The organism is Frondihabitans sp. GW821-FHT04F02, from assembly GCF_059420045.1.
In genome coordinates, this window is sequence record NZ_JBWKSZ010000001.1 from 532,763 (window position 1) to 763,448 (window position 230,686).

At 69.8% G+C, this 230,686-nt stretch carries 204 protein-coding genes, 6 tRNA genes and 1 other RNA gene (2 of these 211 cut by a window edge); 134 read left to right on the plus strand and 77 right to left on the minus strand.

Going from position 1 to position 230,686, the window contains the following annotated elements; translation table 11 throughout:
• Positions 1-1,807, minus strand: the 5' portion of a protein-coding gene (locus AC07TY_RS02535; protein ID WP_494784245.1) for a hypothetical protein. The gene continues 677 nt to the left of window position 1, outside the view; the window shows 1,807 of its 2,484 coding nt (coding positions 1-1,807); it begins with the start codon at positions 1,805-1,807; its stop codon lies beyond the left edge, outside the window.
• A 228-nt stretch (positions 1,808-2,035) separates the two neighbouring features.
• On the opposite strand from AC07TY_RS02535, the gene AC07TY_RS02540 reads away from it, so the two are divergent.
• From AC07TY_RS02540 to AC07TY_RS02570, 7 genes are all read left to right on the plus strand, one after another.
• Positions 2,036-2,344, plus strand: coding sequence for a hypothetical protein (locus AC07TY_RS02540; protein WP_123504712.1), 309 nt, complete (start codon positions 2,036-2,038; stop codon positions 2,342-2,344).
• Positions 2,345-2,423: 79 nt separating this feature from the next.
• Complete coding sequence (locus AC07TY_RS02545) at positions 2,424-2,765, plus strand: excalibur calcium-binding domain-containing protein (RefSeq protein ID WP_123504711.1); 342 nt, start codon at positions 2,424-2,426, stop codon at positions 2,763-2,765.
• Positions 2,766-2,911: 146 nt separating this feature from the next.
• The gene (locus AC07TY_RS02550) at positions 2,912-4,039 is read left to right on the plus strand and encodes an LLM class flavin-dependent oxidoreductase (RefSeq protein WP_494784549.1); all 1,128 of its coding nucleotides are present in this window, start codon (positions 2,912-2,914) and stop codon (positions 4,037-4,039) included.
• A complete protein-coding gene (locus AC07TY_RS02555; protein WP_494784246.1) occupies positions 4,036-4,686 on the plus strand; it encodes an FMN reductase in 651 nt (216 codons plus the stop codon). The genes AC07TY_RS02550 and AC07TY_RS02555 overlap by 4 nt, the downstream gene beginning before the upstream one ends.
• A gap of 111 nt (positions 4,687-4,797) precedes the next feature.
• The gene (locus tag AC07TY_RS02560; protein WP_494784247.1) at positions 4,798-5,637 is read left to right on the plus strand and encodes a DUF1684 domain-containing protein; all 840 of its coding nucleotides are present in this window, start codon (positions 4,798-4,800) and stop codon (positions 5,635-5,637) included.
• A gap of 36 nt (positions 5,638-5,673) precedes the next feature.
• Positions 5,674-7,302 (plus strand): bifunctional 3'-5' exonuclease/DNA polymerase, encoded by a 1,629-nt coding sequence (locus AC07TY_RS02565; protein ID WP_494784248.1) that lies wholly within the window; start codon positions 5,674-5,676, stop codon positions 7,300-7,302.
• A 135-nt stretch (positions 7,303-7,437) separates the two neighbouring features.
• Positions 7,438-7,956 carry a DUF3145 domain-containing protein gene (locus AC07TY_RS02570; RefSeq protein ID WP_488626351.1) on the plus strand — a complete coding sequence of 173 codons (519 nt, stop codon included), beginning with the start codon at positions 7,438-7,440 and terminating at the stop codon, positions 7,954-7,956.
• Positions 7,957-8,078: 122 nt separating this feature from the next.
• Here the strand turns inward: AC07TY_RS02570 and AC07TY_RS02575 are convergent, their stop codons facing one another.
• From AC07TY_RS02575 to aceE, 6 genes are all read right to left on the minus strand, one after another.
• Positions 8,079-9,314, minus strand: coding sequence for a beta-ketoacyl-[acyl-carrier-protein] synthase family protein (locus tag AC07TY_RS02575; RefSeq protein ID WP_494784249.1), 1,236 nt, complete (start codon positions 9,312-9,314; stop codon positions 8,079-8,081).
• A gap of 86 nt (positions 9,315-9,400) precedes the next feature.
• Positions 9,401-9,649 (minus strand): acyl carrier protein, encoded by a 249-nt coding sequence (locus tag AC07TY_RS02580; RefSeq protein WP_123504706.1) that lies wholly within the window; start codon positions 9,647-9,649, stop codon positions 9,401-9,403.
• Positions 9,650-9,784: 135 nt separating this feature from the next.
• Positions 9,785-10,792 carry a beta-ketoacyl-ACP synthase III gene (locus AC07TY_RS02585; protein WP_488626349.1) on the minus strand — a complete coding sequence of 336 codons (1,008 nt, stop codon included), beginning with the start codon at positions 10,790-10,792 and terminating at the stop codon, positions 9,785-9,787.
• Positions 10,789-11,727, minus strand: coding sequence for an ACP S-malonyltransferase (locus tag AC07TY_RS02590; RefSeq protein WP_494784250.1), 939 nt, complete (start codon positions 11,725-11,727; stop codon positions 10,789-10,791). The genes AC07TY_RS02585 and AC07TY_RS02590 overlap by 4 nt, the downstream gene beginning before the upstream one ends.
• A gap of 79 nt (positions 11,728-11,806) precedes the next feature.
• On the minus strand, positions 11,807-13,108 hold the full coding sequence (locus AC07TY_RS02595) for a PucR family transcriptional regulator (RefSeq protein WP_494784251.1): 1,302 nt from the start codon (positions 13,106-13,108) through the stop codon (positions 11,807-11,809).
• Positions 13,109-13,115: 7 nt separating this feature from the next.
• The gene (aceE, locus tag AC07TY_RS02600) at positions 13,116-15,860 is read right to left on the minus strand and encodes a pyruvate dehydrogenase (acetyl-transferring), homodimeric type (protein ID WP_488626346.1); all 2,745 of its coding nucleotides are present in this window, start codon (positions 15,858-15,860) and stop codon (positions 13,116-13,118) included.
• Between the two features lie 214 nt (positions 15,861-16,074).
• Here aceE and AC07TY_RS02605 point away from each other — a divergent pair, with 214 nt between their 5' ends.
• The gene (locus AC07TY_RS02605) at positions 16,075-16,548 is read left to right on the plus strand and encodes a peroxiredoxin (RefSeq protein WP_494784252.1); all 474 of its coding nucleotides are present in this window, start codon (positions 16,075-16,077) and stop codon (positions 16,546-16,548) included.
• A gap of 155 nt (positions 16,549-16,703) precedes the next feature.
• On the opposite strand, the gene AC07TY_RS02610 is transcribed toward AC07TY_RS02605, so the two are convergent.
• Complete coding sequence (locus tag AC07TY_RS02610; protein WP_494784253.1) at positions 16,704-18,029, minus strand: acyltransferase family protein; 1,326 nt, start codon at positions 18,027-18,029, stop codon at positions 16,704-16,706.
• Positions 18,030-18,125: 96 nt separating this feature from the next.
• Here AC07TY_RS02610 and AC07TY_RS02615 point away from each other — a divergent pair.
• Positions 18,126-18,198, plus strand: a tRNA-Val gene (locus AC07TY_RS02615).
• 55 nt (positions 18,199-18,253) lie between these two features.
• A complete protein-coding gene (locus AC07TY_RS02620; RefSeq protein WP_494784254.1) occupies positions 18,254-19,987 on the plus strand; it encodes a hypothetical protein in 1,734 nt (577 codons plus the stop codon).
• 10 nt (positions 19,988-19,997) lie between these two features.
• On the opposite strand, the gene AC07TY_RS02625 is transcribed toward AC07TY_RS02620, so the two are convergent.
• Entirely contained in the window at positions 19,998-21,620 is a 1,623-nt protein-coding gene (locus tag AC07TY_RS02625) for a GH25 family lysozyme (protein WP_494784255.1), read from the minus strand.
• Positions 21,621-21,813: 193 nt separating this feature from the next.
• Here AC07TY_RS02625 and AC07TY_RS02630 point away from each other — a divergent pair, with 193 nt between their 5' ends.
• From AC07TY_RS02630 to rnpB, 4 genes are all read left to right on the plus strand, one after another.
• Positions 21,814-23,085: a hypothetical protein gene (locus tag AC07TY_RS02630; RefSeq protein ID WP_494784256.1), complete on the plus strand. Its 1,272-nt coding sequence runs from the start codon at positions 21,814-21,816 to the stop codon at positions 23,083-23,085.
• A gap of 41 nt (positions 23,086-23,126) precedes the next feature.
• Complete coding sequence (locus AC07TY_RS02635; protein ID WP_494784257.1) at positions 23,127-23,939, plus strand: Nif3-like dinuclear metal center hexameric protein; 813 nt, start codon at positions 23,127-23,129, stop codon at positions 23,937-23,939.
• Between the two features lie 41 nt (positions 23,940-23,980).
• Positions 23,981-24,721 (plus strand): zinc ribbon domain-containing protein, encoded by a 741-nt coding sequence (locus AC07TY_RS02640; protein ID WP_494784258.1) that lies wholly within the window; start codon positions 23,981-23,983, stop codon positions 24,719-24,721.
• 25 nt (positions 24,722-24,746) lie between these two features.
• An RNA gene (gene rnpB, locus AC07TY_RS02645) (RNase P RNA component class A) lies at positions 24,747-25,145 on the plus strand.
• Between the two features lie 37 nt (positions 25,146-25,182).
• Here rnpB and ppgK read toward each other — a convergent pair.
• Positions 25,183-25,944: a polyphosphate--glucose phosphotransferase gene (gene ppgK / locus AC07TY_RS02650; RefSeq protein WP_123504694.1), complete on the minus strand. Its 762-nt coding sequence runs from the start codon at positions 25,942-25,944 to the stop codon at positions 25,183-25,185.
• A 22-nt stretch (positions 25,945-25,966) separates the two neighbouring features.
• Positions 25,967-26,830, minus strand: a complete 864-nt coding sequence (map, locus tag AC07TY_RS02655; RefSeq protein ID WP_494784259.1) for a type I methionyl aminopeptidase — start codon at positions 26,828-26,830, stop codon at positions 25,967-25,969.
• Between the two features lie 156 nt (positions 26,831-26,986).
• Here map and AC07TY_RS02660 point away from each other — a divergent pair, with 156 nt between their 5' ends.
• The gene (locus AC07TY_RS02660; RefSeq protein WP_494784260.1) at positions 26,987-27,667 is read left to right on the plus strand and encodes a hypothetical protein; all 681 of its coding nucleotides are present in this window, start codon (positions 26,987-26,989) and stop codon (positions 27,665-27,667) included.
• Between the two features lie 9 nt (positions 27,668-27,676).
• A complete protein-coding gene (locus AC07TY_RS02665) occupies positions 27,677-27,850 on the plus strand; it encodes an SPOR domain-containing protein (protein WP_123504690.1) in 174 nt (57 codons plus the stop codon).
• On the opposite strand, the gene AC07TY_RS02670 is transcribed toward AC07TY_RS02665, so the two are convergent.
• Positions 27,847-29,583: an NAD+ synthase gene (locus AC07TY_RS02670; RefSeq protein WP_494784261.1), complete on the minus strand. Its 1,737-nt coding sequence runs from the start codon at positions 29,581-29,583 to the stop codon at positions 27,847-27,849. The genes AC07TY_RS02665 and AC07TY_RS02670 overlap by 4 nt on opposite strands.
• Before the next feature lie 58 nt (positions 29,584-29,641).
• On the opposite strand from AC07TY_RS02670, the gene AC07TY_RS02675 reads away from it, so the two are divergent.
• The 5 genes from AC07TY_RS02675 (at position 29,642) to AC07TY_RS02695 (ending at position 39,147) form a co-directional block, all read left to right on the plus strand.
• On the plus strand, positions 29,642-30,979 hold the full coding sequence (locus AC07TY_RS02675) for a glutamine synthetase family protein (RefSeq protein WP_488626337.1): 1,338 nt from the start codon (positions 29,642-29,644) through the stop codon (positions 30,977-30,979).
• A 25-nt stretch (positions 30,980-31,004) separates the two neighbouring features.
• A complete protein-coding gene (locus tag AC07TY_RS02680) occupies positions 31,005-33,992 on the plus strand; it encodes a bifunctional [glutamine synthetase] adenylyltransferase/[glutamine synthetase]-adenylyl-L-tyrosine phosphorylase (RefSeq protein WP_494784262.1) in 2,988 nt (995 codons plus the stop codon).
• A gap of 512 nt (positions 33,993-34,504) precedes the next feature.
• Positions 34,505-36,064 (plus strand): glycosyltransferase, encoded by a 1,560-nt coding sequence (locus tag AC07TY_RS02685; protein WP_123504686.1) that lies wholly within the window; start codon positions 34,505-34,507, stop codon positions 36,062-36,064.
• Positions 36,065-36,077: 13 nt separating this feature from the next.
• Complete coding sequence (locus AC07TY_RS02690) at positions 36,078-37,622, plus strand: glycosyl hydrolase (RefSeq protein WP_494784263.1); 1,545 nt, start codon at positions 36,078-36,080, stop codon at positions 37,620-37,622.
• Positions 37,623-37,737: 115 nt separating this feature from the next.
• Complete coding sequence (locus AC07TY_RS02695) at positions 37,738-39,147, plus strand: UDP-glucose dehydrogenase family protein (protein ID WP_123504684.1); 1,410 nt, start codon at positions 37,738-37,740, stop codon at positions 39,145-39,147.
• 178 nt (positions 39,148-39,325) lie between these two features.
• Here the strand turns inward: AC07TY_RS02695 and glnA are convergent, their stop codons facing one another.
• Entirely contained in the window at positions 39,326-40,750 is a 1,425-nt protein-coding gene (gene glnA / locus AC07TY_RS02700) for a type I glutamate--ammonia ligase (protein WP_123504683.1), read from the minus strand.
• A 161-nt stretch (positions 40,751-40,911) separates the two neighbouring features.
• On the opposite strand from glnA, the gene AC07TY_RS02705 reads away from it, so the two are divergent.
• Positions 40,912-41,337, plus strand: a complete 426-nt coding sequence (locus AC07TY_RS02705; protein WP_123505163.1) for an RDD family protein — start codon at positions 40,912-40,914, stop codon at positions 41,335-41,337.
• Positions 41,338-41,356: 19 nt separating this feature from the next.
• Here AC07TY_RS02705 and AC07TY_RS02710 read toward each other — a convergent pair whose 3' ends face one another.
• On the minus strand, positions 41,357-42,076 hold the full coding sequence (locus AC07TY_RS02710) for a DUF4191 domain-containing protein (protein ID WP_123504682.1): 720 nt from the start codon (positions 42,074-42,076) through the stop codon (positions 41,357-41,359).
• A 158-nt stretch (positions 42,077-42,234) separates the two neighbouring features.
• Between AC07TY_RS02710 and AC07TY_RS02715 the strand changes: the two genes are divergently transcribed.
• Entirely contained in the window at positions 42,235-43,611 is a 1,377-nt protein-coding gene (locus tag AC07TY_RS02715; RefSeq protein ID WP_494784264.1) for a hypothetical protein, read from the plus strand.
• A 14-nt stretch (positions 43,612-43,625) separates the two neighbouring features.
• Here AC07TY_RS02715 and sucB read toward each other — a convergent pair whose 3' ends face one another.
• The 3 genes from sucB to AC07TY_RS02730 all read right to left on the minus strand — a co-directional run bounded on the left by sucB (position 43,626) and on the right by AC07TY_RS02730 (position 48,235).
• Positions 43,626-45,173: a 2-oxoglutarate dehydrogenase, E2 component, dihydrolipoamide succinyltransferase gene (sucB, locus tag AC07TY_RS02720; RefSeq protein ID WP_494784265.1), complete on the minus strand. Its 1,548-nt coding sequence runs from the start codon at positions 45,171-45,173 to the stop codon at positions 43,626-43,628.
• 71 nt (positions 45,174-45,244) lie between these two features.
• A complete protein-coding gene (lpdA, locus tag AC07TY_RS02725; RefSeq protein WP_494784266.1) occupies positions 45,245-46,618 on the minus strand; it encodes a dihydrolipoyl dehydrogenase in 1,374 nt (457 codons plus the stop codon).
• 117 nt (positions 46,619-46,735) lie between these two features.
• Positions 46,736-48,235, minus strand: coding sequence for a leucyl aminopeptidase (locus AC07TY_RS02730; protein WP_494784267.1), 1,500 nt, complete (start codon positions 48,233-48,235; stop codon positions 46,736-46,738).
• 82 nt (positions 48,236-48,317) lie between these two features.
• Here AC07TY_RS02730 and AC07TY_RS02735 point away from each other — a divergent pair, with 82 nt between their 5' ends.
• The 6 genes from AC07TY_RS02735 (at position 48,318) to AC07TY_RS02760 (ending at position 54,790) form a co-directional block, all read left to right on the plus strand.
• The gene (locus tag AC07TY_RS02735; RefSeq protein ID WP_488626328.1) at positions 48,318-49,247 is read left to right on the plus strand and encodes a proteasome assembly chaperone family protein; all 930 of its coding nucleotides are present in this window, start codon (positions 48,318-48,320) and stop codon (positions 49,245-49,247) included.
• A 26-nt stretch (positions 49,248-49,273) separates the two neighbouring features.
• Positions 49,274-50,599 carry an MFS transporter gene (locus AC07TY_RS02740; RefSeq protein ID WP_494784268.1) on the plus strand — a complete coding sequence of 442 codons (1,326 nt, stop codon included), beginning with the start codon at positions 49,274-49,276 and terminating at the stop codon, positions 50,597-50,599.
• 280 nt (positions 50,600-50,879) lie between these two features.
• The gene (locus tag AC07TY_RS02745; protein ID WP_123504676.1) at positions 50,880-52,184 is read left to right on the plus strand and encodes an RNA polymerase sigma factor; all 1,305 of its coding nucleotides are present in this window, start codon (positions 50,880-50,882) and stop codon (positions 52,182-52,184) included.
• Positions 52,185-52,223: 39 nt separating this feature from the next.
• Positions 52,224-53,483, plus strand: coding sequence for a MurT ligase domain-containing protein (locus tag AC07TY_RS02750; RefSeq protein ID WP_494784269.1), 1,260 nt, complete (start codon positions 52,224-52,226; stop codon positions 53,481-53,483).
• Positions 53,480-54,223 (plus strand): type 1 glutamine amidotransferase, encoded by a 744-nt coding sequence (locus AC07TY_RS02755; protein ID WP_488626325.1) that lies wholly within the window; start codon positions 53,480-53,482, stop codon positions 54,221-54,223. The genes AC07TY_RS02750 and AC07TY_RS02755 overlap by 4 nt, the downstream gene beginning before the upstream one ends.
• Positions 54,224-54,271: 48 nt before the next feature.
• The gene (locus tag AC07TY_RS02760; protein WP_488626324.1) at positions 54,272-54,790 is read left to right on the plus strand and encodes a metallophosphoesterase family protein; all 519 of its coding nucleotides are present in this window, start codon (positions 54,272-54,274) and stop codon (positions 54,788-54,790) included.
• 81 nt (positions 54,791-54,871) lie between these two features.
• On the opposite strand, the gene AC07TY_RS02765 is transcribed toward AC07TY_RS02760, so the two are convergent.
• Complete coding sequence (locus AC07TY_RS02765) at positions 54,872-55,093, minus strand: DUF7455 domain-containing protein (protein ID WP_123504672.1); 222 nt, start codon at positions 55,091-55,093, stop codon at positions 54,872-54,874.
• A gap of 244 nt (positions 55,094-55,337) precedes the next feature.
• On the opposite strand from AC07TY_RS02765, the gene AC07TY_RS02770 reads away from it, so the two are divergent.
• Positions 55,338-57,452 (plus strand): DNA gyrase/topoisomerase IV subunit B, encoded by a 2,115-nt coding sequence (locus AC07TY_RS02770; RefSeq protein WP_123504671.1) that lies wholly within the window; start codon positions 55,338-55,340, stop codon positions 57,450-57,452.
• Positions 57,453-57,563: 111 nt separating this feature from the next.
• On the opposite strand, the gene AC07TY_RS02775 is transcribed toward AC07TY_RS02770, so the two are convergent.
• A complete protein-coding gene (locus AC07TY_RS02775; RefSeq protein WP_494784270.1) occupies positions 57,564-60,026 on the minus strand; it encodes a DNA gyrase/topoisomerase IV subunit A in 2,463 nt (820 codons plus the stop codon).
• 59 nt (positions 60,027-60,085) lie between these two features.
• On the opposite strand from AC07TY_RS02775, the gene AC07TY_RS02780 reads away from it, so the two are divergent.
• Entirely contained in the window at positions 60,086-61,213 is a 1,128-nt protein-coding gene (locus AC07TY_RS02780) for an alkaline phosphatase family protein (RefSeq protein WP_494784271.1), read from the plus strand.
• 56 nt (positions 61,214-61,269) lie between these two features.
• Here the strand turns inward: AC07TY_RS02780 and AC07TY_RS02785 are convergent, their stop codons facing one another.
• The 5 genes from AC07TY_RS02785 to AC07TY_RS02805 form a co-directional block, all read right to left on the minus strand.
• Positions 61,270-61,545: a hypothetical protein gene (locus AC07TY_RS02785; protein ID WP_494784272.1), complete on the minus strand. Its 276-nt coding sequence runs from the start codon at positions 61,543-61,545 to the stop codon at positions 61,270-61,272.
• A 9-nt stretch (positions 61,546-61,554) separates the two neighbouring features.
• Positions 61,555-61,983: an ASCH domain-containing protein gene (locus AC07TY_RS02790; RefSeq protein ID WP_488626320.1), complete on the minus strand. Its 429-nt coding sequence runs from the start codon at positions 61,981-61,983 to the stop codon at positions 61,555-61,557.
• A gap of 148 nt (positions 61,984-62,131) precedes the next feature.
• A complete protein-coding gene (locus tag AC07TY_RS02795; RefSeq protein WP_123504667.1) occupies positions 62,132-62,440 on the minus strand; it encodes a helix-turn-helix domain-containing protein in 309 nt (102 codons plus the stop codon).
• Positions 62,441-62,538: 98 nt separating this feature from the next.
• A complete protein-coding gene (locus AC07TY_RS02800) occupies positions 62,539-63,243 on the minus strand; it encodes an alpha/beta hydrolase (protein ID WP_494784273.1) in 705 nt (234 codons plus the stop codon).
• A gap of 137 nt (positions 63,244-63,380) precedes the next feature.
• Positions 63,381-63,584 carry a hypothetical protein gene (locus AC07TY_RS02805; protein WP_123504665.1) on the minus strand — a complete coding sequence of 68 codons (204 nt, stop codon included), beginning with the start codon at positions 63,582-63,584 and terminating at the stop codon, positions 63,381-63,383.
• 86 nt (positions 63,585-63,670) lie between these two features.
• On the opposite strand from AC07TY_RS02805, the gene AC07TY_RS02810 reads away from it, so the two are divergent.
• On the plus strand, positions 63,671-64,237 hold the full coding sequence (locus AC07TY_RS02810) for a hypothetical protein (protein ID WP_494784274.1): 567 nt from the start codon (positions 63,671-63,673) through the stop codon (positions 64,235-64,237).
• The gene (locus AC07TY_RS02815) at positions 64,234-64,356 is read left to right on the plus strand and encodes a hypothetical protein (protein ID WP_494784275.1); all 123 of its coding nucleotides are present in this window, start codon (positions 64,234-64,236) and stop codon (positions 64,354-64,356) included. The genes AC07TY_RS02810 and AC07TY_RS02815 overlap by 4 nt, the downstream gene beginning before the upstream one ends.
• Positions 64,357-64,484: 128 nt before the next feature.
• On the opposite strand, the gene sepH is transcribed toward AC07TY_RS02815, so the two are convergent.
• Complete coding sequence (sepH, locus tag AC07TY_RS02820; RefSeq protein ID WP_488626317.1) at positions 64,485-65,729, minus strand: septation protein SepH; 1,245 nt, start codon at positions 65,727-65,729, stop codon at positions 64,485-64,487.
• A 226-nt stretch (positions 65,730-65,955) separates the two neighbouring features.
• Here sepH and AC07TY_RS02825 point away from each other — a divergent pair, with 226 nt between their 5' ends.
• On the plus strand, positions 65,956-66,249 hold the full coding sequence (locus AC07TY_RS02825; protein WP_488626316.1) for a DUF4193 domain-containing protein: 294 nt from the start codon (positions 65,956-65,958) through the stop codon (positions 66,247-66,249).
• On the opposite strand, the gene AC07TY_RS02830 is transcribed toward AC07TY_RS02825, so the two are convergent.
• A complete protein-coding gene (locus tag AC07TY_RS02830) occupies positions 66,224-66,679 on the minus strand; it encodes a DUF3093 domain-containing protein (protein ID WP_123504661.1) in 456 nt (151 codons plus the stop codon). The genes AC07TY_RS02825 and AC07TY_RS02830 overlap by 26 nt on opposite strands.
• Before the next feature lie 38 nt (positions 66,680-66,717).
• On the opposite strand from AC07TY_RS02830, the gene dut reads away from it, so the two are divergent.
• The 5 genes from dut (at position 66,718) to dxs (ending at position 73,815) form a co-directional block, all read left to right on the plus strand.
• On the plus strand, positions 66,718-67,248 hold the full coding sequence (gene dut / locus AC07TY_RS02835; RefSeq protein WP_488626315.1) for a dUTP diphosphatase: 531 nt from the start codon (positions 66,718-66,720) through the stop codon (positions 67,246-67,248).
• Positions 67,248-67,982 carry a DUF3710 domain-containing protein gene (locus AC07TY_RS02840; protein ID WP_494784276.1) on the plus strand — a complete coding sequence of 245 codons (735 nt, stop codon included), beginning with the start codon at positions 67,248-67,250 and terminating at the stop codon, positions 67,980-67,982. Before dut ends, AC07TY_RS02840 begins: the two co-directional genes overlap by 1 nt.
• A 4-nt stretch (positions 67,983-67,986) precedes the next feature.
• On the plus strand, positions 67,987-68,709 hold the full coding sequence (locus tag AC07TY_RS02845; protein WP_123504658.1) for a DUF3159 domain-containing protein: 723 nt from the start codon (positions 67,987-67,989) through the stop codon (positions 68,707-68,709).
• Between the two features lie 233 nt (positions 68,710-68,942).
• The gene (locus tag AC07TY_RS02850; RefSeq protein ID WP_494784277.1) at positions 68,943-71,765 is read left to right on the plus strand and encodes an aconitate hydratase; all 2,823 of its coding nucleotides are present in this window, start codon (positions 68,943-68,945) and stop codon (positions 71,763-71,765) included.
• A 121-nt stretch (positions 71,766-71,886) separates the two neighbouring features.
• Complete coding sequence (dxs, locus tag AC07TY_RS02855) at positions 71,887-73,815, plus strand: 1-deoxy-D-xylulose-5-phosphate synthase (RefSeq protein ID WP_488626312.1); 1,929 nt, start codon at positions 71,887-71,889, stop codon at positions 73,813-73,815.
• 117 nt (positions 73,816-73,932) lie between these two features.
• On the opposite strand, the gene AC07TY_RS02860 is transcribed toward dxs, so the two are convergent.
• The 4 genes from AC07TY_RS02860 to AC07TY_RS02875 form a co-directional block, all read right to left on the minus strand.
• A complete protein-coding gene (locus AC07TY_RS02860; RefSeq protein ID WP_494784278.1) occupies positions 73,933-76,056 on the minus strand; it encodes a 3-hydroxyacyl-CoA dehydrogenase NAD-binding domain-containing protein in 2,124 nt (707 codons plus the stop codon).
• Positions 76,053-77,258: a thiolase family protein gene (locus tag AC07TY_RS02865; RefSeq protein WP_494784279.1), complete on the minus strand. Its 1,206-nt coding sequence runs from the start codon at positions 77,256-77,258 to the stop codon at positions 76,053-76,055. Before AC07TY_RS02865 ends, AC07TY_RS02860 begins: the two co-directional genes overlap by 4 nt.
• A 71-nt stretch (positions 77,259-77,329) precedes the next feature.
• Complete coding sequence (locus tag AC07TY_RS02870) at positions 77,330-78,655, minus strand: HRDC domain-containing protein (RefSeq protein WP_494784280.1); 1,326 nt, start codon at positions 78,653-78,655, stop codon at positions 77,330-77,332.
• A complete protein-coding gene (locus AC07TY_RS02875) occupies positions 78,645-79,211 on the minus strand; it encodes a DUF3000 domain-containing protein (protein WP_233579763.1) in 567 nt (188 codons plus the stop codon). Before AC07TY_RS02875 ends, AC07TY_RS02870 begins: the two co-directional genes overlap by 11 nt.
• Positions 79,212-79,338: 127 nt before the next feature.
• Here AC07TY_RS02875 and AC07TY_RS02880 point away from each other — a divergent pair, with 127 nt between their 5' ends.
• Entirely contained in the window at positions 79,339-80,637 is a 1,299-nt protein-coding gene (locus AC07TY_RS02880; protein ID WP_494784281.1) for an alpha/beta hydrolase family protein, read from the plus strand.
• Here AC07TY_RS02880 and AC07TY_RS02885 read toward each other — a convergent pair.
• From AC07TY_RS02885 to AC07TY_RS02895, 3 genes are read right to left on the minus strand one after another with little or no spacing between them, the layout of a single operon-like run.
• Positions 80,537-81,313 carry a dihydrofolate reductase family protein gene (locus AC07TY_RS02885; RefSeq protein ID WP_494784282.1) on the minus strand — a complete coding sequence of 259 codons (777 nt, stop codon included), beginning with the start codon at positions 81,311-81,313 and terminating at the stop codon, positions 80,537-80,539. The two genes, AC07TY_RS02880 and AC07TY_RS02885, sit on opposite strands and share 101 nt — an antisense overlap.
• Entirely contained in the window at positions 81,310-81,762 is a 453-nt protein-coding gene (locus AC07TY_RS02890; protein WP_233579762.1) for a SufE family protein, read from the minus strand. The genes AC07TY_RS02885 and AC07TY_RS02890 overlap by 4 nt, the downstream gene beginning before the upstream one ends.
• Before the next feature lie 14 nt (positions 81,763-81,776).
• Positions 81,777-82,694 carry a sulfurtransferase gene (locus tag AC07TY_RS02895; protein WP_123504649.1) on the minus strand — a complete coding sequence of 306 codons (918 nt, stop codon included), beginning with the start codon at positions 82,692-82,694 and terminating at the stop codon, positions 81,777-81,779.
• Between the two features lie 184 nt (positions 82,695-82,878).
• Here AC07TY_RS02895 and zapE point away from each other — a divergent pair, with 184 nt between their 5' ends.
• Both zapE and AC07TY_RS02905 read left to right on the plus strand, forming a co-directional pair.
• Positions 82,879-83,886 carry a cell division protein ZapE gene (gene zapE, locus AC07TY_RS02900; RefSeq protein ID WP_123504648.1) on the plus strand — a complete coding sequence of 336 codons (1,008 nt, stop codon included), beginning with the start codon at positions 82,879-82,881 and terminating at the stop codon, positions 83,884-83,886.
• A 216-nt stretch (positions 83,887-84,102) separates the two neighbouring features.
• Entirely contained in the window at positions 84,103-85,380 is a 1,278-nt protein-coding gene (locus AC07TY_RS02905; RefSeq protein ID WP_488626303.1) for an ammonium transporter, read from the plus strand.
• A 73-nt stretch (positions 85,381-85,453) separates the two neighbouring features.
• On the opposite strand, the gene AC07TY_RS02910 is transcribed toward AC07TY_RS02905, so the two are convergent.
• The 9 genes from AC07TY_RS02910 to AC07TY_RS02950 form a co-directional block, all read right to left on the minus strand.
• A complete protein-coding gene (locus tag AC07TY_RS02910) occupies positions 85,454-86,878 on the minus strand; it encodes an LLM class flavin-dependent oxidoreductase (protein WP_494784283.1) in 1,425 nt (474 codons plus the stop codon).
• Between the two features lie 82 nt (positions 86,879-86,960).
• On the minus strand, positions 86,961-87,866 hold the full coding sequence (locus AC07TY_RS02915) for a MetQ/NlpA family ABC transporter substrate-binding protein (RefSeq protein ID WP_123504643.1): 906 nt from the start codon (positions 87,864-87,866) through the stop codon (positions 86,961-86,963).
• Between the two features lie 42 nt (positions 87,867-87,908).
• A complete protein-coding gene (locus tag AC07TY_RS02920) occupies positions 87,909-88,682 on the minus strand; it encodes a methionine ABC transporter permease (protein ID WP_123504642.1) in 774 nt (257 codons plus the stop codon).
• A complete protein-coding gene (locus tag AC07TY_RS02925; protein WP_494784284.1) occupies positions 88,679-89,704 on the minus strand; it encodes a methionine ABC transporter ATP-binding protein in 1,026 nt (341 codons plus the stop codon). The genes AC07TY_RS02920 and AC07TY_RS02925 overlap by 4 nt, the downstream gene beginning before the upstream one ends.
• Before the next feature lie 446 nt (positions 89,705-90,150).
• Positions 90,151-90,351, minus strand: coding sequence for a multidrug transporter (locus tag AC07TY_RS02930; protein WP_494784285.1), 201 nt, complete (start codon positions 90,349-90,351; stop codon positions 90,151-90,153).
• A 371-nt stretch (positions 90,352-90,722) separates the two neighbouring features.
• Entirely contained in the window at positions 90,723-91,073 is a 351-nt protein-coding gene (locus tag AC07TY_RS02935) for a hypothetical protein (RefSeq protein WP_488626296.1), read from the minus strand.
• Between the two features lie 809 nt (positions 91,074-91,882).
• A tRNA-Val gene (locus tag AC07TY_RS02940) sits at positions 91,883-91,954 on the minus strand.
• 40 nt (positions 91,955-91,994) lie between these two features.
• Positions 91,995-92,068: transfer RNA gene (locus AC07TY_RS02945), tRNA-Cys, on the minus strand.
• Positions 92,069-92,152: 84 nt separating this feature from the next.
• A tRNA-Gly gene (locus AC07TY_RS02950) sits at positions 92,153-92,224 on the minus strand.
• A gap of 164 nt (positions 92,225-92,388) precedes the next feature.
• Between AC07TY_RS02950 and AC07TY_RS02955 the strand changes: the two genes are divergently transcribed.
• Positions 92,389-92,464, plus strand: a tRNA-Val gene (locus AC07TY_RS02955).
• A gap of 92 nt (positions 92,465-92,556) precedes the next feature.
• Here AC07TY_RS02955 and AC07TY_RS02960 read toward each other — a convergent pair.
• From AC07TY_RS02960 to AC07TY_RS02990, 7 genes are all read right to left on the minus strand, one after another.
• A complete protein-coding gene (locus AC07TY_RS02960; RefSeq protein ID WP_494784286.1) occupies positions 92,557-94,584 on the minus strand; it encodes a beta-galactosidase in 2,028 nt (675 codons plus the stop codon).
• The gene (locus tag AC07TY_RS02965; protein WP_123504636.1) at positions 94,581-95,525 is read right to left on the minus strand and encodes a carbohydrate ABC transporter permease; all 945 of its coding nucleotides are present in this window, start codon (positions 95,523-95,525) and stop codon (positions 94,581-94,583) included. Before AC07TY_RS02965 ends, AC07TY_RS02960 begins: the two co-directional genes overlap by 4 nt.
• Positions 95,522-96,463: a carbohydrate ABC transporter permease gene (locus AC07TY_RS02970; RefSeq protein ID WP_123504635.1), complete on the minus strand. Its 942-nt coding sequence runs from the start codon at positions 96,461-96,463 to the stop codon at positions 95,522-95,524. The genes AC07TY_RS02965 and AC07TY_RS02970 overlap by 4 nt, the downstream gene beginning before the upstream one ends.
• Positions 96,464-96,532: 69 nt before the next feature.
• The gene (locus tag AC07TY_RS02975) at positions 96,533-97,894 is read right to left on the minus strand and encodes an ABC transporter substrate-binding protein (protein ID WP_494784287.1); all 1,362 of its coding nucleotides are present in this window, start codon (positions 97,892-97,894) and stop codon (positions 96,533-96,535) included.
• 49 nt (positions 97,895-97,943) lie between these two features.
• Positions 97,944-100,079 (minus strand): beta-galactosidase, encoded by a 2,136-nt coding sequence (locus tag AC07TY_RS02980; RefSeq protein ID WP_494784288.1) that lies wholly within the window; start codon positions 100,077-100,079, stop codon positions 97,944-97,946.
• A 184-nt stretch (positions 100,080-100,263) separates the two neighbouring features.
• The gene (locus tag AC07TY_RS02985; RefSeq protein ID WP_494784289.1) at positions 100,264-101,355 is read right to left on the minus strand and encodes a LacI family DNA-binding transcriptional regulator; all 1,092 of its coding nucleotides are present in this window, start codon (positions 101,353-101,355) and stop codon (positions 100,264-100,266) included.
• A 107-nt stretch (positions 101,356-101,462) separates the two neighbouring features.
• Complete coding sequence (locus tag AC07TY_RS02990; RefSeq protein WP_494784290.1) at positions 101,463-102,845, minus strand: serine hydrolase domain-containing protein; 1,383 nt, start codon at positions 102,843-102,845, stop codon at positions 101,463-101,465.
• 274 nt (positions 102,846-103,119) lie between these two features.
• Here AC07TY_RS02990 and AC07TY_RS02995 point away from each other — a divergent pair, with 274 nt between their 5' ends.
• Together AC07TY_RS02995 and AC07TY_RS03000 are read left to right on the plus strand one after the other, a co-directional pair.
• Positions 103,120-104,118: an ATP-binding cassette domain-containing protein gene (locus AC07TY_RS02995; protein WP_494784291.1), complete on the plus strand. Its 999-nt coding sequence runs from the start codon at positions 103,120-103,122 to the stop codon at positions 104,116-104,118.
• Entirely contained in the window at positions 104,115-104,930 is an 816-nt protein-coding gene (locus AC07TY_RS03000) for an ABC transporter permease (protein WP_123504631.1), read from the plus strand. Before AC07TY_RS02995 ends, AC07TY_RS03000 begins: the two co-directional genes overlap by 4 nt.
• 83 nt (positions 104,931-105,013) lie before the next feature.
• On the opposite strand, the gene AC07TY_RS03005 is transcribed toward AC07TY_RS03000, so the two are convergent.
• Complete coding sequence (locus tag AC07TY_RS03005; protein WP_494784292.1) at positions 105,014-108,283, minus strand: AfsR/SARP family transcriptional regulator; 3,270 nt, start codon at positions 108,281-108,283, stop codon at positions 105,014-105,016.
• Positions 108,284-108,394: 111 nt separating this feature from the next.
• Positions 108,395-108,679 carry a hypothetical protein gene (locus tag AC07TY_RS03010; protein ID WP_488626289.1) on the minus strand — a complete coding sequence of 95 codons (285 nt, stop codon included), beginning with the start codon at positions 108,677-108,679 and terminating at the stop codon, positions 108,395-108,397.
• Positions 108,680-108,927: 248 nt separating this feature from the next.
• On the opposite strand from AC07TY_RS03010, the gene AC07TY_RS03015 reads away from it, so the two are divergent.
• The 15 genes from AC07TY_RS03015 to AC07TY_RS03085 all read left to right on the plus strand — a co-directional run bounded on the left by AC07TY_RS03015 (position 108,928) and on the right by AC07TY_RS03085 (position 123,974).
• Positions 108,928-109,479 carry an RNA polymerase sigma factor gene (locus AC07TY_RS03015; RefSeq protein ID WP_494784293.1) on the plus strand — a complete coding sequence of 184 codons (552 nt, stop codon included), beginning with the start codon at positions 108,928-108,930 and terminating at the stop codon, positions 109,477-109,479.
• The gene (locus AC07TY_RS03020; protein ID WP_494784294.1) at positions 109,469-110,704 is read left to right on the plus strand and encodes a hypothetical protein; all 1,236 of its coding nucleotides are present in this window, start codon (positions 109,469-109,471) and stop codon (positions 110,702-110,704) included. The genes AC07TY_RS03015 and AC07TY_RS03020 overlap by 11 nt, the downstream gene beginning before the upstream one ends.
• Positions 110,705-110,738: 34 nt before the next feature.
• Positions 110,739-112,748 carry a threonine--tRNA ligase gene (gene thrS, locus AC07TY_RS03025; protein WP_494784295.1) on the plus strand — a complete coding sequence of 670 codons (2,010 nt, stop codon included), beginning with the start codon at positions 110,739-110,741 and terminating at the stop codon, positions 112,746-112,748.
• Between the two features lie 2 nt (positions 112,749-112,750).
• Positions 112,751-113,317: an HIT family protein gene (locus AC07TY_RS03030; RefSeq protein WP_370454034.1), complete on the plus strand. Its 567-nt coding sequence runs from the start codon at positions 112,751-112,753 to the stop codon at positions 113,315-113,317.
• Between the two features lie 6 nt (positions 113,318-113,323).
• The gene (gene pdxS / locus AC07TY_RS03035; protein ID WP_488626286.1) at positions 113,324-114,220 is read left to right on the plus strand and encodes a pyridoxal 5'-phosphate synthase lyase subunit PdxS; all 897 of its coding nucleotides are present in this window, start codon (positions 113,324-113,326) and stop codon (positions 114,218-114,220) included.
• A gap of 10 nt (positions 114,221-114,230) precedes the next feature.
• A complete protein-coding gene (gene pdxT, locus AC07TY_RS03040; RefSeq protein WP_494784296.1) occupies positions 114,231-114,818 on the plus strand; it encodes a pyridoxal 5'-phosphate synthase glutaminase subunit PdxT in 588 nt (195 codons plus the stop codon).
• 79 nt (positions 114,819-114,897) lie between these two features.
• Entirely contained in the window at positions 114,898-115,659 is a 762-nt protein-coding gene (locus AC07TY_RS03045) for a YebC/PmpR family DNA-binding transcriptional regulator (RefSeq protein ID WP_488626284.1), read from the plus strand.
• Positions 115,660-115,689: 30 nt separating this feature from the next.
• Positions 115,690-116,271: a crossover junction endodeoxyribonuclease RuvC gene (ruvC, locus tag AC07TY_RS03050; protein ID WP_494784297.1), complete on the plus strand. Its 582-nt coding sequence runs from the start codon at positions 115,690-115,692 to the stop codon at positions 116,269-116,271.
• A complete protein-coding gene (ruvA, locus tag AC07TY_RS03055) occupies positions 116,268-116,879 on the plus strand; it encodes a Holliday junction branch migration protein RuvA (protein WP_494784298.1) in 612 nt (203 codons plus the stop codon). Before ruvC ends, ruvA begins: the two co-directional genes overlap by 4 nt.
• Positions 116,876-117,904 carry a Holliday junction branch migration DNA helicase RuvB gene (gene ruvB, locus AC07TY_RS03060; RefSeq protein ID WP_123504620.1) on the plus strand — a complete coding sequence of 343 codons (1,029 nt, stop codon included), beginning with the start codon at positions 116,876-116,878 and terminating at the stop codon, positions 117,902-117,904. The genes ruvA and ruvB overlap by 4 nt, the downstream gene beginning before the upstream one ends.
• An 86-nt stretch (positions 117,905-117,990) precedes the next feature.
• On the plus strand, positions 117,991-118,398 hold the full coding sequence (locus AC07TY_RS03065) for a preprotein translocase subunit YajC (RefSeq protein WP_123504619.1): 408 nt from the start codon (positions 117,991-117,993) through the stop codon (positions 118,396-118,398).
• Between the two features lie 91 nt (positions 118,399-118,489).
• Complete coding sequence (secD, locus tag AC07TY_RS03070) at positions 118,490-120,256, plus strand: protein translocase subunit SecD (protein ID WP_494784299.1); 1,767 nt, start codon at positions 118,490-118,492, stop codon at positions 120,254-120,256.
• On the plus strand, positions 120,256-121,242 hold the full coding sequence (secF, locus tag AC07TY_RS03075) for a protein translocase subunit SecF (protein ID WP_123504617.1): 987 nt from the start codon (positions 120,256-120,258) through the stop codon (positions 121,240-121,242). Before secD ends, secF begins: the two co-directional genes overlap by 1 nt.
• On the plus strand, positions 121,239-121,586 hold the full coding sequence (locus tag AC07TY_RS03080; RefSeq protein ID WP_488626278.1) for a rhodanese-like domain-containing protein: 348 nt from the start codon (positions 121,239-121,241) through the stop codon (positions 121,584-121,586). Before secF ends, AC07TY_RS03080 begins: the two co-directional genes overlap by 4 nt.
• A 69-nt stretch (positions 121,587-121,655) precedes the next feature.
• A complete protein-coding gene (locus tag AC07TY_RS03085) occupies positions 121,656-123,974 on the plus strand; it encodes a RelA/SpoT family protein (RefSeq protein WP_494784300.1) in 2,319 nt (772 codons plus the stop codon).
• A 229-nt stretch (positions 123,975-124,203) separates the two neighbouring features.
• Here AC07TY_RS03085 and AC07TY_RS03090 read toward each other — a convergent pair whose 3' ends face one another.
• The 3 genes from AC07TY_RS03090 to AC07TY_RS03100 all read right to left on the minus strand — a co-directional run bounded on the left by AC07TY_RS03090 (position 124,204) and on the right by AC07TY_RS03100 (position 126,970).
• Positions 124,204-124,707 carry a hypothetical protein gene (locus AC07TY_RS03090; RefSeq protein WP_494784301.1) on the minus strand — a complete coding sequence of 168 codons (504 nt, stop codon included), beginning with the start codon at positions 124,705-124,707 and terminating at the stop codon, positions 124,204-124,206.
• 108 nt (positions 124,708-124,815) lie between these two features.
• The gene (locus tag AC07TY_RS03095) at positions 124,816-126,048 is read right to left on the minus strand and encodes a DUF349 domain-containing protein (RefSeq protein ID WP_123504614.1); all 1,233 of its coding nucleotides are present in this window, start codon (positions 126,046-126,048) and stop codon (positions 124,816-124,818) included.
• Between the two features lie 121 nt (positions 126,049-126,169).
• Complete coding sequence (locus AC07TY_RS03100) at positions 126,170-126,970, minus strand: peptidylprolyl isomerase (RefSeq protein WP_494784302.1); 801 nt, start codon at positions 126,968-126,970, stop codon at positions 126,170-126,172.
• A 122-nt stretch (positions 126,971-127,092) separates the two neighbouring features.
• Between AC07TY_RS03100 and AC07TY_RS03105 the strand changes: the two genes are divergently transcribed.
• From AC07TY_RS03105 to mltG, 6 genes are all read left to right on the plus strand, one after another.
• Positions 127,093-128,532, plus strand: a complete 1,440-nt coding sequence (locus tag AC07TY_RS03105; RefSeq protein WP_494784303.1) for a replication-associated recombination protein A — start codon at positions 127,093-127,095, stop codon at positions 128,530-128,532.
• A 243-nt stretch (positions 128,533-128,775) separates the two neighbouring features.
• Positions 128,776-129,405, plus strand: coding sequence for a 30S ribosomal protein S4 (gene rpsD / locus AC07TY_RS03110; RefSeq protein ID WP_123504611.1), 630 nt, complete (start codon positions 128,776-128,778; stop codon positions 129,403-129,405).
• A 109-nt stretch (positions 129,406-129,514) separates the two neighbouring features.
• The gene (locus AC07TY_RS03115; RefSeq protein WP_123504610.1) at positions 129,515-129,697 is read left to right on the plus strand and encodes a hypothetical protein; all 183 of its coding nucleotides are present in this window, start codon (positions 129,515-129,517) and stop codon (positions 129,695-129,697) included.
• 50 nt (positions 129,698-129,747) lie between these two features.
• Positions 129,748-132,408 carry an alanine--tRNA ligase gene (gene alaS / locus AC07TY_RS03120; protein WP_494784304.1) on the plus strand — a complete coding sequence of 887 codons (2,661 nt, stop codon included), beginning with the start codon at positions 129,748-129,750 and terminating at the stop codon, positions 132,406-132,408.
• A gap of 4 nt (positions 132,409-132,412) precedes the next feature.
• A complete protein-coding gene (gene ruvX, locus AC07TY_RS03125) occupies positions 132,413-132,937 on the plus strand; it encodes a Holliday junction resolvase RuvX (protein WP_494784305.1) in 525 nt (174 codons plus the stop codon).
• A 3-nt stretch (positions 132,938-132,940) separates the two neighbouring features.
• Positions 132,941-134,410, plus strand: coding sequence for an endolytic transglycosylase MltG (gene mltG / locus AC07TY_RS03130; RefSeq protein ID WP_494784306.1), 1,470 nt, complete (start codon positions 132,941-132,943; stop codon positions 134,408-134,410).
• A 126-nt stretch (positions 134,411-134,536) separates the two neighbouring features.
• On the opposite strand, the gene AC07TY_RS03135 is transcribed toward mltG, so the two are convergent.
• Entirely contained in the window at positions 134,537-135,685 is a 1,149-nt protein-coding gene (locus AC07TY_RS03135; RefSeq protein WP_494784307.1) for an epoxide hydrolase family protein, read from the minus strand.
• Between the two features lie 81 nt (positions 135,686-135,766).
• Here AC07TY_RS03135 and aroC point away from each other — a divergent pair, with 81 nt between their 5' ends.
• The 3 genes from aroC to aroB are packed head-to-tail and all read left to right on the plus strand — an operon-like array spanning position 135,767 to position 138,641.
• On the plus strand, positions 135,767-137,014 hold the full coding sequence (gene aroC / locus AC07TY_RS03140; protein WP_494784308.1) for a chorismate synthase: 1,248 nt from the start codon (positions 135,767-135,769) through the stop codon (positions 137,012-137,014).
• Positions 137,014-137,544 (plus strand): shikimate kinase, encoded by a 531-nt coding sequence (locus AC07TY_RS03145; protein WP_494784309.1) that lies wholly within the window; start codon positions 137,014-137,016, stop codon positions 137,542-137,544. The genes aroC and AC07TY_RS03145 overlap by 1 nt, the downstream gene beginning before the upstream one ends.
• Positions 137,541-138,641: a 3-dehydroquinate synthase gene (gene aroB, locus AC07TY_RS03150; protein ID WP_494784310.1), complete on the plus strand. Its 1,101-nt coding sequence runs from the start codon at positions 137,541-137,543 to the stop codon at positions 138,639-138,641. The genes AC07TY_RS03145 and aroB overlap by 4 nt, the downstream gene beginning before the upstream one ends.
• 42 nt (positions 138,642-138,683) lie before the next feature.
• On the opposite strand, the gene AC07TY_RS03155 is transcribed toward aroB, so the two are convergent.
• Entirely contained in the window at positions 138,684-139,112 is a 429-nt protein-coding gene (locus AC07TY_RS03155; RefSeq protein ID WP_494784311.1) for a hypothetical protein, read from the minus strand.
• 36 nt (positions 139,113-139,148) lie between these two features.
• On the opposite strand from AC07TY_RS03155, the gene AC07TY_RS03160 reads away from it, so the two are divergent.
• The 14 genes from AC07TY_RS03160 (at position 139,149) to rpoZ (ending at position 152,121) form a co-directional block, all read left to right on the plus strand.
• Positions 139,149-139,955 carry a dienelactone hydrolase family protein gene (locus tag AC07TY_RS03160; protein ID WP_123504602.1) on the plus strand — a complete coding sequence of 269 codons (807 nt, stop codon included), beginning with the start codon at positions 139,149-139,151 and terminating at the stop codon, positions 139,953-139,955.
• Between the two features lie 89 nt (positions 139,956-140,044).
• Complete coding sequence (gene efp, locus AC07TY_RS03165) at positions 140,045-140,608, plus strand: elongation factor P (RefSeq protein ID WP_488626265.1); 564 nt, start codon at positions 140,045-140,047, stop codon at positions 140,606-140,608.
• Between the two features lie 3 nt (positions 140,609-140,611).
• On the plus strand, positions 140,612-141,028 hold the full coding sequence (gene nusB / locus AC07TY_RS03170) for a transcription antitermination factor NusB (protein ID WP_123504601.1): 417 nt from the start codon (positions 140,612-140,614) through the stop codon (positions 141,026-141,028).
• 157 nt (positions 141,029-141,185) lie between these two features.
• The gene (locus AC07TY_RS03175) at positions 141,186-141,620 is read left to right on the plus strand and encodes a MarR family winged helix-turn-helix transcriptional regulator (RefSeq protein ID WP_494784312.1); all 435 of its coding nucleotides are present in this window, start codon (positions 141,186-141,188) and stop codon (positions 141,618-141,620) included.
• Between the two features lie 45 nt (positions 141,621-141,665).
• The gene (locus AC07TY_RS03180; RefSeq protein ID WP_123504599.1) at positions 141,666-142,109 is read left to right on the plus strand and encodes an OsmC family peroxiredoxin; all 444 of its coding nucleotides are present in this window, start codon (positions 141,666-141,668) and stop codon (positions 142,107-142,109) included.
• A gap of 156 nt (positions 142,110-142,265) precedes the next feature.
• Positions 142,266-142,805: a bifunctional pyr operon transcriptional regulator/uracil phosphoribosyltransferase PyrR gene (gene pyrR / locus AC07TY_RS03185; protein WP_123504598.1), complete on the plus strand. Its 540-nt coding sequence runs from the start codon at positions 142,266-142,268 to the stop codon at positions 142,803-142,805.
• Positions 142,802-143,752, plus strand: a complete 951-nt coding sequence (locus AC07TY_RS03190) for an aspartate carbamoyltransferase catalytic subunit (protein ID WP_123504597.1) — start codon at positions 142,802-142,804, stop codon at positions 143,750-143,752. Before pyrR ends, AC07TY_RS03190 begins: the two co-directional genes overlap by 4 nt.
• Positions 143,753-143,763: 11 nt before the next feature.
• Positions 143,764-145,107, plus strand: coding sequence for a dihydroorotase (locus AC07TY_RS03195; protein WP_494784313.1), 1,344 nt, complete (start codon positions 143,764-143,766; stop codon positions 145,105-145,107).
• Positions 145,104-145,634 carry a PH-like domain-containing protein gene (locus AC07TY_RS03200; protein WP_494784314.1) on the plus strand — a complete coding sequence of 177 codons (531 nt, stop codon included), beginning with the start codon at positions 145,104-145,106 and terminating at the stop codon, positions 145,632-145,634. The genes AC07TY_RS03195 and AC07TY_RS03200 overlap by 4 nt, the downstream gene beginning before the upstream one ends.
• Positions 145,631-146,782, plus strand: coding sequence for a glutamine-hydrolyzing carbamoyl-phosphate synthase small subunit (gene carA / locus AC07TY_RS03205; protein ID WP_123504594.1), 1,152 nt, complete (start codon positions 145,631-145,633; stop codon positions 146,780-146,782). Before AC07TY_RS03200 ends, carA begins: the two co-directional genes overlap by 4 nt.
• On the plus strand, positions 146,782-150,087 hold the full coding sequence (gene carB / locus AC07TY_RS03210) for a carbamoyl-phosphate synthase large subunit (protein WP_494784315.1): 3,306 nt from the start codon (positions 146,782-146,784) through the stop codon (positions 150,085-150,087). The genes carA and carB overlap by 1 nt, the downstream gene beginning before the upstream one ends.
• Positions 150,088-150,089: 2 nt before the next feature.
• On the plus strand, positions 150,090-150,929 hold the full coding sequence (gene pyrF, locus AC07TY_RS03215; protein ID WP_494784316.1) for an orotidine-5'-phosphate decarboxylase: 840 nt from the start codon (positions 150,090-150,092) through the stop codon (positions 150,927-150,929).
• A complete protein-coding gene (gmk, locus tag AC07TY_RS03220) occupies positions 150,926-151,846 on the plus strand; it encodes a guanylate kinase (RefSeq protein WP_123504591.1) in 921 nt (306 codons plus the stop codon). Before pyrF ends, gmk begins: the two co-directional genes overlap by 4 nt.
• A gap of 8 nt (positions 151,847-151,854) precedes the next feature.
• Complete coding sequence (gene rpoZ, locus AC07TY_RS03225; RefSeq protein WP_123504590.1) at positions 151,855-152,121, plus strand: DNA-directed RNA polymerase subunit omega; 267 nt, start codon at positions 151,855-151,857, stop codon at positions 152,119-152,121.
• 142 nt (positions 152,122-152,263) lie between these two features.
• Here the strand turns inward: rpoZ and AC07TY_RS03230 are convergent, their stop codons facing one another.
• Complete coding sequence (locus AC07TY_RS03230; RefSeq protein ID WP_494784317.1) at positions 152,264-152,944, minus strand: SDR family NAD(P)-dependent oxidoreductase; 681 nt, start codon at positions 152,942-152,944, stop codon at positions 152,264-152,266.
• A 143-nt stretch (positions 152,945-153,087) separates the two neighbouring features.
• Between AC07TY_RS03230 and metK the strand changes: the two genes are divergently transcribed.
• The 20 genes from metK to AC07TY_RS03330 all read left to right on the plus strand — a co-directional run bounded on the left by metK (position 153,088) and on the right by AC07TY_RS03330 (position 177,087).
• Positions 153,088-154,314, plus strand: a complete 1,227-nt coding sequence (gene metK / locus AC07TY_RS03235; RefSeq protein ID WP_494784318.1) for a methionine adenosyltransferase — start codon at positions 153,088-153,090, stop codon at positions 154,312-154,314.
• An 8-nt stretch (positions 154,315-154,322) separates the two neighbouring features.
• A complete protein-coding gene (locus AC07TY_RS03240) occupies positions 154,323-156,419 on the plus strand; it encodes a primosomal protein N' family DNA-binding protein (RefSeq protein WP_494784319.1) in 2,097 nt (698 codons plus the stop codon).
• A 32-nt stretch (positions 156,420-156,451) separates the two neighbouring features.
• Complete coding sequence (fmt, locus tag AC07TY_RS03245) at positions 156,452-157,387, plus strand: methionyl-tRNA formyltransferase (RefSeq protein WP_494784320.1); 936 nt, start codon at positions 156,452-156,454, stop codon at positions 157,385-157,387.
• Entirely contained in the window at positions 157,384-158,880 is a 1,497-nt protein-coding gene (locus tag AC07TY_RS03250) for an RsmB/NOP family class I SAM-dependent RNA methyltransferase (RefSeq protein ID WP_494784321.1), read from the plus strand. Before fmt ends, AC07TY_RS03250 begins: the two co-directional genes overlap by 4 nt.
• 119 nt (positions 158,881-158,999) lie before the next feature.
• On the plus strand, positions 159,000-159,668 hold the full coding sequence (gene rpe, locus AC07TY_RS03255) for a ribulose-phosphate 3-epimerase (protein WP_123504584.1): 669 nt from the start codon (positions 159,000-159,002) through the stop codon (positions 159,666-159,668).
• Between the two features lie 4 nt (positions 159,669-159,672).
• A complete protein-coding gene (locus AC07TY_RS03260) occupies positions 159,673-159,936 on the plus strand; it encodes a phosphoribosyl-ATP diphosphatase (protein ID WP_123504583.1) in 264 nt (87 codons plus the stop codon).
• A gap of 40 nt (positions 159,937-159,976) precedes the next feature.
• Positions 159,977-160,816 carry an ATP phosphoribosyltransferase gene (hisG, locus tag AC07TY_RS03265; RefSeq protein WP_123504582.1) on the plus strand — a complete coding sequence of 280 codons (840 nt, stop codon included), beginning with the start codon at positions 159,977-159,979 and terminating at the stop codon, positions 160,814-160,816.
• A 2-nt stretch (positions 160,817-160,818) separates the two neighbouring features.
• Positions 160,819-161,592: an imidazole glycerol phosphate synthase subunit HisF gene (gene hisF / locus AC07TY_RS03270; protein WP_488626256.1), complete on the plus strand. Its 774-nt coding sequence runs from the start codon at positions 160,819-160,821 to the stop codon at positions 161,590-161,592.
• A gap of 44 nt (positions 161,593-161,636) precedes the next feature.
• Positions 161,637-162,014, plus strand: coding sequence for a phosphoribosyl-AMP cyclohydrolase (gene hisI / locus AC07TY_RS03275; RefSeq protein ID WP_123504580.1), 378 nt, complete (start codon positions 161,637-161,639; stop codon positions 162,012-162,014).
• Positions 162,007-163,560 (plus strand): anthranilate synthase component I, encoded by a 1,554-nt coding sequence (locus tag AC07TY_RS03280; protein ID WP_494784322.1) that lies wholly within the window; start codon positions 162,007-162,009, stop codon positions 163,558-163,560. Before hisI ends, AC07TY_RS03280 begins: the two co-directional genes overlap by 8 nt.
• Before the next feature lie 10 nt (positions 163,561-163,570).
• Positions 163,571-164,188 (plus strand): Trp biosynthesis-associated membrane protein, encoded by a 618-nt coding sequence (locus AC07TY_RS03285; RefSeq protein ID WP_123504578.1) that lies wholly within the window; start codon positions 163,571-163,573, stop codon positions 164,186-164,188.
• Positions 164,189-164,266: 78 nt separating this feature from the next.
• Positions 164,267-164,524 carry a DUF6704 family protein gene (locus AC07TY_RS03290; RefSeq protein ID WP_123504577.1) on the plus strand — a complete coding sequence of 86 codons (258 nt, stop codon included), beginning with the start codon at positions 164,267-164,269 and terminating at the stop codon, positions 164,522-164,524.
• A complete protein-coding gene (gene trpC, locus AC07TY_RS03295) occupies positions 164,525-165,298 on the plus strand; it encodes an indole-3-glycerol phosphate synthase TrpC (RefSeq protein WP_123504576.1) in 774 nt (257 codons plus the stop codon).
• Positions 165,298-166,512, plus strand: coding sequence for a tryptophan synthase subunit beta (gene trpB, locus AC07TY_RS03300; protein ID WP_123504575.1), 1,215 nt, complete (start codon positions 165,298-165,300; stop codon positions 166,510-166,512). Before trpC ends, trpB begins: the two co-directional genes overlap by 1 nt.
• A complete protein-coding gene (gene trpA / locus AC07TY_RS03305) occupies positions 166,509-167,306 on the plus strand; it encodes a tryptophan synthase subunit alpha (RefSeq protein ID WP_494784323.1) in 798 nt (265 codons plus the stop codon). Before trpB ends, trpA begins: the two co-directional genes overlap by 4 nt.
• Before the next feature lie 72 nt (positions 167,307-167,378).
• The gene (gene lgt, locus AC07TY_RS03310) at positions 167,379-168,392 is read left to right on the plus strand and encodes a prolipoprotein diacylglyceryl transferase (protein ID WP_494784550.1); all 1,014 of its coding nucleotides are present in this window, start codon (positions 167,379-167,381) and stop codon (positions 168,390-168,392) included.
• Positions 168,393-168,670: 278 nt separating this feature from the next.
• Positions 168,671-173,242 (plus strand): glutamate synthase large subunit, encoded by a 4,572-nt coding sequence (gene gltB, locus AC07TY_RS03315; RefSeq protein WP_494784324.1) that lies wholly within the window; start codon positions 168,671-168,673, stop codon positions 173,240-173,242.
• A 53-nt stretch (positions 173,243-173,295) separates the two neighbouring features.
• The gene (locus AC07TY_RS03320; protein ID WP_123504571.1) at positions 173,296-174,753 is read left to right on the plus strand and encodes a glutamate synthase subunit beta; all 1,458 of its coding nucleotides are present in this window, start codon (positions 173,296-173,298) and stop codon (positions 174,751-174,753) included.
• Between the two features lie 87 nt (positions 174,754-174,840).
• Complete coding sequence (pyk, locus tag AC07TY_RS03325) at positions 174,841-176,286, plus strand: pyruvate kinase (RefSeq protein ID WP_123504570.1); 1,446 nt, start codon at positions 174,841-174,843, stop codon at positions 176,284-176,286.
• Positions 176,287-176,457: 171 nt separating this feature from the next.
• Positions 176,458-177,087 (plus strand): hypothetical protein, encoded by a 630-nt coding sequence (locus AC07TY_RS03330; protein ID WP_494784325.1) that lies wholly within the window; start codon positions 176,458-176,460, stop codon positions 177,085-177,087.
• 102 nt (positions 177,088-177,189) lie between these two features.
• Here the strand turns inward: AC07TY_RS03330 and AC07TY_RS03335 are convergent, their stop codons facing one another.
• The gene (locus AC07TY_RS03335) at positions 177,190-177,393 is read right to left on the minus strand and encodes a cold-shock protein (RefSeq protein ID WP_123504568.1); all 204 of its coding nucleotides are present in this window, start codon (positions 177,391-177,393) and stop codon (positions 177,190-177,192) included.
• Between the two features lie 261 nt (positions 177,394-177,654).
• On the opposite strand from AC07TY_RS03335, the gene AC07TY_RS03340 reads away from it, so the two are divergent.
• Together AC07TY_RS03340 and AC07TY_RS03345 are read left to right on the plus strand one after the other, a co-directional pair.
• Positions 177,655-177,736 (plus strand) — tRNA-Leu (locus AC07TY_RS03340).
• A gap of 122 nt (positions 177,737-177,858) precedes the next feature.
• Positions 177,859-178,464, plus strand: a complete 606-nt coding sequence (locus AC07TY_RS03345; protein ID WP_123504567.1) for an ANTAR domain-containing response regulator — start codon at positions 177,859-177,861, stop codon at positions 178,462-178,464.
• A gap of 145 nt (positions 178,465-178,609) precedes the next feature.
• On the opposite strand, the gene AC07TY_RS03350 is transcribed toward AC07TY_RS03345, so the two are convergent.
• On the minus strand, positions 178,610-178,954 hold the full coding sequence (locus AC07TY_RS03350; protein ID WP_494784551.1) for a hotdog fold thioesterase: 345 nt from the start codon (positions 178,952-178,954) through the stop codon (positions 178,610-178,612).
• A gap of 149 nt (positions 178,955-179,103) precedes the next feature.
• Between AC07TY_RS03350 and polA the strand changes: the two genes are divergently transcribed.
• From polA to AC07TY_RS03435, 17 genes are all read left to right on the plus strand, one after another.
• On the plus strand, positions 179,104-181,767 hold the full coding sequence (gene polA, locus AC07TY_RS03355; RefSeq protein WP_488626250.1) for a DNA polymerase I: 2,664 nt from the start codon (positions 179,104-179,106) through the stop codon (positions 181,765-181,767).
• Positions 181,768-181,823: 56 nt separating this feature from the next.
• On the plus strand, positions 181,824-182,135 hold the full coding sequence (locus AC07TY_RS03360) for a PTS sugar transporter subunit IIBC family protein (RefSeq protein ID WP_123505152.1): 312 nt from the start codon (positions 181,824-181,826) through the stop codon (positions 182,133-182,135).
• A gap of 35 nt (positions 182,136-182,170) precedes the next feature.
• Positions 182,171-183,874, plus strand: a complete 1,704-nt coding sequence (locus tag AC07TY_RS03365; protein WP_494784326.1) for a DUF885 domain-containing protein — start codon at positions 182,171-182,173, stop codon at positions 183,872-183,874.
• A 208-nt stretch (positions 183,875-184,082) separates the two neighbouring features.
• Positions 184,083-185,534 (plus strand): 30S ribosomal protein S1, encoded by a 1,452-nt coding sequence (gene rpsA, locus AC07TY_RS03370; RefSeq protein WP_123504564.1) that lies wholly within the window; start codon positions 184,083-184,085, stop codon positions 185,532-185,534.
• 98 nt (positions 185,535-185,632) lie between these two features.
• Positions 185,633-186,247: a dephospho-CoA kinase gene (gene coaE / locus AC07TY_RS03375; RefSeq protein WP_494784327.1), complete on the plus strand. Its 615-nt coding sequence runs from the start codon at positions 185,633-185,635 to the stop codon at positions 186,245-186,247.
• A gap of 77 nt (positions 186,248-186,324) precedes the next feature.
• Positions 186,325-188,391 (plus strand): excinuclease ABC subunit UvrB, encoded by a 2,067-nt coding sequence (gene uvrB, locus AC07TY_RS03380; RefSeq protein WP_123504562.1) that lies wholly within the window; start codon positions 186,325-186,327, stop codon positions 188,389-188,391.
• On the plus strand, positions 188,381-189,295 hold the full coding sequence (locus AC07TY_RS03385; protein WP_494784328.1) for an SDR family NAD(P)-dependent oxidoreductase: 915 nt from the start codon (positions 188,381-188,383) through the stop codon (positions 189,293-189,295). The genes uvrB and AC07TY_RS03385 overlap by 11 nt, the downstream gene beginning before the upstream one ends.
• A 154-nt stretch (positions 189,296-189,449) precedes the next feature.
• Positions 189,450-192,377 carry an excinuclease ABC subunit UvrA gene (gene uvrA, locus AC07TY_RS03390; RefSeq protein ID WP_494784552.1) on the plus strand — a complete coding sequence of 976 codons (2,928 nt, stop codon included), beginning with the start codon at positions 189,450-189,452 and terminating at the stop codon, positions 192,375-192,377.
• A gap of 9 nt (positions 192,378-192,386) precedes the next feature.
• The gene (uvrC, locus tag AC07TY_RS03395; protein ID WP_494784329.1) at positions 192,387-194,348 is read left to right on the plus strand and encodes an excinuclease ABC subunit UvrC; all 1,962 of its coding nucleotides are present in this window, start codon (positions 192,387-192,389) and stop codon (positions 194,346-194,348) included.
• On the plus strand, positions 194,345-195,244 hold the full coding sequence (gene rapZ, locus AC07TY_RS03400) for an RNase adapter RapZ (protein WP_488626246.1): 900 nt from the start codon (positions 194,345-194,347) through the stop codon (positions 195,242-195,244). Before uvrC ends, rapZ begins: the two co-directional genes overlap by 4 nt.
• Before the next feature lie 98 nt (positions 195,245-195,342).
• Positions 195,343-196,323, plus strand: a complete 981-nt coding sequence (gene whiA, locus AC07TY_RS03405; RefSeq protein ID WP_123504557.1) for a DNA-binding protein WhiA — start codon at positions 195,343-195,345, stop codon at positions 196,321-196,323.
• 167 nt (positions 196,324-196,490) lie between these two features.
• Complete coding sequence (locus AC07TY_RS03410) at positions 196,491-197,114, plus strand: superoxide dismutase (RefSeq protein WP_123504556.1); 624 nt, start codon at positions 196,491-196,493, stop codon at positions 197,112-197,114.
• 98 nt (positions 197,115-197,212) lie between these two features.
• A complete protein-coding gene (gap, locus tag AC07TY_RS03415; RefSeq protein WP_488626245.1) occupies positions 197,213-198,217 on the plus strand; it encodes a type I glyceraldehyde-3-phosphate dehydrogenase in 1,005 nt (334 codons plus the stop codon).
• Positions 198,218-198,272: 55 nt separating this feature from the next.
• A complete protein-coding gene (locus AC07TY_RS03420; RefSeq protein WP_494784330.1) occupies positions 198,273-199,484 on the plus strand; it encodes a phosphoglycerate kinase in 1,212 nt (403 codons plus the stop codon).
• Positions 199,478-200,266 carry a triose-phosphate isomerase gene (gene tpiA, locus AC07TY_RS03425; RefSeq protein ID WP_123504553.1) on the plus strand — a complete coding sequence of 263 codons (789 nt, stop codon included), beginning with the start codon at positions 199,478-199,480 and terminating at the stop codon, positions 200,264-200,266. Before AC07TY_RS03420 ends, tpiA begins: the two co-directional genes overlap by 7 nt.
• 55 nt (positions 200,267-200,321) lie before the next feature.
• A complete protein-coding gene (gene secG / locus AC07TY_RS03430) occupies positions 200,322-200,573 on the plus strand; it encodes a preprotein translocase subunit SecG (protein WP_123504552.1) in 252 nt (83 codons plus the stop codon).
• Positions 200,573-200,944: an RNA polymerase-binding protein RbpA gene (locus tag AC07TY_RS03435; RefSeq protein WP_123504551.1), complete on the plus strand. Its 372-nt coding sequence runs from the start codon at positions 200,573-200,575 to the stop codon at positions 200,942-200,944. Before secG ends, AC07TY_RS03435 begins: the two co-directional genes overlap by 1 nt.
• A 146-nt stretch (positions 200,945-201,090) precedes the next feature.
• Here the strand turns inward: AC07TY_RS03435 and pgl are convergent, their stop codons facing one another.
• The 5 genes from pgl to tkt form a co-directional block, all read right to left on the minus strand.
• A complete protein-coding gene (gene pgl / locus AC07TY_RS03440) occupies positions 201,091-201,861 on the minus strand; it encodes a 6-phosphogluconolactonase (protein ID WP_494784331.1) in 771 nt (256 codons plus the stop codon).
• Between the two features lie 2 nt (positions 201,862-201,863).
• Complete coding sequence (locus AC07TY_RS03445; protein ID WP_494784332.1) at positions 201,864-202,814, minus strand: glucose-6-phosphate dehydrogenase assembly protein OpcA; 951 nt, start codon at positions 202,812-202,814, stop codon at positions 201,864-201,866.
• Positions 202,811-204,355, minus strand: a complete 1,545-nt coding sequence (gene zwf, locus AC07TY_RS03450) for a glucose-6-phosphate dehydrogenase (protein ID WP_123504548.1) — start codon at positions 204,353-204,355, stop codon at positions 202,811-202,813. Before zwf ends, AC07TY_RS03445 begins: the two co-directional genes overlap by 4 nt.
• Positions 204,356-204,508: 153 nt before the next feature.
• Positions 204,509-205,636 (minus strand): transaldolase, encoded by a 1,128-nt coding sequence (tal, locus tag AC07TY_RS03455; protein ID WP_123504547.1) that lies wholly within the window; start codon positions 205,634-205,636, stop codon positions 204,509-204,511.
• 32 nt (positions 205,637-205,668) lie between these two features.
• Positions 205,669-207,771 carry a transketolase gene (tkt, locus tag AC07TY_RS03460; protein WP_123504546.1) on the minus strand — a complete coding sequence of 701 codons (2,103 nt, stop codon included), beginning with the start codon at positions 207,769-207,771 and terminating at the stop codon, positions 205,669-205,671.
• A 407-nt stretch (positions 207,772-208,178) separates the two neighbouring features.
• Between tkt and AC07TY_RS03465 the strand changes: the two genes are divergently transcribed.
• The gene (locus AC07TY_RS03465; RefSeq protein ID WP_123504545.1) at positions 208,179-209,111 is read left to right on the plus strand and encodes a heme o synthase; all 933 of its coding nucleotides are present in this window, start codon (positions 208,179-208,181) and stop codon (positions 209,109-209,111) included.
• A 48-nt stretch (positions 209,112-209,159) separates the two neighbouring features.
• Here AC07TY_RS03465 and AC07TY_RS03470 read toward each other — a convergent pair whose 3' ends face one another.
• The gene (locus AC07TY_RS03470; protein WP_494784333.1) at positions 209,160-210,125 is read right to left on the minus strand and encodes a COX15/CtaA family protein; all 966 of its coding nucleotides are present in this window, start codon (positions 210,123-210,125) and stop codon (positions 209,160-209,162) included.
• 233 nt (positions 210,126-210,358) lie between these two features.
• On the opposite strand from AC07TY_RS03470, the gene sufB reads away from it, so the two are divergent.
• Genes sufB through AC07TY_RS03495 form a run of 5 tightly spaced genes read left to right on the plus strand, consistent with a single transcriptional unit; the run spans position 210,359 to position 214,654 of the window.
• Complete coding sequence (sufB, locus tag AC07TY_RS03475; protein WP_123504544.1) at positions 210,359-211,777, plus strand: Fe-S cluster assembly protein SufB; 1,419 nt, start codon at positions 210,359-210,361, stop codon at positions 211,775-211,777.
• Positions 211,778-213,154: a Fe-S cluster assembly protein SufD gene (gene sufD, locus AC07TY_RS03480; protein ID WP_488626240.1), complete on the plus strand. Its 1,377-nt coding sequence runs from the start codon at positions 211,778-211,780 to the stop codon at positions 213,152-213,154.
• Positions 213,154-213,501, plus strand: a complete 348-nt coding sequence (locus AC07TY_RS03485) for a Rieske 2Fe-2S domain-containing protein (RefSeq protein ID WP_123504542.1) — start codon at positions 213,154-213,156, stop codon at positions 213,499-213,501. Before sufD ends, AC07TY_RS03485 begins: the two co-directional genes overlap by 1 nt.
• Positions 213,502-213,542: 41 nt before the next feature.
• On the plus strand, positions 213,543-214,319 hold the full coding sequence (sufC, locus tag AC07TY_RS03490; RefSeq protein WP_494784334.1) for a Fe-S cluster assembly ATPase SufC: 777 nt from the start codon (positions 213,543-213,545) through the stop codon (positions 214,317-214,319).
• Between the two features lie 2 nt (positions 214,320-214,321).
• Positions 214,322-214,654, plus strand: a complete 333-nt coding sequence (locus AC07TY_RS03495; protein ID WP_123504540.1) for a metal-sulfur cluster assembly factor — start codon at positions 214,322-214,324, stop codon at positions 214,652-214,654.
• Positions 214,655-214,745: 91 nt separating this feature from the next.
• Here AC07TY_RS03495 and AC07TY_RS03500 read toward each other — a convergent pair whose 3' ends face one another.
• A complete protein-coding gene (locus AC07TY_RS03500) occupies positions 214,746-215,363 on the minus strand; it encodes a biotin transporter BioY (RefSeq protein WP_494784335.1) in 618 nt (205 codons plus the stop codon).
• 137 nt (positions 215,364-215,500) lie between these two features.
• Between AC07TY_RS03500 and AC07TY_RS03505 the strand changes: the two genes are divergently transcribed.
• Positions 215,501-217,099, plus strand: coding sequence for an ABC-F family ATP-binding cassette domain-containing protein (locus AC07TY_RS03505; RefSeq protein WP_488626239.1), 1,599 nt, complete (start codon positions 215,501-215,503; stop codon positions 217,097-217,099).
• Between the two features lie 115 nt (positions 217,100-217,214).
• Here AC07TY_RS03505 and AC07TY_RS03510 read toward each other — a convergent pair whose 3' ends face one another.
• Genes AC07TY_RS03510 through AC07TY_RS03520 form a run of 3 tightly spaced genes read right to left on the minus strand, consistent with a single transcriptional unit; the run spans position 217,215 to position 218,730 of the window.
• On the minus strand, positions 217,215-218,099 hold the full coding sequence (locus AC07TY_RS03510) for an SURF1 family cytochrome oxidase biogenesis protein (protein ID WP_494784336.1): 885 nt from the start codon (positions 218,097-218,099) through the stop codon (positions 217,215-217,217).
• Positions 218,096-218,341 carry a hypothetical protein gene (locus AC07TY_RS03515; RefSeq protein ID WP_494784337.1) on the minus strand — a complete coding sequence of 82 codons (246 nt, stop codon included), beginning with the start codon at positions 218,339-218,341 and terminating at the stop codon, positions 218,096-218,098. Before AC07TY_RS03515 ends, AC07TY_RS03510 begins: the two co-directional genes overlap by 4 nt.
• On the minus strand, positions 218,338-218,730 hold the full coding sequence (locus tag AC07TY_RS03520; RefSeq protein WP_494784338.1) for a DUF3099 domain-containing protein: 393 nt from the start codon (positions 218,728-218,730) through the stop codon (positions 218,338-218,340). Before AC07TY_RS03520 ends, AC07TY_RS03515 begins: the two co-directional genes overlap by 4 nt.
• 134 nt (positions 218,731-218,864) lie before the next feature.
• Here AC07TY_RS03520 and fabG point away from each other — a divergent pair, with 134 nt between their 5' ends.
• Positions 218,865-219,575, plus strand: a complete 711-nt coding sequence (gene fabG / locus AC07TY_RS03525) for a 3-oxoacyl-ACP reductase FabG (RefSeq protein ID WP_488626235.1) — start codon at positions 218,865-218,867, stop codon at positions 219,573-219,575.
• 87 nt (positions 219,576-219,662) lie between these two features.
• On the opposite strand, the gene serB is transcribed toward fabG, so the two are convergent.
• Together serB and AC07TY_RS03535 are read right to left on the minus strand one after the other, a co-directional pair.
• Complete coding sequence (serB, locus tag AC07TY_RS03530) at positions 219,663-220,301, minus strand: phosphoserine phosphatase SerB (RefSeq protein ID WP_494784339.1); 639 nt, start codon at positions 220,299-220,301, stop codon at positions 219,663-219,665.
• Between the two features lie 75 nt (positions 220,302-220,376).
• Complete coding sequence (locus tag AC07TY_RS03535; RefSeq protein ID WP_494784340.1) at positions 220,377-221,618, minus strand: glucose-1-phosphate adenylyltransferase; 1,242 nt, start codon at positions 221,616-221,618, stop codon at positions 220,377-220,379.
• Positions 221,619-221,664: 46 nt separating this feature from the next.
• Between AC07TY_RS03535 and glgA the strand changes: the two genes are divergently transcribed.
• The 4 genes from glgA (at position 221,665) to AC07TY_RS03555 (ending at position 224,488) form a co-directional block, all read left to right on the plus strand.
• Positions 221,665-222,846 (plus strand): glycogen synthase, encoded by a 1,182-nt coding sequence (glgA, locus tag AC07TY_RS03540; protein ID WP_123504524.1) that lies wholly within the window; start codon positions 221,665-221,667, stop codon positions 222,844-222,846.
• A 39-nt stretch (positions 222,847-222,885) separates the two neighbouring features.
• Positions 222,886-223,668: an ABC transporter ATP-binding protein gene (locus AC07TY_RS03545; RefSeq protein WP_494784341.1), complete on the plus strand. Its 783-nt coding sequence runs from the start codon at positions 222,886-222,888 to the stop codon at positions 223,666-223,668.
• Positions 223,669-224,121 (plus strand): SUKH-4 family immunity protein, encoded by a 453-nt coding sequence (locus AC07TY_RS03550; protein WP_494784342.1) that lies wholly within the window; start codon positions 223,669-223,671, stop codon positions 224,119-224,121.
• A gap of 115 nt (positions 224,122-224,236) precedes the next feature.
• Complete coding sequence (locus tag AC07TY_RS03555) at positions 224,237-224,488, plus strand: type B 50S ribosomal protein L31 (protein ID WP_123504521.1); 252 nt, start codon at positions 224,237-224,239, stop codon at positions 224,486-224,488.
• Between the two features lie 176 nt (positions 224,489-224,664).
• Here the strand turns inward: AC07TY_RS03555 and AC07TY_RS03560 are convergent, their stop codons facing one another.
• The 6 genes from AC07TY_RS03560 to AC07TY_RS03585 form a co-directional block, all read right to left on the minus strand.
• Entirely contained in the window at positions 224,665-225,498 is an 834-nt protein-coding gene (locus tag AC07TY_RS03560) for an HAD family hydrolase (protein ID WP_494784343.1), read from the minus strand.
• On the minus strand, positions 225,498-228,038 hold the full coding sequence (locus AC07TY_RS03565) for a phosphoribosyltransferase domain-containing protein (RefSeq protein ID WP_494784344.1): 2,541 nt from the start codon (positions 228,036-228,038) through the stop codon (positions 225,498-225,500). The genes AC07TY_RS03560 and AC07TY_RS03565 overlap by 1 nt, the downstream gene beginning before the upstream one ends.
• Complete coding sequence (locus AC07TY_RS03570) at positions 228,035-229,198, minus strand: HpcH/HpaI aldolase/citrate lyase family protein (protein ID WP_494784345.1); 1,164 nt, start codon at positions 229,196-229,198, stop codon at positions 228,035-228,037. The genes AC07TY_RS03565 and AC07TY_RS03570 overlap by 4 nt, the downstream gene beginning before the upstream one ends.
• A 9-nt stretch (positions 229,199-229,207) precedes the next feature.
• Entirely contained in the window at positions 229,208-229,690 is a 483-nt protein-coding gene (locus AC07TY_RS03575) for a hypothetical protein (RefSeq protein WP_494784346.1), read from the minus strand.
• Positions 229,691-229,994: 304 nt separating this feature from the next.
• Entirely contained in the window at positions 229,995-230,546 is a 552-nt protein-coding gene (locus AC07TY_RS03580) for a TerD family protein (protein ID WP_494784347.1), read from the minus strand.
• On the minus strand, positions 230,546-230,686 hold the end of the coding sequence (locus tag AC07TY_RS03585) for a hypothetical protein (RefSeq protein ID WP_123504516.1). It continues 381 nt past the right edge of the window; the window shows 141 of its 522 coding nt (coding positions 382-522); its start codon lies off the right edge, out of view; its stop codon occupies positions 230,546-230,548. The genes AC07TY_RS03580 and AC07TY_RS03585 overlap by 1 nt, the downstream gene beginning before the upstream one ends.

Here is a 230,686-nt window from a genome sequence, read left to right on the forward strand (position 1 = left end):
CCACGGTGGCGATGTCGCCCGACGTGGTCACCTTTCCGATGGCGACGTCGGTGATGCGCGCCGACGCCTTCGACAGGACGGCGTCCGTCATCATGCCGCCCGCCGCTTTCGCGCTGCCTTCGAGCTTCGCCGCGGCAGTTGCGTCACCGCGCGACAGGTCTCCGAGGTAGGCCTCGGCCACCGGCCCGGGGCCGTAGACGCTGGTGCGGAGCGTCGTCGCGGTGATGGCGCCGCCGACGACCAGCACGATGACGATGCCCGCCGCGATGAGAGATCGAAGCAGGATCCTCCGCGCCCTGGGCGACATCGGCTTGGCGGGGGCGAACACGTTCGACGCACCGACGGCCGTCGGGGCAGTGCTCGTCAGGGCAGTGCTCGTGGGTGCGGTGCCCGTCGCCGCGGTGCCCGCCGCGTCGCGCCCGGCGACGAAAGCGAGCGCCCGCAGCGCTCCCGGCGGAAGCGCGGGGACGACCCGCGGCGCGACGTAGCGCGCGACCGCCTCGATAGCGAGGCCCCACGCGGCCACGACGGCGACCGTCCACGGGGTGACGCCGGCGGAGCCTCCGCCGCCCAAGGCCGAGACCTGCACCGAGAAGACGACGGTGCCGACGATGAGCAGGCCGAGGCCGGCGAGGGCGTAGACAACGGGAGCGACGATCCAGTCGAGGAGGTCTCGGCGCGATCCGCCGCGGCGCACGGCGAGTGCGAGCCCCGCAAGCACTGCCGACGCCACGACGGCCACGACGAGCAGCCAGTACCAGCCGGGCGAGTGCGCGAAGACGGTCGCGGTCTGGGCCGGCGCCGAGTTGCCGCTCGCCATCGAGAGGAGCGATCCGACCGAGTCGGACGTCGACACGCCGCCGAGGAACCCGAAGGCGATCGCGACGGCCACGATGTTGCCGATCAGCAGCGGGTAGGCGCCCGCGGAGCTCGGCCGGGTGATGAGCGCCACGACGACGATCACCAGTCCTATCAGAAGACCCAGCGCCGCGAACTGCAGCGCGGCGGTGCGGATCCATCCCAGGATGCGCGTCGCCGTCGGGTGGACGCCGGCGAGCCGGACGTCGCGCGCGAGGAACGACCCCGCGAATCCGACGACCAGGGCCACCACGATGGCGAGGCCGGTGACCGCGTTGATGCGGTGGATGCCTGACAGCGCCTCGGTCGGCAGGCGGATTCCGAGCGCCAGGCCGATCAGCAGCGTCGTCAGTGCCAGGGCCAGGCCGGTGATGGCCGACGTGACCAGCGTCTGGCCGCGATCGAGGCCAGGTCGACGCGCGTACCGGGCGAGCAGCACGATCGCGGCGATCTGGGCGAGCGCGATCATCACCGGGACGAAGCCGAGGTGGGCCGAGCCGGACACCGTCGTGAGGTACTCGAGGCTGCCCGCTATGCGGAGGCGGCCGAGGTCGGCCAGCAGCACCAGCTGGGCCGGCGCACCGGCGAGGATCGTGAAGATGCTCGAGGCGTCGACCTGCGGAAGCGACGACGTTCCGGGTAGGGGCGACGCGTCGCCCGTCGAGGTCGATCCTGCTCCCGATCCGGACGCCGACGCAGCCAGCACGAGTGCCGTCAGCAGGAGCGACAGCACCGCCACGACGTAGGCCGCCACGAATCCGGCCACGCCCGTGACGGCCGCGACGATCCAGTCGCGGCCGGTCAGCGAGCGCATCACCAGCGAGACGCGCGAGGACGCCTCAGGCGGGGGTGGGGCCACGGGCGGCACTCCGGCCGGCTGAGAGGGCGCGAGGCTCTCGGGACTGCTGTCGTCGCTGCTGCCGGTGCCCGGCACAGGGGGAATGGTCACGTTCTGATCCTCTCGGTGTGTCGAGAGGTCGGATGGACCGGTTGAGTGAATCGCGCCCCCCGACGATGCGTCAATGCTACGGGAACCTGAGGATGCCCTGTGACTCGGTCCGAAGACGGGTCGAATGCCGGCGCGATCGGCGTGCACGAGCCCGCAGATGCGTTTCGGGTGTGTTGCAGTATCCGATGGATCGCCTCCGCGGCGTGCCGGCGGTGCGAGAATGAGCCCATGTTCGGCAGACGACTGCGAGGCACCGACTCGCCCATCACCCGTGACACGGGATTCGGCATCGGGGCGCAGGTGCATGTGGTCGACTCGCTCGAAGACCCCGCCTCGCCGTTCCCCGACGGACCCACCGGCATAGTCGTGCGCGCCGGCGGCTCGGCCTGGCAGCCGGTCTCGGTCATCGGCGGGTCGTCGCGCGTCTGGACCATCCAGTTCGACACCCCCCAGTACACACCCGACCTCGAGGGGCCGATCGCGATGTGCCAGCTTCCCGAGCGCCAGCTCCGCCTCGCACCGCCCGTCGATCGCTGAGCCGCAGGCGGGTCACCCGTTCGAGGGGCGCTCGTTATGGGACTTCCAGGGCGCAGGAACCGGCCCGTACGGTCGTCGCATGATCTCTCCGCGCCTGGCCATCGCCGCCACCGTCCTCACGGTCGCCATCGCCGTGCCGTCGGTCGTCGTCGCGGCCGAAGCCTCGTCGGCCAGCACCGTTCACACCTCGTCCGTGAACAAGGTGACCCCCAAATCGACCACGTACAAGAACTGCACCGAGATCCACAAGCACTGGTCGGGTGGCATCGCCAAGAAGGGCGTCACGACCAACACGACGCACTCCAAGGGCAAGACCTACCACCGGGCGCTCAAGGGCACGGTCAAGCACGACACTGCTCTCTACAACGCGAACAAGAAGTCGGACGCCGACAAGGACGGCATCGCCTGCGAGAAGTCCTAGGCGACCCGTTCTCTCCTCCGCCGGCGCGCGATTCCCGACCTCTTCCGAGAGGCCGGGAATTTCTGCGTCCGGGCCGCGTTGAACCGAACTGTATGCAGACGCATACAAACGGAGGTAGGGTAGAGGTCATGAGCAACGAGAGCGGCATGCAGTTCGGAATCTTCAGCGTCGGCGACATCACAACCGACCCCACGACCGGCGTCACGCCGACCGAGCACGAGCGCCTGAAGGCGATGATCACCATCGCCAAGCACGCGGAGGAAGTCGGCCTCGACGTGTACGCCGCCGGCGAGCACCACAACCCGCCGTTCGCGAACTCGAGCCCCACGACGCTCCTCGCGATGATCGCGGCACAGACCGAGAAGATCATCCTGAGCACGGCTACCACGCTGATCACCACGAACGACCCGGTGAAGATCGCCGAGGACTTCGCACTCCTGCAGAACATCACCGACGGGCGCGTCGACCTGACGCTGGGACGCGGCAACACCGGCCCGGTCTACCCGTGGTTCGGCAAGGACATCCGCCAGGGCATCAACCTCGCCATCGAGAACTACGCCCTGCTGCACCGTCTCTGGACGGAGGAGGTCGTCGACTGGAAGGGCCACTTCCGCACCCCGCTGCAGGGCTTCACAGCTACGCCGCGCCCGCTCGACGGCGTCGCGCCGTTCGTCTGGCACGGCTCGATCCGGTCGACCGAGATCGCCGAGCAGGCCGCGTACTACGGCGACGGGTTCTTCGCCAACCACATCTTCTGGCCCGCCTCGCACACCGCTCAGATGGTGCAGCTCTACCGCGAGCGGTTCGAGCACTACGGACACGGCAAGGCCCACCAGGCCTACGTCGGCCTCGGCGGCCAGGTCTTCATGGCCAAGAACTCGCAGGACGCGGTCAGGCAGTTCCGGCCGTACTTCGACAACGCCCCGGTCTACGGCCACGGACCCTCGCTCGAGGACTTCACCGCGCAGACGCCCCTCACCGTCGGCAGCCCGCAGGAGGTCATCGACCGCACGCTCGGCTTCCGCGGCTACGTCGGCGACTACCAGCGTCAGCTCTTCCTGATGGACCACGCCGGCCTGCCCCTCAAGACCGTGCTCGAGCAGCTCGACCTGCTCGGCTCCGAGGTGGTGCCGGTGCTCCGCCGCGAGTTCGCCATCGGGCGTCCAGCCGACGTGCCGGATGCACCCACGCACGCGAACCAGGTGGCTCGCGCCGCCGAGGCGACTCCGGCTGTCTCCTCGGCCGACCCCGCAGCTGTCCCGGCGCTCCGATGAGCACCGCACCCTCGGGCCTGCCGGCCAAGCGCATCGCCGTCGTCTCGGCCGGGCTCAGCCAGCCCTCGTCGACCCGTCTGCTCGCCGACCGCCTCGCCGAGGCCACGACCCGCGGCCTGGCGTCACTCGGGGAGTCGGCCGACGTCGAGGTGATCGAGCTGCGCGATCTGGCTCACGACATCACCGACAACCTGCTGACCGGCTTCCCGTCGCCGGCCCTCGAGGCGGCCATCGCGGCCGTCACGAGCGCTGACGGCGTCATCGCCGTCAGCCCGGTGTTCACGGCGTCGTACAGCGGCCTGTTCAAGTCGTTCTTCGATGTCGTCGACAAGGATTCGCTCGCAGGAACTCCGGTCCTCATCGGCGCCACGGCCGGCTCCCCGCGCCACTCCCTCGTGCTCGACCTCGCCCTCCGGCCCCTGTTCGCGTATCTGCGCTCGGTCGTCGTGCCCCTCGGCGTCTTCGCCGCATCGGAGGACTGGGGCTCGGGCGACGAGACCACCACGACCCTCCCCGACCGTGTCGCCCGCGCCGGCGAGCAGCTCGCCGAGCTCGTCGCCGGTCACACGACGCGCCGCCCGGGTGCGTTCGACGCCGACGCCGTCGTGCCGTTCGAGGAGCAGCTCCGGCGCCTGTCGGCCGAGTAGCAGGCCCGCCCCCGCCGGATCGGCACGGCCCCTCCCGATCCCGGGAGGGGCTGTGCCGTCTCGGCGGGGGCAGCAGGAAATGTCGGAGGCCTCCCGTACGTTGGGCCCACCATGAACGACACCGCCATCGCCTCCGCCACCGCCGAACTCGAGCGCTACCGCCAGCGCCGCCGTGAGCGAGCCACCGGCCCGCAGGGCTTCCTCGCCCTGACCAACACGCAGTGGGTCGACTCGGCGCAGCCGGTGTGGGGCGTGCCGGGCACCTGGGCTCCGGCGCCGAAGGGCCTCGGCGGCCTCGCCCTGACGGCGACGGAGGCCGACGGCATCGTCGTCGACGGCGACGTGGTCGACGGCACGGTCTACGTCGCCGGCGACGACGCCATGGTGCCGTCGACGCTCCGCTTCGCGTCGGGGGCGACCGGCACCGTGATCGCCAACGACGACCGCTCGTCGTACGCCCTCCGGGTGTGGGACACCTCGTCCGACGCCGCGCAGGCGTTCGGCAGCGTCGACTCGTTCGACTTCGACCCGTCGTGGGTGGTCACCGCCGACTTCGTCCCTACCGAAGAGGGTGCGCAGGTCGACATCCGCCACCAGAAAGACCTCGAGCTGAGCCGGCCGCAGCCGTTGCCCGGCCTGATCCGCTTCAGCCGCGACGGCGTCGACTACGAGCTCGCCGCCTTCCCGTCCGGCGACGGCGACCGCCTGCAGCTCGTGTTCGGCGATGCGACGAACGGCGACAGCACCTACTCGGTCGGCCGCTTCCTCTTCCCGACGCCGTCCGACGACGGCACGATCACGCTCGACTTCAACCGCGCGGTCCTTCCGCCCTGCGCCTTCTCGTACAACTTCAACTGCCCGATCCCGCCGAAGCAGAACCGTTTCGCGATCCCGATCGAGGCCGGCGAGAAGAACGTGCTCGCGAAAGACGGCTCGCTGCTTCACGCCTAGGCTGACGACGTCCCGCGCGCCGGTAGAGTCGAACGTATGTTCACCGTGCTCGCCCGCCTGCCCGGCGAGGGGGTTCGGGCGACGCCGGTGACGCGGGGGCGCGGCGGCGCACTGGAGGTCGGCGAGGGGCGCGAGTTCCTGCCGTCCGAGATCGATGACGTGATCGTCGAGGGCGAGCACGCGGCGACGCGCTGGGTGTGGGACGACACGGCGCGCTGGTACCCGCGGCTGCTGGAGCGCGGCCTCCGGGTCGAGCGCTGCGTCGACCTCCGGCTGCTGCATGCGATCCTGCGGCGCTCCGCCTTCGCCGTCGGCGCTGAGATCCACGGGGAGGCCCCGGGCGTGTGGGACGCCCCTCAGGCCGCTCCGCACGACTCCGGCGCGCTGTTCGTCGTCGAGCCGGAGTCGCTGCCCGACCCCGTGGGCGAGTTCCTGCGCCAGCGGGCCGCGATCGAGGCCAGCGCCGAGCGACCGCGACTGGAGCTGCTGGCGGTGGCCGAGTCGACTGGCGCGCTGATCGCCGCCGAGATGCGGCACCGGGGCATCCCGTGGTCGGCTGAGCGCCACGACGACCTGCTCACGACCCTGCTGGGGCCTCGGCCCTCGATCGGCGCACGGCCGGCCGCGATGCAGCGCGACCTCGCCGAGATCCGCGTGTCCCTCGCATCACCCGACCTCAACCCCGACTCGCCCGGCGAGCTGCTGAAGGCCCTTCGCGGCGCTGGTCTCGACGTGCGGACCACCCGCCAGTGGGAGCTCCGGGAGCTGGAGCATCCCGTCATCGAGCCTCTGCTCGCCTACAAGAAGAAGCAGCGCCTGTTCGCCGCGAACGGCTGGGCGTGGGTCGACGAGTGGATCGTCGGCGGGCGGTTCAGGCCGGAGTACGTCCCGGCCGCCGCCGCGACGGGCCGGTGGGGCACCTCGGGCGGCGGAGCGCTGCAGCTGCCGAAGGCCGTGCGCGGCGCGGTGATCGCCGACGACGGCTGGACGCTCGTCGTGGCCGACGCGTCGCAGCTCGAGCCGCGGATCCTGACCGCCCTCTCGCGCGACCGCGCGATGGCCCGGGCCGGCGCCGGAGACCTCTACGAGGGGATCGTCGCGACCGGGGCCGTGGCCACGCGCGCCGAGGCGAAGGTCGCCATGCTGGGCGCGATGTACGGCGCGACCTCGGGCGACGGCGGACGCCTCATGCCCCGCCTCACGAGAGCGTTCCCCGACGCGATCGCGTTCGTCGAGAAGGCGGCGCGCGAGGGAGAGCACGGGGGAGTGGTGCACACCCTCCTCGGCCGGACGTCGCCCAAGCCGGGTGGCGAGGCGCTCCCGCCGGAGATGGGTTCCGGAGACGTGGGCACCGCTGAGCGTGCCTGGGGCCGTTTCACGCGCAACTTCGTCGTGCAGGGCACCGCCGCCGAGTGGGCCCTGTGCTGGATGGGGTCGTTGCGGCGCCGTCTGGCCGAGCGCTTCGGCACCGACGACGACGCGCCGCACCTGGTGTTCTTCCTGCACGACGAGGTCGTCGTGCACGCGCCCGAGCAGAGTGCGGCCGAGGTCGCGGGCCTGGTCGAGGAGGCCGCGGCGGAGGCCGGGCGCCTGCTGTTCGGGTCGGCGCCGGTGCTGTTCCCTGTGACGGTGGCGACCGTGCGCTCGTACGCCGATGCCAAGTAGAGGGCGATTCCGGGTTCCCGGGGATTACACAGTTGTGATTTCCAGGCTTGATCGGCCATAATTCACACAGAACCACCACGAAGCATCCGTTCACCAGGTCGATGGGGAAGTCGCACCTAATCGAACGGAGGAATCGTGGCTGCAACAACCAACACTGCGTCGGTGGCGCAGGGCGTCCTTTTCGTCCACTCGTCCCCACGTGCTTTGAGCCCGCATGTCGAGTGGGCTGCTGGTCGTGCCCTCGGCCGTGCGGTCAACTTCACGTGGGCTGATCAGCCTGTCCTGAAGGGCTCGCTTCGCGCCGAGTTCCACTGGGAGGGCCCCGCCGGCACCGGCGCGGCTATCGCGTCCGCGTTGCGCGGGTGGGAGCACCTGCGCTACGAGGTGACCGAAGACCCGTCTGACGGGGCCGACGGCGGGCGCTGGATGCACACGCCCGACCTCGGCGTCTTCTTCGCGCAGACCGACTCCGTGGGCAACACGGTCGTGCCCGAAGACCGGATTCGCTACGCGATGGAGATCGCAGGATCGAACACCCTCGAGCTCCACCGCGAGCTGCGTCTCGCCCTCGGCCAGGCGTGGGACGACGAGCTGGAGGCGTTCCGCCACGCCGGCGAGGGCAACCCCGTCGTGTGGCTCCACAAGGTCGGCTAGACGCCTCAGACTGCACCACGTGCGGCCCCATCGACACGGGGGCGTGCAAGACGAAGGCCCGGTCGCGAGACCGGGCCTTCGTGCGTCCGCCAGACCACGGATCGGCCGCAGGCGGCCGCCACCTAAATGGAGCGCAGGGCGACGACCGCGTTGTGCCCGCCGAACCCGAACGACGTCGAGATCGCCACGATCGGCTCGTCGCCGATGGGGCGCGGCTCGGTGACGAGGTCGATGTGGATGCTGTCGTCCATCTGGGTCGTGTTGATCGTCGGCGGCAGCGTCTTCTCGGCGAGGGCCTTGACCGTGAACGCGGCCTCGATCGCCCCGGCACCGCCGAGCAGGTGACCGGTCGACGACTTGGTGGCCGAGATCGCGATGCTGCCGAGGTGGTCGCCGAACACGCGCTCGAGGGCGCGGATCTCGGCGATGTCGCCGACGGGCGTCGAGGTCGCGTGCGCGTTGATGTGCGCGACGTCGGTGCGCTCCACTCCGGCGCGCTCCAGGGCGTTGATCACAGCGCGGGCGCCACCGGTGCCCTCCGGGTCGGGAGCGGTGATGTGGAAGGCGTCGCTGGTGACGGCGCCGCCGAGCAGCTCGGCGTAGATGCGGGCGCCGCGGGCGAGGGCGTGCTCCTCGGTCTCGATGACCAGGGCGGCACCGCCGGCGCCTAGGACGAAGCCGTCGCGGGTGACGTCGTAGGGGCGCGACGCCGTGGCCGGGTCATCGCTGCGCGAGGAGAGAGCGTGCATCGCCGCGAAGGCGGCGAGGGGGAGCGGGTGGATCGAGGCCTCCGACCCGCCGGCGATGACGATGTCGGCATCGCCGTTCTGCAGGTGGTCGTAGGCGTTGGCGATCGACTCGGTGCTGGAGGCGCAGGCCGACACGACGGTCCGGGCACCGGCACGGGCACCCAGCGCCATCGAGACGGCGGCGGCCGGGCCGTTCGGCATGAGCATGGGGATCGTCATCGGGAGGACGCGGCGGGCGCCCTTCTCGCGGAGGGTGTCCATGCCGTCCGTCAGGGTCCAGATGCCCCCGATGCCGGTGGCCCAGTCGACCAGGAAGCGCTCGGGCACGACCTCGGGTGATCCTGCGTCCGCCCAGGCCTCGCGCGCAGCGATGAGCGCGTACTGGCTGGAGGGGTCGAGGCGCTTCGTCTCTTGACGGGTCAGCACCTCGTCGGGCGAGACCTTGACGCTGCCCGCGAAGCGGATGGGGAGGTCGTACGTCTCGACCCAGGGCTCGTCGACGGTGCGGATGCCGCTCTCTTTGGCGAGCAGCGCGGTCCAGGTATCGGCGAACGTTCCGCCGAGGGGGGTGGTCGCACCGATGCCGGTGACGACGATCTTCTTGGTCACAATGGTCTCCTAAACGATCGGGGCGTCAGGCCCCGGAAACAGCGCTCGGCCCGCGCCGAGACGACGCGGGCCGAGCTGCGGGACGATTAGCCCTGAGCCTTGGTGATGAAGGTCACGGCGTCGCCGACGGTCTTGAGGTTCTTGACCTCGTCGTCGGGGATCTTGACGTCGAACTTCTCTTCGGCGTTGACGACGATCGTCATCATCGAGATCGAGTCGATGTCGAGGTCGTCGGTGAACGACTTGTCCATCTCGACGGTGTCGGTGGCGATACCGGTCTCGTCGTTGATGAGCTCGGCCAGGCCGGCCAGGACTTCTTCGGTGGACTGTGCCATTGTTGTTCTCTCCTTGAGGTGTCGTTGTGACCGGGGTAAATCCTATTGCACGGTGTCAGCGCGGGTGCACGGCACGCTGGACCGGTGGTTTTCGAAGGGCTCCGCTCGGCTTCGAGGGCGCAGGAACTCGGGCCCCTACGGCAGCACGACCACCTGGGCCCCGAACACCAGGCCGGCCCCGAACCCGATCTGGAGCGCGAGTCCGCCCGAGAGCTCCGGGTGCTCCGCGAGCAGGCGGTGCGTGGCGAGCGGGATGCTCGCCGCCGAGGTGTTGCCGGTGGTCTCGATGTCGCGCCCGATCACGACCGTGTCGGGCAGGCCGAGCTGCTTCGCGAACTCGTCGATGATGCGCATGTTGGCCTGGTGCGGCACGAAGGCGGCGAGATCGGAGGCCTGGATGCCGGCCTTCTCGAGGGCGAGCTTCGCGGCCTTGGCCATCTCCCACACGGCCCAGCGGAAGACCGTCTGGCCCTCCTGGCGGATGGTCGGCCAGGCGATGTCGCCGGCTCCCTCGCGGTAGGCGCGGGTCGTGGCGGTCATGCCGATGGTGTCCCACTTCGACCCGTCGGAGCCCCACACGGTGGGCGAGATGCCGGGGGTGTCGCTGGGGCCGACGATCGCCGCGCCCGCGCCGTCGGCGAGGAGGAACGAGATGGAGCGGTCGGTCGGCTCGATGATGTCGCTGAGCTTCTCGGCGCCGACGACGAGGACGTACTCGGCGATACCCGACTTGATGAGGGCGTCGGCCTGGGCGATTCCGTAGGCGTACCCGGCGCAGGCGGCGCTGATGTCGTAGGCCGCGGCGGGGTTGGCCCCGACGCGCTCGGCGAGGAGCGCGGCCATCGACGGGGTCGGCACGGTGTTGCTGATCGTGGCGACGAGCACGGCGCCGATCCGCGACGGGTCGATGCCGGCCTTCTCGATGGCCTCGCGCGACGCGGTCTCGGCGAGGTCGATGGCCTCGACGTCGCGGCTGGCGCGCATGCGGGTGATGACGCCGGTGCGCTGGCGGATCCACTCGTCAGACGAGTTGATCGGCTCGATGATGTCGGCGTTGGGCACCACCACGTCGCCGCGCGCGGCGCCGAACGAGTAGATGCGCGTGAACTCGCGGGTGGGGTTCTGGAGGAGGGTTGGGGTCATGAGGCTGCTCCCTGCAGGAGGTCGACGGCGGCCTGGAGGTCGTCGGGGGTCTTGATGGCGACGGTCGGAAGCTTCTCGCCCGACGGGCTCTTCAGACCGCGCTTGGCGAGGCCGACGAGGGCTCCGGCGGGGGCCAGCTCGATGAGCCCGGTCACGCCGGCGGCGGTGAACGACTCCATCGTGCGGTCCCAGCGGACGGGCGAGGCGACCTGGTCGACGAGCAGGTCGACGAACCGGCGGCCGTCGGCGACCTCGGACCCGTCGAAGTTGGTCCAGAGGCGCGTCGTCGGGTCGGACGTGGCGATGGCGGCTGCGGCCGTGCGCAGGGGGTCGACGGCCGAGCCCATGTAGCGGGTGTGGAAGGCGCCGGCCACCTGGAGGGCGATGACGCGGGCCTTGGCCGGAGGCTCCTCGGCCAGGCGGGCGAGGGCGTCGAGCGCACCGGCCACGACGATCTGGCCGCCGCCGTTGAAGTTGGCGGGCTCGAGGCCCAGCTCGGCGAGCTTCGCCAGGACCTCGGTCTCGTCGCCGCCGAGGACGGCGCTCATGCCGGTGGGCTCCGCGGCCGCAGCGGCCGCCATGCCGGACGCCCGGACGGTGACGAGGGAGACCGCGTCGGCCTCCGACACCACGCCGGCGAGAGCGGCAGCGGTGAGCTCGCCCACCGAGTGGCCGGCGACTCCGGCGACGGCGGAGCGGTCGACGCGGTCGAACAGCGCGCGGGCCGTCACGAGGCCGGCGGCCACGATGAGCGGCTGTGCCACCGCGGTGTCGCGGATCGTGTCGGCGTCAGACGAGGTGCCGTGCGCGACGAGGTCGACACCCGATGCGTCCGACAGCTCTTCAAGCTGGGCGCGCGCCGCGGGGTCGTCGATCCAGGGAGTGAGGAAGCCGGGGGTCTGCGACCCCTGACCGGGAGCTACGAGAACGATCACCGGACCATCCTGCCAACCAATCGAGCCACGGCGGTGTGGCGACTCGACCAAGAATCCGGCCGAGCGTTGTATGAGTCGCTCACTTGGCGGCGCCTCCGCGCTTGAGCCGACGCGTCGGGGTGTCGGGATCGGCGATCGAGCCCAGGATCAGGGCGGCCTGCAGGATCAGCGCCTCGCGGGCGCCGGTGGCGTCCCACCCAATCACGTCGGTCACGCGCTTGAGGCGGTACCTCACCGTGTTGGGGTGGACGAAGAGCTCTCGGGCCGTCGCCTCGAGGGAGCGGCCGTTGTCGAGGTAGCACCAGAGCGTGGTCAGCAACTCGGACGAATGCGTCTTGAGCGGCCGGTAGATGCGGTTCACGAGCGTGGTCCGGGCGACGGGATCGCCGGCGAGGGCGCGTTCCGGCAGGAGGTCGTCGGCTTGAGCCGGGCGGGGTGCGTTGCGCCAGGCACGCGCCACGGCGAATCCGGCGAGGGCGGCCTTGGCGCTGCCGGACGCGTCGACGAGCCCGGGCACCTCGTGGCCGAGGACGAGCGGCCCGTCGCCGAAGCCGGGCTCGAGTGCCTGCGCGATCTCGGTGAACGACGGATGCAGCTTGGCGGTCGCCGGCGCGGCAGTGATCGGAGACGAGGCGACTCGTCCTGCCGGATGACCACCGTCGGCGGCCGTCGTAGTGAGCTCGTCTTCGGCGTCGGACTCGGCGCGGCCGATCACGAGGACCAGCCGCGACCCCTGAACGCCGATGAGCACGTCGGCGTCGAGGTGCCGGGCCGTGCGGCGCAGCACGTCGACGTCGAGCATGCGCGGGGCCGTGCCCACGAGTACGGCGACCTCGCCGTGGCCGTGCCAGCCGAGGGCGGCGATGCGCGACGGCAGCTCGTCGTCGTACTCGCCCGAGAGGATCGAGTCGACGACCAGGGCCTCGAGCCTGGCGTCCCACAGGCCGCGCGCTTCGGCGGCGCGGGCGTACACGTCGGCCGCGGCGAATGCGATCTCGCGCGAGTAGAGCAGGATCGCCTCGCGGAGGTAGCTGTCGCGGTCTTGCACGCGGTCTTCGACCACCTCGCAGGTGACGCGGATCAGCTGCAGGGTCTGCTGGAGGCTGACGCTCCGGAGCAGCTCGCGAGGAGCCGCTCCGAACACGTCCGCCGCGATCCACGGCGTCGCCTTGGGGTCCTCGAACCAGCTGATGAACGACGAGATTCCGGCCTGGGCGACGAGGCCCACGGCCGAGCGCCGCCCTGGTGGCATGGAGCCGTACCAGGGCAGCGTCTCGTCGAGCTTCTTGATCGTCGCGGTGGCGAACTCGCCCGAGACGGCCCGAAGCCACGCCAGCGTCTTCTTCTTGGCCGCCGGGTCTTGAGTGCGCGGGGCGCTCACGACCGGATCAGCTCTCCCCGCCGGCCGACCCCGAGGTCCCGGCCGTCACCTCGTGCAGCTGGTAGCGGTCGATGGCCTGCTGCACGACGCTCGGGTCGACCTCGCCGCGCTTGGCGAGGGCCTGCAGCGTGCGGACCACCATCGACGGGCCGTCGATCTTGAAGAAGCGTCGGGCGGCCGGACGCGTGTCGGAGAACCCGAAGCCGTCGGCGCCGAGCGTGTAGTAGTCGCTCGGGACGAACTGGCGGATCTGGTCCTGGACGGCGTGCATGAAGTCGGAGACCGCGACGACCGGCCCCTCGGCACCCTGCAGCTTCTGCGTCAGGTACGGGACCTTCGGCTCGTCGTTCGGGTAGAGGAAGTTGTGCTCGTCGGCGGCGAGGCCGTCGCGGCGCAGCTCGGTCCAGCTCGTGACGCTCCAGACGTCGGCCGCGACGTTCCAGTCCTCGGCCAGGAGCTGCTGCGCCTCGAGCGCCCACGGGACGCCGACGCCCGAGGCGAGGAGCTGCGCGCGCGGCCCCAGGTTCTGCGCCTCGGAGATGCGGTGGATGCCCTTGACGATGCCCTCGACGTCGACGCCCTCGGGCTCCACAGGCTGCTGCATCGGCTCGTTGTACACCGTGATGTAGTACATGACGTTGGGGTCGGGGTGGCTCGCGTTGCCCTGGTCGTCGGTGCCGTACATGCGCTCGACTCCGGCCTTGACGATCTGGCCGATCTCATAGCCGTACGCCGGGTCGTAGCTGACGACGGCCGGGTTGGTCGAGGAGAGCAGGTGCGAGTGTCCGTCAGCGTGCTGCAGGCCCTCGCCGGTGAGCGTGGTGCGGCCGGCGGTGGCGCCGATGATGAAGCCGCGTGCCATCTGGTCGCCCGCGGCCCACATGGCGTCGCCGGTGCGCTGGAAGCCGAACATCGAGTAGAAGACGTAGACCGGGATCAGCGGCTCGCCCTGCGTCGAGTAGCTGGTGCCCGCAGCGGTGAAGGCCGCGAAGGCGCCGGCCTCGTTGATCCCGACGTGGATGATCTGGCCCTGCGGGCTCTCCTTGTAGGCCAGGAGCTGCTCGCGGTCGACCGACGTGTAGGTCTGGCCCTTGGGGTTGTAGATCTTCGAGGTCGGGAAGTACGCGTCCATGCCGAAGGTGCGCGCCTCGTCGGGAATGATCGGGACGATGCGGTGGCCGAAGCCGGGTGCGCGCAGCAGGTCTTTCAGGAGGCGCGCGAACGCCATGGTCGTGGCGACCTCCTGCTTTCCCGAGCCCTTCTTGACGACGCCGTAGGCGGCCTCGTCGGGCACGGGGATCTGCGTGAACTTCGAGCGGCGCTCGGGGATGTACCCGCCGAGCTCGCGGCGACGCGCCTGGAGGTACTCGATCGCCTCGTCGTTCTGACCGGGGTGGTAGTACGGCGGCAGGTACGGGTTCTCTTCGAGAGTCGCGTCGGTGATGGGGATGCTCATCTCGTCGCGGAACTTCTTGAGGTTGTCGAGGGTCAGCTTCTTCATCTGGTGGGTCGCGTTGCGGCCCTCGAACGACGGGCCCAGGCCGTAGCCCTTGACCGTCTTCGCCAGGATGACCGTGGGCTGGCCCTTGTGCTCGACCGCCGCCTTGTAGGCCGCGTAGACCTTGCGGTAGTCGTGGCCGCCGCGCTTGAGGTTCCACACGTCGTCGTCGGAGTAGTTCTTGACGAGCTCGAGGGTGCGCGGGTCGCGGCCGAAGAAGTTCTCGCGCACGTAGGCGCCCGACTCGGCCTTGTACGTCTGGTAGTCGCCGTCGGGGGTGCGGTTCATCAGGTTGACGAGCGCGCCGTCGTCGTCGCGGGACAGCAGTTCGTCCCACTCGCGACCCCAGACGACCTTGATGACGTTCCAGCCGGCTCCGCGGAAGAAGCTTTCGAGCTCCTGGATGATCTTGCCGTTGCCGCGGACCGGGCCGTCGAGGCGCTGCAGGTTGCAGTTGATGACGAAGTTCAGGTTGTCGAGGCCGTCGTTGGCCGCCACCTGGAGCTGGCCGCGGCTCTCGACCTCGTCGAGCTCGCCGTCGCCGAGGAACGCCCAGACCTGCTGGTCGGAGGCGTCCTTGATGCCGCGGTTGGTGAGGTACTTGGCCTGCTGGGCCTGGTAGATCGCGTTGATCGGTCCGAGGCCCATCGACACGGTCGGGAACTGCCAGTAGTCGGGCATGAGCCGCGGGTGCGGATACGACGACAGGCCGTCGACGCCGTGCGACTTCTCCTGGCGGAATCCGTCGAGCGCGTGCTCGTCGAGGCGGCCCTCGAGGAAGGACCGGGCGTACATGCCGGGTGAGGCGTGGCCCTGGAAGAAGATCTGGTCGCCGCCGCCGGGAGCGCCCTGCGCACGGAAGAAGTGGTTGTAGCCGACCTCGTAGAGAGCGGCCGACGAGGCGTAGGTCGAGATGTGGCCGCCGACCGAGATGCCGGGTCGCTGCGCACGGTGCACGGTGATGGCCGCGTTCCAGCGGATCCACTTGCGGTAGCGGCGCTCGAGGTCTTCGTCGCCCGGGAACTGGGGCTCGTTCTCGGGGGCGATCGTGTTGATGTAGTCGGTGGTCGGCACCATCGGCACGTTGACGTGCAGATCGCGCGACCGCGACAGGAGACTGAGCATGATCTCGCGAGCGCGCTCGTGGCCGTGAGTCGCGACGAGGGCGTCGAGCGACTCTCTCCACTCCGCGGTCTCTTCGGGATCCCTGTCGAAATCGTCGACCGAATACGGATCCTGATCGTTTACCGACACCCTTGACCTCGTTCGTTTTGTAGGCAGACACAGTCGTGTCGAGCACATCATCGTCCGGGGGTGGGGACGGGTCGGGCCCGACGACAACACTCTACTGACTCCGGCAGGGAGCGCCTCTCAGTCGCAGTCCTTGCATTCCCGGAGCGCAGGCGTAGCATTGCCAGCCGTGCCTCGCGCCACCTCTGCGAGCCACGATCTGAGAGGACAACACAGCATGGCTCTGGAGAACGACGTCCGGGCTCCCGACTTCGACCTGCCGAACCAGTACGGCGAGCACGTCCGTCTGGCCGACTTCCGCGGCATCAAGCCCGTCGCCCTCGTGTTCTTCCCGCTTGCCTTCTCGAGCACCTGCACCACCGAGCTGTGCCAGCTCCGCGACAACATCGCCCTCTTCAAAGACCACCGGATCGAGCTCATCGGCATCTCCGTCGACTCGAAGGCGACGCTCCGATCGTTCGCCGAGACCGAAGGCTACGACTTCACGCTTCTCGCCGACTTCTGGCCTCACGGCGAGGTCGCGAAGGAGTACGGCGTCTTCCTCGAGCACAAGGGCTTCGCCAACCGTGCGACGTTCCTGATCGACATCGACGGCGTGATCCAGGAGCACTTCGTCACCGCGCCGGGCCAGGCGCGCGACATGGCCGACTACCGGGCTGCGCTCGACGCACTCGTGCCCGTGGGCGTCTGATCCGCTTCCTGAACTGAGCGTCGTCCTTATGCAAGGACGAGGGCGCGCTTCACGAGGATCTCGCCCCGTGAGTGCGAGCCCCACGAGGAAGCGCGGAGTTCCTGCGCCCCCTCACCAGGACGAAGCCCTCGAGCGTCCTTGCGAGCAGAGCGGTTCTAGCGCAGGAACTCGCTGACGACCGCCTCGCTCGGCCTCGCCGGCGCGTCCGCGCCCGCCCGCCCACGCCCGAGCAGCCAGAGTCCGAGCGGCAGGGCGAGCGCGCCGATGACGGCCAGCCTCAGGTCGAGGCCGTCGAGCATGACGGCGAACGGCGGTGCGATCAGCAGGACGGCCGCCACCGCGATGACCCACGCCGCAGGACCCCGACGCCCCGCTGGCAGCGCCGCTGGCGGCTTCTCGAGCCGGCCGACAACCAGCGAGACGGCGAAGGCCAGGCCGATGACCGCGAGGTACATCGGGATGCGGGTCAGCCACCAGACCCTCGATCCCGGGTCGGGGAAGGGCGCGCCGACCGCGAGCAGGGCGCCGTTGACGATGATCAGCAGCGGCAGGTGCCACAGGTAGACGGTCATGCCGCGGCTGCCGACGAGAAAGACGACGGCCCGCGCCGCCTTCGTCTGCATGAGCCGCGCCAGAGCCGGGCGGAGCAGCCGCAGGAGGCAGAGCTGAGCGATGGCCAGCAGCATGAGCGGCGTCATCGGCGGGTTCAGGTCGACGAGCATGTTGGCCGACCAGCGGTGCGATCCGGTGAGGGGGAGCATCGCGAGGTACGCCGCCGCCGCCACGACGATGAGGACGACCGGCCGGGCGCGCTCCAGCCAGCCCGCCGCGTAGGCGAAGCCGAGCTGCTGCGCGAAGAGCCACACGAAGACGAGGTTGAGCAGCCCGACGTTCGTCACGTGGGTCTGGTAGCGGACGACGTCGACCGCGAAACCGCCGACGAACAGGACGATGAGCGTGACGACCGGGCGTGTCGCCTGGAGGTGCGCCATTGCGGGCACTAACAGCTGCGTGATGCCGTAGGCGGCGAGGAACCAGAGCGGCGAGCCGATGCCCGCGGCCGTCTCGTCGAGGACGCCGGCGTCGACGCCGAGCGCGGTCGCCACGAGGAGGCCGACCGCCAGGAACACGTAGATCCCGGCCGCCGGGCGTCCCAGGCGCTGCAGTCGTCCGCGGACGTAGTCGCCGGCGTCGCCGCCGCGGCGTCTCGTCGACGCCCACGCCGTGGCGCTGGCGAACCCGCCGACCACGAAGAACAGCGGCATGATCTGCCCGACCCAGGTGGCCGCGTCGAACCACGACTCGCCCTCGAGGGGCCTGGTGGTGACGATCCCGCCCGACGCATCGACGCCCACGCCGACCATCAGCACGTGGATGAGGACGACGAGGAGCACGCAGGCGACCCGGGCGAGGTCGACAGTGAGGTCTCGACCCGACAGATCCGCGCCGCCCCCGCGCGAACCCTGAGCAGCAGCGTTCATGACGGCACGCTAACCCGCCGCGCCCCGAAAGCGCATCATCCTCTCGGCCGGTCTTGGCTACCATGGACCCTGCGCACGCTCCCGACGGAGTGCTGCGGGCCTTTAGCTCAGTTGGTAGAGCGCCACGTTTACACCGTGGATGTCATCGGTTCGAGCCCGGTAGGGCCCACTCCCGCACCTGCCAGCGCCACGTGCCGCCACCCGCACCCGCTAGGGTGCCGCACGTGACCACCGTCGAGAGCAGCACGCCGGCGGAGGCCGCCGCGCCGCGCCGACATCGACTGCGCCTTGAGACGACGGCGGCCGTGTCTGCCGTGACGGTGACGGTCGCGTTCCTGCTGTTCCTCGGGGCGACGCGCAGCTCGCCGGTGTTCTTCGGCGACGAGATCGGCTACCTCGCCAACGCCATCGCGCTGGCCGGGGGGCCGCACCTGCAGCTCGACGCCGGCTCGTACTACCCGGGCTGGTCGTTCGTGCTGGTTCCGCTGTGGTGGGCGTTCCGCGACCCGCTGGCCATGTACCAGGGCGCGGTCGTGCTCTCGGCGCTGTCGCAGGTCACGACGATCCCCGTGCTCGCGCTCCTCGGCCGACGCCTCGGTCTCACGACCGGGCAGTCGCTCCTCGCCGCGTGCGCCGTCGTCGCCCTTCCGGCGCACGCCCTCCTGGCGGGGTTCGCCCTCGCCGAGAGCTTCGTCGGCCTCCTCGTCGCCGCGACCGCCCTCGCCGTCGTCGCCGCCGCGCAGACCGGCGACCGCCGCTGGTTCGCGGCCGCCGGTGCCCTTGCCGGCGCCGCGTTCGTCACCCACGGCCGCCTGGCGCCGCTTGTCGCGGCCACTCTCGTCTGGGCAGCCCTCCTCCTCTGCCGCAAGGACCGGCGTGCCGCCGCCGCCCTCGCCCTCCCCGCCCTGCTCGTCGCAGGGGCGGGCTACGCCGTCTACCGCCATCTCGAGCTCACGGTCTACGGATCGACGGCCCGCGAGTCGACGGGGATCGCCCGCCTGCTCGGCAGCGAAGCCGGCCCGACGGCCCTCGGCGGCAGCGGCCAGGCCTGGTACGCGCTGGTGGCGACGGCGGGCCTGGCGATCCCGGGCGTGCTGCTCGGCGTGCGGGCCGTGGTCGCCGAGGTGCGGGCGCGCCGGTTCGGGTGGGCGTCGTGGGGCGCGGTCGCGTTCCTGGGCCTCGTCGCCATCGGCGTCACCTACGTGAGCCACGCCGTCGGCCGGAGCGAGCGCCTCGACCTGTTCGTCTACGGCCGGTACCTGCAGCCGGCGACCGACCTGGTCGCCCTCCTGGGGCTCGTGCAGCTCGTGCGGCTGAGACCCCGGCACCGGTTCAGGAACTCGGCCCTGCTCCTCGCGTCCCTGATCGCCGCCGCCGCGGCATACTGCCTGCTCGCGGCCGCCGCCGTGCCCGCCTCGCGCGAGACCCGGGCCGGATGGAACGCCATGAACGTGCTCGGACTGTCGCCGTTCACCTGGCACCACGGCCGCGAGGTCACAGTGCCCGCGGTGCAGGCCTCGCTCGTCGCCGCAGCGGCCCTGGCTCTGCTGCTCGTACTCCGAAGGATTCCGCGCGGCCCGACCTGGATGCTGACCGCCGCAGTCGCCGTCGCCCTCTCGGGCTCGATCGTCGGTCAGGCGCGGACTGTCGTGCCCGTCTACTCCGCCTACTCGAGCGCCTTCGTGCTCGCGCCGCTCGTCGAGAGAGAGCCCGGCGCCACCGTCTCGTTCGACGTCCGGCGCAATCCTCTTCGCCCCAACACCGACACCGCGATCAGCCAGAACGCGTACCAGTTCTTCCTCGCGCCGACCGTCGTGCCGGTCATCGACACCGGCGACGCGATGCCGACGACCGACCTCGTCATCACGCGCAGGAACTGGCCGGCGGGCACAGCCGCCGGCTGGAGGCTCATCGCCAACGACGCGCGCTACGACAACTCTCTGTGGGCTAGGCCCTGAGCCGTCGGGGTCAGCCGAGGAACGTGCGCGAGCCCCAGCTCGTCGTCGTGCCGACGGCCTTGCGCGCCGGGAACGGGTTCGCGGAGTCGCCCGTGCCAGCGAAGACGTACATCTGGCCCGACTTGCCGATGGCCATCAGGTCGGCTTTGCCGTCGCCGGTGAAGTCGCCGGGCGTGAAGATCTTCGTGTAGTTGCTCCAGCCGGTCTGGGGCACGGTCGTCTTGACGAGGCCGGCGACGGTCGGGATGTGCGTGTAGAGGGCGAGGCCGCCCGACGAGTCGCGGGCGACGAGGTCGGAGTAGCCGTCGCCGTTGAAGTCGGAGCCGCCGATGACCAGGTTCTTGGAGTTCCAGCCGGAGGCCAGCTGCACGCGGCCGCTGAACTTGCCGGTCTTGTCGCCGAGATAGAGCCACAGGACGCCGACCTCGTCGACCGCGGTGATGTCGGCGTAGCCGTCGCCGTTGAAGTCGCCGGCCGACGCGATCTTCGACATGCCCGACCAGCCCGACGCCACGGTCACCCGGGTGCCGAGCGACCCCTTCGGGCTGACGGGGAAGTAGTAGAGCGAGCCCGAGGTGCCGCGCGCGTAGAGGCCCGGGTTGCCGCTCGACGTCGCCTTGCCTACGGCGGCGAACGCGTTGTACGAGTTCATGCCGGTGCCGAGCGACACGTTGGCGGGGGAGAGGAAGGCGCCCTTGCCGTCACCCCGGTAGTCGTACAGCGTGCCGGTCGACGTGATCGCCAGGATGTCGGTCTTGCCGTCGGCGTTGTAGTCGTGGAGGCGCGTCGTCGGCGTGTTGGTGAACTGGTACGTCGGGTCGGCCAGCAGGCGGAGCGACGTCATCGTGCCGTTGTAGGCGTCCTGGTCGCCGGGGAAGGGCGACTCCTTGTCGGAGTACTGCCAGAGCGACCACGCCGCCCAGTTCTTCGGGACCGCTCCGGGGCCCGCGGCGGCGTTCGACGTGTACTTCGCGAAGAACAGCGGGTTGGCGGTGAAGCTGGTGGTCGAGCTGCCGACGCACCTGGCCCAGAAGTCGGCGTTGGTGTAGATGACCGGGATGCGGGTCGTGTTCTTGGCGACCTGAGCCGAGAACGCGGAGATCCACGAGCGCATCTCCGATTGCGACATGTCATAGCAGGCACCGATGTCCGGCTGCTGGGCCTTCGTGTTGACCTCGAGGTCGAGCATCGGCGGCAGAGTCGATCCGCCGGGCGACCAGAGCGCCCCCTGCGGCGTCTTCGACCTCTGCGAGTTGAAGTAGTCGGCCTGCTGCACGGCGCGGCCGGCGTTCGTCGAGGCGGTCCCCACGTTCGGCGCAGCCAGGTGATAGGCGCCGCGGACGTAGCCGGCCTTGAGAGAGCCGTTCCACTGCGCAGCGAAGTTGTCGTTGACGACCTTCACACCACCGCTGGCCTTGATGTACACGAACCGCGCCTTGTACGCGCCGTTGTAGAGCGACGACCACTTGGCGTCCGAGATCGCTCCCTGGTACTGGCTGACGTCGAAGCCGCGGATGCCGGTCGGTGCGGTGGTGGCGGCATCGGCCGGCGCGACCCCCGCGACGGCGACGAACCCGGACACGACGAGACTCGCGAGGCCGACGATGGCGACGCGACGAATGGAACGGTGCATGGAGCGATTCCCCCTGTTGGTGCGATGGTCGTCTTCAGCGTACGTCGCGGATCACCCCGTTCCCACCCGTCTGCAGGATGACCTGCCCGAGGCCGTCCCTCGCGCCACCGCCTGACGCCGGAGCCGGGCGGGTTAACCCGCTCCCCGGCGCGTCCCCCCGCCGACGGCGGCAGGGAGCACATATCATTCCGCCATGAAGTACCAGCGGGAATCGAGTGTGGCGGGGACGGTGACGGCCATCATGGACGCTGACGAGCACCCGATCCGACACGCGATCTACACTCCCGCCGACGGCGTCCCGATCGTCCGTGCGGACGACGATCCCGCCTTCATCGAAGACACGCTGCCCCGGTCGCCGCGGTCCGCGTTCGACGCCGCGCCGGCGACTCCGGTCGCGCCCGAGCCCGACGAGACCCTGCCCGACGAGGCGTTCCCCGAAGAGACCGTTCCGTACGCTCCCGGCGACGTCCCCGAGCCGATCGACGACGGGCTGACCGACGAGGAGCGCGGATACCCGATTCCGCCTCAGCGCGGGTCCCTCGACGACGACGTCCTCGTGCCCCTGGTCGAGCGCCACACCACCGACACCGCGACCATCGACCTCATCGGCATCGTGCAGGCTCAGATGAAGCTCCGACTCGCCGAGGCGCGCCGCTTCGCCGAGTGGGAGGCGCAGATCCAGCGGATCGGCACCGACGAGGCACTCGAAGAGCTGGAGCGGACCCGACTGCACTTCACGGGTGTCATCCCGATCCAGACCGGCCCCACCGTCATCTCGATCGTGCAGTCCCCGCCGCCCGTGCTCATCACGGTCGACCAGGCCCCGACCGGCGAGGCCCTCGTGCCCGAGCGCGTCCTGCCGGTCGTCGAGTCGTCCCCGATCATCCCCGCCGGCACGGTGCCCGACCCCGCGGTGAGCACCAACGCGCACGTCGAGCGCGCACGCATCTCGGACGAGGAGCTGCTCGACACCCCCGGCGAGGCAGCCCCGGCCTCTCGGGCCGCCGCGAAGCCCGCCCCGTCGTCGCTCACTCTGACGCGCACGGCGATCCTCGCCCTCTCCGTCCTCGCGGCGCTGGTCGTGATCGCCGGCATCGTCACCACCGCCGTCGGAGCATCCCTCGCGGTGTCCGGCGCCCTGGCGGCGGTCTCCGTCCTCGCCGCCGCCTGGCTCGGCATCGTCGCGGGCCGTCAGGCTCTCCGTCTCCGCTCCTCGGGGGCGGCGACCGGCCGCACCGGCGCCGCGCTGGTCGCCGGGCTCGTCCTCGGCACGGCCGTCGGCGAGGGCCTCGTCACCTCGCCCGCACCCGAGTTCGCCTGGCAGGGCTACCTGCTCTCGCTCGCGAACGTGCAGGGCGTCGACACGCTCCTGTCGGTCGTCGCCGGCTGCGTCGCGGCCCTGGTGCTCGCGTTCGTCGTGGTCGTCGTCGTGGACCGCACGAGCGAGTCCGCCCCGGCGTCGTAGGCGTCCTGGGCGCGAGGTCCGCGCAGACTACGCTGGGAGGCGTGGTCACACTCGATGCCGTCGGCGCAGCCGTCGAACGCCTCTGGCCCCTCAGCGGCGCCTCCTCCTGGGACTCCCCGGGGCTCGCCGTCGGCGATCCCGCTTCGGAGGTCCGGCGCATCCACCTCGCCGTCGACGCCGTGCTCGACACCGCCGACGAGGCCGTCGAGCTCGGGGCCGACCTGCTGCTCGTGCACCACCCGCTGCTGTTCCGCGGCGTGACGACGGTGGCGGAGTCGACGACGAAGGGCGCCGTGATCGCTCGGCTGATCCGGGGATCCTGCGCCCTCCTGGCGGCCCACACGAACGCCGACGTGGTCGTCACGGGCACATCTCGCGCCATCGCCTCGCGCCTCGGGCTGACCGGACAGCGTCCCATCGAGGCGAGTACGCCTGACACGGGCATCGGGATCGTCGGGCGCGCCGCGCAGCCGAGCACCCTCATGACCCTCGCGCGCGCCCTCTCGGACTTCCTCCCGCCGACGGCCGGGGGAGTCCGCGTCGCCGGCGACCACGACCGCGTGGTCGAGACGATCGCCCTCTGCGGAGGGGCCGGCGACTCCCTCCTCGACGACCCGTCGGTCGTCGCCTCCGACGTGTACATCACGAGCGACCTGCGCCACCACCCCGCCTCCGACGCCCGCGACCGCATGCTGCTCGGCCGCGGCCCCGCCCTCATCGACATCTCGCACTGGGCGAGCGAGTGGCTGTGGCTCGAGCAGGCGGCAGTCGAGCTCCGCGCCGAGCTGCCCGGCGTCGAGATCACCGTGAGCGAGCTCCGCACCGACCCCTGGGACTTCGCGGTCGTCCGCTGACCAGCCCCCCTTTTTCGACACACGATCCGAGTGAGAACCCCATGCCATTGACAGCCAGCCCCGCCGACCAGGCCCTCCTGCTCGATCTGCAGCGACTCGACACGTCGCTGCAGCAGCTCGCGCACCGCGCTCGCGCCCTTCCCGAGAACGCGAAGCTGGCCGACATTGAGAAGCAGGTCGCGTCCCTGCGGGTCCGCCTCACCTCCGAGGAGGCCGTCTCGGAGGCGGCCCAGCGCGAGCTGACCCGCGTCGAGTCCGACGTCGCCGTCGTCGACGCCCGCGTCGAGCGCGACAACGCGCGCCTGCAGACCTCCTCGTCGCAGAAAGACATCCAGGCCCTCGAGCAGGAGCTCGCCGCCCTCGCCGGCCGCAAGAGCGACCTCGAAGACACGGAGCTCGAGTTCATGGAGCGGCTCGAAGGGGCGAACGGCGTCGTCGCCGGAACTCGGGGCGAGCTCGACGAGCTCGGTGCTGCCCGCGCCGCACTCGAGGCTGCGCGCGATGCGTCGCTCGAGGTCGTGGAGGGCGAGCGCGTGCAGGCCACGGCCGATCGGGCGACGCTCGCGGGCCGAGTTCCTGCGGACCTCCTGGCCCTGTACGAACGCCAGCGCGAGCGCTACGGAGTCGGGGCCTCGCACCTGCGCGCCCGCGTGTCGAGCGCGAGCGGTGTGGAGCTGACCGGCAGCGACCTGGCCATGGTGCGCGCCGCCGCGCCCGACGACGTCGTGCTCTGCCCCGACAGCGAGGCGATCCTGGTGCGCACCGACGAGTCGGGCATCTGAACCCCTCTAGACTGGGTGACGCGAATGGGTCGGCAAGACGGTCGCGTCGCCTCACCTCCGGGTGCGGCGCCGAGGAACGTCCGGGCTCCACAGAGCAGGGCGGTGGGTAACACCCACCCGGGGCAACCCGCGAGACAGTGCAACAGAAAGCAGACCGCCACGGCGCACCTCTTCGGAGGTCGCCGGGGTAAGGGTGAAACGGTGGTGTAAGAGACCACCAGCGGTTCGGGTGACCGGCCGGCTCGGTAAACCTCGCCCGGAGCAAGGTCAGACAGAGAACGATTCAGGCGGCTCGCCGAGTTCTCGGGTAGACCGCTGGAGCGCTGCGGCAACGTAGCGCCGAGATAGATGACCGTCCATGCCGTGCAGCGCTGAGAGGCGCTACACGACAAGACAGAACCCGGCGTAGCAGCCGGCCCATTCGCCCCTGATCTCTCTCAGAGATCAGTCCCTTCGAGAGATCAGAACTCCGGCTGCGACTCCGCGGCCAGAGCGGCGGCACCCATGATGCCCGCGTTGTTGCGCAGCTTCGCCGGCACGATCTCGGCCCGCAGGCTGAGCAGGGGCAGGAACTCGTGGTACTGCTTCGACACTCCGCCGCCGACGACGATCAGCTTCGGGTACAGCAGCGCCTCGAGTCGCGAGTAGTACTTCTGCAGGCGCTTGGCCCAGTGCTTCCACGACAGCTCGTCGCGCTCCTTGGCGGCGAACGACGCCTTAGTCTCGTAGTCCTTGCCGTCGATCTCGAGGTGGCCGAGCTCGGCGTTCACGATCAGCACGCCGTCGTTGATCAGCGCCGTGCCGATGCCGGTGCCCAGCGTCGTCATGATGACCAGGCCGTCGACACCCTTCGCGGCGCCGTAGCGCGCTTCGGCGTAGCCGGCGGCGTCGGCGTCGTTCACGAAGTGGATAGCGCGACCGAGAGTGCTCTCGAAGAGCTTCTCGGCCTCGAAATCGATCCACTTCTTCGACACGTTCGCAGCCGACAGCGTCTTGCCGTCCATGATCGCCGCCGGGAAGCAGACGCCGACGTGCAGGTCTCTCGCATCGTCGCCCAGCTCGTCGAGGATCTCCTTGACGACGCCGACGATGTCGTCGGGTTCGCCGCCCTTCGGGGTCGACTTCTTGATGCGGTCGGTGACCAGCTCGCCGGTCTCGACGTCGACGATCGCGCCCTTGATGCCGGTGCCGCCGATGTCGATGCCCACAGCCTTGTTTGCCACGGTCGTGCCTCTCGTTTGAACGCTAATAGGTGGTGAGAACTTCTGCGCCGCGCTCGGTGACGACGAGCGTGTGCTCGAACTGCGCGGTGAGCGAGTGGTCGCGGGTCGCGACCGTCCAGTCGTCGCCCCAGATGTCGGCGTCGATGCCGCCGAGGGTCAGCATCGGCTCGATCGTGAAGACCATGCCGACCTCCATGACGTCGTCGAACTGCGGAGCGTCGTAGTGAGGGATGATCAGCCCCGAGTGGAACGCCCGTCCGACGCCGTGCCCGGTGTAGTCGCGGACGACGCCGTAGCCGAAGCGCTTGGCGTACATCTCGATGGCCCGGCCGACGACATTGACCTCGCGACCCGGTGCGACGGCCTTGATGCCGCGCTCGAGGGCGAGGCGGGTGCGCTCGACGAGGTCGACGACCTCCGGGGTGCCCTCGCCGACGACGAAGGTGCGGTTCGTGTCGCCGTGCATGCCGTCGAGGTAGGCCGTGATGTCGATGTTGATCAGGTCGCCGTCCTCCAGGACGGTGTCGTCGGGGATGCCGTGGCAGATGACCTCGTTGACCGACGTGCAGACCGACTTGGGGTAGCCGCGGTAGCCGAGCGTCGACGGGTACGCCCCGTGCGAGACGACGTAGTCGTGGCCGACGCGGTCGAGCTCATCGGTCGTGACTCCGGGGCGGATCGCCTCGCCGACGGCCGTGATGGCGTCCGCGGCGATGCGGCTGCTGCGGCGGATGGCCTCGATCTCGTCGGGGGAGTAGAGGTCGCCCACGCCGGTCTCGTGGGGCTCGGCGTGGCCGACGTACTCGGGACGGTCGATCGACGGCGGGACCGGACGCTGCGGCGAGATCCGGCCGGGGGTCAGGTGACCGCGTGAATCCCGGGGCATGCGATCCAGCTTAGGGTCTCGGCCGTGCGGCGGGTGACCGCAGGGACGCATCGAGGCTGTCCACTGTCGCTCGGCGGGGAACCCGTCTAAGCTCCGGCTAACTGAATATCTGTCGACTTTTTCGCTGAGCCGACGTGAGAAGAATGCGACACCCGAATGTCCTTCCCGATCTCTCCGATGCGAACGGCGACGGCCTCCGTGGTCGTGGCGCTGTGCGTCGCGCTGACCGGATGCGCGCTGATCCCCGGCGCGCCCGGCGGCGGCAGCACGCCCCTGCCCACCGTCACGTCGGCGCCGTCCACGAAGGCGAAGACCTCGCCGGCGGTCACCGATGCCCAGATGGTGCAGTGGCTCGACAGCGCGCCGGTTCCTGCGCTGTGCACCGCCCCGGCCGGCACCCTCGAGGCGGGCCGGCTGCCGGCGTTCACGGGTCAGGCCGGTCAGGAGGTGGGCCTGCCCTGGGTGACCGACGCGCGCGGCCGCCTCAAGCAGGACCTCATCGCGCTCGGCACGTTCGGCCCCGGAAGCGCGACCCTGATCGCCACGCCCCTCTGGTGCACCGGGGGAACCTCCTCGACCGAGCAGCTCGCGATCTACCAGAGCGCAGGAACGAGCCTGAAGCTCGTCACCACGTTCGATCTGGGCGCGGCGAATCAGGCGAACGCCCACGTCATCAAGATCACCGCTGACGACGGCCGCCTCGAGGTGCTCTGGGGGACGCCAGCGATCGACCAGGACTCGAGCGACACGGGCCTCTGGTCGCGGGCGTCCTTCGTCGTGGTCGGCAGCATCATCACAGAGTCGGGTCTGCAGTCGAGCGCGAGCGTGCCGCAGTAGGCTCCGGGCATGGCTGAAGAATTCTGGTTCAACACGAAGACGCACCAGGTCGAGGAGGGCATGGTGTCTCCCGCTGTCGACCGCGCCGGCCCGTACGCGACCCGCGAAGAAGCTGAGCACGCCCTCGCCCAGATCAAGGCGAACAGCGACCGATGGGCCGCCGAAGAGGCCGAAGACCGCTAGAGGACGGTCGGGCGGTACGTGATCGGCAGGCGCCGGTCGCGACCGAACGCCATGCCCGAGATCTTCGGCCCGATCGCGCCCTGGCGGCGCTTCCACTCCGAGCGGTCGACGAGCTTGGTCACCTCGGCCACCACCTCGGCGTCGTAGCCGAGGGCCACGACGTCGTCGGCACCGAGCGCCTTCGTGATGTACGCGTCGAGGATCCCGTCGAGGATCTCGTACGGCGGCAGGGTGTCCTGGTCGACCTGTCCGGGGCGCAGCTCGGCCGACGGCGGCTTGGTGATCGAGTTCTCGGGGATCGGGCCGCGCAGGCCCTGCTCCTCGGCGAACTCGTTGCGCCAGCGGGCGAGCTCCCAGACCATGGTCTTCGGGACATCCTTGATCGGAGCGAAGCCGCCGACCGAGTCGCCGTAGATGGTCGAGTAGCCGACCGACAGCTCGGTCTTGTTTCCCGTCGTGAGCACCAGGTGGCCGTCGAGGTTGGACAGCCCCATCAAGATGAGTGCCCGGGCCCGCGCCTGCACGTTCTCGGCGGCGAGTCCCGTCAGCTTCAGTTGACGCTCGAACGGCTCGACCAGGTCTCTGATCGGCTCGACCGAGTACTTCACGCCGATGCGCTCGGCTACATCGTCGGCGTCGCTGCGCGAGTGGTCGGACGACCATTGCGAGGGCATGGACACGCCGTAGACCCGGTCGCCGCCGAGCGCATCGGCCGCGATGGCGGCGCAGACGGCCGAGTCGATGCCACCCGAGAGTCCGAGGATGACCGATCTGAATCCGTTCTTCTGCACGTAGTCGCGGAGGCCGGTGACCAGGCCGTCCCAGAGCTGCTGGCGGTCGTCGGGCAGCTCGGCGACGTCGGGAGCGATGGGGTCGAGCTGGCCGAAGGCCGGGGTCTCGACGTCGACGCGACGGATGCCGGCGGGCATGGTGCGGCCGGTCGAGTGCTCGGGATCGAGGTCGACGACGAGCAGGTGCTCACGCCACTGCGGGGCACGCCCCACGATCGTGCCGGCACCGTCGACGACGACGCTGTCGCCGTCGAACAGGAGGTCGTCCTGGCCGCCGACGATGTTCACGTAGGCGACGAACGTGTCGTTCTCGGTCGCGCGGTGCTGTACCAGGGGCAGGCGCACCTCGTCTTTGTCGGCGATCCACGGGCTGGCGTTGACGACGAGCAGAACGCCCGCGCCCGCCTCCATGACGCGGGCGACCGGGCCGCCGTCGCGCCAGAGGTCTTCGCAGATGATGACCGCGACGTCGATGCCCCTGACCCGCACGACGAGCAGCTCGTCGCCAGGGATGAAGACGCGGTACTCGTCGAAGACCGAGTAGTTGGGCAGGTGGTACTTCGCCGTGGTGGTCACGACACGCCCGCCCTGCAGCACGCTCGCGCAGTTCTTCGCGATGGCGGTCGGCGCGTTGGAGGTGTCGAGCAGCCTCGGCTCGAACGGCCCGTCGGGGTGCCCGACGATCACGGCGAGATCGCCGAGGCCCTCGGCCTCGAGACGCTCCGCGAGCTTCTCGACCGCGTGACGCGAGGCCTGGAGGAAGCTGGGGCGGGAGGCGAGGTCTTCGATCGGATAGCCGGTGAGGCTCATCTCGCCGGCGGCGACGAGGTCGGCGCCGGCCTCTCGGGCTGCTTTCGCGGCGGCGACGATCTGGTCTGCGTTGCCCGCCAGATCGCCCACGGTGGGGTTTGTCTGAGCGAGCGCCAAGCGGAGTCGGGGCATGTCCACTAGCCTACTGATGGCGCTTCGCCGCCCGGTCGGCACACGCAGAAAGGCCTGAATGGACAAGCAGACGGACTTCGTTCTTCGCACCATCGAAGAGCGGGGCATCAAGTTCATCCGACTCTGGTTCACCGACGTGATCGGGACCCTGAAATCGGTGGCCATCGCGCCCGCCGAGGTCGAGGGCGCATTCGCCGAGGGCGTCGGCATCGACGGCTCGGCCATCGAGGGCCTCACCCGCTCCTACGAGGCCGACGTGCTGGTGCACCCCGACCCCACCACGTTCCAGATCCTCCCGTGGCGCGGTACCGAAGACCCCACCGCCCGGATGTTCTGCGACATCGCGACGCCCGACGGCGCGCCCGGCGTCTCCGACCCGCGCAACGTCCTCAAGCGCACGCTGGCCCGCGCCGGCGACCGCGGCTTCACGTTCTACACGCACCCCGAGGTCGAGTTCTACCTGCTCAAGTCGTCGAAGGTCGGCCCCGAGGGCCCCGAGCCCGTCGACCAGGCCGGCTACTTCGACAACGTCCCCGGCGGCACCGCCCACGACTTCCGCCGCCGCTCGGTCCGCATGCTCGAAGACCTCGGCATCTCGGTCGAGTTCAGCCACCACGAGGCGGGCCCCGGCCAGAACGAGATCGACCTGCGGTACGCCGATGCGCTGACGATGGCCGACAACATCATGACCTTCCGCACCGTGGTGAAGGAGGTGGCGATCGAGCAGGGCGTGTACGCGACCTTCATGCCCAAGCCCCTCCAGGGCCACCCGGGCTCCGGCATGCACACGCACCTCTCGCTCTTCGAGGGCGACGCCAACGCGTTCTACGAGGCCGGCGCCGAGTACCAGCTGTCGAAGATCGGCCGCCAGTTCATCGCGGGGCTCCTGCGCCACGCGCCCGAGATCACCGCCGTCACGAACCAGTTCGTGAACAGCTACAAGCGCCTCTGGGGCGGCGACGAGGCTCCGAGCTTCGTCACCTGGGGTCACAACAACCGGTCCGCCCTCGTGCGCGTTCCGCTGTACAAGCCCAACAAGGGCCAGTCGAGCCGCGTCGAGTACCGCGCGATCGACTCCGCGGCCAACCCGTACCTCGCGTTCTCGCTGCTCCTCGCCGCCGGCCTCAAGGGCATCGAGGAGGGCTACGAGCTCCCCGCCGAGGCGGAGGACAACGTGTGGAGCCTCTCCGACGCCGAGCGCCGCGCCCTGGGCTACAACCAGCTGCCCGCCAGCCTCGACCACGCCCTGTCGCTCATGGAAGACAGCGAGCTCGTCGCTGAGACGCTGGGCGAGCACGTCTTCAACTACGTGCTCAAGAACAAGCGCCAGGAGTGGAAAGACTACCGAGCTCAGGTGACGCCGTTCGAGCTCCGCTCCAACCTCGAGATGCTCTAGCAGCCGCACCCCTGCGAGACCTCCCGTGCCCCGATCTGCGACCGCTCTCACCGATCTGGCACGGGCGGGGTTCGCCGACCTCCGGGTGAGCCGCGACCTGCTCGACGCTCTCATCGACGTCGAGCCGCAGGTTGCCGAGTTCGTGCGCGCGCTGTCGCAGAGCCCCGACCCCGACGGCGGGCTGCAGAGGCTCAGCCGCCTGATCGAGCGGGCTCCGGAGGCGGTGGGCGAGTTCCTGCGCGCGGAGTCCCTGCCGAGCCCGACGGCGAGCGAGGAGCGCCCCGGCGACCGGCTGATGCTCGTGCTGGGCGCCTCGGAGGGGCTGGCCGACTTCCTGTGCCGGCGCCCCGCCTCGCTGCGGAGCCTGCTGCGCAAGACCTGGACGGTCCCGCACCAGGACGACTACGAGCGCGACCTCCTGGCGGCCGTCGCCGGCCTGACCGGCGACGACGCCCGGACGGCCCTGCGCGTGGCCTACCGCGAGCACCTGGTCTCGCTGACCGCGTTCGACCTGTCGCTCTACGACCCGGTCGCCGGCCTCGACGTCGTGGCGGCCGCGCTGGCCGACCTGGCGGGGGCCGCTCTCGAGGCGGCTCTCGATGTCGCGCGCCGTGAGGTGTCGTTTCCCGAGCACGAGATCGGACGCACCCGGCTGGCCATCATCGCCATGGGCAAGGCGGGCGCCCGCGAGCTGAACTACATCAGCGACGTCGACGTCATCTTCGTCGCCGACGCCGCCGACGGCCTCGACGCCGAGCGAGCCGTGCAGATCGCGACGCGGCTGGCCGTGCACACGACGCGCACGCTCTCCGACCTCGCGCCGGAGGAGCCGCTCTGGGAGGTCGACGCCAACCTGCGCCCCGAGGGCAAGAACGGCGCGCTGGTGCGCACGCTCGCCTCGCACGTCGCCTACTACGAGCGCTGGGCGAAGCCGTGGGAGTTCCAGGCCCTCCTGAAGGCCCGTCCGATCGCCGGAGACCTCGCCCTCGGCGGCGAGTACGTCGAGAAGCTCGCGCCGATGGTGTGGCGCGTGGCCTCGACCGAGAACTTCGTCGAGTCCACGCAGCGGATGCGGGAGCGTGTGCTGTCGCACATCCCGCCCGCCGAGGTCGACGTGCAGCTGAAGCTCGGGCCCGGGGGCCTCCGCGACATCGAGTTCACGATCCAGCTGCTGCAGCTCGTGCACGGCCAGGGCGACCCCGACATCCGCCAGCGCTCCACGCTCGGGGCGCTCGGCGCCCTGGCGATCGCGGGGTACGTCGGCCGCGCCGAGGCGGCCGAGTTCGACCGCGACTACCGCGAGCTGCGTCTGCTCGAGCACCGGATCCAGCTGTCGCGCATGCGCCGCACCCACCTGATGCCGCGCGGTGAAGACGACCTGCGCGTGCTGGCGAGGGCGACCGGGCTCGCCCCGAGCGCCGAGGAGCTCCGCGAGCACTGGCACGGCATCCGCCGCCGGGTGCGCCGGCTCCACGAGCGCCTGTTCTACCGGCCGCTGCTGTCAGCCGTGGCCCGCCGCCCCGAGGAGGAGCTCTCGCTGAGCACCGGCTCGGCCGTCGCCCGCCTGCAGGCGATCGGCTTCCGCGACCCCAAGGGCGCGCTCGCCCACATCGCGGCGATGACGGCTGGCGTCTCGCGCCGCGCGAGCATCCAGCAGCATCTGCTCCCGGCCATGCTGCAGTGGTTCGCCGACGGCACCGACCCCGACCTCGGCCTGCTGGCCTTCCGCCGCCTGAGCGACGGGCTGGGTGAGACCTACTGGTTCCTGCGCATGCTCCGCGACTCGTCGGGCGCCGCCCAGCGGCTCACGACCGTGCTGTCGAGCTCGCGCTTCGTCGCCGACCACCTCGAGCGCATCCCGGAGGCTGCGGGCTGGCTGGAGTCCGACGACGACCTGCGTCCGCGAACCCTCGACGAGCTCCGGGCCGAGGCGAACGCGACGGTCGCACGGCACGAGGGCGACGACCAGGCCGCCCAGGTGCTTCGGATGGCACGGCGCCGCGAGATCCTGCGCCTGGCCCTCGGGGGCATCGTCGGCGTGATCTCCATCGACGAGATCGGCCGCGGCCTGTCGGACATCATGACGGCCGCCATCGGGGGAGCCCTCGACCTGGCGCGCCGCGGCGGCCGGGCCGACGGTCTCGAGTTCGCCGTCATCGCCCTGGGCCGGTACGGGGGGCAGGAACTCGGGTTCGGCAGCGACGCCGACGTGCTCTACGTCTACCGCAGCCTCGACCCCGCCGACACGACCGCTCAGGCGCGGGCGGTGGCCATCGTGGCCGACCTCCACCGCCGCACCGACGACCCGCAGATGCCCCTCGACCTCGACGCCGGGCTCCGCCCCGAGGGCAAGAACGGCCCCGTCGTGCGCTCCCTCGACTCGTACGCCGCCTACTACGGCCGTTGGGCGCTCACGTGGGAGGCCCAGGCGCTGCTGCGGGCGCGCGGTGCCGTCGGCGACGCCGGGCTGCTGGCCGACTTCGAGTCGCTGGCCGACACGGTGCGGTACCCGGCGCGGCTGTCCGAGCAGGACGTCCGCGAGGTGAAGCGCCTCAAGGCCCGCGTCGAGTCGGAGCGCCTTCCCAAGGCGGCCGACCCGACCCGTCACCTCAAGCTCGGGCGCGGCTCGCTCAGCGACGTCGAGTGGTTCGTGCAGCTGCTGCAGCTGCAGAACGCCGCCACCACGCCGGGCCTCCGCACGCCGTCCACGCTCGACGCCCTCGCGGCCTCGGTGGAGGCGGGGCTCGTGACGGTGCGCGATGCCGACCGGCTCCGCGACGCCTGGGTCATCGCCTCGCGGGCCCGCTCGGCGGTCATGCTGTGGACGGGGCGCACGAGCGACAGCCTCCCGGCCGACCGCCGTCAGCTCGAGGCCGTCGCCCGTCTCCTGGAGTACCCGCCGAACTCGGCCAGCCAGCTCGAAGAGGACTACCTCGCCGTGACCCGTCGTGCGCGCCACGTGTTCGAGGCCGGTTTCTACGGGCTCGAGAAGTCGCCTGAGCCGAGCGTCTGACACGCCCCCGCAGGCCCAAGCGTCCCTGCGACACGCCCGGGATGCGCTGCTCGTCGACAGCCCGGCGAAAAACTTGAGCTGTACCCCGGAATCGAGCGTTGTACCCCGCAGAATGTGACGGTCAGGTTACGAGGGCGTGTCCCCCGATCATCGGCAGGACGAGTGCCGCCGACGGGGGCCAACCGAATGGGGGTCATGGCGGAGCCGCTGTCGAGTCGAGGCCCCTGCCCAAGCGCCTACTGGCCTGCACGCGATGCTGAGGATGGCTCGGCGACTCCGCGGACCTCGCAAACGGGGGACACGAATCGGCAGAGAGTGTCGGGCGTGTCTCGTGTCGGCATTTCGCACGACACGAAACCGGGGACTCCGACGTACCCCGATCGGCGAGGGCCGCTCGCTCCGTGCGGACCGCTTGTAGCCCCGTATCGATTGGGCTAGAAATTGAGTCACCCGAACGACCGATTCCCCGATGACGCGGAAGCCACCCCCACCGAGTACATGCAGGCGGCACCGTGCTGACGTTCATTCTTCAAATCCGACACGAGATCCAGGGACACCCCGAGGTGTACCTGTTCTCGGTCTACTCGATCATGATCTGGGTCATGTGGATCATCAAAGTGGTGATCTCCCGGAACTACCGTCCGTTCACCGGGCACTTCACCGGCACCGCCAGTGTCGTGGTCCCCGTGGTGGACGAGCCAGAGGACCTCTTCAGGGACGTCATCGGCCGCATGGTCGAGCAGGGTCCCGACGAGATCATCGTCGTCATCAACGGCAAGCCCAACCCGACGCTGCAGGCCATCTGCGAGGAGTTCGCGCCCCTCGTCACCTGGACGCACACGCCGATCCCGGGCAAGCGCAACGCCGTCATGATCGGCACGGAGCTGTCCAAGGGCGACATCACGGTGCTGGTCGACTCCGACACCGTCTGGACTCCCGGCACGCTCGAGGAGCTCCTCAAGCCGTTCGCCGAGGCGAACATCGGCGGCGTCACGACGCGTCAGCGCATCCTGGAGCCCGAGCGCAGCTGGATCACCCGCTGGGCCGACTGGCTCGAGAACAGCCGCGCGCTGTACTCCATGCCCGCTCAGAGCGTGCTCGGCCAGATCGGCTGCCTCCCGGGCCGCACGATCGCGTTCCGTCGCGACATCCTCGTCCGCGTCATGGACAAGTTCATGACCGAGAAGTTCATGGGCGTCTTCCTCGAGGTCAGCGACGACCGCACGCTCACGAACCTCACTCTCAAAGAGGGCTACCGCACCGTGTACCAGTACACGAGCCTCGTCTACACGGACGCCCCGCTGAAGATCAAGAAGCTCTTCAAGCAGCAGCTCCGCTGGGCTCGCGGCAGCCAGTACAACACGCTGCGCATGATGCCCTGGATGCTCGGCCACGCGCCGATGCTCGCGTTCTTCTTCGCGATGGACATCGTGCTCCCGTTCGTGCTCCTCGGCGTCGTCGGCGGCTGGATCTACAACGGCATCACCGGTCAGGGAATCAACCTCTACACGGGGATCCTGCACGAGTACGGCTTCCGGGCAGGCATCCTGGCGATCGTCGCCCTGATGGTCCTCTCGTCGGTCCTCAGCATGGCGATCCGCCAGATGCGCCACCTCAGCGAGAAGCCGGGCGACTTCATCCGGCTTCCGGTCTTCATCATCGTGTCGACGTTCTTCCTGATGCCCATCCGCATCATCGGCTTTTTCCGCATGGGCCATTCGGCCGGCTGGGGGACCCGAGCCGGTGCCTACAGCGGCGGCGAGGTCACCGAGGAGGTGGCCGCCGAGGTGGAGCGTCGCGAGGAGACCATGGTCACGCCCATCGACGCCCTCGAGGCCCAGTTCGACGACGTGCCCGGTCAGCCCTCGGTCGACACCCTGTTCGACTTCGGCACGCAGGCCGACCCCGAGTCGGGCACGGTCCTGATCAAGAGCCGTCGCGCCGCCACGACCGCGGTCGTGGACGCACCGACCCCCAAGGCCGCACCCCGCCGCCGCTTCAACATGAAAGCCGGATGGCCGTACCTCATCGGTACCGCGATCCTCGTCCTGGAGGCACTCTTCATTGTCTGAGTACCGAGAGTCCGTGATCACCCCGCTCAGCCGGCCCGCCGGCAGCGCCTGGTGGACCACCGGCAAGAAGAACTCGCGGATGAGCGCGCTGGGCGCCACGATCATCGTGGTCGCGCTCGCCCTCATCACGTGGCTGGTCTGGATGTCGCCCACCGACAACGTCGTGCGCAAGGTCGTCGGCGATGTCGTCAAGCCCATCTCGACGAACATGGAGCTGAAGAACGACCGCGCCGACCTGCTGACGCAGCTCGTCTCGACGAAGTCGCGGATCAACGACCAGTCGGCCGAGCTCGCGAAGCTCAAGACGGAGCTCGCGGCAGCGACCGGCAAGTCGACCGCCCTCGAGACGAAGCTCTCGAAGGCCATGGCGACGTCCTCCAAGTCGGCCGGCCAGGTGAAGGACCTCAAGTCGCAGATGGCCTCGTCGGGATCCTCGGCCTCCGGCACCGCGGGCTCCGGCACGTCGAACGCGGCCTCGTCGGGTTCGACGACTCCGACGACGACGACGGGCGACACTCCGGGAGCGCCGAGCGGCGGCACCACCACGACGCCGACCAGCCCCATCGTGACCGGACCGACCATTCCGACCACGCCCAGCCTCGCGTCGATCAAGAAGCCCACCTCGAAGTACTTCGGCCTCTACACGCAGCAGTCGCCCTTCAACTGGGCTGAGAACGACGACGTGTCATCGAAGGTCGGCGTCAGCCCGAACATGTCGGGCTACTTCCAGGGCTTCGACTCCGACTTCCGCGCCGATGCCGTACAGCGCTCGTGGGCCAAGGGCCAGCTGCCGTTCCTGACCTGGGAGACCCAGCCGCTCAAGGCCGCCAACAACCTCAACACGCAGCCCGACTACGCGCTCTCCAAGATCATCGGCGGCGACTACGACGCCTACCTGACCAAGTACGCGAAGGCCGTGGCCGCCAACAAGCAGCCGCTCGCCATCCGCCTCGACCAGGAGATGAACGCCGACTGGTACCCCTGGGGCGAGAACACCAACGGCAACTCCAAGGGCCAGTTCGTGCAGATGTGGGACCACGTGCACCAGATCTTCGCCGACAACGGAGCCAACGACTACGTCGTCTGGGTCTGGTCGCCCAACCGGGTCGACAACCTGAACTCCACTCAGTCGCAGCAGGCGTACCTGGCGAACTACTACCCCGGTCCCGACGAGGTGGACTGGGTCGGGATGTCGGGGTACCTCCGCCCGCCGTATTCGAACTCCGAGACCTACTCGTTCCAGCACACGTTCCAGAACACGCTGACGCAGCTCCGGGCGATAGCCCCGGACAAGCCGATCGTGCTCTCCGAGATCGGAGCCAGCGAGAACGGCGGCCAGAAGGCCAAGTGGATCACCGACCTGTTCACGAACCTGGACGCCCCCGTCAACTCCGACATCATCGGCTTCGGCTGGTTCAACCACACGGTCACGTCGACGACGAACGGCACCCAGTACACCAACGACTGGCGCATCGACTCCTCGGGCAGCTCCATCACGGCCTTCACGAACGGCATAGCCACAGTCCAGGACCAGTACAAGCTGAAGCCCACGGGGTAGGCGCCCACCACGCCTCCCCACCCGGCTGCCGCGGTGTCTCGCACCGCGGCAGCCACCCCCTCATCTGCTCCACAACCACAGGTACGTTCGGCGTACCCGCATCAGGGAGACCATCATGACCGCATCGAAGAAGCCCTCCGCCTCGGCGGACAGCGCCCCCAAGCCCGTCATCTCCGTCATCGGCACCGGCTACCTCGGCGCCACCCACGCGGCCGCCATGGCCGAGATGGGATTCGACGTTATCGGCGTCGACACCGACCCCGCGAAGGTCGAAGCGCTCAGCGCCGGCCGCGTCCCGTTCTTCGAGCCCGGCCTGCCCGAGCTCATCGTCAAGCACGTCGGCACGGGCCGCCTCCGCTTCACCAGCGACCTCGCCGACGCCGTGTCGCTCGCCGACGTCCACTTCATCTGCGTGGGCACCCCGCAGCGTCGGGGCAGCCACGCCGCGAACCTCACCTACGTGGAGGCCGCCACGAAGGCCGTCGCCGAGTCGCTCAGCCACGACGGCATCATCGTCGGCAAGAGCACCGTGCCGGTCGGAACCGCGGCACGGCTCCGCAAGCTGGTGGCCGACGCCAAGCCGGCCGGCATCGACACCCAGGTCGTGTGGAATCCGGAGTTCCTGCGCGAGGCCCACGCAGTGGAAGACACCCTGCGCCCCGACCGCATCGTCTTCGGCGGCACGGACGCCAAGAGCGAGGCGATCCTCCGCGAGGTCTACGCGGCCCCGATCGCGACCGGAACGCCGGTCATCTCGTGCGACCTCGCCACCGCCGAGCTCGTCAAGGTGAGCGCCAACGCGTTCCTCGCCACGAAGATCTCGTTCATCAACGCCATCTCCGAGCTGTGCGAGGTCGCCGGCGCCGATGTCCGCGTCCTCGCCGACGCGCTCGGCCACGACGACCGCATCGGCCGCAAGTTCCTGAACGCCGGGCTCGGCTTCGGCGGCGGCTGCCTCCCGAAAGACATCCGCGCCCTGATGTCGCGCGCCAACGAGCTCGGTGCGGGCCGCGTCGTCGGCCTGATGCAGGAGGTCGACGAGATCAACATGCAGCAGCGCCAGCGCGTCATCGACCAGGCGATCGACGCCTGCGGCGGATCGGTGCTCAACCGCAAGCTCGCCATTCTCGGCGCGGCCTTCAAGCCCGACACCGACGACGTCCGCGACTCGCCCGCCCTCAACGTGGCCGCCGCACTGCACCTGCGCGGCGCCCAGGTGCTCGTGGTCGACCCGGAGGCCTCGCAGACGGCCCAGCGCTCGTTCCCGACGCTGTCGTTCGCCGACAGCCTCGACGAGGCCGTCACCGACGCCGACGCCGTGCTGCTGCTCACCGAGTGGCCTGTCTTCGTCAACGCCGACCCGGAGCACCTCGCCGAGCTCGCCGCCAACCCGGTCGTGCTCGACGCCCGCAACGCCCTCGACTCCGAGGTGTGGTCGGCCGCCGGCTGGGAGGTGCGCCCCCTCGGTGGCCGCATCGTCGCTCGCCAGCGCCGCGTGCTCGAGGGAGCCGCGCTTCCCGCGTAGCCAGTCCCGTCCTCTCGAGCGTCGGCCTCGCCCCTTCGGGGCGGGGCCGTTCGCGTGTCCGCAGCGGCCGTCGTCTCCGGCCCGCCCCTCCGCACGACGGAGCCCCGCCCGTCCGCACGACGGAGCCCCGCCTCCCGCGCGAACGCGGGGACGGGGCTCCGGGGGAGACGACGGCGTACTACACGCCGAAGTACATCTCGAACTCGAACGGGTGAGGACGCTGCGCCATGGGCAGGATCTCCTTCTCGCGCTTGTACGCGATCCAGGTCTCGATGAGGTCTTCGGTGAAGACGTTGCCCTTGGTGAGGAACTCGTGGTCCTCCTCGAGAGCGAGCAGAGCGGCGTCGAGCGACGCGGGGACCTGGGGGATGTTCTTGGCCTCCTCCGGGGGGAGCTCGTAGAGGTCCTTGTCGACGGGCTCGTGCGGCTCGATGCGGTTCTGAATGCCGTCGAGGCCGGCCATGAGCTGGGCGGCGAACGCGAGGTACGGGTTCGAGGCGGCGTCGGGGACGCGGAACTCGATGCGCTTGGCCTTCGGGTTGGTGCCCGTGATCGGGATGCGGATCGCAGCCGAGCGGTTGCCGGCCGAGTAGACCAGGTTGACGGGGGCCTCGAAGCCCGGGATCAGGCGGTGGTACGAGTTGATCGCCGGGTTCGTGAACGCGAGCACGGCGGGGGCGTGCTTGAGCAGGCCGCCGATGTACCAGCGGGCGAGGTCGCTGAGTCCGCCGTAGCCGTTCTCGTCGTAGAAGAGCGGCTTGCCGTCCGACCAGAGCGACTGGTGCGTGTGCATGCCCGAGCCGTTGTCGCCGAAGAGCGGCTTCGGCATGAAGGTCGCGACCTTGCCCCACTGCTCCGCGGTGTTCTTGACGATGTACTTGAACTTCAGGATGTCGTCGGCCGCGTGGACCATCGTGTCGAACTTGTAGTTGATCTCCTGCTGGCCGCCCGTGCCCACCTCGTGGTGCGCACGCTCGAGCTCGAGGCCGGAGTCGATCAGCTTGAGGCTGATGTCGTCGCGGAGGTCGGCCGTCTTGTCGACGGGCGAGACCGGGAAGTAGCCGCCCTTGTAGGCGGTCTTGTTCGCGAGGTTTCCGCCCTCTTCGGCGCGTCCGGTGTTCCAGGCGCCCTCTTCGGAGTCGACGGAGTAGAACGAGCCGTTCTGCTTGACGTCGTAGCGCACGTCGTCGAAGACGTAGAACTCGGCCTCGGGAGCGAAGAAGGCGGTGTCGGCGATGCCGGTGGAGGCGAGGTAGCGCTCGGCCTTCTTCGCGACCTGACGGGGGTCGCGCGAGTAGAGCTCGCCGTTGCGCGGGTTGAAGATGTCGAACACCAGGATGAGCGTGCGCTCGGCGCGGAACGGGTCGACGTAGCCCGTGGTCACGTCGGGGATGAGCTGCATGTCGGACTCGTGGATCGACGCGAAGCCGCGGATCGACGAGCCATCGAACAGCTGACCGACGGAGAAGAACTCCTCGTCGACCGTGGATGCGGGGATGTTGAAGTGCTGCTGGACACCGGGAAGGTCGGTGAACCGGATGTCAAGGAACTTGACGTCGGTGTCCTTGATGAAGCTCAGCACCTCGGAAGAATCTTTGAACATACGCGAAGTCTCTCCAATGGCGTGGAACGTGGGCGAAAGCTGGACGCCTCCAGTCATGAGGCTATTGACGGGGGGTTTCGGTGCGGTGACCAGAATGTTTCCGGGATGTTACGGGTGCCATGCTCAGAGTGCTCCCGCAGGGCATCGATAGGCTCATCCCCATGTCGAGCAGCGCCCCGCCCCCACTCCCGCCGAGCGACGACCGCCCGCCGTATCCGGGGCACGACCTCGGGCTCCCCGAGTCGGGTCCGCGCTCGATCGGCCGGTTCGGCCGACGCCTGATCGCCCTGGTGATCGACTGGGGGATCGCCGTGCTGGTCTCGGTGCTGTTCTTCCACTACAACTCGCTTGCGACGCTCGGCGTCTTCGCGCTCATGCAGATGCTGTTCATCATCACCCTCGGCGGCAGTCTCGGCCATATCGCCTGCCGCATGCGGGTCGTGCCGCTGCCGACCGGGTACATCGGCGTGTGGCGGCCCATCGTCCGCACGATCCTGCTCTGCCTGGTGATCCCCGCCGTCATCTACGACCGCGACCAGCGGGGCCTGCACGATCGCGCCGTCGGCGCTGTCCTGGTCAGGATCTAGCCTCGAGCGCGACTCGCGATCAGCGCGGACGCCCCGAGCGCATGCGCATCGGGTCGACGCCCTTGGGGATCGGCAGCTTGTTCTGGCCGAGCGACTCGAGGCGGTTCGACACGGCGAGCACCTCGTTGCGATCGATGGCCTTCTTGACCTTGTTCATGCGACGAGCCAGCTTGTGCAGCGGGATCGAGTCGGCGTCGGTGCCGACACTGAGGACGGTGATCGGGACGCCGGGCGTGATCCGCGCGACCTTGCGCTTCTCTTCGTCGACGATCTTCTGAGTCTGGCCCCGGGTGCCCTCGGTCACGAGGACGACGCCGGGTCGGCCGATGGCGCGGTAGACGGCGGCCTGGCTGCGGCCGTTGACGGCGACCGGCATCTCGCTCGCCCGCCACTGGCGACGGAGGCCGCTCTTGAAGACGGCGCCGACCGCTCCGGGCTGGCCGGCGATCTGCGAGTAGGCGGCGCGCTCGGCGAGGCGTCCGAGCACGAGCATGAACAGCAGCACGCCGAGCATGACGCCGACGACGATGTAGAGGATCGTGCCGAGGATGTTGCCCCCGGCGACGAGAGCGAGCACGACGAACGCGATGACGGGCACCACGAACGACGCCAGCATGAGCCAGATCGACTTGGGGTCGTGACGCCGGGTCATGGTGAAGACCTGGTACATCTGCTTGATGCGACCGGGCTCTTTTTCAGGGGTCGAAGATGCGTTCTCCGAAGACTTGCTGCGTGCCATGCTGACTAGGATACGTGGTCCCGCACCGGGTGGCGGTCCGGCTTCGGTTGCGCGCGGCCCGCGTTCCTCACCGCGGGGATCGGTCCACAGGGTCCCCGATGATCCACAGGCGCAGGAACTTCCGTCCGGCCCCCTCCCGCTCCGCCAGGCTCGACGGCATGTCCTCCTCCGTCGCCGCGGCCGTCGCGCCCCACGTGCTCGCCGAGTCGCCCCGCGCCCGCCTCCTCGTCTGGCCGTCCGCCCCGCAGACCGTCGCCAAGGTCTTCCTCGGTCCCGACGGCCGCCGCCGGGCGCTGGCCGTCGCCGCTGCGCTGGCTGCGGTCGACCACCGCCATATCGCGCCCCTCCTCGGAGTCGTCGAGGTCGACGGCCGTCCGGCCGTGCTCCTCCCGCGCCTCGAGCCGCGGCCCGTGTCCGGGCTCCTCGCTGCGCGCGGGCGCCTGTCGGCGGGCGAGGCGGTGACGCTGCTGGTCCCGCTGCTGCTCGCGCTCCTGCACGTCGAGCGGCGCGGCCTCGACGACCGCGTCGATCTCGCCTCGGGCCTGACGCTCGATGACGTCCTGCTGGACGCCAGCGGGGCGCCCGTGCTCGTCAGCCTCTCGGCCGCACCACCGCGGGGTGCCGTCAGCCTCACGCGGGACGCCGGTGCCGCCGGGGCGGCCCGCCGCATCGTCGCCGAGGTGCTGTCGTCGACCCCGGGCGGTCGCAGCACCGTCCGGACGGCGCTCGGCGACGCGACCCGACCCGGCGGCTCCGGCATCGACTCCCTCATCGAGCTGCTCTTCGACCTCGACGATCCTGCGCCGCTGGAGGAGCCGCTGGCGCGGCCCGCACCGCCGCCCGAGGCGTCGACCGCCGCGCCGCCCACGGCGCCGCCCGCCCATCACCTCGACGGCGTCGTCCCGGGCCTCGACCTGGCGCGCGCCGCCGTCGGCGAGCCCGGCGGCCTGGCCGCTGACGCATTCGGTCTGGCTGCGCACGTCATCGGCCGCGCCGTGGCCGCGGCGCGCGATGTCCGCCCGAAGGTCTGGCTCGGTGCCGGGGTCGTGGCGGCATCCGCCTTGGGCGGCCTCGTCCTGACCGCGACGGAGGGTCCGCCCGCCGAGCCCGGCACCCGGTCCGGTCCTGCCCCGGCACGAGCCGACGCACGGCGCACTGATGCCCCCGAGGCGGCCGGCCGCTCATCACCGCCGGTCTCCACCGGAGGCACGACAGCCGACGCTCTCCTCCGCGGCGACGACGCGACCGCGGCCGCCCGAGTGCTGCTGCGCCTCCGCGAGGACTGCCTCACGGCGCTCGACGCCGCATGCGTCGCGGGCGTCGACCAGGCCGACTCGCCGCTGCTGGCCGACGACCTGGCGGTGGTGGCTGATCCTGCGCGTCTGGCGGAGGCGCGTTTTCCGAGCATTGCCTGGATGGCGGGGGAGTACGGCGGGGCCGTCCTCTTCGAGCTCGGCACCGGCCCGGACGACGAACCGGCCTCCCTCCTCGTGACGAGGACGGAGGCCGGTTGGCGACTGCGAAGCCTGGGCTGAGGCTTGCGGGGGAGCTAGATGCCGAGCTTCCCGGCGAAGTCGCCTCCCTCGAGGCGGTTCTTGACCGCGACGAGGAAGCGGGCGGCGTCGGCGCCGTCGACGATCCGGTGGTCGTACGAGAGCGCCAGGTAGACCATCGAGCGGATCGCGATCGACTCGGAGCCGTCGGCCGTGACGACGACCGGCTTCTTGACGACGATGCCGGTGCCGAGGATGGCCACCTGCGGCAGGAACACCACGGGGGTGTCGAACAGCGCGCCGCGCGAGCCGGTGTTGGTCACCGTGAAGGTGCCGCCGGACAGCTCGTCGGGGGTCAGCTTGTTGTCGCGGGTGCGACCGGCGAGATCGGCGATCGACGCGGCCAGGCCGGCCAGGTCGAGCGACGCGGCGTTCTTGATCACCGGGGTGAGCAGGCCGCGCTCGGTGTCGACGGCCATGCTGATGTTCTCGGTGTCGGGGTAGACGATCGAGTCGCCCTCGACGGTCGCGTTCAGCTTCGGGTAGGCCTGCAGGGCCTCCGCCGCTGCGAGCGTGAAGAACGGCAGGAACGACAGCTTGTTGCCGGTCTTGGCCTGGAAGTCGCCCTTGACCGCATCTCGGAACTTCGCGACCTTGGTGACGTCGACCTCGACCACGCTGGTGAGCTGCGCGGTGGACTGCATCGACTCGACGGCGCGCTGGGCGACGACCTTGCGGAGGCGGGTCATCGGCACCGTGGTGCCGCGCAGGTCGGACACCGGCAGAGGCTCGTAGGCCGACGAAGCGGCGGGGGCCGAGGCGGCGGGAGCAGCGGCGGCCGGAGCGGCCTTCGCCGCGGCCTCGGCCGCGGCTAGGACGTCTTCCTTGCGGATACGGCCGCCGACGCCGCTGCCGGAGAGCGTCGACAGGTCGATGCCCTTCTCGTTGGCGAGCTTGCGGACGAGAGGGGTGACGTAGCCGACGGGCCCGCCGGCCGAAGCCGGGGCTGCGGGCGCAGCGGGCGCCGGAGCAGCGGGTGCGGGCGTGGCAGGCGCGGGAGCAGCAGGCGCTGCAGCGGCAGGTGCCGGAGCGGCGGCGACCGGAGCCGGCGATGCGGGTGCCGCGGCGGCCGGAGCCGGGTCGACGGCCGGAGCGGGCTCGGGAGCCTCGGCCGGGGCGTCCTCGCCGGGGGCGGGCGCTGCATCGGAGGGGACCTCGGCGGGAGCCTCGGTGGCGGGCGACGGCGACTCGTACCCTTCGGACGACTCCTCGGTCTCGGAGTCCGCGGCGGGGGTGTCGTCGGTCGATGCCGGGCCGGTGCCCGGAGCCTCGGCCTCAGGGGCATCGCCCGTGCTGCCGGCATTGCTGCCGTCGCCGATCTTGACGAGTGCGGTGCCGACCTCGACGGTCTCGTCCTCGGCGACGAGGATCTCCTCGATCACGCCCGCGATCGGCGACGGGATCTCGGTGTCGACCTTGTCGGTCGAGACTTCGAGCAGAGGCTCGTCGACCTCGACCCGGTCGCCGACATTCTTCAACCAGCGGGTGACCGTGCCCTCGGTGACACTCTCACCGAGTGCCGGGAGGTTGACGGATTCGCTCATCAGGGGAACTCCTTCTGCGGTTCTAACTATGAATTGTGGGACAGCGCCTCGGCGGGGATGGTGCTGTGAAGCTACATCGCGTGGAGCGGCTTGCCGGCAAGCGCCAGCATCGCCTCGCCCAGGGCCTCGTTCTGGGTCGGGTGCGCGTGGATCAGGCTCGCGACGTCTTCGGGGTAAGCCTCCCAGTTGACGGTGAGCTGGGCTTCGCCGATGAGCTCGCCGACGCGGGCGCCGATCATGTGGACTCCGATGACGGGGCCGTCGACGACGCGGATGACCTTGATCGACCCGGCAGTGCCGAGGATCGAGCTCTTGCCGTTGCCGGCGAGGTTGTAGTCGTAGGCGGCGATCTTGTCGGCGCCGTACTTCTCGGTGGCCTTGGCGGTCGTGAGGCCGACCGAGGCGACCTCGGGGTCGGAGTACGTGACCTTCGGGATGTTCGCGTCTTCGATGACGACCGGCTTGAGGCCGGCGACCTCCTCGGCGACGAAGATGCCCTGCTGAAAGCTGCGGTGGGCGAGCTGAAGACCGGGGACGATGTCGCCGATGGCGTAGACGCCGGGGACGCTGGTCGCGAGGCGCTCGTCGGTGAGGACGAAGCCGCGGTCCATGGTGACGCCGACCTCCTCGTAGCCGAGGTCGGCGGTCACCGGGCCGCGACCGACGGCGACCAGGAGGATGTCGGCCTCGAACGTCTTGCCGTCTTCGAGCGTGACGACGACGCCCTGGTCGTCCTGGGTCACGCTCTGGAAGCGGATACCGAGGCTGAAGGCGATGCCGCGCTTGCGGAACGCCCGCTCGAACGACTTGGAGATCGACTCCTCCTCGTTGGGGACGAGGTGGGGGAGAGCCTCGATGATCTGCACCTCCGAGCCGAAGGACTTCCAGACGCTGGCGAACTCGACGCCGATCACACCGCCGCCGAGGATGGCGACGCGCTTCGGGATGTAGTCGAGCTCGAGGGCGTGCTCGCTCGTGATGACGCGGCCGCCGATCTCGAGACCGGGCAGGCTGCGCGAGTAGGAGCCGGTGGCCAGCACGATGTGCTTGCCGGTGATGGTGTCGTCGCCGACCTGGATCGTGCTCGGCGACGTGAGGCGGCCGGAACCGGCGATCGTGGTGATTCCGCGCGACTTGACGAGGCCCTGCAGGCCCTTGTACTTGTGCTCGACGATGTCGCGGCGGTACGTCGTGACGCCGGCGATGTCGATGCCGTTCAGCTGCGTGTGGACGCCGTACTTGGCCGACTCGCGCGACACGTCGGCGACCTCGGCCGCGTGCAGGAGCGCCTTGGTGGGGATGCAGCCGCGGTGGAGGCAGGTGCCGCCGACCTTGTCTTTCTCGACGAGGGCGACGGAGAAGCCCAGTTCGGAGGCGCGGAGGGCCGCGGCGTAGCCGCCGCTGCCGCCACCGAGGACCACCACGTCAAAATTCTGTTCCGACACCCAGCAACTCCTTCGTGCATTGGCCAAGGAGGCGGCCGTGGTCGCGAATGTCGACCACGGCCGCACGCCTTGCAAAACGGCGGGTTTCTCCCGCCCTCAACTACCCTAGTACGCCGCTCAGAACGAGACTGCCAGGTCGATCAGAGTCCTGACGGCGATCCCCGTGGCGCCCTTGGTCGTGAAGCCGTAGCCGCCCGCCTTGTTCTCGCTCGGGCCGGCGATGTCGAGGTGAGCCCACGGGATCAGCTCGTCGGTGCCCTCGCGCTTCCCGACGAACTCCTTGAGGAACACCCCCGCGAGCAGCATGCCCGCAGCCGTGTTGCCCGGAGTCGCGTTGACGAGGTCGGCGACGTCGGAGTTGAGCCGCGCGCGCAGCTCCGGGGCGAGCGGAACCCGCCAGAACGGCTCGGACGCCCCGTCGGCGACCTCGACGACCCGAGGCGCGAAGTCGTCGGTGCCCATGACTCCGACGTAGCGCATGCCGAGGGCGACGACCTGCGCACCGGTGAGGGTGGCGACGTCGACGATGGCGTCGGGCTGCTCCTCGCTCGCAGCCGAGATGCCGTCGGCGAGCACGAGCCGGCCTTCGGCGTCGGTGTTGGTCACCTCGACGGTGGTGCCGTTCTTGATGGTGAGGACGTCGTCGGGGCGGATGGGGTCGGCGCCGAGCATGTTCTCGGAGATGCAGAGCCACGCGGTCAGGCGAACGGGCAGGGCGAGACGCGCGGCGGCGATCGTCACGGCGAGAACCGTCGCGGCGCCGGTCATGTCGTACTTCATGCCGAGCATGGCGCCGGCCGGCTTCAGCGAGAGCCCGCCGGTGTCGTAGGTGATCCCCTTGCCGACCAGTGCGAGGTGCTTGGCGGCGCCGGCGGGGGAGTAGGCGACCTTGACCAGGCGGGGCGGGCGTGCCGAGCCCTGGCCCACGCCGACGATGCCGCCGAATCCCGCGTCGCGCAGCTCGTCGCCCGCGAGCACGGTCACGGTGAGGTCGCCGGACGGCGACGCTGCGGCGAGGCGGACGGCCTCGTCGGCGAGAGCAGCGGGCGGCAGGTCGATCGGGGGCGTGGCGACGAGGTCGCGGACGGTGTGGACGGCGGTGGCGACGGCTGCGGCCTTCTCGACTGTCGCGGCGTCGACGGCGGCGGCCGTGACGAGCTCGATCGACGACGCGACGCGACGGATCGGGCTGGCCGAGGTGTGCTTGTAGGTGTCGAAGACGTAGGCGCCGACAGCTGCGCCCTCGAGCACGGCGAGAGCCTCGGCCTCGTCGGCGACGGGGAGGCCGAGAGCGATGCGGTCCTTTCCGGTGAGCTGGCGCGCGGCGGATCCGGCGGCGTAGCGGAGAGTCTCGATCGAGACGGCGCCGCCGAGGCCGACGAGGGCGACCACGGGTGCGCTGCCGATCGGCGCCGCACCCTCGCCGAGGGCCGAGGCGGGAAGGCGCGTGAGCTCGTCCTTGCCGGCGACCACCCCGAGTTCCTGCAGGGAGCCTGCCAGCACCGGGGCGTCCCAGAGCAGAGTGGGCGGCTCGTCTCCTTTGCCGGGGGTGACGCCGATGACGAAGACCTCGGCATCGGTGGCTTCTGCGGACACGGTGAGAGCGGCGACTGTCATGCCGTCGATCGTATCGAGGTGTTCGCTGTCAGCTTGCCTCCGGCGGACGTTCGCGAGGGTGCGCGTGCCTAGCATTGACAGCATGTCCGATCCTGCAGACCTGTACCAGCTGTCGCCCGACTCGTCCGGCGTGCCAGCCGGGCTCCCGCTCGTCGCGGGACTCACCGGGTTCGCCGACGCCGGCTCGACCGTGGCGCAGATCACCCAGTACCTCGGCGACACGCTCGACGGCGACGTCGTCGCGACGTTCGACGCCGACATCCTCCTCGACTACCGCGCACGCCGCCCCATCATCACCTTCGATCAAGACCACATCGCCGACTTCCAGGCCTCGACGCTGACCCTGTCGCTCATGAAGGACGAGATCGGCCAGCAGTTCCTCCTCCTGTCGGGCTTCGAGCCCGACTTCCGCTGGGAGGCGTTCACCTCGGCCGTGATGCAGCTCGTCGAGCGGTACGGGGTGTCGACCACGACGTGGGTGCAGGCGATCCCGATGCCGGTGCCGCACACGCGCCCCCTCGGCGTCACCGTCTCGGGCAACCGGGTCGACCTCATCGAGTCGCTCTCGGTCTGGCGCCCCACGACGCAGGCCCCCGCGAACGCGCTCCACCTGGTCGAGCTCCGCCTCTCGGCGACGGGCCATCCCACCGCCGGCTTCGTGCTCCTGGTGCCTCATTACCTCGCCGACACGGAGTTCCCCGACGCCGCGGTCACCGCGCTGTCGAGCATCAGCGCCGCGACGGGGCTCATCTTCCCGAGCGACAGGCTGCGCGAGGAGGGGCGCGAGTTCTTGAGCAAGGTCGACGAGCAGGTCACGGGAAACCAGGAACTGACACGCCTCGTGCAGACCCTCGAAGAGCGTCACGACACCTACATGGAGGGCAACCCCCTGCCCTCGCCGCTGATCGGCCTCGACGGACAGGTCCCGAGCGCCGACTCGATCGCGGCCGAGCTCGAGAAGTTCCTCTCGACCCGCCAGGTGGACGACGACGGCGGCCCCTCGCTGGGCTAGAGCCCCGGCCCCGCTAGGGTTGCGGGGTGAATTCCGCTCGCGCCTGGCTCGTCTGGGGCGCCGCGGTCTTCGCCTACGTCGTCGCCGTCCTGCAGCGCTCGTCGCTCGGCGTCGCCGGCGTCGACGCTCAAGACGTCTACTCCATCTCGGCGGCGACGCTCTCGACGCTCGCGGTGACCCAGATCGTGGTGTACGCCGGGCTCCAGGTGCCCGTGGGCGTGATGCTCGACCGGGTCGGGCCGAAGTTCCTGCTCGTGCTGGGGGCGGTCGTGCTCGGTCTCGGCCAAGCGGTCGTCGCCGTCTCGCCGCCGCACATCGGCGTGGCCATCGCGGGCCGCATGCTCGTCGGAGCGGGTGACGCGATGACCTTCATCTCGGTGATCCGCCTGCTGCCGTCGTGGTTCCGCGGGCCGGTGCTGCCTCAGGTCTCGCAGTGGACAGGCAACCTCGGGCAGATCGGGCAGATCCTCTCGGCGATCCCGTTCTCCGCCGTGCTGCACTCTGTCGGCTGGAGCACGGCATTCGCGGTCGCCGCCGGTGTCGCCGGCGTATCGGTCGTCGTGCTGATGCTGGTCGTGCGCGACTCTCCCGTCGGCCGCACCGAGCTGCCCGTCGTCGCCTCGTGGGCCGCCGCCGGACGTCAGCTCGCCGAGAGCGTCAAGCGCCCCGGAACCCGGCTCGGCTTCTGGTCGCACTACGTGACCCAGTCGTCGGGCACCCTGTTCAGCCTGCTCTGGGGAGTTCCCGCGCTCGTGGGCGGCCTCGGCTTCAGCCGCGGCGAGGCGTCGGGGCTACTCGCGCTGCTCGTCGTCACGGGGGTCGTCGCAGGCCCCCTCCTGGGTCTGCTCACCGCCCGGTTCCCGCTCCGCCGGTCGAACCTCGTGCTCGGCATCGTGTCCGTGCTCGGGCTGATGTGGACCCTCGTGCTCGCGTGGCCCGACCGGCCGCCGCACTGGCTCGTCGTCGCGCTCGTCGTCGCCCTCGGGGTCGGCGGGCCGGGCTCGCTCATCGGCTTCGACTTCGCACGCACCTTCAATCCGCTCCGCAGCCTCGGCGTAGCCAACGGCATCGTGAACGTCGGCGGGTTCCTGGCGAGCTTCGTGATGATGTTCCTGATCGGCATCGTGCTCGACGCCCTCCACCGCGCCGGGGTCGCGGCGGGGGATCCGCAGCCCCTCTTCGCCTGGTCGAGCTTCCGCGTCGCCTTTTGCGTGCAGTACGTGATCGTCGGAGCGGGAGTGGTCGGACTGGTCGTCGACAGGCGACGCACGAGGCGGCGCATGCACCTCGAGGAAGGAATAGAAGTGGGCCCGCTCTGGGTTGCACTCTCCAGGAAGTTTCGCCGCCACTAGCAGTGAATGCCCCCTTTTGTAAACGGGTCGCTCTCGGGCGTGCAATAATTACTCACGGACCCTTTCTTGTCCCTTGGTGAAATGCCTCGGGGCTTGACATGGGTCCTTGCTGTGCCGCTTTCGCAGGCACAGTCACCCGAACCGAACTGCCCGAAACCGAACTCTCTGGCCGACGACAAGCAGGATCAGCGTCGTCGTCCTCCCCGCCTTGCAGTCGCAGAACCACCGACGGCGCAGGGCCTCCACCGACTTTTCGAAGCCCGAGTGAAAGGTGCACCCAATGGCTACTCGCACCAAAGCCCCCGTCGCCGCCGCCGTGACCGACACCGACGACATCACCACCGAGGACGCGGCTGTCGCCGCCCCCGCCGCCAAGAAGCCCGCTGCGAAGAAGGCTCCTGCCAAGAAGGCACCGGCCAAGGCGAAGGCATCGCCCGCCAAGGCCAAGGCCGCCGGCAAGTCGGCTGACGACGACGAGGAGGACGACGAGCCCGAGGTCGTCGTCGCCGACGACACCGCCGAGACGACCGAGACCGCGGACGGCACCGAGACGGCCGACGGCGAGGAGACCACCGACGCCGAGAAGGCCGCCGACGAGGTCCTCCCCACCGGCGCTCTCGTCATCTCGCAGGACGACGACGACGAGATCCCCGTCTACTCGTCGACCATCACCGGCGCCACCGCCGATCCGGTCAAGGACTACCTCAAGCAGATCGGAAAGGTCGCGCTCCTGAACGCGGCCGAAGAGGTCGAGCTCGCCATGCGCATCGAGGCGGGCCTGTTCGCCGACGACAAGCTGGCCAACTCGACGGGCCTCTCGAAGGAGCTCGAGCGCGAGCTGCGCTGGGTCTCCCGCGACGGCCAGCGCGCCAAGAGCCACCTGCTCGGCGCCAACCTCCGACTCGTGGTGAGCCTGGCCAAGCGGTACACCGGCCGCGGGATGCAGTTCCTCGACCTCATCCAGGAAGGAAACCTGGGCCTCATCCGCGCGGTCGAGAAGTTCGACTACACCAAGGGCTTCAAGTTCTCGACGTACGCCACGTGGTGGATCCGCCAGGCCATCACCCGCGCGATGGCCGACCAGGCCCGCACCATCCGCATCCCCGTGCACATGGTCGAGGTCATCAACAAGCTCGCCCGCGTGCAGCGCCAGATGCTGCAGGACCTCGGCCGCGAGCCCACCCCCGAAGAGCTGTCGCGCGAGCTGGACATGACGCCCGAGAAGGTCGTCGAGGTCCAGAAGTACGGCCGCGAGCCCATCTCGCTGCACACCCCGCTCGGTGAAGACGGCGACAGCGAGTTCGGCGACCTCATCGAAGACACCGAGGCCGTCGTGCCCGCCGACGCCGTGGGCTTCACGATGCTGCAGAAGCAGCTCGAGTCGCTGCTCGACAGCCTCTCCGAGCGAGAGGCCGGCGTGATCCGCATGCGCTTCGGGCTCGGCGACGGGATGCCGAAGACCCTCGACCAGATCGGCGACACGTTCGGAGTGACGCGCGAGCGCATCCGCCAGATCGAGTCGAAGACGATGGCCAAGCTGCGCCACCCGTCGCGGTCGCAGTCCCTCCGCGACTACCTCGAATAAGAAGCACCCATCGCCGACGCAGCCGACGCTAGGAATCCTTTGAAGTACGTTCTCCCCATCCTCCTCGGGCGTCTCGTCCGCGTTCTCGCAAGGGCCCGAGGGGGTGGGTCGGCGTACCCCGGCTACCTCGTCCTCAAGCTGCTCCCGACCTTCCTCACGGATGTCACCAAGCAGTTCGACCGGGGCGTCCTGTTCGTGCTCGGCTCGAACGGCAAGTCGACGACGACGCACATGCTGTCCGACATCATGCGCTCGCACGGCCTGCGCGTCTTCACGAACCCGACCGGGGCCAACCTGCCGCAGGGCATCGCGTCGGCGCTCCTCTCCGAGGTGAGCCTGTTCGGGCGACTCAAGGCCGACGTCGGCGTGCTCGAGGTCGACGAGGCGTTCGCCGTCGAGCTCTCCGGTCATCTGCACCCCTCGACGGTCCTCATGCTCAACGTGCAGGTCGACCAGCTCTACCGCTTCTACGAGACCTCGCGCGTCGCCGACATGATGACCGACACGGCCGCCACCGCGGGCACCCACGTCGTCACCAACCGCGACGACGAGTACCTCGGGCCGTTCGAGAGCGCTACGCTCGACGTCACCCGCTTCGGCGCGTCGCCGGCCCTGGTCGCCGCGGCGCCTCACGGGCTGCAGAACGCCAGCGCGTACGACAAGGGCGCAGGAACGCGCGCTCTCACCGCCGAGGCCGAGGTCACTGCGCTGACCGCCACCGGCGCCACCATCGCGCTCGGAGACCAGGCCGTCGACGTCCGGCTCCCCGCCAAGGGGCTCCACTACGCTGTCGACGCGGCCGCCGCGATCCAGACCGCCCGCGTCGCGCTCGGCCCCGAGTTCGACTCCCAGAAGGCCGTCGCGGCCTTCGCCGCGATGAAGCCGGCCTACGGCCGTGGTGAGCGCCTGAAGATCGGCAGCGACGAGGCCGAGTTCGTCATGTTCAAGAACGCGGCGAGCCTGCAGCTGAACCTCGACGCCCTGGCGACGGCGCCCGAGCAGGTGCTCCTCGCAATCGACGAGGGCACCCCCGACATCTCGTGGATCTACGACGTCGACTTCTCGTCGCTCGACCACGTCGACGTGGTCTCGGGCGCGAAGGCCTGGCAGATCGCGCTGCGCCTGGAGCATGCAGGCATCCCGATCGGCACCGTCGAGCCGCAGATCGAGAAGGCCATCGAGCTGATGAAGGCCCTGCCGTCGCCGTCGGGCAAGACGAAGAACTTCATCGTGAACTACGAGCAGATGATGATCGCGCGCAAGATGCTCGGCTACCCCGACCTGGAGAAGCGAGCATGACCGACCTGACCATCCTCCAGCTCTATCCCGAGCAGCTCGGCGTCTCGGGCGACGGCGGCAACGTCGTGACGCTCGCCGAGCGCGCCCGGCGCGGCGGCCTCGACGTGGCCGTGACCGAGCACCGCCCCGGAGACGCGCTTCCCGCGGCGGCCGACGTCGTGCTCATCGGCAGCGGCCCGCTGTCCACTCTGCGCGCCATCCACTCCGATGTGCTGCGGTTCCGCGACCTCCTCTCGGACTGGTCGGACGCCGGGGTCCCTGTCGTCGCCATCGGCGGCGGCATGGAGATCCTCTCGCGCGGAATCAGCGGAGAGGGCGCCGACCTCGAGGGCCTCGGCTTCTTCGACGCGAGCGCGCACCGGGGCGCCCAGCGCCGTGCCAACTACTTCAAGGTGAGCACGCCCTACGGAGGTGGCTCGCTCGACCTGCTCGGCTTCGAGGACCACGCGACGCGCTTCGAGCTCGGCGCCGGCGCGAGCCCGTTCGGCGCCGTCGTCAGCGGCGGTGGCAACGGCGACGGACGCGAGGGCGTCATCCGCGGAGCCTCCTTCGGCACGCAGATGAAGGGGCCGGCGCTGCCCCTCAACCCGGCGCTCACCGACCGAGTGCTCACGGCGGCGGTCGCTCGCACGGGCGGCGCGTACGCCGTGGCCGAGGCCCACGCGACGCTCGACGAGTACGCGACGAAGTCGCGCGAGGTCATCTCGGCGAACCTGGAGCATGTCTTCAAGGCGATGTGACGGCGGCGGGTGGCAGTTCCTGCGCCCGCTTCTCGCTAGCGTGGCACCATGCCCACCCGCGTGACCCTCGTGTCAGACACTCACGTTCCGAAGCGCGCCAAGCAGCTGCCGGAGACCGTCTGGCGGGCCGTCGAGAGCGCCGACGTCGTGATCCACGCCGGAGACTGGGTCGAGCTATCGATGCTCGACGACTTCGAGCGGCGATCGAGGCGCCTCCTCGCCGTCCGCGGCAACAACGATGGGCCGGAGTTCGAGCCGCGCCTTCCGCTGGTGGCGACGGCCGACATCGAAGGCGCGCGCATTGTCGTTGTCCACGAGACCGGCCCCGCGCTCCGCCGGGAGGAGCGCGCCGATGCGGAGTACCCCGAGGCCGACGTGATCGTCTTCGGCCACAGCCACATCCCGTGGGACTCCGTGACAGCGGCGGGTACGCGGATGCTCAACCCGGGGTCGCCGACCGACCGGCGCCGCCAGCCGGCATGCACGTTCATGACCCTGGTGCTCGACGACGGCCGTGTTCGCGATGTCGAGGTCGTGCGGTTGCCTCTCCGGTCGTCGCCGAAGTAGGTAGGGGAGAACGGCAGAAGACCCGCACCCCGGTGGGGGAGCGGGCCTTCTTGGAAAGTCTGTAGGTGAGGAGCCGGGCTCTTAGTGGAGCTTGGCCGTCTCGTCGAGCCATTCGATGGCGTTCGGCTGCAGCTTCTCCTTGAACTTGGCGCCGTGGTGGGCGCAGAACAGGAGCTCACCGCTCGCCATGGTCGCTCGGATGTACGCCTGGGCTCCGCAGCTGTCGCAGCGGTCTGCTGCCGAGAGCTGGTAGCGGGAGCCGAGCTCGTCGACGGCTGTGTGGTCGGTGGCCATCTGAGTCATGTGATGCTCCTCCAATACGGTGGTGCGCGGGTTCGTGACACTCATCAAAACACGGGAACGTTTCGTCCGTGCGACATTTCGCCGGATTTCGCTGTTCGCGTACGGGATTGGACGACCCCAGTCCGGGGAGCCCTCCCGTGCGGGTGTCGGGCACGGAATGGCCCGGTGACGCACGTATTCTTAACGCGTCGCTTGTGCGGATTCATTCCTGGGCAACGACGAAGAAGCACCTGAATGGAGTTCCGTGGCAACCACCCCGCCGTCCCAGTACGAAGCACGTCACCTGTCGGTGCTCGAGGGTCTGGAGGCGGTGCGCAAGCGCCCGGGCATGTACATCGGCTCGACCGATTCGCGCGGCCTCATGCACTGTCTGTGGGAGATCATCGACAACTCGGTCGACGAGGCCCTCGGCGGCTTCGGAACGTCGATCGACGTGGTCCTGCACGCCGACGACAGCGTCGAGGTCCGCGACACCGCCCGCGGGATCCCCGTCGACATCGAGCCGAAGACCGGCCTCACGGGCGTCGAGGTCGTCTTCACGAAGCTCCACGCGGGCGGCAAGTTCGGCGGCGGCTCCTACGCGGCATCCGGCGGCCTGCACGGCGTCGGCGCCTCGGTCGTGAACGCCCTCTCGGAGCGCCTGGACGTCGAGGTCGACCGCGGAGGCAAGACGCACGCCATGTCGTTCCACCGCGGCGAGCCCGGCACCTTCGCCGACGGCCCCGACGGGCCCACACCCGACGCGACCTTCACGCCGTTCGAGAACGGCAGCGTGCTCCGGGTCGTCGGCAAGGCGCCGAAAGCCGCCACCGGCACGCGCATCCGCTACTGGGCCGACCGGCAGATCTTCACCAGGGGCGCCGCGTTCGTCACCGACGACCTCGTCAAGCGCGCCCAGCAGACCGCGTTCCTCGTTCCCGGCCTCACGATCCGCGTGCGCGACGAGCGCCCGGTCACCACCGCCGACACCGAGGGCAATCAGCCCCTCGAGTCCGTCTTCTCGTACGAGGGCGGCATCTCGGAGTTCGTCGACTTCCTCGCTCCCGACAAGGCCGTCACCGACACCTGGCGCCTGCAGGGCACCGGGCACTACACCGAGACCGTCCCCGTGCTGAACGACCACGGGCAGATGGTCTCGACCGACGTCAAGCGCGAGTGCGAGGTCGACATCGCCCTGCGCTGGGGCGAGGGCTACGAGACTGTCACGCGCAGCTTCGTCAACATCATCTCGACGCCCAAGGGCGGCTCGCACCAGACCGGCTTCGACGCCGGGCTGCTGAAGTTCTTGAAAGACCAGGTCACGTCGAACGCCCGCCGCTTGAAGGTCGGCAACGACAAGCTCGAGAAGGACGACATCCTCGCCGGTCTCACCGCCGTGCTGACGGTGCGCCTGCCCGAGCCGCAGTTCGAGGGCCAGACCAAGGAGGTGCTCGGAACGCCCGCCGTCCGCCAGATCGTCTCGAACGTCGTCGCCAGAGAGATGGCCGCGATCTACGCGTCGCCCAAGCGCGACGACAAGACGCAGGCCGCCGCGGTGCTCGACAAGATCGTCACCGAGATGAAGTCGCGCATCGCCGCCCGCGCTCACAAAGAGACGCAGCGCCGCAAGAACGCGCTTGAGTCGTCGTCGCTCCCGTCGAAGCTCGTCGACTGCCGTTCGAGCGACGTGTCGTCGAGCGAGCTGTTCATCGTCGAAGGCGACTCGGCGCTGGGCACCGCACGGGCGGCCCGCAACAGCGAGTACCAGGCGCTGCTGCCGATCCGCGGCAAGATCCTGAATGTGCAGAAGGCGTCCGTCAGCGACATGCTGTCGAACCTCGAGTGCGCGTCGATCATCCAGGTGATCGGCGCCGGATCGGGTCGGTCGTTCGACCTCGACGTCGCCCGCTACGGCAAGGTCATCATCATGAGCGACGCCGACGTCGACGGCGCGCATATCCGCACGCTGCTGCTCACGCTGTTCTTCCGCTACATGAGGCCGATGATCGAGGCCGGCCGCGTCTTCGCCGCCGTGCCGCCATTGCACCGCGTCGTCGTGATCAACCCCGGATCGAAGCCGAACGAGACCATCTACACGTACTCCGAGGCCGAGCTGCACGGTGTTCTCGCCGGGCTGAAGAAGTCGGGCAAGAAGTACCAGGATCCGATCCAGCGCTACAAGGGCCTCGGCGAGATGGACGCCGAGCAACTGGCCACGACCACGATGGACCGCACCAACCGCATGCTCCGCCGCGTGAAGGTCGAAGACGCCGAGAACGCCGGCCGGGTGTTCGAGCTGCTGATGGGCAACGATGTGGCGCCGCGTAAGGAGTTCATCATCGACGGGGCCGGCCTGGCACGCGAGCGCATCGACACCTAGACCGCGTTCTGAAGGGTCCGCGACAGCGCCAGCGCCCCGCCGAATCGGCTCGCGCCCGCCGTCGCGTCGGCGGGGCCGTGCCGATTCGGCGGGCTCAGCGCCGCAGCCGGCTCAGGCGACAGCGCCACCGATCGACCCGACCACCGAGTCGAGCGGCGTGCCCGACGCGTCGCGCCGGGTGAGCGTCGCCGGAAGCTGCCTCACGCCGCCGTCGGCTCCGACGGCAAGCGCCGGGGCGACGCCGACCCAGGCGACCGCGAGGCCGTCCTCGCCCTTGAGCAGGGCGTGGGCGCGCACACCGCCGGTGGCGCGGCCCTTGGCGGGGTAGTCGACGAAGTCGCTGACCTTCGCGCGCCCGGGATCGGCCCCGGCGATGGTCGCCGCCGAGGTCGAGATCGTGGCGACCACGGCGTCCGAGCCGCCGGGCACGACCCCGAAGAAGAGCGCGGTGTCGCCGGCGCCGAGCGAGATGCCGGCGACGCCGCCGCCCGCCGGCCCCTGCGGGCGCACCAGCGAGGCCGAGTAGCGGAGCAGCTGCGTCTTCGCCGTCACGAACACCATCTCGTCGCTGTCGGGCCCCTGCGCGACCCCGACGACCGAGTCGCCGGCCTTGAGGGCGATCACCGGGAACTCCGGCTTCGACGGCCAGGCGCCCGGGGTCACGCGCTTGACGATGCCCTGCGCCGTCCCGAGCGCCAGCGGCTGGTCGAGGTCGAGCGACACGAGGCCGAGCACGGTCTCGCCCTTCGCCCAGGACGGCAGCGCCAGGTAGTCCTTGACGGGCACTCCGGCTCCGAGCTGCACCGACGACGGCGGCGCCGCAGGAACGTCGACCGGCGTGAACCGGATCAGCCGCCCGGTCGAGGTGACCGCCCCGATCTCTGCCCGGGTCGTGGTGACGACGCTCGACCGGATCGCATCGTGCCTGGTGCGGCGCGATGGCGGCACGGGTGCTGCGCCGTCGGTCTCGGCGAGATCCACGCGCAGGATCCGCCCGGTCGTCGACAGGTACACCTTCGTGGGCACGTCGGCCACCTCGAGCACGGGCGCGTTCTTCCGCGCCGACGAGGCGATGGACGGCGCGGCCTCGGTGAGCAGGGTGCGACGCGGCGTGCCGAACTGGTCGGCGATGTCGGCGAGCTCGCTCGACACGAGGGCGCGCAGCTTGGCGGGGTCGCCGAGGAGGTCGCGGAGTTCCTGGATCGCCGCCCGCAGCTCGTCTCGCTCGGTCTCGAGCTCCATGCGGCTGAACTTCGTGAGACGGCGGAGGCGCAGCTCGAGGATGTACTCGGCCTGCAGGTCGCTCAGGTCGAAGACCTCGCGCAGACGCGTCTTGGCCGCGTCGGAGTCGTCGCTCGTGCGGATCACCTGGATGACCTCGTCGATGTCGAGGATCGCGATCAGGAGGCCCTCGACCAGGTGCAGGCGGTCTTCGCGCTTCTGCAGGCGGTAGCGGCTGCGCCGGGTGACGACCTCGAGGCGGTGCGCGACGAAGACCTCCAGCAGCTCCTTCAGGCCGAGCGTGCGGGGCTGGCCCTCCACGAGGGCGACGTTGTTGATGCTGAAGCCGTCTTCGAGCGGCGTGTGCCGGTAGAGCTGCTCGAGCACGGCCTCGGGGCTGAAGCCCGTCTTGATCTCGACGATGAGGCGCATGCCGTGGTGGCGGTCGCTGAAGTCGTTGATGTCGGAGATGCCCGTGAGCTTCTTCGCGTTGACGCCGTCCTTGACCTTCTCGATGACCTTCTCGGGCCCGATCAAGTAGGGCAGCTCGATGAAGACGAGGCCCTTCTTGCGGGCGGTGAGGTTCTCGATCGAGACCTTGGCCCGGACCTTGAAGCTCCCTCGGCCGGTCGCGTAGGCGTCGCGCACGCCGGCCAGGCCGGCGATCGTGCCGCCGGTCGGGAGGTCGGGGCCGGGCACGAAGGCCATGAGCTCGTCGAGCGTGGCGTCGGGGTGATCGATCAGGTGACGAGCCGCCCCGACGATCTCGACGAGGTTGTGGGGCGCCATGTTCGTCGCCATGCCGACGGCGATGCCGGAGCCGCCGTTGACCAGGAGGTTGGGAAAGGCCGAGGGGAGGACCTCGGGCTGCATCAGCTGGTTGTCGTAGTTGGGCACGAAGTCGACGACGTCTTCGCCGAGGCCCTCGTTCATCGCCATGGCGGCCGGGGCGAGGCGGACCTCGGTGTACCGAGCGGCGGCGGGCGGGTCGTCGAGCGAGCCGAAGTTGCCGTGGCCGTCGATGGTCGGGAGGCGCATGGTGAAGTCCTGCGCCAGGCGCACGAGGGCGTCGTAGATCGCGGAGTCGCCGTGCGGATGGAGCTTGCCCATGACCTCGCCGGTGACGCGCGCGCTCTTCACGTGGCCGCGGTCAGGGCGCAGGCCCATCTCGGACATCTGGTACAGGATGCGGCGCTGCACCGGCTTGAGGCCGTCGCGAGCGTCGGGCAGGGCGCGGGAGTAGATGACCGAGTAGGCGTACTCGAGGAACGACCCCTGCATCTCGGTCGAGACGTCGACCTCCTCGATGCGCTCGCCCTCGTAGGCTCCGCCGGTGCTGTCGGTCGTCGTCATTCAGTCCTTCTACTGTTGCCACGAAACCCGGCCGCCGCGGCTGTGCCAGACTGGGCCGGATGACGACCATGGTACCGGCGCGAGACCCCGCGACCCGGAGCCTGGCCGACGTGCTCCCAAGCTGTGTCGCGGCGCTCCGCGGCGAGGCGAACGCCCTCGGCTTCCCGGTGGCGACGCAGATCGTGGTGGTGATCGTCGACGGGCTCGGCGCCGCCGCACTCAAGCAGCGAGCCGCCTACGCGCGGACGCTGGCCGCCGCGTCCACCCCGTTCTTCTCGGGCTTCCCGACGACGACCGCGGCGTCGCTGGCGACCATCACCACCGGCACGCTTCCCGGCCAGCACGGCCTCGTCGGCTACAGCGTGCTCGACGGCGCCCACGACCGGGTCGTCAAGCAGCTCTCGGGCTGGGACGACAGGCTCGACCCGCTCACCTGGCAGCGCGTGCCGACGGTCTTCGAGACGCTGAAGGCGGAGGGCGTCGCCTCGTACGCGGTGGGCCCGGCGCGGTACGCCCGCACCGGACTCACGCACGCGGTGCTGCGCGGTGCCACGTACACGTCGGCCGACTCGGTGGAGGCGAGGTTCGACGCCGCGGCGCGGGTGCTCGGAGTTCCTGCGCCCTCTGTGACGTATCTCTACGTGCCGGAACTCGACGTGGCGGGTCACCGGTCGGGGTGGGAGTCTCCGGAGTGGTCGGCCGCCCTCGAGCTCGTCGACTCGCAGCTGCGCACGCTCGTGGCGGGCCTGCGCCGAGACCAGGCCGTCGTCGTCACGGCCGACCACGGCGTGCTCGACGTGAAGCCGTCCAAGCACGTCGTCTTCGGCGGCTCGCCCGAGCTCGTCGACGGCGTGCGCCATGTCGCGGGGGAGCCGCGGTGCCTGCAGCTGCACTTCGAGCCCGACCTGTCGCCGTCCGACCGGGCGACGCTCGTCGGGGCCTGGCACGAGTCGGAGGACGACCGCTCGTGGGTCGTCACCCGTGACGACGCGATCGCCGCCGGCTGGTTCGGCGAGGTCGCACCCGAGGTGGCACCGCGTATCGGCGACCTGCTCGTCGCGGCCCGGAAGGGCATCGCCTACTACCGCTCCGCCGACGAGCGCGGCCGCGGGATGATTGGGCAGCACGGCTCGTGGACGGCGGAGGAGACGCAGGTGCCGCTGGCGCGGTTCGGGGCGTTCGCGTGAGGTTCGGCGTCGTTCGCTGAGGCCCTGTCATCGCTTCTTCGTCGCGAGGGCCTGCCTCAGCGACGGCGGACAGATTGCTGGACGCCGGCGCCCACGCCGTGCTCGGCCTCGAAGGCGGCGAGACGGCGCGTGCCGACGATCCGCTCGCGGAGGCCCACCACGATCCAGAACACGGCCATGGCCAGGTAGGCCCAGGCGAACCACCGTGACGAACCCGACGCGATCAGCTCCCCGAGGCTCAGGACCAGGAAGACGAAGCCTCCGATCAGCGCGAACAGACCGTAGTTGCGACGCCGGTCGATCGCCATGCGCTGCTGGATCACGGAGGGCATGGCTCGACCCTACGACTCCGACGCCGAGGATGTCTCGACGACGCGGAACCGCTCCAGCACGACCATCGTCGAATCGTCGAGGGTGAAGTCGCGGCCGAGCTCGGCTCGGAGCGGCTCGGAGGTCCAGAAGCGCTCGTGCCCGGCGCGCCACTGGGCGACCGACGCGTAGCCCTCGCCCTCGGCGACGGCGTGCTCGAGCGTCACGTCGCCGAGCCGCACGACATCGACGCGGGTCGTCTCGAGCACGAAGCGCGGGCGGCCGTCGGAGTCGATGGCGGTGCCGCGAGTTCCTGCGACCGGAATCGGCTCGCCCTCGACCTCGTACTCGAGCAGCAGGGAGCTCGTGCTCGTCTTCGCGCCCGACGCGACCGCGGCGAGGAGGCTGTCGCGGAGGGGACCGGGGAAGGCGAACTCGATGGGCGGGAGGTCGTGGTGCATGGGTCGAGTCAATCAGCGCTGGTTGCTCGCCGGGGATGTTCGGGCGGGGTGTCCTCGGGAACGTGCGCTGGGCGGGGGTCGATCCTTGGGGGGCATGCACGATGGGGCTGAGATCCTTGCGAGCGCGCACGGCGTCCTCAGATGAGGATCACGCCGCCAGTCGGTACTCGCCGCGCCGCGCCGCCACCGCGTCGCCGTGCAGCCGCCGCGCCACGCCTGCCGTCAGGTCGAGCAGCGAGGCGTCGAGCGATGCGCCGATGGCGGCCAGGATCTCGCTCGACGGCTCCTTGATGCCGCGCTCCACCTCCGAGAGGTACTGCGGCGACACGCCCGCGCGCTTGGCAACCGATCGCAACGACTCGTCACGAGACTCGCGTCGGCCGCGGAGCTGCTCTCCGACGAGCTCGCGCCAGAGGGCGGGCTTGCGGGTGGTGGGGGCGTCGTCCTGAGGCGTCATGTCGCGAGTAAATCAGGTGCGGGGCGCCGGACGCCGGGCAGTCCGCTCTCAGCAGACGCGGCGCGCGCCGCACATGCGACCGGGAGCCCGCACCCGCCTCACCCCAGCAGCGCCTCGATCTGCGCCACCACCAGGTCGGGCCGCGTCACGAAAGGGTGGTGCCCGGTCGCGAGCTCGACCGACCGGGTCGCCCGCGCGGCGTGGAATCGCTGCAGCTCGACGGACGTGCTGCGGTCGTCAGCGCACACGAGGTACGTCGAGTCGACGCCCTGCCAGCCCGCTGCGGTCGTCGGAGTCAGGAACGCGCCGGCGTCCTGAGCGGTGACCCGGCTCCAGCCGTCCTCCTGAGTCGCTGCGTCGGCATCCTGAAGAAAGCGCGCCCCGAACGACCGGGCGTCGTAGCCGTCGACGGCCAGGCGTCCGTCGCCGGCGTCGCGGATCTGCACCGGGTCGGTCTCGCCGCCCATGATCGCGCCCTGCGACATCCCGATGTCGGGCAGATACGACGACACGTAGAGGAGGTGCGCCACGGCGGGATGCGCGCCGGCCTCGGCGATGACGGTGCCGCCGTAGGAGTGACCCACCACGATGGCGGTGTCGGCGGTGGCGTCGAGTTCCTGCATGAGTGACGCCGCGTCAGCGGCCAGGCCGGTCGCGTCGTCGCGGGCAGGGATCTCGCCACAGGACGGCAGGGCCACCGCGCGGCTGCGGATTCCGGTGCGGGCGGCGAGAAGCTCGGCGGTGCGGTGCCACCACCAGTCGCCGTCGCTGACGAGGGCGCCGTGCACGAAGAGGAGTTCCATGGGTCGACCCTACGGAGGCAGCGAGCCTGCTGCGCGCGCCTCTGCTGAGGGCGGTCGCGCGGTCGGCACCACGTTCGGGACTCCACAGAGGAGAAGGACTCTGTGCCGAGTCCTCACCAGCGCGCGACGGACTGCTCTCACTCGCCCCGCCGCGACTCGCTGCGCTGCGAGACCGCGCCGCGCGGCCACACCACGATGAGCGCCGTCGCCAGGGGCCCGATGAAGAGCGACGCCACGAACCAGCGCCACCGCGACCTGCTCTTGCTTTCGGCGAGCCCGGCGTTGATCAACGCGAGCGTCAGCCAGCCGATGGGCGCGAGGCCCGAGTCTGTGTAGTCCATGAGATCCCCCTCTCGACGACAGTACCGGTGAGCAGCGGGGGTACGAACCTGAACCCGGCTCACGACCTCTCCGTTAGCGTGTCGTGATGACAGTGACCCCCGAAGACAGGCTCAGCGGCGAGCTCCAACCCGGCGAACGCCTGCTCTGGTCGGGACGCGGCGATCCGTCTGTCGTCTTCGCCCGCTCCGACGTGTTCCTGATTCCGTTCAGCCTGCTCTGGGGAGGGTTCGCGATCTTCTGGACCGCTCAGGCGGCGGCGTCCGGCGCTCCGCCCTTCTTCCTGGTGTTCGGCGGCCTCTTCTGCCTGATCGGCCTCTTCTTCATCGTCGGACGCTTCTTCGTCAAGGCCCACCGCAAGCGCACGACGACCTACGCGATCACCGACCGTCGCGCCCTGTCGAGCGACGGCCGCTCGACCCGGCAGACACGCCTGCCCGGCCCCGACCACACCGTCACCTGGTCATCCGACCGCGCGCACGTCTCCGTCGTCTGGAACCAGCCAATCGCCGGCGGATTCTTCACCGGCAACCGCACACCGTGGCCCGTCAACTCGGGCATGGACGGCCTGTTCGGCACGCCGTCGCCCCTCGGGTTCTACGACGTCCGCGACGGTGCCGCCCTCGTCTCGGCCCTCCAGGCGGCCGACCGATGACGACCCCGGGCGCAGGAACTGCCCGTCGCCGCCCGTCCCTCGTCGTCGTCCTGATCGGCGTCGGCCTGCGTCGCTACGCCGCCTCTCACGAGCCCCAGCTGGCCGGCGCGGCCGCCTGACCTTCGGCCCACGATCGGGACTCGGCACCGCAGATCATCGTGGTGTGGAGTCCTGATCGCGGTGCGGCCAGCGGCCCGGTGGTGTGGAGTCCTGATCGTGGTGCCGAGGCCGGTGTGGTGGTGCGGCGTCAGGCCGGATCGTCGTCCGAGCGCGCGCCGAACACGATCTCGTCCCAGCTCGGCATCGACGCGCGGCCCTTGCGCGCGCGCGGCACCTTGCGCGCCTCGGACACGCGCGACTCGGAGGGACGGGGCTCCGACGCACGCGGCTCGTCGGCGGGCGCAGACGCCGGTCGGCGCGATGCCGTCGGGTGCGTCGCGAGCGGCTTCGTGACGCGAGGCGCCTCGGCCTCGGGAGTGACACCTGAGCTCGAGGCCGCGCCGTCGGCTGAACCGCCGAGCGTCTCATCGAAGTCGTCGAGCGGCACGTCGATCACCCGGATGCCGCCGGTGGAGGGGTGCGCGGCCCTCGCGCCGGCCAGCGGGTCGTCGTCACCGAAGCGGGCGGCCTCGCGCTCTCCGCGGCGGCGGCGGAGCGCGTCGAGGAGGTCGGCGGTCTGGTTGTGGGCGCTCTCGGCTTCAGGCGCACGGTTCATCGCTGCGAGCGACGCGGCGCTCCAGCCCTCGCGGGCGCGGGCGTGAGCGCTCGTGGGGGCGGGCTCGGCGGGGGCGGGCTCCTGCTGCACCTCGAAGGCGCCGCTGTCGAAGCGACCGCTGTCGTCGGGGTTCGACGATCCGGCCGGGGCGGCAGTTCCTGCGGGGAAAGCGGGGGAAGCGGGGGAGTCGGATACGGCTCGGAGCCGCGGCACGAGGGAGGAGTGGTCGGCGTCCTGGCGCGAGAGGGTGTGCGCGTCGCCGGAGAGCGGGGCGAGCCCCTGCTTCTTCGGGTCGAACCGCCAGGCGGCGTCGCGCTCGACCTCGCTGGTCGTGTAGCTGACGTGGACGATCCAGCCCTCGGCGTCTTTGTAGCTGGTCCAGTCGCGCGCCGTCGCCTCGGCCTCGTCGAGGCGGGAGTCGATGACGGCGCCGAACCGAGCCGACTCGGAGGCGCCGACTCCGGCGACGCTGACCGGGACGGCACGCGCCGACTCGAGCAGGAAAGCGCGCTCGTCGAGCACGGGCCCCTCGAAGCGCCGGACGTAGCCGATCTCGGCGCCGGTGTCGGCGGAGACCTGTTCAGCCGTACGGCCGGCGCGGATGCTCGCCTGGATCTCGCGCGGGGACACCCGGTGCTTCACGGGGGTCTGGTCGGGGTCGGCCTGGCGGAGCTGCGACTGCAGCGAACCGGTCACGGGCAGGCGGAATTCGCTCCCGGCATCGGTCGCGACGAGCAGTGCGCCGCTCTCGACTCCGACGACTCGCAGATCTTGCATGGTGTCCCGCCTTTCGCCTTCGCGATTAGCGCTCAGGATGCCACGGCAGGGGCGCTGATCCGGGGAATAACGCGGGCGTGCCGCAAGTTGTGGTCGTGCGGCTTCGGGCAGTCGACGAGGCCCTCCGGCGGGTTTGCCATCGACTTTCATCTGATGCAAACTGTGGCCGCCGATTTCGGCACACGGCCGGATATTCGCAGCAGGACTGAGACAGAACTGGAGTGGCATGGCCACCGACTACGACGCACCTCGCAAGACCGACGACGATTCCGAGTCGATCGAGGCGCTGAAAGAGCGGGTTCCCGACTCGATGTCGGGTGTAGTCGACGTCGACGACGCCGACAATCCCGGAAGCTTCGAACTCGCCGGGCAGGATCTCAGCGATCTCGACCTCGACGTCGTCGTGCTGCCCCCGCAGGTCGACGAGTTCACCTGCGTCGAGTGCTTCCTGGTCAAGCACCGCTCGCAGCTCGACCACGAGACCAAGCTCGGGCCTATCTGCCTGGAGTGCGCGGCCTGATCCCGTCGATCGCCGCCGACAGCCGAGTCGGGTGGCGAGTCGAGACGAGCCAGTAGGGCGCCGGGTCGTCCGGGTCGGTCAGATCGATCTTGAGCACCGGCTTGACCCAGCCCCGAAACAGCGTCCAGGCGCGGGCATCGAGCCGCGTTCCCCGTTGGGCCGTCGCATCCTCTCCGGAGAACGCGGCGGCCTCTCCTATCTCTCCCGGGTAGAGGATCGCCCGCCCGGCGCGGAACCCCTCGTCGTCGACGGTCAGCACGGGCGACCCGAACCAGAGCATCAGACCGAAGACGGCGAACAGCCCGACGCCAACAGCCCAGCCGACCGGCACATTGATGGGCAGGAACACCAGCACGCTCGCGGGCACGACCATCAGCAGGGCGAGGAAGACTTGCGGCGGGGGAGAGAGGCGTTCGCGGTACGAGGTCATAGGACTATTCGACCAGACTTCTGCACTACCCTCGACACGTGCCTCAGCCACTCGATGTCCCGTTCGCCCCGCTGGGCGAGGCGGACGCACCCTCGTACGCGCACCCCGGCGACGCCGGCGCCGACCTGACCAGTCGCGAGAGCCTCACGCTCAAGCCCGGTGAGCGCGCACTCGTCTCGACCGGCGTCTCGATCGCCCTCCCCGAGGGCCACGTCGCATTCGTCGTGCCGCGCTCGGGTCTCGCCGCCAAGCACGGCATCACCGTCGTGAACTCCCCGGGCACCGTCGATGCGGGCTACCGCGGCGAGATCAAGGTGACCCTGCTGAACACCGATCCCCGCACCGCGTTCGAGGTCGGGGTCGGCGACCGCATCGCCCAGCTGATCGTGATGCCCGTCGTGCGCGCCGCCTTCGTACCCGTCGAGACGCTCCCCGAGAGCGCCCGCGGCGCCGGCGGCTTCGGCTCGACCGGCACGACGGCCTTCGCCGCGTCCACCCCTCCAGCAGCCGCATCGACCGGCACCTCGACAACCGCGCCCGCCGAGGGCGCCCCGACAGAAGGCAACTGATGAGCAGAAAGTCCCGGCGCGAAGCCGCAGAAGCAGAGGCCGTCGAGTCGGTCGAGGTCGACGCCGTCGAGATCGCGAGCGACGACGACGCGGTCGAGCTGGTCGAGGCCGAAGAGGCCGAGACCTCTCTCGTCTTCGACGACAAGTCCGCGCCCGCCGACCGTGCCGAAGAGGGCCCGCTCGACGAGACCGAGGCCAACCCGGTGCGCCCCTACGTCGACCTGGGCGGCGTCAAGATCGTGCCGCGCGAGGGCCTGCACCTCCGCCTCGAAGTCGAAGAGGGCTCCAAGCGAGTCGTCGCCGTCGGTCTCGACTTCGCCAAGTCGACGCTGCAGGTGCAGCCCTTCGCCGCGCCGCGCTCGACGGGCCTCTGGCACGAGATCCGCGACCAGATCGCCGACCAGATCCGCAAGCAGGGCGGCACGACCAGCGAGGTCGAGGGCCCGTTCGGCCCCGAGATCCGGGCTGAGATCCCCGTCGCCGCCGGCGCCGAGGCGACCGCCGGCCAGACCTCGCGCCTGGCGCGCTTCGTCGGCGTCGACGGTCCGCGCTGGTTCCTGCGCGGCGTCATCGCCGGCGACGCCACCGTCGACCCCGAGGCCGCCGAGAAGATCGAGGAGCTGTTCCGCAGCGTCGTCGTCGTCCGCGGCACCGAGCCCATGCCCCCGCGCGACCTGATTCCGCTGCACATGCCGAAGTCGACCCCGGGCGACGCGGGCACGACCACCGTCTGACGCCGTGACCGATCCCCACCGCGACGACGAGCCCGCCACCTCCCTCTCGGCCCAGCTGCGCGCGGCCGCGCAGCGCGCCGGCATCGGCCAGGTCGCTCCGGGCGAGGTGCCCACCGGCCACGCCCTGCTCTCGGCGATCGGGGGAGTCCGCGGCCTGGTCGAGTCGATCCTCCCCGGTCTCGCGTTCCTGGTCATCTACACGGCGACGCAGGAACTCCTGCCCTCCGTCCTCTTCCCCGTCGCCGTGGGAGTGGTGTTCGTCGTGATCCGCCTCGTGCAGCGGGGTCCGGTACCCCAGGCGTTCGCGGGCCTGCTGGGCATCGCCATCTCGGCCGCCCTCGCGTTGCTCTCGGGCCGCGCCGTCGACAACTTCCTCCCGGGCATCGTCATCAACTCCGTGTCGGCGTTCGTGCTGCTCGTCAGCCTCGCCGCACGCTGGCCGCTCATCGGCATCGTCGTCGGCCTGCTGACGAACGAGGGCGGAGCCTGGCGAGCCGACCGCGCCAAGCGACGCGTGCTCACACTGGCGACCTGGCTCTGGGTGCTGCTCTTCGCCGTGCGCCTCGCCGTCGAGGTGCCGCTCTTCCTGGCGAACGACGTGTCGCTGCTCGGCGCCATGAAGCTCATCCTGGGCGTGCCGTTCTATGCGGCCATGCTCTGGGTGACGTGGCTGCTGGTGCGGACGGTCTACGCCGCGCGCGCCGCCGACGAGGCTGCTGCGTCGTAGCCGGCGCGCAGTTCCTGCACCATTTGCCCAGATCGGGGGTTCTCGCCGCCGAGAAGCCCCGACCGGGGAGAGTCGCGAGCCCGAACCGCAGCGACAGTGCTAGATTTATCTCGACATCAAGATAAATCGACGCGGGCGGCCCTGCTGGGCGCCGCGGACTTAGGCTGGCCTTGCTGGTGAAGCGGTTTGTTTCGCCGGGATGATGAGGCCAGTCAGCGCAAGGGAGACGGCACGTGTCAGACGTAAACAGTTTCGGCTCGAAGAGCACTCTCACCGTCGGTGAGAAGACGTACGAGGTCTACCGCATCGACGCGGTACCGGGCTTCGACAAGCTGCCCTTCAGCCTCAAGGTCCTGCTCGAGAACCTGCTTCGCACCGAAGACGGCGCGAACGTGACCGAGTCGCAGATCAAGGCCCTCGGGTCGTGGGTGCCCGAGTCCGAGCCCGACACCGAGATCCAGTTCACGCCGGCCCGCGTGGTCATGCAGGACTTCACCGGCGTGCCGTGCATCGTCGACCTCGCCACCATGCGCGAGGCGATGGCCGACCTCGGCGGCGACCCCACCAAGATCAACCCGCTCTCGCCCGCCGAGCTGGTCATCGACCACTCGGTCATCGCCGACCTGTTCGGCTCCGAGAACGCCCTCGAGCGCAACGTCGAGCTCGAGTACGAGCGCAACGGCGAGCGGTACCAGTTCTTGCGCTGGGGCCAGACCGCGTTCGAGGACTTCAAGGTCGTGCCGCCCGGAACGGGCATCGTGCACCAGGTCAACATCGAGTACCTGGCGCAAGTGACCTACACGCGCACAGTCGACGGCGTGCTGCACGCCTACCCCGACACCCTCGTCGGCACCGACTCGCACACCACGATGGTCAACGGCCTGGGCGTGCTCGGCTGGGGCGTCGGCGGCATCGAGGCCGAGGCCGCGATGCTCGGCCAGCCCGTGTCGATGCTGATCCCCAAGGTCGTCGGATTCAAGCTGTCCGGCGTGATCCCGACCGGGGTCACCGCGACCGACGTCGTGCTCACGATCACCCAGATGCTGCGCAAGCACGGCGTCGTCGGCAAGTTCGTCGAGTTCTACGGCGAGGGCGTCGGCGCGGTGCCGCTGGCCAACCGCGCCACCATCGGCAACATGAGCCCCGAGTTCGGCTCGACCGCCGCCATGTTCCCTATCGACGACGTGACCCTCGACTACCTGCGCCTCACCGGCCGCAGCGACGAGCAGGTCGCCCTCGTCGAGGCGTACGCGAAGACGCAGAGCCTCTGGCACGACCCGTCTGTCGAGCCGAGCTACAGCGAGTACCTCGAGCTCGACCTCGCCACTGTCGTCCCGTCGATCGCCGGGCCGAAGCGCCCTCAGGACAGGATCGAGCTCTCGCAGGCCAAGAGCCAGTTCGAGGTCGACCTCGGCAACTACGCCGACGCCGAGGAGCACTCGGGCGTCGACGAGGCCGTCGAGGCGACGTTCCCGGCGTCCGATCCTGTCGGTCTCACCGCCCAAGACGAGACCTCGGCTCACGAGCACTCCCAAACCCACGCCGCCTCGGCAACGCCGTCGCACGCGTCGAAGCCGTCGCCGGTCACCCTGTCTGACGGCTCGGAGTTCACGCTCGACCACGGCGCCGTCGCCATCGCGGCGATCACGAGCTGCACGAACACGTCCAACCCCTCGGTCATGCTGGCCGCCGGCCTCCTGGCCCGCAACGCCAGCCAGAAGGGCCTCAAGGCCAAGCCGTGGGTCAAGACCACGCTCGCTCCCGGCTCGAAGGTCGTCACCGACTACTACGAGAAGGCCGGGCTCACCGCCTACCTCGAAGACCTGGGCTTCTACACGGTCGGCTACGGCTGCACCACCTGCATCGGCAACTCCGGACCGCTGCTCGACGAGATCTCGACCGCGGTGCAAGACAACGACCTCGCCGTCACGGCCGTCCTCTCGGGCAACCGCAACTTCGAGGGCCGCATCAACCCCGACGTCAAGATGAACTACCTGGCCTCTCCGCCGCTGGTCATCGCCTACGCCCTCGCCGGCTCGATGAACTTCGACTTCGAGACCGATGCACTGGGAGTCGACGAGTCGGGCGCCGACGTCTACCTCCGCGACATCTGGCCCGAGGCCTCCGAGGTGCAGAAGACGATCGACGAGTCGATCGACACCGGCATGTTCACGCACGAGTACGCCGGCGTCTTCGACGGCGACGAGCGCTGGCGCGGACTCCCGACCCCCGAGGGCTCGACCTTCGAGTGGAGCGACGAGTCGACCTACGTGCGCAAGCCCCCGTACTTCGAGGGCATGACGATCGAGACGACCCCGGTCACCGACATCTCGGGCGCCCGCGTGCTCGCCAAGCTCGGCGACTCGGTCACCACCGACCACATCAGCCCCGCCTCGACCATCAAGGTCGACAGCCCGGCCGGCCGCTACCTCGCCGAGCACGGGGTCGAGCGCAAGGACTTCAACAGCTACGGCTCGCGCCGAGGCAACCACGAGGTCATGATCCGCGGAACGTTCGCGAACATCCGCCTGCGCAACCAGCTCCTCGACGGCGTCGAGGGCGGCTACACGCGCGACTTCACGAAGCCCGACGCCCCGCAGTCGTTCATCTACGACGCCAGCGCCAACTACCAGGCCGAGGGCACCCCGCTCGTCGTCCTGGCCGGCAAGGAGTACGGCTCCGGCTCGTCGCGCGACTGGGCGGCCAAGGGCACCTCGCTGCTCGGGGTCAAGGCGGTCATCACGGAGAGCTTCGAGCGCATCCACCGCTCCAACCTCATCGGCATGGGCGTCGTCCCGCTGCAGTTCCCCGCGGGCGAGACCTGGGACTCCCTCGGCCTCGACGGCACCGAGTCGATCAGCATCGCCGGGCTCACCGAGCTGAACGACGGCACGACGCCGAAGACGGTCCACGTGACCGCCGAGCCGACGGAGCACTCGCCTGCGGGCAAGCAAACCGTCGAGTTCGACGCCGTCGTCCGCATCGACACCCCCGGTGAGGCCGACTACTACCGCAACGGCGGGATCCTCCAGTACGTCCTGCGTTCTCTGGTGTAGTCCTCTCGAGCGATCGCCCTGCACCCCTCGTATCGGGGTGCGGGGCGTTCGTCCTTTAACAGGCCTCGACGCCTAAACTTCAGACGTGGCCGACGTACCCGGGTCACGGAAAGCGAGCACCATGAGCCTTCTCGAGACCATCCACGGTCCCCGCGATCTCGACGGACTCAGCCACGAGCAGATGCTCACCCTGGCTGCCGAGATCAGGAAGTTCCTCGTGACCGAGGTCTCGAAGACGGGCGGCCACCTCGGCCCGAACCTCGGAGTGGTCGAGCTGACCCTCGCCCTCCACCGCGTCTTCGACTCACCGAAAGACGCGATCGTCTTCGACACCGGCCACCAGTCGTACGTCCACAAGCTCGTCACCGGTCGACAGGACTTCTCGAACCTGCGCCTCAAGGGCGGCCTCGCCGGCTATCCGCAGCGCAGCGAGTCCGTGCACGACATCGTCGAGTCGTCGCATGCGTCGTCGTCGCTCTCCTGGGCCGACGGACTCTCGCGCGGTTTCACCCTCACCGGCCACGGCGACCGCCACGTCGTCGCGGTCGTCGGCGACGGCGCCCTGACCGGCGGCATGACGTGGGAGGCCCTGAACAACATCAGCGACGACAACACGCGTCGCCTGATCATCGTCGTCAACGACAACGGGCGCTCGTACGCGCCGACCATCGGCGGCATGGCGCGGTTCCTGAACTCGGTGCGCACGGCTCAGGCCTACCGCGACATGCACGTCACGTCGCGTGCCGCCTTCGACCACCTGGGCTCGCCGGCCCGCGCGTTCTACCGCGGCGTCCGCGGAGGCCTCCACGGCTTCCTGAGCCGCTTCACGAACAACGAGGCGCTCTACTCGAACCTCGACATCAAGTACATCGGGCCGGTCGATGGGCACGACCAGGCCGCGATGGAGGAGGCGCTCGAGCAGGCCAAGAACTACGGCGCCCCGGTCATCGTGCACGCGATCACGCAGAAGGGCCGCGGCTTCGAGCCGGCCCTTCAAGACGCCGCCGACCAGTTCCACGCCGTGGGCCACATCGACCCCGAGACCGGCGAGGCGCTCGACCCGTCGAGCGCGCCCGGCTGGACCAGCACCTTCGCCGACGAGATCGTCTCGATCGCAGATCACGATCGCAGGATCGTGGGCATTACCGCCGCCATGCTCCGCCCCGTCGGCCTGCACCGCATGGCGGAGAAGTACCCCCAGCGCGTGCTCGACGTGGGCATCGCCGAGCAGCACGCCGTCGCCTCGGCGGCCGGCCTCGCCTACGGCGGCCTGCACCCCGTCGTGGCGCTCTACGCCACCTTCATCAACCGCGCCTTCGACCAGGTGCTGATGGACGTCGGTCTGCACAAGGCCGGCGTCACGTTCGTGCTCGACCGCTCCGGGGTCACCGGCCCCGACGGACCGAGCCACCACGGCATCTGGGACCTGGCGATCCTCCAGGTCGTCCCCGGCATCCGCATCGCCGCACCCCGCGACGCCACCCGCCTCCGGGAGGAGCTGAGGGAGGCCGTGACTGTCGACGACGGACCCACGGTGGTGCGGTTCCCGAAGGGCGAGGTGGGCACGGACATCCCGGCGCTCGAACGGCTCCACGACGGCGTCGAGGTGCTGGCCCGCGGCGACCGGCCCGACGTGCTCATCATGGCGGTGGGTCCGATGGCGCGACTCGGCCTCGACGTCGCCGAGCGGTTGGCCGATCAGGGCATCGGGGCGACCGTCGTCGACCCGCGGTGGGTCGTGCCCGTTCCTGCGTCGATCATCGAGCTCGCCGCCGAGCACCGTCTGGTCGTGACGATCGAAGACGGCGTGCGCGTCGGCGGCATCGGCACGAGGGTGCGGCAAGACCTGCGGGCTGCCGACGTCGACACCGCCGTGACCGAGCTCGGCCTCCCCGACGAGTTCATCGACCATGCCTCGCGCTCCGAGATCTTCGCGGCCGCCGGGCTCACGGCTCAGGCCGTCGCGCGCGACGTGACCGCTATGGTCCTCGGCTCGAAGCTGCCCGTGGCCCGGCGCGAGGGCGAGCCGGCGAGCCGCACGCGCGAGTAGGCGGTAGGCCTGCTCGTCTGCCGCGCCTGACTCCTGACAGGGCAGAACCCTCCCGGTCGGCCTCTCCGACAGTCCGCGGACTGTCGGAGAGGCCGAACAGGAGGGTCCGGCGGGCGGCTAGGCGACGCCGACGATCGCCGGCTCGTGGAACCTGCGGCCGCGTACGCGATCGGATGCCCCGACCCGGTCGAGGTACGGCGTCACACCGCCCATCTGGAACGGCCAGCCCGCGCCGAGGATCAGGCAGAGGTCGACGTCCTCCGCCGCCGCGACGACACCGTCGTCGAGCATGCGGCCGATCTCGTCGGCGAGGCCGTCCTCGATGCGCTGCTGCAGCTCGGCCTGCGTCATCGCCGTGCCGGAGCCGCCCACGATCTCGACCGCGCGCCTGTCGAACCCGGTCCGGTTGCCCTTGGCGTCTCGCGAGAAGATGTGACCGTAGTCGGCGAGCCGGTGCAGCGCCTCGCTCTCGAAGAACCGATCGGGGAACGCGGCGTGGTGCGTGTCGAGCACGTGGGCGCCGACGGTGAGTCCGACGAGCTCGAGCAGCTCGAACGGCGTCATGGGAAGGCCGAACGGCGCCGTGGCCCGGTCGACGACCTCGAACGGGGTGCCTGTCTCGACCGCGTGCATCGCCTCGCCGAGCAGCTTCGCGAGCACGCGGTTGACGACGAACCCGGGGGCGTCGGCCGTGATGACGGCGCTCTTGCCCAGCGTCTTCGCCACGACCATGGCGGTCGCGAGGGTCTCGTCGTCGGTCGCTTCGGTGTTCACCACCTCGACCAGCGGCATCACGGCCACCGGGTTGAAGAAGTGGAACCCCACGAGGCGCGACGGGTTCGAGAGAACCGAGCCGATGGCCGTCACCGAGAGCGACGACGTGTTGGTGGCCAGCACGCACTCCTCGCCGACGACCTTCTCGACGCGCGAGAAGACATCCTGCTTGACGCCGAGCTCTTCGAAGACGGCCTCGATCACCCAGTCGCAGTCGGCGAAGTCGGCCAGGTCGGTGGTGCCTGAGATGAGCGCCTTCAGCCGGTTCGACTCGTCGGGCGAGACGCGGCCCTTCGCCTGCATCTCGTCGATCGAGGCGCGGATGCCGTCGACGCCGCGGGTGACGCGCTCCTGGTCGATGTCGGTGATGACCACCGGCACTTTCAGCTTGCGGACGAACAGCAGGGCGAACTGCGAGGCCATGAGGCCCGCGCCGACGATGCCGACCTTGGTGATCTTCCGGGCGAGGTCGGGCGACGGCGCGCCGGCCGGGCGCTTGGCCCGCTTCTGCACGAGGTCGAAGGCGTAGATGGACGCCCGGAACTGGTCGCCCGACACGAGGTCGGCGAGAGCTTCGTCCTCCGCCCGGAACCCCTCTTCGCGCGTCGCATTCTTGGCCCCGGCGAGCAGCTCGAGAGCGGCGTACGGCGACTTGGCGACCGTGCCGATGCGCTTCTCGAGCGTCTTGCGGGCGATGCCGATCGCGGCGTCCCATTTGAGGGCGCGCTCCACCTTGCCGGGAGCGTGCGGGCGCTTCACCGTGATGCGACCGCTCACGACGCCGTCGGCCCAGGCGATGCTGTCCTCGAGGAAGGAGGCCGATCCGAACATCGCGTCGGCGATCCCGAGCTCGTAGGCCTCCGCGGCCTTCAACGTGCGATTGTTCTTCAGCGGGTTCGAGACGATCACGTTCAGCGCGTTCTCGATGCCGATGAGGTTCGGCAGCAGCCAGGCCCCGCCCCAGCCCGGGATGATCCCCAGGAACACCTCGGGGAACGCGAGGGCCGGAGCGGTCGAGTCGACGGTGCGGTAGTCGGCGTTGAGGGCGATCTCCAGGCCGCCGCCGAGGGCGAGGCCGTTGATGAAGACGAACGTGGGCACGCCCGCGTCGTGCAGCTTGCCCAGCGCCTCGTGGCCGAGCTGCGCCATCTGGCGGCCGGCCTCGCGCGACGGGATCTGGCCGACCTTCGACAGGTCGGCGCCGGCCGCGAGGAAGTACGGCTTGCCCGTGACCGCGATGGCCTGGATCTCGCCGGCCGCCGCTCGCTCGCGGAGGCGGTCGAGCGTGGCCGAGAGCTCGACGAGCGTGACCGGGCCGAGCGTCGGCGGGCGACGGTGGTCGCGGTCGTTGTCGAGGGTCACCAGGGCGAGGGTCCCGCCCGAGGGAAGGCGCACGTCGTTCACGTACGAGTGAGTCACCACCTCGTCCTGCGACATCTCGAGCAGCTGTGCGGTGTCGACGCTCATTTCGTTCCCTTCCGGCCGTCGAAGTGCGGGTTCTCCCAGATGACGCTGCCGCCCTGGCCGAGGCCGACGCACATGGCGGTCAGACCGTAGCGGACCTCGGGGTGCAGCTTGAACTGACGGGCGAGCTGGATCATCAGGCGCACGCCCGACGAGGCCAGCGGGTGCCCGACGGCGATCGCGCCGCCCCACGGGTTCACCCGCGGGTCGTCGTCGTCGATGCCGAAGTGGTCGAGGAGCGACAGCACCTGCACGGCGAACGCCTCGTTGAGCTCGAAGAGGCCGATGTCGTCGATGGAGAGGCCGGCCTTGCGGAGGGCCTTCTCGGTGGACGGGACGGGGCCGATGCCCATGATCTCGGGCTCGACGCCCGCGAAGGCGAAGCTGACCAGGCGCATCTTGGGTGCAAGCCCGGCGCGCACTGCGGCGTCTTCGGACGCGATCAGCGAGACCGTGGCTCCATCGTTCAGGCCGGAGGAGTTGCCCGCTGTGACGCGGCCGTGCGGGCGGAACGGCGTACGGAGCGCGGCGAGACCCTCCATCGTCGTCTCGGGGCGCGGCGCTTCATCGCGGTCGGCGAGCCCCCAGCCCTCGGCGGTGCGGATCGCGACCGAGACCAGGTCGGGCTGGATGTGCTCGTCGACGTAGGCGGCCGCGAGCTTCTGCTGCGACCGGAGTGCGTAGTGGTCGGAGCGCTCCTTGGTGAGGCTCGGGAACCGGTCGTGGATGCGCTCGGCCGTGTTGCCCATGTTGAGGGCCTCGCCGCTAACGAGGCGCTCGGCCACGAACCGCGGATTCGGGTCGGCGTCGAACCCCATCGGGTGCCGGCCCATGTGCTCGACGCCGCCGGCGAGGGCGAAGTCATAGGCGCCGAACGCGATCGCACCGGCGACGGAGGTGACGCTGGTCATGGCGCCGGCGCACATGCGGTCGATGGCGTAGCCGGGCACGCTGCGGGGGAGTCCGGCCAGCAGAGCCGTCGTCCGGCCCAGGGTGAGACCCTGGTCGCCGGTCTGCGTCGTCGCGGCGATGGCCACGTCGTCGATGTCGGCGGGATCGAGCCCGGGATTGCGACACAGCAGCCCCTTCATCGCCTTGACGACGAGGTCGTCCGCTCGCGTCTGCCAGTACATGCCCTTGTCGCCTGCGCGCCCGAACGGGGTGCGGACCCCGTCGACGAAGACGACTTCTGTTCTCTCGGCCACATTGCCTCCTGAGTTCGATCTCTCTGGATCTTAGGAGCGACACCTGTGGGCTGGGCATCCTTTGCGGGTTGCTACGAAGCCGCTGGGCCGCCGTCCGCGAGCGATTGGTGAGCCTCGACAAACGCCTGAGTGATGGTCGGGGCGGTGGCCGAGATCTGCCACTCGCGAGCCCCCGCCTGGCGGAGGGCCTCCGAGATGTGGGCGACATCAACGACAGCCGGGGCGTCCCACGCGACACGGCGCAGGTGGTCGGGAGTCAGCAGGTTCTCGACCGGGATCGACATGGCGTCCGACATGTGCTGCATCCGCGGGCGCGCCGCCTTGTAGCGGGCGTCGGCCTCGGGCGCGCGATCGGCCCAGGAGCGGGGCGGGGGCAGCGTGTCGGTGCTCGGTCCGCGCAGCGACGGCAGGTCGGAGCTGGCGCGGCCGCGCTCGAGCGCGTCCCACCAGCGGGCGAGCTCGGAGCGGCTGGCACGCCCGACGAACGACTTCAGGGCACCGAGCTCGCGCTTCGTCGCGGGGTTCTCCCGGACGGCGGCGATGATCGACGAGTCGGGAAGCAGGCGGCCCGGCGCGGTGTCGACCTCGCGGGCGTACTCGTCGCGGGCCTCCCAGAGATCGCGCACGAGGCCGAGGGCGCGCTGGCCGCGGAGGGTCGAGAGACCCGTCGTACGGCGCCACGGCTCTTGCCGCGGCGGCTTCGCCTCGCGCTCGAGCGTCGCCTGGAACTCCTCCTCGGCGATCTCGACCTTCTCCTGCTCGTCGAGCACGGCGTACATGGCGTCGCGGAGATCGACGAGCAGCTCGACATCGAGCGCGGCGTAGACGAGCCAGCTCTGCGGCAGCGGCCGGGTCGACCAGTCGGCCGCCGAGTGCTCCTTGGCGAGGTGGATTCCGAGAAGCTCCTCGACGACAGCACCCAGGCCGACGCGCGCGAAACCGGCCAGACGCGCGCCGAGCTCGGTGTCGAAGATGCGGGTCGGGTCCATCCCGACCTCGCGGAGGCACGCCAGATCCTGGCTCGCGGCGTGGAAGATCCACTCCTCGTCGCGGATCGCCTCGCCCAGCTCGCTCATCGTGCCGAGAGCCGGCGGGTCGAAGAGGAAGACACCCGAGCCGCGGCGGAACACCTGGATCAGGTACGCGCGCTGCGAGTAGCGGTAGCCCGAAGCCCGCTCGGCGTCGACCGAGATCGGACCGGTGCCGGCGGCGATGGCGTCGACGGCCGCGAGGTAGGCCTCGCGGGTGTCGATGACGTCGACGAAGGCGTGGTCGTCGTCGGCGGAGCGGACGGCGGCGGCCAGGGTCTCGGCGGCCGACGACGACGCCCCGGCCACGACCTCGGCGGCCTCGGGAGTGGTGGGTGCGGTCGAGTCGGCGGCGCTGCTACTGGTCACGCCCGACCCTTCGTGAGGCGAGCAGGGTGACTCCTTCGGACGTCGGCGGGAGGCCGGCGAGGGTGCAGATGAGATCGGCCCAGGCGGCGACATGCGGCGCGAGGCCGTCGTCGCCGGGCGACCAGGAGGCTCGGAGCTCGAGCAGCGCGCCGTCGCCCTGAGGGGCGAGCTCGCCGTAGCCGCTCGAGAGGATCTTCGTGGCGGTACCCGAGGCCGACGAGTAGGCGGCGCCACTGGCGTCGAGCGAGTCGATCAGCCAGCTCCATGCGACGTCGGCCACGAACGGGTCGAGCCCGATCTCGGTCTCGAGCGGGGCCTGCGCGAACGAGACGACCCGCCACGTTCCGCCCCAGGGCTCCGGCTCTTCGTCGTCGTACAGCACGATGAACCGGCCGGTGCCGAGCTCCGGGTCGGCGACGCCGCGGACGCCGACGACGTCGGCGGCCAGCGCGAACGCGTGGGGCGCAAGGCCCTGCGGCGCGGGGATCTCGGTGACGACCAGGTCGTCGCGCGACTCGAGCGCTCGGATGGCCTCGACGGCCGTGCGGAAAGGCACGGGTCCGCTGAGAATCGGAGCACCTGAGGGAGTATCGGACACGTAGGAAGACTAGGCTCGCAAGCGAACCCGCGGCCAGAGGCACGCCGATGCGGTGCCCGATGGCGTGACCGACCAAGGGACCCTCATGACGCCTGACGTCCACCACTCCGAAGCCCTCCGCCGCGCCCCGAAGCCCGTCGCCCGCCTGGTCGGCACCATCGCCGCCATCTCGGCCGGAGGCGCCGCCGTCGCCGCCGTCGCGGGCTTCGCGGGCCTCGCCTACGCGGTCGCCCGCTTCGTCGTCACCCCGGCGAAGTCGCACCACGAGCGGCTCCGCGTCGTCGCCGTCGACCGCGGGTCGGCGACGGTCTCGCTCGAGTCGACACCCGACACCCGGCTTCCGGGCCGCTACGGCTTCCACTTCGACGACGGCCGCGGCTACGCCCGCCTCGGCGACGTCATCAGCGACGACGGCCGCATCGTGGTGCGCCATATCGAGGCCGTCGACGAGGGAGACCTGTCGAAGGCGCGCCGCGGCGGATTCCTCGGCTGGTACTACCGTCGGCCGGCCGACCTCGGCCTGCCCTTCACCGACGTCGAGATCGCCACGCCGATCGGGCCCGCCCCGGCCTGGCTGGTGCCGCCCGTCGACGCCGACCCGACGCACGACGAGATGTCCGACCGGTGGGCGGTCGTCGTGCACGGGCGCGGCGTGGTGAGGGCGGAGACGCTGCGCGGAGTTCCTGCGTTCCGAGAAGAGGGCTACGCCACGCTCGTCGTCTCGTACCGCAACGACGGCGAGGCACCGCATTCCGACGACCACCGGTACGGCCTCGGACTCACCGAGTGGGCCGATGTCGAGGCCGCGGTCGACTACGCCGTCGAGCACGGGGCGACGAGCGTCGTGCTGATGGGCTGGTCGATGGGCGGCGCTCTGGTGCTGCAGACCGCGCTCCGCTCGAAGCACCGCGGCCTGATCGACGGCCTGGTGCTGGAGTCGCCGGTCGTCGACTGGCGCACGGTGCTCACCTACCAGGGCGACCACCTGCACCTGCCGCGGTCGGTGCAGCGGGCCGTCTTCAGGATTCTCGGCGGCGCCCGCCTGTCGACGATCACCGGCCAGTCGACGCCCATCGACTTCGACGCCCTCGACCTCGTGCTCGGCGCGACGAAGCTGACCGCGCCGATCCTGCTGCTGCACAGCGACGACGACGGCTTCGTCCCGTCGACCGCGAGCCGGGCGCTGGCCGAAGCCCGACCCGACCTCGTCGACATCGAGAGCTACTCCGTCGCCCGGCACACCAAGCTGTGGAACGTCGACCCCGAGCGCTTCGACCAGCGGATCAGAGGCTGGCTGCGGGCTCTCCCGGCGCGGAGTTCGGCAGCACCTTCCAGCGGGCGTACAGCGACGAGAGGTCGTCGATCAGCAGCTGATCGAGGCTGAGCGCCGACGCGTCGAAGCGCTCCGTCCCGAACACCGGCAGGCCGCTGCCGATGACGATGGGCGAGGTCGAGAGGCAGAGCTCGTCGACGAGCGAATCGTGCAGGAACTGCCCGGCCAGCGACGGGCCGCCCTCGCAGACGAGCGACCTGAGCCCGACGCCCCGGAGCGCCTCGACGATGTCGGCCGTCGCAAGACGGCCGGCGACATCCGGGCACACCAGCACGGTCGCCAGCTCTCGCAGCGGACGCCCGAGCGATTCGTGCACGCGATCGAGAGCCGCAGCGGGGCAGATCACGACGACGCGATCGGCGCGCTCGGGGGCGATGCGGTGGCCGCTGAGGTCTCCTGAGCTCGTGACCACGACGAGCTTGGCGGTGAGGGGCACCCGGTAGCCCTCGGCGCGGACGCTGGCCGCGCCGACGACGACCGCGTCGGCGACGTCGCGGATCGCCCGCAGGATCGAGCGGTCGGCCGGGTTGGAGAGCGAGTCGCTCGTGCCGTCGACGCCGGCCGCGTCACCCGAGACCGCCGCGATCAGGTTGATCCGCAGCCACGTGTCGGCCGGCGGGCGGTACCACTCCTTCAAGATCTCCTGCGTCTCGTCGCAGCCGACCTCGAGGCTCGTGGGCACGTCGGGGCCGGCCTCGCGCGACCGGTGCAGGAGCCGGAGGATCACTGGGCCGCGGCCCGCTCGCGGATCTGCCGCTTGGCCCGGCCGAGCAGCGCGGTCATGCCGCGGATGCGCAGAGGGCTCACCGCCTCGACGAGGCCGATCGTCTGCGGATAGTCGTCGGGCACCGCGAGGGCCTCCTCGACCGTGAGCCCATCGAGGCCCTGGGCGATGATCGAGGCGAATCCGCGGGTGGTCGGCGACTCGCGCGGAGCCGTCGCGTGCAGGCGCACGCGGCCCCCCTCCACCTCGGTGAAGATGAACACCGGCGACTGGCACTCGACGACCTGCTCGAGAAGGTCGGGATGGTCGGCGTAGCGCTGCGGGAGCTCGGGCAGCTCGTTCGAGAACTCGAGCAGCAGCTGCAGGCGGTCTTTCACACCCAGGTCGAGGAAGTCGCGCTGGATCTCGGCCAGCGCCTCGGGCAGAGCCGCCCCGGGTTCCGCGTCGCTCACCGCGTCAGCCTCGCTCATCGGGCCGAGACGCCGACCGCCGCCGGCGCCTCGCCGGGCTCGGCGCCCGTGACGATCGGCACGCGCACGGCGGAGCCCCACTCGGTCCACGACCCGTCGTAGTTGCGGACGTTCTCGAAGCCGAGCAGGTGGTGCAGCACGAACCAGGTGTGACTCGACCGCTCGCCGATTCGGCAGTAGGCGATGACGTCGTCGCCGGTCTGCAGGCCGGCGCCGTCGCGGTAGATGGCGTCGAGCTCGGCGACCGAGCGGAAGGTGCCGTCGTCGGCCGCGGCCTTGCCCCACGGCACGTTCTGGGCGCTCGGGATGTGACCGGCGCGCAGGGCCCCCTCCTCCGGGTAGGCCGGCGCGGTCGTGCGCGAGCCATCGTACTCCTCGGGCGAGCGGACGTCGATGAGGGGGCTGCCGAAGTGGGCGAGCACATCGTCTTTGAACGCGCGGACGACCGAGTCGTCGCGGACCGGCACCGGGTACTCGGCCGCCGCGACCTCCGGCTGGTCGAGCGTGTAGTCGCGGCCCTCGGCCTCCCACTTCGCGCGGCCGCCGTCCAGAAGGCGCACGTCGGCGTGGCCGAACAGGGTGAAGACCCAGAGGGCGTAGGCGGCCCACCAGTTGTTCTTGTCGCCGTAGATCACGATGGTCGTGTCGGGAGCGATGCCCCGCTCGCTGAGCAGCTCGGCGAAGCGCTCGGCCGAGACGTAGTCGCGCTGCACGGGGTCGTTGAGGTCGGTGTGCCAGTCGAGCTTGACGCTGCCGGGGATGTGGCCGGTCTCGTAGAGCAGGACGTCTTCGTCCGACTCCACGACGACGAGGCCCGGTTCGCCGAGGTGCTCCGCGAGCCACTCGGTCGACACGAGGCGCTCGGGATGCGCGTACTCGCTGAACTTCGGTGCGGGATCGACTTCGACTGACATGAAACTCCTCCTGTCGTCGCCTCTCGGCGACACGTGCTCTCTGTGCCTGGCGGCGTAGGATCTCAACGCTAGGCGCGCTGCCGATATGCCGCATCGGGCCCGTACGACTCTGACATACCGAAGACCGCGACACACACAGGACGCCCCGCACTCCGGCGCCTGACTCACCGAGAGGCACCCCTGCATGGCCGACGAGAGCACGCAGACCACCGAGTCGCTCGTCACGCGCACCCCGACCATCACGTCCGCCGAGATCGTCGCCCACCTGGTGCCGCCGCGCCAGTTCGACGGGGCGTCGCTCGAGAACTACCGGCCCGACCCCGCCTACCCCTCGCAGGCCGAGGCCGTCGAGGCCGTCCGGTCGTTCGCTGCGGCCCCGGCGCCCACCCGTCGACTGTTCACGCGCAGGAACGCAGCCCGACCTCTGCCGGGCCTCTACCTCGACGGCGGCTTCGGCGTCGGCAAGACCCACCTCCTCGCGGCGCTGTGGCACCGCACCGACGGAACGAAGTACTTCGGCACCTTCATCGAGTACACCGCCCTCGTCGGCGCCGTCGGCTACCAGGGCGCCATCACGCAGCTGTCGGGCGCCGCGCTCATCTGCATCGACGAGTTCGAGCTCGACGACCCGGGCGACACCATGATCATGACCCGGCTGCTCGGCGAGCTCGCCGACGGCGGCTCGCGCATGGCCGCGACATCGAACACCCCGCCGAACGCACTGGGGGAGGGCCGCTTCGCGGCGTCCGACTTCCTGCGCGAGATCCAGGCGCTCTCGGGCCGGTTCCGCACCCTGCGCATCGACGGCACCGACTACCGGAGGCGCGAGGTCGAGGCCCATGCGGTCGTCGCCGACGACCTGTCTGCAGCTGTCGCAGCCGCGACCGGGCCGGTCTCCGCCGACGAGTTCGACGCCGTCATCGAGCACCTCGCGACCGTGCACCCCTCCAAGTACGTGAAGCTCATCGACGGCCTCGACACCGTCGTGCTGCGGAACGTGGGGCCGCTGCACGACCAGACGCAGGCCCTGCGGTTCGTCGCGTTCGTCGACCGCCTGTACGACGCGCAGGTCGCCGTGCGGGCCTCGGGCATCCCGCTCGACGAGGTCTTCGGTGCCGACATGCTCGCCGGCGGCTACCGCAAGAAGTACCTCCGGGCGATGTCGCGGCTCGTGGCGCTCACTCTGCTGTAGAAATCACGGGTCGCTCCGGCCTCATCACCAGACTGCCGAAACGTGTTGTTTACAAAAGGCCGAATCGTGTTACATCGGCGAAACATGCACGCGCACGAACCGAAACGTGTGGCCGCCAGGATGACTGCATCCCGAGTCAGCACTGGCGTCGCCCCTGCACTCCCAGCGTCGCGCAGTCCGGGAACCCTGCACTGCACAACTGAGAGGTGACACCACATGCTCGACCAAGGCAATACCGCCTTCATCCTGATCACGGCCGCCATGGTCCTGCTCATGACCCCCGGCCTGGCCTTCTTCTACGGTGGACTCGTCAAGGCCAAGAGCGTCATCAGCATGATGATGCTCAGCTTCGGTGCGATCGGCCTCATCGCCGTCCTCTGGGTCCTGTACGGCTACTCCATCGCCTTCTCGAACGGCCCGACCGGCTCCGCCGGCACCGACACGTTCATCGGAATCGACGGCTTCCTCGGCTTCGACCCGGCGATGTTCGGCCTCAACTCGCTGATCGGGCAGGAGGGCGCGTTCCCGCAGCTCGCCTTCGCCGCCTTCCAGGCCACCTTCGCGATCATCACCGTCGCCCTCATCTCGGGCGCGATCGCCGACCGCGCCAAGTTCGGCGCGTGGATGGTCTTCGCCGGCGTCTGGGCCACGGTGGTCTACTTCCCGGTCGCCTCGTGGGTCTTCAACTTCACACTCGGCAAAGACGGCTCGGTCGTCGACGGCGGCTGGCTCGCCAGCCTCGGCCTCATCGACTTCGCCGGTGGCACCGCGGTCCACATCAACGCCGGCTCGGCCGGTCTCGCGCTGGCCCTCGTCCTCGGCCGCCGCGTCGGCTTCGCCAAGGGCGCCTACAAGCCGCACAACCCTCCCTTCGTGATGCTGGGCGCCGGCCTCCTCTGGTTCGGCTGGTTCGGCTTCAACGCCGGCTCGGAGCTCGCCGCTGACGGCACCGCCTCGCTCGCCTTCGTCAACACGCTCGCGGCTCCTGCCGCGGCAGTGCTCGGCTGGCTCATCATCGAGAAGATCAAGGACGGCAAGGCCACCTCGGTCGGAGCCGCCTCGGGTGCCGTCGCCGGCCTCGTCGCGATCACGCCGGCCTGCGCCGCCCTGACCCCGTTCTGGGCGATCGTGCTCGGCATCATCACCGGCGCCGTCTGCGCCATCGCCATCGACCTCAAGTTCAAGCTCGGCTTCGACGACTCGCTCGACGTCGTGGGCGTCCACCTCGTCGGCGGTCTCGTCGGAACCCTGTACATCGGCTTCTTCGCCAAGGACAACGTGGGCCTCTTCTTCGGCGGCGGCTTCCACCAGCTCGGCGTGCAGGCTCTCGCGGCCGTCGTCGTTATGGTCTACTCGTTCGTCCTCGCCTACGTGATCGGCCTCATCATCGAGAAGACGATGGGCTTCCGCGTCACCAACGAAGACGAGGTGGCCGGCATCGACACCGCCGTCCACGGCGAAGAGGGCTACGTCCTCATCGACGAGAAGGTCTGACCCGCACCCGCTCCGGATCAGCAGAAGGGCCCCGCGGCGATTGCCGCGGGGCCCTTCGCGTGGTGCGTGGCGACTAGGCCGTGACAGCGGCCTTGTCGGCGACCGAGCCGGTCGACGTCGAGCGCGCGCCGCCGAGGCGGAACGACGCGCCGCGGTGCTCCTCGGGCAGCCGGTCGCCGCGGCCGAACAGCTTCTCGCGCAGCGAGCCCTCGACGTAGGCGTCGGGGTAGGCGCCGCGCTTGCGGAGCTCCGGGATCACGTGCTCGATGACGTCCTCCCAGGTGCCGGGGGAGACCGCGTAGGCGAGGTTGAATCCGTCGACGTCGGTCTCGGCGACCAGTTCCTGCAGATGATCCGCCACGTCGGAACCCGAGCCGACGAAGATCGGCCCGAGCCCGCCGATCGCCCCGAAGCGGGCGATGTCGCGCACGGTCCACTCGCGGCCGTCGAGCTTCGCCGACTCCTTGAAGTTCTCGATGACCGACTGGATGGCGTTGCCCTGCACGTCGCCGATCGGCTGGTCGAGGTCGTACTGCGACAGGTCGATGCCGGTCCATCCCGACATGAAGACGAGTGCGCCCTCCTCGCTGGCGTAGCGGAGGTACTCCTCGTGCTTGGCCTGGGCGCCGGCGGTCGTCTCGTCGGTGATGATCGTCAGCAGGGTGTAGATCTTCGCCGAGTACCGGTCGCGGCCGGCCGCCTCGAGGGCGTCGCGAATACGCGACACGGTCGCCTTGAGCACGGCGGCCGTCGGCGCCGACACGAAGATCGCCTCGGCGTTGTCGGCGGCGAACGCGACGCCGCGGGGCGACGCGCCGGCCTGGTAGATCACGGGGGAGCGCTGGATCGACGGCTCCGAGAGGTGGATGCCCGGCACGGTGTAGTTCTCGCCGCGGTGGCCGATCTCGTGGATCTTCGCAGGATCCGTGAAGACGCCGCCCTCTCGGTCCTCGACGACGGCGTCGTCCTCCCACGACCCCTCCCACAGCTTGTAGAGCACGTCGAGGTACTCGGCGGCGACGTCGTAGCGGGCGTCGTGCTCGAGCTGGTCGTCGTGACCCATGTTGCGGGCGGCGCTCGGCAGGTAGCCCGTGACGACGTTCCAGCCGACACGCCCCTTGGTCAGGTGGTCGAGCGACGACATGCGGCGCGCGAACGGGTACGGGTGCTCGTAGGCCGTGCCGGCGGTCACGCCGAAGCCGAGGTTCTTCGTGACGGCCGCCATCGCCGACACGAGCAGCAGCGGGTCGTTGACGGGCACCTGAGCGCCGTTGCGGATCGCGGCGACGTTGTTGCCGCCGTAGACGTCGTAGGTGCCGAGCACGTCGGCGATGAACAGGCCGTCGAACGTGCCCGATTCGAGCAGCTTCGCGAGGTCGGTCCAGTACTCGAGGTCGTTGTAGTGCCGCGAGCGGTCCTTCGGGTGCCGCCACAGTCCGGACGACTGGTGGGCGACGCAGTTCATGTCGAACGCGTTGAAGCGGATCTGTCGGGTCATGGGTTCATCCTCCGGCGTGGGGTCGAGAAACGCTCTCGGGGTCGTAACGGGGCGTCACGCTGGGTCATCCGGCCGGTGCCGTCTACTTCGCGTCGACCGGCAGCAGGATGTTCTTCACGTCGGCGTTCGACTCGAGGAAGCTCTGCACGCGCGGGTCCTGGAACGCCTTGATGAGCTTCTTGACGTTGTCGCTCTTCAGGTAGTCCGTGCCGACGGTCAGCTGCCCGGCGAACGCGTCGGGCGCGGCCGGCGCGTAGATCTGCTCCGAGATGGGGATGCCCGCGGCGAGGTAGTACTCGGTGTAGCCGACGGCGGCATCGAGGTCGTTCAGCGACCGCGACTGCGCGGCGAAGTCGAGCAGCGTGAACTTGAGGTGCTTCGGGTTGCTCGCGATGTCGTCCTGCGTGGCGGTGCTCTTGTCGATCCCGGCCTTGAGCGTGATGAGACCGGCCCGCTCCAGGATCCACAGACCCTGAGCCTCGTTGGCCGGGTCGGAGTACAGCGAGATGGTCGCCCCGTCGGGGATCGCCGACGCGGTCTTGTACTTGGCGCTCCATAGCCCGAAGCTCCAGCGGAAGACGGGCGTCGCCGCGGTCTCCTTGAAGTCCGGGTTGGCTGCGAGCACCTGCTTGAGCCAGCGCTTGTGCTGGTACACGGTGCCGGCGACCTCGCCATCGCTGACAGCGCGGTTCAGCGTCGTCGAGTCCGACAGTCCCTTGAACTTGACGGTGATGCCGTAGTCGGGCGCGACGTCCTTCGCCACGTAGTCGACCAGCGCCTCCTCAGCGGCGTTGCCCTCGGCGGTCACGACGTACAGCGTCGCGCCCTTGGTGTCATTGGCGCTGGCCTGCGGGATCAGGCGGGGCACGGTGACCCCGGCGGCGATCGCGACGACGGCCACGGCGCCTCCGACGACGAAGGGCCAGCGGCGGCGCTTCCTCAGGGTGAAGCCGTGCGAGTCGGGGGTGCTGGTGGGCTCGGTAGACATGGCTGTGCTGCTTTCAGGTGTGGTGGGTCGAAAAGAGGAAGCTCAGGAACTCGGGGCGGCCGGCAGCGAGACCGGCGACGGGGTCTGTGCGGGGCTGGTGCTCCGAGTTCCTGCGCCCTGGAGAAAACGAAGTCGCGGGGTCAGGCGGCGGGCGATCCTGTCGCCGGTCAGCTGCACCAGGGCCACGAGCACGACGAGCAGCACGATGGTCGCGAGCATGACCCGCGTGTCGAAGCGCTGGTAGCCGTAGGTGACCGCGACGTAGCCGATTCCGCCGGCGCCGATCGTGCCCGCGATGGCGGAGTACTCGATCATGGCGATGGTGTTGATGGTCAGGCCGCCGACGAGCGAGGGGATCGCCTCGGCGAGCTGGGCGGTGCGGATCACCTGAAGACGCGACGCCCCCGCTGCCCGCGCGATGGTCGTGTACTCGGCCGGGACCGAGCGGAGGGCGTTCTCGACGATGCGCGAGAAGAAGGCGATGCCCGCGATCGACATCGGGACGACCGCGGCGGGGATGCCGATGTTCGTGCCGGTGATCAGGCGGGTGAAAGGGATGATCGCGGCCATCAGGATCAGGAAGGGGAGGCTGCGGCCGAGGCTCACGATCCAGCCGCTCGCCAGGTGCAGCGCGCGGTTCTCGTACAGGCCGCCTCGGCCGGTGTTGTGCACCAGGGCGCCGATCGGGACGCCGAAGAGCACGACGATCACCATCGTGATGCCGACCATGAGCGCCGTGTCGCCGAGGGCGGGCAGCAGGAGGCCGGGGATCTGGTCGAGCGGGACGATGTTGGGGTTGACGGCTGCGGCGCTCATGCGGCGGTCTCGATCTCGTCGTCGTTCAGGAGGGGGAGCGGGTCGGCGTCGCGGCGCGTCTGGATGCCCAGGCGAGCGAGCGCGTCGCGAGCGGCGTCCGCGTGCGAGGCCGGGACCCCGACGGTGACGGTGCCGACGGTCGTTCCGTCGACGACCTCGACCGCCGCGCCCAGGAGGCCGACGGGCTCGCCGAGCTCGGCCGAGACCCGCGCCAGCCAGTCGGCCGGGACGTCGGGGGAGCCGTAGGTCGCGAGGAGTGCCACCTCGCCGTCTGCCGCCGCCGCGGATGCCCGCTGGGGCTGCAGGTCGGCGCCCAGCTGCGACGACTGGTCTTGCAGCAGGTCGACGACTCGGCCGCGCTCGGTGAAGCGACCGGCCTCGAGGCGCGCCACGGTGTCGGCGATCTCGCGGACGGCCTCCATCTCGTGCGTGATCAGGAGGATCGAGAGGTCGAGGTCGTCGCGCAGCTCGCGCAGCAGGCCCAGGATGGATTGGGTCGACTCGGGGTCGAGGCCCGAGGTCGCCTCGTCCGAGAGAAGCACCCGCGGCCGCAGAGCCAGGGCGCGCGCGACGCCGACGCGCTGGCGCTGGCCGCCCGAGAGCTGGTGCGGGTAGTGGCGGGCCTTGTCGCCCAGCCCCACGCGCTCGAGAAGCTCGGCGACGCGCGCCCGCGACTCGGCCGGGGTGACGCCCAGGAACTCGAGGGGGAGCGCCACGTTCTCGGCGGCGGTGCGGCGCGAGAACAGGCCGTCCGACTGGAAGATCGTTCCGATCGCTCTGCGCGCGGTGCGGAGGTCGCGCTCGCTCGACGCGGTCAGGTCGACGCCGTCGACGATGACGGAGCCGCTCGTCGGGCGCTCGAGGAGCGTGACGCACTGGGCGAGCGTCGATTTGCCGGCGCCGGAGCGCCCCACGACGGCCGCGATCTCACCGCGGCCCACCTCGAAGTCGAGCGAGTCGAGGACCACCGTGCGGGAGCCGGCGTGCTCGTACGCCTTGGTGAGCTGGTCGATTCGGATCATGCGGCGACAGTAGGGAACATCGCGCGGGCGCGGGGGAGCGCGTCGTCATGTGACCGGTTGTGACGCTTTGTGACGGGGAAGATGCCGTCAGGCAGGAGAGAGGGCGGCCTGCGCTGGGCAGCAGGCAACGGCACGGCCCCGGCGGTGCAGCCGCGCGGAGGCGTTGGGGGGAACGCCTCCGCGCCCGCCTCGCCGTCCTGATCCTGCAACCCACTGCGAGACGCCTCCGCCTAGGGCGGAGCTACACCGACAGGGCCGGGCCGGTGCGCTGAACAATACTCACGTTGAACAGAATGAGCAATCAGATCGGTCGAGCCGACAAGCAGTCGCTTCAGCAGGCCTCCCTGCCGAGCGAACAAGTGCCGCCGGATCAGGGTCCGGCGGCACTCGGGGCGATCTGGGCACCCGATCCCATTCGGGGCCGAGGCGATTCGGGTTTGCTGCGGTCAGTCGTCGCGCGTGACCTTGCCCGGGGTGACCTTCGCCGTGTCGGCCACGTCGATGCGCGTCGTGCCGTCGGGAGACTCGCTGGTGACGATCCGCGGGGCGGCGTCCGACTCGTCCGACTTGGCCGCCCGGGTCAGCTGATCGTGCCGCTTCTCTTTGAAGCTCATCTCGTCTGTGCTTTTCGCGTCGTCTTCACTCATGACCACAGTCTCTTCCACAGCCCGTGGAGACGACCGACTCACATGAGACTCCCAGCGTGGGGCGCTGCCGCGGAATCCGGCCACGGCAGCGCCCGCCGCCCCTCCTGCAGGAGACCTGCGTGAAGAGACGTCACAGCGACTAGGGAATCGCCTTGAGAGACGGTAGGCGCGTTCACGGCTTCGTGCCGTGGGTTGACACGAGATCGTCAGGGGCCGCTCAGGCCGTGTCCACAACCATCCACGCGAACGCGGCTCTGTCCATCCCCGAACAGATACGTTCGGCCGTGGGATGATGAGATCTCCTCGATGGGATCAGGGTCGGGGAGACGCGGGGGGCGCGAGTCGCCTCCCGCGTTCCTGCGCGGCTGCCGTCACACCCTGCTCGGCGGCGCGTCCGCGACGGCGGGATCGGATGACGAGTCCGTCGCGATGACCTCGAGGTTGCCGCCCTGGAACTTGCGCAGCTTGACGAGAAGAACGGTGCAGACCGAGTGCGGGCAGTAGATCGAGAGGGGTTCGTCCTCATCGCCCGTGATGACCCGCAACTCGCACCCGCGAGCCGCGTGCAGCTCGATGACCGCCCGGATCTCGCCCCGCTCGAGTCGGGCGAGCTCCTTCTGCTCGTCGCCGATGACGCAGCCGACGATGAGATGCGACTGGGTCTCGACGAGTTCGAACGAGGTACCCCTGACATCCCACTTGAGGACGGAGTGCGGCTTCATGCGCGGAGCTTATTGCCGCACTGACACCTCGGCAAAATCGTCCGTGGGAGAGCGGCGGGCTCCAGCGAGTGAAGCCCGGCCTGATGGGATCTGGGCAGAACACCAGGCCGGGAGCAAGTGAGGCCGACCTGAGGAGAGGGCCACCGGAACCCGAATCCGGTGGCCCTCCCACGACTCCGGCGCTGGAGGCGTTCGGTGGCGCATAAGGGGTGGAGCGTCGCCGAGAACCCTGATTCATCACAGCGAGTGGAGCCGTCTCTCCTGGTGAGGGAGACCGGCAGGGGATGCCGGTGAGAAGAAAGCTACATCGAGCGACCCTGCCGGGCCCCACCCCGTTCGGGGGCTGGACATAAGCGATTGCCTGCGCGCACGGAAACGCCCCCGACCCGGATCAGGTGGGCGGGGGCTGACTCCGCCAGGCGAAGGTAGACGAAGAATGACAGGCGCAAGGCAACACCCGCTAGTACCGACCGTCCAGTCAATCGCGGTCCGCGCCTCGACTTCGCCGGACACCACGGAAAGGGTGAGGGAGCCAAGTCCCGTGGCTCCCTCACCCGGGAACGAACGACCCGAATCGTCCGCCTGATCCGATACCCGATCGGACTTCGATTACACGCCCTGTCTTCTCGGCGAGTGCGGCACAGTGAACGACTTTCACGGTATTCCCAGGAAGGGGCGTCGAGGGCTGACGCGACACCACCAGCGATCGTCCCGCCAGCGCCGACGCTCGCCCAACGGACGCGGACCGCGGCGGCCGCAACGGGAAGAGGCCCGACGTGACTCGTGGAGTCAGGCCGGGCCTCTCTAAGTGAGCGATACTGGGATCGAACCAGTGACCTCTTCCGTGTCAGGGAAGCGCGCTACCGCTGCGCCAATCGCTCATGGGTTCTTTATTTGTGGGGTGTCTCATCGAGCAGAGTGTGGAGGTGGGGACGGGATTTGAACCCGCGTGCCCGGCTTTGCAGGCCGGTGCCTCGCCTCTCGGCCACCCCACCATTCGTCTCGAACGACGTGAGTTGAGCTCCAAGAGGGGAAACCCACCACACAGGTGGATCACCCATCTGGTGAGCTTTCACTCGAGCGGATGACGAGATTCGAACTCGCGACCCTCACCTTGGCAAGGTGATGCGCTACCACTGCGCCACATCCGCATTGGGGAGGTTGACTTCCCCTGGTTGTTTTCGCCGCATCTCTGCGACCTCAGGAACTCTATCCGATGGTTCGCACGAATTACAAACTGAGACTTGTTCGTGTCTATACGGGTGCGCCGAATAGGAGTTCAGTCTCCATTTCCAGTAGTATCGACGAGTCCCACGGGCGATTGGCGCAGTTGGTAGCGCGCTTCCTTCACACGGAAGAGGTCATCGGTTCGAGTCCGGTATCGCCCACCAGAATCAGTCACACGCGCAGTGCGTCGCGCGCCGTCGTGGGCGGGACGCCGGGCCCGACGGTGCCGAGTCCTGATCGTGGTGCGGACGCCCCGTCAGGGCGCGACGGCGGCAACCTCCGGCACCAGCACGGCCACGCCCTGCGGCGCCAGCACCAGGCCGGCGCCGGGTGCGCCGGTGAGCGCGTCCGTGCCGAGCAGGTCGAGCGCGGCGTCGGCCGAGCCGTGGTTGATCGCGATCGTCGCCGACCCGCGCTGCACGAACTCGACGCCGGCGACCCGCGGGAGCGTCGCGACACCGGCCTCGTCGATCACACCGGCTGCGAAGCGCGCGAGCGTGGCGTCGTCGGGCAGCGTGGCGACGTACCAACCGGTCCCGGCACCGCGCCCGTTCCGCGTGATCGCGGGCTGCCCGTCGAGCACCCCGCCGTCGAACGAGGCCGACACCGTGGCCCCCTCGACGCGCACGGACTCGCCCCACAGCGTCGCGGCGCCGGCTCCTCCGACGGCATCCCCTCGCAAGGCCAGCGGCGCAGGAACTCCGCCCCCCGTAGCCGCGAGATCCGGCGCCGTCGGCGGCGCGAACTCCTCGACCCACACCCCGAGGGTCTGCCGCAGCGCCCCGAGGTACCCGCCCAGCCGGATGTGCAGGTTCTCGTCCACGATGCCGGTCTGGAACGACGCCACGAGGGTGCCGCCGCTCGCGGTGTAGGCGTCGAGGGCGGCGAGCTGCGCATCGGTTGCGACGAAGAGCGACGGAGCCACGACCACGGCGTAGGGCGCCAGGTCGCTGTCGGGCGACACGAAGTCGATCGTGACGCCGACGGCCGTGAGCGCCCGGTACCAGGCGAAGACGCCCTCGACGTACGAGAGCCGCGTGGGAGAGGCCTCCTGCTCGATCGCCCACCAGGAGGTCCAGTCGAAGACGACGGCGACGCGGGCCTCGACGCGCGAGCCGAGCAGGCCCGTGGCGGAGAGGTCGGCGAGCTCGGCGCCGAGTTCCTGCACCTCTCGGAACACGCGGGTGTCGGTGCCGGCGTGGGGGACCATGCCGGCGTGGAACTTCTCGGCCCCGGCCTTGGCCTGGCGCCACTGGAAGAAGAGGATCCCGTCGGCGCCGCGACCGATGCACTGGTACGACCAGGCGCGCATCTGGCCGGGACGCTTGGCGGCGTTGCGCTCGCGCCAGTTGACGGCGGAAGGGGACTGCTCCATCAGGAGCCACGGCTTGCCGCCGCCCAGCGAGCGGATCAGGTCGCGCTGCATCGCGCCGTACACCGGTGACAGCGGGTCTCCGGGGTCGGGGTAGGAGTCGTCTGACACCACGTCGACCTCGCGGGCCCAGGCCCAGTAGTCGGCGCCCTTGAAGAAGCCCATGAAGTTGGTCGTGATCGGCACCGAGGAGCTCGCGCGGATGACCGCGACCTCGACGCGGTAGCACTCGAGCAGCTCGTCGGCCGAGAAGCGGTCGAAGTCGAGCAGCTGCGTCGGGTTCTTGAACGACGGAGCCGCGCGGGGCGGCAGGATCTCGTCGAACGAGTCGTATCGCTGCGACCAGAACGCCGTGCCCCAGGCGTCGTTGAGCGCGTCGACCGTGCCGTAGCGGGTGGCGAGCCAGGCGCGGAACGCCACGGCCGACGCATCGCAGTAGCAGTGGCTGACGTGGCAGCCGTACTCGTTGCCCACATGCCACAGCTCGAGCGCCGGGTGGTCGGCGTAGCGCTCGACGATCGCGGTCACCAGGCGGGCCGCGTAGCGGCGGTAGACCGGCGACGACGGACAGTACGCCTGGCGGCTGCCCGACGAGAGGGTGACGCCCTCTTCGGTGACGGGGAGCATCTCGGGGTGCTTCAGCGCCAGCCACGGCGGCGGCGAGGCGGTCGCGGTGGCCAGGTCGACGCGGACGCCGCCCGCATGGAGCAGACCGAGCACCTCGTCGAGCCAGGCGAAGTCGAACTCGCCGTCGCGGGGCTCGAGGCGGGCCCACGAGAAGATGCCGACGCTGGCGAGGTTGACGCCGGCCCGGTTCATGAGGGTGACGTCGTCGCGCCAGACGTCTTCGGGCCACTGCTCGGGGTTGTAGTCGCCGCCGTAGGCGAAGGCAGAGCCCAGGACGCCGCTCATTCCTTCACGCTGCCCGAGGCGAGACCGGTCTGCCAGTACCGCTGCAGGAAGAGGAAGGCGATGATCAGCGGGATGATCGAGACCATCGAGCCGGTGATGACCGTCGAGAACATCGCCTGCGAGCCGCCGCCGCCCGCGCTCGTCGCCTGCTGCTGGGCGAGGCCGACGGTGAGCGGGTACAGGTTCGACGAGTTCAGCATGATCAGGGGCAGGAAGTAGTTGTTCCAGGTCGCGACCAGCGCGAACAGGAACACCGTGACGATGCCGGGGCCGAGCAGGCGCAGGCCCACCTGCCAGAAGATCCGCCACTCGCCGGCGCCGTCGACGCGGGCGGCCTCGATCATCGAGTCGGGGATCGCGTCGGCCGCGTACACCCGCATCAGGAAGACGCCGAACGGGCTGACGAGCGACGGCACGATGACCGACCAGGGGGTGTTCGTGATGCCGAACTGGCTGAAGATCAGGTACGTCGGCAGCGCGAGCGCGGTCAGGGGGATCATGATGGCGCCCAGCACGACGCTGAACATCAGGTTGGCTCCGGGGAAGCGGTACTTCGCGAAGGCGTAGCCCGCCATCGTCGCCAGGAACGAGGCGCCGAGCGCCGAGACCGCGGCGTAGATGACCGTGTTCAGCGCCCACTGCAGGTAGATGCCGCCCGAGACCGTGAACACGTCGTGGATGTTCTGGAACAGGTTGAAGTGGCCGAACGCGTAGCCGAACGTCGAGAACAGGTCGGAGTTGTCTTTCGTGGAGGCGATCACGAGCCACGCGATCGGCAGCACGAAGTACAGCGCGCAGAGCCAGAGCAGCACGGTGAGGAGCGTCGAGCGCCGCTTCTCGCTGCTATAGGCCCTGGTGGTGCGTCGCGGCGCGAGGTCGCGGGCTCGGACCGGGGCGGGCTCCGCCCCGGCGACGGGCTTTCCGGTGGCTGCGGTCGTCATGAGGCTTTCGCTTCCCTTCGCTGCGTCGACAGCTGGACGACGTACGACACGATCGCGATGACGATTCCGAGGAGGAACGCGATGGCGGCGGCGTAGTTGACGTCCTGGTTGATGAACGCGAGGTTGTACGCGTAGTAGTTGGGGGTGAAGGCGTTGTCGATCACGTTGGGCGCGAGGCCCTTCAGCAGGCTCGGCTCGTTGAAGAGCTGGAACGTGCCGATGATCGAGAAGATCACCGTGAGCATGATGGCCGGGCGGATCGCGGGGATCTTGATGCTCCAGGCAATCCGGAACTGCCCGGCGCCGTCGATCTCGGCGGCTTCGAACAGCTCCGACGGGATCGACCGCAGGGCCGCGTACATGATGATCATGTTGTAGCCGACGAACTCCCACGTCACGATGTTCATGATCGAGCCGAGGATCGACGAGGCGCTCAGCAGGTTGGGGGCGCCGAAGCCGAGGGCCCGGAAGACCTGCGCGATCGGGCCGAAGTCCTGGCCGTAGAGATAGCCCCACATCAGCGTCGCGACGACGCCCGGGACCGCGTACGGCAGGAAGACCAGCAGGCGGATCGCCCCGGCGCCGCGGGCCCGGCCGGAGTCGATGGCCAACGCCAGGAACAGCGCGAGCACGAGCATGATCGGCACCTGGATGATCAGGAAGAGCCCCATGCGCCCGACGCCGGCCAGGAAGTCGGCGTCGGTGAACGCGCGGATGTAGTTGGCGAACCAGGCGAACTGCGAGCCGCCGACGAGGCGGGTCGCGAACAGGCTGAGGTAGCCCGAGTAGAACAGCGGCACGAGCAGCATGAGCACGAACACGAGCAGGAACGGCGCGACGAACAGGTACGCCGCCCGGTGCTGGCGACGTTGGTTCGCGTTGGCTCGCTTCCTCGTGCCCGGGCGCGCCCCGCGAGGGGCGACGACGGACTGGGTCATGTGGAACTCCTTCGTTCACGTCCAGAGGGGGAGAGGCGGGGGGGCCCGGAGGCCCCCCCGCCGGCACTGCTATTTGTTGACGCTGAAGCCCTGCTGGGTGCCGTAGTCGACGAGGGACTTCTGCCAGGCGTCGAGCCCGGCCGAGAGGTCGCCCTTGGCCGCCAGCGCCTTGCCCATCGTCTCGTTGTAGCTCGAGTAGGCGTAGTCCATGTAGGGCAGCCACTCGAACTTCGTGTCGACGGTTCCGGAGATCCCGGCGAACAGCTTGTTCACCTGCTGACCGCCGTAGAACGGCGCCTTCTGGTCGGTGAACTCGGTGCTCTCGAGGGTCTTCGTCGAGGTCGGGAACAGGAACTGCTTGTTCGCGAAATCGAGCGTCGACTCGGCGTCGTTGTTGATGAACTTCGCGAGCTCGTAGGCGGCGATGGGGTTCTTCGACGTCTTGAGCACGGCGTCGGACGACCCGCCCCAGTTGCCCGAGACGCTCTGACCCGCCTCGTACTGGGGGAGCGGAGCCGCCTCCCACTTGCCCGACGTCTTGGCCGCGGTGCCCTGCAGGAAGACGGGACCCCACGCGGCGGTCAGCCAGCCGGCGTACTTGCCGCTCGCCAGGCCCTGGTACCAGCTGTCGGTGAAATCGGGGTCGGTCGAGACGTAGCCCGCCTGGATCAGCTTCTGCCAGTACGCGGCGACCTCCTTGGCCTTCGTGCCGTTCACGTCGACCGTGACGCCCTTGTCGCCGTCGTAGCCGAACGGCTTGACGCCGGCCTGCCAGAGCAGACCCAGCATCTGGCCCGCCTGGCTCGAGGCGAGGTCGGACATGTACGAGCCCGTCTTCTCCTTCACGAGCTTGGCGTCGGCGGCGTACTCGTCCCAGGTCTCGGGCGCCTTGGTGACGCCCGCCTTGGCGAGGATGTCCTTTCGGTAGAGGTTGCCCATGGGGCCGGCGTCCTGCGGGATGCCGTAGACGGCGTCGCCGCGCTTGACCTGGTTCCACACCCACGGCGTGTACTCGTCGGACAGCTTGGAGGCGCCGTACGGTGCGAGGTCGAGCAGGTTGCCGGTCACGTTGAAGGACGAGATGTACTGGTACTCCATCTGGACGACGTCAGGAGCCCCCTTGCCGGCCTTCACCGCCGTGCGGATCTTCTGGTAGTGCGGAGCACCCTGGCCGACGTTCTCGACGTTGACCTTGATGTCCGGGTACTTCTTCTCGAAGAGGGCGACCTCGTTCTTGATGTCGGGAACCCAGGTCCAGAAGTTCAGGGTGGTCGGCGTGCTCATCGCCTTGTCGATGTCGGCCTGCGAGACCGTCTTGGTCGCGCTGCCTCCGCCGCCGCCGCTGGAAGCGGTGCAGCCCGACAGGACAAGGGTCACAGCAAGGAGGCCGGTGCCCAGCGCCACTGCTGTTCTCGGTGCGTTCTTCCTCATTGGTTCTTCCTTCATTCTCGGGTTCGTCGATCGGCTGCGATGGACGAACTCACCCGTCGACCAGGGCCAGGGAAGACCACGGTTCCAGGGAGATCTCGGTGCCGGCGAGGTGCCGGGCAGGGTCTGCTTCGGTGAGGTCGGAGACGTCGTGGGGGACCGTCACGGTCGCGCCTGCGGCCGACCAGTTGTGGACGAACCAGGCGCGCGCGCCGTCGGGGAGGGTGCCGGAGGCGACGGTGACCGTGTCGCCGCGCGTCCACCCCGCCGCGATGGGCTGCGGAACGGCGTACCGCACCACGTCGGCGGAGAGCGCGCCGTTCGGGACGGTGCCGACGTAGGTGATGCGGCCCGTTCCTGCGCCCCTCGTCGTCACGGCCGGGAAGCGGCCGAACGAGGAGTGCTGGTAGGTGGCGAGCACGTCGGCGCCCTCGACGACGAGTCCGTCGGCCCAGTCGGTCGCTCGAGCCTCGGGGCTGAGCGGGAGGGCCTCGCTGCCGGTGACGGCGAGCTCGTCGTCGAGGTTCGTGAACTCCTCGTACCAGACGCCGGCCGCGTCGTGCAGCGTGTCGGGGGCGACCGCCAGGCGGGCACGGGCCTCCTCGTCGGCGTAGCCGGTGCGCGGCCCGACGATGAGGTGGCCGCCGGCCTGGGCGTAGTCGGCCAGCAGCTGCAGCTCGTCGTCGTCGGCGATGTACACGGCCGGTGCGACGAGCACGGGGAAGCGCCTCACCAGCTCGGCGGCGCCGATCGCGACCGCCTGGGCGACGTGCAGGATGCGCGCCTGAGCATCCGCCCCGATGACGCCGGCGTGGAAGGCGTCGACGATGTGCTGGTAGCTGTCGCGACGCCCGGTCGTGCCGTCGACGTTGAGGGGCGGCGTGAAGTCGAAGGCGAATCGCGTCGCCGTGGACCACAGGATCGCCACGTCGGCGTCGGGCTCGTACCCGTCGAGGCGGGTGCCGATCTGCTTCAGCGCGGCCCCGATCTCGGCGACCTCGCGGAACACGCGGCCGGGCCTCTGGCTGTGCGGCAGGACGCCGCCCCAGTACGTCTCGGTGCCGAAGTGGAGGGTGTGCCAGTGCCAGTACTCGATCTGGGTGGCGCCGCGGGCGATCAGTGCGAAGGCCGACTGCTTGAGCTGCCCGGGGTAGGGCGGGTAGTTCTGCGAGGCGCCGCCGATCGACCAGGCGTTCGTCTCGGTGACGAGGAAGCGCCGCTGGTTCGATGAGAAGAGGCGATCGGCCTGACGGTACAGGCCGGCGACGCCTGTCGAGGTCCACGACGTCGGCACCGGCTTGACGTGGTCGAGCGAGAGGTGGTCCTGCATGCCGTAGTACGGGTTGCCGGCGGTGATGTCGAGGGCCGCGACGAGCTTCTCGTCGTCGATCGCCGGGCGCGGGTAGGCGATGCAGGTGGTGACGAACTGCTCCGGGCGGGAGTACTCGCGGACGATGTCGGCCTGCCAGGAGATGAACTCCGTGGTCACCTGCGCCTGGAACTGCCGCCAGGCGAGGTCGTACTGGGGCTGCGCGTTGCCGTCGGGCGTCCAGAGCTCCGACCAGTCGGCGATCCGGTGCGACCAGTAGACGAGGCCCCAGGCCTTGTTGAGCTCGTCGACCGTGCCGTACTTCGCCTTCAGCTGCCGCACGAAGCGGCGGAAGGTGGACGGGTTGTGGAAGAGCAGCATGCCGGGCTCGTTGTCGACCTGGAAGCCGATCACGGCGGGGTGGTCGGCGTAGCGCTCGACGATGGCGCGGATGACGCGCTCGGCGTGGAAGAGGAACGCGGGGTGGCTGTAGTCGACCTCCTGGCGGGAGCCCCAGGGCATCGGCTCGCCGGTCTTCGTCTGCGCGGCGATCTCCGGGTGGCTCTGCTGCAGCCACGGCGGCACGGCGTAGGTCGGGGTGCCGAGGATCACCGAGATGCCGCGGGCGTGGGCGCCGTCGAGCACGGGCAGGAGCCAGTCGAGGTCGAACTCGCCGTCGCGGGGCTCCCAGGTCGACCAGACCGACTCGCCGACGCGGATCACGGTGAAGCCCGCCTCGACCATGAGGTCGAGGTCGGTGTCGAGGCGGTCGCCGAGCTGGTACTCGGCGTAGTAGGCGGCCCCGAAGAGGATGCGGTCGGGGGTGGCAGCGGCAGTGAGGGGCTGCGGGGTGTGTGCGGTCGCAGGGTGCGTCGTCATCGTGCGGGAACTCCATCGTCCAAGCCGGTGTTAGCGGTAACATCGTTGTCGAGAAGGACCATATCCCGTTCTTGTTACCGGTCACAAGCCCCGTGTCGAAACTGTTACCGATTCGGCTGCCCCGCATCGCAGCCGACTGGAGGCGGGGCATCGCAGCCGACTGGAGGCGGGGTACCGCAGGCTACTAGAGGCGGGGCGCCGCCGTCGACGACCGCACCACGAGCTCCGCCGCGAACCGCGGGTCGACCCGCTGGCCGCTCGCCGTCGAGCCGTCGATCAGCGTGAGGATCTGGCCGAAGGCGATCCGGCCCTGCAGATCGAAGTCGAGGCTGACGGTCGTGAGCGGCGCCGGGAAGTACGGCGCCTCGGGGATGTCGTCGAATCCGACGACGCTCATGTCGGCCGGAACGGACAGCCCGCGCTCGGCGAGGGCGCGCATCGCCCCCAGGGCCATCTGGTCGTTCGCCACGACGAGGGCGGTGGCGCCGCGGTCGAGGGGGAGCTCGAGCGCCGCCCGGTAGCCCGACGCCGGCGACCAGTCGCCGTGCGCGCGGCCGACCTCGGTGAGCCCCCGCGCCCGGGTGGCCGACTCGAACGCGAAGAGGCGGTTGCGGGCCGAGATCCACGCACCGGGTCCGGCGATCTGCAGCAGGCGCGTGTGGCCGAGGTCGGCGAGGTGGTCGATGAGCATCGCGACGCCCTGGCCGTTGCGGGTGAGCTCGTGCTCGCCGACGCTGTCGTCGTCCTCGCCGGCGATGAACCAGGGCACGCTGAAGCCCGCCGTCGAGAATGCGTCGAGGACCCTGTCGGTCGAGCCGAACGCGATGATGCCGGCGAGGTCGCGCGAGTCGGCGATGCGCAGGGCCCGCTGGATGTCGGCGTCGTTGCCGGGGTCGAAGCTGACGATGTCGAGGAGGTAGCCGGCGTCGCGGGCGCCGCGGCTCGCGCCCTGCAGGATCTTGGCCGGGCCGACCTGCTCGATCTCGTGCGTCAGGGCGCCGATCCGGTGCGAGCGGCTGGTGGCCAGGGAACGGGCCGTGAGGTTCGGCCGGTAGTCGAGCTCCTCGAGCGCCCGCTCGACGCGCTCGCGTGTCTCGGGCCGGATCCCCTCGTAGCCCTTGAGCAGCCGGCTGACCGTCTGGTGCGAGACCTGGGCGAGCTTCGCGACGTCGTAGATGGTCGGGGCGCGACGGATGGCGCCGGGCACCCGGACCGGTCGGACCCCGCCGGGAACCGCCACCGATTCCACCCGCGCGGGCGCCGTGCCGTCGTCCATGGCGCGCTCCCGTCTGTCGTTCTCAGAGTATCGACCAGTGCGATCCCCGCCGACCAGCCTGCGGCCCCCATCCTGGGCGGTTTCTTAGACCTGGCCGACCGGAGCCGCTAGGGCCGCGGCATCCGCACCCGGGCGAGCGGCAGGCCGTGCAGCGGCTCGGTGACCCAGGCGGCGGCGAACGTCCCCGCAGACTGGTCGAGCTCGACGACGAGGCGGTGGGGCGTCTCGATGAAGGCGACGTCGAGGCGGACCCCGCCGGCCTCCCCGGGCGACGCCGACGCCGCGACGGCATCCGACACGAGCCACTCGCCGTCGCCGAGGGGGAGGCGGAGGGGGAGGCCCTGGTCGACGAGGGTCGCCGTACGACCGGCGCCGAGCACGACGCTCGTGAGGGTGGGCAGGCGGTTGCCGGGGCCGGGCTCGAAGGAGGCCGGTTCGAGCGTCGCCCCGGTGCCCGGCGGCACGGGGAGGGCCAGCGAGGCCAGACGCGCCGCGAGGGCCGTGTCGGACGAGGGCGACGCGGTTCCTGCGCCCACGGCAGGGAGGAGGTGCGCCCAGACGGCGTCGAGGACGGCCTGCATGTCGATGCTCTGGCCCGTCATCGCGACTACCAGGTCGAGCTCGGGGAGCACGACCGCGAACTGGCCGTAGGCGCCGTCGCCGCGGAAGCCGTGCGTGGCCATCCAGAACTGGAAGCCGTAGCCCTGCGACCAGTCGGGGGAGCCGCCGACGGCCGCATTGTCGACCTGGAGGCGCGTGGCCTCGTCGACGTAGGCCGCCGGGACGAGCTGCACGCCGTTCCAGACGCCGCCGTTCAGGTAGAGCTGGGCGAGCTTGGCCACGGCCGAGGTCGGCGCGTGGAAGCCGCTGAACCCGAGCTGCTCGCCGCTCGGGTGCGTCAGCCAGCCCACCTCGCCGATGCCCAGCGGATCGAAGAGACGGGGCCTCAGGTAGTCGACGAGGGTGCCGCCGGTCGCGCGCTGGATGATCGCGCCGAGCGTGTAGGTGCAGGGCTGGTTGTAGCAGAACAGGGTGCCGGGCTCTTCGTCGGGAGGCATCAGCAGGAAGCCGCGGACGAGGTCGGCAGGGTCGAGGGTGCTCGCGCGCTCCACCGTCTCCTCGCGGTGACCGCTCGCCATGGCCAGCAGGTGGCGGACCGTGATGCGGCGGGTGCGCTCGTCGGTGATCTCGGCGTCGAGCTCGGGGAAGTGGCTGATGATCGTGTCGTCGAGCGAGAGGAGGCCCTCCGCGGTCGCGATGCCCACGGCCGTCGAGGTGAAGCTCTTGCTCAGCGAGTAGAGCAGGTGCTGCCGGTCGGGCGCGTACGGGGCCCACCAGCCCTCGGCGACGACCTCGCCGCCGCGCAGCACCATGAGGCTGTGCGGCTCGACCTCGGCGGTGCTCTCGAGGGCGTCGATGAGCGCCTCGATCCCTCCGGCGTCGATGTCGTGGGCGGACGGGGAGCTGCGGGTGAGGGCGTCGTTGGTCACGAGGCCCACGCTAGTCGCGGATGGCGGCATCACGGCCCGGGATCCCGACATGGCACCAGGAATTCGCCTGGTGCGATGTCGCGATCACGGGTCGGGACGACTACCGCTTGCTGCCCGTCAGCAGCAGGATCCCCGACAGTCCGACCGCCCAGGGTCAGCGGTCGGCGCGAGCGAGTGCAAGCGCGTGCAAGCGCCGTGTAAGCGCCCCGGCGCACGCTCTTCTCATCCGGCCCGCACAGGGCCGCCACCGAACCACGAACGAGAGGACAGCCCCATGGCCACCAACAGCGACTGGGCCGTCGAAGCCCACGGCCTGGTCAAGGTCTTCGGCGAGAACCGCGCGGTCGACGGCGTCGACCTCAGCGTCCGCGCCGGAACCGTCTACGGAGTCCTCGGCCCGAACGGCGCCGGCAAGTCGACCACGATCAGCATGCTCGCCACCCTGCTCCGCCCCGACGCCGGCTCGGCCACGATCTTCGGCCACGACGTGCAGCGCGAGGCGCAGATCGTCCGCCAGCTCATCGGCGTCACCGCGCAGTTCGCGTCGGTCGACGAGAAGCTCTCGGCCACCGAGAACCTCATCATCTTCTCGCGCCTGCTCGGCCTCTCGCGCAGCGAGGCCCGTCGCAAGAGCGCCGCCCTGCTCGACGAGTTCGGCCTGACCGAGGCTGCGACCCGCCCGCTCGCGAAGTTCTCGGGCGGCATGCGCCGCCGGCTCGACCTCGCGGCCAGCCTCATCGCGCAGCCGCCGCTCATCTTCCTCGACGAGCCGACCACGGGCCTCGACCCGCGAACCCGCTCGCAGATGTGGGACACCATCCGCCGCCTCGTGAACGAGGGCTCCACCGTCCTCCTCACGACCCAGTACCTCGAGGAGGCCGACCAGCTCGCCGACCGCATCGCCGTCATCGACACCGGCCGCGTCGTCGCCGAGGGCACCGCTGAAGAGCTCAAGGCCTCCGTCGGCGAGTCGTCGCTCCAGCTCCGACTGGCCGACGGCGGCGACGTGGACGAAGCACGCCGCGTCATCCGCGAGACCCTGGGCGTCGACGCCGTCATCTCGCCCGAGGCCGGTCGCATCACGGCCCCCATGGCCGACCCCGATCGCGTCACCGACCTGTTCATCCGATTCCGCGAGACGGGCATCCGCCTCAGCGAGATGAGCGTGCAGAAGCCCACGCTCGACGAGGTCTTCCTCACCCTCACCGGCCACGGGGTCGACTCCGACCCCGTGGCAGCCGAGACGATCCAGAAAGAAGAGGTGCACGCATGACCGCGATCACCACGGCGACCCTCGAAGGGCGCCCGCTCAAGAACCACGTCAGCCTCGGCCAGTCGGTGCGCAACTCGTTCACCATGGCCTACCGCGGCATCCTCAAGATCCGCCGCACCCCCGAGCAGCTCATCGACGTCACCGTCCAGCCGATCATCTTCACCCTGATGTTCACGTACATCTTCGGCGGCGCGATCGCGGGCTCGATCGCCGACTACCTGCCGATGATCATCCCCGGCATCCTCGTCCAGACGGTCATCACCGGCTCCGTCGTCACCGGCACGCAGCTCCGCGAAGACATGGACAAGGGCGTGTTCGACCGCTTCAAGTCGCTGCCGATCGCGCGCATCGCCCCGCTCGCCGGCGCGCTGCTCGCCGACACCGTCCGCTACGCGATCGCCACGACGCTCACCCTGGTGATGGGCGTCATCCTCGGCTGGCGCCCGGGCGGCGGCCTGGGCCACGTCGTGCTCGCCGCCGTTCTCGTGATCGTCTGCGCCTGGGCGATCAGCTGGATCTTCGCCTTCTTCGGCGTCGTCGCCCGCAGCGCGTCGAGCGTCCAGGGCATCTCGTTCCTGGTGCTCTTCCCGCTCACGTTCCTCTCGAACGCGTTCGTCCCGGCCGACACCCTGCCGAACTGGCTCAAGGCGTTCGTGAACGCGAACCCGGTCTCGCACCTGGTCACCGCGGTCCGCGACCTCGCCAACACCGGCACCGTGACCGGAGACCTGTGGCTCGCGCTCCTCGGGGCGGCCGTGATCGTCGCGGTGTTCGCGCCCCTCACGGTGCGGTCGTACATGCGCAAGGCCTGACGGCCGAGGGGCGCAGGAACGGGCAGCTCGACTCCGGGCTGCCCGTTCCTGCGCCCCTTCGCCCTGCCTGCCGGGGCTCGGACTCAGCGCCGCAGCCGGCGGTCGCTCAGCAGCGCGATGGCCTCGCGGCGGGCGTCCGCCGACGTCATGGCCGTGACGTCGGGGATGCGGCCGGTGTCGAGCAGCCGGGCGTGCTCGAGCGACGGGATCTCCTGCCGGCCGTGCATCGCGATGCCGAGCTGCGCGAGCCGGATGCCTCTCGCCTCGAACTCGGCCGGGAGGCAGGCGAGGATCCACGAGGCGAGGGCGAAGACGGCCGCTCCGGCGATCGGGACGTCCTGGAACGCCTGAGGCACGCGGCTCTGCGCGATGAGGCGGGTGCGGAGGCGGGTGGCCATGCGGCCGACGTGCCTATCATGCTCGGCGCCGCCCGTGCGAGCTCGCAGGTGGGCCGACAGGGCGGCGGCCTCCGAGAGCGCGATGATCGGCGAGCGGAACCGGCTGCGGTCGTCCCGGATGCCAAGAATGGCCTCGTCGTACATGCGGAGCGCGTCGGCGTGCCGACCCTCCAGGAAGGCGATCTCCGCGAGGCCGCAGCGGGCGAACACCCGGACGTCCTGATCGCCCTCGGGCGTGGGGCCGGCGTCGTCGAGGAGCGCGGCGAAGCCCGCCCGGGCGCCGTCGACGTCGCCCAGAGCGATGCGGGCACTCGCCTGGCGCCATTCCACCTCGGCCAGGTCGCCGACGGCGCCGAGCGAGACCAGGCCGGTGCGGGCCTTCTCGGCCCACTCGAGAGCCTCGCGGGGCTGGGCCTCCTGGGCGTGGAGCTGAGACAGGAAGCCCGCGCTCGTCGCCGTCGCCCAGGCGTGGCCGTTCTGAACCGTGCTGTCGTAGGCCCGCCGCGCGTGGACGAACGCGTCGTCGATGCGGCCGTCGTTCTCGGCGAGCTGGGCAGTGATCACGGCGCCGAGCTCGACGATCACCGAGTCGCTCGAGGCGGCCATCCGCGCCAGGTGGCCCTGGAACGCCTCGACGCCGACGAGGGTCGCCAGGAAGAGGCCGGTCAGGGCCTCGAGGCGGGCGTCGGCGGCCGGGCCGTCGCGGCGGAGGCGGCGGAGGCGACCCAGCGCCAACGTGCCCGCTCGCCCGCCGCCGAACAGGTGCTGGCTGCCGGCGACGGCGCACGCCAGCAGCTCGGCGTCGCGGTGCTCGGGTGCCGGCCACCCGGTGCGGAGCACGCGCACGACATCGGGCGCGAATGCCGTGACGTCGGCGTGGCTGCCGTTCAGCGACCAGAAGTAGCCGAGCACGGCGAACGCGTCGGCGACGGTGCCACGGCGCTCGACATCGACGGCGAGGCGCAGGACGTGCACGAGGTCGTCCTGCTCGGCCGCCATGACGGCGAATCGGCGGACCTGGTCCGGGCCGTCGAGGTGCGAGCGGATGTCGGACGAGAACCATTCCGCCCACCGGAACATGGCCTCGCGCACGTCGTCGGACTCGCCCGACGCGATCAGCTGAGCGTCGCCGAACTCGCGGACCGTCTCGAGCATCCGGTAGCGGACGCGGCCGGTGCGGTGCTCTTCGGAGACTCCCACCAGCGACTGGCGGACGAGGCCGTCCAAGGCGTCGGCGACGTCGTGCTGGTCGGCCGAGCTCGGGCTGCCCACGATCTCGGCGGCGTCGGCCGAGAAGCCGTCGGGGAAGCGCGACAGGCGGGCGAGCAGGACGCGCTCGTCGTCGGCGAGGAGGTTCCACGACCAGTCGATGACGGCCGTGAGGGTGCGGTGGCGCTCGGGCGCGGAGCGGTCGCCGGAGGTGAGCAGGGCGAACCGGTTGCCGAGGCGGCGCTCGATCTCGTCGACGGCCATCGAGCGCACGCGTGCGGCGGCGAGCTCGATGGCGAGCGGCAGGCCGTCGAGACGTGCGCACAGGCGCTGGACGGCCTCGCGGGGGAGCGCCACGCCGGGGCGCGCCGATCGGGCGCGCTGCTCGAACAGCTCCACGGCGACGCCCGCGCTCGGCAGGGTCTCGAGCGGGTGCACGACCTCGGCGCCGATGGACAGCGGCGAGCGGCTCGTCGCGAGCACGCGCACGTCAGCGGTCTCGGACAGCATCTCGGCGGTCAGCTCGGCCGCCGAGCCGATCACGTGCTCGCAGTTGTCGAGGACCAGCAGGGTGGGCATCTCGAGCAGGGCGTCCGACAGACGCTCGCGAACGCCTCGGCGCACGCCGGGGTCGGCCAGGCGCAGTCGCGGCGCGCCGACCTCCCGCACGCCGAGCGCACTCGCCACGGCGAGCACCACGTCGTCGTCGCTGCGGACGGCGGCGAGCTCGACGACGACCACCCGCGCCGTGCTGTCGCCGGCGCGGCGGGCCACCTCCTGGGCGAGACGCGTCTTGCCGAGACCGCCCGGCCCGAGGATGGTCACGAGGCGCGACGTCGTCAGGCCGTGCTCGACGGCGGCGATGTCGGCGGCACGGCCGAGAAGCTCGTTGGGCGCCGTGCGGAGGCCGACGGCGATGCGGGTGCGGCGAGGTGTCGGTGTCGCGGAGCTCGGAGGAACGGCCTCGGCAGCTGCCCCGGCCGCTTCAGCCCCGTCGTCGGCCTCGGTCAGCAGGGCCGTGTTGGCGGCGATCAGGAGGGCCGACGGCGACGAGCCCAGCTCGTCGGCGAGAGCCTCGCGGTGAGCCGCGAACACGCGGAGAGCCGCGGTGCGCCGGCCGTCCGCGGCCAGCGCCCGCATCCTCAGGGCCACGTCGCCGTCGTCGGTGCGGCGACCGCGCTCGGCGAGGAGCGAGTCGAGCTCGTCGAGAGCGGCGAGGGCGCCCTGGCCGTCGCCGACGGAGCAGCGCGCTGTCGCGGCGGTGCGCAGGGCGTCGGCCCGGAGGCCGGCCGCCTCGGCGACGAGGTCGTCCACGAGCTCGAAGCCGTCGAGGTCGGCCGCGGGGGAGCCGCGCCAGGTCGCGAGCGCCGTGGTCGCGAGGTGGTCGGCTTCAGCAGGCTCCGCGCCGGCCGCCTGCGCCAGCAGGGTGCGCACCGCGTAGAGGTCGGTCGCCTTCGGGTCGCCCAGGCGGTAGCCGGTCGGAGTGGACACGACGAGGTCGTCGGCAGCGGCGTGACGGACCCGGGAGACCAGGGTCTGGAGGGCCGCCTTGGCCTGCCGCGGGGGCGTGTCGCCCCAGAGGTCGTGGATGAGGCGGGGGGAGGTGACGCCGGAAGATCCTGCGACCGACAGAGCGACGATGAACGCCTTTGCGCGCGGGCCCGCCGGCTCGACGAGCGTGCCCGGCTCGCGGCCGGCGACGCGGACGGGACCCAGCACAGCGACGAGGACACGGGCTGGAGGCACCCGGCGAGTCTAGCGCGCTGGTCAACGCCAACGATACGTCAGCGACCTATCGCTATGGGGCGCATCGCTTAGTCGTCTGGCCGCTGTTCGTCGTCTGGCCGCCGTTCGTCGTCAGGCCGCGGTATCGGTCTGGAACCAGATCTCGTCGAAGGCGCGATGCTCGGCGCCGCGGGCGAACGACGAGCGGAGATCATGCGAGGCGCCGCCCACGACCAGCACCTCGAGGCCGCGGGCGAGAAGCCCGTCGAGCAGCTCGCCGACGAAGCCGTGGTCAGCGAGCGCCACCAGGCTGGCGTCGATCTCGACGTGCGCGGCGGCGTCGCTCGGCACGCCGTCCGCGAGGGCGCGCCCGGTCGCCGCGTCGGCGACGAGCGGGGGCAGGGTGAGGGTGAACATCTGGTCGACGATGGTACCCCTCGCCCCGCTCGTCCGCCGTCTCAGCTGCAGAGCGCCGAGTAGTAGACGTTCTTCTCGGCGTTCAGCGTGATGGCGCCGGGACGCTTCGGCGAAATGGCTCCCCGCGTCGCCGCGTGGCCTGCGACCCGACGCGCAAGGCCATCTCGCGTGCCCGACCTCGGAGGAGGTTCCACGAATTGTGAAAGGTTCGCCGCGCCCGCGACACTCCTCTAGTGAAGGGGGTGGAAGTGGAACTCACACATGAGGCAGACGCAGACCTGGTCCGACGCACGATCGCCGGCGACCGGGACGCGCTCGCGCTGGTCTTCGACCGGTTCGCGCCGACGGTGACCCGCTACGCGTGGGCACTGGCATCGAGCCGGATGGACGTCGAGGAGATCGTGCAGGACACGTTCCTGACGTTCTGGCAGAAGGCGGAGTCCGTATCGGGCGCGACGACGACGGGGGAGTCGTCGCTGCTGCCCTGGCTCCTGGTCGTGTGCCGCAACCACGCGCTCAACCTGGCACGCAAGAGGGCACGCCACGAGAGCGACGAGCTGACCGACGAGGTCGCGGCTCCGGCCGACGAGGCCGACGCCCGAGAGCGGCTGCGCTGGCTGCGCGACGAGATCGCCGCCCTCTCGCCGCTCGACCAGCGCGTGTGCGAGCTCTGCCTCATCGAGGGCAGGCCCTACGCCGAGGTCGCGGAATCCCTCGGGATCACCGTGACCGCCGTCACCCAGCGGGTCTTCCGCTCCCGAGCACGACTGAAGAAGGCGGTGACCGACCGTGAACACTGAGCCACCCACCGGAGACGACCTGAACCGCATGCTCGTCTCCATGAAGCAGAACGTCCTCGAGGGCGCCGTCGCGCACCCGGTGAAGCGCCGGCGCCGGAACTGGGGCATCGCCCTCGGCGTCATCGCGTTCCTGGGCCTCGGCGCGGCCTCCGGCGGGGTCGCCCTCGGTCTGGTCCCCTCGCCGTTCACGGCCTCGGCCCCCGTCGCCCCCGTCACCTCGGCTCCGCCGGCCCCGTCGCCGACGGCCACCACAGCTCCGCCTCCCCAGCCCAGCAAGACGGCCACGCCGGTAGCGGGCCCGCGCAGCACGGTGCCGATCACCTGCAGCGCACTCGGCGAAGCCGGCGACCTCCAGCGGCTCGCTCCGGCGCTCGCCTGGATCGCGCCGACGTCCGCGTCGCCAGTGACGGCGACGATCAAGAGCGAGGGCGTGCTGACCTGCTCCTACTCCGACGATGCATCCGGGATGGGGACGTCGCTGCAGATCTCGGCATTCGCCGACGCGGCCGAGGGCCGCAAGCAGATCGCGGGCTGGATCGCGGGCGGCAGCGAGACGGCGGCCAATGTCGGCAGCGTCTCGGCTCAGTACTGCGGGGGTCCATACGAGGACTGCTCGGTCAACTTCGTCGCGGGCGACTTCTGGGTCGTTGCCAGCTACACGGCCGCCGACCACCCGACCGTCGTTCCCGCCGCCCTGACGTCGGTGATCCGCGACATGGCGAGCGCGCTCGCCCCGCTCACAGCCGTGGAGCCGTGGACTCCGCCGACCTCGATCTGGACCGACGTGACGACCTGCGACGCGATGGCCACTGCCACGCCGATCGACGAGATTCTGGGCACGGCTTCGGTGACTGAGCCCTTCGCCACCGGGACCGACGGCGGGGACGTCATCTCGAACTCGCATGTGAGCCTGCTCTGCTCTTGGCAGGCGAGCACGCCGGGTGTCGATGAGAATGAGTCCATGAACGCCGATCTCTCCGTCGGAGGCGCAAGCCAGCTCGAGGGCCTGGCTCGGAAGGGCGACGCCGGGACGCCGATCACGGTCGAGGGCGCGGACTCCGCGTTCTCCACCTGCGACACATCGCCGACCGAGGGCTGTCTGATCGACGTCGAGACCGACGGCTCGTGGCTTCGCGTCGGCCAAGGAGCAGGAGTCGGGTCGGATCGCCTCGGCGTATTGGTGAGGGTCGCCGCCTCGCTGATCGCGGGTCAGAAGGGTCGCTAGGCTGGACGCCACCCCCTGAAGCAAAGGAACAGACGTGTCAGACGCCGGAGAACCCACGACCGCCATCGATCCGATCGAGGTCACGGAGACGACGACGGGCTTCGAGCTGTTCCCGCAGCGCGAGGTGGTGGCTGTCCGCGTCGACGGCGTGCTCTTCGACATGGCCGGCGAGTTCCTGCCCGGGACTGTGGCCGAGCCCGTGCTGATCGACTCGCCGCAGGGCCTCGAGATCCTGCGCCACTCGACGGCGCACGTCATGGCGCAGGCCGTGCAGTCGATCAACCCCGAGGCCAAGCTCGGCATCGGCCCGCCCGTCGTCGACGGCTTCTACTTCGACTTCGACGTCGCCGAGCCCTTCACCCCGGAAGACCTCAAGGCGATCGAGAAGGTCATGGAGCGCATCGTCAAGGCGAACCAGCGCTTCGTGCGCCGCGTGGTCTCCGAAGACGAGGCGCGCGAGCTGATGGCGAACGAGCCGTACAAGCTCGAGCTGATCGGCCTCAAGGGCGGCACCGACCTCGACCAGGACGCCGGCGAGGCCGGCGTCGAGATCGGCGGCGCGGAGCTGACCGTCTACGACAACGTCGACCCCAAGACCGGCGACGTCGTCTGGCGCGACCTCTGCCGCGGCCCGCACCTGCCGTCGACCCGCCTGATCCAGAACGGCTGGAAGCTCATGCGCAACGCCGCGGCCTACTGGCGCGGCTCGGAGAAGAACAAGCAGCTCCAGCGCATCTACGGCACCGCCTGGGCCACGAAAGACGACCTGCGCGAGCACCTCGCCCGCCTCGAGGAGGCCGCCAAGCGCGACCACCGCAAGCTGGGCGCCGAGCTCGACCTGTTCTCGTTCCCCGACGAGCTGGGCTCCGGCCTCGCCGTCTTCCACCCCAAGGGCGGCATCATCCGCCGCGCCATGGAGGACTACTCGCGCCAGCGCCACGAGGAGGAGGGCTACGAGTTCGTCTACACGCCCCACATCACCAAGGCGAACCTCTACGAGACCTCGGGCCACCTCGACTGGTACAAAGACGGCATGTTCCCAGCCATGCACCTCGACGAGGCGCGCAACGAGGAGGGCGAGATCGTCCGCCAGGGCGCCGACTACTACCTCAAGCCGATGAACTGCCCGATGCACATCCTCGTGTACCGCTCGCAGGGCCGCTCGTACCGCGACCTGCCGCTGCGCCTGTTCGAGTTCGGCACCGTCTACCGCAACGAGAAGTCCGGCGTCATCCACGGCCTCACCCGCGTGCGCGGCATGACCCAGGACGACGCGCACATCTTCACCACCCGCGAGGAGATGGCGAACGAGCTCAAGAACACGCTCGGCTTCGTGCTGTCGCTGCTCAAGGACTACGGCCTGAACGACTTCTACCTCGAGCTGTCGACGAAGGATCCCGAGAAGTACGTCGGCGACGACGCCACCTGGGAGGAGGCGACCGAGACGCTGGCGCAGGTCGCTCGCGAGACCGGCCTCGAGCTCGTGCCCGACCCCGCGGGCGCTGCCTTCTACGGCCCGAAGATCTCCGTCCAGGCGCGCGATGCGATCGGCCGCACCTGGCAGATGTCGACCGTCCAGCTCGACTTCAACCTGCCGGAGCGCTTCGACCTCGACTACACGGCGGCCGACGGCACTCACCAGCGCCCCGTCATGGTCCACCGAGCGCTGTTCGGCTCGATCGAGCGCTTCTTCGGCGTGCTGACCGAGCACTACGCCGGCGCCTTCCCGGTGTGGCTGTCGCCCGTGCAGGTCGTCGGCATCCCGGTGGCCGACGAGTACGGCCCCTACCTCGACGAGATCGCCGCACAGCTGCGCGCCGAGGGCGTGCGCGTGCAGATCGATCACGGCAACGACCGCATGCCGAAGAAGATCCGCACGCACACCAAGGCCAAGGTCCCGTTCCAGCTCATCGCCGGCGAGGAGGACCGCGCGGCCGGCAGCGTGAGCTTCCGGTACCGCGACGGCTCGCAGGAGAACGGCATCCCGGTCGCCGACGCGATCGCGAAGATCGTCGAGGCCATCGAGACCAAGGCGCAGGTCTGACCGTGCCGGAGGCCGGGGCGGAGTCCTCCGCCGACTTCGCCGCGGCTCCCGACGCGTTCCAGCGTCTCTGGACCCCGCACCGCGCCGTCTACGTCGAGAAGGGGCAGGGCGCGCACGACGACGACTGCCCGTTCTGCAGCGCCCCGTCGAAGCCCGACGCCGAGGTCCTGATCGTCGCGCGCGGCGAGCACGCCTACGCGCTGCTGAACCTCTTCCCGTACAACCCCGGCCACCTGCTCGTCTGCCCGTACCGCCACATCGCGAACTACGACGAGGCCACGGCCGAGGAGGTCGCCGAGATCGGCGAGATGTCCCAGACCGCGATGCGCGTGCTGCGCGAGGTATCGCACGCCCAGGGATTCAACCTCGGCATGAACCAGGGCTCGGTCGGCGGTGCCGGCATCGCCGCGCACCTGCACCAGCACGTCGTGCCGCGCTACGGCGGCGACTCGAACTTCTTCCCGATCATCGCCGAGACGAAGGCGATCACGCAGCTGCTCGGCGACGTCCGCGAGGCGGTCGCGACCGCGTGGCCACCGCGCACCGGGAGGCCGCGCACCGTAAGCTAGGGGACCATGAGCGACAGCACCCCCACCACCGGATCCTCCCTCGTCAAGCGCGGCCTCGCCGACATGCTCAAGGGCGGCGTCATCATGGACGTCGTCAACGTCGAGCAGGCGACCATCGCGCAGGAGGCCGGCGCGACCGCCGTCATGGCCCTCGAGCGCGTGCCCGCCGACATCCGCGCGCAGGGCGGCGTCGCTCGCATGTCCGACCCCGACATGATCGACGAGATCATCAAGGCCGTCGACATCCCCGTCATGGCGAAGGCCCGCATCGGCCACTTCGTCGAGGCGCAGATCCTCGAGACCCTCGGCGTCGACTACATCGACGAGTCAGAGGTGCTCAGCCCGGCCGACTACGTGAACCACATCGACAAGTGGAAGTTCACCGTGCCCTTCGTCTGCGGTGCCACCAACCTGGGCGAGGCGCTCCGTCGCATCACCGAGGGCGCGGCCATGATCCGCTCCAAGGGCGAGGCCGGCACCGGCGACGTCTCCGAGGCCACGAAGCACATCCGGACGATCACGAAAGAGATCGCCGCCCTGCGCCACCTCCGCGACGACGAGCTCTACGTCGCCGCCAAGGAGCTCCAGGCCCCGATCGAGACCGTCCGCGAGGTCGCCGCCACCGGCAAGCTCCCCGTCGTGCTCTTCACGGCGGGCGGCGTCGCGACGCCCGCCGACGCCGCGCTCATGATGCAGCTCGGCGCCGACGGCGTCTTCGTCGGCTCCGGCATCTTCAAGTCGGGCGACCCGGCCGCCCGCGCCGCCGCGATCGTCAAGGCGACCACGTTCTTCGACGACGCCACGATCGTCGCCGAGGCCTCCCGCGGGCTGGGCGAGGCCATGGTGGGCATCAACGTCGCCGACGTCCCCGCGCCGCACCGCCTCGCCGAGCGTGGCTGGTAACGGCTCGAGAGTGCGCATCGGGGTCCTGGCCCTCCAGGGCGACTTCCGCGAGCACCTGAACGTCGTCTCGTCTCTCGGCGAGACGGCGGTTCCCGTCCGGCGCGAGGCCGAGCTGGCCGAGGTCGACGGGCTCATCATCCCCGGCGGCGAGTCCAGCGTCATGGACAAGCTGTCGCGCACGTTCGGCCTCGCCGAGCCGCTCAAGGCCGCCATCGCCGCGGGCCTGCCCGTCTACGGCACCTGCGCCGGCCTCATCATGCTGGCCGACCGCATCCTCGACGGCATGGCCGGCCAGCAGACGCTCGGCGGCCTCGACGTCGCCGTCCGCCGCAACGCGTTCGGCTCGCAGCGCGACTCGTTCGAAGAAGACCTGAGCGTTCCGGCCCTGCCCGGCGACACGGTGCACGCGGTGTTCATCCGCGCACCCGTGGTGGAGTCCGTGGGGGAGCGCGCGACTCCGCTGGGCACCCTGGCCGACGGCCGGGTCGTCGCGGTCGAGCAGGGCGACCTGCTCGGCACGTCGTTCCACCCCGAGATGACGAACGACTACCGCTTCCACGAGTACTTCCTCGGCAAGGTGCGTGCTCGCACGACCTGAACGCCCCGCCGGTACACTTATCGAGACTTTCGTACCAGAGCAACGCAGACTCAGAGAACAGAGCAACGACAGGAGCACCGTGTCCGGGCATTCCAAGTGGGCGACGACCAAGCACCAGAAGGCCGTCGTCGACGGTCGGCGGGCGAAGTCGTTCGCGAAGCTGATCAAGAACATCGAGGTCGCGGCCAAGATGGGCGGAGCCGACTTCGAGGGCAATCCGACCCTGGTCGACGCCGTCCAGAAGGCCAAGAAGACCTCGGTCCCCAAAGACAACATCGACCGCGCCGTCAAGCGCGGTGCCGGCCTCACAGGCGATGCCGTCGACTACCAGACGATCATCTACGAGGGCTACGCGGCCAACGGCATCGCCCTCATGATCGAGTGCCTCACCGACAACAAGAACCGCGCGGCCGCCAACGTGCGTACCGTCATGAGCCGCAACGGCGGCACGATGGCCGACCCGGGCAGCGTCGCCTACAACTTCGCGCGCAAGGGCGTCATCACCGTCATGAAGACCGACGGCCTCACCGAAGACGACGTCATGGGCGCCGTCCTCGACGCGGGTGCCGAAGACGTCATCGACCAGGGGTCCGGCTTCGAGGTGCAGACCGACCCGAGCGACCTGGTCCCGACCCGCACGGCTCTCCAGGCCGCCGGCATCGACTACGACGCCGCCGACATCGAGTTCGTTCCAGGCCTCAAGGTCGAGGCCGACGTCGAGACGGCACGCAAGGTGTTCCGCCTCATCGACGCGCTCGACGACGACGACGACGTTCAGAACGTCTACTCCAACATCGACGTCACGGCCGAGGTCCAGGCCGAGCTCGACGACGACGAGTAGTCGCACGTCCATGAGGGCGGGGGCTCGGGCGTGAGCCTCCGCGTCCTCGGGGTCGACCCGGGCCTCACCCGCTGCGGCGTGGGCATCGTCGAGGTGGCCGCCAACCGAGTGCCCCGGCTGGTGTCGGTCCACACGATCCGGTCGGCCTCGGATGCTCCGCTCGAGCAGCGCCTGATGATCATCGCGCGCGGCATCGAGGCGCTGGTCGACGAGTTCCATCCCGACGCCATGGCGATCGAGCGCGTCTTCGCGCAGAACAACGTCCGCACCGTCATGGGCACGGCCCAGGTCAGCGGACTCGCCCTGCGCGCCGCCGCCGAACGGGGCATCCCGGTCGCGCTCCACACCCCCTCCGAGGTGAAGGCCGCCGTCACCGGATACGGGAACGCCGACAAGAAGCAGGTCGGCGCGATGGTCGCCCGTCTGCTCGGCCTCGCCGAGGTGCCCAAGCCCGCCGACGCCGCGGACGCCCTGGCCCTCGCCATCTGCCACGCCTGGCGCCGCAACGCCCCCGATTCCGTCGCAGGAACGCCTGGCGGGTCCCTCACCCCCGCCCAGCGTGCGTGGCGCGACGCCGAGAAGTCGGTCCGCACTCCTAGGCTTGGGGGATGATCTCCAGTCTCCGCGGCACAGTCGCCGTCGCCGCCGGGTCCACGGTCGTCGTGGAGGTCGGGGGAGTCGGGCTGAAGGTCGCCGTCACGCCCCAGGTCGCGCTGACGATGCCCGTCGGCACGGTCGCCCACCTGTTCACGACCCTCATCGTCCGCGAGGACGACCTCTCGCTCTTCGGGTTCCAGACCGCCGACGAGCTCGAGGTGTTCGACCTCCTCCGCGGCGTCACCGGCGTCGGCCCGAAGTCGGCGCTCGGCGTGCTCGGCCACCTCACGCCGTCGCAGATCGCCCAGGCCGTCGCCGCGGAAGACGACGCGGCATTCCGCCGAGTGTCGGGCATCGGCCCCAAGACGGCGAAGCTGATCATCGTGCAGCTCACCGGCAAGCTCGACATCCGCGTGCAGGCGCCGAGCGTCACCGCGACGACCACCACGTCGGCCGACGTGCTCACGGCCCTCATCGGCCTCGGGTGGTCGGAGCGCGACGCGGAGGCCGCGATCGATGCGGTGCTCGAAGACGCTGATCCGTCGGTGACCGGCGCAGTTCCTGCGCTCCTCAGGGCAGCGCTGACCCGCCTCGGGCCGCAGCGCGCCGGATCCACTCGATGACCGCCGCCCCGGTGGACGACGACCTCACCAACCCCGAGCCCGAGTCCGACGCCGAGCTCGCCTTCGAGGGGGCTCTGCGTCCGAAGTCGCTGACCGAGTTCGTCGGCCAGACCAAGGTGCGCGGCCAGCTCGAGCTGCTGCTCAAGGCCGCAGCGATGCAAGGCCGCACCCCCGACCACATCCTGCTCGCGGGCCCGCCCGGCCTCGGCAAGACGACGCTCGCCATGATCGTGGCGCACGAGAGCAACCGGCCGCTGCGCATGTCGTCGGGCCCGGCCATCCAGCACGCGGGCGACCTCGCGGCCGTGCTGTCGTCGCTCGTGCCGGGTGAGGTGCTGTTCATCGACGAGATCCACCGCATGGCGCGGTCGGCCGAAGAGATGCTCTACCTCGCGATGGAGGACTTCCGCATCGACATTATGGTCGGCAAGGGCGCGGGTGCGACGAGCATTCCGCTCGAGCTGTCGGCCTTCACGCTGGTCGGCGCCACGACGCGCTCCGGCCTCCTGCCGAACCCGCTGCGCGACCGCTTCGGATTCACCGCGCACCTGGAGTTCTACGACGAGGCCGAGCTCGAAGAGGTGATCCGCCGGGCTGCGAAGCTGCTCGACATCGACATCGACACGGACGCCCTCGCCGAGATCGCCGGCCGGTCGCGCGGTACGCCCCGCATCGCCAACCGCCTGCTCCGCCGTGTGCGCGACTACGCGCTGGTGCACGGTCAGGCCGCCGACATCCGCACGGTGAAGGCGGCGCTGGAACTGTACGACGTCGACGCTCTCGGCCTCGACCGACTCGACCGCGCCGTCCTCGAGACCGTCCTGACCCGCTTCGACGGCGGCCCGGTCGGCCTCAACACCCTCGCGGTCTCCGTCGGCGAGGAGTCCGACACGATCGAGTCCGTGGTCGAGCCGTTCCTCGTCCGGGTCGGCCTGCTCACCCGCACGCCCCGGGGCCGCATCGCCACACCGGAGGCCTGGGCGCACTTCGGGCTGACGCGGCGCACAGGAGGGCTGTTCGACTGATGTCCTATAATCCTCGAAGGCTTCCAGCGGTCGTGTCTGATTCCACGCGGCAACACCTTCCCTCACCTGCGAAAGAAGACTGATTCATGTCGAATGCCACCACCTACGTGATGCTCGCCCTTCTGGTGGTGCTGATCTTCTTCATGTTCCGCAACCGCCGCAAGCGCGCCGCCGAGCAGCAGAACCTGCAGAGCAAGCTCGTGCCCGGCGTCGAGGTCATGCTGACATTCGGCCTGTACGGCACGATCGTCTCGATCAACGACGACGAGAACATCGCCGAGGTCGAGGTCGCCCCCGGCACGATCATCCGCGTGCACCGCCAGACCCTGGGCCGCGTCGTCGAGCCGGTCGTCGCCGTCGACGAGCCCACCGTCGCCGATGCGTCGTCGGCGAGCTACTCGCTCAACAAAGACTCGGCCATCCCTGCCACCGACCCCTCGTACGGCGAGCGTCTCGACCAGACTCCCACGACCGACGACGACACCAAGCACTGACAGTCCAGCGCTCGGCCTTCCGGCTGGGCACCGAACCGGCGCGGGCCGCTCCTGAGAGAGCCCGCGCTGCCTGAGAAAGCTGAGTTCCTCCGTGGCACGATCGACGCCCGCGAAGAAGGCCATTCGCTCACTGACGTGGCTCCTGATCATCATGGCCGCGATCGCCGCGCTCAATGGTGCAGCGACCATCCTGCACAAGACGACGAACACCACCGACGGGTGGTGGAACAACGCCAGCTTCGTCCCGGAGCTCGCGCTCGACCTCCAGGGCGGCACGCAGATCACCCTCCAGGCGCAGCTGCAGAGCGGCAAGACCGTCTCGTCCGATCAGCTCAACCAGGCCGTGTCGATCATCCGCCAGCGCGTCAACGCCAACGGCGTGAGCGAGGCCGAGATCAACACGCAGGGGCGAAACAACATCGTCGTGTCGATTCCCGGCAGGCCCGACGCCGAGACCCTGAAGCGGATCGAGTCGGCCGCGCGCCTGACCTTCCGGCCGGTGCTCTACACCGAGACCGTCGCCGACTCCTCCGTTGGTGCCTCGGCGTCCGCGTCTGCGACGCCGTACGTGCCCAGCAAGACGCTCGAGGCGACCCCGACCGCGAAGCCGACCGATGCCTCCGACATCAGCTGGATCAGCGCCCGCCTGGCCGACCTCTACACGAACTACAACTGCGCCGCTCCCGACGACGTCACGAACGCGCCCGACTCCGAACCCCTCGTCACCTGCTCCACCGACGACAGCGGCGCGACGTCGAAGTTCATCCTCGGACCGGTCGAGGTCGAGGGCTCCACGATCAGCGACGCGACCAGCGGCCTCGCCACCAACTCCCAGGGCAACAGCACCGGGCAGTGGGCCGTCAACATCAACTTCAACGGCAAGGGCACGACCGAGTTCAAGGACGTCACGAGCCGCCTGGTCTCGCTGACCGCTCCGCGCAACCAGTTCGCGATCGTCCTCGACGGCCTGGTCATCACGGCCCCGTCGACGAACAGCGCCATCACCGACGGCTCGGCCCAGATCACCGGCTCGTTCACCTCCGACTCCGCGAAGACGCTCGCCGACCAGCTCAAGTTCGGCGCGCTGCCCATCAGCTTCGACGTCCAGAGCACCGAGGTGATCTCCGCCACCCTCGGCACCACCCAGCTGCTCTCGGGCCTCATCGCCGGCCTGGTGGGGCTGATCCTGGTGATCATCTACTCGATCATCCAGTACCGCGCCCTCGCCTTCGTCACGATCCTGTCGCTGGCGATCTCGGGTGGCATCACGTATCTGACCATCGACTTCCTCTCCTGGCACGACGGCTACCGCCTGTCGCTGGCGGGCGTGGCAGGTCTGATCGTGGCGATCGGAATCACGGCCGACTCGTTCATCGTCTACTTCGAGCGAATACGAGACGAGCTGCGTGACGGCAGGCCGCTCGAATCGGCCGTGGAGCACGGCTGGTCGCGCGCCATCCGCACGATCCTGGCGTCCGACACCGTCAACTTCCTGGCCGCGGTCACGCTGTACGTCCTCGCCGTCGGCAGCGTCAAGGGCTTCGCTCTCACCCTGCTGCTGACCACGCTCGTCGACATCGTCGTCGTGGTGCTGTTCACGCATCCGATGCTGCGCCTCATCGCGCGGACCAACTACTTCGGCAGCGGCCACCGGTTCTCGGGCCTCGACCCGAACGCGCTCGGTGCCGTCTACCGCGGCCGCGCTCAGTTCCGCGCTCCCGTCGAGCCGGGGCGCAAGCGCGCCGGCGGCAAGGAGGCGGCTATCCGCCAGACGATCGCCGAGCGCCGGGCCGCCGAGAAGGCCCGGGGCGACCAGGGCACCACCACGAACACGAACGACTCGGAGAAGGACTCCTGATGGCCAGCTTCTCGCAGTTCGGCAACGACCTCTACACCGGCGCCCGCTCCGTCAACATCGTCGGGCGCCGCAAGATCTGGTACGCGATCGCCGCGTTCCTGGTCCTCGCGTCGATCCTGATCCCGATCGCCCGCGGCGGGTTCCAGTTCAGCATCGACTTCACCGGGGGCTCGGAGTACCAGATCTCCGGCGTCGCCGATCCGAAGCAGACCACGGCGATCGACACGGTGACGGCGTATAAGGCCGACGCCACGCCTCTCGTCTCGGTGGTCGGCGGCGACACGGTCCGCGTCCAGGTCAACGACCTGACCACCCGCCAGACCGACGCTCTCGGCATCAAGCTCGCCGAGGCGTACAACGTGCAGGAGAAGAACGTCGCCACGTCGTTCATCGGCGCGACCTGGGGCGGCGACATCACCACGCAGGCCATTCGCGGTCTGGTGATCTTCCTGATCCTCGCCGCGATCTTCATGACGATCTATTTCCGCACCTGGAAGATGGCCGCGGCCGCCATGATCTCGCTGATCCACGACCTCGTGATCACGGCGGGCGTCTACGGCATCCTCGGCTTCCAGGTGTCGCCGGCGGCCGTCATCGGCTTCCTGACGATCCTCGGCTACTCGCTGTACGACACCGTCGTGGTCTTCGACAAGATCCGCGAGAACAACGCCGAAGACAAGAACGGCTCGGCCCGGACGTTCGGCGAGTCTGTCAACCTCGCCGTCAACCAGACGCTGGTCCGCTCGATCAACACCTCGGTCGTGGCCCTGCTCCCGGTCGCGGCGATCCTCTTCATCGGCTCGCTGCTGCTCGGAGCCGGCACGCTCCGCGACATCTCCCTCTCGCTGTTCATCGGCATCCTGGTCGGCACGTACTCGACCATCTTCATCGCGGCCCCGGTCTACGCGCAGATCCGCGGCCACGAGACGCTGATCAAGAAAGCCGACGACAAGAAGACGAAGGCGCACGAGGTCGTCTCCCAGTGAGCACTCCCACGGGCCGAGAAGAGATCACGGCTGTCGAGGCCGTCGAGGCAGTGAAGTCCGGCGCCTACCTGATCGACGTGCGCGAGCAGCACGAGTGGGACGCCGGGCACGCCCCTGACGCACACCTGCTGCCGATGTCCGAGCTCGGCGAACGCCTCGACGAGGTGCCCGACGACCGCGAGGTCCTCATCGTGTGCCACGTCGGCGGCCGCTCCTTCCGCGTCACCCAGGCCCTGCGCCAGCGCGGCATCGACGCCGTCGACGTGCTCGGCGGAATGCTCGCCTGGCGTGACGCTCAGGGCGAACTGGCGAGCGAGAACGGCGCCGAACCGTCCGTCGGCTGACGCCGAGCGCCTATCCTGGACGAAACTCGGCCGCACTGCGTCCGAGCGGCTCGAACGACGGAGGCCCGGATGACGACCGAGATCACCACGGCTGAGACACCTGCGCCCGGCGAGTCCGGTCGACCCGGCTCCGCGCCGGGCGGTCAGCCCTCCACCGCGACGCTGCGCACTCTTCTGCCGCGCCTGTTCTCGCGCAGCCAGCCCGCCGGCGCCGTCGACCGTCTGATCAAGACGGTGCGGATGCACCACCCCAAGGCCGACCTGTCGATCATCGACCGGGCCTACGTCACCGCCGAGCGCGCTCACACGGGGCAGTTCCGCAAGAGCGGCGAGCCCTACATCACGCACCCCGTCGCGGTCGCGCAGATCCTGGCCGACCTGGGCATCGGGGCCAAGACGATCGCCGCCGCGCTCCTCCACGACACCGTGGAAGACACCGACTACGCGCTCGACACCCTGCGCCGCGACTTCGGCGACGAGATCGCCATGCTCGTCGACGGCGTCACCAAGCTCGACAAGCTGAAGTACGGCGACAGCGCTCAGGCCGAGACCGTCCGCAAGATGGTCGTCGCCATGTCGAAAGACATCCGGGTCCTGGTCATCAAGCTGGCCGACCGCCTGCACAACGCGCGCACCTGGGGCTTCGTCGAGTCCGCCTCGGCCACCCGGAAGGCCACCGAGACCCTCGAGATCTACGCGCCGCTGGCTCACCGCCTCGGAATCCAGACGATCAAGTGGGAGCTCGAAGACCTGAGCTTCGCCGTGCTGCACCCGAAGCTCTACGTCGAGATCGACAGCCTAGTGAAGCAGCGCACGCCGCAGCGCGAGCAGTTCGTGCAGAACGTCATCAACGCCGTGAAGTCCGACCTCAAGTCGTCGAAGATCCGCGGCGACGTCGTCGGCCGGCCGAAGCAGTACTACTCGATCTACCAGAAGATGATCGTGCGCGGGCGCGAGTTCGACGAGATCTACGACCTCGTCGGCATCCGCGTGCTGGTCAACTCGCTGCGCGACTGCTACGCCGTGCTGGGCTCGATCCACGCGCGGTGGAACCCGATCCCGGGCCGCTTCAAGGACTACATCGCGACGCCGAAGTTCAACCTGTACCAGTCGCTGCACACGACCGTGATCGGCCCCAAGGGCCGCCCCGTCGAGATCCAGATCCGCACGCACGAGATGCACCAGCGCGCCGAGTTCGGCGTCGCAGCGCACTGGAAGTACAAGCAGCGGATGAACGGCGGCAAGGACAACCTCACCGACCCCAAGACCGAGACCGACATGGCGTGGCTCGCCCACATCTCGGACTGGCAGGCCGAGACGGCCGACCCGGGGGAGTTCCTCGACAGCCTCCGCTTCGAGATCGGCGCCAAGGAGCTCTACGTCTTCACGCCGCAGGGCAAGGTCATCGGCCTGCCCAACGGCGCGACCCCGGTCGACTTCGCCTACGCCGTGCACACCGAGGTGGGCCACCGGACCATGGGCGCCAAGGTCAACGGCCGCCTCGTCCCGCTCGAGTCGACCCTGACCTCGGGCGACGTCGTCGAGGTCTTCACGTCGAAGAATCCCGACTCCGGCCCGTCGCAGGACTGGCTGAACTTCGTCAAGAGTCCCCGCGCCCGCAACAAGATCAAGCAGTGGTTCACCAAGGAGCGCCGCGACGAGGCGGTCGAGCAGGGCAAGGACGCCATCGCCCGCGCCATGCGCAAGCAGAACCTCCCGCTGCAGAAGCTGATGAGCCAGGACTCCATCGCCGAGGTCGCCACCGCCATGCGGTACGACGACATCACCGCGCTCTACGCAGCTGTCGGCGAGGGCCACATCTCGACGCAGTCGGTCATCGAGAAGATCCTCGTGGCCGTGCAGACGCAGACCGACGACGACACCGACCTCGACCTCGAGTTCCCCTCGAAGGGCAAGCAGCGGCCGCTCCGCAACAGCGACTCCGGCGTGCTGGTCCGTGGCGCGCCCGACATCCTGGTCAAGCTCGCCAAGTGCTGCACGCCGGTGCCGGGCGACGGGATCGTCGGCTTCATCACGCGCGGCCAGGGTGTCAGCGTGCACCAGGCCAGCTGTCACAACGTGCAGAGCCTGATGACCGAGCCCGAGCGCATGATCGAGGTCTCGTGGGCCCCCTCGTCGAAGAGCGTGTTCCTCGTGCAGATCCAGATCGAGGCGCTCGATCGGTCGGGCCTGCTGTCGGACGTCACGCGCGTGCTGTCGGAGCACCACGTCAACATCCTCTCGGCGACCGTGTCCACGTCGTCCGAGCGGCTGGCCCTCAGTCGCTTCGTGTTCGAGATGGGCGACACCACCCACCTCGACCGGGTGCTCAACGCCGTCCGGCGCATCGACGCCGTCTACGACGTCTACCGCGTCTCGGGCGGCTAGGCCGAGCGGAGGCCCTGGCGCAGCTCACGGCGCGCCCGCGTGCTGTCGTGCATCGCGGCGCAGTCGCCCTCGTCCTTATCAAAGGACGCCTATTGCGCTGACAAGGAGCAGCGGCGTTCTCTGCGTGCCCGAGAAGGAATTCGCGCCCTGCGTGCAGGCCCCACAAGGACGCACCTCGTCGAGATCCTCGCCAACGAACACGCATCGTGAGCGCCACAGCGCCACGACATCACAGCACGGCCGCCAGCCGCGCCGCCGCAACCCGCGCGTTCGGCAGATGCGCGCACCGCGCCAGCGCCGCCTCGCACGCCGCCCGGTCGACCCGGTGCAGCCGTGCGAGTCGGCCGGCAGCGCGCAGCGTGCCCGACCGCGACCCGCCTTCGCGCAGCAGATCGACGACCGTGCGGGCCGGCGCCGTGACCGCGACCGAGCCGAAATCGACCCGGTCGAGTTCGTCGAGGCGATCCCGGCTGCCGCGCGCCATCTCGTCGAGCGCGGGCGCCGCGTCCACCGCGCCCCACACCCAGGCCGCCGAGAGCCGGGCCAGCACGGCGCCCGACTCGAGCACGCCCCGCTCGTGGACGGCCGCCGCCCGCCGCCAGGGCACGTCGAACTCCGCGACCGAGCAGAACAGCTCGTCGATCCGATAGACGTCGCCGTCGAGGGCGAGGGCCTGCAGCTCGGCGGCGGGCAGGTCGGCGGGGGAGAGCAGGTGGGGGAGCGTCATCGTCATGCCACCAGAGTGGCCGAGCGGAGATGACGACGGGCGGCCCTCCACGAATCTGTGGAGAACCGCCCGTCAGCGATGGAACTTCAGCGATGGAACGTCTGCGCCGAGGCGTCAGGAGCCGAGCGCGTCGAGCCAGATGCGGCGGGCATCCAGGGCCTCCTGGGCGTCCTTGATCGCGCGCTTGTCACCGGAGGCCTGAGCGGCCTCCAGCTCGTTCTCGAGCTTCGCGATCGCGCTCTGCAGCTGACCGGCGAGGCCCTCCGAGCGAGCCTTGCGCTCCGGGTTGTTCTTCTGCCAGAAGTCGTCGTCGAGCTGGCGCACGTGACTCTCGAGCTTGCGCAGGCGGTCCTCGACCGGGCGGACCTGGTCGCGTGGCACGCGGCCGATCTCGTCGAACTTCGTCTGCAACGCGATGAGGGCGTCGCGAGCGGCGACCCGATCGGTCAGCGCGAGGATGCTCTCGCCCTCGTCGAGGAGAGCCTTCTTCGCCTCCAGGTTGACGCCGTACTCGGCTTCGTCCTGCGCGACGATCTCGTTCTTGGCGCCGTAGAGCACGTCGCCGGCGGCCTTGAAGCGGGCCCAGAGAGCGTCGTCGTATTTCTTTCCGGCGCGGCCGGCGCGCTTCCAGTCGTCGAGCAGCGAGCGGTAGACGGGAATCCCGTCGGCGCCCTTCGGGGCAAGAGCGTCGGCCTGCTCGACCAGTGCCTGCTTGCGCTGGCGCGCGTCGCGGTGAACGGAGTCGAGCTCGGCGTAGAACGCCTTGCGGTGCGTGTCGATGGTCGAGCGGGCCCCGCGGAAGCGCTTCCAGAGGTCGTTGCCCTCGCCCTTGGGAATGCGCGGGCCCTCCTGCTGGTGCTTCTGCCAGCGGGCGAAGATGTCGTCGATGGAGGCGGTCACCTGCTTCCACTGCACGCGAGCCGGATCTTGCGCAGCCAGGGCCTCGGCCTCGACGACGAGACCGGTGCGGTACGCGATGGCCTCGTTCTGCGCCTCCTGCGCCTCGGCGCTCTGCTGCTGCGTGAGCTCGACCACGGTGGTGTCGAGAGCGCCGACCCTCGAGCGGAGGTTCTCGATGTCGCCGACCGCACTGGGCTCGGTCAGCGCCTCTTTGAGGTGCGCCACGGCCTTCGACACGTCGGACGCACTCGCACCGCGCTTGACGCGCTGCTCGAGGAGGGTCACCTGCCCGGCGAGCTCCGTGAACTTGCGCTGGTAGTAGGCGAGAGCCTCTTCGGGCGTGGCGTCCGGGTACTGGCCGACGGCCCGTTCGCCTTCTGCCTCGCGGACGTAGACCGTCCCGTCGTCATCGACTCGGCCCCAGGGCGCCTGATCGTTCGTAGCCACAATTCCACCTTGCTGGATCTGATCTGTCGAGGGGCGCAACTGGCGATTCGCAGTCGTCCCTAGCGATGGATGTTCAGCCTATTGCACAAGGGCGAACCCTGTGCGGACGCGTGGAGCGTGGCTACTTGATCGTGGCGGCCGTGATCGTCGTCGCCACCTTGGGCGAGCCGTCGGTCTCGCTGTTGACGGCAGTCAGGCCCTTGTCGGTGATGTCCTTCTCCATCGACGACAGGCCGCTGGTGACCTTGCCGACGACGGTGTAGCCGCCGGTCGAGCCGTCGAGCACGGTCGAGCCGTAGACGATGAAGAACTGCGTGGCCTGCGAGTACGGGTCGGTCGAGCGCGCCATCGCGATGACGCCCGTGTCGTACGTGTTGTCGGCGGGCACGTTCTCCAGAGGTCCGAACGCGAACCCGGCGTCGCCCGAACCGTCCGCCTTGGAGGCGCCGCACTGCAGGAACTTGGCCGTCGCCGCGTTGCTCATCCGCCAGCAGTGCGTGCCCTCGTAGAAGTCCTTCTCGATCAGCGTGATGAGCACCGACGCCGCCTGAGGGGCCTTCGTGCCGTCGAGCTCGATCCCGAGCTCGACGTCGCCGTTCAGCGTCATCGAGCCGGTCCAGGTGCGGCTCTTGGCCACCAGCTTCGAGGGGACGTCGCCGGTGTTCGTGCCGGCGGCCGCCGTCGACGACGCCGTCGGCGTGGCGCTGGCCGAGGCCGTCGCCGAAGGCTTCGGGTCGAAGCCGCCGTTGGCGTAGACGATCTGCGTGCCGGTGCCCAGGGCGCCGATCACGACGACCGCGATGATGGCCGAGAGGTTGTCGCGGAAGCGCCGCTTGACCTGGTGCTGGTGGACCTTCTGCCGAGCCGTGTACCGCCGGAGCCTCTCGCGTGCTTCGCGGCCGTCGTTCTTGCTCGGTGTCACGGGGGGGTCCTCCAGTAGGGCATCGGCTCTCAGCCTGAACTGTAACGGAGGGGCTCATCGGCCGCCTCCGGCACGCGTGCGCCGCCTCAGACTGTCGGAGGTCCGGTCTACCATGAAGCCCTATGACACCGCTTCCCACGAGCCAGGCCGTCCGGTCGAGCTCGACGCCTCTCGCCGTGCGGATGCGCCCGACGAGCCTCGACGAAGTGGCCGGTCAGAAGCACCTCCTGCGGCCGGGGTCTCCGCTCATCAAGCTCGCCTCCGACACCAGCGGGGCGTCCGGTGCCGTGTCCGTCATCCTCTGGGGCCCGCCCGGCACCGGCAAGACGACGCTCGCCCAGGCGGTCGCGCACAGCTCCGGCCGCCAGTTCGTCGAGCTCTCGGCCGTGACCGCGGGCGTGAAAGACGTCCGCGCCGTGATGGAGAAGGCCCTGGCGAACCGCGACCTCTACGGCACGACGACGGTCCTCTTCCTCGACGAGATCCACCGCTTCACCAAGGCCCAGCAGGACACCCTGCTGCCCGGCGTCGAGAACGGCTGGATCATCCTGATCGCCGCGACGACCGAGAACCCGTCGTTCTCCGTCATCACGCCCCTGCTCTCGCGATCTCTGCTGCTCACACTCGAGCAGCTCAGCGACGACGACCTCGGCGAGCTCGTCACCCGGGCCGTCCACGACCAGCGCGGCCTCGCCGACACGGTCGAGCTCGACGACGAGGCCCTCGCGATGATCGTGCGGCTCGCCTCGGGCGACGCACGCCGCGCCCTCACCGCGCTCGAGGCGTCGGCGCAGTCGGCGTGGGCCCTCAGCGACATCGCGCGCCTGACGGCGGGGGAGGGCGACGACGACGACGCCGAGCTGCTCGACGAGGTCGACGACGTCGACGGCGACGCAGTTCCTGCGCCCGACGCCTCCACGCGGGCCGTCATCACGGCCGAGCTGGTCGCGCAGTCGGTCGACCGCGCCCTGCTCCGCTACGACCGCAACGGCGACGAGCACTACGACGTCATCTCGGCGTTCATCAAGTCGGTGCGGGGCAGCGATGTCGACGCGGCACTGCACTACCTGGCGCGGATGATCGAGGCCGGCGAAGACCCGCGCTTCATCGCCCGACGCATCATCGTCTCGGCCGCCGAAGACATCGGGATGGCCGACCCGCAGGCCCTCGTCATCGCCATGGCCGCAGCCGACGCCGTGCAGATGATCGGCATGCCCGAGGGGCGGATCCCTCTGGCCGAGGCAGTGGTCTACCTCGCCACCGCGCCGAAGTCGAACCGGTCGTACCTCGGCATCGACCAGGCCATCGCCGACGTCCGGGCGGGCAAGGCCGGTCGCGTGCCGAAGCACCTCCGCGACGCGCACTACCCGGGCGCCAAGCGGCTCGGGCACGGCAAGGGCTACAAGTACGCCCACGACTACGACTTCGGTGTGGCCGAGCAGCAGTACCTCCCCGACGAGCTCGTCGGCACCACGTACTACGACCCGACGGTCAACGGCAATGAGCGCGATGTTGCGGCGCGGCTCGAGAAACTGCGGCGTATCACCAGAGGTGATCAGTAGGCACAGGACGCGGGGTGAATACAGGACCAGAGGCGATCAGCAGGCACAGGACCAGAGGTGATCAGTAGGCACAGGACGCGGGGTGATCAGTAGGCACAGGACGCGGGTGAATGACGTTCGCCCGCGTCGGTCGTGTAGTCTTTACAGGTTGCCCTTTTCGGCATCATCCATCTCTTGTTGTGCCGACCGGCGCTCGCGCGCCTGATCGACGCTCCATTTCGACAAGATCAGTGAGGAACACCTGTGTCCACCAAGTCCCGCACCCGCTCCAAGACGCGCCTCTCGCGCGCCCTGGGCATCGCACTCACCCCGAAGGCCGCCCGCTACCTCGAGAAGCGTCCGTACGCTCCCGGCGAGCACGGCCGCACCAAGCGCAAGACCGACAGCGACTACGCCGTCCGTCTGCGCGAGAAGCAGCGTCTGCGCGCCCAGTACGGCATCCGCGAGGCCCAGCTCAAGATCATCTTCGAAGAGGCCCGCAAGGCCAAGGGCCTGACCGGTGAGAACCTGGTCGAGCTGCTCGAAGAGCGTCTCGACGCCCTGGTCCTGCGCTCCGGCTTCGCCCGCACCACGGCCCAGGCCCGCCAAATGGTCGTGCACCGTCACATCCTGGTCGACGGCAAGCTCGTCGACCGTCCCTCCTTCCGCGTGAAGCCGGGCCAGATGATCCACGTCAAGCCGAAGTCCGAGTCGATGGAGCCCTTCCAGGTCGCCGCCGCCGGTGGACACCTCGACGTGCTCCCCAAGGTCCCGGGCTACCTCGAGGTCGAGATCGACAAGCTCCAGGCGAAGCTCGTGCGTCGCCCGAAGCGCGCCGAGGTCCCCGTGACCTGCGAAGTCCAGCTCGTCGTCGAGTACTACGCCGCCCGCTAAGCAGCCAGCGAGGAAGAACGACCAGAGAGGGAGCAGTCCGCCACGCGCGGCCTGCTCCCTTTCTGCATCTCGGTAGGATTGACGGCAGTTCACAGAAGGAGATCTCCCCGTGAAGTTCCTGTTCACCCTCGGCGTCGGCACCGGCCTCGGCTTCGTGCTCGCCCACCTCGTCAACCAGACGGCGAGCGGCCGCCGGTTCTTCACCGGGCTCGACAGCCGCCTCCAGGCCTTCACGACGGCCGTCGTCGACGGGTACACCACCCGCGACGCCGAGCTGCGCGACCAGGCGTAGCCCTCGTCCGCCGCTCCGCACTCCTTCCCCTCCCGATCTGAAAGACGCCCATGCAGACCGCTGAAATCCGCAACCGCTGGCTGAAGTTCTTCGGCGACCGCGGCCACACCGTCGTGCCGTCCGCGTCGCTCGTCAGCGACGACCCGAGCCTCCTCTTCGTCGTCGCCGGCATGGTGCCGTTCATCCCGTTCATGACGGGGCTCATCCCGGCGCCGTACCCGCGCGCCACCAGCGTGCAGAAGGTCATCCGCACCAACGACATCGAAGAGGTCGGCAAGACGCCGCGCCACGGCACGTTCTTCCAGATGAACGGCAACTTCTCGTTCGGCGACTACTTCAAAGAGCAGGCGATCACCTACGCGTGGGAGCTCCTCACCGGCAGCGAGGCCGACGGCGCACTCGGCTTCGATCCGAACGACCTCTGGGTCACCGTCTACAAAGACGACGACGAGGCCATCGAGCTCTGGAAGCGCATCGCGGGCCTGCCCGACGAGCGGATCCAGCGCCTCGACAAAGACACGAACTACTGGCACACCGGCCAGCCCGGACCCGCGGGCCCGTGCTCCGAGATCTTCTTCGACCGCGGCCCGGCCTACGGCATCGATGGCGGCCCCGCCACCGACGACGACCGCTACGTCGAGATCTGGAACCTCGTGTTCATGCAGTACCAGATCGAGAACGTCACCTCGAAGGTCGACTTCGACATCGTCCGCGAGCTGCCCAACAAGAACATCGACACCGGCATGGGCCTCGAGCGTGTCGCGTTCCTCAAGCAGGGCGTCGACAACATGTACGAGATCGACGAGGTGCGCCCTGTCCTCGACAAGGCGGCCGAGCTCTCGGGTCGCACCTACGGCGCCGACCACGACGACGACGTCCGCATGCGCGTGATCGCCGATCACGTGCGCTCGGCGCTCATGCTGATGAGCGACGGCCTCACCCCGTCGAACGAGGGCCGCGGCTACATCCTGCGTCGTCTGCTCCGCCGCAGCATCCGGTCGATCCGCCTTCTCGGCGTCGAGGGCCCGAGCTTCGCCGAGCTGTTCGCGGTCTCGCGCGACGCGATGAAGGCCTCGTACCCCGAGGTCGAGCGCGACTACGACCGCATCTCGCGTCTGGCTCTCGCCGAAGAAGAGACGTTCCTCCGCACGCTCGCGGCCGGCACGCAGATCCTCGACGGCGCGGTCGACGAGACCAAGGCGGCGTCGAAGAACGAGCTCCGCGGCGACACCGCGTTCCTGCTCCACGACACGTTCGGCTTCCCGATCGACCTGACCCTCGAGATCGCCGAAGAGGCGGGACTCACCGTCGACCGCGCGGCGTTCGATTCTCTGATGCAGGATCAGCGGTCGCGCGCGAAGGCCGACGCGAAGTCGCGCAAGACCGCCCTCGCCGATCTCAGCGTCTACTCCGCCTTCCGCGCGCACGGCGAGACGACCTTCACCGGCTACGACTTCCTCAACACCGAGTCGACCATCCTGGGCATCATCGTGGGCGGCGAGTCGGTCATCAAGGCGGTCGCCGGCGACATCGCCGAGGTGATCCTCGCCGAGACCTCGCTGTACGCCGAGTCGGGCGGCCAGGACGCCGACGAGGGCTCGATCGTCGGCAACGGCTTCGACCTCGAGGTGCTCGACGTGCAGAAGCCCGTCAAGGGCCTCATCAGCCACCGAGTGCAGGTGCGCTCGGGCGAGGTCGGCGTGGGCGACGCGGCGACCAGCGTCGTCGACCCGACCTACCGCCGCGGCGCCACGCAGGCGCACTCGGCGACCCACCTGATCCACGCGGCCCTCCGCGAGGTGCTCGGGCCGGAGGCCCACCAGGCGGGATCGTACAACAAGGCCGGCTACATGCGGCTCGACTTCAACTGGTCGAACCCGCTGTCCGTCGACACCCGCACCGAGATCGAAGACATCGCGAACTCGAAGATCCGAGACGACCTCGAGGTCACCACCCGCATCCTCCCGCTCGACGAGGCGCGCGCGGCCGGCGCCATGGCCCTGTTCGGCGAGAAGTACGGCGACGAGGTGCGCATGGTCGACATCGGCGGCCCCTGGTCGCGCGAGCTCTGCGCCGGTACGCATGTGTCGCACTCGTCGCAGATCGGCCTCATCAACCTGGTCGGCGAATCGTCGATCGGCTCGACGAACCGCCGCGTCGAATCGCTGGTCGGTGTCGACGCGTTCCGCGACTTCGCCACCGAGCGCGCACTCGTGAACCAGCTCACCTCGTCGCTCAAGACGCCGCGCGAGCAGCTTCCCGACCGCATCGCCGACCTGACGCAGAGTCTCAAGGCGGCTGAGAAGAAGATCGCCGAGTTCGAGGCGAAGGCGCTGCAGACCCGCGTGCCCGCGCTGGTCGGCGCGGCCGCCCCGGTCGGTTCGCTGACCGTGGTCGCCGAGAGCATCGGCGCCGTGGGCTCGAGCGACGACCTGCGGTCGCTGGCGATGTCGGTTCGCGACCGCCTGGGCCAGGGCTCGACCTCGGTCGTGGCCCTCGCCGCCGACGTCGCGGGCAAGCCCGCGGTGATCGTCGCGACCACGGCCGGCGCACGAGAGGCCGGCGCCAAGGCGGGTCAGCTCGCCCGCACCGCCGCCGGGATCCTCGGCGGAGGCGGCGGCGGCAAAGACGACCTGGCGCAGGGCGGCGGCTCCGACGTCGCCGCAATCCCAGCGGCGCTCACGGCCATCGTCGACGCGCTCCGCAGCTGATCCGTTGACACCGTTCGACACCGCCGACGAAGGCGGCCGAGCCGGCTTCCGCAGGGGAGTCCGGCTCGGCGTCGATGTCGGCAAGGTCCGGATCGGCGTGGCACGCACCGACCCCGACGCCCTGATCGCCACCCCGGTCGAGACGGTCGCCCGTTCCGGCGACACCGGCGCCGACCTGGCGACGATCCTCGGCCACGCGACCGAGCTCGGCGCCGTCGAGATCATCGTCGGGCTGCCGCTGTCGCTCTCGGGCGGCGACACGGCGTCGACCGGCGACGCCCGCGGCTTCGCCGCCCGGCTCGCGGCCGCGACCGGCCTTCCCGTGAGGATGGTCGACGAGCGGCTCTCCACCGTGACCGCCCAGAGCGCTCTCCGCGCGTCGGGCCGATCCGCCAAGAAGCAGCGCTCCGTGGTCGATCAGGTGGCCGCCGTTATAATCGTGCAGCACGCCATCGACCTCGAACGATCGAGCGGACGTCCACCGGGCACCCTCGTCACGAGCGACGCAGACCCCGACGAGAGACGGTAATCCGTGGCAGACGAACCCTCCTGGGACGAGATCTTCACCGGCAGCGTCCGGACGGACGAATCGGGCAAGCCCAACGGCTCCGGCACGCCGGGCGCAGCGGCCGATCGCGGCGAGGACGCGCGACGCGACCCGCGGGCCCCCGGGGCGCAGGGCGGCTCCGCGACGGGGTCGGGGTCGGGCGGCGGTTCCGCAGTTCCTGCGCCGCCGATGTCACGGCGTCAGCTGCGCGAGCAGCGCGAAGAGGAGGAGCGACGACGAGGTCGCTCGGCCAAGCCCGCCCGGCCCGCTCGGGTCGAGGCGACGGCCGTCGGTGCAGCACCGGCTGCGGCGCCCTCTGAGGCCGCTCCTGCCACGGCCGCTTCGAAGGCGCAGCGGACCAAGCCGACCAGGCCGCCGCGTGTCTCGCGCTGGCGCAAGCCCGGCACCTGGATCCTGATCGGCGTGCTCGTCGTCGTGCTCGGCGGCGGCACCTACGGGGTCACGACCCTCTACAAGCAGCTCCAGCCGATGGTGGCCTCGCTCGTCGGCGGCAAGCCCAGCGACGACTACACCGGCTCCGGCGACGGCACGAAGGTGGAGTTCACGATCGTGTCGGGCGACATCGGCTCGACGATCGCGTCCAAGCTGGCGAAGGCGGGCATCACCAAGTCGGCCGAGGCGCCCTACAAGCTGCTGCTGGCCGATACCGAGATCTCCTTTCAGCCCGGCACGTACTCGATGTTCAAGGAGATGAGCGCGCAGTCGGCCATCGACCGGCTGCAGAGCGACAAGGCCCGCATCACGACGAAGCTCGTGATTCCCGAGGGCACCTCGCTCAACGGCATCATCGGCCTCATGGCGAGCGCCACGAAGATCCCCTCGGCGAAGATCAAGGCCGCCGCGGCCGACTACAAGTCGTTCGGGCTGCCGTCGAACGCGAGGAGCCTCGAGGGCTACCTCTTCCCGGCGACCTACGAGCTCGAGCCGAACAAGACGGCGCACGCGTACCTGCAAGACATGGTCGACACGATGGAGACCCACCTCACGGACGCCGGGGTGCCGAAGTCGAAGTGGGAGCACACGATCATCTTCGCGTCGCTGATCCAGCGCGAGGCCGGCCTCGCCGCCGACTTCCCGAAGGTGGCGCGGGTGTTCCAGAACCGCATCGACCAGGGAATGCTCCTGCAGTCCGACGCCACCGTGGCCTATGGTGCGGGCAGCACCGACCGCGTCACGACGACCGACGCCGAGCGCGCCGACGCGAGTAACAAGTACAACACCTACGTGCACAAGGGGCTGCCGGTCGGCCCGATCTCGAACCCCGGCGACATCGCGATCCAGGCCGCCGTGAAGCCTGCCACCGGCTCGTGGCTGTACTTCGTGACCGTGAACCTCGACACCGGCGAGACGGTGTTCTCGAACACCTACGCGGAGCATCAGCAGGCGGTCGCGAAGTTCCAGTCGTGGCTGCGGGCGCACCCGGACTACCAGTAGCACGTGGCCGTCAGCCAAGGACTTTCGCGGAGGCCATCCTTCGTGAGGCGCGCGACACGCCGCCGAGTCCTTGCCAGCGCTGCACGGGAGGCCGTGAATCCTTCGCCAGCGACGACGCATCCTTGCCTACGGACGACGACCACGGTACGGACGGAAGAACTCCCGCAGCTCCCGCGCGTACAGCTCCGGCTCCTCGAACGGCGCGAAGTGCCCGCCGCGCGGCATCTCGCTGACGCGCACGAGCTCGGTCGTGCGCTCGAGCCAGGCCCGGGGCGGCGTCACCAGGTCGGCGGGGAAGAGCGCGAACCCCGACGGCGTCTCGACGCGTCGCTCGGCCTGCTCTGCAGGGATCGCCGCGTTGGCGCTGTACATCCGCATGGCCGAGCCGATCGTGTTGGTCAGCCAGTAGATCGTCACGTTCGTCAGCATCTCGTCTCGGGTGAAGCTCGACTCGACGTCGCCGTGGCAGTCGCTCCAGGCGCGGAGCTTCTCGACTATCCAGGCCAGCAGCCCGACGGGCGAGTCGGCGAGACCCACGGCGGCCGTCTGCGGCTTCGTGCGGTGCATGGCCGCATAGGCGCCTTCGCGATCCCTCCACGAGTCGGCAGCGCGCAGGAACTCGCGCTCCTCCTCCGACAACTCCGAGCGATCGCCCGTGAAGGTCGGCATACCCGCGTCGATCCGGTGGACGGCCGACACGCGCGTCGGATGGTCGAGCGCCAGGTAGCGCACGACGCCGCTGCCGATGTCGCCGCCCGCCGCGCCGAACGTCTCGTACCCGAGCCACGTCATCAGATCGGCGTAGAGGCCTGCCACGTCGACGGTCGACAGCGGATCGCCGACGGGTGCGGGGGAGTAGCCGTACCCGGGCATGTCGGGCACGACGACATCGAACGCGTCGGCGGGATCGCCGCCGTGGGCCCCGGGATCGGTCAGGAGGTCGATCACCTTCGAGTAGCGCCAGAAGGAGTCGGGCCAGCCGTGGGCGAGCAGCAGCGGATAGCCCGAGGCGCCGGCGCGAGCGTGCACGACGTGGAGGTCGTGGCCGCCGACCTTGACGCGGACGTGCGGCAGCGTGTTCAGCGCCGCCTCGTGCTCTGACCAGTCGAAGCCGTCGGCCCAGTACGCGGCGAGGTCGCGGAGGTACTCGACGTCGGCGCCGAGCCCCCAGCCCGGCCCCGACCCGGCGTCGGGCCACCGCGCGGAGCGCAGACGCGCGCGGAGGTCGTCGAGCGCGGCGGGGTCGGTCGTGAGCGTGAACGGAGTGACGGTCATGGGCGCACGCTACGCCCGGCCACCGACACCGGACGACGCCGCGTCCTCGACCACGGACACGGCCCCGGTAGAATCGACGCCATGCTTCGTTGGTTGACCGCCGGTGAGTCTCACGGCCCCGAATTGATCGCTGTCCTCGAAGGACTCCCGGCCGGTGTGCCGGTGTTCGCCGAAGACATCCAGGCCGACCTCGCCCGTCGCAAGCTCGGCTACGGCCGGGGCTCGCGCATGAAGTTCGAGCAAGACGAGCTGCACATCTCGGGCGGGGTCATCCACGGCCGCAGCATCGGCAGCCCGATCGCCGTGCGGGTGGGCAACACCGAGTGGCCCAAGTGGGAAGAGGTCATGAACCCGGCCCCCGTCGAGGTGAGCGAGGCGTCCCGCGGTCGCAGCGCACCCCTGACCCGTCCGCGCCCCGGGCACGCCGACCTCGTCGGCATGCAGAAGTACGGCTTCGACTCGGCCCGCCCGATCCTCGAGCGCGCCAGCGCCCGCGAGACCGCGGCCCGCGTCGCCCTGGGCGCCGTCGCCAAGTCGTTCCTCGCCGAGCTCGGGATCGAGCTCGTCAGCCACACGCTCGCCATCGGCCCCGTGCGCGTGCCCGAGGGGCGCGCCCTGCCGACGCTCGACGACCTCGAGGCGCTCGACGCCGATCCGCTGCGCTGCTTCGACGCCGAGACCAGCGCGGCGATGGTCGCCGAGGTGGACGACGCGAAGAAGTCCGGCGACACGCTGGGCGGCGTCGTCGAGGTCCTCGCCTACAACCTCCCTCCGGGCCTCGGCTCGCACGTGCAGTGGGACCGCCGGCTCGACTCGCTCCTCGCTGCCGCTCTCATGGGCATCCAGGCGATCAAGGGAGTGGAGGTCGGCGACGGCTTCCTGACCACGACGCGCCGCGGCTCCGAGGCGCACGACGAGCTGTTCCAGACGGCTCAGGGCATCTCGCGCGACACCGACCGCGCCGGCGGCGTCGAGGGCGGGATGTCGACGGGCACCGTGCTGCGCGTCCGCGCCGGCATGAAGCCGATCGCGACCGTGCCGCACGCCCTCGCGACGGTGGATGTCGCGACCGGCGAGACCGCCAGCGCGCACCACCAGCGCTCGGACGTCTGCGCAGTTCCTGCGTCCGGGGTCGTCGCCGAGGCGATGGTGGCGCTGGTGCTCTCGAACGCGATCCTCGAGAAGTTCGGGGGCGACTCGATCGACGAGACGAGCCGCAACCTGACGAACTACCTCGACGCGATCCCGCCTCTGCTGACGACGACGAGCGCGCCCGTCGCGCACGAGCCGGCCGACAGCGAAGCCGACTCCGCCGCGCCGCAGCTCTGATGCACCCTGAGCTCGACCGGCCGGTGGTCATCATCGGCCCGATGGGCGCGGGCAAGACCAGTGTGGGCAAGCGCGTGGCCAAGGCGCTCGGCGCGACGTTCATCGACACCGACAAGGCGATCGTGCGCGAGCACGGTCCGATCCCTCTCCTGTTCGCGACGCTCGGAGAGCCCGCGTTCCGCGCGATCGAGCGAGACGCCGTGGCGGCGGCCCTCGGTTCGCCTGCTGTCGTCTCGCTCGGCGGAGGCGCCGTGCTCGACGACTCGACGCGCGATCGCCTCGGCGGCCACCGAGTCGTGCTGCTCACCGTCACCCCTGAGGCCGTCGAGAGCCGCATCTCGGGCTCGGACCGCCCCCTGCTCCACCACGACGGGATCGCCGCGTGGAAGGCCATCGCCGCCGAGCGCGCACCGATCTACGCGGCTCTCGCCGACATCACCCTCGACACCTCGCACCGGCCCCTCTCGCATGTCGTCGACGACATCGTCTCGTGGGTTCGGACCGCGGGGCCCCAGAAAGAAGACTCATGAGCGACCAGCACGCCGAAGGCATCCCCACCACCGTCATCCCCGTCGGCGGCACGTCGCCCTACGAGGTCCGGGTGGGCCGCGGCGTCGTCGCCGAGCTGCCCGACCTGCTGGGCCCCCAGACGAAGAAGGTCCTGATCGTGCACGCGCCCCCGCTCGGCGCCAAGGCCGAGACTCTGCGCGCCAGCCTGATCGAGCGCGGCTACGAGGCCCTCATCGCCGAGGTGCCCGACGCCGAGGCCGGCAAGCGGGTCGAGGTCGCGGCCTTCTGCTGGCAAATCCTCGGGCAGTCCGACTTCACGCGCACCGACGCCGTCGTCGGCCTCGGCGGGGGAGCGACGACCGACCTCGCCGGCTTCGTGGCCGCCACCTGGCTCCGCGGCGTGCAGCTGGTCCAGATCCCGACGACGGTCCTCGGCATGGTCGACGCGTCCGTCGGCGGCAAGACGGGCATCAACACCGCCGAGGGCAAGAACCTCGTCGGCTCGTTCTACGCGCCCGTGGGCGTCCTGGCCGACCTCGACATGCTCGACGGACTCAGCCGCAACGAGATCCTCGCCGGGTTCGCCGAGATCGTGAAGGCCGGCTTCATCGCCGAGCCAGAGATCCTCGACATCGTCGAGGCCGACGTCGACCGCGTGATCGACCCGACGACGCCGGAGTTCCGTCGCGTCGTCGAGCTCGCCATCGCCCTCAAGGCGCGGGTCGTCGGCGAGGACTTCAAGGAGGCCGGCCTCCGCGAGATCCTGAACTACGGCCACACGCTGGGCCACGCCATCGAGCACGCCGAGCGATACCAGTGGCGCCACGGCGCGGCCGTCTCGGTCGGCATGGTCTTCGTCGCCGAGCTCTCCCGCCTCGCCGGCCGGCTCTCCGACGAGGTCGTCGACCGCCACCGCTCGATCCTCACGTCGCTCGGCCTGCCGATCAGCTACCCCGCCGGCCGCTGGCAGACGCTGCTCGCCACCATGCAGCGCGACAAGAAGGCCCGCGCCGGCCACCTGCGCTTCATCGTCCTCGACGACATCGCTCGCCCCACCGTGCTCGAGGCGCCCGACGCCAGCCTCCTCTTCGCCGCGTATCAGGAGATCGGCTCCTAGCCTCGCAGCGCACGGGCGCAGGAACCTCCTTGCGGCCCACCCTCAGGCGGCGGCTCGCCCCCACCGGAACATCCGCCCGGCGTAGACCGCGACGAGCGCCGCCTGCCCGAGCGCGAACAGCGCGACGGCAGTGCCGACCGACACCGGCCAGGCGCCCGACAACGCGGCGACCATCGCAGCGGCGAAGACCAGGACGCCGACGACGGCCACCACCCGCAGCCCGACGCCCGGCAGAGGCCGCAGCCGCCCCCGCAGCACCACCGCGTAGAACGCGAGGAACCAGGCCAGCGCGCCGCACGCCACGCCGACGTTGATCAGCGGGTCGACGCCGCGAAGGACGGTCAGCCCGGCGACGACGCCGGCGAACAGCACGACCTCCGTCGCCCAGAGCCCGATGGCGAACGCGCGCGTGTCGGTGTTCGTCGGCCCGAACGAGACGAGGTCGCTGTGGTCGGGGTGCGGGCCGGGCATGCCCGCAGACTACCCGGGCGGCCTACGATGAGCGCCATGCCGCCCACAGCCCCCGAATCCGATCTCACCGGCTGGGCCGCGGCCCCGTTCACCGGCGGCGGCCTGACCTACGACTGCTACGAGAAGGGCTCCGGCCCCGGCGTCGTCCTCATCCCGGAGGCGCCGGGAATGACACCCGAGGTGCTCGGGCTCGCCGACCACCTCGTCGACCAGGGCTTCACCGTCGTGATCCCGTCGCCCTTCGGCGAGCCCGGGCACGCCCCGACGATCGGCTACACGCTCCGCACCGTCGTCCGGCTCTGCGTCGCCGCCGAGTTCCGCGCCTTCGCCATCGGCGCTCATCGCCCGATCACCGACTTCCTGCGCGCAGTCGCCGCCGATCTGGCAGCCCGCACGCCCGGCACCGGCGTCGGCGTGATCGGCATGTGCTTCACCGGCGGCTTCGCCCTCGCCGCGGCCGTCGACGACTCCGTCAGCGCGTCGGTGCTCAGCCAGCCGTCGGTCCCCTTCCCGATCTCGAAGGCCAGGGCGCAGGATCCCGGCCTCTCTCCGACGGAGCTCGACCGCGTCGCCGCTCGCGCCGACGCCGGCGAGCTCTGCGCCCTCGGGCTGCGGTTCAGTGCGGACCGCGCCTCCCAGCCGGCCCGCTTCGCGACCCTGAAGAGCCGCCTCGGCGACGCCTTCGAGGTCATCCAGCTCGACTCGTCGCCGGGCAACGAGTGGGGGTTCGCCCGCACGGCGCACTCGGTGCTCACCCACGAGGTGCGCGACGAGAAGGGCCACCCCGCGCTCGAGGCCCGGAGCCGGGTGGTCGAGTTCCTGCGCTCCCGGCTCTCGCGTTAGGCGTCGGGTAGAGTGGTCGCTGGCTTCACCGCCCCGTGCCCTCGTGCACCCGCTCCCTCTTCATATCGATCCTCAAAGGACGTCCCAGCATGGCCACTACCAACGACATCAAGAACGGCGCCGTTCTCAACCTGGACGGCCAGCTCTGGAACATCATCGAGTTCCAGCACGTCAAGCCGGGCAAGGGCGGCGCGTTCGTCCGCACCAAGATGAAGAACGTGATGAGCGGGAAGGTCGTCGACAAGACCTTCAACGCCGGCACCAAGGTCGACTTCGCCAACGTCGACCGCCGCGAGTACCAGTACCTCTACGCCGAGGCCGACGGCTACGTGTTCATGGACACCACCGACTACGACCAGATCAACGTGCCCGCCACGATCGTCGGCGACGCCAAGAACTTCATGCTCGAGAACCAGAACGTGCAGATGGCCCTCCACGACGGCAACCCGCTCTACATCGAGCTGCCCGCCTCGGTCGTGCTCGAGGTCACCTACACCGAGCCCGGCCTGCAGGGCGACCGCTCGACCGGCGGCACCAAGCCCGCCACCGTCGAGACCGGCTACGAGATCCAGGTGCCGCTGTTCCTCGAGACCGGCACCAAGGTCAAGGTCGACACGCGCGACGGCAGCTACCTCGGCCGCGTCAACGACTAGTCGATGAGCGCCCGGACCAAAGCCCGAAAACGAGCACTCGACGTCCTGTACGTCGCCGACATCCGCCAGATCTCGATCGACGATGCGCTCGTCCAAGAGACCCAGCGGGCCATGGACACCCCCGAGCGCAAGTCGAGCTGGGCGTACGCCCGCGACATCGTGCAGGGCGTGATCGAGAACCGCCCCGAGATCGACGAGCTGATCGAGACGTACTCGCAGGGCTGGACCCTGTCGCGCATGCCCACGATCGACCGTGCCATCCTGCGCATCGGCATCTGGGAGCTCACGCACAACGACGAGATCCCGAACGCGGTGGCGATCTCGGAGGCCGTCGAGATGGCTCAGAGCCTGTCGACCGACGACTCGGCCAGCTTCGTGAACGGCCTGCTGGCGCGGATCTCCTCGACCACGGCGTCCTGAGCCTCAGACCGCGAGGGCGCAGGGCTGCTCCTTGATAGGCGCAGGATCGGGCAGCACCCCCGACGGGGTCCGGCCCGTTCCTGCGCCTTCACCCTGTGTTCGGCCGTCATTTAAATTGTGTGCAACCAAGTTGTGCGCAACGTGCTAGGTTGACTTCATGACCACGGCGACCCCGCTTCTCGACGAGCAGATCTGCTTCGCGCTCTACAGCGCGTCGCGTGCTCTGACGAGCCGGTACCGCGAGCTGCTCGAGCCGCTCGGGGTGACCTACCCCCAGTACCTCGCGCTGCTCGTGCTGTGGGAGGACGGCCCTGTGACCGTCGGCCACCTCGGCGATCGACTGCAGCTCGACTCGGGCACGCTGTCGCCGCTGCTCCGTCGGCTCCAGGCTGCGGGCTTCGTCACGCGTACTCGCACCGAGGGCGACGAGCGCGTCGTCGAGGTCGCTCTGACCGCGTCCGGCGAAGCGCTCCGTTCGAAGACCGCACCCATCCAGGCCGGCATCTGCGAGGCCACGGGCCTCGGCCCCGACGATCTCGTGGCACTGCAGAAGCAGATCGCCTCGGTCGCCGCGCACGTGCGCGCCGCCTGAGCACCCCAGAACCACTACGACCCCACCCCAACCGAAGGAGACACCATGCCCACTCGCACCGCACGCACCGCCTGGAACGGAACGCTCGAAGAAGGCTCCGGCCAGGTCGAGCTCAGCTCGTCGAAGGTCGGCACCTACGACGTGTCGTTCCCGAAGCGCGCCGCTGAGGACGCCGACGGCACCACCAGCCCCGAAGAGCTGATCGCCGCGGCCCACTCGGCCTGCTACGCCATGCAGTTCTCGGCGATCCTCGGTGCCGCCGGAGGCACCATCGAGGCGCTCGACGTCAAGGCCGACGTCTCGCTCGGCCCGGACTCGTCCGACGGCGGCTTCAAGCTCACCGGCATCAAGCTCACCGTCCGCGGCGAGGTCACCGGCATCGACGCCGAGCAGTTCGCGAAGGCCGCCGCCGACGCGAAGGCCGGCTGCCCCGTGTCGAAGGCGCTCACCGGCGTCGAGATCACCCTGGACGCCCAGCTCGAGGCTTAAGGCTGCATCGTTCCACCACCGTTCCGCGGTTCACCCCGCGTTCCAGCACCGGCCCTGAGCCGCGGCATTGCGCCGGTGCCGGAACGCGGGGTTTTCGCATGTAGGCTCGGAACACCACCTTTAACGCCGTCCAGAGAGACGGAGAAGGGAGGCCCGTTGAGCACCCGAACCGTGCTGAGCCAGGCTGACATCCACCGGGCGCTGACCCGCATCGCCCACGAGATCCTCGAGGGCAACAGGGGCGCCGACGACCTCGTCGTGATGGGCATCCCCACTCGGGGCGTCCTCCTCGCCGACCGGATCGGCGACGCGCTCCGGGCCATCAGCGGCCAAGCGGTCCCCGTCGGCGCCGTCGATGCGACGCTGTTCCGCGACGACCTGCGCCGCCAGCCGACCCGAGCGCCGCGCCCGACGACCGTCCCCGACGGCGGCATCGACGGCAAGACGGTCGTGCTCGTCGACGACGTTCTCTACTCGGGCCGCACGATCCGCGCCGCCCTCGACGCACTCAGCGCCATCGGCCGACCCCGCGTCGTGCGCCTGGCCGTGCTCGTCGACCGCGGTCACCGCGAGCTGCCGATCCGCGCCGACTACGTGGGCAAGAACCTGCCGACGTCGACCTCCGAGCGCATCTTCGTGCGCCTCGACGGCATCGACGACGCCGAAGAAGTGGCGATCGAGGGGGGCGACCGGTGAAGCACCTCCTGAGCACCGCCGACCTCGGGCTCGACGAGGCCATCCGCATCCTCGACATCGCCGAGGACATGGCCGACGTCTCGACCCGCGAGGTCCGCAAGCTTCCGACGCTGCGGGGCATCACGGTCGTCAACCTCTTCTTCGAGGACTCCACCCGCACCCGCATCTCGTTCGAGGCCGCCGCCAAGCGCCTGAGCGCCGACGTCATCAACTTCTCGGCCAAGGGCTCGAGCGTGTCGAAGGGCGAGTCGCTCAAAGACACCGCGCAGACCCTGGCCGCCATGGGCGCCGACGGCATCGTGATCCGGCATCCCGCCTCGGGTGCGCCGCGTGTGCTCGCCCACTCGGGCTGGGTCGAAGCCGGGGTGGTCAACGCCGGCGACGGCACGCACGAGCACCCCACGCAGGCCCTCCTCGACGCGTTCACCATGCGCCGCCGCTTCCACGGTGCCGCTGCGCGGGGCAGAGACCTCGCAGGAACCCGGGTCCTCATCGTCGGCGACGTCCTGCACTCGAGGGTGGCTCGCTCGAACGCGTGGCTCCTCAAGACGCTGGGTGCGGAGGTCACGTTCGTGGCTCCGCCGACGCTCCTGCCCAACGGCGTCGCGGCCTTCGGGGTCGACGTGTACTACGACCTCGACGAGGCGCTCGCCCGGGTGCAGCCCGACGTCGTGATGATGCTGCGCATCCAGCAGGAGCGCATGAACGCGGCGTTCTTCCCGAACGGCCGCGAGTACGCGCGCTCCTGGGGACTCTCGGCCACCCGCCTGCACGGCCTCCCGGAGCGCACCCTCGTGATGCACCCCGGCCCCATGAACCGCGGCCTCGAGATCAGCGACGAGGCGGCCGACTCGCCGCGCTCGACCGTGCTCGAGCAGGTCACGAACGGCGTGTCCGTGCGCATGGCCGTGCTGTACCTGACGCTGGCCGCCGGCGAGACGAACTGAGAGAGACGACCATGAGCACCACCGACCACATCCTCAAGGGCGCCACCCTCAGCGACGGCCGCACCACCGACATCCTGATCGGCGGGGGCGTCGTCAAGGCGCTCGGCACGAACCTCACCGAGGCCGCCGCGACCGTCATCGACTCCGACGGCCTCCTGGCCCTGCCCGGCCTCGTCGACCTCCACACGCACCTCCGCGAGCCCGGCTTCGAGGGCAGCGAGACCGTCCTGACCGGCTCGCGCGCCGCTGCCAAGGGCGGCTTCACGGCCGTCAACGCCATGGCGAACTCGTCGCCCGTCGCCGATACCGCAGGCGTCGTCGAGCAGGTGCAGGCGCTCGGCGACCGCGCCGGCTTCGTCACGGTCCGCCCGATCGGCGCCGTGTCGCAGGGCCTCGCCGGCACGCACCTCTCCGAGATCGGCGCGATGGCGAACTCGCGCGCCCGGGTCCGCGTCTTCTCGGACGACGGCTCCTGCGTCGCCGACCCGCTGCTCATGCGCCGCGCCCTCGAGTACATCAAGGGCTTCGGGGGAGTGCTCGCCCAGCACGCCCAGGAGCCGCGCCTGACCGAGGGCGCCCAGATGAACGAGGGCGAGCTCAGCGCCACTCTCGGGCTCGGCGGCTGGCCTGCCGTGGCCGAGGAGGCCATCATCGCCCGCGACGTCCTGCTCGCCGACCACGTCGGCGCCCGCCTGCACATCTGCCACGTGTCGACCGCCGGCAGCGTCGAGGTCGTCCGCTGGGCGAAGTCGCGCGGCTTCGAGGTCACGGCCGAGGTCACGCCGCACCACCTGCTGCTCACCGAAGACCTCGTCTCGACGTACGACGCCCGCTACAAGGTGAATCCGCCGCTGCGCCGCTCCGAAGACGTCGAGGCGCTGCGGTCGGCCCTCGCCGACGGCACCATCGACATCGTCGCGACCGACCACGCCCCCCACACGATGGAGGCCAAGTCGTGCGAGTGGGACAACGCCGCGAACGGCATGGTCGGCCTCGAGTCCGCGCTCAGCGTCGTGCAGAAGACGATGGTCGACACCGGCCTCATCGACTGGACCGACGTGGAGCGCGTGCTCTCGGCCGCTCCGGCGCGGATCGGACAGGTCGCCGGGCACGGGATTCCGATCGGCGTGGGATCGCCGGCCGAGATCACGCTCTACGATCGAAGTGTGACCAGCATTTTCTCGGTAGACGACCTCGCCGGCAAGAGCATCAACTCGCCCTACCTCGAGCGCGAGCTCCCGGGCCGGGTCGTGGCGACCTTCCACGCCGGCTACGCGACCGTCCTCGACGGCGCCGTGCTCGACTCCGACCTCGTCGCCGCGAACGCGTCGGCCGCCCAGACGGCCGCCAAGTGATCCGCTGGCTGATCGGCGCAGGGTTCCTCCTGCTCTTCGTGGCCTTCTTCCTGCTCATGAGGGCGGGATGGAAGGGTCGGGGCCGTCGGCAGGCGGGGATCACCGCGCCGACGCTCGCGCCGCAGTTCCTGCTGTCCGAATCCGCGCTCCAGGCCGCGACGGCGGTGAGCGACCTCTTCTACGTCGCCACCACCAAGGCCGCCGACCGCCTCGATCGGATCGTCGTCGGCGGCCTCGGCTTCCGCGGGCGCGCCATCGTGTTGGTGCACTCCCAGGGGGTCGTGCTCGACATCGCGGGCTCTGAAGCTGTGCTGATCGCCGCCGCCGACCTCCGGGACGTCGGCCGCTCGACCTGGACCATCGACCGCGTCGTCGAGACCGACGGCCTGATCCGACTCGGGTGGCGCCTCGGCGACCTCGACGTCGACACCTACCTCCGCAGCGACGAGCCCGACGAGCTCCTCGCCGCCATCCGAACCATGCTTGCCGCGCAGGCCACCGACACCACTCAGGAGAAGACCCAGTGACAGACGCCTCCCTCGCCGAAAGGGCCGTGCTGGTCCTCGAAGACGGAAGCCGCTTCGTCGGCCGCCCGTACGGCGCCACCGGTCGCACCCTGGGCGAAGCCGTCTTCGCCACCGGCATGACGGGCTACCAGGAGACCCTCACCGACCCGTCGTACGCCGGACAGATAGTCGTCATGACGGCGCCCCACATCGGCAACACCGGCGTGAACGACGAAGACCCCGAGTCGAGCCGCATCTGGGTGGCCGGCTACGTGGTCCGCGACGCCAGCCGCGTCGTCTCGAACTTCCGCGCCCAGGGCAGCCTCGACGACCAGCTGGTCGACGACGGCATCGTCGGCATCCGCGGGGTCGACACCCGCGCGATCACGCGCCGCCTGCGCGACACCGGCTCGATGAAGGCCGGCATCTTCTCGGGCGCCGACTACGCCCTCGGCGACGACGAGCAGCTCGCCGCCGTGCGCGAGGGCCGCGACATGCGCGGCCTCAACCTCTCGAGCGAGGTCTCGACCAGGGAGCGCTACGACCTGCCCGCCGAGGGCGAGCGCATCGGCTCGGTCGCCGTGCTCGACCTGGGGGTCAAGACCTCGACTCTCCGCTACCTCGCTCAGCGCGGCTTCGACGTGATCGTGCTGCCCCAGTCGGTCACCGCCGACGAGCTCCGCGCCATCGCGCCCGATGCGCTCTTCTACTCCAACGGCCCCGGCGACCCCGCGGCCTCCGACGCGCAGGTCGAGCTGCTGCAGGGCGCCCTCCGCGACGGCCTCCCGTTCTTCGGCATCTGCTTCGGCAACCAGCTGCTCGGCCGCGCGCTCGGGTTCGGCACCTACAAGCTGCCCTTCGGCCATCGCGGCATCAACCAGCCGGTCTGGGACAAGACGACCGGCACCGTCGAGATCACCAGCCAGAACCACGGCTTCGCGGTCGACGCGCCCATCGACGGCGTGCTCGAGTCGCCGGCCGGCTTCGGCCGCGTCGAGGTCAGCCACTTCTCGCTGAACGATCAGGTCGTCGAGGGCCTCCGCGCCCTCGACATCCCCGCCTTCTCGGTGCAGTACCACCCGGAGGCGGCCTCCGGCCCCCACGACAGCAACCACCTCTTCGACCGGTTCCGCGAACTGGTCGTCTCGCGAAACCAGGACGCCAACTAATGCCCAAGCGCACAGACATCAACTCCGTCCTCGTCATCGGCTCCGGCCCGATCGTCATCGGCCAGGCGGCCGAGTTCGACTACTCCGGCACGCAGGCCTGCCGCGTCCTCCGCGAGGAGGGCGTCCGCGTCATCCTGGTCAACCCGAACCCGGCGACCATCATGACCGACCCCGACTTCGCCGACGCGACCTACATCGAGCCGATCACCTCCGAGGTGCTCGAGTCGATCATCATCAAGGAGCGCCCCGACGCCGTCCTGCCGACCCTCGGCGGCCAGACCGCCCTCAACGCGGCGATCGCGCTCGACGAGGCCGGCATCCTCGAGAAGCACGGCGTCGAGCTCATCGGCGCGAAGGTCGAGGCCATCCAGAAGGGCGAGGACCGCCAGATCTTCAAGGAGCTCGTGCTCGAATCGGGCGCCGACGTCGCCCGCTCGCACATCGTGCACCGCCTCGACGAGGCCCTGGCCGCGGCCGACGATCTCGGCTACCCGCTCGTGGTCCGCCCCTCCTTCACGATGGGCGGCCTCGGCTCGGGCTTCGCGCACACGCCCCAGGAGCTCACCCGGATGGTGACCGACGGGCTGCATTCCAGCCCCACCACCGAGGTGCTGCTCGAGGAGAGCATCACCGGCTGGAAGGAGTACGAGCTCGAGCTCATGCGCGACACGGCCGACAACACCGTCGTCATCTGCTCCATCGAGAACTTCGACCCGGTCGGCGTCCACACGGGCGACTCGATCACCGTCGCGCCGGCGCTGACCCTGACCGACCGCGAGTACCAGAAGCTCCGCGACATCGGCATCGACATCATCCGCCGCGTCGGCGTCGACACCGGCGGCTGCAACATCCAGTTCGCGATCGACCCGGCCGACGGCCGCATCATCGTGATCGAGATGAACCCGCGTGTGTCGCGCTCGTCGGCCCTGGCATCGAAGGCCACCGGCTTCCCGATCGCCAAGATCGCCGCGAAGCTGGCCATCGGCTACCGCCTCGACGAGATCCAGAACGACATCACGAAGGTCACGCCCGCGTCGTTCGAGCCCACGCTCGACTACGTCGTCGTCAAGGTGCCGCGCTTCGCCTTCGAGAAGTTCCCCGCCGCCGACACGACGCTCACCACGACGATGAAGAGCGTCGGCGAGGCGATGGCCATCGGCCGCAACTTCACGCAGGCGCTGCAGAAGTCGCTCCGCTCGCTCGAGAAGCGCGGATCCAGCTTCCACTGGGTCGGCGAGACCGGCGACGTCGACGAGCTCCTCGAGCTCGCCAGCGTCCCCACCGACGGCCGCATCGTCACCGTCCAGCAGGCCCTCCGCGCCGGCGCGACGGCCGAGCAGGTCTTCGACGCGACCAAGATCGACCCCTGGTTCATCGACCAGATCGTGCTGATCAACGAGGTCGCCGAGCGCATCCGCACCGCGTCCGAGCTCGACTACGACACCATGGCCGAGGCGAAGGACCACGGCTTCAGCGACGCGCAGATCGCCCAGATCCGCGGCCGCCTGGAGCACGACATCCGCGACCACCGCCACTACCTGGGCCTGCGCCCGGTGTTCAAGACGGTCGACACCTGCGCCGGCGAGTTCCCTGCACTCACGCCCTACCACTACTCGTCGTACGACTTCGAGACCGAGGTGATCCCGAGCGACCGCCGCAAGGTGATCATCCTGGGCTCCGGCCCGAACCGCATCGGCCAGGGCGTCGAGTTCGACTACTCGTGCGTCCACGCCTCGTTCGCCCTGTCGGACGCCGGGTTCGAGACGATCATGATCAACTGCAACCCCGAGACGGTCTCGACCGACTACGACACCAGCGACCGGCTCTACTTCGAGCCCCTCACGCTCGAGGACGTCCTCGAGATCGTCCACGCCGAGAGCCAGGCGGGCGAGCTGGTGGGCGTCGTCGTGCAGCTCGGCGGCCAGACCGCCCTCGGCCTCGCCCAGGGCCTCGCCGCCGCGGGCGTCCCCATTCTCGGCACCAGCCCGGACGCGATCGACTCCGCCGAGGAGCGCGGCCTGTTCTCGCAGATCCTCGAGCAGGGCGGCCTCCTCGCCCCGCGCAACGGCACCGGGGTCGACTTCGAATCGGCCGTGGCCGTCGCCGACGAGATCGGGTACCCCGTGCTCGTCCGCCCGTCGTACGTGCTCGGCGGCCGCGGCATGGAGATCGTCTACTCGGCCGACCTGCTCGCCGACTACTTCGAGCGCACCCGCGACGAGGTCGTCATCGGCCCCGGCCAGCCGCTGCTGGTCGACCGCTTCCTGGACGACGCCGTCGAGATCGACGTCGACGCGCTCTACGACGGCACCGAGCTCTACATCGGCGGCATCATGGAGCACATCGAGGAGGCCGGCATCCACTCCGGCGACTCCAGCTGCACCCTGCCGCCGGTCACGCTCGGCAAGGGCGAGATCGACCGCGTGCGCGAGGCGACCCTGAAGATCGCCGAGGGCGTGGGCGTCTCGGGCCTGCTCAACGTCCAGTTCGCGATCGCCGCGGGCGTCCTCTACGTGCTCGAGGCCAACCCGCGCGCCAGCCGCACGGTGCCCTTCGTCTCGAAGGCGCTGGGCATCCCGCTCGCCAAGGCCGCATCGCGGATCATGGTCGGCGCCTCCATCCGCTCGCTCGTCGAGGAGGGCCTGCTGCCCGTCCAGGACGGCAGCGACGTGCCGCTCGACTCGCCGATCTCGGTGAAGGAGGCCGTCCTGCCCTTCAAGCGCTTCCGCACGAAGGAGGGCCAGGTCGTCGACAGCGTGCTCAGCCCCGAGATGCGCTCCACCGGCGAGGTCATGGGCATCGACCGCGACTTCCCGCTGGCCTTCGCGAAGAGCCAGACGGCCGCGTACGGCGGGCTGCCCACCTCGGGCGTCGTCTTCGTGAGCGTCGCCGACCGCGACAAGCGCGCGATCGTCCTCCCCGTCCTGCGCCTCCAGCAGCTCGGCTTCGAGATCACGGCGACCGAGGGCACCGCGACGGTCCTGATCCGCAACGGCATCCAGACCCGCATCGTCGGCAAGTACTCCGAGGGCGGCGAGTCGGTCGTCGACCTGATCAACCGCGACGAGGTCGACATCGTGATCAACACGCCGTCGGGTTCGTCCGGCCGCGCCGACGGCTACGAGATCCGCGCCGCCACGGTGGCCGCCGACAAGGCCCTGTTCACGACGATGGCGCAGCTCGCTGCAGCCGTGGCCTCGATCGAGTCGATCCACACCGGCTACACGGTCACCAGCCTCCAAGACTATGCAGTTGAGCGCGCCGACAACCTCGCGAAGGCCCAGGCGAAGGCCGGAGCCCTGTGACGATGGCCTTCGGCACCCGGCTCGCCGCCTCCTTCGAGGCGTTCGGCCACGTGTGCGTGGGCATCGATCCGCACCCGTTCCTCCTCGAGGAGTGGGGGCTCCCGATCTCGGCCGCGGGCGCCCGCGACTTCGGGCTGCGAGTGGTCGAAGCGAGCGCAGGAACCGCCCCGGCCGTCAAACCGCAGGTGGCCTTCTACGAGCGCTACGGGTCGGCGGGCTTCGCCGCGCTCGAAGACGTGCTCGAGGCGGCGCGCTCCACCGACCTCCTGGTCGTCGGCGATGCGAAGCGGGGCGACATCGGCACGACCATGGACTCCTACGGCGACGCCTGGTTCGCCGCCGACTCGCCCCTGCGCGTCGATGCCCTGACGGTCGCGGCGTATCAGGGCCTCGGTGCCGATTCCGGCCTCATCGCCCGAGCGCGGGCTGCCGGCGCGGGCGTGTTCGTGCTGGCCGCGACGTCGAACCCGGAGGCGCGTCTCACCCAGACGGCGAGCCTCGAGTCGGGAAAGACCGTCGCAGCCGGTATCGTCGACGACGTGCTCCACGACAATACGGCCTCTGACCAGGGGGTCTCGTTCGGTTCCGTCGGCCTGGTCCTCGGGGCCACCGTCGCCCTGACCGACTACGGCATCGACACCGCCGACCTCGCCACCACGCCCATCCTCGCCCCGGGCTTCGGCGCGCAGGGCGCGCGCTACGCCGACGTGCGCAGCCTGTTCGGCCCCGCTGCCGGCAGCGTCCTCGTGTCTGCGTCGCGCTCGATCCTCGGCGCCGGGCCCGACGGGGTCGCCGCCGCCGTCCGCGCCGCCTCGGACGAGGTGACCGCGTGCCTCGCATGACACCGCCGCCGGTGGACCGCGCCGCGGCCGCCAAGGCCGCCGTCGCGGCGCGCCGCGCCCGCGCCGAGGTCAAGCGCGCCGTCGCCGAGCGCACCCGCACGGCTCTCGACGTGGCCGACACGGCGTGGACCGGCGAGGCCACCGCCCCCGAGGCGACGCTCCGCGTCCGCGAGCTCCTCACCTCGATCCCCGGCATCGGGCCGACCCGCGTCGCCCGCATCATGGATCAGCTCGGCATCGCCGACTCCAAGCGGGTGGGCGGCCTGGGCGTGCGCCAGCGCGTCATCCTCGGCGACTGGCTGTCCCAGCGCGAGGCGCGCGGCCGTGTGAAGTCGCGGCTCGTCGTGCTGGCCGGCCCGACCGCGGTCGGCAAGGGCACGGTCTCGAGCTTCATCCGCGACAATCACCCCGACGTGCTTCTCTCGGTGTCCGCGACGACGCGCAGGCCCCGCCCCGGCGAGGTCGACGGCGTGCACTACTACTTCGTCTCCGACGACGAGTTCGACCGCATGATCCGCGACCGCGAGCTGCTCGAGTACGCCACCGTGCACAACTCGCACCGCTACGGCACGCCGCGGCCGCCGATCGACGCCGCGCTCGACAAGGGCCGCAGCGTCCTGCTCGAGATCGACCTGCAGGGGGCGCGCCAGGTGCGCACCGTCATGCCGGAGGCCGTCCTGGTCTTCCTGCTGCCGCCCACGTGGGAGGAGCTCGTGCGCCGCCTCATCGGCCGCGGCACGGAAGACACGGCCGAGCAGCAGCGTCGGCTCGAGACCGCCAAGGTCGAGCTCGCGGCCCAGGACGAGTTCGACGTGAAGGTCGTGAACAACGACGTCGCGACCGCGGCCCAAGAGGTCGTAGACTTGATGGCACTGCCTGCGGCCACCTCGAAGACCGCTCGGGCACACGAAGCTTAGGAGGCACCATGGCCGACAGGAACAAGGGCATCATCGACCCGCCCATCGACGACCTGCTCTCGAAGGTCGAGTCGAAGTACGCACTCGTCATCTTCGCGTCGAAGCGCGCGCGTCAGATCAACGACTACTACGCCGACCTCCACGAGGGCTCGCTGTTCGACAACGTGGGGCCGCTGGTCGACTCCACGATCGACGACAAGCCGCTGTCGGTCGCGATGCACGAGATCAACGAAGACAAGCTGACCTCGAAGCCCCTCGCGCCGGTCGCCGAGTAGTCGCTCAGCCGAGAAGTCACGCCACCGAGACAGCGGGTCGCCCCTCCAGGGCGGCCCGCTTTCTTATGCCCGCGACTCTCCCCGATCTGGGCAAGACGCCCAGCTGTGGACCCGGATCGGGGATTCTCGAGGCGCGGGACGGTTAGAACGACGACGACGGGAGATCGCGCTCATCGTCTGCGATGGCGCGCACGATGCGAGCCGCGACGGCGTCCGGGTCGAGCGCAGAGCCGAGGGGCGGTGCCTGGCCCGCGATCGGATGAGTCGAGAGGTCCGTGCCGACGTGCCCGGGCCGGGCGTCCAGCAGGCGGATGCCCTGGCGCCGGTACTCGCGGGACGCCGCGCTCATGAATGCCGCCAGCGCGGCCTTGCTCGCGGAGTAGGCGGCCATGCCGGCGGTCGGCGACTCCGCGACGATCCCGCTGAGAGTCACGACGAACGGGCCCGCCCCGCGCGCGGCCGAGTCGGCCAGCGACGGCGTCGCCGCGCGGATCAGCTCGATGGGCCCGGACAGGTTCGTGGCGAGGAGCTCCTCGACGGTCGCCGTCTCCACCTCGGCGGCGGATCCGAAAGCGACGACGCCCGCGGCGATGACGACCCCGTCGAGGCGGCCGTGCGAGGCGAGGGCCGCTGCGACCAGCGACGCCGGGCCGTCTGCGGTGCCGAGGTCGGCCAGGTACGCGTCGGGTCCGGTCAGTCGCTCCGGGTCTCGACCGGCGCGGACCACCGCGGCCCCTTCGGCACCGAGCTGAGCGGCGATCCGGGAGCCCAGCCCTCCCGACGCTCCGACCACCAGCACCACCGAGTCACGCAGTTCCGTCATGCCCGGAGCCTACGCGCGCGCCTCTCGCGACGGCGTGTGACGGACGACGACGGCCGCGACGGGGACTGTCGGTGGGTGCCGACTACAGTGGGGGAGTCCGTTTCAGCGGCCTCCCCATCGGCACCTCTTCACCAAAGGACAGCGTGACTTCAGCTTCCAGCCTCCGCCTCTTCACGTCCGAATCCGTTACCGAGGGGCACCCCGACAAGATCTGCGACCAGATCTCCGACGGCATCCTCGACGCGCTCCTGGCGGTCGACCCGCACAGCCGCGTCGCGGTCGAGACGCTGGTCACCACGGGGCTCGTCCATGTCGCCGGCGAGGTCACCACCACCGGCTACGTCGACATCCCCACCATCGTCCGCGACCTCATCACCGGCATCGGCTACAACGACTCGTCCGTGAGCTTCGACGGCCGCACCTGCGGCGTCGAGGTGTCGATCGGCGCGCAGTCGCCCGACATCGCGCAGGGCGTCGACGTCGCCCGCGAGGCCCGCACCGGCACCTCGACCGAAGACCCGCTCGACCTCCAGGGCGCCGGCGACCAGGGCATCATGTTCGGCTTCGCGACGACCGAGACCCCGCAGCTCATGCCGCTGCCGATCTGGCTCGCGCACCGCCTGGCCGAGCGCCTGACCGCCGTCCGCAAAGAGGGCCTGCTCGACTATCTGCGCCCCGACGGCAAGACCCAGGTCACCGTGGGCTACGACGGCTACGACCCCAAGACGGTCGACACCGTCGTGCTCTCGACGCAGCACTCGCCGTCGGTCACGATGGAGCGCCTCGAGGCCGACGTCATCGAGCACGTGATCCTGCCCGTCCTCGAGGCGGAGGCGCCGCACCTCGACACCACGACGACGAAGTTCATCATCAACCCGACCGGCCGCTTCGAGATCGGAGGGCCGCAGGGCGACGCCGGCCTCACCGGCCGCAAGATCATCGTCGACACCTACGGCGGGGCCTCACGCCACGGCGGCGGCGCGTTCTCGGGCAAGGACCCGTCGAAGGTCGACCGCTCGGCCGCCTACGCCATGCGCTGGGTCGCCAAGAACGCCGTCGCGGCCGGCTTCGCCGAGCGCCTCGAGTTCCAGATCGCCTACGCCATCGGCCAGGCCGCTCCCGTCGGCTTCTACGTCGAGACCTTCGGCACCGGCCACGTCGACGACGAGACGATCATCGCCGCGGTCCGCGAGGTGTTCGACCTGCGCCCCGCCGCGATCATCCGCGACCTCGACCTGCTCCGCCCGATCTACGGCAAGACCTCGACCTACGGCCACTTCGGCCGCGAGGGCTTCTCGTGGGAGGCCCTCGACCGCGTCGACGCCCTCCGCGAGGCCGCCGGCCTGAACGCCGGCCCGGCCGCGTCGTAGGCTCCGCCGTGCCCCGGGCCGTCGCGCGGGTGCTGGTCGACACCCCGCTTCCGCAGCTCGACCGGCTGTTCGACTACGCCATCCCGGAGCGCCTCCGCGGCACGGTCGGGCCCGGAATGCGGGTCAAGGTGCCGCTGCGGTCGGCGGGCCGCATGGCCGACGCCTTCGTCATCGAGGTCGCCGCCAGCTCGGAGCACGAGGGCTCGCTCAGCGAGGTCGACGAGCTGATCTCCGAGGTGCCCGTGCTCGCCCCCGAGGTGTGGCGGCTGGCCCGCGCCCTCGCCGATCGCGTCGGCGGCTCGGCGAGCGACGTGCTGCGGCTCGCGGTGCCCACCCGGCAGGTGCGGGTCGAGAAGGCGTGGCTGGCGGCGCGCGCGGCGAAGGCGGACGCGGCCGTGCGGCCAGAAGCGGCCGACGGTGATCCCGAGGCCGACGGCGGCCCGGAGACAGGCAGCGGCGCACGGGCGCAGGATCAGACCGGCTCGCCCGTTCCTGCGCCCCCGCTCTCGGTCGCGGGCTACCGCAGTGCCGATCTCGCCGCCGCCGTCCGGGCCCGGGCACGGCTGGCCCTCGACGCGGTTCCCCTCGTCGTCGAGCTCCCCGCGTCGGGCGACGCCGCCCCGCGCTGGGTGGGGCGCTGGGCCGTCACGCTGGCCGAGCTCGCGGCGGTCGCCCTCGCCGACGGCGACAGCGCGATCCTGGCGGTGCCCGACTACCGCGACCAGGAGCAGCTCGTCGCGGCGCTCGAGGCCGTCGTGCCGCCCGAGCGGATCGTGCGCCTCGACGCCAGGCAGTCGAACCCCGACCGGTACCGCGGGCTGCTGCGGGCGCGCGGCGACGAGGCCCTGGTGCTGGTCGGCAACCGGTCCGTGCTGCTCGCCCCGGCGGCGCACCTCGGCCTGATCGCCGTCTGGGACGACGGCGACCCGCTCTTCTCCGAGCCGCTCAGCCCGTACGCACATGCTCGTGACACGGCTCTGCTGCGGTACGAGCAGCAGGGCCCGGCCCTCGTCTTCGCCGGGCACGCGCGCTCGACCGACGTGCAGCGGCTGGTCGAGATCGGCTGGCTCACCGAGGCGCTGCCCGACCCGCGCTACCAGCCGCGGGTGATCCCCACGACGCAGCAGGGCTCGCGCGAGGGCTTCGCGGCGAACGCCCGCATCCCCTCGACGGCGTGGACCGAGGCGAAGGCCGCCGTCGAGTTCGGGCCGGTGCTCGTGCAGGTGGCTCACCCCGGCTACGCCCCGCGCCTCGCCTGCACCGAGTGCGGCGACACCGCTCGCTGCCTGCGCTGCAGCGGCCCGCTCCAGCAGAAGGCCGCCGGCGCGACCCCGGCCTGCGCCTGGTGCGGCGCCCTGGCGGTCGGCTGGCACTGCACGACCTGCGAGAACACGAAGATGCGCACCGTCGGCACCGGGGCCGGCCGCACCGCCGACGAGCTGGGCCGCGCCTTCCCGGGGGTGCGGGTCATCGTCTCCGACGGCACCCGGCAGGTGCTCGAGATCGACGACGAGCCCGCCATCGTCGTGGCGACCCGAGGCGCGGAGCCGATCGCGCCGGGCGGCTACCGCGCCGTGCTCCTGCTCGACGGCGAGCGGATGCTGGCCCGCGAGAGCCTGCGGGTCGCCGAGGACTGCCTCCGCTGGTGGGCCGACGCGACCGCCCTCGCACGGCATCGGGCGCCGATCTTCCTGGTCGGCGTCGGGGGAGCGCTCGCCTCGGCCCTCTCGACCTGGAACCTCGCCCGCTTCGCGTCGTCCGAGCTGGCCGACCGCCGTGAGCTGCGCTTCCCGCCCGCCGTGCGCGTCGCGACCGTGACAGGCCAGACCGTCACCGTCGAAGAGGCCCTCGACGACCTGCCCGAGCCCATCCGCGCCGAGACTCTGGGGCCGGTCGACGTCGAGGGCGGCACGGTCCGCGCGATCGTCCGGTTCGACTACGCGGCCGGGCACGACGTCGCGTCGATCCTGCGCGGACGCGTGATCCGGGCGGCCACCAGCCGCCGCAAACTCGTGCCGGGCGACCCGAAGGCCGCGACCAGGCGCTCAGTCGCTCCTACACTCAGAGTGCGGTTCGACGACGTCGAGCCGTTCGCCGAGCAGTAGCTCACCCGCACCACTCCCACGAAAGTCCTGATTTGCGCCTCGTCTTCGCCGGCAGCCCCGCCGCCGCCGTCCCCTCCCTCCGTGCCCTCGCCGCAGGCCCGCACGAGGTCGTCGCCGTCCTCACCCGCGACGACACCCCGCAGGGGCGCAAGCGCGTGCTCACCCCGACTCCGGTGGCCGAGGCCGCCGACGAGCTGGGCATCCCCGTGATCAAGGCGCGCAGGATCACCGACGACGTCACCGCGGCCATCGCCGACGCGGAGGCCGACCTCGGCGTCATCGTCGCCTACGGAGCCCTCCTCCGCGAGCCGCTCCTCTCGACGCCCCGCCTCGGCTGGATCAACCTCCACTTCTCCCTCCTGCCGCGCTGGCGCGGCGCGGCCCCGGTGCAGCGCGCGCTCATGGCCGGCGACTCCGAGACCGGAGCCGCCGTCTTCCAGCTCGTCCCCGAGCTCGACGCCGGCGAGGTGCTCGGCGTCGTCCGCAAGCCGCTCACGGGCGACGAGACCGCCGGGCACCTGCTCGGCGCGCTCGCGATCTCGGGGGCCCTGCTTCTGACGCGGGTCGTCGACGAGCTGGCCGCGGGGCGCGAGACGCGCACGGTGCAGATCGGCGACGTGACGCTCGCCCCGAAGCTCGCGCTCGACGACGCCGCGCTCGACTTCGGTGCGCCGCTGGCCGACGTGTACGACCGGTTCCGCGGCGTGACGCCCGAGCCCGGCGCCCACGCCCTCCTCGACGGCGACCGGTTCAAGCTGCTCGACGTGCGGCCCGCCGACGACGGCCGCGACGACCTGGCGCCGGGCGCGATCCTGCTCGATCACCGTCGCGTGCTGGTCGGAACGACGACTCGGGCCCTCGAGCTGCTGACCGTGCAGCCGGCAGGCAAGAAGCCGATGGCGGCGGGGGACTGGCTGCGCGGCGTGCCCGACCGCGACGGGCTGCGCTTCGACGGGAGCCCCTCGTGAGCGGCGACGGACGCCAGGGCACGGGTCGGCCCGGCGGCGGCAGCGGTCGCGGTGGCAGCGGACAGCCCGGCAGCGGCCAGCCCGGCAGCGGCCGCCCGAGCCGCGGCCAGCGCGCCCCGCGCCCCGAGCCGCACGTGCAGCCCGCCCGCCAGGTCGCGCTCGACGTGATCCGCGCAGTCGAGCACGACGACGCCTACGCCAACCTCCTGCTGCCCCAGCGCATCGCGCGGGCCGGCCTCGACGCCGCCGACGCGGGCCTCGCCACCGAGCTCACCTACGGCACCCTGCGCATGTCGGGCTACTACGACCGCGTGATCGCGATCGCCGCCCGCCGCCCGACCTCCGAGATCGACCCGGCCCTGCTCGACGTGCTCCGTCTGGGCGCGCACCAGCTGCTCTCGACCCGCGTCGCCCCGCACGCGGCGGTCGACGAGTCGGTGTCGCTCGCCCGCCAGGTCGGCAGCCGCTCCGGCACCGGCTTCGTGAACGGCGTGCTCCGCACGATCTCGCGCACCGAGCCCGGCGTGTGGCTGGAGCGCGTGCTGGAGCTCGCGACGAGCGTCGACGACGCCCTGGCCGCCCGATACTCGCACCCGGAGTGGGTCGTCCGCGCCCTGCGCGGAGCCCTGGCCGCCGAGGGGCGCGCCGACGAGCTCGAGACGCTGCTGGCCGCCGACAACGAGCCGGCGCGCGTGAGCCTCGTCGCCCTCCCCGGTCTGGCGAAGGTCACCGGCGAGTCCGGCCGCTTCTCGCCTCTGGCCATCACCGCTCCCGCCGGCGATCCCGGCGCCCTGCCCCGGGTGGCATCCGGCAAGGTTCGAGTACAGGATGAAGGTTCGCAGCTCGCCGCCCTCGCCCTGTCGCGAGTCGCGCCGGTCGCGGCGGGCGAGCGCTGGCTCGACATGTGCGCGGGGCCTGGCGGAAAGGCCGCGCTGCTCGCAGCCGAGGCCGCGATGGGCGGCGCCGTCCTCACCGCGAACGAGATCGTCCCCGGGCGCGTGGGGCTGGTCCGCCAGGCGCTCTCGGCTGTCGCTCCCGACGTGGCCGTGCGCCAGGGCGACGCGACGCTCATCGGCGGGGCCGAGCCCGAGTCGTACGACCGGATCCTCCTCGACGCCCCGTGCACCGGCCTCGGAGCGCTCCGCCGCCGACCCGAGGCCCGCTGGCGCAAGCAGCCGCGCGACGTCGCCGAGCTCACCGGCCTCCAGTCGGCGCTGTTCGACTCGGCCCTCGCCGCGCTCGCCCCCGGCGGGACCCTGGCGTACGTCACCTGCTCGCCGCATACCGCCGAGACCCGCGCGGTCGTCGAGGCCGGCCTCAAGCGGTGGTCGCGCGACGGCGGGGCCGCGGTCGAGATGCTCGACGCCACGGCCGTGCTCGGAGGGATCGCCACGGCGCCGCTCGACCTCGGCGCGGGCCCCTTCGCCCAGCTCTGGCCGCACCGCCACGGCACCGACGCCATGTTCGTCGCGCTGCTCCGCAAGGCGCGCTGACCGCCGCCGCGCCCGCCTGCACCACACCACGATCAGGACTCCGCCCCACGCAACACGGTGGTGCCCAGTCCCGATCGTGGTGCCGAGGCGCCAAACGGCGACCCGATAGGCTTGCCCCCGTGCCAATCCGCATCAGCCCCAGCATCCTCTCGGCCGATTTCGCGAACCTCGAGCGCGACTTGAACCGCATCAGCACCGCCGACCTGGTCCACGTCGACGTGATGGACGCCCACTTCGTGCCCAACCTCACCCTCGGCCTCCCGATCGTTCAGCGCATCCAGGAGGTGAGCCCCGTGCCGCTCGACGTGCACCTGATGGTGGAGGACGCCGACCGCTGGGCCCCGCAGTACGCCGAGACCGGAGCCAGCTCGGTGACGTTCTCGTTCGAGGCCGCGGCAGACCCGCGTTCCTGCGCCCGTGCCATCCGAGCCGCCGGCGCCCGCGCGGCGATCGCCGTCAAGCCCGGCACGCCCGTCGAGCCCGTGCTCGAGCTGCTCGACGAGATCGACATGATCCTCGTGATGACCGTCGAGCCGGGCTTCGGCGGGCAGTCGTTCATCAGCGAGACCATGCCCAAGCTGCGCGCGGCCCGCGCCGCGATCGACGCGTCGGGCCACGACGTCTGGCTCGAGGTCGACGGCGGCATCAACGACCAGACGATCGTCACCGCCGTCGAGAACGGCGCCGACACGATCGTCGCCGGCTCCAGCGTGTACGGCCCGGCCGGGAGCCCCGAGCCGGCCGAGCGCATCGCCGCACTCCGTGCCGCCGCGAGCCAGGTAGCCTAGGCCCGTGAAATCGTTCGACGACCTGTTCGCAGAGCTCAGCGCCAAGATCGCTGAGCGCCCCGAGGGCTCCGGCACCGTGACCGAGTTCGACGCGGGGGTCCACCAGATCGGCAAGAAGATCGTCGAAGAGGCGGCCGAGGTGTGGATGGCCGCCGAGTACGAGGGCGACGTCGCCACCGCCGAGGAGATCTCGCAGCTGCTCTACCACCTGCAGGTGCTGATGCTGGCGAAGGGCCTGACCCCGGCCGACGTGTACCGACATCTCTGAGACCGGCCCCGCTCCCGTCACCTCAACAGAAATCGGACCAATGCTCCGCGTCGCAGTACCGAACAAGGGCTCGCTCAGCGAGACCGCTTCCCAGATGCTCTCCGAGGCCGGCTACTCCGGCCGACGCGACCCCAAGTCGCTGTACCTCTCCGACGACCGCAACGGCGTCGAGTTCTTCTACCTCCGGCCTCGCGACATCGCGACCTACGTCGGGTCGGGCGCCCTCGACGTCGGCATCACCGGCCGCGACCTGCTGCTCGACTCGGGCTCGTCGGCCAAGGAGGTCGCCGCCCTCGACTTCGGCTCGTCGACGTTCCGCTTCGCCGGGCCCACCGGCACGTACCGAGAGCTCGCCGACCTCCAGGGCGTGCGGGTGGCGACCAGCTACTCGGGCCTCGTGGGCGACTTCCTCGCTGAGAACGGCATCACCGCCGAGCTCGTCCAGCTCGACGGAGCCGTCGAGAGCGCGGTGCAGCTCGGCGTCGCCGACGCGATCGCCGACGTCGTCGAGACCGGCACCACGCTCCGCGCTGCGGGCCTCGAGATCTTCGGCCCCGTGATCCTCAAGTCGACGGCCGTGCTGATCGCGTCCGACGAGGCGACAGCGGGCCTCGACGTGCTCCAGCGCCGCCTGCAGGGAGTCCTCGTGGCCCGCCAGTACGTGCTGATGGACTACGACCTGCCCGTGCGCCTCCTCGACGAGGCGACCAGGCTCGCGCCCGGCATCGAGTCGCCGACCGTCTCGCCGCTGCACGACCCCGAGTGGGCCGCCGTCCGCGTGATGGTGCCGCGTACGGACACCAACCAGATCATGGACGCCCTGTACGACCTGGGCGCCCGCGCGATCCTGGTCAGCCCTATCCACGCCGCAAGGCTGTAGCCGTGAGTGCGGATTCCACCCTCGCGGTCCGGGTCATCCCGTGCCTCGACGTGGCTGCCGGCCGCGTGGTCAAGGGCGTCAACTTCCTGAACCTGCGCGACGCCGGCGACCCGGTCGAGCTCGCCCGCAAGTACTACGAGCAGGGCGCCGACGAGGTCACCTTCCTCGACGTGACCGCGACTGTCGAGGAGCGCGCCACGATGTACGAGGTCGTGCGGGCCACGGCCGAGCAGGTCTTCATCCCGCTGACCGTCGGCGGGGGAGTCCGCTCCACCGACGACGTCGCGCGCCTGCAGGCGTCCGGCGCCGACAAGGTCGGCGTCAACAGCGCCGCCATCGCCCGCCCCGACCTGCTCGGCGAGATCGCCGACCGCTTCGGTGCGCAGGCGCTCGTGCTGAGCCTCGACGTCAAGCGCTCGGATGCCACGCCGTCCGGCTTCGTCGTCACGACGCACGGCGGCCGCCAGGAGACCTCGCTCGACGCCCTCGCCTGGGCCCGCGAGGCCGTCGAGCGCGGCGCCGGCGAGCTGCTCGTCAACTCGATCGACGCCGACGGCACGAAGCAGGGCTACGACCTCGAGCTCGTCGCCCTCATGCGCGAGGTCTCGAGAGTCCCGGTGATCGCCTCGGGCGGCGCAGGGTCGCTCGAGCACTTCGCGCCGGCTGTCCGGGCGGGCGCGGATGCTGTGCTCGCGGCCTCCGTGTTCCACAATGGAGAGCTGACGATCGGCGAGGTCAAGCAGAGCCTCGCCGAATCCGGCGCGATCGTCCGCTGACACTGCGTCAGCCAACGACCAGCCACCCGAGAGAGAACGAGACCATGGCCGAGCAGCTCACCCGCGAGACCGTCGAGCCCGTCATCGAGCGCGCGGCATTCGACGCCAAGGGGCTGCTGCCGGCCATCATCCAGGAGGCCTCGACCAGAGACGTCCTGATGATGGGGTGGATGGACGCCGAGGCGCTCCGCCGCACGCTGACCGAGGGGCGCGTGACCTTCTGGTCGCGCTCCCGCCAGGAATACTGGCGCAAGGGCGACACCTCGGGCCACTTCCAGTACGTCCGCAGTGCCGCCCTCGACTGCGACGGAGACACCCTCCTGGTGACCGTCGACCAGGTCGGAGCCGCGTGCCACACCGGCGAGCACGCCTGCTTCGACGTCGACCCCCTCGACCCCACGATCGGCTCTCCGAATGACTGACACCGCGACGGCCTCGGCCGAACCGCACACCACGACGCGCTCGGAGTTCGACGCGCTCCTCGACGGCCATCGCGTCATCCCGGTCGTCCGCAGCCTCTTCGCCGCCGAAGAGACCCCGGTCGGCATGTACCGCAAGCTCGCCGACTCCCGTCCGGGCACCTTCCTGCTCGAGTCCGCCGAGCAGGGCGGCATCTGGTCGCGGTACTCGTTCGTGGGCGTCTCCTCCTTCGGCGTCCTCACCACCGAGGCGGGCGCAGGAACCGCCACGGCCTGGATCGACTACGGCATGTCGGGCGCTCGCGCCTTCGGAGACGCCGTCGGGCAGCCGCTCGAGGTGCTCTCCGCCCTCTTCGACCGCTGGAAGACCCCGGTGATCCCGGGGTACCCGCCGCTCACGGGCGGGCTCGTCGGCTTCATCGGGTGGGAGGCCGTCCGTCAGCTCGAGCACCTGCCCGACGCCCCGCCGGCGGAGTTCGACGTTCCTGCGCAGGCTCTCTGCTTCGTCTCGGAGCTCGTGGTCATCGACCACCGCACGGGCACGGCGCTGCTGATCGCGACCGCGCTCAACGACGGGACCGACGACGCCGACACGCTGTGGAGGGCAGCCCAGGCGCAGCTCGACGCCCTGCAGACGACGCTGGCCCAGCCGAGCCCCGCGCACCTCGCCGACGTCGACATCAGCATCGATCCGCAGCCGGTGCGGCGCTCGACCGACGCCGAGTACGCCGAGGCCATCGAGCGGTCGAAGGGGTTCATCCGCGACGGCGACGTCTTCCAGGTCGTCATCTCGCAGCGCTTCGACCACGAGCTGACGGCCCCCGCCATCGACGTGTACCGCGTGCTGCGCACGCTCAACCCGAGCCCGTACATGTACCTCGTCAGCCTCGAGGACACCGACGGCAAGCCGTACCAGATCGTCGGATCGAGCCCCGAGGCCCTCGTCAAGGTGCAGGGCACGCGCGCGTACTCGCACCCCATCGCCGGCTCGAAGCCCCGCGGGGCCACGCCCGAGGAGGACCTCGCGCTGGCCACCGCCCTCGAGGGCGACGAGAAGGAGCGCGCCGAGCACCTGATGCTCGTCGACCTCGCCCGCAACGACCTGCTGAAGGTGTGCCGCCCGGGCTCGGTCGAGGTGACCGAGTTCATGCACGTCGAGCGGTTCAGCCACATCATGCACCTCGTCTCGAGCGTCGAAGGCGACCTCATGCCCGGCACGAACGCGATCGACGCGTTCCGCGCCACGTTCCCCGCCGGGACCCTCTCGGGTGCGCCCAAGCCGCGCGCCCTCGAGATCATCGACGAGCTCGAGCCCGCGCAGCGCGGCGTCTACGGGGGAGTCGTGGGCTACTTCGACTTCGCCGGCAGCGCCGACGTCGCCATCGCGATCCGCACCGTGCTGCTGCAGCCCGGCGTGGCCCGCGTCCAGGCCGGGGCAGGCCTCGTGGCCGACTCCGACCCGGCCTCCGAGAACCAGGAGGCCCGCAACAAGGCGGCGGCCCCCCTCCGCGCGGTCGCCGTCGCGAACGCCATGATCAGCCTCCACTGAATCGACCCCCATGAGAACCCGCTCCACCAAGCTCCCCTCGATCCTGATCGGCTTCGCGCTGTCGGGGGTCGTGCTCCTCGCCTACACGCAGACCTGGGTCAGCGTGAACGTCACGAGCCCCAGCGGCGGCAAGGTCGACGTCGCCGCCGCCGGCAGCGCCGCGGCCCCCGCACTGTCCGCCCTGTCGCTGGCCGGCCTCGCCCTGTTCGGAGCGATCACGATCGCCGGCCCGGTGTTCCGCGTCGTGCTCGGCGCCCTCGAGGTGCTGCTCGGCGGCTGCGTCGTCCTCTCGGCGATCCTCGCGACCGTCGATCCCGTGGCCTCCGCCACCACCGCCATCACCAAGGTGACGGGCATCGCGGGCCGCGACTCGGTCGCGACCATCGTCAACTCGCACTCGATGACCGCGTGGCCCTGGGTGGCCCTCGTCGCCGGGCTGGCCATGGCGGCGCTCGGCGTCGCCGTGATCACGACGTCGCGCCGCTGGCCGGCGTCGGCCCGTCGCTACCAGGCCGTCCGCCTGGTCGCCGCCGACCAGACCGCCGACCCCGTCGTGGCCTGGGACACCCTCACCACCGGCTCGGATCCGACGGCGGCATCCGGCGACAGGCCCGACGACGCCCGCTAGAGATCGCCGCACCCGATAGACTCGGGGCGAACCCCCAGCAATTCAAGGAGCACCGTGAGCACAGGTACATCGAACAGTGTGGCCCCGGCTGAGTCGAGCACCGACGACAGCCACGACGCCGGCGAGGGCCACGGCAACTCGCCCGCCGCCTGGACGGCCGTCGTCATCATGCTCGTCGCGTTCGCCGTGGGCACCATCGCGTTCTGCTTCGACGTGCCCATCGTCGTCTGGATCGCCGCGGGCTTCGAGATCGTCGGCCTGCTCGTCGGCCTCGTCATGAAGCGGATGGGATACGGCGTCGGCGGTCACCGCTACGTGCCGAAGGCCCACCACTAAGTGCTCGACGACCTCTACGCGGGGGCCCTCGCCGACGCCGCAGCGCGTCGCGACCTGCTCCCTCTCGCCGACGTCGAGCGCGCAGCACTGGCGCAGACTCCGGCCATCGACGCCCGAGCGGCTCTCCAGCCGGCCGATCGCGTCAAGATCATCGCCGAGGTGAAGCGCGCGAGCCCCTCGCGCGGCGCCCTCTCCGACATCGCCGATCCCGCGTCGCTGGCCCACTCGTACGAGACCGGCGGTGCCAGCGCCATCAGCGTGCTGACCGAGGGTCGCAAGTTCAAGGGCACGCTCGCCGACCTCGAGGCCGTTCGCGACGCCGTGTCGGTGCCGGTCCTGCGCAAGGACTTCATCGCCGAGCCCTACCAGGTCTTCGAGGCGCGTGCCGCCGGCGCCGACCTCGCGCTGCTCATCGTCGCCGGCCTGCCCCAGCAGAAGCTCATCGAGCTGCACGAGCTCGTGCTCGAGCTCGGGATGACCGCGCTCGTCGAGACCCACTCCGCCGAGGAGGTCGTCCGCGGGCTCGACGCCGGCGCGACCGTCCTGGGAGTCAACGCCCGCGACCTCACCACCTTCGAGCTCGACCAGGATCTCTTCGGCAGCCTCGCCGACAGCATCCCGTCGGGTGTCGTCCGCGTCGCCGAGTCGGCCGTCAAGTCACCGGCCGATGTAGCGCACTACCGCCGTTCCGGCGCCGACGTCGTCCTCGTGGGCGAAGCCCTCGTGGTCCACGGCGACCCCGTCGACGCGCTCACCACCTTCCTGGAGATCTGATGCCCAACCTGCGCGACGTCGTCGGCCCCTACTTCGGCGACTTCGGCGGCCGATTCGTTCCCGAGTCGCTGATCGCCGCGCTCGACGAGCTCGACGAGGCCTACAAGGCCGCGGCCGTCGACCCCGCGTTCCAGGCCGAGCTGCTCGAGCTCCACAAGACCTACACGGGCCGCCCCTCGATCATCACCGAGGTGCCCCGCTTCGCGGAGCACGCCGGCGGCGCCCGCATCATCCTGAAGCGCGAAGACCTCAACCACACCGGCTCGCACAAGATCAACAACGTTCTCGGCCAGGCGCTCCTGGCTCGACGACTCGGCAAGACGCGTCTCATCGCCGAGACCGGGGCCGGCCAGCACGGAGTCGCGACCGCGACCGCCGCGGCGCTGTTCGGCATGGAGTGCGTGGTCTACATGGGCCAGGTCGACACCGAGCGCCAGGCGCTCAACGTCGCCCGCATGCGCCTGCTCGGTGCCGAGGTGGTGTCTGTCGCGACCGGCTCGCGCACGCTGAAAGACGCCATCAACGACGCCCTGCGCGACTGGGTCTCCAGTGTGGAGACCACGCACTACGTGCTCGGCACCGTCGCGGGCCCGCACCCGTTCCCGACGATGGTGCGCGATTTCCACAAGATCATCGGCGAAGAGGCCAAGGTCCAGGTCCGGGAGCTCACCGGCGGGCTGCCCGACATCGTCGCGGCCTGCATCGGCGGCGGCTCCAACGCCATCGGCATCTTCGACGCGTTCCTCGACGACCCCTCCGTCGAGCTCCGCGGCTTCGAGGCCGGCGGCGACGGCATCGAGTCCGGCCGCCACGCCGCGTCGATCACCCTGGGTCGCACGGGCGTGCTCCAGGGTGCGAAGTCGTACCTCATGCAAGACGAAGACGGCCAGACCGTCGAGAGCCACTCCATCTCGGCCGGTCTCGACTACCCCGCGGTCGGTCCCGAGCACGCGTGGCTCTCGAAGATCGGCCGCGCGCAGTACGAGCCCGTCACCGACGCCGACGCGATGGAGGCCTTCCGGCTCCTCACTCGCACGGAGGGCATCATCCCGGCCATCGAGTCGTCTCACGCCCTTGCGGGCGCTATCCGCCTCGGCCGTGACCGCGGGCCGGGCACCACGATCCTCGTCTCGCTCTCCGGCCGCGGCGACAAGGACGTCGCGACGGCGTCTCGCTACTTCAACATCCTCGACGAGGGGGCCGAGCAACTGTGATCAGCGCCTCCAGCAAGCTCGGCTCCGCCATCCACTCCCGCACCGACGCCGGATCGGGAGCCGTCATCGGCTACCTGCCCGCCGGGTTCCCCGACCTCCAGACATCCATCGACGCGGCGGTCACCCTCGTGAACAACGGCGTCGACGTCATCGAGCTCGGCCTGCCGTACTCCGACCCGGTCATGGACGGCCCGGTCATCCAGGCGGCCACCCAGCGCGCCCTGGCCGAAGGCTTCCGCGTCCGCGACGTGTTCCCCGCCGTCCGCGAGATCACCTCGCAGGTCGCGGCGCCCGTCGTCGTCATGACCTACTGGAACCCGGTCTCGCAGTACGGCGCCCGGCGCTTCGCCGACGACCTCGCATCTGCCGGGGGAGCCGGTCTCATCACGCCCGATCTCGTTCCCGACGAGGGCGCCGAGTGGATCGCCGCCGCGAACGCCGCCGATCTCGACCGCGTCTTCCTCGCCGCGCCGTCGTCCAGCGACGCCCGCGTCGCCCAGGCCGTCGAGGCGAGCCGCGGCTTCGTCTACACCGTCTCGACCATGGGCATCACCGGCACCCGCGAGGGCGTCGACTCGGCCGCGGCCGCTCTGGTCGCTCGCCTGCGCGCGGCCGGCGTCGACAACGCCTGCGTGGGTCTCGGCATCTCGACCGCCCAGCAGGTCCGCGAGGTACTCGAGTACGCCGACGGCGCCATCATCGGCTCCGCGTTCGTCCGGGCCCTGGCCGAGGGCGGGCTCGAGCGGCTCGCGCGCGTGTCGGCCGATCTGGCTTCGGGCAGTAGAGTCTCCTAGCGTGTCCCGCGTGCCACGGCGCGCCTGCACTCCACGATCCACACGACGAAAGGCACCTGAACGTTGTTGCCCCTGAGCATCCCGAGTCCCTCTGCCGATTGGCAGTACTTCGATCTCACGGGATGGATCAACAAGACGTTCAACGCGTCGCTGTCGTTCGACATCCGCATCCACGCCTACGCGATCTGCATCCTCCTGGGGATCGTGGCCGCCGTGCTGTTCACGAACGCCCGCCTCAACCGCCGCGGCGCCGAGCGCTGGGTCATCATCGACCTCGCCATCTGGTGCGTGCCCTTCGGAATCGTCGGCGGCCGCGTCTTCCACGTCGTCACGCACCCCGACGACTACTTCAACGGGCAGGCCCTCTGGCACGTCTTCGCGATCTGGGAGGGCGGACTCGCCATCTTCGGCGCCCTTATCTTCGGCGCTCTCGGCGCCTGGCTCGGCTGCCGCCAGACCGGTCTCCGCTTCTCCGTATTCGCCGACGCCCTCGTGCCCGGCCTCATGCTGGCCCAGGCCTTCGGCCGCCTCGGCAACTACTTCAACCACGAGCTCTTCGGCACTCCGACGACTCTGCCGTGGGGACTCGAGATCGAGTCCACCAACGCCGCCTACCCGGTCGGGCTGCCCGCCGGCACTCTGTTTCACCCGACCTTCGCCTACGAGATCCTCTGGAACCTCTTCGGCCTCGCGGTCATCCTGCTGATCAACAAGAACGTCAAGCTCGAGTGGGGCAAGACGCTCGCCCTGTACTTCATCTGGTACGGCTCCGGCCGCATGTGGTTCGAGTCGATCCGCACCGACTACAGCCAGGTGTTCCTCGGATTCCGCGTCAATGTCTGGGCCGCGGCCGCCGCAGTCGTGCTCGGAATGATCATCTTCATCGTGCAGAGCCGCCGCCACACCGGCCTCGTGCCGAGCGCCTATGTTCCGGGCCGTGGTCCGAACGAGGAGGGCTTCCACCCCGTCATCACCGGTGAGGTCGACCACCCTGAGGTAGACTCGGCGGCAGGCACCGACGACGATGACGACGCGGAGCCCACGGATCGCACCCCATCCGACGCCTCCGCAGAGGTGAAGGCCTAACCGGCCGGCAACGATCCAGCACCACCAGCACTGCATTCTCAGCACCACAGCACCCCACGAATCACCCCGGGTCCGCACCGAAGACCAGGGGGTCGGCCGGCACTGCCGCATCCGACGAAGCGACTCCTACGGCCACGACCCCGAGCCTCGAGACGCCTGCCAGAGTCACTCGGTTTCCTGCCGAGTGGAAGCGAATCGGGCCAGCGACGCCCCGCCCTGCGTTAGTTTTCCTCTACTGGTCATTCAGCGACCAGTTCCCATCGTGAGGACGGATCGACATGGCTCTCACGCCAGCGCACCAGACATTCAGCAGCATCCCGGCGGCCCAGGGTCTCTACGACCCGAGCCTGGAGAAGGACGCCTGTGGCCTCGCCATGGTCGCGACCCTCCGAGGCACGCCAGGACACGACATCATCGACGCCGCCCTCGGCGCCCTGCGCAACCTCGAGCACCGCGGGGCCGTGGGGTCCGACGCGGGCACAGGCGACGGCGCGGGCATCCTCATGGAGGTGCCCGACGCCTTCTTCCGCGATGTCGTCGAGTTCACGCTGCCCGAGGCCGGCCACTACGCGGTCGGCATCGGCTTCCTGCCGACCGACTTCGACGAGCGGGTGACACTCCAGAAGGCGATCGCCAAGATCGCCGCCGAAGAGAGGCTGCGCGTCGTCGGCTGGCGCGACGTCCCCGTCCGCGCCGACGAGCTCGGCACGCTCGCACGCAACGCCATGCCCGCCTTCGAGCAGCTCTTCATCGCGGCCAACCACGGCGAGGACCACGTCTCGGGAATCGAGCTCGACCGCCTGGCGTTCCGTCTGCGCAAGCGCGCCGAGCGCGAGCTGGGCGCCTACTTCACGTCGCTCTCGAGCCGAACCATGGTCTACAAGGGCATGGTCACGACGCTCCAGCTCGAGCCGTTCTACCCCGACCTCTCGGACGAGCGCGTCGCCTCGAAGCTCGCCATCGTGCACTCGCGCTACTCGACGAACACGTTCCCGTCGTGGCCGCTCGCGCAGCCGTTCCGCATGATCGCCCACAACGGCGAGATCAACACCGTGCGCGGCAACCGCAACTGGATGCGCGCGCGCCAGTCTCAGCTCGAGTCCGAGCTCATCGGCGACATGAAGCCGCTGCTCCCGATCGTGAGCCCGGGCAACAGCGACTCGGCCTCGTTCGACGAGGTCGTCGAGCTCCTGAGCCTGACGGGCCGCTCGCTCCCGCACGCCATCATGATGATGGTGCCGGAGGCGTGGGAGAACCAGGTCGGCATCGACCCGGTGCTCCGCGACTTCTACGAGTACCACTCCATGCTCATGGAGGCGTGGGACGGCCCCGCCGCCGTCACCTTCACCGACGGCTCGCTCGTCGGCGCCACCCTCGACCGCAACGGCCTCCGCCCCGGCCGCTACCTGGTGACCGACGACGGCCTCGTCGTGCTCGCCAGTGAGATCGGCGTTCTCCCCGACATCGACCAGTCGAAGATCGTCCGCAAGGGCCGCCTGCGCCCGGGCAAGATGTTCCTCGTCGACACCGAGGCCGGCCGCCTGATCGAGGACGACGAGATCAAGCAGCAGCTCGCCTCCTCCGAGGAGTACGGCGAGTGGCTCGAGATGGGCCGCCTGCACCTCAAAGACCTGCCCGAGCGCGAGCACATCGTGCACACGCCGGCCTCCGTCACGCGCCGCCAGCGCACCTTCGGCTACACCGAGGAGGAGGTGCGGATCCTGCTCACCCCCATGGCGAAGACCGGAGCCGAGCCCCTCGGCGCCATGGGCAGCGACACGCCCATCGCCGTGCTCTCGGACCGCCCGCGTCTGCTGTTCGACTACTTCACCCAGCAGTTCGCCCAGGTGACGAACCCCCCGCTCGACTCCATCCGCGAGTCGGTCGTGACGAGCCTCAAGGTCGGCCTCGGCCCCGAGCGCAATCTGCTCGCGGCGACTCCCGAGCACGCCAAGCAGGTCATCCTCGACTTCCCGGTCATCGACAACGACGAGCTCGCGAAGATCCAGCACATCGACCCGCGCCCCGGCTCGCGCCTGACGACGACCCTCAAGGGCCTCTACCGTGTCGACAAGGGCCCCCGCGCCATGGAGAAGCGGATCGCGGCGCTGTGCACCGAGGTCGACGAGGCGATCGAGGAGGGCTCGCAGTTCATCGTCCTCTCCGACCGCGACTCGACTGCCGACCTGGCGCCGATCCCGTCGCTCCTCATGCTCGCCGCGGTGCACCACCACCTCATCCGCACCGAGAACCGCATGAAGGTCGGCCTGATCGTCGAGGCCGGCGACGTGCGCGAGGTCCACCACGTGGCGACCCTCATCGGCTACGGGGCTTCGGCGATCAACCCGTACCTGGCCATGGAGACCTGCGAGAACCTGGTCCGCAGCGGCATGATCACGGGCATGTCGCCCGAGCAGGCCGTCAAGAACGTCATCAAGGCTCTCGGCAAGGGCGTGCTCAAGATCATGTCCAAGATGGGCATCTCGACCGTCTCGTCGTACGCGGCCGCCCAGGCCTTCGAGGCCGTCGGCCTGAGCCACGAGTTCATCGACACCTACTTCACCGGCACCTCGACCCGCCTCGGCGGCGTCGGCGTCGACGTGATCGCGACCGAGAACGCCGAGCGCCACCTCAGCGCCTACCCGGCCGACGGTGCGACCGCCGCGCACGAGCGCCTCCAGACCGGCGGCGAGTACCAGTGGCGCCGCGAGGGCCCGCCCCACCTCTTCAACCCGGAGACGGTGTTCCGCCTCCAGCACGCGACCCGCACGCGCCGGTACGACATCTTCCGCGAGTACACGAAGATGGTCGACGACCAGGCCGAGAGCCTGATGACGCTGCGCGGCCTCTTCACGCTGCGCGAGGGAGTCCGCCCCGCGGTGCCACTCGACGAGGTCGAGCCGGTCTCGTCGATCGTCAAGCGGTTCTCGACGGGCGCGATGAGCTACGGCTCGATCTCGAAAGAGGCCCACGAGACTCTCGCCATTGCGATGAACCGCCTCGGCGGCAAATCGAACACCGGCGAGGGCGGCGAAGACGTCGACCGTCTCCTCGACCCCGAGCGCCGCAGCGCGGTTAAGCAGGTCGCCTCGGGCCGCTTCGGCGTCACGAGCATGTACCTGACGCACGCCACCGACATCCAGCTCAAGATGGCGCAGGGCGCGAAGCCCGGCGAGGGCGGCCAGCTGCCCCCGTCGAAGGTGTACCCCTGGGTCGCCCGCACCCGCCACGCGACGCCCGGCGTCGGCCTCATCTCGCCGCCCCCGCACCACGACATCTACTCGATCGAAGACCTCAAGCAGCTCATCTTCGACGTGAAGCGCGCCAACCCCTCCGCTCGGGTGCACGTGAAGCTCGTGAGCCAGTCCGGCATCGGCGCGGTCGCGGCGGGTGTGACGAAGGCTCTCGCCGACGTCGTGCTCGTCTCCGGCCACGACGGCGGAACGGGCGCCAGCCCGCTGAACTCGCTGAAGCACGCCGGCACCCCGTGGGAGATCGGCCTCGCCGAGACGCAGCAGACGCTCATGCTGAACGGCATGCGCGACCGCGTGGTGGTCCAGGTCGACGGTCAGATGAAGACGGGTCGCGACGTCGTCGTCGCCGCTCTGCTCGGCGGCGAGGAGTTCGGCTTCGCGACGGCGCCGCTCGTCGTCTCCGGCTGCATCCTCATGCGCGTCTGCCACCTCGACACCTGCCCCGTGGGCGTCGCGACGCAGAACCCCGAGCTGCGCGCCCGCTTCTCGGGCAAGGCCGAGCACGTCGTCAACTTCTTCGAGTTCCTGGCTCAGGAGGTCCGCGAGTACCTCGCCGCCCTCGGCTTCCGCTCGCTCGACGAGGCGATCGGCCACAGCGAGATGCTGGGCGTCGACCGCGCCGTCGAGCACTGGAAGGCGTCCGGCCTCGACCTCGAGCCCGTCCTCGTCGGCCCCGACTTCGCCGACGACGAGCCGCGCCGCAACTTCGTGCCGCAGGACCACGAGCTCGAGAAGCACTTCGACAACCAGCTCATCGCGGAGGCGTCCGACGTCATCGACAACGGCGGCCGCATCGAGATCTCGCTGCCCATCCGCAACACGGAGCGCGCCGTCGGAACCATGCTCGGCCACGAGGTGACCGTCCGCAACGGCGAGCACGGGCTGCCAGCCGGCAGCATCGACGTGACCCTGACCGGTTCGGCAGGGCAGTCGCTGGGTGCGTTCCTGCCCGCCGGAATCACGCTGCGCCTCATCGGCGACAGCAACGACTACGTCGGCAAGGGGCTGTCGGGCGGCACGGTCATCGTCCGGCCGCCGGCGGAGGCCTCTTTCGCCGCCGAAGACAACGTCATCGCCGGCAACGTCATCGGCTACGGCGCGACGCAGGGCTCCCTGTTCATCCGCGGAATCGTGGGCGAGCGGTTCCTGGTCAGGAACTCCGGAGCCTCGGCCGTGGTCGAAGGCGTGGGCGACCACGCCCTCGAGTACATGACCGGCGGCCTCGCGGTGATCCTCGGCGAGACCGGGCGCAACCTCGGCGCCGGCATGTCGGGCGGGACGGCGTACGTGCGCGGTCTCAAGACCGAGAACGTGAACGACGACGCGCTGTCGACCGGCGAGCTGCTGCTGCAGCCGCTCGGCTCCGCCGACATCGAGATCCTCGCCGACCTCCTGCGCCAGCACCTTGAAGAGACCGGCTCGACCGTCGCCGAAGCGCTCCTTGCCGACATCGAGGCCAGCGCCGAGGAGTTCGTCAAAGTCCTGCCCCGGGACTACGCCGCGGTCATGGAGACGCGCCGGACCGCCGCGGAAGAGGGCCTGGACCTCGACGGCGACGAGGTCTGGAACCGGATCATGAGCGTCACGGGTGGCTGAGTTCCTGCGCCCCCTGCCCCTAGTCGTGTCTACCCACAGCAAGGAGGTGTCCCATGGCTGACCCCAAGGGATTCCTGAAAGTCCAGAAGCGAGAGCTTCCCCAGCGCCGCCCCGTGTCGGTTCGGCTCATGGACTACAAAGAGGTCTACGAGCAGCAGGAGTCGGGCGAGCTCCGCCGCCAGGCCGGCCGCTGCATGGACTGCGGCGTGCCGTTCTGCCACCAGGGCTGCCCGCTCGGCAACCTGATCCCGGAGTGGAACGACCTGATGTGGCGCGGCGAGGGCCGCCAGGCGATCGAGCGCCTGCACGCGACCAACAACTTCCCGGAGTTCACGGGCCGCCTCTGCCCGGCGCCCTGCGAGGCCTCCTGCGTTCTCGGCATCAACCAGCCTCCCGTCACCATCAAGCAGGTCGAGGTGTCGATCATCGACCAGGCCTTCTCGAACGGCTGGGTCACCCCGCACCCGCCCGAGCGCCTCACGGGCAAGACGGTCGCCGTGGTGGGCTCCGGCCCCGCCGGACTCGCCGCCGCCCAGCAGCTCACGCGCGCCGGCCACACGGTCGCCGTCTACGAGCGCGACGACCGCATCGGCGGCCTGCTCCGCTACGGCATCCCCGACTTCAAGATGGAGAAGAAGCAGATCGAGCAGCGCCTCGCTCAGATGCAGGCCGAGGGCACCCGCTTCCGCGCCGGCGTCGAGATCGGCCGCGACATCACCTGGGACGACCTCCGAGCGCGCTACGACGCCGTCGTGGTCGCCACGGGCGCGACCGTTCCGCGCGACCTCCCGATCCCGGGCCGCGACCAGTCGGGCGTGCACTTCGCCATGGAGTACCTCGTCCAGCAGAACAAGGCCGGCGCCGGAGACAGCGTCGGCGACCAGATCTCAGCCGAGGGCAAGCACGTCGTCGTCCTCGGCGGCGGCGACACCGGCGCCGACTGCATCGGCACCGCGCACCGCCAGGGCGCGCTGAGCGTCACGAACCTGGCCATCGGCACGCAGCCGCCCGCGGAGCGCCCCGACAGCCAGCCGTGGCCCACGCAGCCGACGCTGTTCGAGGTCTCCAGCGCCCACGAGGAAGGCGGGGAGCGCATGTTCCTCGCCTCCACCGTCGAGTTCCTGTCGAACGAGGTCGGAGAGGTCCGCGCCATCCGCGTCGCCGAGACCGAGTTCATCGACGGCCGCCGCGTGCCGAAGTCGGGCACGGAGCGCGAGATCCCCGCCGACCTCGTCCTGCTCGCCCTGGGCTTCACCGGCCCCGAGAGCGACGCGCTGGAGAGCCAGCTCGGCCTCCCGATCGACGGTCGCGGCAACGTCCAGCGCGACGGATCGTACGAGACCAGCCAGCCGGGCGTGTTCGTGACCGGCGACGCCGGCCGCGGCCAGTCGCTCATCGTCTGGGCCATCGCCGAGGGCCGTGCCACCGCCGCCGCGGTCGACAAGTACCTCGAGGGTGCGACCTCGCTGCCCTCGCCCGTCAAGCCGACCGACCGGGCTCTGTCCCTGTAGGTCACCGCTCTGACACCCGCTGGTTAGATTCCACCCCCTCGCCGGGAATAGGGTGGATAGCGAAATCACCCCCCAACGAAGGAAAAGATGAGACGAGCAAAGATCGTCGCGACCCTCGGGCCCGCGACGTCGAGCTATGAAGACATCCGAGCGATCATCGATGCGGGCGTCGACGTCGCGCGGATGAACCTCAGCCACGGAACGTACGACGTCCACCAGGGGGTGTACGAGAACGTTCGCAAGGCAGCGGCCGACTCCGGACGCGCCGTCGCGGTCCTCGTCGACCTCCAGGGCCCGAAGATCCGTCTCGGCAAGTTCTCCGACGGCCCGCACGAGCTCGCGGTCGGCGACATCTTCAAGATCACGACCGAAGAGATCCTCGGCACGAAGGAGATCTGCGGCACGACGTTCAAGGGCCTTCCGCAAGACGTCTCCGCTGGCGACCCCCTCCTGATCGACGACGGCCGCGTCAAGCTGCGCGTGCTCGACACCGACGGCACCGTCGTCACTACCGAGGTCGTCGTGGCCGGCACCGTCTCGAACAACAAGGGCATCAACCTGCCCGGCGTCGCGGTCAACGTGCCCGCCCTCTCCGAGAAAGACGAGGCCGACCTTCGCTGGGGCCTCCAGCTCGGCGCCGACTTCATCGCCCTCTCCTTCGTCCGCAACGCCGACGACATCGACCGCGTGAACGTGATCATGGGGGAGGAGGGCCGCAAGGTCCCCGTCTACGCCAAGATCGAGAAGCCGCAGGCCGTCGACAACCTCGAGGCCATCATCGACGCGTTCGACGGCATCATGGTCGCGCGTGGCGACCTGGGCGTCGAACTGCCCCTCGAGGCCGTGCCGATCGTCCAGAAGCACGCGATCGAGCTCTCACGCCGCATGGCCAAGCCGGTCATCGTCGCGACGCAGATGCTCGAGTCGATGATCTCGTCGCCGATCCCGACCCGTGCCGAGACGTCCGACGTCGCGAACGCGGTGCTCGACGGCGCCGACGCGGTCATGCTCTCGGGCGAGACCAGCGTCGGGGAGTTCCCCGTCATCACGGTGCAGACCATGGCCCGCATCGTCTCCTCGACCGAAGAGCACGGCCTCGAGCGCATCCCCGAGCTGGGCACCAAGCCCCGCACGCTGGGCGGAGCCATCACGCTCGCCGCGGCCGAGGTCGCCGAATTCGTCCAGGCCTCGTACGTCTGCGTCTTCACCGAGGGCGGCGACACGGTGCGCCGCATGGCCCGCCTGCGCCACTCGATCCCGATCGTGGCCTTCACGACCGACGAGGCGATCCGCCGCCGCATCGCGATGAGCTGGGGCGCCCAGGCGTACGTGGTCGAGCCGGTCACGCACACCGACGCCATGTTCAGCCAGGTCGACGACGTCCTCCTCGGCAACGGCCTCGCCCAGGCCGGTGACAAGGTCATCGTGATCTCCGGCTCCCCTCCCGGAATCTCGGGATCGACGAACGACCTCCGCGTGCATCGCGTCGGAGACGCTCACAACGAGGCCGCGCCGGCGTACGCCCGCAGCTAGCGGTCATCCGCTCAGCCGAAGGCCCGTGCCCCTCGGGGTGCGGGCCTTCGCCGTGCCCGGAGGCGGTGGGGCGGATCCTGCGCCCGATCAGAGATGTCGAGGAGGGCCGCGCCAGCCGTGACCCTCCTGAGATTCGGTCATGGCGCTGGGCCGCGTCGATAGTGTCGGGGCATGGCGATCGACGGCTCGCACCCCGGGTGCTTCACGCACGGCTCGCGGCTCTATGCGGTGCCGACCACGACCGGCCACAGCGTCCCCGACACGCGCGAGAGCTACATCGCCGCCGAGCGGGTACGCCGCACGCGTCGTCGCCCGCGCGTCCACTGGACCGCCATCGCCGGGGGAGTCGCCGGCGGTCTCCTGATCGTCCTGTCGGCCGTCAACAACGCAGGCGTCAGCGACTGGCTCGCCCTTGCGATGATGTTCGCGCTCGGCGGCCTCGTGGGCTTCGCCAGCGCGATCGGCATCCGAGACGCCTTCGTCGGCCGAGCGCCCGAGCCGGTCGTGCTGCGTCTCCCGGCGGTCGAGATCCCCGGTGACGTCGCCCGGCTGGCGCCCGACGACTCGACAGCCGACGAGCTCGCCCTCTGGAGCCTCGTCACTCGCCGCTACCGCGCGGCCAAGGTCGCCGTCGAGAACCTGCCCTTCGAGAACGACCACGGCCTCTTCGTCAGCGGCCCGACCACGGTCGCAGCCCCTCCGTCGACCGAGGCGCTTGCCTCCGCGGAGCTCACCTACATCACGGCCCGTCACGACTTCGAGCCGGTCGCCGAGCTCCTCGGTCTGCCGCTGCCGCGCTGAGCCCCTTCGCAACTGCGGGCGCAGGAACTCGCCACCCGACGCCGAGCACGAAGAAGCCCCGCCGACCGAAGTCGACGGGGCTTCTCGAGTAAGTCGTTCGACTTAGAGAACGCGGATGTTCTCGGCCTGGAGACCCTTGTTGCCCTGAGCGGTCTCGAATTCGACCTTCTGGTTCTCTTCGAGGTTGCGGTAGCCATCGCCGGCGATCGCGGAGAAGTGCGCGAACACGTCAGTGGATCCGTCGTCGGGGGTGATGAAGCCGAAGCCCTTTTCGGAGTTGAACCACTTCACGGTGCCTGTTGCCATTTTTCTTATTCCTTCAATCAGAGGTGTTCGATCCCGTCCATCGAGATCTCTCGTCGCGGTGCTTTTTTGGTCCGCTCCCTCTAAGAACGATGAGACGAAGCGCCTCATCGCGAAGTACAAATGCGTAACACAACAACCAGTGCGGCTCACACTATCGCAGGCTGACCCCCGAACGCGCGGTTTTCGCCCAAGAAGATCCAATGTGACGCCCGTGTCGTCGTGAATCGACCCTTCATGGAAGCCAGTAAGCTTGTCGCCTGCGCGAATGTGGTGGAATTGGCATACACGGGGCACTCAAAATGCTCTGCCTCACGGCTTGCGGGTTCGAGTCCCGCCATTCGCACGACACGAACGACGACGCTCGTGATTCGCGATGGTGCGAACGTCCAGCAGACGCCCCGTGCTCACGCCCTCGTGTGCACCGAAACGGCGCGCCCCCACGAACAGACCGGTAGGATTCATCCCGTGAGTGATCAAGAAGCACCGTCCGCAGCACCCCGTCGCGTCGTCGTCGCCGAAGACGAGTCGCTCATCCGCCTCGACATCGTCGAGATCCTCCGCGACAACGGGTTCGAGGTCGTCGGCGAGGCCGGCGACGGCGAGACCGCCGTGGCTCTGGCCACCGAGCTCCGGCCCGACCTCGTCATCATGGACGTCAAGATGCCCAAGCTCGACGGCATCTCCGCGGCCGAGCAGCTGTCCAAGAACCACATCGCGCCCGTCGTGCTCCTCACGGCCTTCAGCCAGAAGGAGCTCGTCGAGCGGGCCAGCGAGGCTGGGGCTCTGGCCTACGTCGTGAAGCCGTTCACCCCGAACGACCTCCTTCCGGCCATCGAGATCGCCCTCTCGCGCTACACGCAGATCATCACCCTCGAGGCCGAGGTCGCCGACCTGGTCGAGCGCTTCGAGACCCGCAAGCTCGTCGACCGCGCCAAGGGCCTGCTCAACGAGAAGATGGGGCTGACCGAGCCCGAGGCGTTCCGCTGGATCCAGAAGGCGTCGATGGACCGCCGCCTCACGATGCACGACGTGGCGCAGGCCATCATCGAGCAGCTCAGCGTCAAGAAGTAGCAGTCGCGTCACGGACGGCCGGTCCCTTCGGGGGCCGGCCGTTTTCGCGTCCCGCCCAGAAATTCAAGGAGATTTTTGCCTGCGCAGACCCGGATCGGCGCGGATCGCCCCGCCCGGCGAAAAATCTCCTTGAATTTCTGAGGGCCTAGGCGTCGCGGAGGATGTTCGTGATGCGGACGGTCGACAGGCGCCGGCCCTGCTCGTCGGTCATGACGATCTCGTGGGTCGTGAGCGTGCGGCCGAGGTGCAGCGCCGTGCAGGTGCCCGTGACGACCCCCGCCGAGGCGGCCCGGCTGTGCGACGCGTTCAGCTCGATGCCCATGGCGATCCGGCCCTCGCCCGCGTGCACGCTCGCGGCCATCGACCCGAGCGACTCCGCGAGCACGACGTGGGCCCCGCCGTGCAGGATGCCGACCGGCTGGCGGTTGCCCTCGACCGGCATGGTGCCGACGGCTCGGTCGGCGCTCAGCTCGAGGATCTCGATGCCCATCTTCTCGGCCAGCTCGCCGGCGCCGCGACGCTCCAGGAACTCGATTGCGGCAGGGCTGAACGGCTGGTCGGTCACGGTGTCTCCCGGGGTTTCGTCGCGTCAGCTCTCGGGCAAGGACGAGTGTCGGAGGGGGCCGCTAGGCTGACGGGGTGTCGGACGCAGCAAAGCCTACCCTCCTCGTAATCGATGGTCATTCCCTCGCATTCCGGGCCTTCTACGCCCTACCGGTCGACAGCTTCGTCAACCGCGAGGGGCAGCACACGAATGCCATCCACGGCTTCATCTCGATGCTCCTCAACCTGATGAAGAACGAGAAGCCGACCCACCTCGGCGTGGCCTTCGACATCTCGCGCTACTCGTTCCGCACCCGCGAGTACCCCGAGTACAAGGGCACGCGCGATGCGACCCCGGTCGAGTTCGTCGGGCAGATCCCCCTGCTGCAGGAGGCCCTGCACGCCATGGGCATCACGACCATCACCAAAGACGACTTCGAAGCCGACGACATCCTCGCGACGCTCGCCGCCCGCGGCTCGGCAGCCGGCTACACGGTCAAGGTGGTCTCGGGCGACCGAGACGCGATCCAGATGGTCAACGACGACGTCACTCTCCTCTACCCCTCGGCTCGCGGGGTCACCGACCTCACCCGCTACGACCGTGACAAGGTGTTCGAGCGCTACGGCATCGAGCCGCACCAGTACCCCGAGATCGCCGCCCTCGTCGGCGAGACCAGCGACAACCTCATCGGCATCGACAAGGTCGGCGAGAAGACCGCCGTCAAGTGGATCAACCAGTTCGGCTCCCTCGACGAGATCGTCGCGCACCGCGACGAGGTCAAGGGCGTCGTCGGCGACAAGCTCCGCGAGCAGTACGACCGCGCCGTTCGCAACCGCAAGCTCAACCGCCTCGTCACCGACGTCGATCTGCCGGTAGGCCCGGACGACCTCGAGCGCCGCCCCATCGACGTCTCCGCCGTGCGCGAGGTGTTCGACAAGCTGCAGTTCCGCACCCTGCAGGAACGCGTCGTCGCCCTGGCCGACGACTCCGCAGCACCCGCCGAAGCCGAAGCCGTTGCGGCCGGCCCGGCGGCGCCCGTCATCCGCACCCTCATCGACGAGGAGCTCGATCACTGGCTCCGCACTCACGCGGGCGCCGACAAGCCGCCGGTCGGCGTCGCCGTCGAGTACGGCGCCGACGGCACGGTCACGGGCCTCGGCATCGCCGCGCCCGACGACTCCGTGTACGTCCCGTGGGCCGCCGGCCGCGGTGACTACGTCGCCCTCGAGGCCTGGCTCGACACCGAGTCGCCCAAGGTCGTCCACGACTCCAAGCGCGCCTACAAGGCGCTCAAGCGAGCCGGCCTGGAGCTCACCGGCCTCCACGGCGACCCGCGGATCGCGGCCTGGCTGCTGCGCCCCGGCAACCACTCCTTCGTGCTCGCCGACCTCGCCTACGAGCTGCTCGGCGAGCGGATGCCGGTCGCCGACCCCAATCAGCTGGTCCCCGTCGACGAAGCCGGAGGTGTCGCGACCGAGGCCTGGTTCGCGCTCCGCGTCTCCGACGAGCTCGACGAGCTGCTCGACGAGGGCTCCCGCGGCGTGCTCCGCGACATCGAGCTCCCCCTCGTGTCGGTCCTCGGCGACATGGAGCTCACCGGTGTCGCGACCGACCAGCCCGGCCTGCGTGCCCTCTCCGCTCGCCTCGGCGAGTCGGCGGCCAACATCGCCGCCGAGGCGTTCGAGGTCATCGGCCGCGAGGTCAACCTCGGCTCGCCGAAGCAGCTGCAGGAGGTGCTCTTCGAGCAGCTCGACATGCCCAAGACCCGCTCCATGAAGACCGGCTACTCGACCGACGCGGGGTCGCTCGCCGACCTGCAGGACAAGCATCCGCACCCCTTCCTCGGCCTGCTGCTCAAGCACCGCGACGCGACGAAGCTGCGCCAGATCATCGACACGCTCGACAAGGCCGTCGACGGCGGCGGGCGCATCCACACGACGTACGACCAGACTGGCACCACCACCGGCCGGATCTCGTCGATCGACCCGAACCTGCAGAACATCCCGGTCAAGACGGAGGTCGGCCACGAGATCCGCGCCGCCTTCCAGCACGGTCCCGAGTACGAGACTCTGCTCACCGCCGACTACTCGCAGATCGAGATGCGGATCATGGCGCACCTCTCGGGCGACGCCGGCCTCATCCAGGCCTTCACCGAGGGCGAAGACCTTCACCGGTTCGTCGGCGCCCGCATCTTCGGCGTCGAGCCCGCCGACGTGAGCCCGACCATGCGCACGAAGGTCAAGGCGATGTCGTACGGCCTGGCCTACGGCCTCAGCGCGTTCGGCCTCTCGAAGCAGCTCCGGATCGAGACCGCCGAGGCGAAGCAGCTGATGACCGACTACTTCCACCGGTTCGGGGCTGTTCGCGAGTACCTGCGCAACGTGGTCGAGCAGGCTCGCGAAGACGGCTACACCGAGACGATCTTCGGCCGCCGCCGCCCCTTCGCCGATCTGAAGTCGTCGAACCGCGTGCTGCGCGAGAACGCGGAGCGCGCCGCGCTCAACGCTCCCATCCAGGGCTCCGCCGCCGACATCATGAAGATCGCGATGCTCGGCGTCCAGGCCGAGATCGACGAGCGCGAGCTGCAGTCCCGAGTCCTGCTCCAGGTGCACGACGAGCTCATCGTCGAGGTCGCCACCGGCGAGGTGGACGTGATCGAAGACGTCGTCCGCCGCCGCATGGGCTCCGCCGCCGACCTCCGGGTGCCGCTCGACGTCTCCGTGGGCACCGGCGAGAGCTGGGACGCCGCCGCGCACTGAGACGGCGCATGATGGAACAAGAGCACTCCCTTCCGTCCTCGAACAAGGAGCACCCCGTGGCCACCCTCGACGGATCACACGTCAAGAAGCTGATCGTCGCCTGCGACGCCGGCATGGGCTCGAGCATCATGCTCGCCTCCAGCCTCAAGAAGCTGCTGAAGAAGAACGGCGTCCACGTCGAGCACTCGGCGGTCCGCGAGATCCCCGCCGACGCCGATGTCGTCGTCACTCAGAACAACCTGGCCGCCCGCGCGCGCGAAGTCGTCACCGAGGGCACGCCCATCGTGCCGTTCCAGCTCTTCATGGGCGACCCGGCCGTGGCACGGCTCGTCGAGGCGATCCAGTCCGGCTCGACGATCGAGGTCTGACCGCCGCTGTCGGCCGGTCGTCCTAGGCTCGGACCATGAGCTTCGAGTCCACGCCCGCTGTCCGCCAGCCCACCCCGATCGACGCCGTCGCCGAGAAGTGGGTCGACACGATCGTCGACCTCGATCCGCAGTGGGCCACCTGGCTCGGCCGCGAGGGGCGCACCGGCGAGTACGGCGACACCTCGCCGGCCGGCCACGCGGCGTACATCGCCGCCGTGCGCGCGACACTCGACGAGCTCCGCGCGGCACCGGTCGTCGACGCCGTCGACCAGGTCACTCGCGACGATCTCGAGTCCTCGCTCACGCTCGACCTCGAATACGACGCCCTGCACCTGCAGCTGCGCGACCTCAACGTGCTCGCATCGCCCGCCCAGGGCATCCGCGAGATCTTCGACCTCATGCCCACCGCCACCGAGAAAGACTGGCGCGACATCGCCGCGCGCCTCGGCAATGTCGCGGGCGCCCTCGACGGCTACACCGAGACCCTGCGCGCAGGGATCGCCGAGGGCGTCGTGCCCGCCAAGCGCCAGGTAGCCGCGGTGGCCGAGCAGTGCGCGCGCCACTCCGCACCCGGCGGATTCTTCGAGTCGCTGGTCTCGGCGCCGGAGCTCGCGGGCGACGCGGTGCTTCCGGAGGCGGTGGGGGAGGCGCTGACGGTCGGAGCGGTGGAGGCTGCCGCCGCGTACACGGCCTTCCGCGAGTTCCTGCTCTCCGAGCTCCTTCCGGCCGCCGGCGACGGCGACGGAGTCGGCCGCGAGGCGTACTCGCTGCACTCGCGGCGGTTCCTCGGGGCGACGGTCGACCTCGACGAGACCTACGAGTGGGGCGTGGCCGAGCTCGCGCGCATGACCGCCGAGCAGGAGGCCATCGCCGAGGCCATCGAGCCCGGGGCGAGCGTCGCCCGCGCCGTCGAGGTGCTCGACGCCGACCCGGCACGCGTGCTGCACGGCACCGACGCCCTGCGCGAGTGGATGCAGCAGACCAGCGACCAGGCCGTCGAGGAGCTCGGGCGCACCCACTTCGACATCCCGGAGGCGATCCGCACCCTCGAGTGCAGGATCGCCCCGACGCAGGACGGCGGGGTCTACTACACGAGCCCGAGCGACGACTTCACGCGCCCCGGCCGCATGTGGTGGTCGGTTCCTGTCGGCGTCACCACCTTCACCACCTGGCGCGAGAAGACCACGGTGTACCACGAGGGCGTCCCGGGCCACCACCTCCAGCTCGGCCAGGCGGTCTACAACCGCGCGAGCCTCAACACCTACCGCCGCTCGATCGCCGGCACCTCGGGCCACGCCGAGGGCTGGGCCCTCTATGCCGAGCGGCTGATGGACGAGCTCGGCTACCTCGCCGACCCGGCCGACCGACTGGGCATGCTCGACGGGCAGCGGATGCGCGCGGCCCGCGTCGTGCTCGACATCGGCGTGCACCTCGGCAAGGAGTTTCCCGGCACTCCGTCGCACGCGGCCGGAGGCACGTGGGACCACGAGAAGGCCCTTGCCTTCCTCGCCGACAACTACAACGCCGACGAGGCCACGGTGCGCTTCGAGGTCGACCGCTACCTCGGCTGGCCGGGGCAGGCGCCGTCGTACAAGGTCGGCCAGCGCGTGTGGGAGGGGCTCCGTGCCCGGCTCGCGGAGCGCGAGGGCGACGGGTTCGACGTGAAGCGCTTCCACTCGGAGGCACTGGCGCTCGGCGGCGTCGGTCTCGAGACCCTCGAGAAGGCGCTTCTCGGCTGACTGGACGGCCGGGCGGAGGGGGCGAACACGCCGCTCGCCCGGGTTGATCGCCCCTGCGGCAACCCGTTAGAATCGATTGGCGCAAACTGCGTTGAACTATCCGCACGCCGCACTCTCACAATCACCGCGGCAGCCTCCGATCCGAACGGATCCTGCTGTCACCGGCGAGATGCGGCCCGAGAAATGCCCAAAACGGAGCAATCACTACATGACAATCGTAACGACCAAGGCACCCAAGCAGGTCGCCGTCAACGACATCGGATCTGCTGAAGACTTCCTTGCCGCGGTCGAAAAGACTCTCAAGTTCTTCAACGACGGAGACCTCATCGAGGGCACCGTCGTCAAGATCGACCGCGACGAGGTCCTCCTCGACGTCGGGTACAAGACCGAGGGCGTCATCCCCTCGCGCGAACTCTCGATCAAGCACGACGTCGACCCCACCGAGGTCGTCAACGTCGGCGACACGGTCGAGGCCCTCGTCCTCCAGAAGGAAGACAAAGAAGGCCGTCTGATCCTCTCCAAGAAGCGCGCTCAGTACGAGCGTGCCTGGGGAGACGTCGAGAAGATCAAGGACGCCGACGGCGTCGTCACCGGTACGGTCATCGAGGTCGTCAAGGGCGGCCTCATCGTCGACATCGGCCTGCGTGGCTTCCTGCCCGCGTCGCTCATCGAGCTGCGCCGCGTCCGCGACCTCACGCCGTACCTCGGCCAGGAGATCGAGGCCAAGATCCTCGAGCTCGACAAGAACCGCAACAACGTCGTCCTCTCGCGTCGCGCTCTCCTCGAGCAGACGCAGTCCGAGAGCCGCACCTCGTTCCTCAACAACCTCCACAAGGGCCAGGTCCGCAAGGGCATCGTGTCGTCGATCGTCAACTTCGGCGCGTTCGTCGACCTGGGCGGCGTCGACGGTCTCGTCCACGTCTCCGAGCTCTCGTGGAAGCACATCGAGCACGCCTCCGAGGTCGTCGAGGTGGGCCAGGAGGTCACCGTCGAGATCCTCGAGGTCGACCTCGAGCGCGAGCGCGTCTCCCTGTCGCTCAAGGCGACGCAGGAGGACCCGTGGCAGGTCTTCGCCCGCACCCACGCCATCGGCCAGGTCGCACCCGGCAAGGTCACGAAGCTCGTTCCGTTCGGTGCGTTCGTCCGCGTCGCGGACGGCATCGAGGGCCTCGTCCACATCTCCGAGCTCTCCGCCAAGCACGTCGAGCTCGCCGAGCAGGTCGTGTCGGTCGGCGACGAGGTGTTCGTCAAGGTCATCGACATCGACCTCGAGCGTCGCCGCATCTCGCTGAGCCTCAAGCAGGCCAACGAGGGTGTCGACCCCGAGGGCACCGAGTTCGACCCCGCGCTCTACGGCATGCTCACCGAGTACGACGACCAGGGCAACTACAAGTACCCCGAGGGCTTCGACCCCGAGACCAACGAGTGGCGCGAGGGCTTCGAGTCCCAGCGCGAGAAGTGGGAGCAGGACTACGCTGCCGCCCAGGCTCGCTGGGAGGCCCACAAGAAGCAGGTCGCGGCGTCGCTGGTCGAAGAGGCCACCGCGTTCGACGTGCCGACCGGCTCCTCGTTCTCGAACGAGTCGACCTCTGGCGCCGGCACCCTCGCCGACGACGAGTCGCTCGCCGCGCTTCGCGAGAAGCTGTCGAACAACAACTAGTCACACCGCACCATCCGCGAACGGCGGTCACCCTCGGGGTGGCCGCCGTTCGGCATTGCAACAGGTGTCGCCTTCCGTCGGGGCACTAGGGTGGAGACGTGTTCGTAGTGGGATTGACCGGCGGGATCGCCGCAGGCAAGACGATCGTGTCGTCGCGGCTCGCCGAGCGCGGAGCCGCGCACATCGACGCCGACAAGCTGGCGCGCGAGGTCGTCGAGCCGGGGACACCCGGTCTCGCGGCGATCGAGCAGCGCTTCGGCGCGGGAGTCCTCCAGGCCGACGGCAGCCTCGACCGAGCCGCACTCGGTGCGGTCGTGTTCTCGGACGCCGATGCCCGCAGAGCCCTCGAGGCCATCACGCACCCGGCCGTCCAGGCGCTCAGCCAGGAGCGCATGCGCGAGTCCGTCGCCCACGACCCGACCCGCGTCGTCGTCTACGACGTGCCGCTGCTCGTCGAGGCCAGGGGAGCGGGCGAGTTCAACCGCGTCGTCGTCGTGCACGCGCCTCGGGCGATGCGGATCAAGCGCCTCGTCGCGCTCCGCGGCATGGCCGAGGCCGACGCCGTCCGCCGGGTCGACGCGCAGGCGTCCGACGACGAGCGGCTGGCAGTCGCCGACGACGTCATCGACTCGTCGAGCAGCCTCGAGTCGACCGTCCAGCAGACCGACGCCCTCTACCGGAAGCTCGCGGCTCTAGCGCTCGAGAAGGCGTAGCCGCCTGTTCGCTCCCAGCGGCGGCGGTCGGCGTCTCCCGGCGGACGAGTGTCGGTGGCCACTCGTAGACTTGTTCTATGGAACCGACTCGCAGCGTCCGCCCCTTCGAAGTGGTCAGCGAGTACCAGCCGAGCGGCGATCAACCAGCCGCTATCGCTGAACTCGCCGGCCGAATCAACGCCGGTGAGACCGACGTCGTGCTTCTCGGCGCAACCGGTACCGGCAAGTCCGCGACGACCGCGTGGCTCGTCGAGGCCGTGCAGCGTCCGACCCTGGTGCTGGCCCACAACAAGACGCTCGCCGCCCAGCTGGCCAACGAGTTCCGGGAGCTGTTCCCGAACAACGCCGTCGAGTACTTCGTCTCGTACTACGACTACTACCAGCCCGAGGCGTACGTCCCGCAGACCGACACCTTCATCGAGAAAGACTCCTCGGTCAACGCCGAAGTCGAGCGCCTGCGCCACTCGACCACGAACTCGCTGCTCAGCCGGCGCGACGTCATCGTGGTCTCGACCGTCTCCTGCATCTACGGCCTCGGTACGCCCGAGGGCTACATGGAGGCGATGATCGCGCTCCAGGTCGGCATGCAGATCCCGCGCGACCAGCTGATCCGGCGCTTCGTCGCCATGCAGTACCAGCGCAACGACATCGACTTCTCGCGTGGCAACTTCCGCGTGCGCGGCGACACGATCGAGATCATCCCGATGTACGAGGAGCTCGCCGTGCGCATCGAGATGTTCGGCGACGAGATCGAGGCGCTCTACTACCTCCACCCTCTGACCGGCGACGTCGTGCGCACCGTCGAGGCCGTCTCGGTGTTCCCCGGCTCGCACTACGTGGCCGGCACCGACGTGATGCACCGCGCCATCGGCACGATCAAAGAAGAGCTCGCCGTGCGGCTCGAAGAACTCGACAAGCAGGGCAAGCTCCTCGAGTCGCAGCGTCTGCGCATGCGCACCACGTTCGACCTCGAGATGATGGAGCAGATCGGCTTCTGCAACGGCATCGAGAACTACTCGGCCCACATCGACGGCCGCTCGCCGGGCGAGGCGCCGCACTGCCTGCTCGACTACTTCGCCGACGACTTCCTCGTCGTGATCGATGAGTCGCACGTCACCGTGCCGCAGATCGGCGCCATGTACGAGGGTGACGCGTCGCGCAAGCGCACTCTCGTTGATCACGGGTTCCGCCTGCCGAGCGCGCTCGACAACCGGCCGCTCAAATTCGACGAGTTCCTCGACCGGGTCGGCCAGAAGGTCTACCTGTCGGCGACGCCGGGCCGCTATGAGCTCGGCATCACCGACAGCGTGGTCGAGCAGATCATCCGTCCGACAGGCCTCATCGACCCGAAGATCGTCATCAAGCCGTCGGAGGGGCAGATCGACGACCTCCTCGAAGAGATCCGACTCCGCACCGAGCGCGACGAGCGCGTCCTGGTGACGACCCTGACGAAGAAGATGGCCGAAGAGCTCACCGACTTCTTCACCGAAGCGGGGGTACGGGTGCGCTACCTGCACTCCGATGTCGACACGCTCCGTCGTGTCGAGCTCCTCACCGAGCTGCGGCAGGGCGTCTACGACGTCCTCGTCGGCATCAACCTGCTGCGCGAGGGCCTCGACCTCCCGGAGGTGTCGCTCGTGGCCATCCTCGACGCCGACAAGGAGGGCTTCCTCCGCTCGTCCACCTCGCTGATCCAGACGATCGGCCGTGCCGCCCGCAACGTCTCGGGCGAGGTGCACATGTACGCCGACAAGATGACCGACTCGATGAAGCAGGCGCTCGACGAGACGGACCGTCGCCGCGAGAAGCAGGTCGCCTACAACCTCGAGCGCGGCATCGATCCGCAGCCGCTCCGCAAGAAGATCGCCGACATCACCGCGGTGCTCGCCCGCGAAGGAGCCGACACGGCCGAGCTGCTCGCCGGCCGCCAGGGCGGCAAGCGCGCCCCGACGCCGAACCTCCGCCGCGAGGGCATGGCGGCCGGTGCGGCCGGCGGGCTCGAGACGATCATCGCCGACCTCAACGAGCAGATGCTGCAGGCCGCTGCAGAGCTCAAGTTCGAGCTGGCCGGCCGCCTGCGCGACGAGGTCGCCGACCTCAAGAAAGACCTCCGGCAGATGGAGGCCGCGGGCCATGTCCGCTGAGCCCGGGGCGCCGCGCCTCCGGGTCGTCGTCACTGGAGCGAACGCAGGTCTCGGCTACTTCGTCACCGAGCAGCTCGCCGCCACCGGCGCGGTGGTCATCCTGGCATGCCGTGACGCGGCCCGCGCGCAGGCGGCTGTCGACAGCATCCGCTCCCGCCTGCCGGACGCACAGCTCGAAGTCGTCATCGCCGACCTCGCGAACCTGGAGTCGATCCGCACGGCCGCCGCAGAGATCCGCGCGGGCGGCCCGGTCGACGTGCTCGTGGCCAACGCCGGCGTCGTCGGCTCGCCGTCGCGAGCGACGACCTCCGACGGCTTCGAGCTGCAGTTCGGTACCAACCACCTCGGCCACTTCGCGCTGATCTCGCACCTGATGCCGGCACTGAAGGCCGCAAAGGCCGGGCGCATCGTGCACCTCGGCAGCATCAGCCACCGCTGGGTGCGACTCGATCTCGACGACCCGATGATGGTGACCCGCTACCGCGGCTACGTCGCGTACGCGCGGTCGAAGCTCGCCGTGATGACCTTCGGGTTCGACCTCGACCGGCGACTCCGCGCCTCGGGCTCGAGCGTCCGAAGCGTCGTCGCCCATCCCGGCTTCGCTCTCGAGAACCTGACCGAGCGCCGGCCCGGCATCGTCCGGCGCCGCTGGCTCCCCGCCCCGATCATCGGCCTCATGCGGACGGTCTCGCAGGGTAAAGACCAGGGCGCGCGGCCCTTGGCGCACGCCGCCGTCGGCGCCGATGCGCAGGGTGGAGAGTACTGGGGGCCCGACGGCTGGTTCCAGCTGACCGGCGCCCCCGCCGTCGTGCGGGCCAAGAAGCACGCGCACGGCCGCAAGGCGGCGACCCGCCTCTGGAACCTCTCCGTCCGCCTCACCCGGGTGCAGCCCTCTGTCGACTGAGACCGCCCGCCGACTTCCGAAATCCGAACGCCGTAGAATGGACACAGTGTCGACTTCACCCGCGCAGACCCCCAAGAAGACTTCCTCCAAGGCTCCGAAGAAGGCCGCACCAGCGGCTGAGACGGTCCTGACCCCGGCCGTCGTCTCCGCCTCGATCACCGACCCCGGCGACGTCTCGACTCTGACAGTCCGCGGCGCACGAGTCCACAACCTGCAGAACGTCGACCTCGCGATCCCGCGCGACTCGCTCGTGGTGTTCACCGGCCTGAGCGGCTCGGGCAAGTCGTCCCTCGCGTTCGACACGATCTTCGCCGAGGGCCAGCGCCGCTATGTCGAGTCCCTGTCGGCGTACGCGCGGCAGTTCCTGGGCCAGGTGGATCGACCCGACGTCGACTTCATCGAGGGCCTCAGCCCCGCCGTCTCGATCGACCAGAAGTCGACCAACCGCAACCCGCGGTCGACCGTCGGCACGATCACCGAGATCTACGACTACATGCGCCTGCTCTGGGCCCGCATCGGAATCGCCCACTGCGCCGTCTGCGGTGAGACGATCAGCAAGCAGACGGTCCAGCAGATCGCCGATCAGCTGATGACGCTCGAGACGGGCCGCCGGTACCAGGTGCTCAGCCCCATCGTGTCGCAGAAGAAGGGCGAGTTCGTCGACCTCTTCAAAGAGCTGGCCTCGTCGGGCTACTCGCGAGCGATCGTCGACGGCGAGCAGATCCAGCTCAGCTCGCCGCCGGTTCTGAAGAAGCAGATCAAGCACGACATCTCGGTGGTCATCGATCGCCTGGTCGCCTCCGACGACGTCCTCTCGCGCCTCACCGACTCCCTCGAGACGGCGCTCCGCCTCACCGACGGCCTCGTGACCATCAACTTCGTCGACGAGACGGGCCCGGCAGCGTTCCGCACATTCTCTGAGAAGCTCTCGTGCCCGAACGGCCACCCCGTCCAGCTCACCGAGATCGAGCCCCGGACCTTCTCGTTCAACGCGCCGTTCGGCGCGTGCCCCGAGTGCTCCGGCCTCGGAACGAAGATGTCGGTCGACTCCGACCTCCTGCTGGGGGACGACGAGCTGAGCCTCGCCGAGGGCGTGATCCTGCCCTGGACCCAGTCGGGCAAGGGCCTCTACAACTACTTCCAGAAGCTCCTCGAAGGCCTCTCGGGCGACCTCGGCTTCTCGCTCAAGACGCCGTGGCGCGACCTCTCGGCCGAGGTGAAGAAAGCGGTGCTCGAGGGCAACGACTTCGAGGTCACGGTGCGCTACCGCAACCGCTTCGGCCGCGAGATGAAGTACTCCACCGGCTTCGAGGGCGTCATGCCCTACATCGAGCGCAAGTACGCCGAAGCCGAGAGCGACTCGCAGCGCCAGCGCTACGCCAGCTACCTCCGCGAGATCCCCTGCGTCGTCTGCAAGGGCAAGCGCCTCAAGCCCGAGGTGCTGGCCGTGCTCGTCGACGGGCGCAACATCGCCGACGTGTCCGAGCTCAGCCTCACCGACGCGTTCTCGTTCATGAACACCGTCGAGCTCACCGCACGCGAAGCCCGCATCGCCGCCCAGGTGCTGCGCGAGATCCGCGTCAGACTCGAGTTCCTGCTCGAAGTGGGCCTCACCTACCTGTCTCTGTCGCGATCGGCGGGCTCGCTCTCGGGCGGCGAGGCGCAGCGCATCCGTCTGGCCACCCAGATCGGATCAGGTCTCACGGGCGTGCTGTACGTGCTCGACGAACCCTCCATCGGCCTGCACCAGCGAGACAACCGCCGCCTCATCGACACTCTCGTCAAGCTCAAGAACCTCGGCAACACGCTGATCGTCGTCGAGCACGACGAAGACACCATCCGCACCGCCGACTGGATCGTCGACATCGGTCCGGGCGCGGGCGTCAACGGCGGCACGGTCGTGCACTCGGGCGGCTACGACGAGCTGCTGGCGAACACGTCGTCGTACACCGGCGACTACCTGGCCGGCCGACGCTCGATCGAGACGCCGACGAGCCGTCGCGCCCTCGACCCGGCCCGTAAGATCACGGTCGTCGGGGCCAAGGCCAACAACCTGCACGACGTCACGGTCGAGTTCCCGCTCGGCGCCTTCGTGGCCGTGACGGGAGTGAGCGGCTCGGGCAAGTCGTCGCTCGTGAACGACATCCTCTACAAGGTGCTCGCCAACCAGCTCAACGGCGCCCGGCAGATCCCCGGCAAGCACACCCGCGTCACCGGGCTCGACAACCTCGACAAGGTCGTGCACGTCGACCAGGCGCCCATCGGCCGCACGCCGCGCTCGAACCCCGCGACCTACACCGGCGTCTTCGACAAGATCCGCAACCTCTTCGCCGAGACCGTCGAGGCGAAGGCGCGCGGCTACCTGCCCGGCCGGTTCAGCTTCAACGTCAAGGGCGGCCGCTGCGAGAACTGCGCGGGCGACGGCACGATCAAGATCGAGATGAACTTCCTGCCCGACGTCTACGTCGCGTGCGAGGTCTGCCACGGCGACCGCTACAACCGCGACACGCTCCAGGTGCACTACAAGGGCAAGAACATCTCCGAGGTGCTCGACATGCCGATCAGCGAGGCGGCCGAGTTCTTCGCGCCGATCTCGGCGATCTCGCGGTTCATGACCACGCTGGTCGACGTCGGGCTCGGCTACGTCCGTCTCGGGCAGAGCGCGACCACGCTGTCGGGCGGCGAGGCGCAGCGCGTGAAACTGGCCACCGAGCTCCAGAAGCGCTCGAACGGCCGCAGCATCTACGTGCTCGACGAGCCGACCACCGGGCTGCACTTCGAAGACGTCCGCAAGCTCCTGCTGGTGCTGAACGGCCTCGTCGAGAAGGGCAACACGGTCATCACGATCGAGCACAACCTCGACGTGATCAAGTCGGCCGACTGGCTCATCGACATGGGCCCCGAGGGCGGCGCCGGCGGAGGGCGCGTGCTCGCTACGGGCACGCCCGAGCATCTCGCGGCGGTCCCGGAGAGCCACACCGGGCGGTTCCTGGCCGAGATCCTGTCCATCCCGCGTGGCGAGATCCCGGCGCCGGCCAAGGTGCGGGCGCGTGCGCCCCGCGCGAAGGCGCTGGCGAAGTAGGCCCACCCCATGGCGAACACCGTTTCCTGGCGCCCGAAGGCGGGCGACATCCCTACCCAGCCGGGCGTCTACCGCTGGCGCGACGAACGCGGCCGGGTGCTCTACGTGGGCAAGGCGAAGAACCTCCGCGCGCGTCTGAGCAACTACTTCGCGCCGCTTCCGTCGCTGCACGAGCGCACGCGGCGCATGGTGCTGACCGCGCGGAGCGTCGACTGGACCGTCGTCGGCACCGACATCGAGGCGCTCCAGCTCGAGTACACCTGGATCAAGGAGTTCGACCCGCCCTTCAACGTCAAGTTCCGCGACGACAAGACCTACCCCTTCATGGCGATCACCCTGGCCGACGAGGCGCCGCGGGTGATGGTGTCGCGCAACACGAAGATCAAGGGCGCCAAGTACTTCGGGCCCTTCCCCAAGATCTGGGCCGTGCACGACACGATCGACCTGATGATCAAGGTGTTCCCGATCCGCACCTGCTCCGACTCCAGCTACAAGAAGGCCATGGAGACGGGCAAGCCGTGCTTTCCCGGGCAGATCGGCCGCTGCGGAGGGCCGTGCTCGGGGCGGGTCACCGTCGAGGAGCACCGGGCGATCGTCGACGAGTTCGTGCGCTTCATGGGCAGCTACGACCGCAAGGTGATCGCCGAGCGGCAGCGCCTGATGAAGGTCGCCGCCGAAGAGCAGCGGTACGAGGAGGCCGCTCTGTACCGCGACCAGGTGGGCGCCCTCGAGGCCGTGCTCGAGAAGTCGGCCGTGGTCCTGCGCGATTCCGTCGATCTCGACCTGTTCGCCGTCGCGGAAGACGAGCTCGCGGCGGCCGTGCAGCTCTTCACCGTGCGCGGCGGCCGCATCCGCGGGGCCCGGGCGTGGGTGCTCGACAAAGAGATCGACATCTCGACCGGCGACATCGTCGAGCAGGCCGTTCAAGACGTCTACAGCAAAGGCGGCGACCTGCCGCGCGAGATCGTGGTGCCGGCACTGCCCGACGACGCGGAGGCCCTCGAGACATGGCTGACCGACCTGCGACGCGAGGGCAGCGCCGACGGCCGGGTCCGAGGCCGAGTGGCGCTTCACACGCCGGAGCGCGGTGACAAGGCGAACCTGATGCAGACCGCGGCGATCAACGCCGGACAAGCGCTCATGCTCTACAAGACTCGGAGGAGCGCCGACTTCGCGACGCGCTCGACCGCGCTGGCCGACATCCAGGAGGCCCTCGGCATGGACGAGGCGCCCCTGCGGATGGAGTGCTACGACGTCTCGCACCTGCAGGGCACCAACATCGTCGCCTCGATGGTCGTCTTCGAAGACGGCCTGCCTCGCAAAGACCAGTACCGACGGTTCAGCATCCCGTCGTCGACCGACGACACCGAGTCGATCCACCAGACGCTCACGAGGCGCCTGGCCCGCCTCGACGACGAGCTGGCGCCCGTCGAGGAGGTGGGGGAGCAGCGCAAGCGCTTCGCCTACCGCCCGAACCTCCTGATCGTCGACGGCGGCCAGCCGCAGGTCGCCGCGGCTCAGCGCGCGATGGACGACCTCGGCGTCACCGGCATCCAGCTCTGCGGCATCGCCAAGCGGCTGGAGGAGATCTGGCTGCCCGACGACGACTTCCCGGTGATCCTTCCGCGCAACTCCGACGCGCTCTTCCTGATCCAGCGGATCCGCGACGAGGCGCACCGCTTCGCGATCACCTTCCAGCGGCAGAAGCGCAAGAAGGACGTGGCGACGCAGCTCTCCGAGATCCCCGGTCTCGGCGCCGCCCGGGTCGCCACGCTGCTCAAGCACTTCGGCTCGGTCTCGCGCTTGAAGACCGCGACCGCTCACGACATCGCCGAGGTGAAGGGCATCGGGCCGAAGCTCGCCGACAGCATCGTCGCGACGCTCGGCGGCGGTGCTCAGGCCGCGAATCCCGCCTCGACGGAGGAGCCTGCCGATACACTCGTCTCGACCACGACGGAGGGCGAGGCGTGACGGACACCGCAGGAGCCCCGAGCGCCGCCGAGCAACAGGACGTCCTGATCGTCAGCGGAATGTCGGGCGCCGGCCGCTCCACTGTCGGCAACGCCCTCGAAGACCTCGGCTGGTACGTGGTCGACAATCTGCCCGCCCAGATGCTGCGACCTCTGATCGACCTCGCCGAACGCGCGGGCGACTCCCTCCCGAAGGTCGCCGCCGTGGTCGACGTGCGCGGCGGCCGCCTCTTCTCCGAGGCGCAGGAGGCCGTGCGGGCGCTGCAGGAGTCCATGCCGCAGAAGGTGCGCGTGCTGTTCCTCGACGCGACCGACGCCGCCCTGGTCCGCCGATTCGAGCAGGTCCGCCGTCCGCACCCGCTCCAGGGCGACGGCACGCTCCTCGACGGCATCCTCGCCGAGCGCAGCCGCATGGAAGAGCTCCGCGAGTCGAGCGACATCATCATCGACACCTCCGAGCTGAACATCCACCAGCTCGCGACCACGATCACCGAGAAGTTCGCCGCCCCCGAGACCCCCGGGGTGCAGGTCACCGTCCTGAGCTTCGGCTTCAAGTACGGACTGCCGACCGACGCCGACATGATCGGAGACGCGCGCTTCCTGCCGAACCCCTACTGGGTGCCCGAGCTCCGGGCGCACAACGGACTCGACGACGACGTCCAGCAGTACGTCCTGGGGCAACCGGGGGCGCGCCAGTTCATCGTGGCGTTCGGCGCCGCCCTCGAGCCTGTGATGGCCGGCTATCAGCGCGAGAACAAGAGACACGCTACGATCGCTATCGGCTGTACGGGCGGAAAACACCGATCGGTGACCCTCGTCGGCGAGCTGGCCGCGCATCTGCGCGGACTCCCGGGAGTAGCCGTCAGCGTGAAGCACCGCGACCTCGGTCGCGAGTGATCCCGCGATCGGCCCAGCCGTTGCCCGTGCCTGCCGAGGTCGGCACCCCGACCGCTTCGCCAGCGAAGCACCCATCCCGAAACATGTGAGGAACCGCTGTGGCTCAAACCGCCGACGTCAAAGAAGAACTCGCGCGAGTGGAGGTCCAGAAGACCACGGTCCGAGCGGCCGAGGTCGCCACGGTTCTTCGATTCGCCGGCGGTCTGCATGTCATCTCGGGGCGCATCGCCGTCGAGGCCGAGCTCGACAGCGCGCTGCTCGCCCGTCGGGTCCGCAAAGACCTCGCCGAGCTCTACGGTGCCCGCAGCGACGTCTCGGTGATCGCCGCGACCGGCCTCCGCCGCACCAGCCACTACCTCGTCCGCGTCCACGAGGCGGGCGAGACCCTCGCGCGCCAGACCGGTCTGATGGACGCCCGACGCCGCCCCGTGCGCGGCCTCCCCAACCGCCTCACGACCGGCTCCCGCGAAGACCTCGCCGCTATCTGGCGCGGCGCCTTCCTCGCTCAGGGCTCGCTCACCGACCCGGGCCGCTCGGCAGCTCTCGAGGTCGTCTGCCCCGGAAACGAGGCCGCCATGGCTCTCGTCGGCGCCGCAGGCCGCCTCGGCATCGCCGCGAAGGCCCGCGAGGTCCGCGGCGTCCACCGAGTCGTCATCCGCGACGGCGAGTCGATCAGCGCCATGCTCAAGCAGATGGGCGCCGAGAAGAGCGTCAGCGACTGGGAGGAGCTCCGTCAGCGCCGCGAGGTCCGCGCCACGGCCAATCGCCTGGTCAACTTCGACGACGCGAACCTCCGCCGTTCGGCCCAGGCCGCCGTCGCCGCCTGCGCCCGCGTCGACCGCGCCATGGAGATCCTCGGCGACGAGATCCCCGACCACCTCCGCTACGCCGGCGAGCTCCGCCTCGCGCACCGCGACGCGAGCCTCGACGAGCTCGGCCACCACGCCGACCCGCCGATGACGAAAGACGCCGTCGCCGGCCGCATCCGCCGCCTCCTCGCGATGGCCGACAAGAAGGCCGCCGACGACGGCATCCCAGGCACCGAGGCGAACCTGCCGGCCGACCTCGACCTCGACTAGCCGACCGAACACCGGGGCGCAGGAACTCTCCGACCGGCACCCACGAGTTTGGTCAGGCACCCCCCGGGGTTTCCTGAAGGTTTGCGTCGCGCGCGATCACCGTTCGCTGAGCCGTCACTACACTGGGCCAGTCAGCACCGAACCGCACCGCTAGCTAGGAGACGACGATGGCCGAATACACTCTTCCCGACCTTGCGTACGACTACTCGGCCCTCGCGCCGAGCATCTCGGGCCAGATCATGGAGCTGCACCACTCCAAGCACCACGCGACCTACGTCGCCGGCGCGAACACCGCCAACGCGGCGCTCGCCGAAGCCCGCGAGAGCGGCAACCTCGCGAACGTCAACAAGCTCGAGAAAGACCTGGCGTTCAACCTCGGCGGCCACGTCAACCACTCCATCTTCTGGACCAACATGTCCCCGGACGGCGGCGACAAGCCCACCGGCGACCTCGCGTCCGTCATCGACGACCAGTTCGGCTCGTTCGACCAGTTCGTCGCGCACTTCACCGCGGTCGGCCTCGGCGTCCAGGGCTCCGGCTGGGCCGTCCTCGCCTACGACATCGTCGGCCAGAAGCTCAGCATCTTCCAGCTCTTCGACCAGCAGGGCAACGTGCCCTTCGGCCTCGTGCCCCTGCTGATGCTCGACGTCTGGGAGCACGCCTACTACCTCGACTACAAGAACGTCCGCGCCGATTACATCAAGGCGTTCTGGAACATCGTCTCCTGGCAGAACGTCCAGGACCGCTACACAGCCGCCACGACCAAGACCGACGGCCTCATCGTCCTCTGACCCCTCTGCGCTACTGTCGTAGAGGCCCACAGCTCGTCTTTCATAGCCACAAGCCCCATCACGAAGCGCCTCCCGGCGCCTGAAAAACTGGAGATCCATTGAGCGTCAAGATCGGTATCAACGGCTTCGGCCGCATCGGCCGTAACTACTTCCGCGCCGCACTCGCCAAGGGCAGCGACCTCGAGATCGTCGCGGTCAACGACCTCACCGACAACGCAGCCCTCGCCAACCTCCTGAAGTTCGACTCGATCACGGGCCGCCTCGACGCGACCGTCGAGCTCGACGGCGACAGCATCGTCGTCAACGGCAAGCCGATCAAGGTCCTCGCCGAGCGCGACCCCGCCAACCTCCCCTGGGGCGAGCTGGGTGTCGACATCGTCATCGAGTCGACCGGCTTCTTCACCAAGGCCGAGGCCGCCAGGAAGCACATCGACGCCGGTGCCAAGAAGGTCATCATCTCCGCCCCCGCGACGGGCGACGACGTCACGATCGTCCTGGGCGTGAACGAAGACCAGTACGACCCCGCCAACCACCACATCATCTCCAACGCGTCGTGCACCACGAACAGCCTTGCGCCGCTCATGAAGGTCTTCCTCGACAAGTTCGGCGTCGAGCGAGGCCTCATGACGACGGTCCACGCCTACACGGCCGACCAGAACCTCCAGGACGGCCCGCACAGCGACCCGCGCCGTGCCCGCGCCGCAGCGCTCAACATCGTCCCGACCTCGACCGGTGCGGCCAAGGCCATCGGCCTCGTCCTCCCCGAGCTCGCCGGCAAGCTCGACGGCTACGCCCTGCGCGTCCCGGTGCCGACCGGCTCGATCACCGACGTCACGCTGGTCACCGAGACCCCCGTCACGGTCGACGAGATCAACGCCGCCTACAAGGAGGCCGCTGAGGGTCCCCTCAAGGGCATCCTGCTCTACTCCGAAGACCCCCTGGTGTCCAGCGACATCCGCACCGACCCGCACTCGTCCATCTACGACTCGGGACTGACCAAGGTCATCGGCAACATGGTCAAGATCACGTCGTGGTACGACAACGAGTGGGGCTACTCGAACCGTCTCGTCGACCTCGCCGAGTACGTCGCCGCCAAGCTCTGAGCTAGTCTCACGACTGCCCAGACGTCTGCGATCTAGAACAGAGACAGGCCACTCAATGCCTCTTCGTACCCTCGACTCCCTCGGAACCCTCTCCGGCAAGCGCGTCATCGTCCGCTGCGACCTGAACGTGCCGTTGAAAGACGGCGTGATCACCGACGACGGTCGCGTCCGCGCTTCGCTGGGAACCTTGAACACCCTGATCAACGCGGGTGCACGAGTCATCGTGATCTCGCACCTCGGCCGCCCCGACGGCGAGGTCAAGCCCGAATACAGCCTCGCGCCGGTCGCCCAGCGACTGAGCGAGCTGCTGGTCAAGTCGGTGGGCTTCGCCCCCGAGACGACCGGTCAGGCCACGACCGACGCGGTCATGGCGATGACCGACGGCCAGATCACGGTGCTCGAGAACCTCCGGTTCCAGGCTGCCGAGACGTCGAAGAGCGACGACGAGAGGAAGGCCTTCGCCGCGGAGCTCGCAGCTCTCGGCGAGGCCTTCGTCTCGGACGGCTTTGGTGTCGTGCACCGAAAGCAGGCCAGCGTGTACGACCTGCCGCAGCTCCTCCCGAGCGCGGCAGGCTCGCTCATCGAGACCGAGCTGAAGGTTCTCGACCGCCTGACCGAGAACCCCGAGCGCCCCTACACGGTCGTGCTCGGAGGCTCGAAGGTCTCCGACAAGCTCGGCGTCATCGAGCACCTGCTCCCTCGAGTCGACAATCTCCTGATCGGCGGCGGAATGCTCTTCACGTTCCTCGCGGCCCAGGGCCACGCCGTGGGCAAGAGCCTGCTCGAGGCCGACCAGCTCGACCGGGTCCGCGGCTACATCGCCGACGCGGAGTCGCGCGGCATCGACCTCGTCCTGCCGACCGATGTCGTGGTCGCCTCCGGCTTCTCGGCCGATGCCGAGCACGAGACGGTCGCAGCCGACGCGATCGAGTCCACCGGCTTCGGAGCGGACGGCATCGGACTCGACATCGGCCCCGACACGGCGAAGGCGTTCGCCGACATCATCACGGCGTCCACCACCGTCTTCTGGAACGGCCCCATGGGCGTGTTCGAGTTCGACGCGTTCGCCGCCGGCACCAAGACCGTCGCCCAGGCGCTGACCGAGGTCTCCGCCCTCGGTGTCGTCGGCGGCGGCGACTCCGCCTCCGCCGTCCGGGCCCTCGGGTTCCACGACGACCAGTTCGGTCACATCTCGACCGGCGGCGGCGCCAGCCTCGAGTTCCTCGAGGGCAAGAAGCTCCCCGGACTGGAGGTCCTCGGATGGTAACCGCACGTCGCCCGCTCATCGCCGGCAACTGGAAGATGAACCTCGACCACCTGCAGTCGATCGCCTTCGTGCAGAAGCTCGCGTGGAACCTCAAAGACGCGAAGCACGATGCCGCTACCGTCGAGGCGGCGATCTTCCCCCCGTTCACCGACCTCCGCAGCGTGCAGACCCTGATCGACGCCGACAAGCTCGAGCTCGAGCTGGGTGCGCAGGACCTCTCCGACAACGACTCCGGAGCCTTCACCGGCGACATCTCGGGCGCCTTCCTGTCAAAGCTCGCCGTGAAGTACGTCATCGTCGGCCACTCCGAACGCCGCACGATCCACCTCGAGTCCGACGAGGTCGTGGCCAGCAAGGTCGCCGCGGCTCACCGCAACGGCCTCGTGCCGGTCGTCTGCGTCGGCGAGACGGCCGACGATCTCGAGAAGCACGGCCCGAGCGCCGTGCCCGTCGCCCAGCTCAAGGCCGCCCTGGCGGCCGTTCCGTCCTCTGCCGAGATCGTCGTCGCCTACGAGCCCGTGTGGGCCATCGGCTCCGGCCAGGCGGCTACGCCCGACCAGGCCCAGCAGGTCTGCGCCGCCCTCCGCGCGACTCTGGTCGACCTCCTCGGAGCCGATGCCGCGGCCTCGACGCGGGTCCTCTACGGCGGCAGCGTGAAGGCGTCGAACATCGCCTCGTTCATGCGCGAGCCCGACGTCGACGGCGCGCTGGTGGGCGGTGCGAGCCTCGATATCACCGAGTTCGCGAGCATCATCCGCTACCAGAACCACGTCGGAGTCTGAAACAGCGGGCCGTCCAGTTATAATTGCTGTCGGCCCGCCCCTCGAAAGGTTCTCCGTGCAAATTCTCCAGGTCGTACTGCAGGTGGTGCTCGGCATCACGAGCCTCCTGCTGACCCTCCTCATCCTCCTTCACCGCGGGCGTGGTGGTGGCCTCTCCGACATGTTCGGCGGCGGCGTCACCAGCAACCTCGGCGCGTCGGGGGTCGCAGAGCGCAACCTCAACCGCATCACCGTCATCCTCGGCCTGATCTGGATCACCTCGATCGTGGTCCTCGGCCTCATCACCAAGTTCTCGGCAGGTTCGTAATGGCTTCAGGCGGCAGCGCAATCCGTGGGTCTCGCGTCGGCGCAGGCCCCATGGGCGAACAAGACCGCGGCTTCCACGCCGAGCGGATCACTATCTCCTACTGGGATGCCCTCGGCAACGAGGTCGTCCGCCACTTCGCGGCGAATGTCCCCGACGAAGAGATCCCCGAGACGGTCGACTCGCCCTCGAGCGGCCTGCCGGCCGGTCGCGACAAAGACAACCCGCCTGTCGTCGCGAAGCTCGAGCCGTACAAGACGCACCTCGCCTACGTGAAAGAGCGTCGCACCGAAGAAGAGGCGGCACAGCTCCTCGACGAGGCGCTTCAGCAGCTCCGCCAGCGTCGCGGCAAGGTTCCGGCCAAGAAGGCGTAGCGCCGCGGCTTTCCGCACGAACTGGCAGAGGCCCCCGAACGTCATGTTCGGGGGCCTCTGCCAGTTCCTGCGCCCCTCTGAGTCGCCCGGCACGAACGACGAAGCGCGCACACCCTGAGGGGCGTGCGCGCTTCGAGATGCCGCGACTAGTACGTCGAGGCGATGAGCTGCTCGGGTACTTCAGCGGCAGCGTCTTTGTCGACGAAGAACACGGTGCGCTTGCGGCCCTTGACGCCCGCCACCGGCACCTGGTCGGCGCCGGCACCCGCGAGGGCGAGCCCGAGCGACGCGGCCTTCTCAGCGCCCGCGAGGATCATCCACACGCGTTGGGAGTTGTTGATCGCCGGGAGACTGAGCGAGAGGCGGACGGGCGGCGGCTTGGGGGAGTCGTCGATCGTGAGGACAGTCGGCTCGGTCGCACTGATCTGCGGCTTGTCCGGGAACAGCGACGCGACGTGACCATCGGGCCCGACGCCGAGCAGTGTGATGTCGAAGCGGGGCGACTCGTCGTCACCCTGCGCGAACTCCTTGAGCTCGGCCACGTACGCGGCCGCGGCCTCGTCGACAGAGGCGAGCTCGCCCACTGCGGCGAAGCGGTGCACGTTCTCGGCGGGAACGCCGATGTGGTCGAGCAGATCGATGCCGTTCTGCTTGTCGTTGCGGTCGGCGCTGTCAGCCTCGACCCAGCGCTCGTCAGACCACCAGAAGGACACCTTCGACCAGTCGACGCTGTCGCGCGCCTCAGACCGGTTGATCGCTGCGAGCACGAGGGTGCTGACCGAACCGCCGCTCAGGACGACGGAGGCGTAGTCCTGCTCCTCGATGACATCGATGATCTTGGTGATGAAGCGGGCCGCGACGGATGCGCCGAGGCTCTGCTTGTCAGGGTGAACGAGCACCCGGCGTTCATTCGTCACACTCAGTTGCTTTCTTGGTCGTCGCGCAATTGCTTCACGCCGGTCTTCACGACATTCCCGAACAGGGAGTCTGGGTCGAGTCTACGGAGTTCCTCGGCCAGGCAGTCGCGCAGGGACCGGCGTGGCAGCGACAGGTCGTGCACGGGCTGCCCCGGCTGCGACAGCGTGGCGACGTTCACGATCGACCGCTCGAGCTCGATAGGGCCCGATTCACGGATCAGCTTGACGCCGTGGATGCCGCTCGAGCCGGTCGCCCGGGTCGTGAGCGAGTGATCTACCGGGACCTGCAGCTGCAGGCGGAGCCAGGCCGCGAGCAGAAGCGTGGACGGGGAGTCGGCTGCTCCGGACACCTCGACAGCGGTCACGGGCTCGTACGGCGGCTGGTCGAGAGCCGCGGCGAGCTGCGTGCGCCAGAGGGTGAGGCGGGTCCACGCGAAGTCGGTGTCGCCCGGTTCGTACGTCGACGCCAGGTCGACGATCGACCGGAGGGGGTTGCTCTGCGCGGCGGCGTCGGTGATGCGGCGCTGCGCGATCCTGCCCAGAGGCGACTCCGAGACGACGGCGGGCGCCTTGCCCGGCCACCAGGCGACGACCGGAGCGTCGGGCAGGAGCAGGCCCGTGACCAGCCCCTCCTCGTCGGCCGCGATGTCTCCGTACGCGCGGAGCAGGATGACCTCGCTCGCGCCGGCGTCGCCGCCCACACGGATCTGGGCGTCGAGGCGGGCCTCGGAGCCGTCGGCGCCGTCGTCTTCGGTCGAGATCACGATGACGCGCATCGGGTGCTCGCGCGACGCCTCGTTGGCGGCCTCGATGGCCTCCTCCTCGTGCCCGAGGCTCGTGGAGATGACCAGCGTGAGCACGCGACCCAGGGCGACCACGCCGCCCTCCTCGCGGATCTTGACGAGGGCCTTCGAGATGTGGCTGATGGTGCTGTCGGGAAGATCGACGATCACGGACGCCTCCAGGTTCGGCCGTCACGGGCCATGAGCTCATCGGCGGAGGCGGGGCCCCACGTGCCGGGTCGGTACTGATCGGGCTGGCCCTGCGTCGCCCAGAACTCCTCGATCGGGTCGAGGATCTTCCACGAGAGCTCCACCTCTTCGTGACGGGGGAACAGCGGCGGGTCGCCGAGGAGGACGTCGAGGATCAAACGCTCGTAGGCCTCGGGACTCGCTTCGGTGAAGGCGTGGCCGTAGCCGAAGTCCATCGTGACGTCGCGCACCTGGGTGCCGATGCCGGGGACCTTGGAGCCGAAGCGGAGCGTGACGCCCTCGTCGGGCTGCACGCGGATGACGAGGGCGTTCTGGCCGAGCTCGGCACCGTCACCCAGACCGAAGACGTTCTCGGGGACGCGCTTGAAGACGACCGCGATCTCCGTGACCCGGCGGCCGAGGCGCTTGCCGGCACGGAGGTAGAACGGGACTCCCGACCAGCGACGCGTCGCGATCTCGAGCTTGATCGCCGCGAAGGTCTCCGTGACGGAGTCGGGGTTCATGCCGCCCTCCTCCAGGAAGCCGAGCACCTTCTCGCCGCCCTGCCAGCCACCGGAGTACTGCCCGCGAGCGGTGCCCTTCGAGAGGTCTTCGGGGATGCGGACGGCGGAGAGGACCTTCTCCTTCTCGGCCCGGAGATCCTTCGCGCCGAAGCTCACGGGCTCTTCCATCGCCGTGAGGGCGAGGAGCTGGAGCAGGTGGTTCTGAATGACGTCGCGCGCCGCGCCGATGCCGTCGTAGTAGCCGGCCCGGCCGGCCACGCCGATGTCCTCGGCCATGGTGATCTGCACGTGGTCGACGTAGTTGCTGTTCCACAGCGGCTCGTACATCTGGTTGGCGAAGCGCAGCGTCAGGAGGTTCTGGACGGTCTCCTTGCCGAGATAGTGGTCGATGCGGAACACCGAGTCGGGTTCAAAGACGGTCTCGACGACGGCGTTGAGCTCGCGCGCTGTCGTCAGGTCGGAACCGAACGGCTTCTCGATGACCACGCGGCGCCAGGCGCCGTCCGCCGTGTCGTCGGCCAGGCCGGAGTTGCGGAGCTGCTCGGTCACGAGCGGGAACGCCTTCGGAGGGATGGACAGGTAGAACGCGTGATTGCCCATCGTGCCGCGCTCGGTGTCGAGCTCGTCGATGGTCTGCTTGAGCTCGGCGAAGGCGCTCGCGTCGTCGAAGGAGCCCTGGACGAACCGGATCCCCTCTTTGAGCTGACGCCAGACGTCTTCGTCGAAGGGGGTGCGAGCGTGCTGCTTGACCGCCTCGTAGACGACCTGCTCGAAATCCTGGTCCTCCCACTCGCGCCGGGCGAAGCCGACGAGAGCGAAGCCCGGGGGGAGGAGGCCGCGATTGGCCAGGTCGTACACGGCCGGCATCAGCTTCTTGCGTGACAGATCGCCTGTCACGCCGAAGATGATGAGGCCGCTCGGACCGGCTATGCGGTTGAGTCGGCGGTCGGAGGGCAACCTCAGAGGGTTGAACTCCGGCGTGATTTCCACCGGTGCCATTGTCGAATCGTTGTCCTTGCCTCGTAGTGCTGTGACGTGCGCGCCGCCCCGACGTGCAGCAGGGCCCGGGCGGCAAGAAGGCGGGCGCGGGGATGACCCCGCGCCCGCCTCGTTGTCAGCGGGTTGCGCTGATGCTGATCGCTTGGATCACTGCTACTTGGCAGCCTCGAGAGCGGCCGTGACCGTGTCGAGCAGCTCGTTCCAGGAGACGATGAACTTGTCGACGCCCTCCGACTCGAGCACCCCGACGACGTCGTCGTACGAGATGCCCTGGGCCGCGATGGCGTCCATGACCTCGTTGGCGGCGGCGTAGGAGCCCGTGATGGTGTCGCCGGCGATGACCCCGTGGTCGAAGGTGGCCTCGAGGGTCTTCTCCGGCATGGTGTTGACGACGTCGGCGGCGACGAGCTCGACCACGTACGTGGTGTCGAGAACCGCAGGGTCCTTCACGCCGGTCGAGGCCCAGAGCGGACGCTGCTTGTTGGCGCCGGCGGCCAGGAGACCCGTGGCGCGCTCGGTGGCGAAGGCCTGCTCGTAGACCTCGTAGGCGAGCTGGGCATTCGCGACGCCCGCCTTGCCCTTGAGTGCCTTGGCCTCGTCGGTGCCGACGGCCTCGAGGCGCTTGTCGATCTCGGTGTCGACGCGCGACACGAAGAAGGAGGCGACCGAGTGGATCTTCGAGAGGTCCTTGCCGGCGGCCTTGGCCTGCTCGAGACCGGCCAGGTAGGCCTGGATCACGGCACGGTAGCGCTCGAGCGAGAAGATCAGCGTGACGTTGACGCTGATGCCCTCGGCGATGACGGCGGTGATGGCCTCGAGACCCTCGATGGTCGCCGGAATCTTGATGAGGACGTTCTCTTTGTCGACCTTCGCGTAGAGCTGCTTGGCCTGGCTGATCGTGCCGGCGGCGTCGTGAGCGAGCCCCGGCTCGACCTCGATCGAGACGCGGCCGTCGAAGCCGGCGGTCGAGTCGTAGATCGGCTTGAAGACGTTGCAGGCATCCGCGACGTCGTCCGTCGTGATCTCGAACACCGCGTCGGTGACGCCGGTGCCGGCCTTGGCCAGCTCGGCGACCTGCTCGTCGTAGGCCTCGCCCTTGGCGAGAGCCGATGCGAAGATCGTCGGGTTCGTGGTCACGCCGACGACGTTGCGCTCGGCGATCAGCTTCTGCAGGCCCTCGGACTTGATGCGCTCGCGCGACAGGTCGTCGAGCCAGATGCTCACGCCCGCAGCTGACAGCTCGGCGGTGGGGGTGGTGGCGGTGGTCTGGGTGTCAGTCATTTTTCTTCTTCCTTCGTCTGGCTCGTCGCCCGTTACAGGGCGGCCAGCGAGTTCAGCGAGTCCTTGGCAGCGGCGACCGCGGCCTCGGTCGTCATGCCGAACTTCTTGTAGAGGGTCTTGTAGTCGGCCGAGGCGCCGAAGTGCTCGATCGACACGGAGCGGCCGGCGTCGCCGACGATGCCGCGCCACGGCATGGCGATGGCGGCCTCGATCGAGACGCGCGCCTTGATCGACGACGGGAGCACGGACTCCTTGTACTCGTCCGACTGCTCGTCGAACCACTCGAGGCTCGGGGCCGAGACGACTCGGGCGTTGATGCCCTCGCCGCGAAGCGCCTCGCGGGCGTCGACAGCGATCTGGACCTCGGATCCGGTAGCGATGAGGATCACGTCGGGGGTTCCGCCCGGGGCCTCGGCCAGGACGTAGGCGCCCTTGGCGACGTTCTTCGCCGAGGCGAAGGTCTCGCCGACGGCGTCGCCGTCGCCGCGCTCGAAGACGGGGAGGTTCTGGCGGCTGAGCGCGAGGCCGGCGGGGCCGGAGAAGCGCTGCAGGATCGTCAGCCAGGCGTAGGCGGTCTCGTTGGCGTCGGCGGGGCGCACCATGTCGAGGCCCGGGATCGCGCGCAGGGCAGCGAGCTGCTCGACCGGCTGGTGCGTCGGGCCGTCCTCGCCGAGAGCGACGGAGTCGTGGGTCCAGACGTAGGTGACCGGCGACTTCATGAGGGCGGCGAGTCGGACTGCCGGGCGCATGTAGTCGGAGAAGATCAGGAACGTTCCGCCGAAGGGGCGCGTGTTGCCGTGCAGCGCGATGCCGTTGAGGATCGAGCCCATGGCGTGCTCGCGGATGCCGAAGTGGAGGACGCGGCCGTAGGGGTTGCCCGTCCACTCGTGGGTCGACCACTCCGACGGCACGAACGACTGCGCGCTCGAGATCGTGGTGAGGTTCGACTCGGCGAGGTCGGCCGAGCCGCCCCAGAACTCGGGGACGACGCCGGCGATGGCGTTGATGACCTTGCCGGAGGCGGCGCGGGTCGAGACCTCTTTGCCGGGCTCGAAGACGGGCAGCGCCGCCTCGAGGCCATCGGGCAGCTCGCCCGCGAGCATGCGGTCGAGGAGGGCCTTCTTGTCGGGGTTCGCCGCAGCCCACTCGTCGAGCCTGGTGTTCCACTCGGCGTGCTGGGCTTGGCCGCGCTCGACGGCCTTGCGGGTGTGCGACAGGACCTCGGGGTCGACGTCGAACGACTTCTCCGGGTCGAACTCGAGGAAGCGCTTGAGGCCGGCGATCTCTTCGGCGCCGAGAGCGGAGCCGTGCGACTTGCCGGAGCCCTGCTTGGTGGGCGACGGCCACGCGATGATGGTCTTGAGGATGATCAGCGACGGCTTGTCGGTGACGCCCTGGGCGCGCTCGATGGCGTCGTTCAGCTCGGCGACGTCTTCGACGTACTCGCCGGTCTTCTTCCAGTCGACGACCTGGACGTGCCAGTCGTAGGCCTCGAAGCGCTTGTGGACGTCCTCGGTGAAGGCGATGTTCGTGTCGTCCTCGATCGAGATCTGGTTCGAGTCGTAGATCGCGATCAGGTTGCCGAGCTGCTGGTGGCCGGCGAGCGAGGCGGCCTCGCTGGTCACGCCCTCCTGCATGTCGCCGTCGCCGGCGATCACGTAGACGAAGTGGTCGAAGGGGCTGGTGCCGGCGGGGGCCTCCGGGTCGAACAGGCCGCGCTCGAAGCGGGCCGCGTAGGCGAAGCCGACGGAGCTGGCGAGACCCTGGCCCAGGGGGCCGGTGGTGATCTCGATTCCGTCGGTGTGGCCGTACTCGGGGTGACCCGGGGTCTTCGAGCCCCACGTGCGGAGCTGCTCCAGGTCTTCGAGCTCGAGGCCGTAGCCGCCGAGGTAGAACTGGATGTACTGCGTCAGCGACGAGTGGCCGACGGACAGGATGAAGCGGTCGCGACCGATCCAGGTGCTGTCGCTGGGGTCGCGGTGCATGACCTTCTGGAAGAGGAGGTAGGCGGCAGGAGCGAGGCTCATGGCCGTGCCGGGGTGGCCGTTGCCCACCTTCTCCACCGCGTCGGCCGCGAGAACGCGGACAGTGTTCACTGCCTTGTTGTCAATGGATTCCCATTGCAGATCTGCCACTTGAAGATGACCCTTCTTGATGCGAGATTGTCTTGTTGCAGGATTGGGCGGGTTGTCGATCCCGCACCGTGTCTGTCGAAGACACTGACATGCTCGCCGAGGCTTCATCGACTCGACCCCGGGACGCACTTGTTGCATACGAGCCCTCCGGGCCTGCTGCCGGGCATACCTCTAGGAACGACATCGACACGGACTGTGTGATCGGCGCCCTGGGCCCTGCAACTGGCAAGCACCCCAAGTATAGAGAGGTCATGGCGCCCTTCGCCCGCTCGTGACGCATCGATTCGCGCTGAGCGCAGACATTCATCGATTAGACTTCACGAGGCCACAGACTCGCTTGCGACGACGCATGCGCCGGGTTCGCCTCGGCGCCGCCTCCGGGCGAGTCGCACAACGTTTGAGGACCGATGACTGCAGCAATCGACACCCCCGCCGGCTCCGCCAAGAAGGAGCCCGTCGGTGTCGCCCGCAAGGTCAGGGGCTACATCTCCCTGACCAAGCCGCGCGTCATGGAGCTCCTGCTCGTCACGACCATCCCGACCATGTTCCTGGCCCAGGGCGGCGTGCCCCCGGTCTGGCTCGTCGTCGCGACCCTCGTCGGCGGCGCCCTCAGCGCCGGCTCGGCCTCCGCGTTCAACTGCTACATCGACCGCGACATCGACCGGGTCATGAAGCGCACCAAAGACCGCGCCCTCGTGACCGGCGACGTCACCGACCGCGAGGCCCTCGTCTTCTCGTACGCTATGGGCATCGCCTCCATCGCCTGGCTCGCGCTGACGGTCAACATCCTGGCGGCCGCCCTGTCGCTCGCCGCGATCCTCTTCTACGTCTTCGTCTACACGCTCTGGCTCAAGCGCCGCACCCCGCAGAACATCGTCTGGGGCGGCATCGCCGGCTGCATGCCGGTGCTCATCGGCTGGGCGGCCGTCACGAACTCGCTGTCCTGGGCGCCCGTGATCCTCTTCATGGTGATCTTCCTCTGGACTCCGCCGCACTACTGGCCGCTGTCGATGCGCTACCGCGACGACTACGCGTCCGTCGGCGTGCCGATGCTCGCCGTGGTCCGCGGCCGCGCCCACGTCGGCCTCCAGGTGATCCTGTACGCCTGGGCGACCGTCGTGTGCTCCGTGCTGCTCATCCCCGTCGCGCACATGGGTGTCGTCTACACCGTCGTGGCCGTCGCGAGCGGCATCTGGTTCATCGTCGAGGGCCACCGCCTCTACGGCCGTGCCATCACCGAGGTGGCCGAGGTCAAGCCGATGAAGGTCTTCCACGCCTCGATCACGTACTTGACGCTGCTCTTCATCGCGGTCGGCATCGACCCGCTCCTGCCCTTCTAGCTTCCACCCATCTGGCTTCCACCCATGTGGGCCAGTCGCAGGAACCGCCTAGGCCGTCGCACTGACGGCCGCCTCCGGCACCGGCTTGGCGAGATCGGCGTCGTTCTCGAGCGTGTGCGTCACCGCCGTCATGGCGGCGACGAGCAGCCCCGCCAGCACGAGGTGCGCACCCACGAGGAACGCCGGCAGGCCGGTGTTGGCCTGCATGAGGCCGACGATGATCTGAGCGACCTCGACGCCGAGGAGCATCAGCACGAAGCGGTGCTGGAGCCCGAGCCGGAAGGCGCCGGCGACGAGCACGAGGGTCAGCGCGAACACGGCGAAGGCAGGGACGGCGTGGAGCACCTCGATCGTCTTCGGGTCGAAGCCGTTGCGGTGCGTGTTCGCGTCTCCTGCGTGTGGACCCGCGCCGGTCGTCAGGATGCCCAGCACGACGGTGATCGCGACGAAGACGGCCGCGACGCGCGTGACGGCGGCGTACCAGCGGGGAGTGGCGGGGGAGTCACCGCGTGGTCCGTTGTAGACGCGGTAGACGAGCGTCGCGGTGATGCGGACCAGGACCATCGAGACGATGAAGTGCGAGCCGACGACGTACGGGTTGAGCTTGGCAAGCACGCTGATGCCGCCGAGGACGGCCTGGAACGGAATGCTCATGCCCTGGATGAACGTCAGCCAGAACAGGTCGCGACGGACTCGTCGCATGCGGAACACGGCCAGGAACGCGGCGATGACGACGATCACCAGCACGAACGTGAGCAGCCGGTTACCGAACTCGATGACGCCGTGCAAGCCCATCTCGGGCGTCGTCACGAACGATCCGGCGCTGCACTGCGGCCAGGTGGGGCAGCCGAGGCCCGACCCCGTGAGTCGGACGAGGCCGCCGGTCCCGACGAGCAGCAGCTGGCAGGCGAGCGACGCCCGGGCGATGACACGGACACGGCGGTCGATCGTCGCGGGGAGATAGTCGAGGAGACGGGCGAGGATGCCCGCAGGCCCAGCCTGAGCGTTGGTCACGGATTGCTGCCCTTCGTTCCTTTTGGAGTCTCGACCTGTAGAATCGATGAGTTCAGGAAGACACCCGTTTCGGTGAGTCGACGCAGACCGCAGATCAAGACGAAGTCAATTCTATTGAGGCTGATCTGGGTGCGAGCCTGAACCCATCCCCGCGGCTGCTGCCGTGGGGTCACCCAGCAACGGGAATGCCGCAACGGACGTACAGGTTCGAGTCGGCAAAGGAAGAGGTACGAATGTCAGACGTGTTGATTGACCGCCCCGAGCTCGAAGGCCTCGGCCAATACGAGTTCGGCTGGGCCGACTCCGACGCAGCAGGCGCCTCGGCGCGCCGCGGCGTGAACCCCGAGGTCGTCACCGACATCTCGAACCTCAAGAGCGAGCCCGAGTGGATGCTCAAGAACCGTCTCAAGGGCCTCACCCTGTTCGAGCGCAAGCCCATGCCGACCTGGGGCGCCGACCTCTCGGGCATCGACTTCGACAACATCAAATACTTCGTCCGCTCCACCGAGAAGCAGGCGACCAGCTGGGAAGAGCTTCCCGACGACATCAAGGCCACCTACGAGAAGCTCGGCATCCCCGAGGCAGAGCGCAACCGCCTCGTCGCCGGCGTCGCCGCTCAGTACGAGTCCGAGGTCGTCTACCACCAGATCCGCGAGGACCTCGAGGCCCAGGGCGTCATCTTCATGGACACCGACACGGCCCTCCGCGAGCACCCCGACATCTTCCAGGAGTACTTCGGCACGGTCATCCCGGCCGGCGACAACAAGTTCGCTGCATTGAACACGGCGGTCTGGTCGGGCGGCTCGTTCGTCTACGTGCCCAAGGGCGTCCGCGTCGAGATCCCGCTCCAGGCCTACTTCCGCATCAACACGGAGAACATGGGCCAGTTCGAGCGCACGCTGATCATCGCCGACGAGGACTCCTACGTCCACTACATCGAGGGCTGCACCGCTCCGATCTACAAGAGCGACTCGCTGCACTCGGCCGTCGTCGAGATCATCGTGAAGAAGAACGCCCGCGTGCGCTACACGACGATCCAGAACTGGTCGAACAACGTCTACAACCTCGTCACCAAGCGCGCGATCGCGCACGAAGGCGCGACGATGGAGTGGATCGACGGCAACATCGGCTCCAAGGTGACGATGAAGTACCCGTCGATCTACCTCGCCGGCGAGCACGCGAAGGGCGAGACGCTCTCCGTCGCCTTCGCCGGTCCCGGCCAGCACCAGGATGCCGGCGCCAAGATGATCCACATGGCCCCGTACACCACGTCGTCGATCGTCTCGAAGTCGATCGCCCGCGGCGGCGGCCGCGCCGGCTACCGTGGCGAGGTCCGCGTCGACGAGGGAGCGCACCACTCCGCGAACACCGTGCGCTGCGACGCTCTGCTCGTCGACACGATCTCGCGGTCCGACACCTACCCGGCGATCGACATCCGCGTCGACGACGTCCAGCTCGGTCACGAGGCCACGGTCTCGCGCGTCAGCGAGGAGCAGCTCTTCTACCTGATGTCGCGCGGGATGGCGGAAGACGAGGCCATGGCGATGATCGTCCGCGGCTTCATCGAGCCGATCGCCCGCGAGCTCCCGATGGAGTACGCACTCGAATTGAACAAGCTCATCGAGATGAGCATGGAAGGATCCGTCGGCTAGATGTCTGCAACTCCCGCACCAACCGAGGCTCCGGTCATCGATGCCCCCGCTCAGCACGGCGCCGTCGCCCACAGCGACGGCGACTGGGCGAACCGGGCGATCCCCGTCCAGACCCGCTCCGAGCGCTTCTCGTCGACCGATCCCGCCGCGTTCCCCGCGGTCACGGGTCGCGAGGTCGACTGGAAGCTCAGCCCGGTCCCGGCCCTCCGTCCGCTGATCGACGGCCCTCTCGACGGCTCGCCCTACGCGTATCTCGCGCGTGAGACTCCCGGCGCGACGGTCGAGTGGGTCTCACCCCAGCACGAGCTCGTCGGCACCGCCGGAACACCCGAGGATCGCGCCTCTGCGAACGCCTGGTCGAGCGTCGAGAACGTCCTGCTCGTCACGGTCTCGGGCGACGAGCCCTCCTCCATCACGATCGGCCGCTCCGGTCTCGACGCGGCGCCCCGGGCCGGCCACACCGTGATCCATGCGACGCCCAACTCGTCCGGTCTCGTGATTCTCCAGAACTCGGGTGACGCTCAGCTCGTCGAGAACGTCGAGATCATCGTCGACGAAGGGGCGCACCTCACGGTGGTCACCGTTCAGGAGTGGAACGACGGCGGCATCCACCTCGCGAGTCACCTCGCCAGGATCGGTCGCGACGCGCAGCTCAAGCACTTCGTGGTGACCCTCGGCGGCAGCATCGTGCGCGTCAATCCCTCGGCGCACCTCGCCGCTCAGGGCGCCGACGCCGACCTCAACGGGGTCTACTTCGCCGATGCCGGTCAGCACCTCGAGCAGCAGGTCTACGTCAACCACGACGCACCCAGCACGAAGAGCCGCGTCAACTACAAGGGCGCTCTCCAGGGCGAGGGCGCGCGGACGGTCTGGATCGGCGACGTGCTGATCGGCCGGACCGCACCGGGCACCGACAGCTACGAGCAGAACCGCAACCTCGTGCTCTCCGAGGGCACTCGCGCCGACTCGATCCCGAACCTCGAGATCGAGACGGGCGACATCCTCGGGGCAGGGCACGCCTCCGCCACCGGCCGCTTCGACGATGAGCACCTCTTCTACCTGGAGTCCCGCGGGATCCCCGAGGAGGAGGCGCGACGCATCGTCGTGCTCGGGTTCCTCAGCGAGATCGTCCAGCACATCGGCGAACCCGCCCTCGAGGAGCGCCTCATCGCGGCTCTCGAAGCCGAGCTCGCCGACGGCGCCCAGGCACGAGCCGAGGCCAACGCCGCCGGTGCGCCGGGCCGGAAGGCGCGTGCTCCCTACGTCGACTCCCAGCCCGGAGCCGCAGTCGCCGTCGGAACCGACCACGTGACGAGCGAGCCCGACGTCGCCGCCGGGGTGACCGGCGAGGGCACCTCTCCCGGGGGAACGCACTGATGGCCCCGACAGCGCAGGGGCAGCCCGTCTGCTCCGAGGCCGATGTCAGCGTCTCCGAGGCGCTCCGCGTCGTCGTCGACGGCGTGGCTGTCGCGGTCGTCCGCGACTCGGCGGGCCAGCTGCACGCACTCGGCGACACCTGCACCCACGGCGACATCTCGCTGTCGGAGGGCTTCGTCGAAGACGACACCCTCGAGTGCTGGGCCCACGGCTCGAAGTTCGAGCTCACCTCGGGCAAGCCGCTGACGCTTCCGGCCTACGAGCCGGTTCCGGTCTTCCCCGTCTCGGTCGTGGACGGCCAGGTCTACGTCGACGTCACCCCCGCGTCGGCTCCGCCAGCAGCCTGACGCCCTCCGATCTTCTTCCCCGCTTCACTCAAAGGAATCGCATGTCAACCCTCGAAATCCGCGACCTCCAGGTCTCGATCGACACCGAGCAGGGCAACAAGCCCATCCTCAAGGGTGTCGACCTCACCATCAACAAGGGTGAGATCCACGCCGTCATGGGCCCGAACGGCTCCGGCAAGTCCACTCTCGCTTACACGATCGCGGGACACCCTCGCTACAAGGTCGACGGCGGCTCCATCACGCTCGACGGCGTCGAGGTCCTCGACATGACGGTCGACGAGCGCGCCAAGGCCGGCCTCTTCCTGGCGATGCAGTACCCGGTCGAGATCCCCGGCGTCACGGTCGCGAACTTCCTCCGCACGGCCAAGACCGCCCTCGACGGCGAGGCTCCCGCACTCCGCACGTGGGTCAAAGACCTCCGCCAGCACATGAGCGACCTGAAGATGGACTCCTCGTTCGCCGAGCGCAACGTCAACGAGGGCTTCTCGGGTGGCGAGAAGAAGCGCCACGAGATCATGCAGCTCGAGCTCCTCAAGCCGAAGTTCGCGATCCTCGACGAGACCGATTCCGGCCTCGACGTCGACGCGCTCAAGATCGTCTCCGAGGGCGTCAACCGTGCGCACGCGGCGACCGACCTCGGCATCCTGATGATCACGCACTACACGCGCATCCTCCGCTACATCAAGCCCGACTTCGTGCACGTCTTCGTCGACGGCCACGTCGCAGAGCAGGGCGGCCCCGAGCTGGCCGACCAGCTCGAGAACGAGGGCTACGACCGCTACGTCACGGCAGCCGCTGCAGCCGCCGCGGGAGCCTGATCATGCCCGTCGCACTCGCGCCCGAGAAGTTCGATCAGGTCGAAGAGGCCCTGAAGGAGGTCATGGACCCCGAGCTGGGCGTCAACGTGGTCGACCTCGGCCTCATCTACGACCTCGCCCTGGACGACGAGGTCGAGAACGCGCTGATCATCAGCATGACCCTGACCAGTGCCGGCTGCCCCCTCACCGACGTGATCGAATCCGAGACCGCCAACGCCCTCGACGGCGTCGTGGAGGCGTTCCGCATCAACTGGGTGTGGATGCCGCCGTGGGGTCCCGAGCGGATCACCGACGACGGCCGCGACATGATGCGCGCCATCGGCTTCTCGATCTGAGACGCCGGGCTGGCTCCTGCGACTGAGCAGTTGCTGTGCCCCAACGACGAAGGGCCCCCGCCATGTGGCGGGGGCCCTTCGTCGACCAGTGCTAGTTCGAGCGGCGCTGGTCGATCGCGCGCACCGCACGCCACAGCAGCGGGAGGCTGCCGGCCGCGATGAGCCACTTGACGAGGCCGCCGACGATGAACGGCGTGAAGCCGGCCGCGAGGACGTCGGCGACGGAGTGCGGGTAGCCGAGGTTCGCCAGCGCGAAGCCGAGGTAGGGGAGGCCGAACGCGAACGGGATCAGGCTGGCCCCGAGGAAGGCGGCGAGCGAGCGGACCACGTGGCGGTCCCAGTTGCGCTCGGAGAGCCAGCCGACCAGGGCGGCCGCGGGGATGAAGCCGATGATGAAGCCGAAGCTCGGCAGCTGGAGGCTCGAGACGCCGCCGGCGTGACCGGCGAAGATCGGCGCTCCGATGAGGCCGATCAGCGCGTAGAGCGCGAGCGAGAGGGCACCGCGGCGGAGGCCGAGGGTGGCGCCGACGAGCATGACGGCGAGGGTCTGACCGGTGATCGGAACGGGCCAGAGAGGGATCTCGATCTGGGCCAGCAGGCCGGTGAGGGCGACGCCGCCGAGCACGAGCGCGGCGTCGGTGGCGAGGCTGCGAGACACGAAACGGTCGGCGAGGACGGGCCTCGTGGTCGCGGCGGCGGTGTTCGTCATGCAGATCTCCTAGAATGGGTAGGTTGATCGGCGCCACTGGCACCGAGACACGGTTCCACGCTGATCCCTTTCATCCTAGGGGCGGCCCACCGGCGGGCGGCGTTGTGGACACCTCCTCAGATGATTGGACTTTTGCTGTGCTCTCCGTGCACGACCTCGAGATTCGCGTAGGCGCCCGCCTCCTCATGGAGGGCGTGACCTTCCGGGTCGACAAGGGCGACAAGATCGGCCTGGTCGGCCGCAACGGCGCCGGCAAGACCACCATGACCAAGACCCTTGCGGGCGAGACGCTCCCGACGGGCGGCTCGATCGAGTCGAACGGCGAGATCGGCTACCTGCCGCAGGATCCCCGCAGCGGCAACCCCGAAGACCTCGCCCGCACCCGGATCCTGGATGCGCGCGGCCTCGGGCAGATCCTGCTCGGGATCCAGCAGGCGAGTCTCGACATGGGCAGCGACGACCCGGCCGTCGCCGAGAAGGCGATGAAGCGATACGGCGACCTCGACGACCGCTTCAACGCGCTCGGCGGGTACGCCGCCGAAGCGGAGGCCGCGTCGATCGCCAGCAACCTGAGTCTGCCCGACCGCATCCTCGACCAGCCCCTCTCGACCCTCTCGGGTGGTCAGCGCCGGCGCATCGAGCTCGCGCGCATCCTGTTCTCGGCCGCTGAGACGATGATCCTCGACGAGCCGACCAACCACCTCGACGCCGACTCCGTCGTCTGGCTGCGCGAGTACCTCAAGACGTACCAGGGCGGGGTCATCGTGATCTCGCACGATATCGAGCTCGTCGACGAGGTCGTCAACCGCGTCTTCTACCTCGACGCGAACCGCCAGCAGATCGACATCTACAACATGGGCTGGAAGCACTACCAGCGTCAGCGCGCCTCCGACGAGGAGCGCCGCAAGAAAGAGCGCGCCACCGCCGAGAAGCAGGCCGGCCAGCTGCAGAAGCAGGCCGCCCGCTTCGGTGCGAAGGCGTCGAAGGCCGCTGCCGCCCACCAGATGGTCGCTCGCGCCGAGAAGCTGCTCGCCGGCCTCGACGAGGTGCGCGCCGTCGACCGGGTCGCCAAGCTGCGGTTCCCGACGCCGGCCGCCTGCGGCCGCACGCCCCTCATGGCGACGAACCTGTCGAAGAGCTACGGCTCGCTCGAGATCTTCACGGCTGTCGACCTCGCGATCGACCGCGGCTCGAAGGTGGTCATCCTGGGCCTCAACGGCGCCGGCAAGACGACCCTGCTCCGCATCCTCGCGGGCGTCGACGAGCCCGACACCGGCCAGCTCGAGCCCGGCCACGGCCTGCGTGTCGGCTACTACGCGCAGGAGCACGAGACGATCGACGTGAAGCGCAGCGTGCTCGAGAACATGGTGTCGTCGTCGCCGAACATCACCGAGATGGAGGCGCGTCGCGTGCTCGGCTCGTTCCTGTTCACAGGCGACGACTCGGCCAAGCCCGCCGGCGTGCTGTCGGGCGGCGAGAAGACGCGTCTGGCGCTGGCCATGATCGTCGTCTCGGGCGCCAACGTGCTGCTGCTCGACGAGCCCACCAACAACCTCGACCCGGCCTCGCGCCTCGAGATCCTCGATGCGCTCAACAACTACGAGGGCGCCGTCGTGCTCGTGAGCCACGACGAGGGCGCGGTCGAGGCGCTCAACCCCGAGCGCGTGCTGATCATGCCCGAGGGCACCGAGGACCACTGGACCCCCGACTACTCGGATCTGATCACTCTGGCGTAGCGCCTTCGGGCCCGCGAGATGGCCGTGCCTGTCGACCTCACCCCCGTGAGACGACAGGCACGGCCATCTCACGGCCCGAAACCGCGGGCGCAGGAACTCCGAGCCCACCGCCCGACTACCGGCTGATGCCGGCTCCGGGCGTCGACTCCTCCCACCCGACCTCGTCGAGGTGCGCGTCTTCGATCTCGGCGTCGTCGGGCCCGCGTTTGAGGCGCTTGCGCTCGCGCTCCTCGTCGAGCCAGCGCTGGTCCTCCTCGTCGGAGTTCCGCGCGTCGTACTCCTGGCGGATGACGTAGATGAAGAAGCCGAACGCGGCGAGGGCGAACATGACCCACTGGATCGCATACGACAGATTGAGGCCGTAGTCGACCGACGGCTTCTGGGCGAGCTTCGGCAGGGTCGAGGCGGCGGGCGTCTCTGTCTTGAGCTGCCCGAACGCCGCCGTGTAGGTCGGGAGTCCGAGTCTCTTGCCGATGGTCGACGGCTTGATCACCGCGAGCTCGTTGGTCTTCGGGATGTCCGTGCGGCCGGGAACGTCGGCCTCGGTGGCCGCGAGGCGCGCGACGACCGTGACGGTGCCCGACGGGGGAGCAGGGATGGAGTCGGGGTAGTCGTGCGTGTTGCCCGTGGGCACCCAGCCGCGGTCGATCACGAAGACCTCGCCGGTCGAGGTCTCGAGCGGCACGAGCACCTCGAATCCGGGGTAGCCGTTGTAGCTGCGGTCGCGGGCGAGGAAGAAGTCGTCGGCGAGGTACGAGCCGGTCACCGTGACCGGCTTGAACTCGTCGGCCGACGAGTACGAGTCGAGGTTCGTCAGCACGTCGGCCAGCGGCACGGGCTCGGCGTCGTAGTTGGCCTGGAGCGTGTGCTGCAGGGCGAGGTTCTCACCGCGACGCTCCCACTGCCAGTGCGACAGGAACGCGCAGACGATGGCGAACACGACCGCGACGGCGAAGTAGCCGACCCACTTGCGTGAGAAGGCGAAGCGCCACTCCTTCACGAGGTCGTCTCCACTCCGACCGAGTCGACGGTCTCGCCCAGGGCGGTGACGATGACCGGGAAGTCGCGCGACCGCAGGAATTCTGCGAGAAAGTCTACGTGCTCGTCGCAGGCCGCCCAGACCTTCACCCGGTCGATGCCGTGGATCCTGGGGTTGCGCCAGTGGACGGCGCGAGTCGCGTCGACTCGGCACCCCGCACGGGAGCACTGGGGAGCCGACGGCCCCGCCGAGCCGATGATCACGAGAGGCGGTCGTCGCCCGACGGAGCGTCTCGCGCGGACGGCTGGTCGGTCGACCGATCATAGGGGAACGCGTCGGGCGTCGGACCGTAGCCGGGAGCGTCGGCCTGCTGAGGCCGGTACAGCTCCACGCCGCCGGGGCGCTGGACGTCGCCGCGCTGTCCCTCGGCTCCGACGTTGGCCAGGACCACCGCGACGTAGGGCAGCACGATGGCGCCGATCGCCGGAGCAAGAGCCCACCAGCCGGGGACCAGGAAGGCGACGATGATGCAGACGAGACGCACGAGCATGGCAAGCGAGTACCGAATCATCCGACCGCGGCGCTCGTCGTAGGGCGACGGCGGAAGCGAGGTAATCGCGTTCGCGGAGGTCTTCTTCGTTCTGATCTTCATTCCCTCACGGGCTCGGGTCGGGGGCGGAGCATCCGCCGATTCTCGGGCGGTGCTCCATGAACACTAGGCTTGTCCGGGTCGTCCGGGCCTTGGGAGGCTCGGCGTCAAGCAATCACACAGAGACGGAGTTCCTCATGACCACGCCCCGCACAGTCCTCGTCACCGGCGGCAACCGCGGCATCGGCTACGCCATCGCCCAGCAGTTCGCCGCCGACGGCCACCGCGTGGCCGTCACAGCCCGCTCGGGCTCCGGACCGGAGGGTACGATGACCGTGCAGGCCGAGATGACCGACGCTGTCTCGATCGACGCCGCGTTCACCGCCGTCGAGGCCGAGCTCGGCCCGGTCGAGGTCGTGGTCGCCAATGCCGGCATCACCAGGGACACCCTTCTCATGCGCATGTCGGAAGACGACTTCACCAGCGTGATCGACACGAACCTGGGCGGCACCTTCCGGGTCGTGAAGCGTGCCTCGAAGGGGATGCTCAAGGCCCGTTTCGGCCGGATCATCCTCATCTCGAGCGTCGTGGGCCTCTACGGCAGTGCGGGCCAGGTCAACTACGCCGCGTCGAAGTCAGGTCTCGTCGGCTTCGCCCGCTCGCTCACCCGCGAGCTCGGCGCCCGCGGCATCACGACCAACGTCGTCGCCCCGGGCTTCGTCGAGACCGATATGACGGCCGTGCTCCCCGAGGCCCAGCAGCAGGAGTACCGCCGCAGCATCCCGCTCGCCCGCTTCGGCTCGGTCGACGACATCACCGGCGCCGTGTCGTTCCTCGCCGGCGACCACGCCGGCTACATCAGCGGCGCGGTCATTCCCGTCGACGGCGGCCTCGGCATGGGCCACTGACATCGTCTCGCGCCGTCTGCGGCACGCTGACAGACCGCGTCGGCCGCGCCAGCAATGCTGCGCCCGTCGCGTTCGGCAAGGGTGGGGTCAGCCCTTCAGGCCGAGCAGGGCCAGTACCTGCGACAGGTCTCGGTGCGGCATCGCCACGTCGGCCTGAGCGCGCACGCGGGGCTTCGCGTCGAAGGCGACGCTGAGCCCCGCCTCGCGCATCATCTCGAGGTCGTTGGCGCCGTCGCCGACGGCGACGGTGCGGGCCAGCGGGATTCCGGCGGCAGAGGCCCACTGGGCGAGGGCGGACGCCTTCGCAGCGGCGTCGACGACCGGTCCGTCGAGAAGCCCGGTGAGGCGGCCGTCACGGGCCCCGAGGCGGTTGGCTCGCCAGTGGTCGAGGCCGAGTTCCTGCGCCAGAGGGTCGAGGATCTCGTGGAACCCGCCCGAGACCACGCCGACGAGTCCGTCGGCCGCGTGGACTCCGGCGATCATCTCGGCGACGCCGTCGGTCACGCGCACTCGGGCCCGGGCATCGTCGAAGCACGACTCGGGCAGCCCCTCGAGGGTGGCGACGCGCTCGCGCAGACTCTCGGCGAAGTCGATCTCGCCCGCCATCGCGCGCTCGGTGATCTCGCGGACCCGGTCGTGGCTGCCCGCGGCGTCGGCCAGGAGCTCGATCACCTCGTTCTCGATGAGCGTGGAGTCGACGTCGAGGACGAGCAGGAATCGTGGCACGCACGTATCGTATCGGCGCGCCGCCCCCCGTTACGCGGACGATCGAGCTTCGGACAGCACGAGACCGTACGCGCCCTACTGCTCTACTCGGACGCCCTTGCCGACGACGGTGATGCCCGACGGGGTCACGGTGAAGCCGCGAGCCCGGTCGGCCTCGGCGTCGAGACCCACGTGCGCTCCATCGACGATCACGACGTCCTTGTCGAGGATGGCGCGGTTCACGATGGAGTTCTTGCCGACGTAGATCCGGTCGAACAGCACCGAGTCGACGACACGGGAGCCGGAGTCGAGGGTGTTCCAGGGGCCGACCACGCTGCGCTCGATGTGCGAGCCGACGGCCAGCGTGCCGAGCGAGACGATCGACTCGATGACCGAGCCCGGGTTGCCGTGCTCGTCGCGCCCGAACTTGGCCGGCGGCGAGTTGAGCTGCTGGCTGAAGATCGGCCAGTCGGTGTTGTACAGGTTGAACACCGGCAGCGCTGCGATGAGGTCGCGGTGCGCGTCGTAGAACGAGTCGATGGTCCCGACGTCGCGCCAGTAGTAGCGGTCGCGCTCGGTCGAGCCCGGGACCTCGTTGCGGTTGAGGTCGTACACGGCGGCGTCTCCGCGCGACACGAAGTCGGGGATGATGTCGCCGCCCATGTCGTGGTCGGACTCGGCGTTCTCGCCGTCGCGGAGGACGGCGTCGATGAGCGCGTCGGCGTTGAAGACGTAGTTGCCCATCGAGGCGAGGACCTCGTCGGGCGAGTCGGCGAGCCCGACGGGGTTCTTGGGCTTCTCCAGGAACGCGTCGATCAGGGTCACGTCGTCGGCGTTCGTCTGGATGACGCCGAACTGGTCTGCGAGCGAGATCGGCTGGCGGATGGCCGCGACGGTGGCGCTCTTGCCGGAGGCGATGTGCGCCTCGACCATCTGCTCGAAGTCCATCCGGTACACGTGGTCGGCGCCGACTACGACGACGATGTCGGGCTTCTCGTCGCGGAGCAGGTTGAGGCTCTGCAGGATCGCGTCGGCGCTGCCTGCGAACCAGCGCTTGCCGAGGCGCTGCTGCGCGGGCACCGAGGCGACGTAGGCGCCGAGGAGGCCCTCGATGCTCCAGGTCTGCGACACGTGCCGGTCGAGGCTGTGCGATTTGTACTGCGTCAGGACCACGATCTGCCGCAGCCCCGAGTTGATGAGATTGGAGAGCGCGAAGTCGACGAGGCGGTAGTTGCCGCCGAAGGGGACTGCGGGCTTCGCACGGTCGGCCGTGAGGGGCATGAGTCGCTTGCCCTCTCCGCCGGCGAGGACGATGCCGAAGATCTTCTTTGATGCCATGGGGCCAGAATGGCACGTTTCGCGTCCGGACGACTACGGTGAACCCGTGCGAGTCGATGTGATCACCAAGGAATACCCTCCGAACGTCTACGGCGGTGCCGGCGTCCACGTGACGGAGCTCGTCAAGGCGCTCCGGGAGTCCATCGACGTTCGCGTCCGTGCCTTCGGGGAGACGATCGCCGAGGACGGCACGACGGGCTATCCCGACCTGCCTGAGCTCGCCGGGCGCAACGGAGCCCTCAAAACCCTCGGCGTCGACGTCTCGATCGCCGACGACGTGGCCGGCGCCGACGTCGTCCACTCGCACACCTGGTACGCCAATGCCGCCGGCCAGCTCGCGCAGCTCCTCCACGACGTGCCGCACGTGCTCACCGCGCACTCTCTCGAGCCGCTCCGGCCGTGGAAGGCCGAGCAGCTCGGCGGCGGCTACCGCGTGTCGAGCTGGATCGAGCGCCAGGCCTACGAGTCGGCCGACCACATCATCGCGGTGAGCGACGGCATGCGCCGCGACATCCTCCGCTCCTACCCGCAGGTCGACGAGTCGAAGGTCAGCGTCGTCTACAACGGCATCGACCTCGAGGGCTGGCGCCGCCTCGACGAGCCCGAGCTCGTGCGCTCGCTCGGCATCGACCCCGACCGGCCCGCGGTCGTGTTCGTCGGCCGCATCACCCGCCAGAAGGGCCTCCCGTACCTCCTGCGAGCCGCCGCGTCGCTGCCCGCCGACGTGCAGCTGATCCTGTGTGCCGGGGCCCCTGACACCCCTGAGATCATGCGCGAGGTCACCGGCCTGGTCGAAGAGCTCCAGCAGACTCGCACGGGCGTGGTCTGGATCGAGAAGATCCTGCCTCGCGACCAGCTCTGCGCCGTGCTCTCGGCCGCGACGGTCTTCGTCTGCCCGTCGATCTACGAGCCTCTCGGCATCGTGAACCTCGAGGCGATGGCCTGCGGCGTCCCGGTCGTGGGCACGGCGACCGGCGGCATCCCGGAGGTCGTCGCCGACCAGCTGACCGGCTGGCTCGTGCCGATCGACCAGGCCACCGATGGCACCGGCACGCCGCTCGACGCCGACAGGTTCGTCGGCGACCTCGCGGCCACCCTGACCCACGCCCTCTCGGACCCCGGAATGGCGAGGCTCATGGGCCGCGCGGGCCGCCTGCGGGCCGAGTCGGAGTTCAGCTGGTCGTCGATCGCCGAAGAGACCGTGAAGGTCTACAACTCGCTCGCGTAGCGCCGCCTCCTCCCACCTCCGTGGCCTAGAGTTCTAGCCATGCCCACCGTTCTGCAGCTCACCGATGTGTCCGTCGTCCGGGATGGCTCGCCGGTCGTCGACTCCGTCTCCTGGACCGTCGACTCCGACGAGCGCTGGGTGGTGCTCGGCCCCAACGGCGCCGGCAAGACCACCATCCTGCAGATCGCCGCAGCGCAGACGCACCCCTCCTCGGGGTCGGCCGAGATTCTCGGCGAAGACCTCGGCAAGAGCGACCTGTTCGACCTGCGCCCCCGGATCGGCTTCGCCTCGACCACGCTGGCGCGCCGCATCCCGCCGAAAGAGACTGTCCTCGACGTCGTCCTGACCGCGGCCTACTCGGTGACCGGCCGCTGGAACGAGGAGTACGAGAACGTCGACGTCCGTCGCGCGCAGAGGGTCCTCGACGAGTGGAAGCTCGGCCACCTCGCCGACCGCACGTTCGGCGGCCTCTCCGACGGCGAGCAGAAGCGCGTGCAGATCGCCCGCTCGGTGATGACCGACCCCGAGCTGCTCCTGCTCGACGAGCCGGCCGCGTCGCTCGACCTCGGCGCCCGCGAAGAGCTCCTGCGCATGCTCGGCGGCTACGCCTCGAGCAAGGGCTCGCCCGCCATCATCATGGTGACCCACCACGTCGAAGAGATCCCTCAGGGCTTCACCCACGCGCTCCTGCTCGCCCAGGGCCGGATCGTCGCCTCCGGTCCCCTCGAGGAGGTCGTCACGGGCACCGCCCTGAGCGACACGTTCGGCCTCGACCTCGCGGTGACCGAGAGCGACGGGCGCTTCACCGCTCGCGCGCGCTAGGTGATCTCCGATGCCCGGTTCGGGATCGAGCTCTACGAGGCCGACGACCGCGACCGAGCTCAGAGCGGCCGCATCGGCCACGTCTGGAGTCCCGACGCCGAGCTGATCGTGCGCGACGCTGATGGCACCGTGCACATCGTCGACCCCAGCGGGGCCAACCCCCGGTTCGTCAACTCGTCGATCGCCTCACTCGAGGGCTTTCTCGAGGCGTTCCGCGTGTTCTACCTCGGCGACCGCCCGGCCGTGCCGGCGAAGATGACCGTCGATGAGGCGCGGGCCCGGCTCGCCGCCCTCCACCGCGGCGAGACCCTTGCCGACCCCGTCGCAGCCGCGCCGATCGCCGGGCCCGAGCGCCTTGCGACCCTGCACCAGGCCCTCGGGGCGCAGGATCCGCCCGCGGTCGCCGAGGGCACCTGGTGGGCGCGGATCCTGCGCCGCCCCGAGTTCGACTAGCAGCGCGGCGAGCCCCGCCCATCTGGTATCGTTGACAGCTGTTTGCGCCGTGCATTCGGCCGACATTCCGGGGCTGGCAAAAACCAGTCCGACCACAGACCTTTGAGGAACAGCCATGAAGACCGATACCCACCCCGCGTACAACCCCATCGTGTTCCGCGACCTCGCCTCGGGCGAGACGTTCCTCACGCGCTCCACCGCGACCAGCGACAAGACGATCGAGATCGATGGCGTCACGTACCCCGTCATCGACGTCGAGATCTCGTCGGCTTCGCACCCGTTCTACACGGGCAAGCAGCGCATCCTCGACTCGGCCGGTCGCGTCGAGAAGTTCAACCAGCGCTTCAAGAACTTCGGCAGCAAGTAACAGGAAGAACTTCGGCGGAGCGCAGGCTCGCCTCGAAGGGCGTCGCACACTCGGTGTGCGGCGCCCTTCGGCGTTTCCGGAGGCGCGCGGCGGCCCGGGCACCACGATCGGGACTCGGCGCCACCGCACGAGGCGGTGCGGAGTCCCGATCGTGGCGCGGCGGTGGCGCGGCGAGGCTACGGAGCGACGGGCGCGGCCACGACGGGAGCGTCGACCGCTGCGACGAGCCGCTCGACGATCTCCTGGCCGGCCATCACGCCGCGGGCGGCGGTGACCTCGAGGTGCGGGAGCGTGATCCCGGCGTCGTGCAGCTCGCCGTGCGCCGGCCGGATCGCCGCGTCAGCGTAGCGCAGCAGGTCGAGGTCGAGCAGCGAGTCGCCCGCGGCCACGACCCGATCGGCCCCGGTGCGCGCGGCGATCTCCGCGATTGCGGCGCTCTTCGTCAGCGGCGACGGCACCAGGTACAGCTTGCGGCCCTGAAGCGAGACGGTCCAGCCGCGGGCCTCGCACGCGTCGGTCAGTGCGGAGAGCTCGTCGGCAGGCAGGTTCGCGCGATCGACGATCGCGTAGACGAAGAGCTCTTCGGCACGGTTCAGGCGCAGGAACGCGGGGTGGTCGCCAGGTCGCGGAACGAGCGACTCGATCTCAGCCAGCGGGGCGCAGGCGTGATCGAGGCGAGCCGCGACGGTCGCCGTCCAGTCGGCATCGGGCTCGCCGCGGTGCAGGATGACGCCGCCGTTCGTCGTGACCGCCCAGTCGTGGCGGGCACGGGGGAGCCGCACCCGGCGGTACTGAGCCACCGTGCGCGTGGTGACCGGGACGAAGACACCGCGCTCCGCCAGCCGCTCCAAGCCGTCTTCGGCGTCCCGTGTCAGGTACGACAGAGGCGCACCGTTGTACACCTCGGCCACCGTCAGCAGCGGTGCCTCGGCGTCCGTGCCGTCGAGCATCAGGGCTCCGGCCGAGTAGATCAGCGTGCGGTCGAGGTCGGAGGCGACGATCGCGGGCATCAGACGCTGCCCTGCGCGGCGTCCTGCTCGCCATCGGCCAGCGGCTTGATCAGCCCGACGCAGCTGTAGGGCAGATCGTCGACCTCCACGACGTCGACGCCGCGCTGGCGCGCCAGGAGGAGCACGTGCGCGACGTCGCTGAGGGCATCGGGTCGCACGAGGATCTTCCAGGGCACTCGGCGCAGCAGCACCCGGGTGGTCTCCCCGACGCCGGGCTTCACGAGGTTGACGTCGTCGAGGCCGTACTCGCGCTGCAGCCGCTCGACGGCGGCCCAGCCCTCCCACGTCGGGGTGCGGTCGGTCGAGACCAGCTCGGCGGCGGCCGCCTCGGCGTCGGCGCGCACGGACTCGAAATGCGACTCGACCGCGTCGAGGAAGGCGCGCGACACGTCGCTTCCGGCCAGCTCGGAGTAGAACTTCGCGCCGTGGAACTCCCCGGGGGCGATGAGCTTCTCGCTGTAGACCGTCCGTGAGACGAGGCCCGACACGGTCGAGTTCAGGCAGGCCGACGGGATCAGGTAGTCGTCGCGCGTGCCGAAGGTGCGGACGCAGTGGCCGGGGTCGGCCAGAACGACGAGATCGTCCGAGAAGCGGACTCCGGTATCGGCCGCGTGCTGGTCGAGCGCGGCGGTGAGCTCGCGGGCAATGGCGCCCTTGCCGGTCCAGCCGTCGACGAAGACGACGTCGGCGGGGTCGTGGCGCTCGGCCAGCCAGGCGAGGGCGGTCGTGTCGATGCCGACGCCGCGCACGATGCTCATCGTGTAGTGGAAGGGAGCACCGTCAGGCGAATCGGCGCCGTGCGTCCGCGCGATCCAGCGCAGCATCAGGATCCCGATGGGCGTGCCGGCTCGTGCCAGCGACACGAGCACCGGTGGCCGCTCGCGCCCGTCCATGACCAGCTCGGCCGCGACTCCGACGGCGAGGGCGACACGCGCCGCCGAGCGATCGAGAGCCTCGGCGTAGAGCCGCTGGTAGTCGTCGCTCGGCACGTACTCCTGCGGCAGCGACTCCGCGTAGTGCGCCCGACCGGATTGGATGGCCGCCTCGCGGTCGGCGGCGGGGGCCTCGAGCGCGACGCCGCCGAGGTCCTGCAGCAGCCAGCCGACCTCGTCGGGCTCGTACGAGCCGAACGCGGGGCCGCGGAGGGGCTCGAGGGGCATCGACTCGTTCACGGTGTCGCCTTCCACGGTCGCCACGACGACCTCGTCGGCGAGGGCTCTCAGAGCTTCGAGCGGGCCGCCCTGCCGCGACAGCGCATCCAGGGTCGTGCCGGGCTCGGGCATCAGGACGATCCTGTCGAAGCGCTCCCCGCCAGCGGTCAGGTTGTACGCGAAGCGCGGGCCCGGCCCGTCGATGGTGCGGTCGTGCGACGCGAAGCGGGCTGCCGAGCGGATGGCGTACTGCGGGTCGTCCACCGGCGCGATCGGAGACCGGGTGGTCGACGAGAGCAGCACACCAGGCTGGAGCTGATCGAGAGCGGCTGCGACCTGGACAGGGAACGCCATGTTCTCCTCGGTGGCGAGCACGAGAGTGCGCGCGGCGGGCAGCTCGGCGAGCCGCGCGGCGAGCGAGGCAGCGGCATCCCGCGACGGCGCGACACGGAGGGCCGCGGGGGAGCCCGCGCGGTCCGACGGCACGCTCGCCGAGATGCTGACACGCGCGACATCCGCGAGTGCGCGGGGCGTCGCTGCCGGGGCGACGTCGCCGAAGTGCTCGGAGGCTGCGGCAGCGAACCCCTCCGGCAGGTGGATCGAGCCGGCGCCGAGCGAGACGACGTCGACGGCGACCCCGAGCTCCGCGGCCAGGGCGTCGAAGCGGGCGCGGTCGGCGTCGCCGCGCAGGTCGACGAGAGCCGCCACGACGTAGCGCGACTGCGGCTCGAGCGCGTGGAGGGCGCGCACGGTGTTGATTGCAGTGGTGCCGGTGCTGAGCTCGTCGTCGACGAGCACGACCGTGCCCCGCGGCTTCAGCCAGTCGGCGGCGCTCGGCACGAGGCGGTGGCCCGTGGCGTGGGAGTGCTCCTCCTCGAAACCGGCCACCGGCTCAAGACCGGGCACGGCGCGGCGGGTCGAGTGCAGGTAGTAGGCGCCCAGCTGGTCGGCCACGAGCCGCCCGAGGCCGGTGGCGGTCTCGGCATAGCCCAGAGTGGTCACGGCGGGGTGCAGGAACTCGAGGCGGTGCAGACGGTCACGGAGGCTCCGGAGGTCGGTTCCTGCGCCCCTGAGCTCGTCGGCCAGGTCGCGTGCCAGCCCGGCCCGAGCGGCGGCGTCGCGCCCCTCCAACCGGTCGGCGACCAGCACGCCGAGCAGCGCTCCCGCCGACTCGACGAGCAGGGGCGGCGTCGGCACGTGCTTCGCCAGGACCGTCGAGACGAGCAGGTGAGCGCGGCGAGGATTGCGGCGGAGCGCCAGCCCGACGAGCGCTTCGACCGGGACCAGGCTGCGGACGGGGTCGGACTCGATGCGGGCTCCGAGGCGGTCGGCGACCCAGCCGCCCGTCCAGACGGGGTCGACGCTCGGGGCGCCGGCAGCGGCGGTCACAGCATGCTCACTTCGAGGAAGTCGACGAAGGTCGCGTCGGCAGCGGCCACGCCGAACGCGTCGGCGCGCTGAAGGGTCTTCTCGGCCCACATCTGGTGCGGCTTCATCTCGTTCATCTTGTTGCGCGACGGGGACGCGGCAACACCGCCGGCCCCGGGCTGGGTGATCGCCGTGGCATCGAGGTACTCCTCGTGGCTGATGACGCTCAGCGCGTGGACGAGCGCGACGTGGGTCGGGTGGATCACCGTCTTGCCGAGGAGGCCGTTGGCGTGGTCGAGCGTGATCTCACGGAGGAGGCCGTCGAAGTTGCGGACGAGCAGCTCGCGGCGGAGAGCTTCCTCGTTGGCCTCCGTGAACGGCGTGAGGCGCAGCTGCGGACGGAGGAGGCGCTCGGTGTCGGCGTAGTGCTCCCACACCGGCCCCGTGATCACGAAGCCGTCGGAGCCGCGACCGAGCACGTTGACGATGTCGCCGATGACCGCGGCCACCACCTGGACGTCGTAGATCGTCAGGTCTCGGCCACGACGGAGCCCGAAGACGCTGGACAGATCGGTCGTGCCGATGCGGACGGCCAGGACGTCGTCGCGGTTGGCGAGGAGCACGCGGGCGATCTCGGAGAGCACCTGCGTGCGCGTCTCGGCGTGGATCATCGCGGGGGATTCGAGGATCGGCATGAGCCGCAGCCGGTGGTCGGGGACGAGCCCGCGGTCCGTCACCTCGTGGAGCGCATCGAAGAACCGCTGGCCGTAGCCGTCGTCGTTGCGGAATTTGGGCACGACGAAGCCTGCCAGGACGCTCAGCGCCGCACCCGCGCGCTCGGCCAGCAGCAGGATCTGCTCGGGCGTGCGGACGCGGACGAACAGCAGCGGGAGCTCGCCGCAGCCGTGCAGCTCGACCAGCGTCGAGGCGACGTTGTCTTCGGCGGCGGGAACGGCCGAGTCGGCGATGCTGTCCTCCAGGCACAGCACCATGCTGACGGCGCCCTTCTTCGACTGCTTGATCACCGACGCGGCGAGCCCGGGACGATCGCCCGGCGTGTACAGCGTCGCGCCCAGCGCGGTGGCCAGCAGTCTCGGATCGGAGGAGTGGTGAAGGTCGACCGGCGGTGTGTGGAAGAGGCGGGTCCTGTCGTCGTCGCTCAGGAAGGCGAAATGGCGCATCCCTGATTCTCAACCATTGCCGCTGTGAAAGTCGAAGCGGCGTGTCAGTTCGAAGCCGAACTCCGCGTGAACTTCTGGCGACGCGGCCGCCGTCGCCACCCGGATCTCGACCAGGCCGTCGATCACGAGGACCAGCACGACGACGGGGCCCGGCCCGTCGCCGGTCGCGGTGATCGTCGTCCCGTCGAAGAGTCGGACGCCCAGGCTTCCCGCGGGTGCCCCGACGAAGAGGGCGCGTCGCAGCTCGCGCACGTGCCGCAGCGTGACCACGGCCAGTCGGCCGTCGAACCCGACGAGCGGCCGGTTGCCCGACGTCGCAACGACGGTGCCGACCACATCGCCGGCCGGGGTCTCTGAGCCCGACACTCCGGTGACGGACTCCCACACGGCCGTCTCGACGCCGTCGACGAGGAGGCTTCCGATCGAGGAGCGCAGCACGTCGAGGCGGACGACGGGGTTCTCGGCGTCGAGCTCGGCGAGGCGCGCCGGCATCGGGGCAGGGAAGAGGCGGGCGCCGGGGGCGGGAGCGGGTGTCCGCAGCGGGCCGCGGGCGGGCGCGGCCGGCTGGGCGGGCGGCGGCGAGGCTTTCGGCGTCGGGACGGGCGGCGTCGGTGCTGTTGGCGTCGGGGCGGGCGGCGTCGGGGCTGTCGGCGCGAGCGAGAGGCCGGCAGACGGCGCGGACACGGGCCGGACGGCAGGGGGGCCCGCGGGAGCGCTCGTCGAAGCCGAGCGAGGTGGGACCCTCCGCTTCAAGAACGGCAGGTCTGTGCGGACGACGGGCATACGACGGCCGCCGTCAGACCGTCACGGCGAAGTCGTCGGCGACGCCCTTCAGCCCGGTCGTGTAGCCCTGGCCGAGGGCGCGGAACTTCCATTCGTCGCGATGGCGGTAGAGCTCGCCGAAGATCATCGCGTTGATCGAGCGGTTCTCGATGCTGTTCAGGTCGAAGCGCACGAGCTCGGAGCCGTCGGGCCTCGCCACGCGGATGTGAGCCGAGCGGACGGCCGAGAAGGTGCCCGGGCCGCGCACGTCGGGGTCGACGTAGACGATGAAGACGATGCGCGACACCGTGGCCGGCACGGAGATCAGGTCGACGTCGATCTGCTCGTCGTCGTCGCCGCCGATGAAGGCCACCGATGCATCCTGCGACTGGATCTGGTTGAAGTAGACGAGGTGCTCGTTCGACAGCGCCTTGCCGTCGGATCCGACGAGGAGCGCCATCGGGGCGATCTCGGACTGCGGGCCGCGCGACGGGATGACGTCCCAGCCGAGCCCGACGAGCACCTGATTCAGGCCGGGGTTCTCGGCGGTGAGAGAGGCGTTGCCGCCGGCGACGATGCCTGCCATCAGACCGTCCCCGCGTCTGCCGGACGCTGGAGGGTCAGCTCGGGAGACACCTCGTCGAACTTTGAGGCGAGGAAGCGCCCGTGCGTCGACAGCTCGGCGATGGCGTGCGTGCGGATCTGGTTGAGGAGGTCGCGGATGGT

Coding starts and splice junctions, on each gene's coding strand:
- AC07TY_RS02735 (WP_488626328.1), top strand. CDS start 48,318: ATGTCCGATCCTGCAGACCTGTACCAGCTGTCGCCCGACTCGTCCGGC.
- carB (WP_494784315.1), top strand. CDS start 146,782: ATGCCCAAGCGCACAGACATCAACTCCGTCCTCGTCATCGGCTCCGGC.
- AC07TY_RS03000 (WP_123504631.1), top strand. CDS start 104,115: ATGACCGCGATCACCACGGCGACCCTCGAAGGGCGCCCGCTCAAGAAC.
- AC07TY_RS02800 (WP_494784273.1), bottom strand. CDS start 63,243: ATGGAACTCCTCTTCGTGCACGGCGCCCTCGTCAGCGACGGCGACTGG.
- alaS (WP_494784304.1), top strand. CDS start 129,748: ATGCAGACCGCTGAAATCCGCAACCGCTGGCTGAAGTTCTTCGGCGAC.
- nusB (WP_123504601.1), top strand. CDS start 140,612: ATGAGCGCCCGGACCAAAGCCCGAAAACGAGCACTCGACGTCCTGTAC.
- glnA (WP_123504683.1), bottom strand. CDS start 40,750: ATGTTCAAAGATTCTTCCGAGGTGCTGAGCTTCATCAAGGACACCGAC.
- AC07TY_RS02965 (WP_123504636.1), bottom strand. CDS start 95,525: ATGACGACCGCAGCCACCGGAAAGCCCGTCGCCGGGGCGGAGCCCGCC.
- AC07TY_RS03435 (WP_123504551.1), top strand. CDS start 200,573: ATGGCTTCAGGCGGCAGCGCAATCCGTGGGTCTCGCGTCGGCGCAGGC.
- AC07TY_RS02780 (WP_494784271.1), top strand. CDS start 60,086: ATGACGACCATGGTACCGGCGCGAGACCCCGCGACCCGGAGCCTGGCC.
- hisI (WP_123504580.1), top strand. CDS start 161,637: ATGGCCGAGCAGCTCACCCGCGAGACCGTCGAGCCCGTCATCGAGCGC.
- AC07TY_RS02565 (WP_494784248.1), top strand. CDS start 5,674: ATGTTCACCGTGCTCGCCCGCCTGCCCGGCGAGGGGGTTCGGGCGACG.
- map (WP_494784259.1), bottom strand. CDS start 26,830: ATGCCCCGGGATTCACGCGGTCACCTGACCCCCGGCCGGATCTCGCCG.
- AC07TY_RS03485 (WP_123504542.1), top strand. CDS start 213,154: ATGGCCCCGACAGCGCAGGGGCAGCCCGTCTGCTCCGAGGCCGATGTC.
- AC07TY_RS03330 (WP_494784325.1), top strand. CDS start 176,458: ATGGCGATCGACGGCTCGCACCCCGGGTGCTTCACGCACGGCTCGCGG.
- AC07TY_RS02710 (WP_123504682.1), bottom strand. CDS start 42,076: ATGGCACGCAGCAAGTCTTCGGAGAACGCATCTTCGACCCCTGAAAAA.
- AC07TY_RS03010 (WP_488626289.1), bottom strand. CDS start 108,679: ATGTTCACCCTCACCCTGCCCCCGCTCGTCGCCGACGCGGCGACCGGG.
- AC07TY_RS02580 (WP_123504706.1), bottom strand. CDS start 9,649: ATGGCACAGTCCACCGAAGAAGTCCTGGCCGGCCTGGCCGAGCTCATC.
- AC07TY_RS02840 (WP_494784276.1), top strand. CDS start 67,248: ATGAGCAGAAAGTCCCGGCGCGAAGCCGCAGAAGCAGAGGCCGTCGAG.
- secF (WP_123504617.1), top strand. CDS start 120,256: ATGGCCAGCTTCTCGCAGTTCGGCAACGACCTCTACACCGGCGCCCGC.
- AC07TY_RS02545 (WP_123504711.1), top strand. CDS start 2,424: ATGATCTCTCCGCGCCTGGCCATCGCCGCCACCGTCCTCACGGTCGCC.
- AC07TY_RS03420 (WP_494784330.1), top strand. CDS start 198,273: ATGCCTCTTCGTACCCTCGACTCCCTCGGAACCCTCTCCGGCAAGCGC.
- AC07TY_RS03155 (WP_494784311.1), bottom strand. CDS start 139,112: ATGCCCGGCCCGCACCCCGACCACAGCGACCTCGTCTCGTTCGGGCCG.
- AC07TY_RS02670 (WP_494784261.1), bottom strand. CDS start 29,583: ATGCCCCGACTCCGCTTGGCGCTCGCTCAGACAAACCCCACCGTGGGC.
- AC07TY_RS03570 (WP_494784345.1), bottom strand. CDS start 229,198: ATGCGCCATTTCGCCTTCCTGAGCGACGACGACAGGACCCGCCTCTTC.
- AC07TY_RS03495 (WP_123504540.1), top strand. CDS start 214,322: ATGCCCGTCGCACTCGCGCCCGAGAAGTTCGATCAGGTCGAAGAGGCC.
- AC07TY_RS03545 (WP_494784341.1), top strand. CDS start 222,886: ATGCCCACCGTTCTGCAGCTCACCGATGTGTCCGTCGTCCGGGATGGC.
- aroC (WP_494784308.1), top strand. CDS start 135,767: ATGCTTCGTTGGTTGACCGCCGGTGAGTCTCACGGCCCCGAATTGATC.
- sufC (WP_494784334.1), top strand. CDS start 213,543: ATGTCAACCCTCGAAATCCGCGACCTCCAGGTCTCGATCGACACCGAG.
- aroB (WP_494784310.1), top strand. CDS start 137,541: ATGAGCGACCAGCACGCCGAAGGCATCCCCACCACCGTCATCCCCGTC.
- AC07TY_RS02925 (WP_494784284.1), bottom strand. CDS start 89,704: ATGATCCGAATCGACCAGCTCACCAAGGCGTACGAGCACGCCGGCTCC.
- AC07TY_RS03365 (WP_494784326.1), top strand. CDS start 182,171: ATGAGCTTCGAGTCCACGCCCGCTGTCCGCCAGCCCACCCCGATCGAC.
- AC07TY_RS02775 (WP_494784270.1), bottom strand. CDS start 60,026: ATGACGACGACCGACAGCACCGGCGGAGCCTACGAGGGCGAGCGCATC.
- AC07TY_RS03230 (WP_494784317.1), bottom strand. CDS start 152,944: ATGACGGAACTGCGTGACTCGGTGGTGCTGGTGGTCGGAGCGTCGGGA.
- AC07TY_RS02985 (WP_494784289.1), bottom strand. CDS start 101,355: ATGGACGACGGCACGGCGCCCGCGCGGGTGGAATCGGTGGCGGTTCCC.
- pyrF (WP_494784316.1), top strand. CDS start 150,090: ATGGCCTTCGGCACCCGGCTCGCCGCCTCCTTCGAGGCGTTCGGCCAC.
- uvrB (WP_123504562.1), top strand. CDS start 186,325: ATGGAACCGACTCGCAGCGTCCGCCCCTTCGAAGTGGTCAGCGAGTAC.
- AC07TY_RS02660 (WP_494784260.1), top strand. CDS start 26,987: ATGTCCTTCCCGATCTCTCCGATGCGAACGGCGACGGCCTCCGTGGTC.
- AC07TY_RS03335 (WP_123504568.1), bottom strand. CDS start 177,393: ATGGCAACAGGCACCGTGAAGTGGTTCAACTCCGAAAAGGGCTTCGGC.
- AC07TY_RS02815 (WP_494784275.1), top strand. CDS start 64,234: ATGACGACCCCGGGCGCAGGAACTGCCCGTCGCCGCCCGTCCCTCGTC.
- AC07TY_RS03195 (WP_494784313.1), top strand. CDS start 143,764: ATGAGCACCACCGACCACATCCTCAAGGGCGCCACCCTCAGCGACGGC.
- AC07TY_RS02975 (WP_494784287.1), bottom strand. CDS start 97,894: ATGAGGAAGAACGCACCGAGAACAGCAGTGGCGCTGGGCACCGGCCTC.
- sufB (WP_123504544.1), top strand. CDS start 210,359: ATGTCAGACGTGTTGATTGACCGCCCCGAGCTCGAAGGCCTCGGCCAA.
- zapE (WP_123504648.1), top strand. CDS start 82,879: ATGGCCGACGAGAGCACGCAGACCACCGAGTCGCTCGTCACGCGCACC.
- AC07TY_RS03520 (WP_494784338.1), bottom strand. CDS start 218,730: ATGAAGATCAGAACGAAGAAGACCTCCGCGAACGCGATTACCTCGCTT.
- efp (WP_488626265.1), top strand. CDS start 140,045: ATGGCCACTACCAACGACATCAAGAACGGCGCCGTTCTCAACCTGGAC.
- ruvA (WP_494784298.1), top strand. CDS start 116,268: ATGATCTCCAGTCTCCGCGGCACAGTCGCCGTCGCCGCCGGGTCCACG.
- AC07TY_RS03580 (WP_494784347.1), bottom strand. CDS start 230,546: ATGGCAGGCATCGTCGCCGGCGGCAACGCCTCTCTCACCGCCGAGAAC.
- uvrC (WP_494784329.1), top strand. CDS start 192,387: ATGGCGAACACCGTTTCCTGGCGCCCGAAGGCGGGCGACATCCCTACC.
- dxs (WP_488626312.1), top strand. CDS start 71,887: ATGAGCCTTCTCGAGACCATCCACGGTCCCCGCGATCTCGACGGACTC.
- AC07TY_RS02980 (WP_494784288.1), bottom strand. CDS start 100,079: ATGACGACGCACCCTGCGACCGCACACACCCCGCAGCCCCTCACTGCC.
- AC07TY_RS03280 (WP_494784322.1), top strand. CDS start 162,007: ATGACTGACACCGCGACGGCCTCGGCCGAACCGCACACCACGACGCGC.
- AC07TY_RS02905 (WP_488626303.1), top strand. CDS start 84,103: ATGCTCGACCAAGGCAATACCGCCTTCATCCTGATCACGGCCGCCATG.
- AC07TY_RS02810 (WP_494784274.1), top strand. CDS start 63,671: ATGACAGTGACCCCCGAAGACAGGCTCAGCGGCGAGCTCCAACCCGGC.
- AC07TY_RS02640 (WP_494784258.1), top strand. CDS start 23,981: ATGCCATTGACAGCCAGCCCCGCCGACCAGGCCCTCCTGCTCGATCTG.
- sufD (WP_488626240.1), top strand. CDS start 211,778: ATGTCTGCAACTCCCGCACCAACCGAGGCTCCGGTCATCGATGCCCCC.
- AC07TY_RS02790 (WP_488626320.1), bottom strand. CDS start 61,983: ATGCACCACGACCTCCCGCCCATCGAGTTCGCCTTCCCCGGTCCCCTC.
- tpiA (WP_123504553.1), top strand. CDS start 199,478: ATGGTAACCGCACGTCGCCCGCTCATCGCCGGCAACTGGAAGATGAAC.
- AC07TY_RS02765 (WP_123504672.1), bottom strand. CDS start 55,093: ATGACTCAGATGGCCACCGACCACACAGCCGTCGACGAGCTCGGCTCC.
- AC07TY_RS03560 (WP_494784343.1), bottom strand. CDS start 225,498: ATGCCCGCGATCGTCGCCTCCGACCTCGACCGCACGCTGATCTACTCG.
- AC07TY_RS02785 (WP_494784272.1), bottom strand. CDS start 61,545: ATGCCCTCCGTGATCCAGCAGCGCATGGCGATCGACCGGCGTCGCAAC.
- AC07TY_RS02630 (WP_494784256.1), top strand. CDS start 21,814: ATGAAGTACCAGCGGGAATCGAGTGTGGCGGGGACGGTGACGGCCATC.
- rpoZ (WP_123504590.1), top strand. CDS start 151,855: ATGGCCGACAGGAACAAGGGCATCATCGACCCGCCCATCGACGACCTG.
- AC07TY_RS03410 (WP_123504556.1), top strand. CDS start 196,491: ATGGCCGAATACACTCTTCCCGACCTTGCGTACGACTACTCGGCCCTC.
- AC07TY_RS02730 (WP_494784267.1), bottom strand. CDS start 48,235: ATGACAGTCGCCGCTCTCACCGTGTCCGCAGAAGCCACCGATGCCGAG.
- AC07TY_RS02930 (WP_494784285.1), bottom strand. CDS start 90,351: ATGAGTGAAGACGACGCGAAAAGCACAGACGAGATGAGCTTCAAAGAG.
- AC07TY_RS02705 (WP_123505163.1), top strand. CDS start 40,912: ATGTCGAGCAGCGCCCCGCCCCCACTCCCGCCGAGCGACGACCGCCCG.
- AC07TY_RS02960 (WP_494784286.1), bottom strand. CDS start 94,584: ATGAGCGGCGTCCTGGGCTCTGCCTTCGCCTACGGCGGCGACTACAAC.
- AC07TY_RS03085 (WP_494784300.1), top strand. CDS start 121,656: ATGACGACCGAGATCACCACGGCTGAGACACCTGCGCCCGGCGAGTCC.
- AC07TY_RS02760 (WP_488626324.1), top strand. CDS start 54,272: ATGCCCACCCGCGTGACCCTCGTGTCAGACACTCACGTTCCGAAGCGC.
- AC07TY_RS02560 (WP_494784247.1), top strand. CDS start 4,798: ATGAACGACACCGCCATCGCCTCCGCCACCGCCGAACTCGAGCGCTAC.
- AC07TY_RS02695 (WP_123504684.1), top strand. CDS start 37,738: ATGACCGCATCGAAGAAGCCCTCCGCCTCGGCGGACAGCGCCCCCAAG.
- AC07TY_RS02920 (WP_123504642.1), bottom strand. CDS start 88,682: ATGAGCGCCGCAGCCGTCAACCCCAACATCGTCCCGCTCGACCAGATC.
- AC07TY_RS03500 (WP_494784335.1), bottom strand. CDS start 215,363: ATGACGAACACCGCCGCCGCGACCACGAGGCCCGTCCTCGCCGACCGT.
- AC07TY_RS02825 (WP_488626316.1), top strand. CDS start 65,956: ATGGCCACCGACTACGACGCACCTCGCAAGACCGACGACGATTCCGAG.
- trpB (WP_123504575.1), top strand. CDS start 165,298: ATGCCCAACCTGCGCGACGTCGTCGGCCCCTACTTCGGCGACTTCGGC.
- AC07TY_RS02805 (WP_123504665.1), bottom strand. CDS start 63,584: ATGGACTACACAGACTCGGGCCTCGCGCCCATCGGCTGGCTGACGCTC.
- AC07TY_RS02675 (WP_488626337.1), top strand. CDS start 29,642: ATGGACAAGCAGACGGACTTCGTTCTTCGCACCATCGAAGAGCGGGGC.
- AC07TY_RS03285 (WP_123504578.1), top strand. CDS start 163,571: ATGAGAACCCGCTCCACCAAGCTCCCCTCGATCCTGATCGGCTTCGCG.
- gmk (WP_123504591.1), top strand. CDS start 150,926: ATGACACCGCCGCCGGTGGACCGCGCCGCGGCCGCCAAGGCCGCCGTC.
- AC07TY_RS03065 (WP_123504619.1), top strand. CDS start 117,991: ATGTCGAATGCCACCACCTACGTGATGCTCGCCCTTCTGGTGGTGCTG.
- AC07TY_RS02795 (WP_123504667.1), bottom strand. CDS start 62,440: ATGACGCCTCAGGACGACGCCCCCACCACCCGCAAGCCCGCCCTCTGG.
- fabG (WP_488626235.1), top strand. CDS start 218,865: ATGACCACGCCCCGCACAGTCCTCGTCACCGGCGGCAACCGCGGCATC.
- zwf (WP_123504548.1), bottom strand. CDS start 204,355: ATGGCACCGGTGGAAATCACGCCGGAGTTCAACCCTCTGAGGTTGCCC.
- AC07TY_RS03575 (WP_494784346.1), bottom strand. CDS start 229,690: ATGCCGGCGCGCCTCGCCGAGCTCGACGCCGAGAACCCCGTCGTCCGC.
- AC07TY_RS02665 (WP_123504690.1), top strand. CDS start 27,677: ATGGCTGAAGAATTCTGGTTCAACACGAAGACGCACCAGGTCGAGGAG.
- gltB (WP_494784324.1), top strand. CDS start 168,671: ATGGCTCTCACGCCAGCGCACCAGACATTCAGCAGCATCCCGGCGGCC.
- rpsA (WP_123504564.1), top strand. CDS start 184,083: ATGACAATCGTAACGACCAAGGCACCCAAGCAGGTCGCCGTCAACGAC.
- AC07TY_RS03180 (WP_123504599.1), top strand. CDS start 141,666: ATGCCCACTCGCACCGCACGCACCGCCTGGAACGGAACGCTCGAAGAA.
- AC07TY_RS03320 (WP_123504571.1), top strand. CDS start 173,296: ATGGCTGACCCCAAGGGATTCCTGAAAGTCCAGAAGCGAGAGCTTCCC.
- tal (WP_123504547.1), bottom strand. CDS start 205,636: ATGACTGACACCCAGACCACCGCCACCACCCCCACCGCCGAGCTGTCA.
- AC07TY_RS03105 (WP_494784303.1), top strand. CDS start 127,093: ATGACACCGCTTCCCACGAGCCAGGCCGTCCGGTCGAGCTCGACGCCT.
- sucB (WP_494784265.1), bottom strand. CDS start 45,173: ATGAGCGAATCCGTCAACCTCCCGGCACTCGGTGAGAGTGTCACCGAG.
- AC07TY_RS02915 (WP_123504643.1), bottom strand. CDS start 87,866: ATGTCTACCGAGCCCACCAGCACCCCCGACTCGCACGGCTTCACCCTG.
- pyk (WP_123504570.1), top strand. CDS start 174,841: ATGAGACGAGCAAAGATCGTCGCGACCCTCGGGCCCGCGACGTCGAGC.
- AC07TY_RS02585 (WP_488626349.1), bottom strand. CDS start 10,792: ATGACCCCAACCCTCCTCCAGAACCCCACCCGCGAGTTCACGCGCATC.
- hisG (WP_123504582.1), top strand. CDS start 159,977: ATGCTCCGCGTCGCAGTACCGAACAAGGGCTCGCTCAGCGAGACCGCT.
- AC07TY_RS03555 (WP_123504521.1), top strand. CDS start 224,237: ATGAAGACCGATACCCACCCCGCGTACAACCCCATCGTGTTCCGCGAC.
- AC07TY_RS03090 (WP_494784301.1), bottom strand. CDS start 124,707: ATGACGATGACGCTCCCCCACCTGCTCTCCCCCGCCGACCTGCCCGCC.
- AC07TY_RS02970 (WP_123504635.1), bottom strand. CDS start 96,463: ATGACCCAGTCCGTCGTCGCCCCTCGCGGGGCGCGCCCGGGCACGAGG.
- AC07TY_RS02610 (WP_494784253.1), bottom strand. CDS start 18,029: ATGAACGCTGCTGCTCAGGGTTCGCGCGGGGGCGGCGCGGATCTGTCG.
- AC07TY_RS02755 (WP_488626325.1), top strand. CDS start 53,480: ATGACCGACCTGACCATCCTCCAGCTCTATCCCGAGCAGCTCGGCGTC.
- pdxS (WP_488626286.1), top strand. CDS start 113,324: ATGAGCGACAGCACCCCCACCACCGGATCCTCCCTCGTCAAGCGCGGC.
- AC07TY_RS02555 (WP_494784246.1), top strand. CDS start 4,036: ATGAGCACCGCACCCTCGGGCCTGCCGGCCAAGCGCATCGCCGTCGTC.
- AC07TY_RS03160 (WP_123504602.1), top strand. CDS start 139,149: ATGCCGCCCACAGCCCCCGAATCCGATCTCACCGGCTGGGCCGCGGCC.
- AC07TY_RS02605 (WP_494784252.1), top strand. CDS start 16,075: ATGGCTCTGGAGAACGACGTCCGGGCTCCCGACTTCGACCTGCCGAAC.
- AC07TY_RS02860 (WP_494784278.1), bottom strand. CDS start 76,056: ATGAGCGTCGACACCGCACAGCTGCTCGAGATGTCGCAGGACGAGGTG.
- AC07TY_RS02715 (WP_494784264.1), top strand. CDS start 42,235: ATGTCCTCCTCCGTCGCCGCGGCCGTCGCGCCCCACGTGCTCGCCGAG.
- AC07TY_RS03175 (WP_494784312.1), top strand. CDS start 141,186: ATGACCACGGCGACCCCGCTTCTCGACGAGCAGATCTGCTTCGCGCTC.
- AC07TY_RS02880 (WP_494784281.1), top strand. CDS start 79,339: ATGACGCCTGACGTCCACCACTCCGAAGCCCTCCGCCGCGCCCCGAAG.
- AC07TY_RS02935 (WP_488626296.1), bottom strand. CDS start 91,073: ATGAAGCCGCACTCCGTCCTCAAGTGGGATGTCAGGGGTACCTCGTTC.
- AC07TY_RS02830 (WP_123504661.1), bottom strand. CDS start 66,679: ATGACCTCGTACCGCGAACGCCTCTCTCCCCCGCCGCAAGTCTTCCTC.
- AC07TY_RS03135 (WP_494784307.1), bottom strand. CDS start 135,685: ATGACCGTCACTCCGTTCACGCTCACGACCGACCCCGCCGCGCTCGAC.
- ruvB (WP_123504620.1), top strand. CDS start 116,876: ATGACCGCCGCCCCGGTGGACGACGACCTCACCAACCCCGAGCCCGAG.
- AC07TY_RS03145 (WP_494784309.1), top strand. CDS start 137,014: ATGCACCCTGAGCTCGACCGGCCGGTGGTCATCATCGGCCCGATGGGC.
- AC07TY_RS03350 (WP_494784551.1), bottom strand. CDS start 178,954: ATGGGCATCGAGATCCTCGAGCTGAGCGCCGACCGAGCCGTCGGCACC.
- AC07TY_RS03385 (WP_494784328.1), top strand. CDS start 188,381: ATGTCCGCTGAGCCCGGGGCGCCGCGCCTCCGGGTCGTCGTCACTGGA.
- AC07TY_RS02625 (WP_494784255.1), bottom strand. CDS start 21,620: ATGCACCGTTCCATTCGTCGCGTCGCCATCGTCGGCCTCGCGAGTCTC.
- sepH (WP_488626317.1), bottom strand. CDS start 65,729: ATGCAAGATCTGCGAGTCGTCGGAGTCGAGAGCGGCGCACTGCTCGTC.
- AC07TY_RS02745 (WP_123504676.1), top strand. CDS start 50,880: ATGGCTACTCGCACCAAAGCCCCCGTCGCCGCCGCCGTGACCGACACC.
- AC07TY_RS02995 (WP_494784291.1), top strand. CDS start 103,120: ATGGCCACCAACAGCGACTGGGCCGTCGAAGCCCACGGCCTGGTCAAG.
- AC07TY_RS02895 (WP_123504649.1), bottom strand. CDS start 82,694: ATGTCAGTCGAAGTCGATCCCGCACCGAAGTTCAGCGAGTACGCGCAT.
- AC07TY_RS02540 (WP_123504712.1), top strand. CDS start 2,036: ATGTTCGGCAGACGACTGCGAGGCACCGACTCGCCCATCACCCGTGAC.
- AC07TY_RS02550 (WP_494784549.1), top strand. CDS start 2,912: ATGCAGTTCGGAATCTTCAGCGTCGGCGACATCACAACCGACCCCACG.
- AC07TY_RS03535 (WP_494784340.1), bottom strand. CDS start 221,618: ATGGCATCAAAGAAGATCTTCGGCATCGTCCTCGCCGGCGGAGAGGGC.
- AC07TY_RS03465 (WP_123504545.1), top strand. CDS start 208,179: ATGACTGCAGCAATCGACACCCCCGCCGGCTCCGCCAAGAAGGAGCCC.
- AC07TY_RS02910 (WP_494784283.1), bottom strand. CDS start 86,878: ATGACCCGACAGATCCGCTTCAACGCGTTCGACATGAACTGCGTCGCC.